The organism is Kribbella sandramycini (genome assembly GCF_013131805.1).
Taxonomy (GTDB): domain Bacteria; phylum Actinomycetota; class Actinomycetes; order Propionibacteriales; family Kribbellaceae; genus Kribbella; species Kribbella sandramycini.
The window spans coordinates 168,808-397,753 of record NZ_JABJRC010000003.1; the positions used below are offsets into that span (position 1 = coordinate 168,808).

At 69.4% G+C, this 228,946-nt stretch carries 215 protein-coding genes, 1 tRNA gene and 1 pseudogene (2 of these 217 running past the window's edge); 96 read left to right on the forward strand and 121 right to left on the reverse strand.

Annotation, left to right across the window (positions count from 1 at the left end):
• Positions 1-325 carry the 3' portion of a TetR family transcriptional regulator C-terminal domain-containing protein gene (locus HPO96_RS14250; RefSeq protein WP_171673921.1) on the forward strand. Its footprint begins 269 nt before the window's first position, so only the last 325 of its 594 coding nucleotides appear in the window; the start codon falls outside the window, past its left edge; it ends in the stop codon at positions 323-325.
• A 192-nt stretch (positions 326-517) separates the two neighbouring features.
• Here the strand turns inward: HPO96_RS14250 and HPO96_RS14255 are convergent, their stop codons facing one another.
• Genes HPO96_RS14255 through HPO96_RS14265 form a run of 3 tightly spaced genes read right to left on the reverse strand, consistent with a single transcriptional unit; the run spans position 518 to position 3,800 of the window.
• Positions 518-730 carry a hypothetical protein gene (locus HPO96_RS14255; RefSeq protein WP_171673922.1) on the reverse strand — a complete coding sequence of 71 codons (213 nt, stop codon included), beginning with the start codon at positions 728-730 and terminating at the stop codon, positions 518-520.
• On the reverse strand, positions 727-2,598 hold the full coding sequence (locus HPO96_RS14260; protein WP_171673923.1) for a glycosyltransferase family 39 protein: 1,872 nt from the start codon (positions 2,596-2,598) through the stop codon (positions 727-729). The genes HPO96_RS14255 and HPO96_RS14260 overlap by 4 nt, the downstream gene beginning before the upstream one ends.
• The gene (locus tag HPO96_RS14265) at positions 2,586-3,800 is read right to left on the reverse strand and encodes a bifunctional glycosyltransferase family 2/GtrA family protein (RefSeq protein WP_171673924.1); all 1,215 of its coding nucleotides are present in this window, start codon (positions 3,798-3,800) and stop codon (positions 2,586-2,588) included. Before HPO96_RS14265 ends, HPO96_RS14260 begins: the two co-directional genes overlap by 13 nt.
• Positions 3,801-3,945: 145 nt before the next feature.
• Between HPO96_RS14265 and HPO96_RS14270 the strand changes: the two genes are divergently transcribed.
• Positions 3,946-5,355: an FAD-dependent oxidoreductase gene (locus HPO96_RS14270; protein ID WP_171673925.1), complete on the forward strand. Its 1,410-nt coding sequence runs from the start codon at positions 3,946-3,948 to the stop codon at positions 5,353-5,355.
• On the opposite strand, the gene HPO96_RS14275 is transcribed toward HPO96_RS14270, so the two are convergent.
• From HPO96_RS14275 to HPO96_RS14305, 7 genes are read right to left on the reverse strand one after another with little or no spacing between them, the layout of a single operon-like run.
• Positions 5,338-5,730, reverse strand: coding sequence for a hypothetical protein (locus tag HPO96_RS14275; protein WP_171673926.1), 393 nt, complete (start codon positions 5,728-5,730; stop codon positions 5,338-5,340). The two genes, HPO96_RS14270 and HPO96_RS14275, sit on opposite strands and share 18 nt — an antisense overlap.
• Positions 5,727-6,083 carry a hypothetical protein gene (locus tag HPO96_RS14280; RefSeq protein ID WP_171673927.1) on the reverse strand — a complete coding sequence of 119 codons (357 nt, stop codon included), beginning with the start codon at positions 6,081-6,083 and terminating at the stop codon, positions 5,727-5,729. The genes HPO96_RS14275 and HPO96_RS14280 overlap by 4 nt, the downstream gene beginning before the upstream one ends.
• 2 nt (positions 6,084-6,085) lie before the next feature.
• Positions 6,086-7,510 (reverse strand): adenylosuccinate lyase, encoded by a 1,425-nt coding sequence (gene purB, locus HPO96_RS14285; RefSeq protein WP_184999593.1) that lies wholly within the window; start codon positions 7,508-7,510, stop codon positions 6,086-6,088.
• A 20-nt stretch (positions 7,511-7,530) separates the two neighbouring features.
• Positions 7,531-8,808: a phosphoribosylamine--glycine ligase gene (purD, locus tag HPO96_RS14290; RefSeq protein ID WP_171673928.1), complete on the reverse strand. Its 1,278-nt coding sequence runs from the start codon at positions 8,806-8,808 to the stop codon at positions 7,531-7,533.
• Between the two features lie 30 nt (positions 8,809-8,838).
• Positions 8,839-9,531 (reverse strand): hypothetical protein, encoded by a 693-nt coding sequence (locus HPO96_RS14295; protein ID WP_171673929.1) that lies wholly within the window; start codon positions 9,529-9,531, stop codon positions 8,839-8,841.
• Between the two features lie 28 nt (positions 9,532-9,559).
• Positions 9,560-10,411: an alpha/beta fold hydrolase gene (locus HPO96_RS14300; protein ID WP_171673930.1), complete on the reverse strand. Its 852-nt coding sequence runs from the start codon at positions 10,409-10,411 to the stop codon at positions 9,560-9,562.
• Between the two features lie 57 nt (positions 10,412-10,468).
• Positions 10,469-10,648, reverse strand: a complete 180-nt coding sequence (locus HPO96_RS14305) for a DUF4177 domain-containing protein (RefSeq protein ID WP_171673931.1) — start codon at positions 10,646-10,648, stop codon at positions 10,469-10,471.
• Between the two features lie 99 nt (positions 10,649-10,747).
• On the opposite strand from HPO96_RS14305, the gene HPO96_RS14310 reads away from it, so the two are divergent.
• Both HPO96_RS14310 and HPO96_RS14315 read left to right on the forward strand, forming a co-directional pair.
• On the forward strand, positions 10,748-11,119 hold the full coding sequence (locus HPO96_RS14310; protein WP_171673932.1) for an FKBP-type peptidyl-prolyl cis-trans isomerase: 372 nt from the start codon (positions 10,748-10,750) through the stop codon (positions 11,117-11,119).
• A gap of 118 nt (positions 11,120-11,237) precedes the next feature.
• The gene (locus HPO96_RS14315; protein WP_171673933.1) at positions 11,238-11,849 is read left to right on the forward strand and encodes a DUF2238 domain-containing protein; all 612 of its coding nucleotides are present in this window, start codon (positions 11,238-11,240) and stop codon (positions 11,847-11,849) included.
• 71 nt (positions 11,850-11,920) lie between these two features.
• On the opposite strand, the gene HPO96_RS14320 is transcribed toward HPO96_RS14315, so the two are convergent.
• The 3 genes from HPO96_RS14320 to HPO96_RS14330 are packed head-to-tail and all read right to left on the reverse strand — an operon-like array spanning position 11,921 to position 14,941.
• Entirely contained in the window at positions 11,921-12,820 is a 900-nt protein-coding gene (locus HPO96_RS14320; protein ID WP_171673934.1) for an ABC transporter ATP-binding protein, read from the reverse strand.
• A 1-nt stretch (position 12,821) separates the two neighbouring features.
• Positions 12,822-13,865 carry an iron chelate uptake ABC transporter family permease subunit gene (locus tag HPO96_RS14325; protein ID WP_171673935.1) on the reverse strand — a complete coding sequence of 348 codons (1,044 nt, stop codon included), beginning with the start codon at positions 13,863-13,865 and terminating at the stop codon, positions 12,822-12,824.
• The gene (locus HPO96_RS14330) at positions 13,862-14,941 is read right to left on the reverse strand and encodes a FecCD family ABC transporter permease (protein ID WP_171673936.1); all 1,080 of its coding nucleotides are present in this window, start codon (positions 14,939-14,941) and stop codon (positions 13,862-13,864) included. The genes HPO96_RS14325 and HPO96_RS14330 overlap by 4 nt, the downstream gene beginning before the upstream one ends.
• Positions 14,942-15,052: 111 nt before the next feature.
• On the opposite strand from HPO96_RS14330, the gene HPO96_RS14335 reads away from it, so the two are divergent.
• The gene (locus HPO96_RS14335) at positions 15,053-15,883 is read left to right on the forward strand and encodes a siderophore-interacting protein (RefSeq protein WP_171673937.1); all 831 of its coding nucleotides are present in this window, start codon (positions 15,053-15,055) and stop codon (positions 15,881-15,883) included.
• Between the two features lie 60 nt (positions 15,884-15,943).
• Here HPO96_RS14335 and HPO96_RS14340 read toward each other — a convergent pair whose 3' ends face one another.
• Complete coding sequence (locus HPO96_RS14340) at positions 15,944-17,140, reverse strand: alginate lyase family protein (RefSeq protein WP_171673938.1); 1,197 nt, start codon at positions 17,138-17,140, stop codon at positions 15,944-15,946.
• Positions 17,141-17,485: 345 nt separating this feature from the next.
• Here HPO96_RS14340 and HPO96_RS14345 point away from each other — a divergent pair, with 345 nt between their 5' ends.
• The gene (locus HPO96_RS14345; protein ID WP_171673939.1) at positions 17,486-18,604 is read left to right on the forward strand and encodes a glycoside hydrolase family 88 protein; all 1,119 of its coding nucleotides are present in this window, start codon (positions 17,486-17,488) and stop codon (positions 18,602-18,604) included.
• A gap of 31 nt (positions 18,605-18,635) precedes the next feature.
• Here HPO96_RS14345 and HPO96_RS14350 read toward each other — a convergent pair whose 3' ends face one another.
• Positions 18,636-19,034, reverse strand: a complete 399-nt coding sequence (locus HPO96_RS14350; protein ID WP_171673940.1) for a TIGR03618 family F420-dependent PPOX class oxidoreductase — start codon at positions 19,032-19,034, stop codon at positions 18,636-18,638.
• A 22-nt stretch (positions 19,035-19,056) separates the two neighbouring features.
• Positions 19,057-19,647, reverse strand: coding sequence for a TetR/AcrR family transcriptional regulator (locus HPO96_RS14355; protein WP_171673941.1), 591 nt, complete (start codon positions 19,645-19,647; stop codon positions 19,057-19,059).
• Between the two features lie 83 nt (positions 19,648-19,730).
• On the opposite strand from HPO96_RS14355, the gene HPO96_RS14360 reads away from it, so the two are divergent.
• Both HPO96_RS14360 and HPO96_RS14365 read left to right on the forward strand, forming a co-directional pair.
• Positions 19,731-20,444: an SDR family oxidoreductase gene (locus tag HPO96_RS14360; protein WP_238355128.1), complete on the forward strand. Its 714-nt coding sequence runs from the start codon at positions 19,731-19,733 to the stop codon at positions 20,442-20,444.
• Between the two features lie 126 nt (positions 20,445-20,570).
• Positions 20,571-22,622 (forward strand): sialate O-acetylesterase, encoded by a 2,052-nt coding sequence (locus HPO96_RS14365; RefSeq protein ID WP_171673942.1) that lies wholly within the window; start codon positions 20,571-20,573, stop codon positions 22,620-22,622.
• Here the strand turns inward: HPO96_RS14365 and HPO96_RS14370 are convergent.
• Together HPO96_RS14370 and HPO96_RS14375 are read right to left on the reverse strand one after the other, a co-directional pair.
• Positions 22,606-23,205, reverse strand: a complete 600-nt coding sequence (locus tag HPO96_RS14370; RefSeq protein ID WP_171673943.1) for a DJ-1/PfpI family protein — start codon at positions 23,203-23,205, stop codon at positions 22,606-22,608. The two genes, HPO96_RS14365 and HPO96_RS14370, sit on opposite strands and share 17 nt — an antisense overlap.
• Positions 23,206-23,262: 57 nt before the next feature.
• Positions 23,263-23,589, reverse strand: coding sequence for a DUF1330 domain-containing protein (locus HPO96_RS14375; RefSeq protein WP_171673944.1), 327 nt, complete (start codon positions 23,587-23,589; stop codon positions 23,263-23,265).
• Positions 23,590-23,704: 115 nt separating this feature from the next.
• Between HPO96_RS14375 and HPO96_RS14380 the strand changes: the two genes are divergently transcribed.
• Positions 23,705-25,675: a protein kinase domain-containing protein gene (locus tag HPO96_RS14380; protein ID WP_171673945.1), complete on the forward strand. Its 1,971-nt coding sequence runs from the start codon at positions 23,705-23,707 to the stop codon at positions 25,673-25,675.
• 19 nt (positions 25,676-25,694) lie between these two features.
• Here HPO96_RS14380 and HPO96_RS14385 read toward each other — a convergent pair whose 3' ends face one another.
• Both HPO96_RS14385 and HPO96_RS14390 read right to left on the reverse strand, forming a co-directional pair.
• Positions 25,695-26,975 carry an adenylosuccinate synthase gene (locus HPO96_RS14385; protein ID WP_171673946.1) on the reverse strand — a complete coding sequence of 427 codons (1,281 nt, stop codon included), beginning with the start codon at positions 26,973-26,975 and terminating at the stop codon, positions 25,695-25,697.
• 274 nt (positions 26,976-27,249) lie between these two features.
• Positions 27,250-27,738: a VOC family protein gene (locus HPO96_RS14390; RefSeq protein WP_171673947.1), complete on the reverse strand. Its 489-nt coding sequence runs from the start codon at positions 27,736-27,738 to the stop codon at positions 27,250-27,252.
• 54 nt (positions 27,739-27,792) lie between these two features.
• Here HPO96_RS14390 and HPO96_RS14395 point away from each other — a divergent pair, with 54 nt between their 5' ends.
• Entirely contained in the window at positions 27,793-28,611 is an 819-nt protein-coding gene (locus HPO96_RS14395; RefSeq protein ID WP_171673948.1) for an AraC family transcriptional regulator, read from the forward strand.
• Positions 28,612-28,618: 7 nt separating this feature from the next.
• Here HPO96_RS14395 and HPO96_RS39890 read toward each other — a convergent pair whose 3' ends face one another.
• The 5 genes from HPO96_RS39890 to HPO96_RS14420 form a co-directional block, all read right to left on the reverse strand.
• On the reverse strand, positions 28,619-29,083 hold the full coding sequence (locus tag HPO96_RS39890; protein WP_171673949.1) for a PIN-like domain-containing protein: 465 nt from the start codon (positions 29,081-29,083) through the stop codon (positions 28,619-28,621).
• Positions 28,993-29,634: a DUF433 domain-containing protein gene (locus HPO96_RS14405; RefSeq protein ID WP_184999594.1), complete on the reverse strand. Its 642-nt coding sequence runs from the start codon at positions 29,632-29,634 to the stop codon at positions 28,993-28,995. The genes HPO96_RS39890 and HPO96_RS14405 overlap by 91 nt, the downstream gene beginning before the upstream one ends.
• Before the next feature lie 81 nt (positions 29,635-29,715).
• Positions 29,716-30,945: an MFS transporter gene (locus HPO96_RS14410; protein WP_171673950.1), complete on the reverse strand. Its 1,230-nt coding sequence runs from the start codon at positions 30,943-30,945 to the stop codon at positions 29,716-29,718.
• Positions 30,946-31,100: 155 nt separating this feature from the next.
• Complete coding sequence (locus tag HPO96_RS14415; RefSeq protein ID WP_171673951.1) at positions 31,101-31,835, reverse strand: 2-phosphosulfolactate phosphatase; 735 nt, start codon at positions 31,833-31,835, stop codon at positions 31,101-31,103.
• A gap of 43 nt (positions 31,836-31,878) precedes the next feature.
• Positions 31,879-32,286, reverse strand: coding sequence for a DUF3151 domain-containing protein (locus tag HPO96_RS14420; RefSeq protein ID WP_171673952.1), 408 nt, complete (start codon positions 32,284-32,286; stop codon positions 31,879-31,881).
• 146 nt (positions 32,287-32,432) lie between these two features.
• Here HPO96_RS14420 and HPO96_RS14425 point away from each other — a divergent pair, with 146 nt between their 5' ends.
• The 4 genes from HPO96_RS14425 (at position 32,433) to HPO96_RS14440 (ending at position 35,765) form a co-directional block, all read left to right on the forward strand.
• The gene (locus HPO96_RS14425; RefSeq protein WP_171673953.1) at positions 32,433-32,882 is read left to right on the forward strand and encodes an HNH endonuclease; all 450 of its coding nucleotides are present in this window, start codon (positions 32,433-32,435) and stop codon (positions 32,880-32,882) included.
• 12 nt (positions 32,883-32,894) lie between these two features.
• Entirely contained in the window at positions 32,895-33,638 is a 744-nt protein-coding gene (locus HPO96_RS14430; protein WP_171673954.1) for a GNAT family N-acetyltransferase, read from the forward strand.
• Positions 33,639-33,700: 62 nt separating this feature from the next.
• Positions 33,701-34,645, forward strand: coding sequence for a type IV toxin-antitoxin system AbiEi family antitoxin domain-containing protein (locus HPO96_RS14435; RefSeq protein ID WP_238355130.1), 945 nt, complete (start codon positions 33,701-33,703; stop codon positions 34,643-34,645).
• Positions 34,646-34,787: 142 nt separating this feature from the next.
• Entirely contained in the window at positions 34,788-35,765 is a 978-nt protein-coding gene (locus tag HPO96_RS14440; RefSeq protein ID WP_171673955.1) for a hypothetical protein, read from the forward strand.
• A 115-nt stretch (positions 35,766-35,880) separates the two neighbouring features.
• Here HPO96_RS14440 and fbaA read toward each other — a convergent pair whose 3' ends face one another.
• Both fbaA and HPO96_RS14450 read right to left on the reverse strand, forming a co-directional pair.
• Entirely contained in the window at positions 35,881-36,906 is a 1,026-nt protein-coding gene (gene fbaA, locus HPO96_RS14445) for a class II fructose-bisphosphate aldolase (RefSeq protein WP_171673956.1), read from the reverse strand.
• A 168-nt stretch (positions 36,907-37,074) separates the two neighbouring features.
• The gene (locus HPO96_RS14450; protein ID WP_132156117.1) at positions 37,075-37,794 is read right to left on the reverse strand and encodes a GntR family transcriptional regulator; all 720 of its coding nucleotides are present in this window, start codon (positions 37,792-37,794) and stop codon (positions 37,075-37,077) included.
• Positions 37,795-37,906: 112 nt separating this feature from the next.
• Here HPO96_RS14450 and HPO96_RS14455 point away from each other — a divergent pair, with 112 nt between their 5' ends.
• The 4 genes from HPO96_RS14455 (at position 37,907) to HPO96_RS14470 (ending at position 41,785) form a co-directional block, all read left to right on the forward strand.
• Positions 37,907-38,953: an SIS domain-containing protein gene (locus HPO96_RS14455; RefSeq protein WP_337796636.1), complete on the forward strand. Its 1,047-nt coding sequence runs from the start codon at positions 37,907-37,909 to the stop codon at positions 38,951-38,953.
• Between the two features lie 272 nt (positions 38,954-39,225).
• The gene (locus tag HPO96_RS14460; RefSeq protein WP_238355131.1) at positions 39,226-40,551 is read left to right on the forward strand and encodes an alpha/beta hydrolase; all 1,326 of its coding nucleotides are present in this window, start codon (positions 39,226-39,228) and stop codon (positions 40,549-40,551) included.
• A gap of 37 nt (positions 40,552-40,588) precedes the next feature.
• Complete coding sequence (locus HPO96_RS14465; RefSeq protein ID WP_171673958.1) at positions 40,589-41,302, forward strand: MerR family transcriptional regulator; 714 nt, start codon at positions 40,589-40,591, stop codon at positions 41,300-41,302.
• Positions 41,303-41,380: 78 nt separating this feature from the next.
• A complete protein-coding gene (locus HPO96_RS14470) occupies positions 41,381-41,785 on the forward strand; it encodes a VOC family protein (RefSeq protein ID WP_238355132.1) in 405 nt (134 codons plus the stop codon).
• A gap of 7 nt (positions 41,786-41,792) precedes the next feature.
• Here the strand turns inward: HPO96_RS14470 and HPO96_RS14475 are convergent, their stop codons facing one another.
• Entirely contained in the window at positions 41,793-42,167 is a 375-nt protein-coding gene (locus HPO96_RS14475; protein ID WP_171673960.1) for a winged helix-turn-helix transcriptional regulator, read from the reverse strand.
• A 97-nt stretch (positions 42,168-42,264) separates the two neighbouring features.
• Here HPO96_RS14475 and HPO96_RS14480 point away from each other — a divergent pair, with 97 nt between their 5' ends.
• Positions 42,265-42,852 carry a nuclear transport factor 2 family protein gene (locus HPO96_RS14480; RefSeq protein WP_171673961.1) on the forward strand — a complete coding sequence of 196 codons (588 nt, stop codon included), beginning with the start codon at positions 42,265-42,267 and terminating at the stop codon, positions 42,850-42,852.
• Here the strand turns inward: HPO96_RS14480 and HPO96_RS14485 are convergent.
• Positions 42,827-43,213: a helix-turn-helix domain-containing protein gene (locus HPO96_RS14485; protein WP_171673962.1), complete on the reverse strand. Its 387-nt coding sequence runs from the start codon at positions 43,211-43,213 to the stop codon at positions 42,827-42,829. The genes HPO96_RS14480 and HPO96_RS14485 overlap by 26 nt on opposite strands.
• A 47-nt stretch (positions 43,214-43,260) precedes the next feature.
• On the opposite strand from HPO96_RS14485, the pseudogene HPO96_RS38240 reads away from it, so the two are divergent.
• Positions 43,261-44,040 (forward strand): annotated as a pseudogene (locus HPO96_RS38240) (alpha/beta fold hydrolase); the annotation flags it as partial.
• Positions 44,041-44,067: 27 nt separating this feature from the next.
• Here HPO96_RS38240 and HPO96_RS14495 read toward each other — a convergent pair.
• Complete coding sequence (locus HPO96_RS14495; protein ID WP_171673963.1) at positions 44,068-44,850, reverse strand: IclR family transcriptional regulator domain-containing protein; 783 nt, start codon at positions 44,848-44,850, stop codon at positions 44,068-44,070.
• A 64-nt stretch (positions 44,851-44,914) separates the two neighbouring features.
• Here HPO96_RS14495 and HPO96_RS14500 point away from each other — a divergent pair, with 64 nt between their 5' ends.
• From HPO96_RS14500 to HPO96_RS14525, 6 genes are read left to right on the forward strand one after another with little or no spacing between them, the layout of a single operon-like run.
• On the forward strand, positions 44,915-45,733 hold the full coding sequence (locus HPO96_RS14500) for a CoA transferase subunit A (protein WP_171673964.1): 819 nt from the start codon (positions 44,915-44,917) through the stop codon (positions 45,731-45,733).
• Positions 45,726-46,481, forward strand: coding sequence for a CoA-transferase subunit beta (locus HPO96_RS14505; RefSeq protein ID WP_171673965.1), 756 nt, complete (start codon positions 45,726-45,728; stop codon positions 46,479-46,481). Before HPO96_RS14500 ends, HPO96_RS14505 begins: the two co-directional genes overlap by 8 nt.
• A gap of 24 nt (positions 46,482-46,505) precedes the next feature.
• On the forward strand, positions 46,506-47,537 hold the full coding sequence (locus HPO96_RS14510; protein WP_171673966.1) for a maleylacetate reductase: 1,032 nt from the start codon (positions 46,506-46,508) through the stop codon (positions 47,535-47,537).
• Entirely contained in the window at positions 47,534-48,733 is a 1,200-nt protein-coding gene (locus HPO96_RS14515) for a thiolase family protein (protein WP_171673967.1), read from the forward strand. The genes HPO96_RS14510 and HPO96_RS14515 overlap by 4 nt, the downstream gene beginning before the upstream one ends.
• Positions 48,734-48,744: 11 nt before the next feature.
• Positions 48,745-49,575 (forward strand): intradiol ring-cleavage dioxygenase, encoded by an 831-nt coding sequence (locus HPO96_RS14520; RefSeq protein WP_171673968.1) that lies wholly within the window; start codon positions 48,745-48,747, stop codon positions 49,573-49,575.
• Positions 49,572-51,302: an FAD-dependent monooxygenase gene (locus HPO96_RS14525; RefSeq protein ID WP_171673969.1), complete on the forward strand. Its 1,731-nt coding sequence runs from the start codon at positions 49,572-49,574 to the stop codon at positions 51,300-51,302. The genes HPO96_RS14520 and HPO96_RS14525 overlap by 4 nt, the downstream gene beginning before the upstream one ends.
• On the opposite strand, the gene HPO96_RS14530 is transcribed toward HPO96_RS14525, so the two are convergent.
• A complete protein-coding gene (locus HPO96_RS14530; protein WP_171673970.1) occupies positions 51,291-51,479 on the reverse strand; it encodes a hypothetical protein in 189 nt (62 codons plus the stop codon). The two genes, HPO96_RS14525 and HPO96_RS14530, sit on opposite strands and share 12 nt — an antisense overlap.
• A 132-nt stretch (positions 51,480-51,611) precedes the next feature.
• Positions 51,612-52,286 carry a TrmH family RNA methyltransferase gene (locus HPO96_RS14535; RefSeq protein ID WP_171673971.1) on the reverse strand — a complete coding sequence of 225 codons (675 nt, stop codon included), beginning with the start codon at positions 52,284-52,286 and terminating at the stop codon, positions 51,612-51,614.
• Positions 52,287-52,310: 24 nt separating this feature from the next.
• On the opposite strand from HPO96_RS14535, the gene HPO96_RS14540 reads away from it, so the two are divergent.
• Positions 52,311-52,967: a DedA family protein gene (locus HPO96_RS14540; protein ID WP_337796637.1), complete on the forward strand. Its 657-nt coding sequence runs from the start codon at positions 52,311-52,313 to the stop codon at positions 52,965-52,967.
• A gap of 3 nt (positions 52,968-52,970) precedes the next feature.
• Here the strand turns inward: HPO96_RS14540 and HPO96_RS14545 are convergent, their stop codons facing one another.
• The 6 genes from HPO96_RS14545 to HPO96_RS14570 all read right to left on the reverse strand — a co-directional run bounded on the left by HPO96_RS14545 (position 52,971) and on the right by HPO96_RS14570 (position 59,581).
• Positions 52,971-53,336 (reverse strand): hypothetical protein, encoded by a 366-nt coding sequence (locus HPO96_RS14545; protein ID WP_337796638.1) that lies wholly within the window; start codon positions 53,334-53,336, stop codon positions 52,971-52,973.
• Between the two features lie 297 nt (positions 53,337-53,633).
• A complete protein-coding gene (locus tag HPO96_RS14550) occupies positions 53,634-56,612 on the reverse strand; it encodes a BTAD domain-containing putative transcriptional regulator (protein ID WP_171673973.1) in 2,979 nt (992 codons plus the stop codon).
• Between the two features lie 266 nt (positions 56,613-56,878).
• Positions 56,879-57,649, reverse strand: a complete 771-nt coding sequence (locus HPO96_RS14555) for a LemA family protein (RefSeq protein ID WP_171673974.1) — start codon at positions 57,647-57,649, stop codon at positions 56,879-56,881.
• A 39-nt stretch (positions 57,650-57,688) separates the two neighbouring features.
• Positions 57,689-58,396, reverse strand: coding sequence for a hypothetical protein (locus HPO96_RS14560; RefSeq protein ID WP_171673975.1), 708 nt, complete (start codon positions 58,394-58,396; stop codon positions 57,689-57,691).
• A complete protein-coding gene (gene pyrE, locus HPO96_RS14565; protein ID WP_171673976.1) occupies positions 58,396-58,938 on the reverse strand; it encodes an orotate phosphoribosyltransferase in 543 nt (180 codons plus the stop codon). Before pyrE ends, HPO96_RS14560 begins: the two co-directional genes overlap by 1 nt.
• Positions 58,939-58,960: 22 nt before the next feature.
• On the reverse strand, positions 58,961-59,581 hold the full coding sequence (locus HPO96_RS14570) for a class E sortase (RefSeq protein WP_238355133.1): 621 nt from the start codon (positions 59,579-59,581) through the stop codon (positions 58,961-58,963).
• A 108-nt stretch (positions 59,582-59,689) separates the two neighbouring features.
• Between HPO96_RS14570 and tdh the strand changes: the two genes are divergently transcribed.
• From tdh to HPO96_RS14600, 6 genes are all read left to right on the forward strand, one after another.
• Complete coding sequence (tdh, locus tag HPO96_RS14575; protein ID WP_171673978.1) at positions 59,690-60,739, forward strand: L-threonine 3-dehydrogenase; 1,050 nt, start codon at positions 59,690-59,692, stop codon at positions 60,737-60,739.
• Positions 60,739-61,911, forward strand: a complete 1,173-nt coding sequence (locus HPO96_RS14580; protein WP_171673979.1) for a glycine C-acetyltransferase — start codon at positions 60,739-60,741, stop codon at positions 61,909-61,911. Before tdh ends, HPO96_RS14580 begins: the two co-directional genes overlap by 1 nt.
• Positions 61,912-61,962: 51 nt before the next feature.
• A complete protein-coding gene (locus tag HPO96_RS14585) occupies positions 61,963-62,238 on the forward strand; it encodes a hypothetical protein (protein WP_171673980.1) in 276 nt (91 codons plus the stop codon).
• Positions 62,238-62,648 carry a type II toxin-antitoxin system VapC family toxin gene (locus HPO96_RS14590; protein ID WP_171673981.1) on the forward strand — a complete coding sequence of 137 codons (411 nt, stop codon included), beginning with the start codon at positions 62,238-62,240 and terminating at the stop codon, positions 62,646-62,648. Before HPO96_RS14585 ends, HPO96_RS14590 begins: the two co-directional genes overlap by 1 nt.
• A 46-nt stretch (positions 62,649-62,694) precedes the next feature.
• Positions 62,695-63,780 (forward strand): winged helix DNA-binding domain-containing protein, encoded by a 1,086-nt coding sequence (locus tag HPO96_RS14595; protein ID WP_171673982.1) that lies wholly within the window; start codon positions 62,695-62,697, stop codon positions 63,778-63,780.
• A 62-nt stretch (positions 63,781-63,842) separates the two neighbouring features.
• A complete protein-coding gene (locus HPO96_RS14600; RefSeq protein WP_171673983.1) occupies positions 63,843-64,667 on the forward strand; it encodes an aldo/keto reductase in 825 nt (274 codons plus the stop codon).
• On the opposite strand, the gene HPO96_RS14605 is transcribed toward HPO96_RS14600, so the two are convergent.
• Entirely contained in the window at positions 64,664-65,566 is a 903-nt protein-coding gene (locus HPO96_RS14605) for a LysR family transcriptional regulator (RefSeq protein WP_171673984.1), read from the reverse strand. The two genes, HPO96_RS14600 and HPO96_RS14605, sit on opposite strands and share 4 nt — an antisense overlap.
• 253 nt (positions 65,567-65,819) lie before the next feature.
• Here HPO96_RS14605 and HPO96_RS14610 point away from each other — a divergent pair, with 253 nt between their 5' ends.
• Entirely contained in the window at positions 65,820-66,719 is a 900-nt protein-coding gene (locus HPO96_RS14610; RefSeq protein ID WP_171673985.1) for a LysR substrate-binding domain-containing protein, read from the forward strand.
• A 25-nt stretch (positions 66,720-66,744) separates the two neighbouring features.
• On the opposite strand, the gene HPO96_RS14615 is transcribed toward HPO96_RS14610, so the two are convergent.
• Together HPO96_RS14615 and HPO96_RS14620 are read right to left on the reverse strand one after the other, a co-directional pair.
• A complete protein-coding gene (locus HPO96_RS14615) occupies positions 66,745-67,551 on the reverse strand; it encodes a hypothetical protein (RefSeq protein ID WP_171673986.1) in 807 nt (268 codons plus the stop codon).
• Between the two features lie 81 nt (positions 67,552-67,632).
• Complete coding sequence (locus tag HPO96_RS14620) at positions 67,633-68,400, reverse strand: SDR family NAD(P)-dependent oxidoreductase (RefSeq protein ID WP_171673987.1); 768 nt, start codon at positions 68,398-68,400, stop codon at positions 67,633-67,635.
• 49 nt (positions 68,401-68,449) lie between these two features.
• Between HPO96_RS14620 and HPO96_RS14625 the strand changes: the two genes are divergently transcribed.
• The 4 genes from HPO96_RS14625 (at position 68,450) to HPO96_RS14640 (ending at position 73,118) form a co-directional block, all read left to right on the forward strand.
• On the forward strand, positions 68,450-69,121 hold the full coding sequence (locus HPO96_RS14625; protein WP_171673988.1) for a pyrimidine 5'-nucleotidase: 672 nt from the start codon (positions 68,450-68,452) through the stop codon (positions 69,119-69,121).
• A gap of 66 nt (positions 69,122-69,187) precedes the next feature.
• Positions 69,188-69,880, forward strand: coding sequence for a FadR/GntR family transcriptional regulator (locus HPO96_RS14630; RefSeq protein WP_171673989.1), 693 nt, complete (start codon positions 69,188-69,190; stop codon positions 69,878-69,880).
• 90 nt (positions 69,881-69,970) lie between these two features.
• The gene (locus HPO96_RS14635; protein ID WP_171673990.1) at positions 69,971-71,929 is read left to right on the forward strand and encodes a glycosyl hydrolase family 28-related protein; all 1,959 of its coding nucleotides are present in this window, start codon (positions 69,971-69,973) and stop codon (positions 71,927-71,929) included.
• Between the two features lie 37 nt (positions 71,930-71,966).
• Complete coding sequence (locus HPO96_RS14640) at positions 71,967-73,118, forward strand: pyridoxal phosphate-dependent aminotransferase (RefSeq protein WP_171673991.1); 1,152 nt, start codon at positions 71,967-71,969, stop codon at positions 73,116-73,118.
• 122 nt (positions 73,119-73,240) lie between these two features.
• Here HPO96_RS14640 and HPO96_RS14645 read toward each other — a convergent pair whose 3' ends face one another.
• The 4 genes from HPO96_RS14645 to clpB all read right to left on the reverse strand — a co-directional run bounded on the left by HPO96_RS14645 (position 73,241) and on the right by clpB (position 77,343).
• Positions 73,241-73,831, reverse strand: a complete 591-nt coding sequence (locus HPO96_RS14645) for a hypothetical protein (RefSeq protein WP_171673992.1) — start codon at positions 73,829-73,831, stop codon at positions 73,241-73,243.
• Positions 73,832-73,909: 78 nt separating this feature from the next.
• Positions 73,910-74,257 (reverse strand): ArsC/Spx/MgsR family protein, encoded by a 348-nt coding sequence (locus HPO96_RS14650; RefSeq protein ID WP_171673993.1) that lies wholly within the window; start codon positions 74,255-74,257, stop codon positions 73,910-73,912.
• On the reverse strand, positions 74,257-74,694 hold the full coding sequence (locus HPO96_RS14655; protein WP_171673994.1) for a hypothetical protein: 438 nt from the start codon (positions 74,692-74,694) through the stop codon (positions 74,257-74,259). The genes HPO96_RS14650 and HPO96_RS14655 overlap by 1 nt, the downstream gene beginning before the upstream one ends.
• Before the next feature lie 69 nt (positions 74,695-74,763).
• Complete coding sequence (gene clpB, locus HPO96_RS14660) at positions 74,764-77,343, reverse strand: ATP-dependent chaperone ClpB (RefSeq protein ID WP_171673995.1); 2,580 nt, start codon at positions 77,341-77,343, stop codon at positions 74,764-74,766.
• 169 nt (positions 77,344-77,512) lie between these two features.
• Here clpB and HPO96_RS14665 point away from each other — a divergent pair, with 169 nt between their 5' ends.
• From HPO96_RS14665 to HPO96_RS14675, 3 genes are all read left to right on the forward strand, one after another.
• Positions 77,513-80,752: a S8 family serine peptidase gene (locus HPO96_RS14665; RefSeq protein ID WP_171673996.1), complete on the forward strand. Its 3,240-nt coding sequence runs from the start codon at positions 77,513-77,515 to the stop codon at positions 80,750-80,752.
• Between the two features lie 110 nt (positions 80,753-80,862).
• Positions 80,863-84,507, forward strand: coding sequence for a S8 family peptidase (locus tag HPO96_RS14670; RefSeq protein ID WP_171673997.1), 3,645 nt, complete (start codon positions 80,863-80,865; stop codon positions 84,505-84,507).
• A gap of 113 nt (positions 84,508-84,620) precedes the next feature.
• Positions 84,621-88,229, forward strand: coding sequence for a S8 family peptidase (locus tag HPO96_RS14675; RefSeq protein ID WP_171673998.1), 3,609 nt, complete (start codon positions 84,621-84,623; stop codon positions 88,227-88,229).
• A gap of 37 nt (positions 88,230-88,266) precedes the next feature.
• On the opposite strand, the gene HPO96_RS14680 is transcribed toward HPO96_RS14675, so the two are convergent.
• The gene (locus HPO96_RS14680; protein WP_171673999.1) at positions 88,267-88,674 is read right to left on the reverse strand and encodes a RidA family protein; all 408 of its coding nucleotides are present in this window, start codon (positions 88,672-88,674) and stop codon (positions 88,267-88,269) included.
• Positions 88,675-88,768: 94 nt separating this feature from the next.
• Here HPO96_RS14680 and HPO96_RS14685 point away from each other — a divergent pair, with 94 nt between their 5' ends.
• Positions 88,769-89,155 carry a winged helix-turn-helix transcriptional regulator gene (locus tag HPO96_RS14685; RefSeq protein ID WP_171674000.1) on the forward strand — a complete coding sequence of 129 codons (387 nt, stop codon included), beginning with the start codon at positions 88,769-88,771 and terminating at the stop codon, positions 89,153-89,155.
• Here HPO96_RS14685 and HPO96_RS14690 read toward each other — a convergent pair.
• Positions 89,152-89,820 (reverse strand): response regulator transcription factor, encoded by a 669-nt coding sequence (locus HPO96_RS14690; protein WP_420371462.1) that lies wholly within the window; start codon positions 89,818-89,820, stop codon positions 89,152-89,154. The two genes, HPO96_RS14685 and HPO96_RS14690, sit on opposite strands and share 4 nt — an antisense overlap.
• Positions 89,817-91,691: an ATP-binding protein gene (locus tag HPO96_RS14695; RefSeq protein WP_171674001.1), complete on the reverse strand. Its 1,875-nt coding sequence runs from the start codon at positions 91,689-91,691 to the stop codon at positions 89,817-89,819. Before HPO96_RS14695 ends, HPO96_RS14690 begins: the two co-directional genes overlap by 4 nt.
• Positions 91,692-91,856: 165 nt before the next feature.
• Between HPO96_RS14695 and HPO96_RS14700 the strand changes: the two genes are divergently transcribed.
• Complete coding sequence (locus tag HPO96_RS14700; RefSeq protein WP_171674002.1) at positions 91,857-93,044, forward strand: glycosyltransferase 87 family protein; 1,188 nt, start codon at positions 91,857-91,859, stop codon at positions 93,042-93,044.
• Here the strand turns inward: HPO96_RS14700 and HPO96_RS14705 are convergent.
• From HPO96_RS14705 to dnaK, 5 genes are all read right to left on the reverse strand, one after another.
• A complete protein-coding gene (locus HPO96_RS14705) occupies positions 93,011-93,547 on the reverse strand; it encodes a GNAT family N-acetyltransferase (RefSeq protein WP_171674003.1) in 537 nt (178 codons plus the stop codon). The two genes, HPO96_RS14700 and HPO96_RS14705, sit on opposite strands and share 34 nt — an antisense overlap.
• Before the next feature lie 206 nt (positions 93,548-93,753).
• Positions 93,754-94,209, reverse strand: coding sequence for a heat shock protein transcriptional repressor HspR (locus HPO96_RS14710; protein ID WP_171674004.1), 456 nt, complete (start codon positions 94,207-94,209; stop codon positions 93,754-93,756).
• Complete coding sequence (dnaJ, locus tag HPO96_RS14715; protein ID WP_171674005.1) at positions 94,209-95,390, reverse strand: molecular chaperone DnaJ; 1,182 nt, start codon at positions 95,388-95,390, stop codon at positions 94,209-94,211. Before dnaJ ends, HPO96_RS14710 begins: the two co-directional genes overlap by 1 nt.
• A gap of 21 nt (positions 95,391-95,411) precedes the next feature.
• Positions 95,412-96,068 carry a nucleotide exchange factor GrpE gene (gene grpE / locus HPO96_RS14720; RefSeq protein WP_171674006.1) on the reverse strand — a complete coding sequence of 219 codons (657 nt, stop codon included), beginning with the start codon at positions 96,066-96,068 and terminating at the stop codon, positions 95,412-95,414.
• Positions 96,065-97,927, reverse strand: a complete 1,863-nt coding sequence (dnaK, locus tag HPO96_RS14725; RefSeq protein ID WP_171674007.1) for a molecular chaperone DnaK — start codon at positions 97,925-97,927, stop codon at positions 96,065-96,067. Before dnaK ends, grpE begins: the two co-directional genes overlap by 4 nt.
• Before the next feature lie 215 nt (positions 97,928-98,142).
• Here dnaK and HPO96_RS14730 point away from each other — a divergent pair, with 215 nt between their 5' ends.
• Together HPO96_RS14730 and HPO96_RS14735 are read left to right on the forward strand one after the other, a co-directional pair.
• Entirely contained in the window at positions 98,143-98,625 is a 483-nt protein-coding gene (locus HPO96_RS14730; protein WP_171674008.1) for a GNAT family N-acetyltransferase, read from the forward strand.
• Between the two features lie 146 nt (positions 98,626-98,771).
• Complete coding sequence (locus tag HPO96_RS14735) at positions 98,772-99,662, forward strand: hypothetical protein (RefSeq protein WP_171674009.1); 891 nt, start codon at positions 98,772-98,774, stop codon at positions 99,660-99,662.
• Positions 99,663-99,685: 23 nt separating this feature from the next.
• Here the strand turns inward: HPO96_RS14735 and hutI are convergent, their stop codons facing one another.
• From hutI to hutH, 9 genes are all read right to left on the reverse strand, one after another.
• The gene (gene hutI, locus HPO96_RS14740; RefSeq protein ID WP_171674010.1) at positions 99,686-100,849 is read right to left on the reverse strand and encodes an imidazolonepropionase; all 1,164 of its coding nucleotides are present in this window, start codon (positions 100,847-100,849) and stop codon (positions 99,686-99,688) included.
• Positions 100,846-102,156 (reverse strand): formimidoylglutamate deiminase, encoded by a 1,311-nt coding sequence (locus HPO96_RS14745; protein WP_171674011.1) that lies wholly within the window; start codon positions 102,154-102,156, stop codon positions 100,846-100,848. The genes hutI and HPO96_RS14745 overlap by 4 nt, the downstream gene beginning before the upstream one ends.
• Positions 102,153-103,565, reverse strand: a complete 1,413-nt coding sequence (locus tag HPO96_RS14750; RefSeq protein WP_238355189.1) for an allantoate amidohydrolase — start codon at positions 103,563-103,565, stop codon at positions 102,153-102,155. The genes HPO96_RS14745 and HPO96_RS14750 overlap by 4 nt, the downstream gene beginning before the upstream one ends.
• A complete protein-coding gene (locus HPO96_RS14760; protein ID WP_171674012.1) occupies positions 103,562-104,491 on the reverse strand; it encodes an ABC transporter substrate-binding protein in 930 nt (309 codons plus the stop codon). Before HPO96_RS14760 ends, HPO96_RS14750 begins: the two co-directional genes overlap by 4 nt.
• Before the next feature lie 21 nt (positions 104,492-104,512).
• Complete coding sequence (locus tag HPO96_RS14765; RefSeq protein ID WP_171674013.1) at positions 104,513-105,223, reverse strand: ABC transporter permease; 711 nt, start codon at positions 105,221-105,223, stop codon at positions 104,513-104,515.
• Complete coding sequence (locus HPO96_RS14770; RefSeq protein WP_171674014.1) at positions 105,220-105,879, reverse strand: ABC transporter permease; 660 nt, start codon at positions 105,877-105,879, stop codon at positions 105,220-105,222. The genes HPO96_RS14765 and HPO96_RS14770 overlap by 4 nt, the downstream gene beginning before the upstream one ends.
• A complete protein-coding gene (locus tag HPO96_RS14775; RefSeq protein WP_171674015.1) occupies positions 105,876-106,877 on the reverse strand; it encodes an ABC transporter ATP-binding protein in 1,002 nt (333 codons plus the stop codon). Before HPO96_RS14775 ends, HPO96_RS14770 begins: the two co-directional genes overlap by 4 nt.
• A gap of 138 nt (positions 106,878-107,015) precedes the next feature.
• On the reverse strand, positions 107,016-108,674 hold the full coding sequence (hutU, locus tag HPO96_RS14780) for a urocanate hydratase (RefSeq protein WP_171674016.1): 1,659 nt from the start codon (positions 108,672-108,674) through the stop codon (positions 107,016-107,018).
• A 13-nt stretch (positions 108,675-108,687) separates the two neighbouring features.
• Entirely contained in the window at positions 108,688-110,238 is a 1,551-nt protein-coding gene (gene hutH, locus HPO96_RS14785) for a histidine ammonia-lyase (RefSeq protein WP_171674017.1), read from the reverse strand.
• Positions 110,239-110,555: 317 nt separating this feature from the next.
• On the opposite strand from hutH, the gene HPO96_RS14790 reads away from it, so the two are divergent.
• From HPO96_RS14790 to HPO96_RS14805, 4 genes are read left to right on the forward strand one after another with little or no spacing between them, the layout of a single operon-like run.
• A complete protein-coding gene (locus HPO96_RS14790; protein ID WP_238355134.1) occupies positions 110,556-111,452 on the forward strand; it encodes a GNAT family N-acetyltransferase in 897 nt (298 codons plus the stop codon).
• Positions 111,449-111,646: a hypothetical protein gene (locus HPO96_RS14795; RefSeq protein WP_171674018.1), complete on the forward strand. Its 198-nt coding sequence runs from the start codon at positions 111,449-111,451 to the stop codon at positions 111,644-111,646. Before HPO96_RS14790 ends, HPO96_RS14795 begins: the two co-directional genes overlap by 4 nt.
• A gap of 23 nt (positions 111,647-111,669) precedes the next feature.
• Positions 111,670-112,428: an IclR family transcriptional regulator domain-containing protein gene (locus HPO96_RS14800; RefSeq protein WP_171674019.1), complete on the forward strand. Its 759-nt coding sequence runs from the start codon at positions 111,670-111,672 to the stop codon at positions 112,426-112,428.
• Between the two features lie 34 nt (positions 112,429-112,462).
• Positions 112,463-113,371: a pyridoxal-phosphate dependent enzyme gene (locus tag HPO96_RS14805; protein WP_171674020.1), complete on the forward strand. Its 909-nt coding sequence runs from the start codon at positions 112,463-112,465 to the stop codon at positions 113,369-113,371.
• On the opposite strand, the gene HPO96_RS14810 is transcribed toward HPO96_RS14805, so the two are convergent.
• Complete coding sequence (locus HPO96_RS14810) at positions 113,331-113,690, reverse strand: hypothetical protein (RefSeq protein ID WP_171674021.1); 360 nt, start codon at positions 113,688-113,690, stop codon at positions 113,331-113,333. The two genes, HPO96_RS14805 and HPO96_RS14810, sit on opposite strands and share 41 nt — an antisense overlap.
• 357 nt (positions 113,691-114,047) lie before the next feature.
• Here HPO96_RS14810 and HPO96_RS14815 point away from each other — a divergent pair, with 357 nt between their 5' ends.
• Together HPO96_RS14815 and HPO96_RS14820 are read left to right on the forward strand one after the other, a co-directional pair.
• Positions 114,048-115,271, forward strand: a complete 1,224-nt coding sequence (locus HPO96_RS14815; protein WP_171674022.1) for an MFS transporter — start codon at positions 114,048-114,050, stop codon at positions 115,269-115,271.
• Between the two features lie 131 nt (positions 115,272-115,402).
• A complete protein-coding gene (locus HPO96_RS14820; protein WP_171674023.1) occupies positions 115,403-116,692 on the forward strand; it encodes a GGDEF domain-containing protein in 1,290 nt (429 codons plus the stop codon).
• Positions 116,693-116,773: 81 nt separating this feature from the next.
• Here the strand turns inward: HPO96_RS14820 and rpsN are convergent, their stop codons facing one another.
• Together rpsN and rpmG are read right to left on the reverse strand one after the other, a co-directional pair.
• Positions 116,774-117,079 carry a 30S ribosomal protein S14 gene (gene rpsN / locus HPO96_RS14825; RefSeq protein WP_171674024.1) on the reverse strand — a complete coding sequence of 102 codons (306 nt, stop codon included), beginning with the start codon at positions 117,077-117,079 and terminating at the stop codon, positions 116,774-116,776.
• On the reverse strand, positions 117,080-117,247 hold the full coding sequence (gene rpmG / locus HPO96_RS14830; RefSeq protein WP_171674025.1) for a 50S ribosomal protein L33: 168 nt from the start codon (positions 117,245-117,247) through the stop codon (positions 117,080-117,082). It lies immediately after the preceding gene.
• Positions 117,248-117,321: 74 nt separating this feature from the next.
• Between rpmG and HPO96_RS14835 the strand changes: the two genes are divergently transcribed.
• The 3 genes from HPO96_RS14835 (at position 117,322) to HPO96_RS14845 (ending at position 120,231) form a co-directional block, all read left to right on the forward strand.
• Complete coding sequence (locus HPO96_RS14835; protein ID WP_171674026.1) at positions 117,322-118,431, forward strand: CobW family GTP-binding protein; 1,110 nt, start codon at positions 117,322-117,324, stop codon at positions 118,429-118,431.
• Positions 118,428-118,673, forward strand: coding sequence for a type B 50S ribosomal protein L31 (locus HPO96_RS14840; RefSeq protein WP_171674027.1), 246 nt, complete (start codon positions 118,428-118,430; stop codon positions 118,671-118,673). The genes HPO96_RS14835 and HPO96_RS14840 overlap by 4 nt, the downstream gene beginning before the upstream one ends.
• 136 nt (positions 118,674-118,809) lie before the next feature.
• A complete protein-coding gene (locus HPO96_RS14845) occupies positions 118,810-120,231 on the forward strand; it encodes an aromatic amino acid lyase (protein WP_171674028.1) in 1,422 nt (473 codons plus the stop codon).
• Between the two features lie 192 nt (positions 120,232-120,423).
• Here HPO96_RS14845 and HPO96_RS39070 read toward each other — a convergent pair whose 3' ends face one another.
• The 8 genes from HPO96_RS39070 to kdpF are packed head-to-tail and all read right to left on the reverse strand — an operon-like array spanning position 120,424 to position 129,638.
• Positions 120,424-121,266 carry a hypothetical protein gene (locus HPO96_RS39070; RefSeq protein ID WP_171674029.1) on the reverse strand — a complete coding sequence of 281 codons (843 nt, stop codon included), beginning with the start codon at positions 121,264-121,266 and terminating at the stop codon, positions 120,424-120,426.
• A gap of 51 nt (positions 121,267-121,317) precedes the next feature.
• The gene (locus HPO96_RS14855) at positions 121,318-122,082 is read right to left on the reverse strand and encodes a methyltransferase domain-containing protein (protein WP_171674030.1); all 765 of its coding nucleotides are present in this window, start codon (positions 122,080-122,082) and stop codon (positions 121,318-121,320) included.
• On the reverse strand, positions 122,079-122,756 hold the full coding sequence (locus HPO96_RS14860; RefSeq protein WP_171674031.1) for a response regulator: 678 nt from the start codon (positions 122,754-122,756) through the stop codon (positions 122,079-122,081). The genes HPO96_RS14855 and HPO96_RS14860 overlap by 4 nt, the downstream gene beginning before the upstream one ends.
• A complete protein-coding gene (locus HPO96_RS14865; RefSeq protein ID WP_171674032.1) occupies positions 122,753-125,311 on the reverse strand; it encodes a sensor histidine kinase in 2,559 nt (852 codons plus the stop codon). Before HPO96_RS14865 ends, HPO96_RS14860 begins: the two co-directional genes overlap by 4 nt.
• Positions 125,312-125,318: 7 nt before the next feature.
• On the reverse strand, positions 125,319-125,870 hold the full coding sequence (gene kdpC / locus HPO96_RS14870) for a potassium-transporting ATPase subunit KdpC (protein WP_337796639.1): 552 nt from the start codon (positions 125,868-125,870) through the stop codon (positions 125,319-125,321).
• 11 nt (positions 125,871-125,881) lie between these two features.
• The gene (kdpB, locus tag HPO96_RS14875; RefSeq protein ID WP_420371463.1) at positions 125,882-127,891 is read right to left on the reverse strand and encodes a potassium-transporting ATPase subunit KdpB; all 2,010 of its coding nucleotides are present in this window, start codon (positions 127,889-127,891) and stop codon (positions 125,882-125,884) included.
• Positions 127,888-129,528: a potassium-transporting ATPase subunit KdpA gene (gene kdpA, locus HPO96_RS14880; RefSeq protein WP_420371464.1), complete on the reverse strand. Its 1,641-nt coding sequence runs from the start codon at positions 129,526-129,528 to the stop codon at positions 127,888-127,890. Before kdpA ends, kdpB begins: the two co-directional genes overlap by 4 nt.
• Before the next feature lie 20 nt (positions 129,529-129,548).
• Positions 129,549-129,638, reverse strand: a complete 90-nt coding sequence (gene kdpF / locus HPO96_RS38250; RefSeq protein WP_130442715.1) for a K(+)-transporting ATPase subunit F — start codon at positions 129,636-129,638, stop codon at positions 129,549-129,551.
• A 239-nt stretch (positions 129,639-129,877) separates the two neighbouring features.
• Between kdpF and HPO96_RS14890 the strand changes: the two genes are divergently transcribed.
• On the forward strand, positions 129,878-130,501 hold the full coding sequence (locus tag HPO96_RS14890; RefSeq protein WP_171674035.1) for a hypothetical protein: 624 nt from the start codon (positions 129,878-129,880) through the stop codon (positions 130,499-130,501).
• A gap of 107 nt (positions 130,502-130,608) precedes the next feature.
• Here HPO96_RS14890 and HPO96_RS14895 read toward each other — a convergent pair whose 3' ends face one another.
• From HPO96_RS14895 to HPO96_RS14905, 3 genes are all read right to left on the reverse strand, one after another.
• The gene (locus tag HPO96_RS14895) at positions 130,609-131,421 is read right to left on the reverse strand and encodes a class I SAM-dependent methyltransferase (protein ID WP_171674036.1); all 813 of its coding nucleotides are present in this window, start codon (positions 131,419-131,421) and stop codon (positions 130,609-130,611) included.
• 126 nt (positions 131,422-131,547) lie between these two features.
• Positions 131,548-132,108, reverse strand: coding sequence for a cysteine dioxygenase family protein (locus HPO96_RS14900; RefSeq protein ID WP_171674037.1), 561 nt, complete (start codon positions 132,106-132,108; stop codon positions 131,548-131,550).
• Positions 132,105-133,022 (reverse strand): amidohydrolase family protein, encoded by a 918-nt coding sequence (locus tag HPO96_RS14905; protein WP_171674038.1) that lies wholly within the window; start codon positions 133,020-133,022, stop codon positions 132,105-132,107. The genes HPO96_RS14900 and HPO96_RS14905 overlap by 4 nt, the downstream gene beginning before the upstream one ends.
• 119 nt (positions 133,023-133,141) lie before the next feature.
• On the opposite strand from HPO96_RS14905, the gene HPO96_RS14910 reads away from it, so the two are divergent.
• The gene (locus tag HPO96_RS14910; protein WP_171674039.1) at positions 133,142-134,149 is read left to right on the forward strand and encodes a LacI family DNA-binding transcriptional regulator; all 1,008 of its coding nucleotides are present in this window, start codon (positions 133,142-133,144) and stop codon (positions 134,147-134,149) included.
• Positions 134,150-134,301: 152 nt separating this feature from the next.
• Complete coding sequence (locus HPO96_RS14915) at positions 134,302-134,742, forward strand: hypothetical protein (RefSeq protein ID WP_171674040.1); 441 nt, start codon at positions 134,302-134,304, stop codon at positions 134,740-134,742.
• Between the two features lie 552 nt (positions 134,743-135,294).
• Here the strand turns inward: HPO96_RS14915 and HPO96_RS14920 are convergent.
• Positions 135,295-138,201, reverse strand: coding sequence for a M36 family metallopeptidase (locus tag HPO96_RS14920; protein ID WP_171674041.1), 2,907 nt, complete (start codon positions 138,199-138,201; stop codon positions 135,295-135,297).
• Between the two features lie 212 nt (positions 138,202-138,413).
• On the opposite strand from HPO96_RS14920, the gene HPO96_RS14925 reads away from it, so the two are divergent.
• The gene (locus tag HPO96_RS14925; protein WP_171674042.1) at positions 138,414-138,893 is read left to right on the forward strand and encodes a hypothetical protein; all 480 of its coding nucleotides are present in this window, start codon (positions 138,414-138,416) and stop codon (positions 138,891-138,893) included.
• A gap of 46 nt (positions 138,894-138,939) precedes the next feature.
• On the opposite strand, the gene HPO96_RS14930 is transcribed toward HPO96_RS14925, so the two are convergent.
• Positions 138,940-139,317 carry a DUF779 domain-containing protein gene (locus HPO96_RS14930; protein WP_171674043.1) on the reverse strand — a complete coding sequence of 126 codons (378 nt, stop codon included), beginning with the start codon at positions 139,315-139,317 and terminating at the stop codon, positions 138,940-138,942.
• Positions 139,318-139,320: 3 nt separating this feature from the next.
• Positions 139,321-140,844: an aldehyde dehydrogenase gene (gene adh / locus HPO96_RS14935; protein ID WP_171674044.1), complete on the reverse strand. Its 1,524-nt coding sequence runs from the start codon at positions 140,842-140,844 to the stop codon at positions 139,321-139,323.
• A gap of 82 nt (positions 140,845-140,926) precedes the next feature.
• Here adh and HPO96_RS14940 point away from each other — a divergent pair, with 82 nt between their 5' ends.
• The 3 genes from HPO96_RS14940 (at position 140,927) to HPO96_RS14950 (ending at position 145,506) form a co-directional block, all read left to right on the forward strand.
• A complete protein-coding gene (locus HPO96_RS14940; RefSeq protein WP_171674045.1) occupies positions 140,927-142,378 on the forward strand; it encodes a helix-turn-helix domain-containing protein in 1,452 nt (483 codons plus the stop codon).
• 81 nt (positions 142,379-142,459) lie between these two features.
• Complete coding sequence (locus HPO96_RS14945; protein ID WP_171674046.1) at positions 142,460-144,610, forward strand: (Fe-S)-binding protein; 2,151 nt, start codon at positions 142,460-142,462, stop codon at positions 144,608-144,610.
• 86 nt (positions 144,611-144,696) lie between these two features.
• Complete coding sequence (locus tag HPO96_RS14950; protein WP_171674047.1) at positions 144,697-145,506, forward strand: SCO4651 family lipoprotein; 810 nt, start codon at positions 144,697-144,699, stop codon at positions 145,504-145,506.
• Between the two features lie 199 nt (positions 145,507-145,705).
• On the opposite strand, the gene HPO96_RS14955 is transcribed toward HPO96_RS14950, so the two are convergent.
• Positions 145,706-146,395, reverse strand: coding sequence for a hypothetical protein (locus HPO96_RS14955; protein ID WP_171674048.1), 690 nt, complete (start codon positions 146,393-146,395; stop codon positions 145,706-145,708).
• Positions 146,396-146,614: 219 nt separating this feature from the next.
• Positions 146,615-147,391: an SDR family NAD(P)-dependent oxidoreductase gene (locus HPO96_RS14960; protein WP_337796640.1), complete on the reverse strand. Its 777-nt coding sequence runs from the start codon at positions 147,389-147,391 to the stop codon at positions 146,615-146,617.
• Between the two features lie 117 nt (positions 147,392-147,508).
• Between HPO96_RS14960 and HPO96_RS14965 the strand changes: the two genes are divergently transcribed.
• The 4 genes from HPO96_RS14965 (at position 147,509) to HPO96_RS14980 (ending at position 151,025) form a co-directional block, all read left to right on the forward strand.
• The gene (locus HPO96_RS14965) at positions 147,509-148,297 is read left to right on the forward strand and encodes a hypothetical protein (RefSeq protein ID WP_171674050.1); all 789 of its coding nucleotides are present in this window, start codon (positions 147,509-147,511) and stop codon (positions 148,295-148,297) included.
• Complete coding sequence (locus HPO96_RS14970; RefSeq protein ID WP_171674051.1) at positions 148,294-149,127, forward strand: DUF4097 family beta strand repeat-containing protein; 834 nt, start codon at positions 148,294-148,296, stop codon at positions 149,125-149,127. Before HPO96_RS14965 ends, HPO96_RS14970 begins: the two co-directional genes overlap by 4 nt.
• Before the next feature lie 39 nt (positions 149,128-149,166).
• Entirely contained in the window at positions 149,167-149,397 is a 231-nt protein-coding gene (locus HPO96_RS14975; RefSeq protein ID WP_171673776.1) for a hypothetical protein, read from the forward strand.
• A 110-nt stretch (positions 149,398-149,507) separates the two neighbouring features.
• A complete protein-coding gene (locus HPO96_RS14980; RefSeq protein ID WP_171674052.1) occupies positions 149,508-151,025 on the forward strand; it encodes a hypothetical protein in 1,518 nt (505 codons plus the stop codon).
• 60 nt (positions 151,026-151,085) lie between these two features.
• On the opposite strand, the gene dcd is transcribed toward HPO96_RS14980, so the two are convergent.
• Complete coding sequence (dcd, locus tag HPO96_RS14985; RefSeq protein WP_171674053.1) at positions 151,086-151,661, reverse strand: dCTP deaminase; 576 nt, start codon at positions 151,659-151,661, stop codon at positions 151,086-151,088.
• Between the two features lie 183 nt (positions 151,662-151,844).
• On the reverse strand, positions 151,845-152,282 hold the full coding sequence (locus HPO96_RS14990) for a MarR family transcriptional regulator (RefSeq protein ID WP_171674054.1): 438 nt from the start codon (positions 152,280-152,282) through the stop codon (positions 151,845-151,847).
• Between the two features lie 388 nt (positions 152,283-152,670).
• Here HPO96_RS14990 and HPO96_RS14995 point away from each other — a divergent pair.
• The 3 genes from HPO96_RS14995 (at position 152,671) to HPO96_RS15005 (ending at position 157,653) form a co-directional block, all read left to right on the forward strand.
• A tRNA-Gly gene (locus tag HPO96_RS14995) sits at positions 152,671-152,744 on the forward strand.
• 252 nt (positions 152,745-152,996) lie between these two features.
• Positions 152,997-155,069: a DUF8094 domain-containing protein gene (locus tag HPO96_RS15000; protein WP_171674055.1), complete on the forward strand. Its 2,073-nt coding sequence runs from the start codon at positions 152,997-152,999 to the stop codon at positions 155,067-155,069.
• A gap of 82 nt (positions 155,070-155,151) precedes the next feature.
• Positions 155,152-157,653 carry a polysaccharide lyase family 8 super-sandwich domain-containing protein gene (locus HPO96_RS15005; protein ID WP_171674056.1) on the forward strand — a complete coding sequence of 834 codons (2,502 nt, stop codon included), beginning with the start codon at positions 155,152-155,154 and terminating at the stop codon, positions 157,651-157,653.
• Here HPO96_RS15005 and HPO96_RS15010 read toward each other — a convergent pair.
• Genes HPO96_RS15010 through HPO96_RS15030 form a run of 5 tightly spaced genes read right to left on the reverse strand, consistent with a single transcriptional unit; the run spans position 157,631 to position 161,680 of the window.
• A complete protein-coding gene (locus HPO96_RS15010) occupies positions 157,631-158,107 on the reverse strand; it encodes a MarR family winged helix-turn-helix transcriptional regulator (protein ID WP_171674057.1) in 477 nt (158 codons plus the stop codon). The two genes, HPO96_RS15005 and HPO96_RS15010, sit on opposite strands and share 23 nt — an antisense overlap.
• A complete protein-coding gene (locus HPO96_RS15015) occupies positions 158,107-158,700 on the reverse strand; it encodes a DJ-1/PfpI family protein (RefSeq protein ID WP_202885968.1) in 594 nt (197 codons plus the stop codon). Before HPO96_RS15015 ends, HPO96_RS15010 begins: the two co-directional genes overlap by 1 nt.
• 32 nt (positions 158,701-158,732) lie before the next feature.
• Complete coding sequence (locus HPO96_RS15020; protein WP_171674059.1) at positions 158,733-159,923, reverse strand: MFS transporter; 1,191 nt, start codon at positions 159,921-159,923, stop codon at positions 158,733-158,735.
• A gap of 60 nt (positions 159,924-159,983) precedes the next feature.
• The gene (locus HPO96_RS15025) at positions 159,984-160,502 is read right to left on the reverse strand and encodes an AAA family ATPase (RefSeq protein ID WP_337796641.1); all 519 of its coding nucleotides are present in this window, start codon (positions 160,500-160,502) and stop codon (positions 159,984-159,986) included.
• A gap of 5 nt (positions 160,503-160,507) precedes the next feature.
• Entirely contained in the window at positions 160,508-161,680 is a 1,173-nt protein-coding gene (locus tag HPO96_RS15030; protein WP_171674060.1) for an anhydro-N-acetylmuramic acid kinase, read from the reverse strand.
• A gap of 98 nt (positions 161,681-161,778) precedes the next feature.
• Here HPO96_RS15030 and HPO96_RS15035 point away from each other — a divergent pair, with 98 nt between their 5' ends.
• The 3 genes from HPO96_RS15035 (at position 161,779) to HPO96_RS15045 (ending at position 164,648) form a co-directional block, all read left to right on the forward strand.
• Positions 161,779-162,279 (forward strand): SigE family RNA polymerase sigma factor, encoded by a 501-nt coding sequence (locus tag HPO96_RS15035; protein WP_171674061.1) that lies wholly within the window; start codon positions 161,779-161,781, stop codon positions 162,277-162,279.
• Positions 162,276-163,631: a hypothetical protein gene (locus tag HPO96_RS15040; protein WP_171674062.1), complete on the forward strand. Its 1,356-nt coding sequence runs from the start codon at positions 162,276-162,278 to the stop codon at positions 163,629-163,631. Before HPO96_RS15035 ends, HPO96_RS15040 begins: the two co-directional genes overlap by 4 nt.
• A 102-nt stretch (positions 163,632-163,733) precedes the next feature.
• Positions 163,734-164,648 carry an endo-beta-N-acetylglucosaminidase H gene (locus HPO96_RS15045; RefSeq protein WP_171674063.1) on the forward strand — a complete coding sequence of 305 codons (915 nt, stop codon included), beginning with the start codon at positions 163,734-163,736 and terminating at the stop codon, positions 164,646-164,648.
• On the opposite strand, the gene HPO96_RS15050 is transcribed toward HPO96_RS15045, so the two are convergent.
• Complete coding sequence (locus tag HPO96_RS15050) at positions 164,645-165,166, reverse strand: histidine phosphatase family protein (protein WP_171674064.1); 522 nt, start codon at positions 165,164-165,166, stop codon at positions 164,645-164,647. The two genes, HPO96_RS15045 and HPO96_RS15050, sit on opposite strands and share 4 nt — an antisense overlap.
• Positions 165,167-165,249: 83 nt before the next feature.
• Here HPO96_RS15050 and HPO96_RS15055 point away from each other — a divergent pair, with 83 nt between their 5' ends.
• The 6 genes from HPO96_RS15055 to HPO96_RS15080 all read left to right on the forward strand — a co-directional run bounded on the left by HPO96_RS15055 (position 165,250) and on the right by HPO96_RS15080 (position 171,563).
• Complete coding sequence (locus HPO96_RS15055; RefSeq protein WP_171674065.1) at positions 165,250-167,109, forward strand: acyl-CoA dehydrogenase C-terminal domain-containing protein; 1,860 nt, start codon at positions 165,250-165,252, stop codon at positions 167,107-167,109.
• 234 nt (positions 167,110-167,343) lie between these two features.
• Positions 167,344-168,519 carry a hypothetical protein gene (locus tag HPO96_RS15060; protein ID WP_171674066.1) on the forward strand — a complete coding sequence of 392 codons (1,176 nt, stop codon included), beginning with the start codon at positions 167,344-167,346 and terminating at the stop codon, positions 168,517-168,519.
• Positions 168,516-169,154 (forward strand): hypothetical protein, encoded by a 639-nt coding sequence (locus HPO96_RS15065; RefSeq protein WP_171674067.1) that lies wholly within the window; start codon positions 168,516-168,518, stop codon positions 169,152-169,154. Before HPO96_RS15060 ends, HPO96_RS15065 begins: the two co-directional genes overlap by 4 nt.
• Complete coding sequence (locus HPO96_RS15070; protein WP_171674068.1) at positions 169,151-170,398, forward strand: hypothetical protein; 1,248 nt, start codon at positions 169,151-169,153, stop codon at positions 170,396-170,398. The genes HPO96_RS15065 and HPO96_RS15070 overlap by 4 nt, the downstream gene beginning before the upstream one ends.
• Before the next feature lie 92 nt (positions 170,399-170,490).
• Entirely contained in the window at positions 170,491-171,258 is a 768-nt protein-coding gene (locus HPO96_RS15075) for a DUF4097 family beta strand repeat-containing protein (RefSeq protein ID WP_171674069.1), read from the forward strand.
• Positions 171,259-171,314: 56 nt separating this feature from the next.
• Complete coding sequence (locus HPO96_RS15080) at positions 171,315-171,563, forward strand: DUF6458 family protein (RefSeq protein WP_171674070.1); 249 nt, start codon at positions 171,315-171,317, stop codon at positions 171,561-171,563.
• Here the strand turns inward: HPO96_RS15080 and HPO96_RS15085 are convergent.
• From HPO96_RS15085 to HPO96_RS15115, 7 genes are all read right to left on the reverse strand, one after another.
• Positions 171,553-173,334, reverse strand: coding sequence for an NHL domain-containing thioredoxin family protein (locus tag HPO96_RS15085; protein ID WP_171674071.1), 1,782 nt, complete (start codon positions 173,332-173,334; stop codon positions 171,553-171,555). The two genes, HPO96_RS15080 and HPO96_RS15085, sit on opposite strands and share 11 nt — an antisense overlap.
• A gap of 56 nt (positions 173,335-173,390) precedes the next feature.
• Complete coding sequence (locus tag HPO96_RS15090) at positions 173,391-175,028, reverse strand: hypothetical protein (protein ID WP_337796642.1); 1,638 nt, start codon at positions 175,026-175,028, stop codon at positions 173,391-173,393.
• 146 nt (positions 175,029-175,174) lie between these two features.
• A complete protein-coding gene (locus HPO96_RS15095; RefSeq protein ID WP_171674072.1) occupies positions 175,175-176,074 on the reverse strand; it encodes an ABC transporter permease subunit in 900 nt (299 codons plus the stop codon).
• The gene (locus tag HPO96_RS15100; protein WP_171674073.1) at positions 176,071-176,970 is read right to left on the reverse strand and encodes an ABC transporter permease subunit; all 900 of its coding nucleotides are present in this window, start codon (positions 176,968-176,970) and stop codon (positions 176,071-176,073) included. Before HPO96_RS15100 ends, HPO96_RS15095 begins: the two co-directional genes overlap by 4 nt.
• A 40-nt stretch (positions 176,971-177,010) precedes the next feature.
• Positions 177,011-178,285, reverse strand: coding sequence for an ABC transporter substrate-binding protein (locus HPO96_RS15105; RefSeq protein ID WP_171674074.1), 1,275 nt, complete (start codon positions 178,283-178,285; stop codon positions 177,011-177,013).
• 205 nt (positions 178,286-178,490) lie between these two features.
• On the reverse strand, positions 178,491-179,522 hold the full coding sequence (locus HPO96_RS15110; RefSeq protein WP_171674075.1) for a zinc-dependent alcohol dehydrogenase family protein: 1,032 nt from the start codon (positions 179,520-179,522) through the stop codon (positions 178,491-178,493).
• A gap of 4 nt (positions 179,523-179,526) precedes the next feature.
• Entirely contained in the window at positions 179,527-179,967 is a 441-nt protein-coding gene (locus tag HPO96_RS15115; protein WP_171674076.1) for a nitroreductase/quinone reductase family protein, read from the reverse strand.
• A 60-nt stretch (positions 179,968-180,027) separates the two neighbouring features.
• Between HPO96_RS15115 and HPO96_RS15120 the strand changes: the two genes are divergently transcribed.
• Complete coding sequence (locus HPO96_RS15120) at positions 180,028-180,492, forward strand: MarR family transcriptional regulator (RefSeq protein ID WP_171674077.1); 465 nt, start codon at positions 180,028-180,030, stop codon at positions 180,490-180,492.
• On the opposite strand, the gene HPO96_RS15125 is transcribed toward HPO96_RS15120, so the two are convergent.
• Together HPO96_RS15125 and paaN are read right to left on the reverse strand one after the other, a co-directional pair.
• Positions 180,477-180,995 (reverse strand): flavin reductase, encoded by a 519-nt coding sequence (locus HPO96_RS15125; protein WP_171674078.1) that lies wholly within the window; start codon positions 180,993-180,995, stop codon positions 180,477-180,479. The genes HPO96_RS15120 and HPO96_RS15125 overlap by 16 nt on opposite strands.
• 236 nt (positions 180,996-181,231) lie before the next feature.
• The gene (gene paaN, locus HPO96_RS15130) at positions 181,232-182,899 is read right to left on the reverse strand and encodes a phenylacetic acid degradation protein PaaN (protein WP_171674079.1); all 1,668 of its coding nucleotides are present in this window, start codon (positions 182,897-182,899) and stop codon (positions 181,232-181,234) included.
• A 72-nt stretch (positions 182,900-182,971) separates the two neighbouring features.
• Here paaN and paaI point away from each other — a divergent pair, with 72 nt between their 5' ends.
• From paaI to HPO96_RS15155, 5 genes are all read left to right on the forward strand, one after another.
• Positions 182,972-183,397 (forward strand): hydroxyphenylacetyl-CoA thioesterase PaaI, encoded by a 426-nt coding sequence (paaI, locus tag HPO96_RS15135; RefSeq protein WP_171674080.1) that lies wholly within the window; start codon positions 182,972-182,974, stop codon positions 183,395-183,397.
• Entirely contained in the window at positions 183,394-184,593 is a 1,200-nt protein-coding gene (pcaF, locus tag HPO96_RS15140; RefSeq protein ID WP_171674081.1) for a 3-oxoadipyl-CoA thiolase, read from the forward strand. Before paaI ends, pcaF begins: the two co-directional genes overlap by 4 nt.
• A 177-nt stretch (positions 184,594-184,770) precedes the next feature.
• On the forward strand, positions 184,771-186,069 hold the full coding sequence (paaK, locus tag HPO96_RS15145) for a phenylacetate--CoA ligase PaaK (RefSeq protein WP_171674082.1): 1,299 nt from the start codon (positions 184,771-184,773) through the stop codon (positions 186,067-186,069).
• A gap of 144 nt (positions 186,070-186,213) precedes the next feature.
• A complete protein-coding gene (locus HPO96_RS15150; RefSeq protein ID WP_171674083.1) occupies positions 186,214-186,741 on the forward strand; it encodes a DinB family protein in 528 nt (175 codons plus the stop codon).
• Positions 186,742-186,791: 50 nt separating this feature from the next.
• Positions 186,792-187,418 (forward strand): TetR/AcrR family transcriptional regulator, encoded by a 627-nt coding sequence (locus HPO96_RS15155; protein WP_171674084.1) that lies wholly within the window; start codon positions 186,792-186,794, stop codon positions 187,416-187,418.
• On the opposite strand, the gene HPO96_RS15160 is transcribed toward HPO96_RS15155, so the two are convergent.
• Positions 187,408-190,635 carry a BTAD domain-containing putative transcriptional regulator gene (locus HPO96_RS15160; protein WP_171674085.1) on the reverse strand — a complete coding sequence of 1,076 codons (3,228 nt, stop codon included), beginning with the start codon at positions 190,633-190,635 and terminating at the stop codon, positions 187,408-187,410. The genes HPO96_RS15155 and HPO96_RS15160 overlap by 11 nt on opposite strands.
• Before the next feature lie 85 nt (positions 190,636-190,720).
• Between HPO96_RS15160 and HPO96_RS15165 the strand changes: the two genes are divergently transcribed.
• A complete protein-coding gene (locus HPO96_RS15165) occupies positions 190,721-192,064 on the forward strand; it encodes a serine hydrolase (RefSeq protein WP_171674086.1) in 1,344 nt (447 codons plus the stop codon).
• A 3-nt stretch (positions 192,065-192,067) separates the two neighbouring features.
• Here HPO96_RS15165 and HPO96_RS15170 read toward each other — a convergent pair whose 3' ends face one another.
• The 4 genes from HPO96_RS15170 to HPO96_RS15185 form a co-directional block, all read right to left on the reverse strand.
• Positions 192,068-192,868 carry an ABC transporter permease gene (locus HPO96_RS15170; protein WP_171674087.1) on the reverse strand — a complete coding sequence of 267 codons (801 nt, stop codon included), beginning with the start codon at positions 192,866-192,868 and terminating at the stop codon, positions 192,068-192,070.
• Positions 192,865-193,854 carry an ATP-binding cassette domain-containing protein gene (locus tag HPO96_RS15175; protein WP_171674088.1) on the reverse strand — a complete coding sequence of 330 codons (990 nt, stop codon included), beginning with the start codon at positions 193,852-193,854 and terminating at the stop codon, positions 192,865-192,867. Before HPO96_RS15175 ends, HPO96_RS15170 begins: the two co-directional genes overlap by 4 nt.
• An 84-nt stretch (positions 193,855-193,938) precedes the next feature.
• Complete coding sequence (locus HPO96_RS15180) at positions 193,939-195,255, reverse strand: MFS transporter (RefSeq protein WP_171674089.1); 1,317 nt, start codon at positions 195,253-195,255, stop codon at positions 193,939-193,941.
• Positions 195,252-195,965 carry a GntR family transcriptional regulator gene (locus tag HPO96_RS15185; RefSeq protein WP_171674090.1) on the reverse strand — a complete coding sequence of 238 codons (714 nt, stop codon included), beginning with the start codon at positions 195,963-195,965 and terminating at the stop codon, positions 195,252-195,254. The genes HPO96_RS15180 and HPO96_RS15185 overlap by 4 nt, the downstream gene beginning before the upstream one ends.
• 255 nt (positions 195,966-196,220) lie before the next feature.
• Between HPO96_RS15185 and HPO96_RS15190 the strand changes: the two genes are divergently transcribed.
• On the forward strand, positions 196,221-197,648 hold the full coding sequence (locus tag HPO96_RS15190) for a S8 family serine peptidase (protein WP_171674091.1): 1,428 nt from the start codon (positions 196,221-196,223) through the stop codon (positions 197,646-197,648).
• 45 nt (positions 197,649-197,693) lie between these two features.
• On the opposite strand, the gene HPO96_RS15195 is transcribed toward HPO96_RS15190, so the two are convergent.
• The 5 genes from HPO96_RS15195 to pdhA all read right to left on the reverse strand — a co-directional run bounded on the left by HPO96_RS15195 (position 197,694) and on the right by pdhA (position 204,638).
• Positions 197,694-198,524 carry an EamA family transporter gene (locus tag HPO96_RS15195; protein ID WP_202885970.1) on the reverse strand — a complete coding sequence of 277 codons (831 nt, stop codon included), beginning with the start codon at positions 198,522-198,524 and terminating at the stop codon, positions 197,694-197,696.
• 59 nt (positions 198,525-198,583) lie between these two features.
• Entirely contained in the window at positions 198,584-200,986 is a 2,403-nt protein-coding gene (locus tag HPO96_RS15200) for an NPCBM/NEW2 domain-containing protein (RefSeq protein ID WP_171674092.1), read from the reverse strand.
• A gap of 137 nt (positions 200,987-201,123) precedes the next feature.
• Complete coding sequence (locus tag HPO96_RS15205) at positions 201,124-202,485, reverse strand: dihydrolipoamide acetyltransferase family protein (protein WP_171674093.1); 1,362 nt, start codon at positions 202,483-202,485, stop codon at positions 201,124-201,126.
• Positions 202,485-203,462 carry an alpha-ketoacid dehydrogenase subunit beta gene (locus tag HPO96_RS15210; RefSeq protein WP_171674094.1) on the reverse strand — a complete coding sequence of 326 codons (978 nt, stop codon included), beginning with the start codon at positions 203,460-203,462 and terminating at the stop codon, positions 202,485-202,487. Before HPO96_RS15210 ends, HPO96_RS15205 begins: the two co-directional genes overlap by 1 nt.
• Before the next feature lie 3 nt (positions 203,463-203,465).
• Complete coding sequence (pdhA, locus tag HPO96_RS15215; RefSeq protein ID WP_171674095.1) at positions 203,466-204,638, reverse strand: pyruvate dehydrogenase (acetyl-transferring) E1 component subunit alpha; 1,173 nt, start codon at positions 204,636-204,638, stop codon at positions 203,466-203,468.
• 392 nt (positions 204,639-205,030) lie between these two features.
• Between pdhA and HPO96_RS15220 the strand changes: the two genes are divergently transcribed.
• Positions 205,031-205,984 carry an EamA family transporter gene (locus HPO96_RS15220; RefSeq protein ID WP_171674096.1) on the forward strand — a complete coding sequence of 318 codons (954 nt, stop codon included), beginning with the start codon at positions 205,031-205,033 and terminating at the stop codon, positions 205,982-205,984.
• 417 nt (positions 205,985-206,401) lie between these two features.
• Positions 206,402-206,974, forward strand: coding sequence for a hypothetical protein (locus tag HPO96_RS15225; RefSeq protein ID WP_171674097.1), 573 nt, complete (start codon positions 206,402-206,404; stop codon positions 206,972-206,974).
• 149 nt (positions 206,975-207,123) lie between these two features.
• Here the strand turns inward: HPO96_RS15225 and HPO96_RS15230 are convergent, their stop codons facing one another.
• Both HPO96_RS15230 and hisC read right to left on the reverse strand, forming a co-directional pair.
• On the reverse strand, positions 207,124-207,849 hold the full coding sequence (locus HPO96_RS15230; protein WP_171674098.1) for an SDR family NAD(P)-dependent oxidoreductase: 726 nt from the start codon (positions 207,847-207,849) through the stop codon (positions 207,124-207,126).
• Complete coding sequence (hisC, locus tag HPO96_RS15235; RefSeq protein WP_171674099.1) at positions 207,846-208,946, reverse strand: histidinol-phosphate transaminase; 1,101 nt, start codon at positions 208,944-208,946, stop codon at positions 207,846-207,848. Before hisC ends, HPO96_RS15230 begins: the two co-directional genes overlap by 4 nt.
• 109 nt (positions 208,947-209,055) lie before the next feature.
• On the opposite strand from hisC, the gene HPO96_RS15240 reads away from it, so the two are divergent.
• Positions 209,056-209,928, forward strand: coding sequence for a dimethylarginine dimethylaminohydrolase family protein (locus HPO96_RS15240; protein ID WP_171674100.1), 873 nt, complete (start codon positions 209,056-209,058; stop codon positions 209,926-209,928).
• A 62-nt stretch (positions 209,929-209,990) separates the two neighbouring features.
• Here HPO96_RS15240 and HPO96_RS15245 read toward each other — a convergent pair whose 3' ends face one another.
• Both HPO96_RS15245 and HPO96_RS15250 read right to left on the reverse strand, forming a co-directional pair.
• Entirely contained in the window at positions 209,991-210,605 is a 615-nt protein-coding gene (locus HPO96_RS15245) for a PEGA domain-containing protein (protein ID WP_171674101.1), read from the reverse strand.
• Positions 210,606-210,618: 13 nt separating this feature from the next.
• Positions 210,619-212,214, reverse strand: coding sequence for a phage tail tip lysozyme (locus HPO96_RS15250; RefSeq protein ID WP_171674102.1), 1,596 nt, complete (start codon positions 212,212-212,214; stop codon positions 210,619-210,621).
• A 139-nt stretch (positions 212,215-212,353) separates the two neighbouring features.
• Here HPO96_RS15250 and HPO96_RS15255 point away from each other — a divergent pair, with 139 nt between their 5' ends.
• Positions 212,354-213,022 (forward strand): GntR family transcriptional regulator, encoded by a 669-nt coding sequence (locus HPO96_RS15255; protein WP_171674103.1) that lies wholly within the window; start codon positions 212,354-212,356, stop codon positions 213,020-213,022.
• Between the two features lies 1 nt (position 213,023).
• On the opposite strand, the gene HPO96_RS15260 is transcribed toward HPO96_RS15255, so the two are convergent.
• The 8 genes from HPO96_RS15260 to HPO96_RS15295 are packed head-to-tail and all read right to left on the reverse strand — an operon-like array spanning position 213,024 to position 221,771.
• Positions 213,024-215,060 carry a glucosidase family protein gene (locus HPO96_RS15260; protein ID WP_171674104.1) on the reverse strand — a complete coding sequence of 679 codons (2,037 nt, stop codon included), beginning with the start codon at positions 215,058-215,060 and terminating at the stop codon, positions 213,024-213,026.
• Positions 215,057-216,271 (reverse strand): enolase C-terminal domain-like protein, encoded by a 1,215-nt coding sequence (locus HPO96_RS15265; protein WP_171674105.1) that lies wholly within the window; start codon positions 216,269-216,271, stop codon positions 215,057-215,059. Before HPO96_RS15265 ends, HPO96_RS15260 begins: the two co-directional genes overlap by 4 nt.
• Entirely contained in the window at positions 216,268-217,023 is a 756-nt protein-coding gene (locus tag HPO96_RS15270) for an SDR family NAD(P)-dependent oxidoreductase (protein WP_171674106.1), read from the reverse strand. The genes HPO96_RS15265 and HPO96_RS15270 overlap by 4 nt, the downstream gene beginning before the upstream one ends.
• Positions 217,024-217,033: 10 nt before the next feature.
• Positions 217,034-217,843 (reverse strand): carbohydrate ABC transporter permease, encoded by an 810-nt coding sequence (locus tag HPO96_RS15275; RefSeq protein ID WP_337796643.1) that lies wholly within the window; start codon positions 217,841-217,843, stop codon positions 217,034-217,036.
• The gene (locus HPO96_RS15280; protein ID WP_171674107.1) at positions 217,830-218,705 is read right to left on the reverse strand and encodes an ABC transporter permease subunit; all 876 of its coding nucleotides are present in this window, start codon (positions 218,703-218,705) and stop codon (positions 217,830-217,832) included. The genes HPO96_RS15275 and HPO96_RS15280 overlap by 14 nt, the downstream gene beginning before the upstream one ends.
• A complete protein-coding gene (locus HPO96_RS15285) occupies positions 218,702-219,967 on the reverse strand; it encodes an ABC transporter substrate-binding protein (protein WP_171674108.1) in 1,266 nt (421 codons plus the stop codon). The genes HPO96_RS15280 and HPO96_RS15285 overlap by 4 nt, the downstream gene beginning before the upstream one ends.
• 20 nt (positions 219,968-219,987) lie before the next feature.
• Positions 219,988-220,683: a FadR/GntR family transcriptional regulator gene (locus tag HPO96_RS15290; protein ID WP_171674109.1), complete on the reverse strand. Its 696-nt coding sequence runs from the start codon at positions 220,681-220,683 to the stop codon at positions 219,988-219,990.
• A complete protein-coding gene (locus HPO96_RS15295) occupies positions 220,680-221,771 on the reverse strand; it encodes a DUF4185 domain-containing protein (protein ID WP_171674110.1) in 1,092 nt (363 codons plus the stop codon). The genes HPO96_RS15290 and HPO96_RS15295 overlap by 4 nt, the downstream gene beginning before the upstream one ends.
• A gap of 249 nt (positions 221,772-222,020) precedes the next feature.
• Between HPO96_RS15295 and HPO96_RS15300 the strand changes: the two genes are divergently transcribed.
• Together HPO96_RS15300 and HPO96_RS15305 are read left to right on the forward strand one after the other, a co-directional pair.
• Positions 222,021-222,407, forward strand: a complete 387-nt coding sequence (locus HPO96_RS15300; RefSeq protein WP_171674111.1) for a phage holin family protein — start codon at positions 222,021-222,023, stop codon at positions 222,405-222,407.
• A 14-nt stretch (positions 222,408-222,421) separates the two neighbouring features.
• The gene (locus HPO96_RS15305; protein ID WP_337796644.1) at positions 222,422-222,829 is read left to right on the forward strand and encodes a low molecular weight protein-tyrosine-phosphatase; all 408 of its coding nucleotides are present in this window, start codon (positions 222,422-222,424) and stop codon (positions 222,827-222,829) included.
• Position 222,830: 1 nt separating this feature from the next.
• Here the strand turns inward: HPO96_RS15305 and HPO96_RS15310 are convergent, their stop codons facing one another.
• A complete protein-coding gene (locus tag HPO96_RS15310; protein WP_171674112.1) occupies positions 222,831-224,042 on the reverse strand; it encodes a pyrophosphate--fructose-6-phosphate 1-phosphotransferase in 1,212 nt (403 codons plus the stop codon).
• A gap of 203 nt (positions 224,043-224,245) precedes the next feature.
• Between HPO96_RS15310 and HPO96_RS15315 the strand changes: the two genes are divergently transcribed.
• From HPO96_RS15315 to HPO96_RS15335, 5 genes are all read left to right on the forward strand, one after another.
• Complete coding sequence (locus HPO96_RS15315) at positions 224,246-224,938, forward strand: response regulator transcription factor (protein WP_171674113.1); 693 nt, start codon at positions 224,246-224,248, stop codon at positions 224,936-224,938.
• Positions 224,935-226,500, forward strand: coding sequence for a sensor histidine kinase (locus HPO96_RS15320; RefSeq protein ID WP_337796645.1), 1,566 nt, complete (start codon positions 224,935-224,937; stop codon positions 226,498-226,500). The genes HPO96_RS15315 and HPO96_RS15320 overlap by 4 nt, the downstream gene beginning before the upstream one ends.
• Before the next feature lie 96 nt (positions 226,501-226,596).
• Positions 226,597-227,994, forward strand: a complete 1,398-nt coding sequence (locus HPO96_RS15325; protein WP_171674114.1) for a S1C family serine protease — start codon at positions 226,597-226,599, stop codon at positions 227,992-227,994.
• A gap of 104 nt (positions 227,995-228,098) precedes the next feature.
• Entirely contained in the window at positions 228,099-228,608 is a 510-nt protein-coding gene (locus HPO96_RS15330) for a DinB family protein (protein WP_171674115.1), read from the forward strand.
• Between the two features lie 4 nt (positions 228,609-228,612).
• Positions 228,613-228,946, forward strand: partial view of a pirin family protein gene (locus tag HPO96_RS15335; protein WP_202885972.1) — the 5' portion only. The gene runs 365 nt beyond the window's last position; the window shows 334 of its 699 coding nt (coding positions 1-334); its start codon is at positions 228,613-228,615; its stop codon lies beyond the right edge, outside the window.

Sequence of the window (228,946 nt, forward strand, 5' to 3'; positions counted from 1 at the left end):
GGTCGGTCTGGCGGCGGAGCGGCCGGCAGATCTGCTGGCGCGGTACGAACTGTCACTGGAGGCCAGTCGGCAACCAGAACTGCGGGCGGCGATCGACACCGGCGGGCGACAGTTGCGGGTGTTACTGGGTCAGCTGCTCGCGAGCCTCGGCGTACCGGACGCCGAAGCAGCCGCATGGCCGTTGGCCGCCATGCTGGACGGCCTGCTGTACGACCGCGTCGCCGGGGCCGGCACCACCTTGTCCGACGAAGCGTTCGAGGCCGGCGTCCGCCGTACGGTCACAGCCGTGTTGGACGGCTTGGTCAAAGACGATCCGTCACGGTGACCCAGGTGAAGTAGGCGACGCCGAGCAGCATTCCGACGTGGCCGAGCAGGCTCAGCCCCGCGCCGCCACCCCAGCCCGCCACCCCAGCCCGCCAGCACTTTGCTGGGTCAGCCCACGCGACGGTGGGTGGTACAACCGCACACGGGTGGCCCACCCACCGGCTTCCTGGCCGGCCCAACAAACGCGGAGGAGCTAGCCCGGTTGCGGCTGGCCTTGCTGGCCCGGCATTTGGCGGAAGCGGCCGTCGGGGCCGCCGAACTGGCCCTGCTCGGTCGAGGTACCGTCCCAGGAGTGGCCGACGGCCATTCCACCGAGGAAAGCGAGGACGGCGATCAGCGAACCGGCGCCGGCGAGCACCGCGCCCTTGGGACGACTGGGAGTGGTTGGCGGCTGAGGGTTGGTCATGAGGAGCTCCTGAGGTCGTAGAGGGTGGTGTTGCCGATGGTGGTCGCTGGAAAGGTGTCGGCTACCCAGTCGGCGATCTCGTTCGATCCGCCACCGCGGCCGCCGAAGCCGCCGCCACCGGCGACGAAGTAGTGAACCTTGCCTTGAGCAACGAGCTCTTTGAACTCGGCGAGCGTGGGCGCCGGATCGGTGCCGTTGAAGCCGCCGATGGCCATGATCGGGACGCCGGAGGCGATCTGAAGTGGGGCGGCGCCGTTCGCGGTGACGGCCGCGGCGGCCCAGGTGTAGCCGGCGGCGCCTTGCTGGAGGGTGGTGACGAGCTCACTTGAGACGTTGCTGGTACCGGCGCCACCCAGGAAACCGCCCCCGCCGCGCCCACCGGTTCCGTTGGTGAAGAAGCCGCCGCGGCCACCCATCCCGCCGGGGCCGGCGGAAGGTAAGGCGCCGGCGTGAGCGGTGGCGATCGTGCTGAGGGAGTACGCGGTGGGGCCGGTCAGGGCGGTCAGCACCAGGAGGGCCGCAGTGGCGACACCGAAGCGATTCCCCAGTTCGGGGAGGAGTAGCAACGCACCGGCGGCCAGCAAGCCGGCGATCAGCACCACCCAACGCAGCCACGGATGCCACGTCGGCGTCTCGTTCAGCAGCGCGAACGACCAGCCCGCCGTCAACAACGCGCCGCCAACTAAGGTTGCGCGGGGCAACAACTCGGCCCGGCGCTTCCACAGCACCGCCATCGCGGCCCCGATCACCGCACCGATGGCCGGTGCCAGCGCGATCATGTAGTAGCTGTGGATGATCCCTTGCATGTAGCTGAAGACCAGCCCGGTGCTGATCAGCCAGCCGCCCCACAACACAGCGAAGGCCCGGGTCCGGTCCGTGCGTGGCGCACGACCGGCGGCTACTACGAGGACGACGGTCGCCAACAAGGCCGCCGGCAACAGCCAAGCGACCTGCGACGCGAACTCACCACCGAACAACCGCTGCACCCCGGTCGCGCCACCCCAGCCAGGGTTACCCGTTCCACCACCGACCGACCCGGCCTCGTTCCCGTTCAACCGGCCCAGCCCGTTGTAGCCCAGCGTCAGCTCGAGAATGCTGTTGTTCGCCGACCCGCCGATGTACGGCCGCGCCGACGCAGGCAACAGCTCGACGATCGCGACCCACCACCCCGCGCTGACGACCAGCGCAACCATCGCGAGCACGCTGTGCACGATCCGTTTCCCGAGCGCGGACCTGCCCGCGACCAGGTACGCCAGCCCGAACGCCGGCAGGATCAGGAACGCCTGCAACATCTTCGCCAGGAACCCGAACCCGACCAGCGCGCCCGCCAGTAGCATCCACCGCGCCGCGTGCCGCTCGGAGTCGATCGCCCGCGTCACCGCCCACGCCCCGGCGCACAACAACATGATCAGCAACGCATCCGGGTTGTTGAACCGGAACATCAGGACGGCGACCGGCGTCAGCGCCAGAATCGCTCCCGCGAGCAACCCGGCGTTGGCCGAGAACCACCGCCGCACCGACGCGTACACGAACCCGACACTCGCGACACCCATCAGCGCCTCGGGCACCAGCATGCTCCAACTGCTGAACCCGAAGATCCGCCCCGACAGCCCCATCACCCACAACGCCCCCGGCGTCTTGTCCACGGTGATGAAACTCGACGCGTCAAAAGCCCCGAAGAACCACGCCTTCCAGCTCTCCGACCCGGCTTGGACGGCGGCCGCGTAGTACTCGTTGGCGTGTCCGTTCTTCGACAATCCCCACAGATAGGCGATCGCGGCGCCGAGCAGCAGTCCGCCGTACAGAATTCTGTCCCGGCTGAGGGTGATCGGGCTCGTGAGAGTCCGTGGTGCGGTCAGCGTCGCCATGTCAGTTGCTCCTGCGGTTCGAGAGTGGGAAGAGTGGGTGCGTCGTCGTCGAAGACCCAGGCCTGGAAGAGCGTGAAGCGGACGATCGTCGCGGCCAGGTTCGCCAGCGTGAGTACGACGACCTCAACGGCCTGATGCGGTACGGCGACCGCCGTGTGCAGCAGCCACAGCGAACAAGCCGTCAGGCTCCAGCCGATCCCGAACGTGACCAGCCCACGCAGCTGATGCCGCCACCGCCCCTCGACGCCGCGGACGCCGAACGTGATGCGCCGGTTCAGCGCAGTGTTGCCCACCGCCGTGATCAGCAACGCCAGCACATTCGCGACCTGGGCCGGCATCCCCTGCCGCAACACGAGATACAGCAGCGCGTACGCCACCGTGCTCAGCACGCCAACCGCGCAGAACCGCAACGCCCGCGCCGCGAACGCCGTCCGCGGATCGAGCACCCGCGGCCGCCCGTACACCTGCCGGATCGGCTCCAGATCGGGCCGGCTGCGAGCCAGCCGCGCGATCCCGCGCAGATCCTCGGCGACCGTCCTGGCGATCGCGACCCGCGAGTCGAGGTCGTCGATCCAGTCGACCGGTACTTCGTGGATCCGCAGCCCGGCCCGCTCCGCGAGCACCAGCAGCTCGGTGTCGAAGAACCAGCTGGTGTCCTCGACGAGCGGCAGCAGCTCGCGGGCGACATCCGCCCGGATCGCTTTGAACCCACACTGCGCATCGGAGAAATGCGTACTCAAAGTTGCTCGTAGCAACAAGTTGTACGACCGGCTGATGAACTCCCGCTTCGGACGCCGGACCACCCGCGACCCGTTCGACAGCCGGGTCCCGATCGCGACGTCGCTGTGCCCGGCGAACAACGGCGCGACCAACGGCAGCAACGCGTTCAGGTTGGTCGACAGATCCACGTCCATGTAGGCAAGCACGTCGGCCGTCGACTCCGACCAGACCTGCTTCAGCGCCCGCCCGCGCCCCACCTCCTCGATCCGCAGCACGCGAACCCCCGGCAGCTCGAGCGCCAGCAGCACGCCGATCTCGTACGTCGCGTCCGTGCTCCCGTTGTCGGCGATGCAGACCTCGGCCCGGTACGGGAAGGCGGTGTCCAGGAACTCCCGTAACCGCCGGATGTTCGGGCCGAGGTCGTGTTCCTCGTTCTTGACGGGTACGACGATCTCGACCCGCGGCTGACCTGAGCTCTGCATGTCTCGATGCTGTCCGGCGAAGCTGAGGCGGCCCCGGCGTCCGGCTGGCAGTTGGCTGGGAGTGTGCGACATGCGGCCGGACGCGCAGGAACCAGGCAGCCGACTTAAAGTCGAAGAACCGTCATTTCTGCCCTGGGGGGACACCATGGTCGAGTCGGCTGCGCAACGCTTCGCCAAGATCACCAGCGCGGAAAGGCCGAAGGACAACCGGATCCTGATGGAGCGCGCGGTCGTGCTCGGGGCGAGTATGGCCGGTCTGATGGCGGCGCGGGTGCTCAGCGATCACGCGGACGAGGTGCTGATCGTCGAGCGGGACACCACCGGCGACTCGACCGAACCGCGGCCCGGCGTCCCGCAAGGCAGTCAGGTGCACGCGTTGCTACCGGCCGGGCAGGCGCAGCTCGACCGTTGGTTCCCCGGGTTCACCAGAGAGGCCCTCGACGCAGGGGCGACCAATCCGCCGCCCGAGGAGAGCCGCAACTACGTGAACGGCGTCCGCCGGCCGCTGCCGCCACCTGGCAGCGTCGGCTCGGCCCTCGTCAGCACCCGGCCGTTCCTGGAGTCGATGGTTCGCCGTCGCACGCTGGAGATCGGCAACATCCGCCTGGTGCACGGCCGGGCCGACGGGATCGACATCACCGGCGACCGCATCACCGCGGCGCGCTACCAGCCGGAGGGCACCAGCGGCCCGGAGTCCGTCGTGACCGTGCCCGCCGATCTCGTCGTGGACGCGACCGGCCGATCGAGCCGGCTCAGCGACTGGCTCGGCGCCGCCGGCTGGCCGCAGCCGCCGATGCAGCGGATGCCGATCAAACTCAACTACGCCAGCGCGCTGTTCCGGCGCGATCCGAAGATCTCCGATATCGGCGTCTCGATCGCGTCGAACCAGCCCGGCAGTGGCCGGCCGCTCCGGCAGGGCGGCATCCTGGCCGTCGAGGGCGAGCGCTGGCTGGTCCTCGTCGCCGGGTACGCCGACGATCGGCCGACCCGCGATATCGAGGACTTCCGGCAGCGCTGCCGCAACGACTACCCACCGGATTTCGCGGAGATCGCCGACCACGGCGAACTGCTCGGCGAGGTGATCACCTATCACCAGGCGGACAGCCGCCGACGCGACTATCACCTGCTCGACCGGATCCCGGCCGGGCTGATCGTGGCCGGGGACGCCGTCGCGTCGTTCAATCCGATCTACGGCCAGGGGATGACGTCGGCGACGCTGCATGCGTCGTGCTTGTCGGCGTACCTGCGCTCGAATCCACCGCTCGAGTACGCCGCCCGCTCGTACTTCAACGACGTCAGCGTGGTCGTCGACGTCGCCTGGCAGCTCTCGACCGCGGCCGATCTCTCGCTCCCGCACGTCGACGGGCCGTACCCGCGCGGCTATCGGCTGACGAAATGGATCTCGGCGATGATCTACGACGCCACGGCCAAGGACCAGACCCTCAACGCGCAGTTCAACCGGGTTGTCACGATGCTCGACCACCCGAGCAAACTCGCCGGGCCGCAGAACCTGTTGCGCGCGCTGCGCTACAAGCTGCTACCGGGTACGACGTAGCCAGAGCAGCCCGAGGATCGGCAGGACCAGCGGCACGAACCCGTACCCCTGCCCGAAATGCGACCACACGGTCGCATCGGGGAAGTCCTCGGGGACGGCGTAGCTGAACGCGCCGATCCCAAGCACACCGACGAGCTCGATCACGATCGCGACCGTCGCGACCCGGCGCGAGATCACGGTCGCCTTCGCCAGCGCGAACGTCGCGGCGCAGTAGATGATCGCGGCAACCGCCGACAACAGGTACGCGATCGGCGCCTCGTCGAACTGCGTCGCGATCTGGACACCGGCCCGCGCGGTCGCCGCCAGCGCGAAGACGCCGTACACGAGGACGAGGATCCGGCCGGGGCCCTGCCGCGTGGCCTCCGGCGTACTCACGCGACCCAGATCTCGTACAACCGCAGCTCCAGCACCGGGACGACGAAGCAGGCGACGGCCAGCGCGCCCGCGCCCCAACGGCTGCTCTCGGCCAGCGCCCACAGCGTGCCGACCGGCAGCACGAGCAACGCGCCGATCAGATAGCCGATGAAGTACGGGCCGGAGACGTCCCGATCGGTGCCGGCCAGCTGGATGATCCCGACGACCAACTGGCCGAGCAGGGCGACCTCGATCACGCCGACGGCGCCGAGCAACGGCCAGTCGATCCGCTTGTCCCGGGCCGCCAGCATGATGGCGTATGCCATCGCGAGCAGGCTGAGCGCGACCAGGACCCAGGTGAGCGGTTCGAACACGTTCAGAGGATGTCACCTGGGGTGTAGGCGGCCGCTTCGGGGTGGCGCTTGGCGAGCTCGTCGATCCGCGCGACGACCGTGTTCACCTGGGCGACGGCGGCGCCGGTGAACGACAGCGGCTCGCCGACGATGCCGACGATCTGCTCCTCGGTGAGGCCGAGGCGACCGTCCGTGCCGAGGCGGTGGAAGAGGTCGTTCGCGGCCAGGCCCTTGCGCAGGTCGAGCGCGGTGGCAACCGCGTGCTCCTTGATCACCTCGTGGGCGGTCTCGCGGCCGACGCCGTTCTTCACGGCGGCCATCAGCACCTTGGTCGTGGTCAGGAACGGCAGGTAGCGCTCCAGCTCCCGCGCGACGACCGCCGGGTACACCCCGAACTCGTCGAGCACGGTCAGGAAGGTCTCGAACAACCCGTCCAGCGCGAAGAACGCATCCGGCAGGGCGACCCGGCGGACGACGGAGCAGAACACGTCGCCCTCGTTCCACTGGTTGCCGGCCAGCTCACCGGCCATCGACGCGTACCCGCGGAGGATCACCGCCAGCCCGTTCACCCGCTCACAGGACCGGGTGTTCATCTTGTGCGGCATCGCGGACGAGCCGACCTGGCCCTCCTTGAACCCCTCGGTGACCAGCTCGTGGCCGGCCATCAACCGGATCGTGGTGGCCAGGCTCGACGGGCCCGCGGCCAGCTGGACCAGCGCGGAGACGACGTCGTAGTCCAGCGAGCGGGGGTAGACCTGGCCGACGCTGGTCAGCGTGTTGCTGAACCCGAGGTGCTGGGCGATCTCGCTCTCCAGCTTGTCCAGCTTGGCGGGGTCGCCGCCGAACAGGTCCAGCATGTCCTGCGAGGTGCCGACCGGGCCCTTGATCCCGCGCAGCGGGTAGCGCTCGATCAGCTCCTCGAGCCGGGCGACGGCGACCAGCAGCTCGTCGGCCGCGGACGCGAACCGCTTACCGAGCGTCGTCGCCTGGGCCGCCACGTTGTGCGAACGGCCGGTCAGCACCAACGCCGCGTGGTCCGCGGCGAGCTGACCGAGCCGGACGGCGGTCGCGACGGCCCGATCGCGGACGAGCTCCAGCCCGGCCCGGATCTGCAGCTGCTCGACGTTCTCCGTCAGGTCGCGGCTCGTCATGCCCTTGTGGATGTGCTCGTGCCCGGCGAGCGCGCTGAACTCCTCGATCCGGGCCTTCACGTCGTGCCGCGTGACCCGCTCGCGGGCGGCGATCGACTCCAGGTCCACCTGGTCGACGACCCGCCGGTAGTCCTCGATCACGCCGTCCGGGACGTCGACGCCCAGCTCCTTCTGCGCGGTCAGCACCGCCAGCCACAGCTGCCGCTCGAGCACGATCTTGTGCTCCGGCGACCACAGCTGCGCCATGCTGACACTGGCGTACCGGGAGGCGAGGACGTTGGGGATGCGCGGCTTCACACCCCCATTCTCCCAGAAGCTCAGACGGTGATTTCGCCCCGGGCGGCCTTCAGCGCGATGTCGGTGCGGTGCTGGGAGCCCTTGATCCGGATCTGGCCGACCGCCGCGTAGGCCCGCTGCCGGGCTTCGTCGAGGTCCTTGCCGGTGGCGCTGACCGCGAGCACCCGGCCCCCGGCGGTGACCAGCTCCTCGTCCGCGAGCGCCGTACCGGCGTGGAAGACGCGGACGTCGCCGCCCTCGGCCTGGTCGAGACCCGCGATGGCGTCACCGCTGCGCGGGCTGGCCGGGTACTTCTTCGCGGCCACGACAACCGCGACCGCCGAGCCGTTCTGCCAGCTCAGCTTGTCGTAGTCGCCGAGCTTGCCGGTGGCGGCGGCGAGCAGCAGGCCGCCGAGCGGCGTCTTCAGCATCGGCAGCAGCGCCTGGGTCTCCGGGTCGCCGAACCGGCAGTTGAACTCGATCACCCGCAGGCCGCGCGAGGTCAGCGCAAGCCCGGCGTACAGCAGGCCGCTGAACGGCGTGCCGCGGCGGCGCATCTCGTCCACGGTCGGCTGCAGCACCTTGTCGGTGATCTCGGCAACCAAACCTTCTGGTGCCCAGGGCAACGGTGTGTAGGCGCCCATCCCACCGGTGTTCGGGCCCTCGTCGTTGTCGCCGAGCCGCTTGAAGTCCTGGGCGGGCTGCATCGGCAGCACCGTCGTCCCGTCGGTGATCGCGAACAGCGAGACCTCGGGCCCGTCGAGGAACTCCTCGATCAGCACCTGCTCGCAGCCGGCCGCGTGCGCCAGCGCCTCGTCCCGGTCCGACGTGACCACGACGCCCTTACCGGCGGCGAGCCCGTCGTCCTTCACGACGTACGGCGGCCCGAACGCGTCGATCGCCTCGGCCGCCTGCTCGGGCGTCGTACACACGTAGGCCCGCCCGGTCGGCACACTCGCGGCCGCCATCACGTCCTTCGCGAACGCCTTCGAGCCCTCGATCTGCGCGGCATCCTTGGACGGCCCGAACACCGCGATCCCGGCCGCGCGCAGCGGATCCGCCAGCCCGGCGACCAACGGCGCCTCCGGCCCGACCACAACCAGGTCGGCCCCGATCTCGGTCGCCAGCGCAACCACCGCATCGTGATCGGCGACATCCACCGGCCGGCAAACGATCGTCTGCCCGTCGTGCGCCGGGTGCAGCGCGGCGATCCCCGGATTCCCCGGCGCCGCCACCACCTCCACGACATCCGCATCCTGCGCCAGCGCCCACACCAACGCGTGCTCGCGCCCACCCGTACCGATCACCAAGACCTTCACGAACGCCCAGCCTAGCGTGCCGCGCTCCGGTCACCCCGGGTAGTGCCAGTAGTAGCGGGCGTTCGCCGTCCAGGTGATCGGGAAAGTGGTGTGGTTGGTGAAGGCCGGGCCCTTGCCGCGGGCGAGCTGCAGGGTGCGGGTGAGCTGGAGCGCGAAGGGGTGCTGGTTGTCGTCCCACCACTGCTCGAACTGGGTGATGCAGGTCTGGCCGGAGTAGTACGGGTTCGAGCACGGCTGCGGGGGCGACCACTTCTGCAGGTGCCGGAAGTTGACCTTGCCGATCGTGCCGCGCGCGTCCAGGCAGTAACCGGTGGCCGGGATCGTCCAGCGGACGTAGTGCTGGCGGCCGCCGTTCGACGGGATCGGGGTGAGCTTTCGGCAGTTGGCGTCGCCGATGTACTCCGACGTCACGCGCTGGACGCCGGTGACCGGGCGACCCGGGCCGTCGCTGTACCCCTCGAGCATGACCCAGTCGCCGTCCCGGACGAACCGCTCGGCCGACTTCGGCGGCCAGGGCTTCGGGTCACCCCAGGAGATGTCCGACGTGGTCGCGTTCTGCGGCGCCCAGGCCCACTGCCCGGCCGCGGCCTGGCCGGCCCAGTACTGGCCGGCCGACCGCTCGAACATCAACGAGTACTGCCCGTAGTTCTCCGGCGCGGCGGTAGCGGTCGGGGCGATCGAGGTCGCCACGAGCAGGACCGCCAGGGCCAGTTTTGTTCGCATGGCGAACCACGCTAGACCGGAACGGGGTCTAACCGCCGAGCACCTCGCGCAGTTTGACGGCGAACTCGGCCGGCTGCCCCGGCATCCCGTACTCGTCACCGAGGAATCCACCGTGACCACTCGGGAACGTCACCGCCGTCAGCCCCAGCCGCTCGGCAACCGCCAGCCCGGCGCGCGCGGCCAACTGATTGGCGGACTCTTCACCTACTCCGATGACCAACCGGTCCTTGATGTCGGCCAGCGCGGCGAAATCCGGTGCGTACGACGTCGTCCCGCGCAGGTTCTGCGTGATCAGCGCGTCGTCCCGCGAGCCGTCGTCCTCGGTCGGCAGCCCGAACATCGCCGGATCCGGCGCCGGCCGCTCGCTGTAGTCGGCCGGGAACTCCCCCTCGTACCCGACGATCGCGATGAACTTCGCCATCCCCGGACCGAGCCCCTCGCGCTGATAGGTCTGATAAATGTCCTCGGTCGCGGCGCTCACCACCTCGCGATCCGGCAGCATCCCGACCAGCGGCGGCTCATGCGCCACCAGCAGGTTCACCAGATCCGGCCGCGCCGCCAGCAACGCCAGCCCATTCACCGCGCCCCCACTACTCGCGAAGATGTCCACCGGCCCGACGTCCAGCGCCTCGATCAACGCCACCAGATCGGCCGAGTGGATCTCCGGATTCAGCTCTCCCTCGTCGGTCCGCACACTCCGCTCCACACCCCGCGGGTCGTACGTCACCACCGTCCGATCCGTGAAGTACGACGCCAGCGTCGGAAACCCACTAGCCCCCATCGGCGTCCCGATCATCAGCAGCACCGGCCGCTCCCGATCGCTCAGCTCCCCGCGCACGTCGTAAACCAACGTCGCCCCGTCAACCACAAGCTCCGGCATACGCCCTCCTCCACAGCAACCTGGTGCCCGCGACCCTAGCCCTTCGCGGGCACCGATTCAGCCGCGTGGACGTTTCAGGAGGACGGCGACCTCGACGGCGGCGCCGGGGGCGAGGGTGCTGACGGCTTCCCAGCCTTGGCGGCCGAGGGTGTTGAGTTCGGCTTCGAGCTCTTCGTACTTGAAGCCCTTGAAGCCGATCTGGAGGCGCAGGGTCTTGTACTCCCACTGGGTGGCCATGGGATCACTGTGCCGTACGGGGCGGGTGCGGGGCGGCCGACCCGCCTGGGGAGTGGGGGGTGCTCGGGGCGGGAGCGGGGGCTGCTTAAGCTTGAGCGTATGACTGACAAGCCTGAGATCGACTTTCCGGACGGGCCGCCGCCGGCGGATCTCGAGATCACCGACATCACCGTGGGCGACGGCGACGAGGCCAAGGCCGGGTCGCGGGTCAACGTGCACTACGTGGGCGTCGCGCACTCGACCGGCGAGGAGTTCGACGCGTCGTACAACCGCGGCGCACCGCTGGGCTTCCAGCTCGGCGTCGGCCAGGTCATCCAGGGCTGGGACACCGGCGTCCAGGGGATGAAGGTGGGTGGCCGCCGCAAGCTGGTCATCCCGCCGCACCTGGGTTACGGCGACCGTGGCGCGGGGAACGCGATCAAGCCCGGCGAGACCCTGATCTTCGTGGTCGACCTGCTCAGCGTCGGCTGACACCGGTTCGGCGTACCGCCGAGAGCCCTCGCGATCCGTCACAATGACGAGGATCGCGGGGGCTCTTCGCGTAGATGTACTCATCCGCCACGCCCAGCGGTCGATTTGACTGAGAGGCATGACGACGATGGCGACAACGACAGCCGCGCGCGCCGACTCCGTTCGGTACGCCGCTCTCGGCGCGAAACTGCTGATGTTCGCATTGCTGCTGACCGCGCTGATCTGGCCCGACCTGAGCGGGATCAAGGGCAAGGCCGCCACCGCCCGGCTGATCGTGTACCCGATCGGCGCGATGGTGCTGCCGCTGTGGTGGTGGGCCTACGGGCGCACCCGCAGCAAGCTGCACCAGACCTTCCCCTGGCCCGCCGACCTGCTGCTGACCCTGCCCTGGCTGATCGACCTGCTCGGCAACCGGTTCAACCTGTTCGACACCGTCTCCTGGTGGGACGACGCGATGCACTTCATCCTCTGGGGCCTGCTGACCGCAGGCGCCCTGCTCGCCTTCGCTCCGCGCAACCTCTCCCGCGGCCTGACCACCTTCGTCGCGCTCGGCTTCGGCGCCACCGCCGCCGTCATCTGGGAGCTCGGCGAGTACGTCGCCTTCGTCCGCAACTCCCCCGAGCTGCAGACCGCCTACACCGACACCCTCGGCGACCTCACCCTAGGCACGCTGGGCGCGCTCGTGGCTGGGCTGGTTGTGTATCGGCGTTCCGCCAGCGCTGCACACTAGGACGGCTGCACCCGCTTCACGCCGGGGCGGCCCGCCGAGAGGGCGGTTGTGCAGCGGTGGCGGTCCGGGCTTCAGCGGTCGGTGGGGCGGCAGACGCCGGTGGCTGCCGCCGAGGCGGCGAGGGCGGCGGCGGCCGTGTTGGCCGCGACCTCCGAGACGCGGTCGGTGCGGGTGGTGTGCCGGCCGATCGGGACGACCATCGGCGTCCCGGCGACCGGGTCCGGGATGATCTTGACCGAGAGGCCGAAGACATCCTGGACGACGGCCTCGGTGATCACGACCCCAGGGTTGCCCTCGGCAACGATCGCGCCGTTCTTCATCGCAATCAGGTGGTCGCCGAATCGGCAGGCCTGGTTGAGATCGTGCAGCACCAGCACGATCGTCCGCCGGTCCCGCTTGTTCAGGTCGACGAGCAGATCGAGGACCTCGAACTGGTGGGTCAGGTCGAGGAACGTGGTCGGCTCGTCGAGCAGCAGGATGTCGGTCTCCTGGGCGAGCGCCATCGCGATCCAGACCCGCTGCCGCTGACCGCCGGACAGCTCGTCGATCGGCCGGTCCGCGATCGAGAGCACGTCGGTCGACGTCATCGCGTCGGCCACCGCCTCGTCGTCCGACTTGGACCACTGCCGGATCCAGCGCGTCCGCGGGTAGCGGCCGCGGCCGACCAGGTCGGCGACCGTGATGCCCTCGGGCGCGGTCGGCGACTGCGGCAGCAGGCCGAGCTTGGTCGCCACCTCGCGGGTCGGGATCGACTGGATGCTCTTACCGTCCAGCAGCACTGTGCCCTTCGACGGCTTGAGCAGCCGCGCGAGCGTCTTCAGCAGCGTGGACTTACCGCACGCGTTGGCGCCGACGATGACGGTGATCTTCCCGGTCGGGATCTGCACCGACAAGTTGTCGATGATCTGCCGCTGGTCGTAGCCGACCGCGAGGCCCTCGGCCGCAAGACTGTGCTCCACAAGGTTCTCCATCTCAGCCGCCACTTCCCACCCGGTTGGCCCGAGCCAGCAGGAACATCAGGTACGGCGCGCCCACGACGCCGGTCACCACACCGACCGGCAGTTGCGTCTCGCCGAAGGCGTGTTGCGCGATCAGGTCCGACAGTGCGATCACCAGCGCGCCGATCAGCGCGGACGCGATCATCGCCGGCCCCGGCGACCGGGTGATCCGGCGCGCGATCGGCGGCGCCACGAACGCGACGAACCCGATCGGACCGGCCGCGGCCGTCGCGACCGCGGCCAGCAGGACGCCGACCACGATCAGCCCGAGCCGCGAGCTCTCCACCTTCAAGCCGAGCCCGTACGCCGTCTCGTCGCCCAACTGCAGGATCCGCAGCCGCTGGACCAGGATCACCACCAGCGGCACCGTCACCACCAGCGTGATCGCCATCGCCCGCACGTTCGACCAGTCCCGGCCGTTCAGCGAGCCGGTCAGCCAGATCAGCGCCTGCTGGGCGATCTCGACCCGCGCCTTGGTCAGCAGGTACGACGTGAGGCTGGTCGCGATCGCGCCGATCCCGATCCCGATCAGGATCAGCCGGTAACTCGACACCCCATGCCGCCAGGCGAGCACGTACATGATGAACGCCGTCAGGATCGCGCCGACGATCGCGAGCCCGGAGACCGCGGCGCCGGTCAGCCCGAGCGTCACGATCGCGAAGACCGCGAACGCGCTGGCGCCGTACGTGACGCCGATGATGTCGGGGCTGGCCAGCGGGTTGCGGGCGATGCTCTGGAAGATCGCGCCGGACATGCCGAGCGCGGCGCCGACCATCAGGCCGGTCAGGGCGCGCGGCAGGCGCAGCCGGTTCACGATGAACTCGGTGGCCTTGTCACCGCCGCCGAACAGCGTCTTCACGACGTCGACGACCGGGATCTTGAAATCACCGAGTGACAGCGAGACGCAGAAGGTCGCGAACACCAGGACGCCGAGGACGACGAGGACCACGACGTTGCGCGCGTGCCGGGCCGCGCGGGCCCGGGTGATCAGCTGGACTGCTTCGGCCGTGGTCGTCACAGGTCTGCCAACTTCCGTCGCCGGACGAGCGCGATGAAGAACGGCGCGCCGATCACCGCGGTCACGATGCCGACCTGCAGCTCGCCGGGCAGCGCGATGACGCGGCCGATCACATCCGAGCCGAGCAGCAGGATCGGGGCCAGCAGCATCGAATACGGCAGGATCCACCGGTAGTCGGGCCCGGTGACCAGGCGCGCGACATGCGGAATCGTCAGCCCGATGAAGCCGATCGGCCCGGCGGCCGCGGTCGCGGCGCCGCAGAGCAGGACGACGACGACCGCAACGAAGAGCCGGGCCAGGCCGACCCGCTGCCCGAGCGACTTCGCGACCTCGTCGCCGAGGGACAGCGCGTTGAGCACCCGGCCGGAGACCAGCGCGAGCGCGATCCCGACCAGCACGAACGGCGCCACCTGCTCGGCGATGTCCGCGCCGCGGCCGGCCAGCGAGCCGACCGACCAGAACCGGTACTGGTCGAAGGTGTTGACGTCGCCGATCAGCAGCGCGGTCGTCAGCGAGCCGAGCATCGCGGTCATCGCCGCGCCCGCGAGCGCGAGTTTGACCGGAGTGGCGCCTTCGCGACCGAGTGAGCCGAGGAAGTACACCGCCACCGAGGCCGCCGCCGCGCCGACGAACGCGAGCCAGACGTACGCCGTCAGGCTGGACAGCCCGAAGAAGTAGATGCCGCCGACAACGAACAGCGCGGCGCCGCCGTTCACGCCAAGGATGCCGGGATCGGCGAGCGGGTTCCGGGTGACGCCCTGCATCAGCGCGCCGGACAGGCCGAGCGCAGCGCCGACGAGCAGGCCGATCACCGTTCTGGGCACGCGGAGTGAGTGCACGATCACGTGATCGGTGTTCGACTCGTCGTAGTGGCGCAGGGCATCGATCACCGTCGACAACGGGATCTGCTTGGAGCCGATCGCGATGCTGAGCAAGGTGATCAGGGCCAGCAGCGCGACGCAGACGACCAGCCCGAGCGCCAGCGTGGCCCCCCGGGTCCGGCGCGGACGCGACGGCGCGTCGGCGGCGGTCGAGTCACGACCGGCCGCATCGACGGCAGCACTGGGCGGTGGCATCAGGGTTTCGGAATCCTCTTAGGTAAGGCTAACCTGCAGGTTGCCTCAGAATAACCCGGCCGTGGATCGGCCCGCACCTGAGTCCGCCATGCGCTGTTGGGGAGAACCGGAATGACCGCAGTTGCCGACCGGCCGATCGTGTTCGATTCGCTGTTCGTGACCGTGTCCGCCGTCGAGGATCTGAGCCCGCACCTGCGGCGCGTGACCTTCGTCGCGCCGCGGCTGACCGAGGCCGTCACCGCCGGTCCCGATCAGCGGATCAAGATCCTGCTGCCGCCGCCGAACGGCGCCCGGACGAAGCTGCCGTCCGGCCCCGAGTGGTACGCCGAATGGTGCGCCCAGCCGGCTACGGACCGTTTCATCATGCGCACGTACACGATTCGCGCGCTGCGCCCCGAGGCCGGCGAGCTCGATATCGAGTTCGTCCTGCACGGCGTCAACGGGCCGGCCTCGGCCTGGGCGACCGCCGTCGAGCTCGGCCAGGAGATCGGCATGTTGCTGCCGTTCGCGGTCGACACCACCAGCCGCAAGGGCTTGCTGAACTCCGGAGTGGACTACGTGCCCCCGGCGTCCAGTCGGCATCGGCTCCTGGTCGCGGACGAGACCGCACTCCCCGCGCTGACCGGCATCCTCGAACAGCTGCCGGCCGACGTCCACGCGACCGTGCTCGCGCAGGTTCCCGACCAGCGCGACATCCGCCCGATGCCGACACCCGGAACGGCGGACGTCGTCTGGGTCACCGCGCCCGCGGACGAATCGATTCCGTTGCTTGAGGCCCTCAAGTCGGCCGGGCTCGCCGAGAGCCTGGACTTCGCTTGGGTGGCCGGCGAATCCGCGATGATCAAGGCGGTGCGCCGGCATCTGGTCAACGTGGTCGGGCTGCCGAAGGCCGCGATCTCCTTCCAGGGCTACTGGAAACGCGGCGAGGCGATCGACGACTGACAGGCGGTCCGGAGAAGCCCGTAGCTTCTCCGGACCGCCTGGTGTCCTGAGTCTGCTACCTCAGGACGGGTTCTCCGCGTGGGTGAGCGTCTCCCACGCGACGAACAAGGCGTTCGTACCGGCCGGACGGCGCGATTCGGTGATCACCTGGGTGTTCGCCATCGCGATCCCGAGCCGGGTGTGCAGCGCGTTGTAGCCGACCTCGGTGGTCGGGCCGAGGCCGCGCTTCAGCGCGCCGCCGCACAGCCAGGACGGCACCGGCTCCAGGTTGCGCTCCCACTTGGACTGGAAACCGAGCGCCTGGCGCAGCCGCTCGCCGTACTGCGGGTACATGTCGATGCCCTGGATCCGGGCGGTCTCCAGCACGTGCGAGATCGACGAGATGCCGTAGCCGGCGTGGGTGAAGTCGCGACAGGTCTCCTGAGTCAGACCGGTGACGAACGTGCCCTGGCCCTGCCAGTAGTTGACGATCTTGTCGCGGGTGTTCAGGTTCTGGCTCGGCACCGTCTTCGGCAGCGCGCCGTCGGATTCCAGGTACACGTACGCCGGGGCCCGGTTCGCGAACAGCGAGATCGCCTTGTCATAGATCGCCCGATCCTCCAGGAAGACGCCGATCCCCTGCAGGGCCTCGATGATGACCAGTTCCCAGTTGCCGTTGGAGTTCGAGCCGTTGATGATCTCCGGCACGTAGACGTTGCGCAGCATCGTCGCGAACCGGCCCGAGTTCGGCCAGTTTCCGTAAGCGTGCTTGATGATCTCGGCCGCCTTCGGCCAGGACGCCGCCGACCAGCCGGTCTGCAGCGGGGCGTTGCTGTTGGTGTGATCGCGGATCGTCGCCGACCACGCGTCCATCAACTGGATCGACTTCTGCGCGTACCGCACGTCGCCGGAGATGTACCAGACCAGCGCGGTCGTGTACGCCGCGATCGCATCCTGCCGCTCGTCGGTGCAGCCGTTGTTGGGGTTCGAGACCGGGCCGCACTCGACCACCGCACGCGGCTTCGGCGTCCGCGACAACGACCCGTAGGCGCTGTTCCGGGCCTGGTTGTAGGCGTTCGTCCACGGCTGCGCGCCGGCCTGCACCTTGGCCTTCACGAAGTCCAGCTGCGCGCGGCTGACGCCGACGCCCGGGTGCGCGAAGACAGCCGGCGCCTCAGCCGGCCCGGCCGCGACCGGCTTCGCAGTTGCTGGGCTGCTCAAAGCGCCGGCCACCAGACCGGCACTGACGACAGCCAGGAGAACAGACTTCACTCTCATGGGCGGGTTCCTTGCTTCCTCGGGGGCGGAAGGCTCTGCGGCTCCCCCCAAGTGCCGCGAGGTGGGTGTAGCTCGAGCGATTGCGGTGTTCAGGTGCGTGCATCGTGGTGCCGGAGAGGAGGTTTCGATGCGGAGCATCGTGGCCTTCTCTCCGGTGCCGCGAGGTGCGTGCCTGGGCGCCGCAAGCGCCGAGGGACACCCGCCCCGGGGCACTTCATCCGCAGAGTCTTTTCGGAAGTTTGACGACGGACCGTAAGCGCGTCAACATCTCAGCAGGCATTACTTCACGCTGGAACGATTGACCGTTTCTTCCCAGTTCAGTGGAACAAAGTGAGGATTTGTCCCATGAAAAGACGTCAGTTCCTGACCGTTGGAACCGCAGTCATGGCCGCCCCGGCGCTACCCTCTGTAATCACCAGCGCGGCCGCCGCGCCGCCCCCGAGCAGCCTGCCGTCGCGGGCTTCGATCGTTGCCGTGGTCCGCCGGGTCGCGGACCACTGGATCGCCACCCACAGCAACTCCGGCGACAACGGCTGGGCCCGCGCGACCTTCTTCAGCGGGTTGATGGCGGCCCACAAGCTGACCGGCGAGGTGCGCTACCTGAACTACGCGCGCGCCTGGGCCGAGCGGCACAACTACGGCATCCCCGGCGGCGTCAGCACCCGGCACGCCGACAACCACAACTGCATCCAGACCTACCTGGATCTCTACGACCTCGAGCCGTCGGCGAACAAGTTGACCGCGGCAACGGAAACGTTGAGCCGGATGGTGAACAGCAGCAAGATCGACGACTGGTGGTGGTGCGACGCACTGCACATGGCGATGCCGCCGTTCGCCCGGATCGGCCGCCTGCGTGGCGATCCGGCGTACTGGACGAAGGTCTACCAGCTCTACAACCACAGCAAGCGGAGCCGGAGACTGTGGATCCCGTCGAGCGGACTGTGGTACCGCGACGAACGCTTCCTGCCGACCGGAATCCTGTCCCCGAACGGGAAACCGGTGATCTGGTCGCGTGGCGACGGCTGGGTCGCGGCCGGTCACGTGAAGACCCTGAAGGCGCTGCCGGCCGATCAGGCCAATGTCGCCGAGTACAAGACCGGCCTGACGCAACTGGTGGGTTCGTTGCGGTCGATCCAGCGCTCGGACGGCTTCTGGAACGTCAACCTGGCCGACCCGCAGCACCTCCCCGGGCCGGAGACCAGCGGGACGGCGTTCTTCGCGTACTCGACGGCGTACGCCGTGCGCGCCGGCCTACTGTCGTCGGTGACCTACCTGCCGATGGCGGCCCGGGCCTGGAACGGAATGGTGCAGACCGCCGTCCACCCGGACGGCTTCCTCGGCTACGTGCAGAAGGTCGGTGACCGGCCGGAGTCGAACCAGCCGGTCAACTACGAGTCGACGGCAGACTTCGGCGTCGGCGCATTCCTGCTCGCAGGCGCCGAGCTCGCATTGCTGACGAACTGATCCCCGCGGGGGCCCAGGCCCGCCTGGGCCCCTACGGGTGGCCGAGCTGTTGGGTGATCCGCTCGACGACGACGGCCGCGGCGTACCGCGGGGTGCCCGGCGGCTCGACGTCCGCCCAGGCGCCGACGTACTTGGTGGCGATCGCCTTCTCGAGCGCGAGCTCGGGGTCGGGCGTCAGTGCGTCGATCCGGCCGCGCAGCTCGACGTAGAACGTCGGCCGGGCCGGGTCGACGACCAGTACCGAAATGGCCGGATTCCGCCGGAGGTTGCGGAGTTTCTGCCGACCCTCGACCAGGCTGATCCGGACCTGTTCGCCGTCCCAGAGGAACCACTGCGGCGTGATCTGCGGCTCGCCGCTCTTACCGATCGTGCCCACGACCGCGATCGCCGTCGACGTCAGCAGGTCGTTGAATTCCGCGGGGATCTCCACAGCGCGAGACCCTACCCGCGGCTCAGCTCAGGTGGGCGGCGAACTCCGGGGCGCGGACGCCGGCGGCGTCCAGTAGCGCGATCGCCGTCCGGACGCCGATCCCGCCGAGCTCCTGGGCGCGGACGACGGCCCGGGCGGCGCCGCCGTCGTAGATCATCGTCAGCTGGATGGCGAGCGTGGCCGCGTCGTCGGCGCCGGCCTTCAGCAGCTCGCGGTGGAAGAAGTCGGTCAGCTGCTGCTTGAAGTGCCGCGCGACCACCGAGCCGGGGTGCTCCGGGTCCTTCAGCTCGACCGCGGTGGCGACGTACGGGCAGCCCAGGAAATTGCCTTCGGCAACGATATCGTCCTGGCGCTCGAAAACGGCCAGGATCCGGTCCCGCGGCGGGCGGTCGTCCTCCGGGCCCGGGCGCAGCATCGCCTCGTAGAGCGGGCCGCGGCTGGCCAGGCTCTCGGCGATCAGCTCGTCCTTGGAGCGGAACAGCTGGTACATCGACTTCTTCGAGACCCCGGCGGCCTTGCAGAGCGCATCCACACCGATGTTCACGCCGTCGCTGTAGAAGAGTTCGCCCGCGGCCTCGAGAAGACGCTCGCGGGGTGTCGCCGAGGTGCTCATACGACGAGGGTACCGGGTGGATTTGAAGTTTGAAACCGATCGGTTTACTGTACTGGAAACAGATCGGTTTCTACGCTTGGGAGATGTTCGGAATGACCTCACTCGAAGGTGCTGTCGTGCTCGTCACAGGCGGCCAGCGCGGGATCGGCAAGGCGCTGGTGGCAGATCTGCTCGGCCGGGGCGCGGCCAAGGTCTACGCAACCGCCCGGACGCCGCAGCCCAGCGACGACCCGCGCGTCGTCCCGCTGCCGCTGGAGGTCACCGATGCGGCCTCGATCGCCGCGCTGGCCGCGGCCGCGCCGGATGTCACGGTGCTGATCAACAACGCCGGCGCGGGCGCGCCGGACACCTACCTGGGCGCGACGGCCGACGAGGTCCGGGCCGTCTTCGAGGCGAACTTCATCGGCCCGCTCGAGGTCACCCGGGCCTTCGTGCCGATCATCGAGCGCAACGGCGGCGGCCACATCCTGAACGCGCACTCGGCGCTGTCCTGGGTCGGCCGGCACGGCGCGTACTCCGCGACCAAGGCGGCGCTCTGGCTGCAGACGAACGCGCTCCGGCTGGAGCTGCTGAACCGTGGCATCGGTGTCACCGGATTGCACATGGGGTACGTCGACACCGACATGACCACCGCCGTCACCGCCCCCAAGGCGCAGCCGGCCGACATCGCCCGGCAGGCCCTCGACGGGATCGAGTCCGGAGCGTACGAAGTGCTCGCGGACGACACCGCGCGCGGCGCCAAGGCCCGGGCGTCGCGCGATCTCACCGAGACTTATCCAGAGCTCCTGCGGAACTGACAACGTATGTCCGCTGGGCGCACGATTGGGACCGCTGACCGCAGGACGGCGGTCGCACTGCGGCGGCCGGGTGTCGATGTGACCTACCAAGGTGCCTGACACCCCGCCGCCCCAGGAGGTCCGTCCATGCCTCGCCGTCTCGCATCCTTCGTCGCGATCGGAGCGACAGTCGTCGCTTCGGTCGCCACAGCGCACGCCGTCCGGCCGCCTGCGCCCGCTCCGCTGCTGGGTGATCCAGGAGCTGGGTGTGCGGCCCAGTCCGCCGGTTTCACGCCGGTGCTGCAGGTCGACCTGCCCGAGCGGGCCGGATGGGTCGACAAGGAGCTGCCGTACACACTTGACCGGCGTACCGAGATCGGTGCGAACTTCGACCGGGTCGGCTACTGCCTGGAGCTGAACGGGCCGGACGGTCTGCAGCGGGTCTGGACGGCGATGGAGCCGTTCTCGACGGACGCGCGGGCGATCGGCGTACCGACCAAGGCTGGGCAGCTGGTCCGTCAGCGGGTCGACGACCTCGATGTGGCGTCGAACGTGCCGAACGTGACCAGTGGGACCGGACAGACCGGCTACCTGGAGATGTGGCCGAACACGTACGCCGAAGCCAGCAGCACCCAGGTGGCGAACAGCTCGCCGATCACCTTCGACACCGATGACAGTCCGACCAACGGCGCATACGGGTCGTTCCAGATCGCACAGGTCGGGCCGGGACGCCCGTCCAACGTCGCTGCGAAGACTGTGTTCGGGATCAACTCGTTCACGCAGGGCACCGACGTACCGCTGTCGATCGGGATCGGTACGAACTCAGCCGGGCAGCCGGACTGGACGTTCGCGAACAACGCGGCCCGGTACAGCCAGCGCAAGCTGACTGCGTTTGTGCGCACGTCGGTGGTCTCGTTGAGTGAATCGCCGCAGGACCGGCAGTTGGTCCCGCGGGACAGCCGGAACGGCGCGAACGTGCCGGTGGCTGGGCGAATCACCAGTGCGCAGGTCAGTGAGGTCCAGCTGCGGGTCAGTAGCAATGGGCACACCGACACGTACACCTCCCGCAACCGGGACTTCCGGTTCACACCGCGGATCAACGCGGCGCTGCAGGAGTACAGCTTCGAACTGCGCGCAGTCGGCACCGGCTTCAACCGTGTGGTGGCTCGGCGTACTGGTGTGGTCTCGGGCGATGTTTTCGTCGTCCAGGGGCAGTCGAATGCGGAGGCGGCACGGTTCAACGGGGCGGCGAACGCGGAGGAGTCGCCGTACCTGCGGAGCTTCGGTACGCCGACGTCCGACGGCAACATCTCTGGTGCGGATCGGGCTTGGCATTACGCGACTGGTGATGTGACGAACCAGTCCGGCTCGGCTGGGCAGTGGGCCATCCGGATGGGACGGCGGATCGTCGACACATACAAGGTGCCGGTGGCGATCGTGCAGGGTGCGCACGGCGGTCAGCCGATCAGCTTCTTCCAGCGGAACGACGCGAGTCCGGATGACCTCGGCACGAACTACGGCCGGCTGCGTCAGCGGCTCAAGGCGGCCGGTGTGATCGGTTCGGTGCGCGGGGTGCTCTGGTACCAGGGTGAGAGCGACAATGACAACGCCGCGGTGCATGTGAACGGCTTCCGCGCTCTGCTAGCGGACTGGCGCTCCGACTTCGGTACTGCGGCCCGCTACTACGTGCACCAGGTGCGGACGTCGCCGTGCGGCAACTCGACCAGCATCAACCTGCGGGAAGCGCAGCGGGCGCTCGGCGACACCGACGGCGTCACCGTACTCTCCACCAACGGCCTGCCTGGTCACGACGGCTGTCACTACGCCTACATCGGCGGCTACCGCGATCTGGGCGACCACAACTTCGCTGTCATCGCCCGCGACCTGTACGGCGGCCCGTCGGCCGGAGTGGCTGCTCCGAACCCGACATCCGTTACTGCGAACGGCTCTCAGCTCGTCGTGAAGCTGCGGACCACGGACGCGCTGGCCGTGCCGGCTGGTGCCGCTGCCACCTTCCGCGTCGAGGGCGCTGCTGTGACCGTCTCGTCGGTCGCCTACCAGTCCGGCACCTTGGTGCTCACCCTGTCCGGGCCGGCCACCGGAGTGACCGCTCTGAGCTACCTGAGCCACAACGGCGCCGGACCGGCGATCACGAACGCCATCGGTACCGGACTGCTCGCCTTCAGACTGCCTGTGTGATCAGGACATCGCGGTCACGGGTGTACTCCATCGTGGCCGCGATCCCGTCTGCTGTCTGTACGCCGTACTGACGTTCGACGACGTACAGCGCCAGATCGATACCGGCGGTGATGCCACCGGAGGTCAGAACGTCGCCGTCGTCGACCACCCGGTTCTGTTTGACGTCGACGCCGTGCGTCGCCAGCTCGTCCCATGCACTGCGGTTCGTCGTGGCCGGTCGGCCCTTGAGCAGACCGGCCTCGGCGAGCAGCATCGAGCCGGTGCAGACCGAGCCGATCCAGCGCAGGCCCGGCGCCACCTCGGCAATGCGCTCGGCCAAGCGCCCGCTGCGCGCCTCGGCCCACGAGCCGTGCTCGGCACGATTCATCCAGCCGCCGCCTGGGACGAACAGCGCATCCGGAGTGCCGAGTCCGCCCGGCGCCCGGAACTGCAGCCCGTTCATCCCGGTGACGTCCTGCGGGCCGTCCGCACCGACCAGCGCCAACTCGAGGTCGGTGCGCTTCGCTGCGTGGCTCCACACCTCGAACGGGCCCATCACGTCCATCTCGTCGACGCCGTCGAAGACCACGATCTCGATTCGCATGGGTTCAGCCAACGCGATCGGCGGCGGCCGGGCCAGTGACCGGATGGCCGACATCCATCAAGATGTGGCCAGTACGTCGGTGGCGCGGTGGGTCCGGTCGACGCCTTCGACGATCATCGCGACGCCGTCGGAGTTCGCGGTGCGCAGCGGCAGGATCTCCTGGTAGGCCGCGGAGTCGTACCAGCCGCGCACGCTGGCCAGGTCGGGGAACTCGATCACGATCAGCGTGCCGTCCCACTCACCCTCCAGCAGTTCGGGCTGGTGGCCGTGGACGACGAAGTGGCCGTCGTACGGCGCCAGCGTCGCGTCGATCCGCTGCAGGTACTCGACGATGTCCGCGCCGACGACGACGTTGCGCAGGTTGGCGATCGCGTAGTGGGTCATTCGGGGTCCTCCTCGGTGGTTGGTTTCACCAGAGTCGGTCGCGGAACGCGTTTCGGCGATTACCTCCGACGTCATGAGGTCCCGATTGGTCTGCTGCCGACGTACAGTCGATGGCATGTCAGTCACAGGGGGACCGTCGTCTTCACCTGTCGAGAAGGTGGAGGAGCGGGTCGGCCCGTACCGGTTGATCCGTCGGCTCGGCCAGGGCGGGATGGGTGTCGTCTACCTGGCCGAAGGGCCGGAGCGGCAAGAGGTCGCGCTCAAGGTGCTGCGGCCGCACGTAGCGCACGACGAGACGGCCCGTGCGCGGTTGCAGCGCGAGGCGAGCACACTGCAGAAGGTGAGCCACCCCGGTGTGGCCGGCATCCTCGACCACGACCTGGAGGGCGACCGTCCGTACCTGGTCACGCGCTTCGTGCCCGGCCGCCCGCTGGACGAGCAGGTCGACGACCGCGGCCCGCTGACCCCGCGGAAGTGGCTGCCGCTGGCGGGGTGCCTCGCCGAGTCGCTGCAGGCGATCCACGCCGTCGGCGTGATCCACCGTGACCTGAAGCCCGGCAACGTGATGATGCTGAACGGCAAGCCGGTGATGATCGACTTCGGCATCGCCCAGGCCGCCGACGACCTACGGCTCACCCAGACCGGTCTGGTGATCGGAACGCCCGGCTACCTCGCTCCCGAGCTCATCGAGGGTGAAGACGTCTCGGAGTCCGCCGACTGGTGGGGCTGGGCGGCCACCGTCACCTTCGCCGCGACCGGACGCCGTCCGTTCGGCAAAGGCCCGTTCGAAGCCGTGCTGCACCGCGTGCACACCGGACAGGTCGATCTCGAGGGCATGGACCCGCGGCTCAAGACCCTGTTGGCCGCCGCCCTTGCGCCGAAGCGGGCGGACCGCCCGACGCAGGACGAGATCATGGCCGGTCTGACCCGCTACGCCGAGGGCCGCGACGCACTGCCGCCGCGGGCGTCGATGACGGCGACCGTCGCGACGCATCCCCCGACGCGGCAGATGACGCGCGTTCTGCCCACCTCGTCGCCCGACGACGCCGTCACCGAGATCACGCCACCGGAGACCGACCCGGAGCCCAGCCCGACCGAGGTGGCCAACCTCGTCCCTCCGGTCATTCCGCCGCTCTCGGCGTTCGCTCCGCTCGCCGACAAGGTCCGTGACGCCGCAGCGGCGCGTAAGGCCGCCAAGACTGCCGCAGCGGGTGCTGCTGCAGGGGCTCCGGCTGCCACGCACCCGGCGACGTACAGCCCGGCGCCACTCGCGGCCGCCCCGCCCGCTATGCCCCTGCCGTACCAACAGCCGTACCAGACTGCGCCACAGCTGTACCAGCCGCCGACATCGCCGTACCAGCCGGTCGTGGGCACGCCGAAGGCCGTAGTCCCCTATGAGCAGCGCGCAGTCGAGCCGAAGCCGGCCGAGCGCGCCCCCGCGACCGGAAAGCGCACCGCGGTCGTCGTCGGCTTCATGATCGCCCTCGCCGGCCTGATCGCGCTCTTCCCACTAGCGGGCTCGCTAGTGGCCGCAGTCTTCCTAGTAGTGGCCCGCACCGTCGACCGCGGCAGCACAGCCCTGATGCGCCGCCGTCAGGTCCGCGGTCGCGCCGGCAAGTCCGACGGCGTCGTAGCCGTCGCCTCCTCCCCGGCCCAACTAGTAGCGGCAGCCCTGATCACCCTGGTCTGCCTCCTACTCCCCCTCCTCATGGGCGCCGTAGTAGGCAGCATCGTGACGGCCATCGCCGCTACCGCCCAAGGCCTCGACTGGCGGCCCCTCTCCGCCGTCGGCTTCGGCGCCGCCGCCCTGACCGCCCTCTTCACCGCCTGGTGGGGCCCCGGCGGCAGCTCCCTCCGCCGCGGCGCCCACATCACCGCCCGCAACCTCTTCCGCCCCCGCTGGCTGGCCTCGGCAACAGCCGTCCTCCTCCTCGCAGGCGGCAGCTGGGCCTTCTACGAAGCCACCCAAGGCGCCGGCGACCCCTGGGCCCGCACCCCCGTCCAAACCCCCAAATTCGAACGCCCCACCTTCGACGACCTCCGCCAAGCCCCCCTGATCCGCGACCTCCCCCTCATCGGCAAGTGACGAGGAGGCCGCGGCGCGGTCAGAGCTGGACCATTTGGCTGCGTTCGGGGCCTACGCCGACGGCGGAGATGCGGGCGCCGCTGAGGGACTCGACGGCGCGGACGTAGGTCTGGGCCTCTTTGGGGAGGTCTTCGAAGGAGCGACAGGTGGTGATGTCGTCGGACCAGCCGTCGAACTCTTCGTAGATCGGCTTCGCGTGGTGGAAGTCGGTCTGGGTCATCGGCATCTCGTCGTGGCGGGTGCCGTTGACGTCGTAGGCGACGCAGACCGGGATCTTGGCGCGGCCGGTGAGAGTGTCGAGTTTGGTGAGGACGAAGTCGGAGACGCCGTTGACGCGGGCGGCGTACCGGGCGATGACGGTGTCGTACCAGCCGCAGCGGCGCGGGCGGCCGGTCGTCGTGCCGAACTCGAAGCCCTGCTGGCGGAGCCACTCGCCGTCGGCGTCCAGCAGCTCGGTCGGGAAGGGGCCTTCGCCGACGCGGGTGGTGTAGGCCTTCACGACGGCCATCACGCGGTCGATCCGGGTCGGCGGGATGCCGGTGCCGGTGCAGGCGCCCGCGGAGATCGCGCTGGACGACGTGACGAACGGGTAGGTGCCGTGGTCGACGTCCAGCAGCGTGGCCTGGCCCGCCTCCATCAGCACGGTCTTGCCGTCGTCGAGCGCCTTGTTCAGCAGGAGGCTGGTGTCGGCGACCATCGGGCGCAGGCGCTCGGCGTACTGCAGCAGCTCGTCGACGACCTCGCGAACCTCGACCGCGCGCCGGTTGTACACCTTCACGAGCAGCTGGTTCTTCTGCTCGAGCGCGCCGGAGACCTTCTGCTCCAGGATCTTCTCGTCGTACAGATCCTGGACGCGGATGCCGATCCGGTTCATCTTGTCGGCGTACGTCGGGCCGATCCCGCGCCCCGTCGTCCCGATCTTGCGGCTGCCGAGGAACCGCTCGGCGACCTTGTCGAGGGTCCGGTTGTACGGCGGGATCAGGTGCGCGCTCGCGCTGACCACCAGCCGGGACGTGTCGACGCCGCGGGCCTGGAGCGCCTCCAGCTCCTCGAACAGCACACTGAGGTCGACGACGACCCCGTTGCCGATCACCGGCGTCACCCCGGGGGTCAGGATCCCGCTCGGCAGCAGGTGCAGCGCGTACTTCTCGGTGCCGATCACGACCGTGTGGCCGGCGTTGTTGCCGCCGTTGAACTTCACCACGTAGTCGATGACCTCGCCCGTGTTGCCGAGCAGATCGGTCGCTTTGCCTTTGCCCTCATCGCCCCACTGGGCGCCGACGAGCACGATTGCGGGCATTTCAGCCCTCCTCTGAAACGGTGAAGCCCGGAGACGTTCACCGATCGTTCAACCGGCAACGCTTCCAGGCTCTTGCGGCCAAAGCCTACCGGACGCCGGTCCACCCGCCCGTTTCGTCGTCCACGGACCTGGAACGACCACTTCAAGTAAGTGTTTCATCACTTTGCGGCTTGCGGATCCGCGTAATCACGTGCACACTCTTAGTCAGCGGCCCGCCGAAACTGCCGCAGGGGACGGTTCCGGCGGGCCGCTTCCTTATGAGGAAGCACAAGTCTTATGCCTTCAGCTCTTCGGGGTTTGAATCAAGCCATTCCTTGACCCGCCGATCGGCCTCCTCCTTCGAGACGTCCTCGACCTTCGTCAGGATCGCCCAGCGGTGCCCGAACGGGTCGATGACCGTGCCGTACCGGTCGCCGGTCATGAACGTCGACACCGGCTCGACCGGCTTCGCTCCGGCCGCGACCGCCTTCGCGAACACCGCGTCGACATCCGGCACGTAGTGGACCAGCGACGAGTGCACCCACTCGCCGGTAGGCGCCCGCAGCCCGAACTGCGGCATCTGGTCGCTCAGCTGCAACATCGAGTTCCCGAAGCGCAGCTCGGCCTGGCCGACACGTCCGTCCGGCAGGTCCTGCCGGCTGACCACCTCCGCGCCGAACACCTCCTGGTAGAACGCGATCGCCGCCGGCCCGTCGGGCACGGCCAGGTACGGCGTGAGCGAGTGATAACCGTCGGGGATGGGGTTTACCGTGTTCTGCGTCATGTGTTCAGTCAATCTCTCGGCCGCACCGCCGGTCTTGTAAGAAAGCGACAGCCGTTGACGCAGCCGTCCGACAGCGAGAAGGGCATCCTGCACCCGCAGGAGCAGGCCCGGCATCGCACGCTGCAGCGGCTCGCCCCCGGCGCCGCGGTGGCCCGGTTCGTCGAGTGGTACTGGATCGTCGAGTGGGAGCTGGACGAGCCGTACACGGCCGAAGTACTGCCGTACCCCAGCGTCAACGTCACCTTCGAACAGCCGGGCGGCGCCTTCGTGAACGGCGTCTGCACCCGCAAGTTCGAGCGGCAGCTCATCGGCCGCGGCCGCGTCTTCGGGGCGAAGTTCTGGGCCGGCGGCTTCGGTGCGATCACCGGGCTGGACGTCGGCGCCCTCAGCGACCAGGTCGTCCCGCTGACCGACGTCTTCCCGGACGGCGACCGCCTCGCCGACCTGGTCTTCGCCGAGGAGTCCGACGTCCGACGTCGCGCCGTCTTCGAGGCGTTCCTCCACGACCACCTCGCAGCGCCGGACCCGTCGTACGAGCTGGTCCGCACCATCGTCACCGCAATGGCCACCGACCGCAGCCTGGCCCGCGTAGACGAGATCACCGCCCGTTTCGACATCCCCATCCGCACCCTGCAACGACTCTTCCGCCGCTACGTCGGCGTCGGCCCCAAGTGGGTCCTCCAGCGCTACCGCCTGCACGACGGCGCCGAACTCCTCGCCCGCGGCGAAGTAGCCGAGCTGGCCGACCTGTCGGCGTCACTCGGCTACTTCGACCAGGCGCACTTCTCCAAGGAGTTCAAGCAGCAGATCGGTCTCACCCCAGCGGAGTACGCCGCGCGAACGGCTACCGAGCGCCAGACCACGTACCGCTGATTGCGGGCTAGGGCCACATCCTTGTGACTCGCCCGTGCTCGAGCACGTGCCAGAAACCGACCGGCGTCCTGGCAGCAGCCCGCAGGATCGCCCCCTCGGCATCGATGAAGCGCTGAGCCATCTGCTCGAGTTGGAGGTTGCCCGACGCGAGACAGAACAACTGGCCCCGCTCCAGCGCCTGGAGTTCCTGGGCGCGGTACCGGATCTTCTTGTCCTTGGTCAGCAGAATCCAGCCCCGCGAGCAGCCTTCGGCGATCCAGACTTCGTCCGGAACATTGGCTGCATCATCAGGATAGAACTCGGCAATCAGGTGAGTTGTCCAGCCATGGGCACGAAGACGACTCGCCGACGACTTCCCGAGGCTCCGATCGAAGAAGAACCTCAGGCTGCCTGGCGGAGGACATTCTCGACTACATCCGCGGGAAGTTCGTACTCCTCTGCGACCACACTGATCGACTCGCCGGTCCTCCACAGTGAGACCATCGCCTCGACCGGAGTCTTGGTCTTGGCCAGTACGGGGCCACCCCAGCCGAAGCGTGGGTCGATCACGACCTCGGCCTCGGCCGGATACTGCGGAAGCTTGAGCCGTGCCGGAGCACCGTCGTTGTCCCAGGTGATGTAGGTCAGATAGTCCGCCAGGACCTCCGGAAACGCACCCTGCCTATCCGGCGCGCGCACCAGAGACTCATCAGCCACGCGAACAAACAACTCAATGCCATCAGTGGCGATCCGCGCACTTGCGAGCGCATAGGTGTCTCCGAACTCGGCTCTGACCAAGTCGGCGGCCCGTCTGATGCTCGGCATCGAGAATCCGAGTTCTTCGCGAAGAGTCCGCAACACGTAGGCCTCGATGATCCCAACGAAGAGAACTCTCGGCCATCCCCGCCGCTCAGGTCGGACCGCGTGCACCAACGGTGTGCCTGAAGCGGCCGACAACCAGGTGTCCAGTGTCGACTCCGGCATCTTGAGATACCTGGCCGCCTCCCGGGCAGTGAGGAGTGGCGTCGTGTAGATGTCCGTCATCGGCCTTCTCCTCTCCAGTTCTTTCCGGCGATCACCCGCTGGATGCCTCGCCACGAAGTGTTCCAGACCTCGCCGACAAAACTACGTCACGGTGCCACGAACCGCCGCCATCTTCCGTTCACCGAACTTCACAGTCAGCCCCATCAGCACACAGGTGACCGCGGCGGTCAGTGCGACCGCGAAGCCGAAGTGGGGTGCGTTGTTGTCAACGATTCGACCTGCTAACGCGGCGCCGAGTGCGATACCGGCTGCGGCGCCGGAGTTGAGCCAGGTGAACGCCTGGGTCAGTACGGCGGGCTGCACCGACGCCTCGGTCAGAACTGAGGAGAGGGTCTGGATGGGCGCAATCGCCAACCCTGGAAGGGCTAACGCGACTCCTACTGCCCACGGCTGGTTGACGAACAGCAGTGGGATCGTGGCGACGGCCAGGAGACTCAACGCCGTGACGAACTGGTTCGGCGCGAGCATCCGCCAGCGTCTTGCTCCGTAGGCCAATCCGGCGAACAGACTGACCAGACTGGTGATGCTGTAGAGCGGTCCGGCGAGGGACGGCGTACCACGGCCGACGGCGTACGCGGTGACGGAAACCTGCATGCTGCCGAAGAAGAGGCCGATGCCGATGTTGGTGCCGACCAGTGCGAGGAATCGCTTGTGCAGCAGGGGACTTGAGCTCACCTGCTGGCCGCGCTGCACGGGCGGCGGCGCCGTACGCCGTTGCGCGGCGAGAGCGAACCCACCGACGAGCACGAGGCCCGTGGCGAACGCCGAACCGGCGACTGGACTACACAGCGAGCTGACTGTGCCGATGAGGAGTGGGCCGACCATGAAGGAGATGCCGACGCTCAGCGACTCCAGCGCGAAGGCTGAGGACAGGAGCGGTGAGCCACGCAGCGCCTGCGACCAGCGGGCCGAGGTCTGCGCGCCGACCTGCGGCAGTGATGCTCCGGCGAGCACTCCGGCCGTGATGAGCGCAGGCAGGGAGGCCTGACTCACGGTGAGCCCGATGAGCAGTGCCACTGTCGCTGCGTGAATCAGCAGCGTGATCGGCAGCATGCGGGTCTGGCCGTATCGGTCGATCAGTCGGGCGACCTGCGGTCCGGCCAACGCTTCAGCGACAGCGAAGCCGCCGGTCACGCTGCCTGCGACGGCGTACGAGCCTGTCGCGCCGTGTACCAGCCAGACGATGCCCAGGCTGGTCATGGCGATACCGATGCGAGCTGGTGCGGCCGCGAGGTAGAACTTCAACGCCCCCGGTGTCCGCAGCACCTCGGCGTACGTGGGCGTGACAATCCGTCCGGTGAGAGCCGGCACGGTGGGACCTTCCGCTGCCCGCCGGGGCGGCGACGCGGCCGTGGGCGTCCTGCTTCACCGGCCTGTCGATCCACCGACAACCGTCCATATCTCGGGCAGGAAGCGGGGACGCACGCCGCCTACCGGCTATATCAACGGGCAGAGATCTCGTTCGTTCAGGTTGACCGGAACATCGTACCGTCCTGGAGCACCGGAACGGCTCGGCTCTGGTCGAGCTCCGCGGCGATCCGCACGTCCTCGTCGTAGCCGATCGCTGCCAACTCGCGCCCGCCGGCGCATTCGTGCAGAAGCGTCGGGAGCTGGCTCGCAACCGCCTCGTACGCCGCCACGGCCGCTCCGGCCTCAGGCGACAGGTCAGTACGCCGCAGTGCACTCAGAAACCCGCCAGCACCCCACAGGTCCTCGACTGCGGGTCTGAGCGACCCGTCGCGCCACCGCTCGCCAGCTGCGATCGCAGTCACCCGGGCCTCCGGTCGCTGTCGCACCCACTCAGCCGCTGCCAGCCGGTTGCGCAGTGATACCGCGATCACGGTCGCACCGGTCGCGCTCAGCTGTTGGGAGATCGTGGAGCCGTTGGGAGAGGGCAGAACGAGCCTCTCCAGGTTCTGCGCGCGCCTGATCGTGACCGGTGACAGGCTGACGCCGTCCGGCCCGGCCTGGGAGCGGCCGACGGCCAGGGCGGCGTCGTGCTGCGCGGCGTACGCGACTGCCGTCTCGTCCCGCCAGCGGTACGGATAGACGTCGATACCGAGATCGGCCGCGACCGTCACCGCAGTGGTGAAGGACAGGACGTCGACCACCGCGACGATGTCACCGGGGACGGCGTCCGCCCCGGCCGGGCCCCAATCGAACCCGACGCCGAAGCCATGTTGCGCGTATGGGCTGGTCACCCGCGCATCCTGCGCGCGGGTGACCAGACCGGGCAAGCGGATTTCAGGCCAGCACGTCGGCGGCCGTAGGCGACGAGTCGCGCAGGAAGGTGGCGCAGCGCTCGGCCTCCTCCTTCTCGTCGATCAGACCGGCGGCCTTGCCGAGGACGGCGAGGCAGCGCAGGAAGCCGCGGTTCGGCTCGTGCTCCCACGGGACCGGCCCGTGGCCCTTCCAGCCGTTGCGGCGGAGCAGGTCGAGACCGCGGTGGTAGCCCGTCCGCGCGTAGGCGTACGCCTCGATCGTCCGGCCCCCTTCCAGGGCCGCCTCGGCCAGCGTCCCCCAGGCCAGCGAGGACGCCGGGAACTTGGCCGCGACATCGGTCGCGGAGACCCCGGCGGCGAGTTCCGCCGCGGCCGGGTCCACGGGGAGTAGTGTCTCGGGTGGACCTGAGAGCAGATTGTTCAATTCCATAAGCACATCTTCGCTGATCGCGCATCCGGCTCGGCACGTGACCGTCTGACGAAATCCGTTGACCGTTCACCGACCGGCCACGGATGCTTGAGACCCTGCGTCAAGACCGCCGTGGTTCCCAGCTACGGCCCAGTTGGAGGCACCGGATGAGCGTCATTGTTCTGAATGCGTCGTACGAACCGCTGCACACCGTCTCGATCCAGCACGCCATCCGGATGCTGGTTCGCGAGGTCGCGGTCGTCGAAGAGGCGCACGGTGGCCGGACCATCGGCCCGTTCCCTGTCCCCCGGGTCCTCCGCCTGGTGCGCTACGTGGTCACCCACTGGCGCTACGCCGCCGGCCGGATGAAGTACTCCAAACACGGCGTTCTGCGGCGCGACAAGTTCCGCTGCGCCTACTGCGGCCTCGACAACGCCGACACCATGGACCACGTCCACCCGCGCTCCAGAGGCGGCCGTACCGAGTGGCTGAACGCCGTCGCCGCCCATGCCTCCTGTAACGAGCGCAAAGGCAACCGCACCCCCAGCGAGGCCGACATGCCGCTCCTATGGCAACCCTGGATACCAACCAGAGCCGAGCTCGTCATAGCCACATGACGAGCTTTTTTCATGCCCGCTGACCGTCCGCCCCTCGAGATCAGCACGCTCGCGGACCGGCCGCACCTGGCCGGGGCCGAGCTCGACGCCGGCGACTGGCCGGAGTTCATGCGCCACAACCGCGTCTCCGAGGCGTACTTCTGGCGCACGCTCGACACCTTCCCGACCACGTGCCTGGTCGCGACCGCTCCCGACGGGACAGTCGTCGCCGACGCCCACGCCGTCCAGCTCGCCGCCCGCCCGGCCCTGCCCACCGGGGGCTGGGAGCAGACCGCCGTCTGGGCTTTTGCCGACGCCGAGCGCGGCGTCCGGGCGGACACCACTTGCGCGCTCGACATCAGCGTCGCGCAGCCCTACCAGCGCCAAGGCGTGGCTGCGGCCATGCTCGCCGCCCTCCGCCAGGCTGCCGCCGACCTCGGGCACCGGACGCTCCTGGCGCCGGTCCGCCCGAGCCGGAAGTCCGCCGAGCCGCACACCTCGATGCGCGCGTACGCCGCCCGCACGCGCGCGGACGGGCTGCCGGCCGATCCCTGGCTTCGGACCCACGTCCGGATGGGCGGCGAGATCGTCGGCATCGCGCCGGCGTCGTGGCTGATCGCCGGCTCACTCGACGAATGGCGGCGCTGGACGTCGTTGCCGTTCGACACCGCGGGCCCGATCGACGTACCGGGCGCCTTGGTGCCGGTGCACTGCGATCCGGCGGCCGGGACGGCGACGTACACCGAACCGAACGTATGGGTGCGGCACCGGCTCTGAAGTTCTCCACAGGCTGGAAATCGATCGGCGAATCGGGGGCCGATCGCGGCAGGTTCTAGGGCATGAATGCTCAACTTGCGGTGATGGCCGCGATTCGCGGCGGTGTGTTCACCCGGGCCGATGCCCGGGCTTGTGGGTACCACGAGGCCGATATCGACTACTTGCTGCGCAGCGGCGGCTGGTGGCGGGTCCGCCACGGGAAGTACGCCGTCCATCGGCTGCTCAGCGTGGTCACCGAGGAGGATGCGTACGTCCGGCGCGTGGCCGCCGTCCTGCGGGCAGGTGGTCCGGCGATCCTCGCCAGCCACCAGTCGGCGGCCGTGCTGCACGGGTTGCCGGCTTGGGGGCTCGATCTGACCACGGTCCATGTGACATCGCCGTGCAACTCCGGCTCGCCACCGGGCGTCCACCGGCACATCCGCGATCCCGTCGGGCCCGGTGTTCTGACCTGGAACAAGCTCCGTATGGTCTCCCCCGCGCGTGCGGTCGCCGAAGTGGCCGCCACCGCCGAGTCCGTCCCGGCCATCGCCCTGATCGACGCCGCCCTGTACTCCGGCCTCGTCACCCCACGCACCGCCACTCGCGCCATCAGCCTGCTTCCTCACGGCGCCGACCGCGCCGCCCACCGACTGACCCTCCATACCGGTGCCGCCTCCGTAGCCGAAACGCGCCTCCGCCTCATCCTCGCCAAAGCCGGCCTCCCCAGCCCGATCCCGCCCCCACCCTCCGACCCCGAACAGCCCACCGGAGGCATCTTGTGGTTCCCCGCAGAGCGTGCCCTCGTCGAGTTCGAGCTACGCCACCCCTACTGGCGCGAGGAATACGAGACCGACGAACCCGTCGAACCGGCCCCCACCCCCTCCGATCCACCCTTTCCGGTCGAGACCTGCTGGCTCTCCTGGGCCGACCTCGACCGCCCACAGCTCGTCGTCGACCGCATCCGCACCACTTTCACCCTGGCCCGCCGCCGCTCCGGCGTCCGCCATTTCCCCCTCGCCCGCGCATGACCTGGGGCCCGAGTCCCCCGTCCGAGCTAGCAGTTTCGCTCGCCGGAGGGATCTGCCACGCCCCTGGATCGACGAGGTTGGTCGCAGATTCCGAAAGCAAAGGAGCCAACCAGTGCTGTCCGCCCGACAAAGAATCATTCGCATGACCGCCGGTGTCGCCGTCCTCGCCGTGCTGTCCGGCACACCATCGTTCGCCGACGTCGAGCCCGCGCGGCAAGCAGCGGCGATGGAGGTGAAAGGCAAGGCCGGTGGCGTTCTCGGGAAGGAGTTCGGTCCGGAGAACGAGGGCGATCCGGTGAGCTTCGAGGTCGATGCCCAGGGCGACAATCCGCTGAATCCGACCGGCGACTTCCACGTCGTCCACCGCAACCCGGACGGCAGCCTCGTCGCCGATTTCAGTGGCAGGATCACCAGCCTGTACGCCATCGACGAGGTCGCCATCGTCACCGGGACGATCGAGCGCGCCGACCACCCCGGCGTACCGCTGGAGCTCGTCGGCAAACAGATCTCGCTCACCGTGTACGACGGTGGCCGGAAGGATCGGATCGGCTGGGTGTGGGGCTTCTTCGGCGCCCCGATCAGCCGCGTCCAAGGCACCGCGCCGCACTTCCCCGTCACCTGGGGCGACTTCCGCGTTCGCGGCGACGCCGGTCAGGAGGCCGCTGCCGCGCCCTCGTCCGAACGGGTCGACCTGAAGTCGGGCGCCACCGGAACGAACGTGCTCGCCGTCCTCGGCGGTACCAGCAAGACCCCGCAGTTCTTCGGTGATCCGCTGCGCTTCACCGTCGCCGCCCGGATCGCACCCGGCGACAACGCCGACCAGGTAAAGGGCAAGTTCCACGTCACGCACCACAAACCCGACGGCAGCGTGGTCGCCGACTTCCAGGGACGCATCACCTGTCTCGCCACTGGCGGCCCAGTCGGCGTCGCCACCGGCGTCGTCACCAAGTCCGTCGATGCCGGCCTCGTCGGCAAACCCGTCTCGTTCTCCTTCAAGGACGGCCGCACCGACCGCCTCGGCTGGCTCTGGGGCTTCTCCGCCACCGACGAACCCATCAACGACTGCCAGTCGATCACCCCGTTCTACGCGCCCGACTGGGGAGGCCTGCTTGTCCGCTGAAACCAGAACGGACCCGCTGCCGAAGCAGCGGGTCCGCCAGCTGGAGCCGACAGGTGACGCGCTGAGCGGCAGCCGGATCGTGCCGCCGTTCGCGTCCTGTCTGGTGGTGCGTTGCTCAGGCGTTCAGCGAGGTGCCGGTGGAGCGGAGGCTCTCGCAGGCTTCCTTGACGCGGTCGGCCATACCGGCCTCGGCGGCCTTGCCCCAGGCGCGCGGGTCGTAGGCCTTCTTGTTGCCGACCTCGCCGTCGACCTTGAGGACGCCGTCGTAGTTGCCGAACATGTGCGCGGCGACCGGGCGGGTGAAGGCGTACTGGGTGTCGGTGTCGACGTTCATCTTGATGACGCCGTGGTCGACCGCGGCCCGGATCTCCTCCAGGGTCGAGCCGGAGCCGCCGTGGAAGACCAGGTCGAACGGGCGCTCCTTGCCGATCTTGGCGCCGACCGCGTCCTGGATGTCCTTGAGGATCTCCGGGCGCAGCTTGACCGAGCCCGGCTTGTAGACGCCGTGCACGTTGCCGAAGGTCAGCGCGGTCAGGTAGCGGCCGTGCTCACCGGCGCCGAGCGCCTCGACCGTGGCCAGGCCGTCCTCGACGGTGGTGTAGAGCTTGTCGTTGATCTCGTTCGCGACGCCGTCCTCTTCGCCGCCGACGACGCCGACCTCGATCTCCAGCACGATCTTGGCCGCCGCGGCCTTGGCCAGCAGCTCCTTGGCGATCTCGAGGTTCTCGTCCAGCGGCACCGCCGAGCCGTCCCACATGTGCGACTGGAACAGCGGGTTCTCACCGCGGGCGACGCGCTCGGCGGAGATCTCCAGCAGCGGGCGGACGAAACCGTCCAGCTTGTCCTTGGGGCAGTGGTCGGTGTGCAGCGCGATGTTCACCGGGTAGTGCTTGGCGACCTCGTGCGCGTACGCGGCCAGGGCGACCGAGCCGGTCACCATGTTCTTCACGGTCGAGCCGGACAGGTACTCCGCGCCGCCGGTGGAGACCTGGACGATGCCGTCCGAGCCCGCCTCGGCGAAACCGCGGATCGCTGCGATCAGCGTCTGCGAGGAGCTGACGTTGATGGCCGGGTAGGCGAAGCGGTTCTGCTTGGCCTTGTCCAGCATCTCGGCGTAGACCTCAGGGGTGGCAATAGGCATGTCTCGCGGTACTCCTCACAACAAAATTCCTGTGGGTTGAGCTCCAGTATCGCCGCCCGGCACCTCGTCGTGGCGAGCGGCCCGCCTGCTGACCGGTCAGGTGACCGGGGAGCGAACAGCAGCAGAACAGACCAGTTGGGGACAGGATCGGTCCAGTGGCGGCCGCCGTCAGGCCGATCCGGAGCGCGGCCCGCGGGGGGTGAGGGCCATGTGCAGCCGGTACCGATCGGCCCGGTAGGCCGACCAGGACAGCTCGACGACCTTGCGGCCGGCGAAGGTGGTGCGCTCGAGGACCAGCAGGGGTGCCCGCCGGGCCACGCCGAGAACCCGGGCCACATGACCGTCGGCGTTGTCCGCCCGGACGGTCTGCTCACCGGAGGTGACGACGACGTCGTACTCGCTCGCGAAGACGTCGTACAGGGTGCCGAGCTCGCGGCCGAGCAGGCCGGGGAAGAGCGCGGACGGGTAGTAGCCGACCTCGTAGGCCATCGGCGAGGCGTCCGCGGTGCGCAGCCGCTCGACGCGGATCACCTTGGTGCCCTTGGCGACCCGCAGGCCCTTCGCGGTCTCGTCGGAGGCCTCGATCTCGGTCGCCGACAGCACGACCGTCCCGGGCTCCAGGCCGCGGGCCCGCATCTCCCGGGAGAACGAGGTGAGGTGCAGCTGGGAGTCGACCTGGGGGCCGGTGACGAAGGTGCCCTTACCGTGCACCCGCTCCAGCGCGCCGGATTCGACCAGGTCGCTGATCGCCTGCCGCACGGTCACCCGGGAGACGTTCAGCTTGTCCACCAGGGCCCGCTCCGAGGGGATCGGATCCCCCGGGTGCAGCTCGACGTCGATCAGTCGTTCCAGCACCGATCGGACCTGGGCCCGCTTCGTCGCCACCATCGCTTCTCGATCCTCCAGACCTGGGCGGGACTCGGGGGTGCCCCGGGACGCCGCTCACTGCTATCGTGCGCAGCATACCTGTTAAGACCAGATAGGACCAGTGATCGCAGTGGTGTCTGTCCCCGTCCCGGAAACCCAGATGGCGCGCGAGATCGCCGAACAGCCGGCTGCCCTGGCCGCGACGTTCGAGCACGTGCTGCCGCTGCGGCACGACATCACGCGGCTGGCCGCGGGTCGCCGCAACGTCATCTTCGTGGCCCGCGGATCGTCCGACAACGCCGGCGTCTACGGCCGCTACCTGACCGAGATCCACGCCGGCCGGCAGGCCTCGCTGGCCGCGCCCTCGGTCGCCACGCTGTACGGCGCGAACCTCGACCTGTCGAACTCGCTGGTCGTGGCGGTCAGCCAGTCCGGCGCGACCCAGGAGATCGTCGACACCGCGGAGTGGGCCAAGCGCAACGGCGCCGCGATCGTCGGCATCACCAACGACGGCGACAGCCCACTGGCCTCGACCGCCGATGTCGCGCTGATCACCCAGGCCGGCAAGGAGCTCGCCGTCCCGGCGACCAAGACGTACACGACGCAGCTCGCCGCGATCACCGTCGCCGTCGACGCGCTCGCCCAGAAGCCAGGCACGCTGGACGCCGATATCGCCCGCGTCCCGGACGCCGCCGCCCAGATGCTCGAAGGGTCGGTCGACGCCGCCGCCGAGCTGCTCGCCGGCGCGCACGACGTCCTGGCCAGCGGCCGCGGCCTCACCTTCGGCACGACGCTCGAGGTCGCCCTCAAACTCGAGGAGACCTGCCTGCAGCCCGTCCGCGGCCTGTCCTACGCCGACCTCAAACACGGCCCGATCGCCGTCGTCGACGCCGACCTGGTCACGATCCTGGTCGCCGCCGGTGAGGGCCCGGCTCTGCCCGGGATGACCGAGCTGGCCGGGGTCGTCCGCGAGAAGGGCAGCAAGATCCTCGGCATCGGCGGCGACCCCGCCTTCGCCGCCCGCAACGACGTCAACCTGCCCGGCCCGGACCTCCCCGAGACACTGGCCCCGCTGGCCCTCGTCATCCCGGCCCAGCGCGCGATCGAGGCGCTGGCCCGCAAACTCGGCCTCGACCCGGACGCCCCGCGCGGCCTGCGCAAGGTCACCCAGACCGACTGACCCCAACTTGACCGTGCCCCAAGGGCACAGTTTCAGCTGTTGTCCGGAGCCATCCGAACAGCAGAGGAGACAGCATGAAACGGGGACGAGCCCACCGACCGCCTGCAGCTCGCCGAGCGGCGGGACGGCGAGCGGCCGGGTTGGGCGTTGCTCTAGCCGTGGTTGGAGCGGTGCTGGTACCGGGGACCAGCACCGCGACTCCTGAGCGAGGTACCACTCCGGAGCGAGTTACCTGGAGTGGTTGTCCGGCGGAGACCACGGCGAAGTTTCCGTTGGTTCCGTTGCAGTGCGCGAGGGTTCCGGTTCCGCTCGACTACGGCAAGCCGGGCGGGGCCACGATCGACATCATGGTGTCGCGGCTGGTGAGCAGCAGCCCGGCCAGGCGTGGGGTGCTGCTGACGAACCCCGGCGGACCGGGTGCCGCGGGGTTGTCGATGCCGGCCGAGCTGGCGACGTTGGGGATGCCGGCGAGTGTGCTGAATCGGTACGACGTGGTGGGGATGGATCCGCGCGGGGTCGGGTTGTCGGCGCCGGTGAGTTGCGGGTTCGCGCAGGGGCAGGCATACGCCGGCAACATCCCGCCGTATCCGGCGGACGCGGCGGCCGTCACGCGATGGGCCGGCGTGGTCAAGGGCGTCGCCGACCAATGCGCGACCAACGATCACGACGACCGGCTCCGCTTCATGTCGACAGCGAACACCGCCCGCGACATGGACACGATCCGCGCGGCGCTCGGCGAAGAGAAGCTCAGCTACTTCGGCGGCTCCTACGGTACGGCGCTCGGCGCGGCCTACGCCTCGCTCTTCCCACAGCGCACCGACCGCGTCGTGCTCGACAGCAACTCCGGCGACACGGTCCTCACGCGGGAGAGCCAGCGGCGCTTCGGGCTCGGCGCCGAGCAGCGCTTCCCGGACTTCGCGAAGTTCGCGGCCAATCGGAGTACGGCGTACGGGCTCGGGCGGACGCCGGCCGAGGTGCGGCGGAACTTCCTCCGGTTCGCCGAACAGCTGGAGACCGAGCCGGTGCTCGGGTACGACGGCGCCACCTTCCGGATCGCAGTCTTCGCCGGCATCTACGCCGACCAGGACTTCCCCAAGACCGCGCAGCTCTGGCAAAGCCTCAAGGACCATCAGCCGAATCTCTTGTCCAGCAAGGCGGAAACCCCCTCGCCGTACGACAACAGCATGTCCGCCTACCTCGCCGTGGTCTGCAACGACTCGGCCTGGCCGCGCGATCTCGCCGCCTACCAGCGCGATGTGAAGGACGCCCGGCAGCGCTACCCGCTCTTCGGCGCGGCCGGCGCCAACATCACCCCCTGCGCATTCTGGCACCATGCGCCCGCCGAGCCACCAGTGAAGATCAGTCAAAAGGGTCCGGCGAACATCCTCATCCTGCAGAACCTTCGCGACCCTGCGACGCCGCACGTCGGCGGAGTCCTGCTGCGTAAGGCCTTTGGCGACCGCGCCCGGCTCGTGAGTGTCGACCAGGGCGGCCACGGCGCATATGTCTACAGCTCCAACGCCTGCGTGCTCAACGTGGCAACAGCGTTCCTCGTCGACGGGAAGCGTCCCCGGCACGACCTGCGCTGCGACGCCTGACGCGATGAGTGCTCCACGCCGTGCAAAGATCGACTCCATGGCGTGGAGCACCCGGCAGGTCGCCGAGCTGGCCGGGACGACTGTCAAGGCCGTCCGGCACTATCACAAGCTCGGTCTGCTGGCCGAGCCCGAGCGAACCGCCAATGGCTACAAGCAGTACGGCGTCGCCGAGCTGACCCGTCTGCTGCGCATCCGCCGACTCACCGAGCTCGGCCTGTCGCTCCCCCAGATCGCCCAGCTCGGCGACACCACCGAGCACCCGGCTCAGATTCTGCGCGAACTGGACGCCGAACTCGCGGCCGGGATCGACCGCCTGCAACGTCTCCGCGCCGAGCTGGCGCCGATCCTCGAACACGGCTGGCCGACCGATCTACCGGCCGAGTGGGCGCCGCTGATCAGCGAGATGTCCGCCAACGATCGCGCCCTTCTCGTCGTCCAGGCGCGCCTCCTCGATGCCGAAGGGCTCAAGACCTGGCAGCGCTTCCTCGCCGAGTACGTCGAGGATCCAGCCGTCGGCGAGTTCGACCGCCTCGCTCCGGACGCCGACGAACCCACCCGCGCCGACCTGGTCGACCGGCTCAGCGAGCACTTCGCCACAATCCGCACCGAGTTCCCCGAGCTCCAGGAGTCCCGGACGACGGCGCCCGGCGGCCCGGGGCACGTCGGCCGCACGATCGACCTGGCCATGAACGACCTCTACAACCCGGCCCAACTCGACGTCCTGCAACGGATCAGAAACCGCCGGAAGTAGCGGCCAGCATCCGTCCTCTTCTGCTGTGAGGCTAAAGATCTCAGAACAGCGAGAGGGTGTGCGGAAATGTTGCGAGGGATGGCGACGGTGAGCTTCTACGCCGACGATGTGCGGGCTGCCCGGGACTGGTACGCGAACTTCCTCGACACGGAGGCGTACTACGCGATGCCGTCCCAGGAGGCGCCGTCCTATGTCGAGTTCCGGATCGGCGACTTCCAGGCCGAGCTGGGCATCATCGACGCGAAGTTCGCGCCGCACCGCGTCGGCGACGGCCCGGCCGGCGCGATCCTCAACTGGCACGTCGACGATCTCGAGAAGACGCTCGACCGCCTGCTCGAACTCGGCGCGACCCTCAACCAGGGCATCGTCGACCACGGCGACTCCGGCTTCCGGACGGCGTCCGTGACCGACCCCTTCGGCAATCTGCTCGGCATCATGACCAACCCGCACTACCTGGACATCGTCGCCGCGGTCCGCGGCTGAAGCGCACTCAGTCGGCGCGGGCCTCGTCGTAGGTCTGCTGGGCGGCGAGGATGCCGGGCATGCTCGTGGTCAGGTAGCCGATCAGGTCGAGCAGCTTCGCCGCGAGGACGGCGCCGGTCGGGGTCAGGCTGTACTCGACCTTCAGCGGGAACGTCGACTGGACGTCGCGATGAACGAGCCCGTCCCGCTCCAGCGCGTGCAAGGACTGGGCGAGCATCTTCTGACTGACGCCGTCCACCTGCCGGCGCAGCTCGTTGAAGCGCAGCGGACCATCGGCCAGCGCTCCGAGCGCGAGCGCGCCCCAACGCCCGGTCACATCCTCGAGCACCGGCCGGGACGGGCAGGAGGACGAGAACACGTCGTACTCGATGTCCTCGCTCACGGTTCCCAGTGTAGTTCGTCACGGGAACCGAGTACTTGAAGGTTGTAGTATCTGATGGTAAGCAGTATCTATCAGAAACTACAGAAGGAGATGGACGATGACGATCGATCGGCGTTCCCTGATCCGGAGCAGCGGCGCGGCCGGGTTCGGCGCGCTTGCGCTGGCGGCGGTGAGCAGCGGCACGGCGCTCGCGTACGGCGACTCCGAGGCGCAGCGCGGCCCGGGTCACGACGGCCTGCCGCCGCGTCTGTCACCCGACGAGCGGCGGCACCTGCGCATCTTCGACGAGCTGGACTTCGAGATCTTCACCGGCCAGAAATGGAACCGGCTGGACGAGAGTCACGCCCGGAACATCCGCGTGCACTGGCCGGACGGGCACTTCACCGACGGGATCGACAAGCACATCGCGGATCTGAAGGCGATGTTCGTCTGGGCGCCGGACACCCGGATCCAGCAGCACCCGCTGCGGCTCGCAACCAACGAGCTGACCGCGGTCACCGGGATCATGGAGGGCACCTTCACCCGGCCGATGCCGGACGGGAAGGGCGGCTTCATCAAACCCACCGGCAAGGCCTACAAGATCACCATGGCCACGGTCGGTATCTGGAACCGCCGCCACACCATGGACGAGGAGCACCTCTTCTGGGACAACCAGTCCTTCAACAGCCAGATCGGTCTCGGCTGACCCCGGCGTACTCGCTGCAGTTGGCGCATCTGGTCAGGAGGTCGTGTTCGCAGCCGATGACGTGGACGAGGAAACGCTCGGCGTTCGCCAGTTGCTCGCGTTGCGCGCGGATCCATTGCAGGCGGCGTTCGATGACGCCGGTCCGGTGCGGCTCGCGGCGGTTCAGGACCTGGCGGATCTCCGGGAGGCTCATGCCGACGGCTTGGCAGGCCTGGAGGACGCGGAGGCGGTAGAGGTGGTCCTCGGTGTACTCGCGGTGGCCGGTCGCGGTGCGTTCTGGGACGACGACGCCGGCGTCGTCCCAATGCCGGAGCACGTGCGTCGCTACGCCGAGCCGGTTGGCCACCTCGCCGATCCTCATCAGGCCATCTTGCCTTCAGGTCGACCTGAAGTTCTAGCGTCGTCGACATGGAGCCTGAGTTCGTCGACATCGGTGGTGCGCGGACTGCGACGTACGTACTGACGCCGGACGGCGAGTCCGCCGGGGACGTCGTGCTCTGCCACGGGACGCCGTGGTCAGCGCAGGTGTGGGCGGAGGTGGCGTGGCGACTGAGCTGCAGCCACCGGGTGTTCCTGTGGGACATGCCCGGCTACGGTCGCTCGCCGAAGAACGCTCCGGTCGACCTGTGCACGCAGATGCGCCGATTCGCCACGCTGGTCTCGCACTGGGGACTGGACCAGCCGCACGTCGTCGCCCACGACATCGGCGCCGCCGTCGCCCTCGGCGCCCATCTGCTGCACGACGTCGACTACGCAGACCTCTTCCTCTGGGACGCCGTCGTCCTGGACCCGTGGGGCTCACCGTTCTTTCGCCTGGTCGCCCAGCACGCCGACGTGTTCTCCCAGCTCCCAGCCGCTCTCCACACCGCCCTGCTGGACGAGTACATCTCCGGCGCCGCGAACGACCGCCTCACCATCACCTGGCTCGACACCCTCACCCGCCCCTGGCGCGGCGCCACCGGCCAGCCCGCCTTCTACCGCCAAATAGCAGCCCTCACCCCCACCCACACCCGCCCCCTGACCGCCCGCCTCTCCCGAACCCGCTGCCCGGTCCGCATCGGCTGGGGCGCCGAAGACCCCTGGCTCCCCCTCAAACAGGCCTACAACCTCCAGTCCCAGTTCCCGGGAACCCCCAAAGTCATCGAACTAAAAGACGTCGGCCACCTAGCCCCCGTAGAAGCCCCACAAGCTGTCGCCCATGCGATTGGCGAGTGGTTAGAGGGGGCCTCGGTGGGTCAGGGCTGTGGTGATCTGGGTGGCGGCTTGGTGGAGGTGGGGGAGGAAGTCGCGGCAGAGGGAGTCGGGGGTGGAGCGGGAGGCGTGGGCGGAGACGTTGAGGGCGGCGATGACGCGGCCGCGGGAGTTGTGGATGGGGACGGCGATGGAGCGGAGGCCTAGTTCGAGCTCTTGGTCGACCAGGGAGTAGCCGTCGGCGCGGGCCGCGGTGATGGCGGCTCGGAGGGCTTCGGGGGCTACGACGGTGCGGTCGGTGAGGGGTTCGGCGCCCAGGTCGGCCAGGTAGGCGTCGAGGTCGGCGGGCGGGAGGCCGGCCAGGAGGACTCGGCCCATGGAGGTCGGGTACGCCGGGAGGCGGGCGCCGACGCCGAGCGCGACGGTCATGATGCGGCTGGTGGGGACGCGGGCGACGTAGACGATGTCCGGCAGGTCGAGGGTGGCGATGGAGCAGGACTCGCGGGTCGCGGCGCTGAGCTCCTCCATGAAGGGGCCGGCCAGCTCGCCGAGGTCGAGGGACGACAAGTAGGCCCAGCCCAACGCGAGGACACGCGGCGTCAGCGAGAACTGCCGGCCGTCGGTACGCACGTAGCCCAACTGCTCGAGCGTCAGCAGGATCCGCCGCGCGGTCGCCGGCGTGATGCCGACCTCGCGCGCCACCTCGCTCAGCGTCAGCGCCGGAGCGGACGCCGAGAAGGCGCGAATGACCGCGAGCCCACGCTCCAGCCCCTGCAGGAAGGTCCCGCTGGACGCCTCACCAGCCATCGACTACCCTACTTTTCGTTGAAAGAAGAACTTTTCGCTCAGCGAAATCATAGTGGAGCCGCGGATGCCAAGTCCAGTCCCTCTCGACGAAGCGATAGCGACCCACGTCCGCGACGGTGACACCGTGGCACTCGAGGGCTTCACCCACCTGATCCCGTTCGCCGCCGCGCACGAGATCGCCCGCCAGGGCCGCCGAAACCTCAAGCTCGTCCGGATGACGCCCGATGTCGTCTACGACCAGCTGATCGGCCTCGGCGTCGCCGACGAGCTGGTCTTCTCGTACGGCGGCAACCCGGGCGTGGGCTCACTGCATCGCCTCCGCGACGCCGTGGAGAAGCACTGGCCGCACAAACTCGTTGTGCACGAGCACAGCCACGCAGGCCTCGCCAACGCGTACGTCGCCGGCGCGGCCCGGCTCCCCTTCGCCGTCCTGCGGGGCTATCGCGGCACCGATCTGGAGCAGCAGAGCGACATCATCAGCCGGATCACCTGCCCGTTCACCGGCGAGGAGCTGGCCGCGGTCAAGGCGGTCAACCCCGATGTCAGCGTCATCCACGCCCAGCTCGCCGACCGCGACGGCAACGTGATGCTGTGGGGTCTGACCGGCGTCCAGCGCGAGGCGGTGCTCGCGGCCGACCGCGCGATCGTCACCGTCGAGGAGATCGTCGACGAGTTCCCCGACCGAACCGGCGCGGTGATCCTGCCCGAGTGGGCGCTGGCCGCGGTCAGCGTGGTCCCGGGCGGCGCCTGGCCGTCGTACGCGCTCGGCTACTCGACGCGCGACAACGACTTCTACCAGCAGTGGGACGCCGTCTCCCGAGACCGCGGCGCCTTCCTGGCCTGGGCCAAGGAGAACGGACTGGAGGCGGCCGCAGATGCCTGAGGCCTGGAAGAGCGCGGACATGATGAACGTCGCCGCCGCCCGCGAGCTGCATGACGGGGACGTGTGCCTGGTCGGGGTCGGCCCGCCCAACCTCGCGGCGAACCTGGCCAGGCACACGCATGCGCCGTCCTGCCGGCTCGTCTACGAATCCGGCGCGATCGACGCGAAACCGCGCCGGCTGCCGCTGTCGATCGGGGACGACGACCTGGCCGCGACCGCGACGTCCGTGGTCTCCGTGCCGGAGATGTTCAACTACTGGGTCGGCGCCGGCCGGATCGACGTCGGCTTCCTCGGCGCCGCGCAGATCGACCGGTTCGGCAACATCAACACGACCGTGATCGGCCCGCACGACAACCCGAAGACGCGGCTGCCCGGCGCCGGCGGCGCGCCGGAGATCGCCGCCAACGCGGGCCGGGTGATCGTGATCGTCAAGCAGTCCCCGCGGACGTTCGTCGAGCGCGTCGACTTCGTCACCTCGGTCGGCTACGGCCCGACCGGCCGCGAGCGGCAGTCGCCCGGCGCCGGTCCGACGCTGGTGATCACCGACCACGGCGTCCTCGAGCCCGATCCGGAGACCAACGAGCTGACGATGACGCGGCTGCACCCCGGCGTCACCGCCGAGCAGGCGCGCGCCGCAACTGGCTGGGAGCTCAAACTCGCGGACGACGTCCAAGAGGTCCCCGCGCCGACCGAGGTCGAGCTCGACATGCTGCGCCGCCTCCGCGCCCGGGAGGTCATCGATGCCTGAACACCGCGAATGGGGTGGCTGGGAATGACGTTCGTCCACACCGCCTTCCCCGCCCGCGTCGTCTTCGGCCCGGGCAGCCTGCGGCAGGTCGCGGCCGAAACCGACCTGCTAGGGGTACGCCGGGCGCTCGTCATCGCGACCGGATCGGCGCGGCAAGCGGCCGACCAAGCCCAGGCAGACTTGAAAGAACTCTTCGCCGGACGCATCGACGGCGTCCGGCAGCACGTCCCCACCGAGGTCGCCGCGGCCGCTCGCGCCAAGGCCCGCGAGACGAACGCCGACGGGATCATCGCGATCGGCGGCGGATCCGCCGTCGGCCTGGCCAAGGCGATCGCACTGGCCGGCGACGTCCGCATCATCGCGGTGCCGACGACGTATGCCGGGTCCGAAATGACACCGGTGTGGGGTGAGACCGCCGACGGCAGCAAAACCACCGGCACCGACCTCCGAGTGTTGCCCCGAACGGTTCTGTACGACCCCGAGCTCACCATCGGCCTGCCGATCGAAACGACCGCGGCGAGCGTGGCCAACGCCCTCGCCCACTGCGTCGAAGCCGTCTGGACCGACAAGGCGAACCCGATCACCGAGACCACCGCGGTGGAGGCCACCCGAGCGTTGAGCGAAGGCCTACGGGCAACTCTGCAGAAGCCGCAGGATATAGATGCCCGCAGCAACCTTCTGTACGGCGCCTGCCTCGCCGGCTCCGCACTCGCCCAGGCCGGCACCGGCGTCCATCACAAGCTCTGCCACCTCCTCGGCGGCAGTTACAACCTCCCGCACGCCGAGACCCACGCGGCCGTCCTCCCGCAAGTAGCTCGCGTGCAGGCGCCGAGCGTGCCGAAAGCCAAAGCCAGGTTGGAAGCAGCGCTCCAGACCGATGACCTCGCAACCGGCCTGTTCGACCTGTTCCGGCAAGCGAACATCCCGACCAGTCTGCGACAGCTCGGCCTGACCGAAGAGCAAGCCGAAGCAGCCGCGGCCAAGTTCCCGCAAGACGTCGACGAGATCCTCACCAGAGCGTGGACCGGGACGCGGCCCGAAGGAGCAGCACGATGAGATCGGCCTACCTGCTGGACGCCGTCCGCACCCCGGTCGGCAAACTCGGCGGCGCACTCGCGGGCGCCCGCCCCGACGACCTCGCCGCCGTCACGCTGCAAGAGCTGGCGCGACGCACCGCGATCGATCCCGGCCAACTGGACGACGTCGTCCTCGGCAATGCGAACGGCGCCGGCGAGGAGAACCGCGACGTCGCCCGGATGGCCGCGCTGCTGGCCGGCTTCCCGACCAGCGTCCCCGGGACGACGGTCAATCGGCTCTGCGGCTCCGGGCTCGAAGCCGCGATCCAGGCCGCCCGGGCGATCGAGACCGGTGACGCGAGCCTGGTGATCGCGGGCGGTGTCGAGTCGATGAGCCGCGCGCCCTGGGTCCTGCCGAAACCCGACCGCGCCTACCCGCACGGCGGCCTGCAGGCCGAGTCGACCTCGCTGGGCTGGCGGTTCATCAACCCGCGGATGCCGAAGGAGTGGACGGTCTCCCTCGGCGAGGCGACCGAACAGCTCGCCGCGAAGTACGGCGTCACCCGCGAAGCCCAGGATCTGTTCGCACTCGCCTCCCACGAGAAGGCGGCCAAGGCCTGGGCGGCCGGCGCCTTCGACGACGAGGTCCTCCGCTGGGATCGCCTGACCGGCATCCTCCCCACGAAGCACACTCCGCTCACCCGCGACGAGTCGATCCGCGACGGCAGCACGCCCGAGCTGATGGCCAAGCTGAAACCCGCCTTCCGCGCCGACGGCACGGTCACCGCGGGCAACGCCTCCACACTGAACGACGGCGCCTCCGCCGTCCTCATCGCCGACGAAAGCACCGCCCAGCGGCTCGGAAACCCACTGGCCAGGATCGTCAGCCGCGCGGTCCACGGCGTCGAGCCGCAGTACTTCGGGATCGGCCCGGTCGAGGCGTCGAACAAGGCGCTCGCCAAGGCCGGTATCGGCTGGAACGACCTCACCCTGGTCGAGCTCAACGAGGCGTACGCCGCCCAGAGCCTGGCCTGTCTCGGGCAATGGCCCGAGCTCGACCCCGCCAAGGTCAACGTGAACGGCGGAGCGATCGCGCTGGGCCACCCGCTCGGCAGCTCCGGCACCCGCATTCTCACCACCCTCGCGCACGAGCTGAAGCGGCGCGGCGGCGGTTACGGACTGGCCACCCTCTGCATCGGCGTCGGGCAGGGGCTGGCCATGGTGATCGAGGCATGAAAGGCAGCGCTATGGACCTGCACGGAGACGAGCTGACAGACGCGGTCGTGACCAGCTTCGACGGAAGCCTGGAGCCGCGGACCAAAGAGGTGATGAGCGCGCTGGTGCGGCATCTGCACGCATTCGCGCGTGAGGTCGACCTCACCGAGGACGAGTACTTCCTCGCCATCGACTTCCTGACCCGGACCGGTCAGATCTCCGACGACAAGCGCCAGGAGTTCGTCCTGCTGGCCGACACCCTCGGCCTGTCGATGCTGACCGTCGGCCTCGGCAGCCCGGACGCCGAAGGCGCCACCGAGTCGACCGTGTTCGGCCCGTTCTTCGTCGAGGGCTCCCCCGAGGTGCCGAACGGCGCCGATCTCGCGAACGGCGCTCCCGGACAGCCGTGCCTGGTGAGCGGCCGCGTCCTGACCACCAAGGGCGAGCCGATCGCCGGTGCGACCGTGGAGACCTGGCAGGCCGACGAGGACGGTTTCTACGACGTCCAGAAGGACGGCCTGACCGGACCGCAGAACCGCGGCCATCTGAAGACCGATGCTGATGGCAACTACTCGTTCTGGGCGGTGAAACCGGTCGCCTACCCGATCCCGGTCGACGGGCCGGTCGGCGAGATGCTGCGCGCCGGCGGCCGCGGCTGGATGCGGCCCGCACACATCCACTTCATGGTCACCGCACCCGGCTACCACCGGCTCATCACCCACGTCTTCGAGGCCGCAGACCCTTACCTGCAAGAGGATGCGGTGTTCGGCGTCAAGGATTCGCTGGTCACCGAGTTCACCGAACATCCCGATGGCCACTACTCCGTCAGCTACGACCTGGTGCTCGCCGAGGAGACGCCATGATCACCACCGATGTCCTGATCGTCGGCAGCGGCCCGGCCGGTGGCGCTGCCGCGCTCTTCCTGTCGACGTACGGCGTCGACACCATCGTCCTCACCCGCTACGGCTGGACGGCGAACACGCCCCGCGCGCACATCACCAACCAGCGCACGGTCGAGCTGATGCGCGACATGGGGATCGAAGACCAGATCACCGACAAGGGCACCGCCCACGAGCTGATGGGCCAGACCGCCTTCTGCACCAGTCTCGCCGGGGAGGAGATCGGCCGGATCCGCACCTGGGGTACTCACCCGCGCCGGCTGGCCGACTACACCGAGGCCAGCCCGACCCTCCCCTGCGACCTGCCCCAAACCCTCTTCGAGCCGATCCTGGTCAGTACGGCGGCCGCCCGCGGCGCCCGGCTGCGCTTCGACACCGAGTACCTCGCCCTGGAGCAGGACGACGACGGCGTCACCGCAACCGTCCGCGATCGGCTGAGTGGCGAGACCTACCAGATCCGGGCCAAGTACCTGATCGGCGCGGACGGCGGCCGCAGCAAAGTGGCCCAGGACATCGGCCTGCCGATGGCCGGCGCGATGGATGTCGAAGGTTCGATGAACATCGTCTTCGAGGCCGACCTGGCCAAGTACGTCGCCCATCGCCCGAGCGTCCTCTACTGGGTGCTCCAGCCCGGCGCGCAGATCGGCGGTATCGGCGCCGGCCTGATCCGGATGGTCCGGCCGTGGAACGAGTGGCTGATCGTCTGGGGTTACGACATCACCCAGCCCGCGCCGGTCGTCGACGAGGCGATGGCGACCGAGATCGTGCGCAGCCTGGTGGGTGACGACACGATCGACGTGAAGCTGAAGGGCACCTCGGTCTGGAGCGTCAACCACATGTACGCCGAGCAGGCGTCGAAGGGCCGCGTGTTCTGTATGGGCGACGCGATCCATCGGCATCCGCCGAGTAACGGCCTCGGCTCGAACACCTCGATCCAGGACGCCTACAACCTGGCCTGGAAACTCTCGCTCGTCCTGAAAGGCCAGGCCTCCCCCGACCTGCTGAAGACGTACGACGAGGAGCGGACGCCGATCGCCAAGCAGATCGTCGACCGGGCGAACAAGAGCCGCACCCAGTTCGGCCAGATCTTCAAAGCACTCGGCATGACGCCGGACGCGCCCGCGGGCCGCACGATCGAGTCCCGCAAGGACGACACTCCTGAAGGCGCGGCGCAGCGCGAGGAACTGCGCAAGGCGATCGAGCTCAAGGACTACGAGTTCAACGCGCACGGCGTCGAGCTCGGTCAGCGCTACCGCTCCGCGGCCGTCATCACCGACGGGACGCCGGAGCCGGCGTACGACCGGGATCCGGAGCTGTACTACCACCCGACCACCTGGCCGGGCGCGCGGATCCCGCACACCTGGCTGACCCGCGGCGACGAAACGGTCAGCACGCTGGACGTCGTCGGCAAGGGCCGGTTCACGCTGCTGACCGGGATCGGCGGCGACGCCTGGGTGAAGGCGGCCCAATCGGTCGCCGAGCGGCTCGGCGTACCGCTCGAAGCCTTCGTGATCGGGCCTGGGCACGAGCTGGAAGATCTGTACGGCGACTGGGCGCGCGTCCGCGAGATCGCGGACGACGGCTGTCTCCTGGTCCGCCCGGACGCGCATATCGGTTACCGCGCGTCCGAGCTACCCGCCGACCCGACCGAGGCCCTGCAGCAGGCCGTCAGCCAGCTGCTAGGCCGCTGACGACTGCTGGGCCTCCCGCAGAATCTGCTCGAGGATCGCCGAGATCTCCGCGGTCTCGGCGTCCAGCAACGTGATCAGCGCGACCCTGGACGTCTCCGAGCGCGCCTGTAGAGCCGCCGCGCTCAAGGCGCGCACGGTCCCCAATTCGTGGATCAGCTCATCCCACAACGAACTCACCGCAACCCCCTGTTCCCGTCACAAACCCAGCAGGCGCGTGTGAGGACGCGCCGGCCCCGCCCGAGGGGTCTGACTTTGTTTCGAGAAGCCTCACTTCTGTCGCACTCTTCAACGGACGAGCACACAGGTGGGTTACGCGTCAGGTAACGACTGCCCGAACGTGTGCCGCCGGATCCACCCGTGCATCGCGATCGCGGCGGCCGCGCTGGCGTTGATCGAGCGCGTCGATCCGAACTGGGCGATCGACAGCACCGCCGTACAGATCGCGTGCGCCTCCTCGGTCAGGCCCGGGCCCTCCTGGCCGAACAGCAGCACGCACCCGGCCGGCAGGTCGAAGGTCTCCAGCGGGACCGAGCCGGGCAGGTTGTCGATCCCGATCACCGGCAGGTCGCGCTCGGCGGCGTACGTCGCCAGGTCGGCGAGCTCGGGGTGGTGGCGGACGTGCTGGTAGCGGTCGGTGACCATCGCGCCGCGACGGTTCCACTTCCGGTTGCCGACGATGTGCACCTCGGCGGCCAGGAACGCGTTCGCCGTCCGGACGACGGAGCCGATGTTCAGGTCGTGCTGCCAGTTCTCGATCGCGATGTGGAACGGGTTCCGCTGCCGGTCGAGGTCCTCGACGATCGCCTCCAGCCGCCAGTAGCGGTACTTGTCGACGACGTTGCGCCGGTCACCGGCGTCCAGTAGCTCGGGGTCCAGGCGGGGGTCGTCCGGCCGGTCGCCCACCCAGGGGCCGACCCCGACCTCGTTCGGTCCGACCACATCGGCGCCGCGGAGGTCCGTCTCATCGCGATTGGGCTGTTGCACAGGTCGGGACGCTACCCTGTGCCGGTGCTTGTTCAACTCGCGATGCTGATGCCCAACTGGATGGACCCCGAGTTCCTGCTGAACTGGCTGGGCGACTGGGCCCTGTGGGGCACGCTGGCGGTGATCTTCATCGAGTGCGGGGTGCTGTTCCCGATCCTGCCCGGCGACTCGCTGTTGTTCGCCGTCGGCCTGTTCATCGCCCGCGGCACGATCGACGTCCCGCTCTGGCTGGCCTGCGTGCTGCTGACCGTCGCGGCCTTCCTGGGCAACGTGTCAGGCTACTACATCGGCCGGGTGCTCGGGACGTCGCTGTTCACCAACCCGAACGCGCGGTTCCTGAAGCCGAAGTACATCGAGCAGACGCACGAGTTCTTCGAGCGGTACGGCCCGCGTGCGCTGGTGCTGGCCCGGTTCGTGCCGATCGTCCGGACGTTCATCACGATCGTCGCCGGCGCCGGCAAGATGGACCCGAAGAAGTTCTTCCTGTGGACCGGGATCGGCGCGATCATCTGGGCCCCCGGGATCACCCTGCTCGGGCACGCGCTGGGCAACGTGGAGTTCGTGCACGCGCACCTGGAGTCGGCGCTGATCCTGCTGGTGCTGGTCTCGCTGATCCCGATGGTCGTCGAGTTCGCGCTGGCCAAGCGCCGCAAGGCCGCCGCGCTGCCGGCCGTCGACTGAGCGTCACTGCCCCAACGGGAACACCGGGTCCGACCAGACCCAGTCCGTACTGAGGTCGGCGAGCATCGCGATCGCCACCGGACCGCCGATCAGCGGGCCGACCACCTGACCGGATCCGAGTGCCGAAACCACCCGGATCCGGTCTGCCGCCTGGTACCAGACCAGCGCCCCCCGTGGCGCCGTCCCTTCGTGCAGAAGGGAGTGATGGTCGAGCCACCGCACCGCGTCGTCCGCGTCCTGCCAGCCGCTGTCCTGGGCATAGCCGAAGGCCATCCGCTGGAACTTCAACGGCCAGTCCTGCCAGGCCGTCGACCCCACCCGTTCCAGCTGCCAGTCCAGCGCCGCCTCGGTCCCTCGTGGATTCCCCACGTGGAATCGACGCTCCACAGCTTCCGCGACCTCCCCCTGGTGCTCCGCACCGGTCGGAGCTTGAGTGATTCCGGTGTTCAGGTGCGTGCATCGCGGTGCTGGAGAAGCGTCCTCGATGCGGGGCATCGTGGGCGTTTCGCCAGTGCCGTGAGGTGCGTGCCTGGGCGCCGGAAGCGCCAAGCTCCGATCGGTGCGGAGCACCTCGGCCATAGGTATCCCCCGATCCCCGTATACCGTCCGGCCCTTCTTGCCGTGGCGATATCAATGGTGCGGTGGTGCGATACAGCGGGCGTACATTCAGCCCGCGGCGGCGCTTTCGAAGCCGGCGAGCTCCAGACGGCAGGCTGCGGCGCGGTCGTCGTTGCCGGCCTGCTGCCAGACCCGGGCGGCGCGTTCAAAGGTGCGGCGGGCCCAGTCGAGGTTGCCCGTGGTCAGGTAGAGCCGACCGAGGTCCTGGGCGGCGCGGCCCTCGACACTGCGGTCACCGAGCCGGTGGCCGATCTCCACGGCGTCGATGAGCATCTTGCGGGCCGCTGCGAGCTCGCCGCGCGTCATCAGCGCGTGGCCGAGCTCAGCACGCGCGTGAGCGGCGCAGTGGTCGTCGCCAAGGTCGGTGAAGATGCCCAGTGACTGACGCAGCTGCCGGACCGCCTGGTCGTGGCGGCCCTGGTGCAACCGCAGGCCGGCGATGCGACGGCGTACCTTGGCAACCCGGTGCGCATCACCGAGGCGGACGCCGAGCAGGTACGCCTGGGCCAGATAGCGCCCAGCCGTGACCGTGTCGTCACGGGACAGCCAGACGGACGCCGCTGCCGTCCGCGCGACCGCTTCGGCGTTCGCGTTGCCGACCTCGACGAACGCCTCGATCGCGTTCTCGAACTGGGTCAACGCGTCGTCGGCACTCCCGCGTTCGCGCAGCCAGGTGCCCAGCCCGACCGCGGTGATCCCCGCGCCGAGCCGATCACCGACCTCGGCGAACACCGGCGCCGCCTGGTCGAAGTGCGTCCGTGCGGTGTCCCAGTCGTCCTGGTAGACGGCCAGCTGGGCGAGGTTGCGATGCATGATCGCCTCACCCCACCGGTCCGCGCATTCGATCGCGCTGCGCAGGCCCTGCCGGTGCGACTCACCCCAGTCGTCGAATCCGGCGCGCATGTCCAGGTACGGCGACCAGGCAGCGGCGATCCGCCACGCGTAGTCGTGCAATCCGTTCTGAGCGGCCGCCCGGATCGCCGGGACGAACGTGCTGCGCTCGCTGTCGAACCAGGCGATCGCATCCGTTTCGGTGAACGGCTGCGGGTCCGGTGACGTCAACGGCCCCGAGTGCTCCGGCACGCCGAAGAACTCGACACTCAACGCCGTATTGGCCCGGCGGACCTTGTTCAGGATGGCGTCCACGACGGTCGCGACGTCCTTCACCGCTTCGGCCCGCTGACTCTCGTCGCCAACGCCGATCGCGTGCAGCCGGAGCAGGTCATGCATCCGGTAGCGGGCCGTTCCGCGATGGTCGATCGAGCTGATCCGGACCAGGTTGACCTCGATCAGCCGATCGAGGCTTCGGCGTACGGACGCCGGTGACGCCATCGCCTCCAGAGCGCGGGCGGAGAAGACGCCAACGGCGAAGTGGCCGATCAGCCGGTACAACCGGGCCTCGTCCGGGTTCAGCGCGTCGTAGCTGAGGTCGGCGCTGGTCCGGACGGCGAGCTCGCCGATACTCAGCTCGTCGAGCCGGGAGCTCTCGTCCCGCAGCCGCCGAGCCAGCTCGCCAGGGCTCAGGTCCGGGCGCTGGGCGAGCCGGCTGCCGACGATCCGGATCGCGAGCGGCAGGTTCCCACACGCAGCCAGGATCTCCTCGGCGGCGGACGTCGTCCGGTCGACTCGGCCGGCCCCGGCCACCGACTCCAGCAGGGCCACAGCCTCACCGTCGTCGAAGGTGTCGAGCGGGAGGCTGTCCGCGCCGGCCAGATCCATCAGCCGGTTACGGCTCGTCACGACGACAGCGGACGCGCCGGTGCCGGGCATCAGCGGAGCGACCTGACCAGCCGTGGCGACGTCGTCCAGGATGATCAGCACCCGGCGACTGGCCAGCTCGGACCGCAGCATCGCCGAACGGCGCTCAGGGTCGGTCGGGATCGCGTAGTCCGGCAGGTTCAGGCTGAGCAGCAGATCGGTCAGCGCGGCGGCCGGATCACGTGGCTGGGTGGCACCGTGCATGTCCAGGTAGATCTGCCCGTCCGGGAAGGACTCCCGGACCAGATGGCCCAGCCGAACGGCCAGAGATGTCTTGCCGGTGCCAGGCGCACCCGAGACGACGGCGATCGGCGGCCGGACGGGGTCGCGGCCGCAGACCAGATCCCGCAGCTGCTCCAAGTGGATCTGCCGGCCGCTGAAGTCCGGCAGGTCGAGCGGCAACTGACTCGGCGGACGCCGGGTCTCGGTCAACTCCGGCGCAGCCATCGGGCCCGGCGCGGCCTCGGCTGTCGGCCGGTCCGCCGACCGGTCAGCAGGGATACCCGGGTTCGGCCAGTTGGCCGAGCGGCCGTTCTCGGCGCGAGTGCCGGCGGCCTCCAGCTCCGGACCGGGCTTGATGTCCAGCTCATCAGCGAGCGTCTGCACCGCCTTCTGGTACGCCGCGCGCGCCTCGCCGACCCGACCGGCCGCGAGTAGTGCGTCGACCAGGCGGCGCCACAGCTGCTCGTCGTACGGGTCGTCGGTGAGGCGAGCGCTGAGGAGGACGGCGGCGCCGCTGGCATCGCCGTACTCGAGCCGCAGATCGAGCAGGGTGTCGACCAGGCCGCGATGCTGGGCCTCGAGCCTGTTGACCGAGCCCTCCCAGGCGGCCGGGATGATCAGGTCCTCCAGCGGTCGGCCACGCCACAGCGCATACGCCCGGGAGAAGGCCTGCATGGCCTGCTTGCCCTCACCCGCGTCGCGCAGGTGGCCACCCTCGGCGAGCAGCGACTCGAACAGGCTGGCATCGAGCTCGTCGACACCGACCTCGATGCTGTAGCCGGCCGCGGAGGTGTCGATCGGGGCCGGTAGACCGGCGTCCTGGAGCACTCCGCGCAATGCCCGGACGTAGGTGCGGATATTCGCGGTCGCGGAGCGTGGCGGAGTGCCTTCCCAGAGTGCATCCGCGATCAGATCGGTGGAGACGAAGCGGTTCGGGTGCAGCAGCAGGGTCGCCAGTAATTGCCGCGGTTTCGCGGCGCGTAACGGCTGACCCTGGACGTGGCTGAGACGCAAGGGCCCGAGGATCCCGTACCTCGGACTGTCCACTCGCCTACCCTCTCCACTCTCGAACCGCCCCATCGTGGCATCCCGCTGTACCGCGCGGGAAGGCCGATGTACGCCGGATGTATCTCACTCGGGCACTGTTGACACCGGTACCGGGGGGAGGCAGGGCCCGGGGTACGGCGACCGACCGCCGCCGCACCCCGGACCCGGCACTGGTAGGAGTTCGGGATCGGGGGTCCTGAACCACGGGAAACCGGTGCCTGAAGGAGTGCCCGCCAGGCACTCCGCGAGACCGGCTCCGGCCGGGCTCAGTGGCCGCCGGTGAAGGGCGGCTGTCCGTCCTGCGGGCTGGGGGAACCCGCAGGCGGGCCGCCCACCGGCGGCTGCGCGCTGTAACCGGGCTGCGGCTGGTAGTTGCCCTGCCCACCGGGCATCTGCGGGTGCACCTGCCCCGAGGAGATCTGCCCCGGCTGCATCTGCGGCGGCGCCTGCTCACCCGCGACCGAGCCGACCGTGCCGAACGAGACCTGCGGGACGGCGCGGACCTGCTCGTCGTTCACCTCGAAGTAGCCGGCCTTGTCGAACTTGAACGCGCCCGCGACGACATTCGACGGAAACGCTTCGATCCGGGTGTTGTAGTCCCCGACGTTCGCGTTGTAGAACCGGCGGCCGGCGGCGATCCGGTCCTCGGTGTCGGTCAGCTCGCGCTGCAGGCCGAGGAAGTTCTGGTTCGACTGCAGCTGCGGGTACTGCTCGACCGAGATCATCATCTGCCGCAGCGCGCCGGACAGCTGGCCCTCGGCCTGCGCCCGCTGCTCGGGCGTCGCGCCCTGGACGTTGACCGCCTGCGTGCGCAGCCGGGCGACCTCCTCGAACACGTGCCGCTCGTGCGCGGCGTACGCGCGAACCGTTTCGACCAGGTTGGGGATCAGGTCGTACCGGCGGTGCAGCTCGACGTCGATCTGCCGCCAGGACTCCTGAATCAGGTTCCGCTGCTTGACGAACCGGTTGTACGACGTGATCAGCGCGATGCCGAGAATCACGACGATCACCACGATCGCGATGATGACGTAGGTCATTGCCTTGCTCCCGAGTGTTGGCGATGCTGAGGCCCGACTCTACGGGTTGCGGAGCTCTACCCCCGCGTAGTCGCGCCAGACGTACGGCGGGATCTGGCCGACGATCAGCTGCAGCTGCTCCAGCCGGCGCAACACCTCGGTCGGGTCGTGCGGGCTGGGATCCCAGCCGATCAGCGAGTTGCCCTCGATCCGCCAGCCGATCTCGCCGCGGGCCAGCAGCAGCTCCATCATCCGCGGCGTCACCACCGCGTGCCCGAACCGGTCGTCGCCGGCCTTCACCCGGAAGGCCCGGTTGAACTGCTCGCTCTCGAACTGCAGGTCCTGGAAGCCGAACGCGTTCGCGACGGCGCCGCCGAAGATGCCCTCGTGGGTGACCTCCAGGTGCGGCAGGACGCCCGGCAACTGCAGGACGACCACGCCGAATTTGTGCGTCGTCGTCCGGCGTCCGCCGCGCCCGTTCGAGCTGTGGGTCTGGTAGCTGTAGTCGAAGGCAACCATCTGCTGCCCGTTGAACAGGCCGGACAGGACGTTCAGCACCCGCCAGTTGTCACCGGTACGGAACGGCGTCCCCTGCCAGTTGCCGGACAGCGCGTGGTTGTGCGGCTGGTAGGCCCAGCCGTAGTGCGCGGCGAACCCGGAGAACAGCTCCCGGCGCTTCTTCGCCTGATGGCGAAGGAACAGGCCGATCACGACACCGGACCCGATGATCATCAGCAGGAACAGCAGAAATGTAGGCCCGAAGCGCATTACAGCCCCAGATCGTCGAGGCCGAACACGGACAGGTACTTCAGCCCCGCGGCCTCGACCTTCTCCTGCGCGCCGGTCGCCCGGTCCACGATGACGGCCACACCGACGACCTCGGCGCCCGCCTCGCGCAGCGCCTCGACGGCGGTCAGCACCGAGCCGCCGGTGGTGGAGGTGTCCTCGACCGCGAGCACCCGGCGGCCCTTCACCTCGGGCCCCTCGATCCGCCGCTGCAGGCCGTGCGTCTTCTCGGCCTTGCGGACGACGAACGCGTCCAGCGCCCGGCCCTGCTGCGCGGCCGCGTGCAGCATCGACATCGCGACCGGGTCGGCGCCGAGCGTGAGCCCGCCGACGGCGTCGTACTCGAGGTCCTTGGTCAGCTCCAGCAGCGCCGGGCCGATCAGCGGCGCCGCGGCCGCGTCGAGCGTGATCCGCCGCAGGTCGACGTAGTAGTCGGCTTCCTTACCCGACGCCAGCGTCACCTTGCCGTGTACGACGGCCTTCGTCTTGACCTGCTCCAGCAGTGCGTCCCGGTCGTAGCTCATGAGGCCACAGCTTAGAGGTCGGTCAGGCCTTCTTGCTGACGCGGACCAACTGACCGAAGGCGACCGACCGGTCCGGGGAGTGGAAGAGGTCCTGGCAAGTGGTCAGCGTGATGATCGACTTCGTTGCCGTCTCGCGCGGTTTGCCGGGGACGGGCTCCAGGACCCAGTTGTCGGCCGGTTTCACGGTCAGATCCTTCGGGGAGCCGTCCAGCTCGTAGGTGTAGATCGCATCCGCGGTCTCGACGATGACCTGGTCGCCCTTGCGTAACTCGAGCAGCTTGCGGAACGGCGAGCCGTGGGTGACCCGGTGCCCGGCGATCGCGAAGTTCCCCGGCCGGCCGGGCAGCTGGGTCTGCGGGTAGTGCCCGATCCCGCGCGACAGCTCACCCTTGCCGACGCCCTCGATGACCGGCTTCTCCCAGTCGTCGCCGAATCTCGGGATCCGGATCAGCACCACCGGATCGCCTTCGGCCGGTTTGGCCGCCTTGGGCTGCCGCCACTGCTCACGCAGCGCGTTCTCCGCCTCGCCCATCTGCTGGTTCGAGGTGATCCCGGTCCCGAAGTACTGCCATCCCACCCAGCCGAGCAGGCCGACACCCGCCAACAGCAGGACAATCCCCAGGCCCCTGATCACTCCCCGCATGCCGACAAGTATGCAGTTCAACTGCAAAGCCTGTGTACGACGTGTCGATGGACGCCGGGTCTTGCCCGGGACGACGATGTGGGCGGTCCTTACGACGGAGGTGTGCGGGTGAAGGCGCTGGTGAAGGCCGAGGCGAAGCCTGGTCTGTGGTTGCAGGACGTCCCGGAGCCGAAGATCGAGGCCGACGAGGTCCTGATCAAGGTGCTGCGGACAGGGCTGTGCGGGACGGATCTGCACATCCAGAGCTGGGACGCGTGGGCGCAGAAGAACGTGCCGGTGCCGATGGTGACCGGGCACGAGTTCGTCGGCGAGGTGGTCGAGATCGGCGTCGGCGTCCGGGACGTCGCGGTCGGTGACCTGGTCAGCGGGGAGGGGCACCTGGTCTGCGGCCGCTGCCGCAACTGCCGGGCCGGCCGCCGCCACCTGTGCATCAAGACTCGCGGCCTCGGCGTCCACCACCCGGGCGCGTTCGCGGAGTACGTCGCGCTGCCCGCCGGGAACGCCTGGGTGCACAAGGACCCGGTCGACCTGGACGTCGCCGCCGTCTTCGACCCGTTCGGGAACGCCGTCCACACGGCGCTGTCGTTCCCGCTGGTCGGCGAGGACGTGCTGATCACCGGCGCCGGGCCGATCGGCGTGATGGCCGCGGCCGTCGCGCTGCACGCCGGCGCCCGGAACGTCGTGATCACCGACCTGTCGGAGTACCGGCTGGACCTGGCCCGCAAGATCGGCGTCACCCGCGCGGTGAACATCGGCGCGGAGACGATCGCCGACGCGCAGCAGAGTCTCGGGATGCGCGAGGGGTTCGACGTCGGGATGGAGATGTCCGGGAAGCCGGCCGCGCTCCGCGACATGCTCGCGAACATGAACCACGGCGGCAAGATCGCGATGCTCGGCCTGCCGGCCGACGAGATCGCGATCGACTGGAGCACCGTCGTGCTCAACATGCTGACGATCAAGGGCATCTACGGCCGGGAGATGTTCGAGACCTGGTACTCGATGTCGGTGATGCTGGAGCGCGGGCTGGATCTGACACCGGTGATCACGCACCGGTTCGGGTACGGCGATTTCGAGCAGGCCTTCGACGTCGCCCGGGCCGGGCAGTGCGGCAAGGTCATCATGGACTGGACGAGCGAGACCCTGGAGGAGAAGCACTGATGTTCGGGCGGATGCGGGACGACCTGACGACGACGATCGGCGAGATCCGGGACGCCGGGCTGTACAAGTCCGAGCGGGTGATCACCTCACCGCAGCAGTCGCTGATCTCAGTTGCCTCCGGCAACGAGGTGCTGAACTTCTGCGCCAACAACTACCTCGGCCTGGCCGACCACCCCGAGGTGATCGCCGCCGCCAAGGACGCGCTCGACCGCTGGGGTTTCGGACTGTCCTCGGTCCGCTTCATCTGCGGCACCCAGCAGATCCACAAGGACCTCGAGGCCGCGCTCAGCAGCTTCCTCGGCACCGAGGACACGATCCTCTACAGCTCCTGTTTCGACGCCAACGGCGGGCTCTTCGAGACGCTGCTCGGCCCGGAGGACGCGATCATCTCCGACGAGCTCAACCACGCCAGCATCATCGACGGCATCCGGCTCTCGAAGGCCAAGCGCTACCGCTACAAGAACCGCGACCTGGCCGACCTCGAGGCCCAGCTGAAGGATGCCGCCGACGCCCGCTACCGGCTGATCGCCACCGACGGCGTCTTCTCGATGGACGGTTACGTCGCCCCGCTGGACGAGATCTGCGACCTGGCCGACCGCTACGACGCCCTCGTCATGGTCGACGACTCGCACGCCGTCGGCTTCGTCGGCCCCGACGGCGCCGGCACCCCCTCGCTGTTCGGCGTCCAGGACCGCGTCGACATCGTCACCGGCACCCTCGGCAAAGCCCTCGGCGGCGCCTCCGGCGGCTACGTCTCGGCCCGCCGCGAGATCGTCGAGCTCCTCCGCCAGCGCTCCCGCCCCTACCTCTTCTCCAACTCGCTGGCCCCGTCCGTCACCGCCGCCTCGCTGAAGGCGCTCGAGCTGATCGCCACCTCCAGCACCCTGCGCGACCAGCTCGCCGCCAACACCGCCCTGTTCCGCACCAAGATGACCGAGGCCGGTTTCGACATCCTCCCCGGCGACCACCCGATCGCCCCGGTGATGATCGGCGACGCCGCCCAGGCCGCCGTCCTCGCCGACAAACTCCTCGACCTCGGCATCTACGTCATCGCCTTCTCCTACCCCGTCGTCCCACACGGCAAGGCCCGCATCCGCGTCCAGCTCTCCGCCGCCCACTCCACCGCCGACGTCGAACGAGCCATCACCGCCTTCACCGAGGCCCGCGCCTGACCCCACCGCACTCGGTACCACAGCCGGTACCGAGTGCGGTACCATCGCATCATGGCGATGAACCTGAGGCTCGACACCGAGGCGACCGTGGCCCTCCAGGCCGAGGCCGAGCGCACCGGCCGGTCCCAGCAGGAGCTGGTCCGCGTCGCCGTCGCCCGCATGCTGAACCTGACCATCCCCGACACACCCCCGTCGGATCGCGAGCAGGCCCGCTGGGAGCAGCTGGTCCGTCCGGCGCGCGTCCCCTACCGCCGGACGACGCCCGGCCTCCGCCTGCCCGAGGGCACGACCAGCCTCGATCTCCTCGACCGGAGCGACCGCTTCTGATGCGGGTCTACGTCGACAGCAGTGCACTGCTCAAGCGCGTGATCGCCGAGCAGGAGTCGACCGCCCTGCTGAACTTTCTCGATCATCACTACCAGCAGGACGACCTCCTGGTGACCTCGGCGCTCGGCTGGGTCGAGGTCTCCCGCGCGGTGCTGCGGGCCACGCCGTCCACGATCGCCGCCGGCGACCTGATCGACGAGGCCATGTCCGGTATCGACGAGCACTCGCTCTCCCCCGACGTCATCAGCGTCGCCCGTCGGCTGCAGCCCCACGAGCTCCGCAGCCTCGATGCCATCCACCTCGCCAGCGCCGTCGTCCTCGACGCCGATGTCGTCGTCACCTACGACGAGCGCCTCGCCGACGCCTGCCGCCGGAACTCGCTGTCGGTCGCGACCCCGGGCCGCGGTTAGGGCGTAGCCCATCCACTTTGTCGGTGGGGTGGGTGAGGATGCGGGTATGGCGGTGATGGATGCGCGGGCGGTGAATCGGGCGACGTCGGCTCGGCAGCTGTTGCTGGAGCGCGCCGGGGTTTCGGCGGTCGAGGCTGTCGCGGCGCTGGCGGGGATGCAGGGGCAGGAGCCCAAACATCCGTACGTCGGGTTGTGGACGCGCGTTGACGGGTTCACCGAAGCGGAGCTGGATGCGGCGGTGGCCGCGCGGAAGGTCGTGCGGGCGACGCTGTTCCGGGGGACGCTGCATCTGGTGACAGCGGCCGACTATCTGCGGTTCCGGCAGACGCTGGCGCCGGTGCTGGAGGCCGGGTTGCGGCTGCTGAAGGAGCGCGCCGAGGGGATGGAGCCGGCGAAGGTGGTGGCGGCCGCCGAGCGGATCCTGCGGAAGGAGCCGTTGACGTTCACCGAAGTCCGGGATGCGTTGCAGGTGGAGTTCCCCGCGGTGAACGAGCGGGCGCTCGGGTTCTGCACGCGGATGCTGGTGCCGTTGGCGATGTTCCCGACCGGGGTGCGCTGGGGGTGGCCGGCGAACGCGCGGTTCACGCCGGCGGAGGAGTGGATCGGCGCGAAGCTGCACCCGAAGGAGGAGGCGGCCGAGCTGGTGGTCCGATACCTCCAGGCGTTCGGCCCGGCAACACCGGCCGACTTCCAGACCTGGTCCGGTCTACCGAAAGCCAAGCCGTTGTTCGACGGCCTCGAGCTCGAGGTGTTCACCGACGAGGCAGGCAAGAGTTTGTACGACGTCCCCGACGGCCCGCGCCCGGGTCCGGACGCGCCGGCGCCGGTTCGATTCCTGCCGGAGTTCGACAATCTGCTGCTGGCACACGCGAAACGCCAGCGAATCATCGCCGATGAGCACCGCCCGGCCGTCTTCACGAAGAACTTACGCGTCAAAGCGACGTTCACCGTTGACGGGTTGGTCGCCGGGTTGTGGGCGGTCGCGACCAAGCGCGGTGTGGCTACTCTCACGCTGACGCCGTTCGGGCGGCTGACGAAGAAGACAACAGGCGAGCTTGAGCGTGAAGGCACCGCCCTGCTGGGGTTTCTGGCGCCGGATGCGCAGACCCACGAGGTGGTTACGGCCAGTTGATGAGGTTGTTGTCACACATCAGATGACTGGGCCAGACCCCGGTTGACCGGTGGAATAGACAGATGAGCACAGTCCCCTCCATCACTCTGGACAACGGCGTCGAGATCCCGCAGCTGGGCCTGGGGGTCTGGCAGGTCGACGACGCGCTCGCGACCGAGGTCGTGTCGACGGCGTTCGAGGCGGGCTACCGCCACGTCGACACCGCGGCGGCGTACGGCAACGAGCCGGGCGTCGGGCGGGCGATCGCCGCGTCCGGTCTGCCCCGCGACGAACTCTTCATCACCACCAAGCTGCAGAACGACGACCAGGGCTACGACAGCACGCTGGCCGCGTTCGACGCCAGCGTGGGCCGGCTCGGTCTCGACTACGTCGACCTGTACCTGATCCACTGGCAGTGCCTGAAGAAGGACAAGTACATCGAGACCTGGAAGGCGTTCGAGCAGCTGTACGCCGACCAGCGCATCCGCGCGATCGGCGTCTCGAACTTCCACGAGCCCGCGCTGCGCCGGATCTTCGACGAGACGGCGATCCGCCCCGCGGTGAACCAGATCGAGTTGCACCCGGCCCTCCCGCAGGACGAGCTGCGCGCGTTCAACGCCGAGAACGACATCGCCACCCAGGCCTGGAGCCCGCTGGCCTCCGGTGAGCTGATCGACAACGAGACGCTTGCCAAACTCGGCGCGAAGTACGGCAAGTCGGCCGCCCAGGTGATGATCCGCTGGCACCTGCAGCTCGGCAACATCGTGCTGCCGAAGTCGGTCACCCCGAGCCGCATCCAGGAGAACATCGCCGTCTTCGACTTCCAGCTCGACAACGACGACATGGCCGCGATCGCCGACCTCGAAACCGGCGTCCGCACCGGCGGCGACCCGGACACCCTCGGTTAAAGCAGGTCGAGAAAGCGAGCCAGGACTGGCGAACGGTTGTCCGGCGACCAGGCGACGGAGAGTTGCCAGGGTGGTAGGTCGTCGGACAACTCGCGGTAGACGACGGCGTCCGGGTTGGACGGCGGCGTCGGGCCGATCAGCAGCGAGACGCCGATCCCGGCCGCGACCAGTGACACGATCGTCTGGACGTCGGCCGCCTGCTGCTCGATCCGCGGTGTGAACCCGACCGCCCGGCAGAACCCCACGATCGTGTCGTGCACGACCGGGCCACTCGGCCGGTTGTAGAACACGAACGGCTCGTCGGCGAGCTCCTCCAGCCGCAGCCGCTTCCGGCGTGCGAACCGATGCCGCGCCGGCAGCGCAACCATCAGCGGATCCGACGACACCACTCGCGAATCCAGCCCCGGCGCCATCCGGACGACAGTTGTCGAGCTGGCCCCGACCGCCGGCGCGCTCGGCCGCAGCAGCCCGACGTCCGCGCGTCCGTCGAGCAACTCTTCCGTCTGGCGCAGCGTGGTCAGCGTCTCCAGATCGAGGACGACCTCCGGGTAGGCCGCCCGAAACGCGCCCAGCAACCGCGGGAGCGCCTCGAACGTCGCTGACTGGACGAACCGCAACCGCAACGTCCCCAGCTCACCTCGCTGCGTCCGCTGCGCAGCCCGGACCGCCTCCTCCGAACGCCGCAACAGCTCCCGCGCCTCGGCCAGGAACGTCTCCCCGGCCGCCGTCAGGACGAAACGCTTCTTCACCCGAGCGAACAGCTCGACCCCGAGATCACGCTCCAGCGCCGCGATCTGCCGGCTCAGCGACGGCTGGGTCAGATGCAGTTGCACCGCCGCCCGGCCGACGTTCAGCTCCTCGGCGACCACCACGAACGACCTCAGCTGGCGCAGCTCCATACAACCGATCATGCACCAGATGCATGAAGTAAGCGAACAACTTTCATTGGACGTATCACCGCCCGGATTTCTACCGTCGAAGACGTGACCTACCTACCGTTTTCCGTCATCAAAGCGATCCACGACGACATCCACTCCGCCCAGCCGGACGCCCCCGTCCGGCCGCACCGACCGACCCGCGACCGCCGGATGATCCGCGTCATCCGCAGGCTCTTCGACCTCCAGGACGAGGCCGTGTGCCAAGCTGAGGACCGTGATCGAGGTACGACGGCTGCGGGTCCTGCGCGCGCTTGCTGATCACGGCACCGTGACCGCGGCCGCCGAGGTCCTGCACCTGACGCCCTCGGCGGTCTCGCAGCAACTCGCAGCCCTGGAGTCCGAGGTCGGCCAGGAGCTACTCGAACGCCGCGGCCGCCGGGTGGCGATCACCTCGGCCGGCCGGCTGCTGCTCACCCACACCGACACCATCCTCAGCGAGGTCGAACGCGCCGAGGACGCGATGCGCCTGTTCGCCGACGGCAGCACCGGCGAGGTCCGCGTCACCGCCTTCGCGACCGCGATCAGCCTGCTGGTCGCCCCGACCCTGACGCGGCTGCGCGACACCACCCCCGGCCTGCGCCTCGTCGTCCGCGACGCCGAAGGCCACCAGGGCATCACCCAACTCCTGGACGGCGACGCCGACCTCGCGATCGCCGTCGAACATCGCGGCTCACCGCGCGCCGACGACCAGCGGCTGACCCGAATCCCCTTGTACGCCGAGCCGTTCGTCGCGGTCCTCCCGTCGACACATCCGGCCGCGGACGTCGCCGTCCTCGACCTGTCCATGCTGGCCGGCGACGACTGGGTGATGACCGCGCCGGGTAACCCGATCCGCGACGTCGTCCTGTCAGCCTGTGAACAGGCCGGCTTCCAGCCGCGCGTCGTCCACGAGTCCGACGACTTCCGCGCGGTCGCCGCGCTGGTCGCCGCCGGGGCCGGCGTCTCCCTCGTGCCCCGGCTCGCCGCGCCCTCCGAGGCCCTCGTCCGCCCGCTGCTCGAGCCGGCGCCGGCTCGCCGCGTATACGCCGCCGTCCGCAGCAGCCGCGCCGACCACCCGCTGATCACCGCCACCCTGAAGGCGCTGACCGAGGTCGCCGAGAACGTTGTGACCTAGGCCGGCGATCGGCTGCCCTGACTGGTCAGGGCAGTTTGGCGGCGGCTGTGCGGGTCAGGGCTTCCCAGTGGGCCGGGGCGATCCCCTTGCCCATCTCGCCGAAGGCCAGCACGGAGACGATGGTCCCCTTGCGGGTGACGGCGTATGGGAAGCCGCCGTCCTCGCTGCCGGGGTCGTTGGGCAGCGGGTAGGTGTACCAGCGCAGGATCGCGGTGGCATCGCCGACGGCGAGGGTTCGGTTCTCGGTCAGCTTGCGGGCGTGCGTCGGACCGGGTTTGAGCGCCTTGCACGACTTGATCGTCGCGATGATGCTCTCGTACGCCGCCTTGGCCGCGGCCGGGCTCTGGTACCGGGTCAGCCACTGGCCGCCGGACGCATCCAGCTCGGTCGTGTAGTAGCGGGTCAGGTTGCCCTGGACGCCGTTGCCGCGGGTGGACATCGTCCCGCAGATCGCGCGGTTGCCGTTACTGGCGGCGATCCAGCCGCGCTTGGGGTCGGCCTTCGCGACCTCCTTGCCGGTCAGCAGCATCGCGTTCGCCAGCCGGACGACCGGCGGTTTGGTCGGCGTCGGCTTGGCGCTCGGCGTCGTCGTCGGCCTGGTGGTCGCCGTCGCCGTCGCTGTCGCTGTCGGCTTCGGCGGGACCGAGGGGGTCGGAGTCGTCGCCGGCGCGCTCGGCGGCGGGGTGGTCGGCGCGGTGACGCTCGGCGTCGGCGGCGGTGTGTTCGCACCGCCGCCGGCCGGCGCCGTTTGGTTGCCACAGGCTACTAATGCCAGGGCGGCGACGGCCGGCCCTGCGAGTGCCGCGACGCGGCGGGATCCCCGAGTGTTCATGTCTCCAACCCTCCCGTTTCGGTACCAGCTTGGACGCGAAATCAGGCACTGCGGTTGGGACACGACTTGATTACAAGAGCATCAGGTACGCCGGCGCCCGTCCAGACCGACGGTGGACAACCGGGCGATCAGCGTCCGCGGCGTGTAGCGGGCGGCGGCCGCGATCAGCTTGTAGCGCAGGCTCGGGATCGAGACCGCCTGACCGCGCATCAGATCCTTCCAGGCGGCGTCGACCAGGTCGGTCGCGTCCAGCCACATGAACGACGGGATGATCGTCTTGTCCATCCCCATCCGCTCGTGGAACTCGGTGTGCACGAACCCCGGGCACAACGCCATCACGGCGACGCCCTTGGCATGCAGCTCGATCGCGAGCCCGGCCGAGAAGTTCGTCACCCAGGACTTGTGCGCGCTGTAACTCCCGCGCTGCAGGAACCCGGCCACCGACGACACGTTGATCACCGCGCCGGACCCGCGCTCGATCATCGGCAGCACGGCCGCGTGCGTCAGCCGCAGGACGACCCGGACCAGCAGGTCGAACTGCCGCTCCTCGGTCTCCACCGGATTCGCCCAGAACGGCTTCTTCTCCCCGAACCCGGCATTGTTGACGAGCACCTCGATCGGCCCGCTCCGGAACCGCTCCTCGACCCGCGCCAGCTCGTCGCGATCAACCAGATCCGCCGCCAGGACCTCGCATTCGACGCCGTACAGCTGCGTGATCTCCGCAGCGACGGTCTTCAACCGCGCCTCGTCGCGCGCGACCAGCACGAGGTCGTACCCCTCACGCGCCAGCTTCTCCGCGAAAGCCCGCCCGATCCCAGCCGTCGGCCCTGTAATCAGCGCAGTCGCCACACCAGTCCTCCCGTCGCTCCAGCCCCCAGTCTGTCACTACTCTGACGAGGTGCTGACCGCCATCGACACCTGGATTCTCGACCTGGACAACACCCTCTACCCGCCGAGCACCGGGCTGGCGGACCAGATGAACCAGCGCATCCGCGCCTACCTGGCGAATCTGTTCGGGACCGACGAGGCCGGGGCGGTCCGGTTACAACGCGAGCTGGTCGCCGAGCACGGGACGACGCTGCGCGGGCTGATGAACACGCGCGGGATCGACCCGCACGACTACCTCGCCTGGGAACACACCATCGACTACTCGGTGCTGACGCCCGACCCGGCGCTGGGCACTGCGCTCGCCGCGCTGCCCGGACGGCGGTTGCTGTTCACGAACGGGACGGCGTACCACGCAGAGCAGGCGCTCGGACGGCTCGGGCTGGCGCCGGCATTCGACGGGGTGTTCGACATCTTGGCCGGGCAGCTGGTGCCGAAGCCGTATGCCGCGAGCTATGAGCGGTTTGTGGAACAGTTCGCGGTGGAGCCGGGGCGGGCGGTGTTCTGCGACGATCTGGCGGTCAACCTGGAGGTGCCGGAGCGGCTCGGGATGGCGACCGTCTGGGTGTCCGGCGAGCCGGTCGCGGACGGTTCGGCGTACGAGGTGCTCGGGGCTCGGCGGTGGCGGACCGCCGGGTTGGCGGGATTCTTGCAGGTTGTGACATCTGATGACTGGGGTGCATGACTCGCTATTCGGGGGAGATTGGGCCAGTCTGGTGGGGAGTGGTCTGAGGACTTAGGAGGTTGGGGTATGGCGGCGACGGATACGGCGCTGGCTGGATTGCGGCAGATGATCGCGTCCGGGGCGTTGGGGCCGGGGGCGAAGTTCCCGCCGGAGCCGGAACTGTGCGAGCGGCTGGGAGTGTCCCGGAGCTCGCTGCGCGAGGCGGTCCGGTCGCTGGCGGCGCTCGGGGTGATCGAGTCGCGGCACGGGTCGGGGACGTATGTGTCGGCGCTCGATCCGGCGGAGATCATCAGCCGGTTCTCGCTGTCGGTGCAGCTGATCCCACTCGAAGGGGTGCTGCAGTTACTCGAAGTACGCCGCGTCCTAGAGGCGCACGCGACCGCCGCGGCCGCCGCCCGCCAGGATCCGGACCTCGCACCTCTGCTGGACAAGATCCTCGAACAACTCGAAGCGACCACCGACGCGGCCGAGATCCAGCGCTTGGACGCCGAGTTCCACGACGCGATCTGCGCCGCCGGCGGCAACCCGACGGTGACCGCGCTGACCGCCGTCATCCGCGGCCGCGGCGGCCACTACCGCATCTTCGAACCCGGCTCCGAGTTCGACGCGATCAAACAGACCAGCGACCGCGGCCACCGCGCGATCCTGGCCGCTATCGCCCATCGCGATCCCGCGGCCGCCGCCACCGCCGCGTCCGCCCACATCGCCCAGACCGAGCTCTGGCTGCGCGCCCTCCGGCCCGAACCGCAGCCCGACTGACTGACAATAAATTTCCACATCCTGTCCAGATCTTGCGGACAGGTGGTCTACTGCATAACCTCCAGGCAGTTCGTCTGGAGGGATCCGCCAATGTCCCGAACGTCCCTGCGCGCCCTGGCCGTCGTCGTCTCGAGCGCCCTGCTCACCGGCCTGCTGATCGCGCCCGCAACCGCCACCCGCCCGGCTCCGCGGATCACCCGCGCCGGGCTCGACCCCGCGCTGGTCGCCGGCCGCGGCGCGACTGTCCCGTTCGTCGAGCAGGAGGCCGAGAACGCCTTCTCGAACGGCGAGCGGATCGGGCCGAGCCGGGAGGCCTACACGCTCCCCGCCGAGGCCTCCGGACGCACCGCCGTCCGCCTGCTCCCCGAGCAGTACGTCGAGTTCACACTGACCGAGCCGGCGAACGCGCTCACCGTCCGCTACAGCATCCCGGACGCCCCGACCGGCGGCGGCATCCGCGCACCACTCGACCTCACCGTGAACGGCAAGCGCAAGCAGACCCTGACGCTGACCTCGGAGTACGCCTGGCTCTACGGCATGTACCCGTTCTCCAACAACCCGGATGTCGACCCGATCCCCGGCTGGTGGAAACCCGAGCCCGACCCGGTCGCCAAACCCTTCCGGCCGAACCACTTCTACGACGAACAGCGCATTCGGCTCGACCGTACGTACCGGGCCGGCGACCGCGTCCGCTTCACCGTCCCCAAGCGGACGAACGCCGCGTGGACCGTGATCGACGTCGCCGACTTCGAGCTGGTCAAGGCGCCGCTGCGGCCGCCCGCGCGATCGCTCGACGTCCGCCTGTTCGGCGCCGACCCGACCGGACGCCGGGACGCCGCGCCCGCGATCGACCGGACGATCGCCGCGGCGAAGAAGCTCGGCTGGTCGGTCTTCATCCCGCCGGGCACCTTCCAGGTGAACCGGCACATCGTCGTCGACAAGGTGACCGTCCGCGGCGCGGGGAGCTGGCACACGATCATCAAGGGCAAGGTGCTCCCGCTCGCCGAGCCTGCGCCGGACAAGTCGATCCACAGCGCGCCCGGGTTCTACGGCAAGTACGCCGATGCCGGCGGCTCCACCCGGGTGCATCTGGCCGACTTCGCGATCGAGAGCGACGTCCGGGAGCGGATCGACACCGACCAGGTGAACGGGATCGGCGGGGCGATCGGCGGCGGCTCGACGATCGAGAACCTCTACCTGCACCGGACCAAGGTCGGCATCTGGCTGGACGGCCCGATGGACGGCCTGCTGATCCGCAACAACATCATCACCGACGCGATCGCCGACGGGATGAACCTGCATCTCGGCGTCTCGAACGTCCGCGCGACCAACAACTTCGTCCGCAACAGCGGTGACGACGGGCTCGCGATGTGGTCGGAGGCCAACCCCGCCGGGCTGGTCAACCGGAACAACGTCTACGACCACAACACCGTCCAGACGCCCGTCCTGGCCAACAACATCGCGATCTACGGCGGCAAGGACATCGCCGTCACCGACAATCTGGTCGCGGACCCGATCCGTGAGGGCAGCACGCTGCACGCGGGCTCCCGGTTCAACTCGACGCCGTTCGAGGGCACGCTGACCTTCGCCCGGAACACCACCGTCCGCGGCGGCCCGCGGGACCTGAACTGGAACATCGGCCTCGGCGCGATCTGGCTGTACGCCTTGCAGTCGACGATGTCGGCCGACATCCGGATCACCGACAGCGCCTTCCTGGACTCGACGTACAACGCGCTGATGTTCGCCGTCGACTGGCCGGTGAAGGACACCTACGCGATCGAGAACGTTGCCGTTAGCAACATCAAGGTCGACGGTACCGGGACCAGCGTGGTGAACGCCCGGGTCGGCGGCTGGGCGACGTTCGAGAACGTCGACGCCCGGAACGTCGGCGCACCGTTCGTCAACAACTGCGGCACCTTCCAGTTCAACGGGCCACCCGAGTTCGACGTCCGCCTGCTCGGCGGGAACGACGGAAACTGGCACGGCGACACCTGGTGCGAGGACCGCCCGACCGTCGTCCCGCCGCCGCCACCTGCGCCCTGGAACTGAGCGCCCGTCCGCGCGTGCCCCCAGGTAAGGTCGGGGCATGCGCGGACACGCTGAGCGGTTGAACGGGCTGGGTACGACGATCTTCGCCGAGATGTCGGCGCTCGCGGTGGCGACCGGGTCGGTCAACCTCGGGCAGGGCTTCCCCGACACCGACGGCCCCGACTCGGTGCTCGAGGACGCGATCGCCGCGATCCGGGCCGGCGCCAACCAGTACCCGCCCGGCCGCGGTATCCCCGCGCTCCGGCAGGCGATCGCCGACCACCAGCAGCGCTTCTACGGCCTCAGCTACGACCCGGACACCGAAGTCCTCGTCACCACCGGCGCCACCGAGGCCATCGCGGCCGCCTTGCTCGCCTTCGTCGAGCCGGGTGCCGAGGTGATCGCCCTGGAGCCGTACTACGACTCCTACGCGGCCGGTATCGCCTTCGCCGGCGGACGCCGCGTCCCGGTCACGCTCCGGGCGCCGTCGTACCGGCTCGACCTCGACGAGCTGCGCGCCGCCGTCACCCCGCGCACCAAGGTCCTGCTGATCAACTCCCCGCACAACCCGACCGGCACCGTCCTCACCGACGAAGAGCTGCGCGGTATCCGCGACGTCGCCGTCGAACACGACCTGACCGTCATCACCGACGAGGTCTACGAACACCTCGTCTACGACGACCACCGCCATCTCCCGCTGGCGACGTACGACGGTATGCCCGAACGCACCCTCTCGATCAGCAGCGCCGGCAAGACCTTCTCCGTCACCGGCTGGAAGATCGGCTGGGTCACCGGCACCCCCGCCAACATCACCGCCGTCACCACCGCCAAACAGTTCCTCACCTATGTCTCCGGCTCCCCCTTCCAGCCCGCCGTGGCCAACGCCCTTGCCCTAGGCAACGACTACTACACCACCGTCCGCGGCACCCTCCAGTCCCGCCGCGACCTCCTCGCCACCGGCCTCGCCGACCTCGGCTTCGACGTCCACACCCCCGCCGGCACCTACTTCATCACCACCGACATCCGCCCCCTCGGCCACACCGACGGCATCGACTTCTGCCGCCTCCTCCCCCAACGCACCGGCGTCGTAGCCATCCCCACCCAAGTCTTCTACGACCACAAACCCCAAGGCGCCCCCCTGGTCCGCTGGGCCTTCTGCAAGAAAGAGTCCCTCCTCCAAGAAGCCCTCCACCGCCTCAAATCCCTCTGACACCCACCCCAACACCTGCTAAACTTGCGACAGCTCGCCACGCGCTGCCTGGTGAGAAGTGAAGCTGGGATTCCCGCCGGAATGACGGGCCCCAGCTTTCGCGTTTTCCGGGGCCTGCCCGCTCAACGAACCGCCACCCGCCGGATGCTCACCACGCCGGCCATCAGCCGCAGCCACCGGTCGTCGCCGAGGAGGTCCGAGGACATCGCGCCGGCGACGGCGTCCGGCAACCAGAGCATCGGTTCGCCGCCCGGTTTGGCGAACCCGACCAGCAGGTCACCCGGTATCAACCGCTTGCGACGCGCGCTGTCCACCAGTTGCAGATCGCGCCGATCCTGTGCCGCGGTCCGAGATTCCAACCGGACTTCGGACACCTCCAGCTGTGCCAGTTCGTGGAGCAACTGCTCCAGGCAGCACCTGCGCGCGCGCTCTTGTCTGGACCGTTCCATCGGCGCACCGACGGTCAGGATCGCGGCGATGTCCATCTGACCGATGGCCGCGGCGATCACGTCCCGGCGCTTGACCGATTCACCTCGCCAGTGCAGCCGGACACCGGGCTTGATCGCGAGCCCCAGCAGCTCGCGCCGTAGATCGCCGCAACTCGCAGTATCGGCGACAACGGCCGCGATCGTGTACGTCCCCGTGCCACCCGGCGGCCCGACGATCACGGATTCGTCGACCCAGGCGGAGAGGGCGAATTGGTGGTTCGGCATCCTCCGAATTCTTCCGGAGCGACGCCGTGCGACACGCGGTTTTCCACAGGGCATCCCGGGGCATCCCGGGGCAGATCGTCAGGGGAGGAAGGTGGCGAGGGTTTCGGGGGTGCGGGTGATGGCGGCGGTGTGTTCGGTGGTGATGATGGGGCGTTGGATGAGGATGGGGTGGGCGATCAGGGCGGCTATCCAGTGGGTGCGGTGGGTGGGGGTGCGGGGGAGGTCGGCGACGGCGGTGGCTTCGGGTTCGTCGGGGCGGAGTAGGTGCCAGGGGTCGAGGTTGAGGCGGGTGAGGAGGGCTTCGAGTTCGGCGGCTGTGGGTGGGTCGTCGAGGTAGCGGCGGACTGTGTAGTCGACGCCGGCGGCGTCCAGGGCGTCGGTGGCGACGCGGCACTTGGAGCAGGCGGGGTTGATCCAGATTTCCATCAGCGGAACCAGCGTTTCGTCGTGGGGTGGAGCATCAAGACGAGGAGGGCGGCGTGGACGGCCAGGCCGAGGAGGCCGGTGGGGAAGGCGAGGAGGCCGGCGACGACGCCGAGGACGGCGATCGCGATGACCAGGTAGCGGGCCCAGGGGCGGCGTTTGCGGAGGTAGAGGGCCGGGAGGGCGTAGAGGACGGCGCCGGCCAGGGCGGCGGTGGCGACGACGCCGCCGGAGCCCTTCGAGCCGAGGACGATCTCGGAGATCTGGTCGCCGGCCGAGGTGAGTGCCATCAACCCCAGCAACAGGTAGAGGACGCCGAAGCCCAGCACGACGACGGTCGCCACCGTCACCTGGCGCGGCACCTCCGAGCCGTACGACGCCGCGCCGAACGCCCCCTGGTACCGCCCAGGCGGACGGACGTCGTCGTGCGGCTCGCTCATGCGGTGATCCTTGCAGACAACCCAAGCCGGGCCGGTCATTGCGACCGGCCCGGCTCGTTCACAGCAACCTCAGGCGGTGACGTCGAGGGCGTCCTTGGCCTCGTTGAGGGAGACCCGGACGGTTTCGCCGTCGCGGATGGTGCCGTCGAGGAGGCCGCGGGCGAGCTCGTCGCCGATGGCGGACTGGACCAGGCGGCGGAGCGGGCGGGCGCCGTAGACGGGGTCGTAGCCGGTCATCGCGAGCCATTCGAGGGCGTCTTCGCCGACGTCCAGGGTGATGCGGCGGTCGGTGAGGCGCCGCTGCAGAGCGGTGATCTGCAGGCCGACGATCTGGGTGAGCTCTTCGCTGCCGAGGGCGTCGAAGAGGACCAGCTCGTCGAGGCGGTTGATGAATTCGGGTTTGAAGGACTGGCGGACGACGGCCATCACCTGGTCGCGTTTGACCTTGTCGTCGAGCGACATGTCGGCCAGGTACGCCGACCCGAGGTTGCTGGTCAGGATCAGGATGACGTTCCGGAAGTCGACCGTCCGGCCCTGGCCGTCGGTCAGCCGGCCGTCGTCGAGGACCTGGAGCAGGATGTCGAAGACCTCCGGGTGCGCCTTCTCGACCTCGTCGAGCAGGATCACCGAGTACGGACGCCGGCGTACGGCCTCGGTGAGCTGACCGCCCTCCTCGTAGCCGACGTACCCGGGCGGGGCGCCGACGAGACGCGAGACGCTGTGCTTCTCGGAGTACTCCGACATGTCGATCCGGACCATCGCCCGCTCGTCGTCGAAGAGGAAGTCGGCCAGCGCCTTGGCCAGCTCGGTCTTGCCGACGCCGGTCGGGCCGAGGAACAGGAACGAGCCGGTCGGCCGGTCCGGGTCCGAGATCCCCGCTCGCGCCCGCCGGACGGCGTCGCTGACGGCCTTCACCGCGGCCTGCTGGCCGATCAGCCGGCGACCCAGCTCACCTTCCATCCGGAGCAGCTTGCCGGTCTCGCCTTCGAGCAGCCGGCCGGTCGGGATACCGGTCCACATCGCGATCACCTCGGCGATCTCGGTCGGGCCGACCTCCTCGTTGACCATCGCGTCCGGGCCGTCGGTGACCTCGGGCTCGGCCGCGGCGGCCTCCAGCTCCTTGGTCAGCTGCGGGATCTCGCCGTACAGGATCTCCGAGGCGCGCTGCAGCTCGCCGTCGCGCTGGGCGCGCTCGGCCTGGCCGCGCAGCTCGTCGATCCGCTCCTTGATCTCACCGACCCGGTTCAGGCCGGACTTCTCCTTCTCCCAGCGCGCTTCGAGCGCGCGCAGCTCCTCCTCGCGGTCGGCGAGGTCGGCGCGCAGCCGCTCCAGCCGCTCCTGGGACGACGCGTCCTCCTCCCGCGACAGCGCGAGCTCCTCCATCTTCAGCCGGTCGACCGTACGCCGCAGCGAGTCGATCTCGACCGGGGAGGAGTCGATCTCCATCCGCAGCCGGGACGCCGCCTCGTCGACCAGGTCGATCGCCTTGTCGGGCAGCTGCCGGCCGGTGATGTACCGGTTCGACAGCGTGGCCGCGGCGACCAGCGCACTGTCGGAGATGGCGACCTTGTGGTGCGCCTCGTAGCGCTCCTTCAGCCCGCGCAGGATGGCGATCGAGTCTTCCACGGAGGGCTCGCCGACGAAGACCTGCTGGAAGCGGCGCTCCAGTGCCGGGTCCTTCTCGATCCGCGTCCGGTACTCGTCGAGCGTGGTGGCGCCGATCATCCGCAGCTCACCGCGCGCCAGCATCGGCTTCAGCATGTTGCCCGCGTCCATCGCGCCCTCACCGGACGCGCCCGCGCCGACGACGGTGTGCAACTCGTCGATGAACGTGATGACCTGACCGTCGGACTCCTTGATCTCGGTCAGCACCGCCTTCAGCCGCTCCTCGAACTCACCGCGGTACTTCGCGCCCGCGACCATCGCCCCGAGGTCGAGGCTGATCAGCCGCCGGCCGCGCAGCGACTCGGGCACGTCACCGGCCACGATCCGCTGGGCCAGCCCCTCGACGACGGCGGTCTTGCCGACGCCGGGCTCGCCGATCAGCACCGGGTTGTTCTTGGTCCGCCGGGACAGGACCTGGACGACGCGCCGGATCTCGGAGTCCCGCCCGATCACCGGGTCGAGTTTGCCGTCGCGGGCGCGCTCGGTCAGGTCGACGCCGTACTTCTCCAGCGTCTTCGTCGTCCCCTCGGCCTCCGGCGAGGTGATCCGCCGGTTGCCGCGCATCGAGTCGAACGCCTGCAGCAGCGCCTCCGGCGACACCGCGAGCGCCGTCTTGGCCGGCCCGTCGACGGTGGCCAGCGCGATCAGCAGGTGCTCGGTGGAGACGAACTCGTCGCCGAGCCCCAGCGCTCGCTGCTCGGCCTGCGCCAGCACCTCGGCCGTCTTCGGCGACAGGCTCGGCGCCTGCACACTGCCCCCACTGGCCTTCGGCAGGCGGCCGACCTGCTCGGCCGTACGACGGCGGACGCCGTCCAGCTCACCGCCGGCGGCCTCGAGCAGGCCGGTGGTGGCCCCCTCGGGCTGCGCGAGCAGCGCGGACAGCAGGTGAATCGGTTCCACGGTCGGGTTGCCCGCCGCGGAGGTCTGACGGATGGCGACCGACAGCGTTTCCCGGGCCAGCGTCGTCAACCGCTGAACATCCATATCTCAGCCTTTCGAGTCCAGACAACAACGTCACTGAGTACAACTTATCCAAACTTGAGTCCATTCCACTCAACTCTGAGAAATCCCAGGGTCAACTCAGGGTCGCCAACCTTTCGGGCCGTCATCCCGTACCTCACGGGGACAGCCGCTCTCCCTAGGAGGATCCCCTGTGCGCCCTGTGGCAGCCCTGATCGCGCTCACGCTCAGCACTCAAGCCGTCACCAGTACGGCGGCGCCCCCACCCGCCGGCGCGGCACCGAACCCCACGACCGCGACCGTCACCCTCGTCACCGGCGATTCCGTCCGCATCACCCGGGCGCCAGGTCAGCCCGACCGGACGACGTTCCTGCCCGCCCCGGGCACCCCCGAGCAGACCGTCCGCACCACCCGCCGCAACGGCCACACGTACGTCGTCCCGGCATCGGCGCAGGCCGGGATCGACGCCGGCCGCCTCGACCCAGCCCTCTTCGACGTCACGACCCTGTTGGCCGAAGGCGTCACCGACAACGTCCCCGTGATCGTCCGGTACGCCGAAGCGGCCCGAACCGCCGCCGGCTCCGCACTGCCCGGCACCACCGGCGGCCGGGTCTTGAACAGCCTCGGCGCCCGCTCGACCCGGGTCCGGCCCGGGTCAGCGTTCTGGAAGTCGGTGAACCACGCCGCCGTCACCAAGATCAGCCTCGACCGCCGCGTGAAGTCCGGTCTCGACCGGAGCGTCCCGCAGATCGGCGGACCGGCCGCCTGGCAGCGCGGCCTCACCGGCAAGGGCGTCAAGATCGCCGTCCTCGACACCGGCATCGACCCGACCCACCCCGACCTGGCCGGCCGGATCGCCGCCGCGCAGGACTTCACCGGCGCCGGCGACCCGATCGACCGGAACGGCCACGGCACCCACGTCGCCGGGATCGCCGCCGGCAACGGCACGGCGTCCGACGGCAAGTACCGAGGCGTCGCACCCGAAGCGACGTTGCTGAACGCCAAGGTGCTCGGCGACGACGGCTCGGGCACGAACTCCAGCGTCATCGCCGGGATGGAGTGGGCCGCCGCCCAGGGCGCGTCCGTCCTGAACCTCAGCCTGGCCGGCGGTGAGAGCGACGGCAGCGACGAGCTCTCCGAGGCCCTCAACCGGATCAGCCGGCAGACCGGCGCCCTGTTCGTGGTCGGCGCGGGTAACTGCTACGGCGGCGCGCCCTGGTCGCCGAACACGGTCACCGCCCCCGGCGCCGCCGACGAAGCTGTTGCTATTGGCAACTTGATGCTCGACGGCAGCGTCGCCGAAGACTCCTGTCGCGGACCCCGAAAACTCAACGGAGCCCTGAAACCCGACCTCGCCGCGCCCGGCACCGACATCGTCTCCGCCCGGGCCGCCGGGACCGACCTCGGCACTCCGGTCGGCGACAGCTACAGCAGCCTGTCCGGTACGTCGATGGCCACGCCGCACGTCGCCGGCACTGCCGCCCTCCTCCTCCAGCAACACCCGACCTGGAAGAACGCAGCCCTCCGCGCCCGACTGATCTCGACCGCGGACCCGCAGCCCGGCAGCCCCGCCGCCGCGCAAGGCGCAGGCCGAGTGGACGCCGACCAAGCCACCGCCGGCGGTCCCAGCGTCAACACCGGCCAGCTCGACCTGGGCCTGCGCACCTGGCCGCACCCGCAGACGGACGTCGTGACCCGCGACCTGACCTACCGCAACCCGACCGGTACGCCGATCACCCTGCAGCTCGCCGTCGACTTCGAGCAGCCCACGGTCGCCCCGCGCCTGAGCGCGACCCAGGTCGTCGTACCGGCCGACGGCGAGGCCAAGGTGACCGTCACGGCCGACCGCTCAGCCGGCGGCATCGGCAACTTCGCCGGCCGCATCACGGCCACCGCACCCGGCGCGGATCCGCTCGTCACCGTCATCGGCTGGTACGCCGAACCGGAGCGCTACGAGCTCTCCTTCACCGCCGTCGCCCGCGACGGATCGCCCGTCCCGAACGCCGAGGTCACCCTGCAGCGACTGGACGGCGACCAGCCCGACCTCGGCCCGGAGGGCGTCGTCCGGATCGTCAACGGCACCGCCAAGCTGCGGCTACCGCCGGGCCGGTACGACGCCGCCGCGTTCATCGGCTCGTCGGACCGGACCGACCTCGTCCTGACCGGCGAGTTCGAACTCCGTAAGGACACCGCGCTGACTCTCGACGCCCGCAAGACCCAAGCCGTCGACCTCACCATCGACGCGAAAGCCCGGCTGCGCGGCTCCCAGCTCACCCACGTCCGCGTCCTGGCCGAGGACCGCCAGGACCTCACGATCAATACCGGCGCCGAGCCGCACACGTTCGGCGCAACCCGCATCACGACCGCGCCGACCATCGGAACGGCCGAGACCAGCTTCTCCCGCCGATTCGAAGCCAAGGACACCGTCTACGACCTACTGGTGCCCTGGACCGGCAAACTGCCGACCGACACCACGCTCAGGTTCAAGCGCGACCAGTTCGCGATCGTCGACGAATCCTTCGGCGCCCACGTCCCCAGCACTCCGGTCGTCGAGCGGCGGCTGGGTCTCACCCCTGCCAGCGCCATGCACTACCCCGGCGCCGCAGCGGAACTCACGACCCCGGCCCGGCGGACGTCGTACGTGCTGGCCAATCAGGCCAAGTGGAGCAGCAGCGTCGTCCTCGACGAGGCGTCGTACCTGGTCCTGTTCGCACCAACCCGCAGCTACCACGCCGGCGTCCGCACAGCCGAGCGCTGGATGACACCGGTCCTGACCAGCGGCCTGCCCGGTGCGGACGGCGAGGAGCCTGCCGCTGTCGTCCACAATCCGGGCTTCCTGGCCGTCTCATTCGCGCCCTTCGCCAACAGCACGAGCTACCTGACCCCCTGGACCGGGAGCGGCACTCACCAACTCGAGGTGACTCGCAACGGCAAACAACTGATCTCTACCGAGGCTCCCACAGGCTACGGCCGGCCAACCGATAACGGCCCGGCCGACTACACGATCAACCTCACCAGCAGCCCGGACCCGAAGTACTTCCGCTACTCGACCAAGGCCGTCTCACGCTGGACCTTCCGCTCCCTCGGCGGCGACGAAGAACGTCTCCCGCTGATCCTCGCGGACGTCGACGTCCCACAGACCGATCTGCTCAGCCAGGTCCGAACCGGCCGCCCGAGCACCGTCGAGGTGAGCCTCCGGCATCAGTTCGGCTCCACGACGACGGCGAAATTCACCAAACCGAACCTGGAGCTCTCCTACGACGGCGAGCACTGGACCACACTCCCCCTGACCGAATCCGGCGGCAAGTACGTCGCCAAGCTCACCCACCCGACCACGGCCGCAGGTAAGTCACCGTCGCTCCGCCTCACCGCGACCGACACCGCCGGCAGCACCTTCGCCCAAGAGATCACCGCCGCCTACGGCCTGAAGTAGGGCGTCCGCCCGCCTTTCGACCGGCTTCGAAAGGCGGGCGGAGCGTCATCCAACCGACCGGACCAGGTAGTTCCCCCGACGAGATCACCCGCCTGGTTCAGGAGGAACCCTTGTATCCGACCCGCTGGACAGCGTCGCTCGTGGCGCTCGGCCTGACGCTCGGCGCGGCCACGCCTGCCGCCGCGTCCCCACCCGGGCCGTCCACCCGGCCCAAGAACACCCCGACCGTCTCGACGGTCGCCTTGATCACCGGCGACTCCGTCCGGATCACCAGCCGGCCCGGCGCCCGGGATCAGATCGCCTTCCAGCCCGGCCCGGGCAGCACCTCCGAGGCAGCCCGGACGACGGTCGTCGACGGGCACACGTACGTCGTCCCGTCCGCCGCCGCGGCCGATGTCGCAGCGGGTCGCCTCGACCGCACACTCTTCGACGTCACCACCCTGGTCGCCGAGGGCGCGACCAAGAGCACTCCGGTCATCGTCCGCTACTCCGGATCAGCTGCCGCCCGGCAGGCCCGGACGGCGATCGCCGGTACGGCGGGCGGCCGGGTGCTCAGCAGCGTCGGCGCCCGCGCCACCCGGGTCGAGCAAGCCCCGGCCTTCTGGAAGTCCGTGGACGACTCGACCGCCATCGCCAAGGTCAGCCTCGACCGCCGCGTCACCGCGAACCTCGACCAGAGCGTCCCGCAGATCGGCGGACCGGCCGCCTGGCAGCGCGGTCTGACCGGCAAGGGCGTCAAGATCGCCGTCCTCGACACCGGCATCGACCCGACGCACCCCGACTTCGCCGGCCGGATCGCGGCGGCCGAGAACTTCAGCGAGGCCGCGGATGCCATCGACCACCATGGTCACGGCACGCACGTCGCGAGTATCGCCGCCGGCGCCGGCGCGAAGCACCGAGGCGTCGCACCTGAGGCCACCCTGCTCAGCGGCAAGGTGCTCAACGACTACGGCCAGGGCTACGACTCCAGCATCATCGCCGGCATGGAGTGGGCGACCGCCCAGGGCGCGGCGGTCGTCAACCTCAGTCTCGGCGGCGGCCCCAGCGACGGGACGGACGAGCTGTCCCAGGCCGTCAACCGGATCAGCAAGCAGACCGGCGCCCTGTTCGTCATTGCCGCCGGCAACTGCCGGTTCCCGAGCCCCGGCACCATCAGCACCCCGGCCGCGGCCGACGAAGCGCTTGCGATCGGCAACCTGCAGCGCGACGGCGCGACCAACGAGAGCTCGTGCAACGGCCCGCGCAAGGGCGACCACGCCCTGAAGCCCGAGCTCTCCGCCCCAGGCACCGGCATCGTCGCGGCCCGCGCGGACGGCACCTCCATGGGCCAACCGGTCGACGACGACTACACGGCGGCGTCCGGGACGTCGATGGCCAGCCCACATGTCGCCGGCACCGCCGCGCTGATCGCGCAGGCGCACCCGCAGTGGAAGGCCGATGCCCTCAAGGTCCGGCTGATCTCCACCGCCGACCCGCAGCCGACCGATTCGATCGCCCGGCAAGGCGCCGGCCGCGTCGACGCCGACCAGGCGACCGCCGGCGGCGTCACGGTCGACGCCGGTCAGCTCGACCTCGGCCGGCTCGCCTGGCCACACCCGGCGTCCGATGTCGTCACCCGCGAGCTGACCTACCGCAACCCGACCGATACGCCGGTCACGCTGAGACTCGCCGTCGACCAGCAGTCCACGAAGCTGAGCACCGGGCAACTCGTCGTCCCCGCACAGGGCGAGGCGAAGGTAACGGTCAGCGCCGACCGAGCCGCCCAGGGCGTCGGTGACTTCGCCGGCCGCATCACCGCGACCGCCGACGGCGCCGACCCACTCGTCACCGTCATCGGCTGGTACGCCGAACCCGAGCTCTACGACCTGACGATCACCGGCATCGCGCGCGACGGCGGACCGGCCAACGCCGACGTCCTCCTGAACCGGCTCGATGGCCCGCAGTTGGACCTCGGCCCCGGCCTGCCCTACATCCCGGTCGTGAACGGCACGGCCAAGGTTCGCGTCCCGCCGGGTAAGTACGACGCCTCGACGGTGCTCTTCGGCGCTGCCGCCGACGGTGTCCCGGGCCGCTTCGATCTCGTGCTCAGCGATGAGTTCGAGGTGCGTAAGGCAACCACGGCGACCCTCGACGGCCGGAAGACGCAAACGGTCGACCTCACCGCCCAAGGCCAGCCGGCGAACGCGACCGCGCGCGAGACCAGCCTGCTCTACGACCGCAAGGCCCCCGAGCTGGCGCGCACGGACGGCCTCAGCGGCATCGGCTCCCGCAGCATCTACGCGGCGACCCGCACCGCGGCGCCGACCCTCGGCACCGCTGAGGTTGCCTTCGGCAAGCGCATGGAACACCCGGCGTACCAGGTGAACATCGCGGGCGGGCCGACCGTCACCGCGCTCGACTTCTTCTTCGGCCCGCGCTTCACCGGCCGCAAGGACCTGCAGGTGTACGACGGCGGCAGCGGAACCCCGGCCGAGCTGACCGGCGCCAAGGGCAAAGCCGCGCTGATCCGCTACGACGGCAGCACGCTGAACGGCGTCCTCGCCAAGAACGCCGAGGACGCCGGAGCAGCCGCCGTCATCCTCTACCGGCCCATGCTCGCCGGGGATGGCGCCGTCCCCGGCTACTGGGCGATCGCCGATCAGGATTCGGCAACCATCCCAGCCCTCAGGGTCTCCCGACTGAGCGCCAAGAAGTTGCTCGAAGCAAACTCGACCATCCGCATCACCGGCCAGGCCGCGACACCGTACGTCTACGACCTCGCGATCCCGTGGGCGCAGCGGATCCCGGCCAACACCGAGCTCACGGTCGGGCGCGGCCAGCTGGCGACCGTCAACGAATCCTTCGGCGCACACGTTCCCGGCATGCTGATCTCGGAGGCCCGCAGTGCTTACACCCCGGCGGGTCTCCAGCTGAACAGCTTCCTGCCGCCACTCATCAGCGCGCCGACCCGGCGGACGTCGTACGTACTGGCCAATCAGACCAAGTGGGGCAGCCAGGTCGTTCTGGACAACGGTCACGCCAACCTCGTGCAGAACACCGAACCGCGCACCTACCACCCCGGCAGCACCACCGCCGAGCGGTGGCTGGCGCCGGTGCAGAACGCCGGCCTACCCGATGGAACCAGCCTGTATCAGCACGTCCGCCAAGACGACGGCGCCCTGTCGCTCTGGCTCAGCGCGATCGGCCAGGGCCCGAGGCAGGGCACCACGGAGCCTGGCGGCACCCACGACCTGACCGTCACCCGCAACGGCGCCGAGCTCGTCGCCACCGACTACCCGGCTGCGTACATCGAAGATGTACCGGCGGAGCCGGCCGACTACACGATCGAACTGCGGAGCACCGCCGAACAGCGGGTGTTCCGGTACTCGACGACCATCGACTCGCAGTGGAGGTTCCGCTCCAAAGGCACTGACACCGAGCGGATGCCGCTGGTCCTCGCGGATCTCGACGTCCCGCAAGCCGACGCTTCCAGCCAGGTCCGGACCGGGCAGCCGATCACCATCGAACTGGCCCTGCGCCACCAGTTCGGCTCCGGCAGCACTGCGAAGTTCACCAAACCCAAGCTGCAACTGTCGTACGACGGCAAGCAGTGGACCGACCTGCCGCTGACCGCGACCGGCCCGGCGAAGTACGCCGCGAAGGTCACCCACCCGGCCTCTGCGACCGGCCAGTCCCCCTCCCTCCGGCTGACCGCGGCCGACACCGAAGGGAACACCCTGACCCAGGAGATCACCGCCGCCTACGGCCTGAAGTAGGCGCAGCCCAGGGGGAGACCTTTCCATCAGCGCCGAAAGGTCTCCCCCGCCGTGAACCGGATTCCCGCCCGCACCATCACGAAAAGAAAGGACCCGGCTCAGGAGGTACCCCCTTGCACCCGATTCGCTGGCTCACGCCCGTCGTGACCCTCAGCCTGTCCCTCGGCATCCCCGCCGTGGCGACCGCGACACCCCCGAAGACGCGTCCGCAGAGCACCGAAGCCGTCGTCACCCTGATCACCGGCGACCGCGTCCGCGTCACGAGCACCCCGGGACAACCGGACCGGACCACCTTCGTCCCCGGTCCCGGCAGCAGGTCGGACGCGGCGCTGACCAGCAGCCTGAACGGACGCACGTACGTCGTACCGATCGCAGCGCAGCCCGACGTCCTCGCCGGTCGCCTCGATCGGTCCCTGTTCGACGTCCGCACATTGATCGCCGAAGGCGCTACCGAGAGCACGCCGGTCATCATCCGGTACGCCGGCGCCGCGAAGACCGCCCTCGGTCGCGCACGGTCCGCCGTCCCAGGCACCCAGGGCGGGCGGGTGCTGAACAGCCTCGGCGCCCGCGCAACCCGGGTCTCGGCAGGCACGTCCTTCTGGAAGTCCGTCGACAAGACCGCCCGGATCAGCCTCGATCGGCGCGTGCAGGCCAGTCTCGACCAGAGTGTCCCGCAGATCGGCGGCCCCGCGGCCTGGCAGCGCGGTCTGACCGGCAAGGGCGTCAAGCTCGCCGTCCTCGACACCGGCATCGACCCGACGCACCCCGACCTGGCCGGCCGGATCGCGGCCGCCGAGAACTTCAGCACGGCCGAGGATGCCAACGACCACCACGGTCACGGCACGCACGTCGCGAGTATCGCCGCCGGCGCCGGCGCGAAGCACAGGGGCGTCGCGCCCGAGGCCACCCTGCTCAGCGGCAAGGTCCTGAACGACAACGGCCAGGGCTATGACTCCGGCATCATCGCCGGCATGGAGTGGGCCGTCGCCCAGGGCGCCAAGGTCGTCAACCTCAGCCTCGGCGGCGATGCCACCGACGGCACCGACGAGCTGTCCCAGGCCGTCAACCGGATCAGCACCGAATCCGGAGCGTTGTTCGTCGTTGCGGCTGGCAACGTCCGCCCGCCGGACACCTCCTGCCGGATCAGCACCCCCGCGGCCGCCGACCAAGCGCTTGCTGTTGGCAACTTGTTGCGCGACGGCAAGACCAGTGAGCGCTCCTGCCGCGGCCCGCGGCTGGGTGACAACGTCGCGAAGCCGGAACTGTCCGCGCCGGGCACGGGTATCGTCGCGGCCCGCGCCGCCGGCACCTCGCTGGGTGAGCCGGTCGACGACCACTACACAGCAGCCTCCGGCACCTCGATGGCCGGCCCACACGCCGCCGGCACCGCCGCGCTGATCGCCCAGGCCCACCCGCAGTGGACTGCCGACGCCCTCAAAGCCCGGCTCATCTCCACCGCCGACCCACAGCCGAACAACCCGTTGACCGGCCAAGGAGCAGGCCGTGTGGACGCCGACCAGGCGACCGCCGCCGACCCGTCGGTCGACATCGCCGAGCTGGACCTCGGCACGATCACCTGGCCGTACCCGCAAACCGACCCAGTCACCCGAGAACTGAAGTACCGCAACCCGACGACGGCACCGGTCACCCTGAGCCTCGCCTCCGACCTCCCTGCCGTCCGGTTCAGCGCCCCCACCATCGTCGTCCCCGCGAACGGCGAGGCCGTCGTCACCGTCACCGCCGACCGTGCCGCCGCCGGCAGCGGACCGATCGCCGGGCGCATCACCGCGACCCCGACCGGCGCCGACCCGCTCGTCACTGTCATCGGCTGGTACGCCGAACCGGAGATGTACGACGTGACCGTCACCGGCATCGGCCGGACCGGCGAACCGGCCGACGGCGAGCTCGGCCTGAACCGGCTGGACGGCGAGCAGCCGAACCTCGAGAACCCACAGCTCGTGGACGGGACGGCGAAGGTCCGCCTCGCCCCCGGTCGGTACGACCTGTCGTCGATATTCCTCACCGACGCGACCGACGCCACGCCGGGCCGCTTCGACCTGGTGCTGAGCGAGGAGTTCGAGGTCCGTCGACCGACGAGCCTGACCCTCGACGCGCGCAAGACCCAGCCGCTGGATCTCGGCGTCCAGGGGCAGAACGTGGCGACCGCCCGGACGACCGAAATGTCCTTCGTCCGCGAGGTCCCCGGCGTCCGGCGGACGAACGGCGCCAGCGCGAGCGGCGCCCGGCGTACGTTCGCCGCGACCAGGACCGCGGCGCCGACGGTCGGCTCGACGGAGATCGCCCTCGGCAAACGGCTGGAGCAGCCGCCGTACCTGGCTCAGATCGTCGGCGGACCGGCGTTCACCGCACTCGACTTCCACACCGGACCGCGATTCACCGGCCAGAAAGACCTGCGGGTGTCCGACGGCGGCGCGGGCTCGCCCGCCGAGCTGACCGGCGTGAAAGGCAAGCTGGCGCTGATCCGGACCGACGGAAGTCGCCCGAGCGGCGAACTGGCGAAGAACGCCCAGGACGCAGGTGCCGCGGCCGTCATGCTCTACCGGCCGGATCGGGCCGGGGACGGCGCAATGTTCAGCTTCTGGGCCCTCGGCGAGAACGGCGAGGCGACCCTGCCGACGATGCGGATCTCCCGGGTCAGCGCGCAGGCCCTGCTCAAGGGTTCAGCGACGGTCCGCGTCACCGGGCAGGCCGTGACGCCGTACGTCTACGACCTGGTCGTCCCGTGGCGCGACCGGATCCCGGCCGAATCCACGGTGACCGTCCGGCCCGAGGAGCTTGCGACGATCGAGGAGACCTTCGGTGCCCACGTGCGCGGGGCGCGCCAGTCGGAGTCGCGGAGCGGAACCACCCCGGCGGGCGCGACGCTGAACACCTTCCTCCCGCCGGACTTCCCGACCCCGAGCAAGCGCACGGCGTACGTGCTGGGCAACGGCGTCCAGTGGTCGAGCGTGGTGTCGTTCGAAGGTGGCACGACGATGCACCTCACGAACACGCCGCGGACGTATCGGCCGGGCGCGAAGAGCGTCGAGCGCTGGATGACCGGGGTGCTGACCAGCGGCCTCCCCGATGGTCCGAGCGGGCCGGCAACCCAGGTCGGCCGGATGGAGGGTGGCCTTGGTCTGTCGTTCAGCGCGCTCGGCCGCGGCAGCCAGTACCTCCCGCACATCTATGCCGGCGGCGAGATCAAGGTCAGCCGGAACGGTCGGGAGATCGCCAACGAACCCGGGATCGGCGTGCTCGTCGACGTACCGGCCGATGCCGCGACGTACGCCGTCGACCTCGTCGCTGCCTCCGATCCCGACGTCTTCCGGTACTCGTCGTCGGTCGAATCGCACTGGAAGTTCCGCTCGAAGGGCGGCGCGGACGAGGTGATGCCGCTGGTGCTCGCCGACCTCGACGTACCGCAGTCCGACGGCCTCAACCGGGTCCCGACCGGTCGGGCGGTGACGATCGACATCGGGCTCCGCCACCAGTTCGGCTCCGGCAGCACCGCAGCCTTCGCCAAGCCCAAGCTGGAGATCTCGTACGACGGCCGCCGCTGGACGGCGCTGCCGGTCACCGGCTCCGGCGCGAAGTACGCCGCCACGGTCACCCACCCGGCCTCGGCCGTCGGTAAGACGCCGAGCCTGCGGGTCACCGCGAACGATGCTGTCGGCAACAGCCTCAAGCAGGTGATCACCGCCGCCTACGGCCTGAAGTAGCCGACCGGGGTGGCGCATCGATTGCGCCACCCCGCTCTCAGACGAGGACCGCCGTCGCCTCGATCTCGATCAGGTGCTCAGGAACATCCAGGGCAGCCACGCCGATCAGCGTCGCCGGCGGAGCCGCGGTGACACCGAGCTTGCTCTTGGCACGATTGATGCCGTCGAGCAGCGCGGGCATCTTGTCCGGCGTCCAGTCGACGGCGTAACAGGTCAACCGGACGACGTCGTCGAACGTGCCGCCGGCGGCGGTCACGGCGGTGTTCACATTCAGGTACGCCTGCTCGACCTGCGCCGCCAGATCGCCCGCGCCGACGGTCTGACCATCGGCGTCCCAGGAGACCTGCCCGGCGACGAAAACCATCCGGCTGCCGGTCGCAACAGCCACCTGATGGTAGACGTCGACAGCCGGCAACGCGGCCGGATCGATCATGGTGTTCGGCATGATTCCCTCTCGTACTCTCTTGTGGTTACTCAGGAACCATAGGAGAGTATGGAGTGGGACGGAAGAACGCACTTTTCGGTGATCGGGGAACCAAATGGGAACCAAGCAGGTCAGCGGCCTGTCGGCGGCCGAGCAGGCCGATCTGAGCCGCGCGGATTCGCTGGCGCGGGAGATCTTCTCGGATGTCGCGAACAAGTGGGCGTTCCTGATCATCGAGACGCTCGGCGACGGGGTGTTGCGGTTCAGCGAGTTGCGGCAGCAGGTCGGCGGGATCAGCCACAAGATGCTCACGCAGAACCTGCGGATGCTGGAGCGCAACGGCTTGGTCGAGCGGACGGTCTACCCGACCGTGCCGCCGAAGGTCGAGTACCGGCTGACCGAGCCCGGTCAGGGGCTGCGGGCGACCGTCGACACCATGTGCGCCTGGACGCACAAGTACATCACCGACATCGAGTCCGCCCGGCAGGCGTTCGACAGCTAACGGCCGGCGGTGACGAGGCCGGCGTCGTAAGCGAGGATGACGGCCTGGACGCGGTCGCGGAGGCCGAGTTTGCTGAGCATCCGGCTGACGTGGGTCTTGACGGTGTGCTCGGTGAGGTGCAGCTCGTCGGCGATCTCGGCGTTCGAGTTGCCCTTGGCAACCAGGACGAGGACCTCGCGCTCGCGGGCGGTCAGGACGTCGAGCCCGGCCGCGACAGTCGGGTCGAGCCGGGTGTCGGCGAACCGGTCGATCAGCCGGCGCGTCACCGGGGGCGCGAGCAGGGCGTCGCCACCGGCGATCACCCGGACGGCGTTGATCAGCTCGTCCCGCGAGGACCGCTTCAGCAGGAACCCGCTGGCCCCGGCGCGGAGCGCGTCGTACACGTACTCGTCGAGGTCGAAGGTGGTCAGGATCAGCACCCGCGGGCCGCCGGCCAGCTGCCGGGTGGCCTCGATGCCGTCCATCACCGGCATCCGGACGTCCATCAGCACGACGGCCAGATCCAGGATCGCGGCCGCCTGCCGGATCGCGTCCGCCCCGTCGACGGCCTGGGCGACCACCTCGATATCGGGCTGCCCGTCGAGGATCATCGCGATCCCGTCCCGGACCAGGTCCTGGTCGTCGACCACCATCACCTTGATCGGGCCGACGCGCGCGTCGTTCACCGGCCGCCTACCGGGATCCAGGCGGCGACCGTCGTCCCGGCCCCCGGCGTACTGCGGATGTCGAGGGTGCCGCCCTCGATCCGGACCCGCTCGCGCATCCCCGGCAGGCCGTGCCGGTTCCCGCGACCGGCCGCCGCGACATCGAACCCGATCCCGTCGTCGGTCACCTCGACCCGCACTCCCGCCTCCTTGATCCGCACGGTCACCCGGACGGCGCTCGCCTTCGCATGTTTGACCACATTCGTCAGCGCCTCCTGCACCAACCGGTACGCCGTCACCTGTTGGCCCTCCGGCGGCGCGGTCAGATCGCCGTCCAGATCGAGCTCGATCGTCAGGCGCTCGTCCGCGACATCCGTGACCAACTGTGACAGATCGGCCAGCCCCGGCTGCGGCGCCAGCTGCGGGTCCGGGATGCCGTCTTCGTCACGAAGCGCCGACAGCAACCGATCCAGCTCACTCAGCGCCCGGCGGCCGGCGTCCCCGATCCGCTGGAACCCGGCCAGGACGTCGTCCTCACCGCGGCGGATCAGATCCGGACCGGTCTCGGCCTGGATCACCATCAGGTTCACCGCGTGCGCGACGACATCGTGCAGATCGCGCGCGATCACGGCCCGCTCGGTCAGCACGACCTGCTCGGCCTCGCGGACCTCGACCTGCTGCTCCAGCTCCGCCTCGCGCTCGGTGGCAGCCCGGTTCCGCCGGTAGAACCGCATCGCGACCCCGGCGGCGACCGGCAACAGGAACAGCAACGAGTAGGTCAGCGGCCAACGGTTCTCGACCAGCTGTTCGTACGTGACGTTGTGGATGCCGTCGACGCCGAAGGAGAACTGGAGATCATCGCCCTGCAACCGCGGGAAGATGTACTGCATCACGACGAACCGCATCCGCCAGGTGATGACCGGCAGAATCACCAACACACCGACCGCGGTCGGCAGCGTCCACCGCAGCGACCGATCGGCCTTGGGCACCGTGATCAGCCAGTAGAGCGCCAGCGCGAAGGCGCCGTAGTACGAGTAGATCGGATCCCCGGCCTGGTAGTTCACAATCAGCGCCCCGGCCGCAAGGACGACCACCGGGATCGCCGGCCAGCGGCGTAGTACGAGCACGAATGCGGCGAGCGCCAGCCCGTACGGCATCCAGCCGGGCGCGCTCCACCAGTTCCCGCGGAAGACGTCCTGCGCGAGCTCGGTCAGGATCAAGGTCGCGAACCCGGCGGCCAGCAGCACGATCCGCAGGACGTCGGCCGGCCCGCGCAGGAACGCGCGCAACTCCAGCCACTGCTCGCCGAGGGACGACGTCTGCGCCCGGCGCCGCCGGATCAGCAGGAACAGCAGCGCGACCGCGACGATCAGCAAGATCTGCCAGCGCGGCCAGTTCCGCCCCAGCACGACCTCGCGGAAGTACTCGCTGATCCCGCGCCCGCCGACCGCCAGCGGCGGACCCTCCGACTGCTGCCAGATCCAGTCCGGGTAGGGGTAGACGAGCTCGATCAGCCGGAGCCGGTTGACCTCCAGCAGCATGAGGAGGGCGGCCGTCGCGCCGGTCACCGACAGCGCGGTCGGCACCCGGCAGCGCCCGGCGAGCGACCACAACGCGAGTACTGCGCCGCCGAGCAGAACCCACTTCGGCTGGTTCGCGATCTCCGCCAGGTACGCGCCGAACAACAGGCCCGGCACCGCGATCGCCGGCGTGATCCGGCGGACGGCGATCAGCAGCGGCAGCACCATCAGCAGCAGCTTCAGCCACAGCGGCAGGAACGGCCAGCCGGCGTTCGTGGAATCGAGAGCACGATGCTGCAGACTCGCCACGCCCGCGACGGCGATGACGGCGTCCACCCAGAGGGCGCGGCGCTCGGTCCACAGTTGCTTCACGCGCCCATTGTTGCGCCGCGAGCACCCGAAAGCCGTCACTCTCAGGAGTGACACCCGGGTCACTCCTTCGGACTCGAAGGGCGCCGAGATGTCGCTCGCCCCGGCGAGCACGGTTGGCTCTCAGCGGCGATGTGCTGACCGGGGGTGCGCCGGGATCGTCGAAACATGACGATCGAGCTTGAGACACCGAGGATTCGGCGCCCGTTGCCGACCGCGATTCTGGTGCTGGCGGCAACCATGCTGCCGGTGCTGGTTCTGCTGGTCTGGCATCCGTGGGCGTCCGACATGGGGGATTTGCGGGTGTACTACGCGGCGGCCAAAGGGCTCGTCGACGGCGAGGACATCTACACCGTGCACCGGAACTATCCGGGGATGGGGCTCGGCTTCACCTACCCGCCGTTCGCCGCGATGGTGTTCGCGCCGTTCGCAATCGGTCAGGAGTTCGCGCGAATCCTGATCACGCTGGCCTCCGCGCTCTCGCTGCTGGTGATCGGCTGGGCCACGGCCAAGAAGCTCGGCTGGCGGCGCGAGTTCGGCATCCTGCTGGCGTTCGCCGCGCTGCTGTTCGAGCCGGTCTGGTCTACGCTGGGCCTCGGTCAGATCAACCTGGTCCTGCTGGCGATCCTGATGGTCGATCTGCTCGGCCTGACCCCGCGCCGATTCCGCGGCGTCCTCGTCGGTGTTGCCGCCGGCATCAAACTGACGCCGGGGATCTTCATCGTCTTCCTGATCGTGACCAAGCGCTACCGGGAGGCGGTCGTCGCGAGTGTGACCACCGCGCTCACGATGGTGTTCGCGTTCCTGCTGATGCCGAGCTCGACGATCGACTTCTGGACGAAGTACGTGTTCGACCCGGGCCGGGTCGGCCCGCCGCACTACATCGGCAACCAGTCGATCCGCGGCGCCGTCGTCCGGCTGACCGAGAACCTGCCCTGGTCCGGGCCGTTCTGGTTGCTGCTGGCAATCACCGTGGGGATCGCCGGCCTGTACGTCGCCCGTCGGCTGCACGCGCGTGGATTCGGCTTCGAGGCGGTCGTGGTGACCGCGTTCACCGGGCTGGCCGCCTCGCCGATCTCGTGGTCGAACCACTGGGTCTGGGCGGTTCCCGCGGCGGCGCTCGCCTGGCACCACCGCGGCAAGCTGCTCTCGGTGCGGACGGCGCTGACCGCGGGCTGGGTCACGATGTTCGTGCTCGGGCTGCCCTGGTGGCTACCGTTCGCCCACGACCAGGAGTTCCACTACAACGCCCTGCAGACCCTGGTCGCGGACTGCTACCTGATCGGCGCGCTGGCGCTGATCGGCTTCGGCTACCGGCTGCCTCAGCTGGTGAACTCCGAGGCGCGGATACGGTAGACCTGCAGATTCAGGTCGTAGTACTTGTCGGTCTCGCCGACCCACTCCATCCCGAGGCGAGCGGCGGTCGCGATGGCGCGCTTGTTGTTCGGGCGCGCCACCGCGAACAGCTCGTCGACGTCATGGGTGTTGAACGCCCAGGACATCAGGGCCCGGCTCGCCTCCACGGCGTACCCGTTCCCCCAGGCGCTCGGCCGCAACTGCCAGCCGATCTCGAGATCCTCCTCGTACGGTGGCAGCAGCCGGATCAGCAGCCCGCCGACGACCTCGCCGTCCGCGGCCCGGACGACGGCGAACCGGCCGGCCGGGACGACGAAGTTCGGCTGGGCCTCGACCCAGGCGGCCAGGATCATCCGCATCGTCGGCACGTCGGTCACCTTGTCGATCGCCGGTGCGAGCCACTGCGCCACGTCGGGCGATCCGTAGATCTCCAGCGCGGCCTCGGCGTCGGTCTCTTCCCAGTCCCGGATCAGTAGCCGGTCGGTCTGCAGGCTCAGCGTCACCTTGCCAGCGTACGTCGGGTTCCGGGTGGTTCGGATGGCCGGAAAATGAAGAAGCCGCAGGGTGGTCCTTGGAGGGACCACCCCGCGGGTGCCGAGTAGACCCGGGGGAGGGTGCTACTTCGGCTGTGGAGACGCCGAGGGGGGATTCGACGGTCTCCACCGGATCCGGAGGCCCCGAGGGGTGGGGTTCGAGAACCTCCGGTGGTTCAGCGTGGGCCCAGCTCCAACGGCTGGGTCCGGATCCATCGGGTGGTCGTCTGCTGGCGGCCCATGGCGATCACGTCACCGGCCGGCCCAGCCGAGAAGACCCGACTTGCGGTACTGCGCCGCGAGACGCCGACACCGCGCTGCACTTCGGCGAGCAGCTGGTTCAGCTTCGAACGCAACTCCTCCACCTCCGACTGTAGCGCGAGGATGTGCCGAATTCCCGCGAGATTGACCCCCTCTTCCTGCGAGAGGTGCTGGACGTAGCGCAGCCGGGCCACGTCGTACGCCGAGTACCGCCGGCCGCGGCCGGACGCCCGGCTCGGCACCACGAGGCCGAGCCGGTCGTACTGCCGCAGCGTCTGCGGGTGCATCCCGGCCAGTTGGGCCGCCACCGAGATCACGTAGATCGGGGTGCGGTCGTCCCAGGTCGGCACCTGGCTGAACGGGATGCTCATCAGGAGCTCCCGAACAACCCGGCGCGTAGATCGGGCTGGTCGGAGGCCGAGCTGAACTCCTGCAGCTTGGCGCGCTGCTCGTCGGTCAGCTCGTGCGGCACCTGGACCTGCAGCGTGAGCAGCAGATCGCCCTTGGTGCCGTCCCGCCGGGCGGAACCCTTACCGCGAACGCGCAGCTTGCTGCCGTTCGCCGTACCGGCGGGGATCCGGACCGTGACCGGAAGCCCGTCCAGTGTCGGGACCTTGATCTCGGCGCCCAGCGCGGCCTCGGTGAAGCTCACCGGGACGTTCAGCGTCAGATGCTCGCCCTGACGGCCGAAGATCCGGTGCGCGTGGACATGAACGGTGACGTAGAGGTCACCCGCGGGGCCACCTCGTTCACCGGCCGCGCCCTTGCCCTTCAGCCGGATCCGCTGGTTGTCCTGGACGCCCGCCGGGATCCGGACCTGCATGGTCTTGCTCGACTGGCCGCGGCCGGAGCCGTGGCAGGTCTCGCACGGCTGGTCGACGACCAGACCGCGACCCTTGCACTCGGTGCACGGCTCGGTCATCGCGAACACACCGCCCTGGACCGAGGTCTGCATCCCGGTGCCTTCGCACTTGAGGCAGACCTTCGGCACCGTGCCGTACTTAGCGCCCGTCCCGCGGCAGGTCTTGCACGGCTCGTCGCTGGTCATCCGCAAGGCGACGGTGACGCCGTTCACGGCCTCGCCGAACTCGATCGTCGCCTCGGTCTCGATGTCCTGCCCGCGCCGCGGCCGCGCCGTCGTCGTACTGCCCGACGAGCGACCGCCACCGCCGAACATGCCGCCCAGGATGTCGCCGAGACCGCCGGCCCCGGCCGCGCCGCCCTGGCCGCCACCGCGGTTGAACAGGTCGCCGACGTCGAAGTTGAACCCGCCGCCGCCCTGACCACCGCCGCCCGGCATCCGGAAGCCACCGCTGCCGAACAGCCGCCGCGCCTCGTCGTACTCCTTGCGCTTCTTGGCGTCCCCGACGACGTCGTACGCCTCGGAGACCTCCTTGAACTTCGCCTCGGCGCCGGCGTCACCCTGGTTGGAGTCCGGGTGATACTTCCGCGCCAGCTTGCGGTAGGACTTCTTGATCTCGTCCTGTTCGGCGGTCTTGGAGACGCCGAGAACCTTGTAGAAGTCCTTCTCGATCCAGTCCTTCGTGCTCATCCGGCGTCTCCCCTCCCGTCGTTACTCCGCGGACTCGTCCGCGTCATTCGTCGCCTTCTCCCCCGGTGCGTCCGGCAGCTGCTCGGTGGGCTCCGAGACGGCCACCCGGGCCGCCCGCAGGATCCGCTCGCCGTGGCGGTAGCCCGGCTGCATCACCATGGTCGCGGTCGGGCCGTCGACCTCGTCGGAGTAGTTGTGCAGCAGGGCCTCGTGAATGCGCGGGTCGAAGGCGTCGCCCTTCTCGCCGAACTTCACCAGGCCGAGCTTCTCGGTGGCCCGCTCCAGCGACTCGGCGACCGCCTTGAAGGCGCCCTCCAGCTCACCGGCCTCGCGGGCCCGGCCGACGTCGTCCAGGATGCCGAGCAGCTCGGTCAGCACGGAGCCGATGACGAGCTCACGGCTCGCCTCCCGGTCCCGGTCGACGCGGCGCTTGTAGTTCACGTATTCGGCCTGCAGTCGCTGCAGGTCCGCCGTGCGCTCCGCGAGGGCCTCGGTGAGCAGGGCCTCCTGGGCGGACGGACCGATCAGGTCGGACGGGTCGGCGTCGCCGCGCGGCGGCTGACCCGCGGGAGCCGCGTTCGGCTCCCGCACGTCACCGGTGTCCGGATCGATCCGGCGCTTGTCCCGGACGACGGGCTCGCCGTCGCCGAACTCGCTGCCCGTGGGTCGATCCGTCACTTGTCCTCCGCCTTCTTGTCCTGCGGCCGGTCCTCGTCCACGATCTCGGCGTCGACGACGTCGTCGTCCTCGGCCTTGGTCTCACCGTCGGCCTGAGCGCCCTCCTCGGCGCCACCGGCCGCCTGGGCGTTCGCGTACATCGCGGCGCCCATCTTCTGGCTGGACTGGGCGAGCTTCTCGGACGCCGCCTTGATCGCGTCGTCGTCGGTGCCCTCGAGCGCCTTCTTCAGCTCCGCGACGCCGTCCTTGACCTCGGTCTTCACGTCGTCCGGGATCTTGTCCTCGTTCTCGGACAGGAACTTCTCGGTCTGGTAGACGAGGCCTTCGGCCTGGTTGCGGGACTCGACGGCCTCGCGGCGCTTGCGGTCCTCCTCGGCGTACTGCTCGGCGTCGCGGACCATCTGGTCGATATCGGTCTTCGGCAGCGCGGAGCCGCCGGTGACCGTCATCCGCTGCTCCTTGCCGGTGGCCAGGTCCTTGGCGTTCACGTGCACGATGCCGTTCGCGTCGATGTCGAAGGTGACCTCGATCTGCGGCACGTTCCGCGGCGCCGGCGGCAGGCCGGTCAGCTCGAAGTTGCCGAGCGACTTGTTGTCGCGGGCCATCTCGCGCTCACCCTGGTAGACCTGGATCATCACCGACGGCTGGTTGTCCTCGGCGGTGGTGAAGATCTCCGAACCCTTGGTCGGGATCGTGGTGTTCCGCTCGATGATCTTGGTGAAGACGCCGCCCTTGGTCTCGATGCCCAGGCTCAGCGGAGTCACGTCGAGCAGCAGGACGTCCTTGACCTCACCCTTCAGCACACCGGCCTGCAGGGAGGCGCCGACCGCGACGACCTCGTCCGGGTTGACGCCCTTGTTCGGGTCCTTGCCGCCGGTCAGCTCCTTGACCAGCTCGGCCACGGCCGGCATCCGGGTGGAGCCGCCGACGAGGATGACGTGGTCGACCTTGGAGACGTCGACGCCGGCGTCCTTGATGACGGCCTTGAACGGCGCGCGGGCGCGCTCGAGCAGGTCGGCGGTGAGCTTCTGGAACTCGGCCCGGGAGAGCTTCTCCTCCAGGTGCAGCGGGCCGGAGTCGGTCAGGCTCAGGTACGGCAGGTGGATGCTGGTCTCGGCGGCGCTGGAGAGCTCGATCTTCGCCTTCTCCGCGGCCTCCTGCAGACGCTGCATGGCCATCTTGTCACCGGACAGGTCGGTGCCGTTCTTGTTCTTGAACTGGGTCACCAGCCACTGGACGATCCGCTGGTCCCAGTCGTCGCCGCCGAGGTGGTTGTCACCGGAGGTGGCCTTCACCTCGAAGACGCCGTCGCCGATCTCCAGCAGGGACACGTCGAAGGTGCCGCCGCCGAGGTCGAAGACCAGGATGGTCTGCTCGGTGCCCTTGTCGAGGCCGTAGGCCAGCGCGGCCGCGGTCGGCTCGTTGACGATCCGGTGCACGTTCAGACCGGCGATCTCACCGGCCTCCTTGGTCGCCTGGCGCTGCGCGTCGGAGAAGTAGGCCGGCACGGTGATGACCGCGTCCGTGACCTGCTCCCCGAGGTACGCCTCGGCGTCCCGCTTCAGCTTCTGCAGCACGAAGGCGCTGATCTGCTGCGGGGTGAACTTCTTGCCGTCGATGTCGACGTTCCAGCTCTCACCCATGTGCCGCTTCACCGAGCGGATCGTCCGGTCGACGTTCGTGGTGGCCTGGCGCTTGGCCACCTCGCCGACCAGGACCTCGCCGTTCTTGGCGAAGGCCACCACCGAGGGCGTCGTGCGCGCTCCCTCGGCGTTGGGGATGACGGTGGGCTCGCCACCTTCCAGTACGGCGATGACGGAGTTCGTCGTACCGAGATCGATACCGACCGCGCGGGCCATGCTTTACCTCCACGAGTTGAGTGATACAGACTCAATGTTGCCGTTCGGTCGCTCCGGTTTCAAATCCGTGACTGAACAAACTTGAGTTCACTGGACTCAACATTGCACACGGCCCAGGTCATTCCCAAGGCCGACCCCGGATTTCGGGGTCGGGACCGGGGTCCGGCCAGGGTGACCCCTCCCGTGGAATGGGCTTTCCGTGGGACTCTGACCAGGTGAGAATCCGCCCCCTGACGCCCGCCGACTACGCCGCGGTCCTCGCCCTGAACGAGACCGCGACCGGCCTGGTCGACCCGCTCGGCCTCGACCGGCTCGACTGGCTCCGGCTGATCGCGGCGCACGCCGTCGTCGTCGAGCAGGACACCCGCCCGATCGGCTTCGTCCTCACCTTCACCCCCGGCTCCGCCTTCGACGGCCTCGAGTTCAACTGGTTCACCACCACCTACGCCGACCGCTTCCTCTACATCGACCGCATCGTCATCGACGCCGCCTTCCGCCGCCAAGGCGTCGCGACCGCCGTCTACCGAGCCATCGAACGCGCCGCCCACCCCTTCGACCGCGCCGTCACCCACCACCGAACCCACACCCCCGACCCCGCCGCCCAAGCCTTCCACCAATCCCGCGCCTACACCCCCCTAACCACCCACCACCGCCCCGACGCCACCGAAGTGACCTTGCTCTCGAAGGATCTGGTGTAGGGACCCGAACCGCCACCGCTGCACATTCACCGCGCCACACCTCGACCCAGCGTGACTATCCCGCGGGCCCGCCGATTGTGCAGCGGTGGGGATCCGTCTGTGGATAAGCGGCGGCGAGCGGGCGGTACTTGCGTCACCATCGGTAGGTGGCCGAGGTCGTCGAGTTCCTGCAGCGCCGTGACGGCGCGGCATCGTACGGCCAGCTGCGTTCGGTGGTCTCGGCCCGCTCGATCCGCGGCGCGCTCGCCGACGGCCGGATCCGCCGAATCGCCAAGGGGGTCTACGCACTGCCGCCGCTCCCGGACCCACTGGCCGCCGCCCGCGCGCAAGGAGGTGTCGTGTCGCACCTGAGTGCGGCGCTTCTGCACGGCTTCGCGATTCTGGATCGGCCGGACCGCCCGCACATCACCATCCCGCGGATCCGGCACCGGCACCTGAGCCCGATCCCCTGCGAGTTGCACTGGGCCGACGACGTGCCGTCCGACGGCTGGTGCACGACGAAGCTCCGGACCGTCCTGGACTGCGCCCGCACGCTGCCATTCGACGCCGGGCTCACCGTCGCCGATTCGGCGCTACGGCTCGGGGCGGTCGACCGGAGCCAGCTGCTCGTGGCCGCCGCCGGGCTCAGCGGCCCAGGCTGCCGGGCAGCGCGCCGGGTCGCCGCCGCGGCGGACGGCCGGGCCGAGTCGCCACTGGAGTCCGTTCTCCGCGCCATCCTGATCGAGGCGGGGATCGACGGCTTCGAGCCGCAGGTCGTCGTCCGCGACGAGTCCTTCTCGGGACGGATCGACCTCGGGCACCCCGGCCTGCGGATCGCCCTCGAGGCGGACGGGTTCGAGTTCCACGGCACCCGGTCGGCTCTCACCCGGGACTGCCGCCGCCACGTCGCCCTGACGATTCGCGGCTGGCGGCTGCTCCGCTTCTCTTGGGAGGACGTGATGTTCGACCGCGGCTGGGTAGTCAGCGCTGTCCGGAGCGCCAGCGCTGCACATCTCGCCGACAACGCACCGACCGCGGCGAACCGCCTGGCCGGGTGACCAATTGTGCAGCGGTGGCGGTACTAGAGCGGACGCCCCGCGATGAAGGTTTGGGTTACGAGGGGGACGCCGGGGCGGTAGGGGAGGTGGAGGTAGGAGGGGGCGTCGAGGACGGCGAAGTTGGCTTGGGCGCCGGGGGTCAGGTGGCCGAGGTCGGGGCGGCGGAGGGCGGCGGCACCGCCGGCGGTGGCGGACCAGAGGGCTTCGGCGGGGGTCATGTGCATCTCGCGGACGGCCAGGGCGATGCAGAACGGCATCGAGGAGGAGTAGCCGGAGCCGGGGTTGCAGTCGGTGGCGAGGGCGATGGTGACGCCGGCGTCGAGGAGTCGCCGGGCGTTGGGGTAGGGCGAACGGGTGGAGAACTCGACGGCGGGGAGGAGGCCGGCGACGACGCCGGACTGGGCGAGCGCGTCGATGTCGGCGTCGGTGAGGTAGGTGCAGTGGTCGGCGGCGGCGGCGCCGACTTCGGCCGCGAGTTGGACGCCGGGGCCCTCGCCGAGCTGGTTGGCGTGAATGCGGGGCTGCAGGCCGCGGGCAAGGCCGGCTTCGAGGATCGTGCGGGCCTGGTCGGCGTCGAAGGCGCCGCGCTCGACGAAGACGTCGATCCACTTCGCATGCGGGGCGACGGCGTCCAGCATCGGGCCGGTGACCAGGTCGACGTACGCCGCGGGGTCGTCGGCGTGGTCGGCGGGGACGACGTGCGCGCCGAGGTACGTCGTCTCGGCGGTGAACTGGCGCGCGATCTCCAGCGAGCGGGCCTCGTCGGCGACGCTCAGGCCGTAGCCGGATTTGATCTCGATCGTCGTGGTGCCCTGGCGGCGCATCTCGGTGACCAGGCGGGCGACGTTCGCGGTGAGCTGTTCGTCGGTGGCCTGGCGGGTGGCGGCGACCGTCGTCCGGATGCCGCCGGCCGAGTACGGCGTACCGGTCATCCGGGCGGCGAACTCGGCGGCGCGGTCACCGGCGAAGACGAGATGCGAGTGCGAGTCGACGAAACCGGGGACGACGGCGCGGCCGCCGACGTCGATCGCGGTGTCGGCGGCGGGGGCTTGGGCCCGCGGCCCGGCCCAGGCGACCTTGCTGCCGTCGACCAGGAGGGCGGCGTCGGCGAGCTCGCCGAGCGGGCCGCCGTGCGCCGGGTCGTTGGTCACCAGCGAGCCGATCCCGGTCACCAGAAGCGAGGTCATGCGGTCACGGCTCCGATCGAAGTGGCCAGCTCGGCGGCGACGTCGAGATCACTATGCTTGCCTTCAGCAACCAGATGGCGGCCGCCGGAGACGACGTCGGTGACATCCGCGGCGGAGGCGGCGAAGACGGCTGTCTCGACGGTTCCGCCGGTGCCGGCGGTGCGGACGCTGTCGAGGCGGACGGCGACCAGGTCGGCGCGGGCGCCCACCTCGATCCGGCCGGCGTCGGGGAAACCGAGCGAGCGATGACCGTCGACCGTCGCGGCGCCCAGCAGCTCGGGCGCCGACCAGTGGCCGCGCTCCTGGGTGGCGAGCCGCTCGTCGAGCTCGACGGCGCGCATCTCCTCGAAGAGGTCGATGACGGCGTGGCTGTCCGAGCCGAGGGTCAGCCGGGAGCCGGCGTCGCGGAGGGCGCCGGACGGGCCGATGCCGTCGGCGAGATCGCGCTCGGTGGTGGGACAGAAGCAGGAGTACGTCGCTGAGCCGCCGAGCAGCCCGATGTCGACGTTCGTCAGGTGGGTCGCGTGCACGGCGCTCGTCCGGCCGCTGAGGAAACCGACCTCGTCGAGCACCTGGGACGGCGTCCGCCCATAGGCCTCCAGACAGGCGGCGTTCTCCGCGACCTGCTCGGAGAGGTGAATGTGCAGCGGGACGTCGGGGAACGCGGAAGCCACCGCGCCCAACTGATCCTGCGGCACGCCGCGCACCGAATGCGCCGCCGCCCCGATCACGACGTCGTCCGACCCCTTCAAGGCCGACACCCGCACCGCCCACGAGGCAGCGTCGCCGTCGCTGAAGCGCTGCTGGGTTTCGTTCAGCGGCTGATCGATGCCGCCGGCGAGGTAGCAGGTGTCGAGGAGGGTGATCCGGATGCCGACGTCCTGGGCGGCGGCGATCAGCGCGGCGCCCATCGCGTTCGCGTCGTCGTAGCGGCGGCCGCCGGGGGCGTGGTGCAGGTAGTGGAACTCGCCGACCGCGGTGATACCGCCGAGCAGCATCTCGCCGTAGACGGCGCGGGCAAGCTGGTAGTACGTGTCCGGGGTGAGGCGGGCGGCGACGGCGTACATCTGCTCACGCCAGGTCCAGAACGTGCCGCGCTCGGTCTGCGTGCGGCCGCGGAGGGCGCGGTGGAACGCGTGGCTGTGGCAGTTCGCCAGGCCGGGCAGGACGAGGCCGGCGAGCCGGACCGCGTCGCCGGCGGCCGCGCCGGTCTGCACCGAGGTGATGCGGCCGTCGGCGACGGTGATCAGGACGCTGTCCGCGACGCCGGTGGGCAGAAGGGCGGTCGAGCACCAGTACGACGTCACTTCGCCAAGTCCTTCAGTACGGCGGCCAGCGCCTCGACGCCGGCCAGACAGTCATCCTCTTCCGCGAACTCGGCCGGGGAATGCGAGATCCCGGTCGGGTTGCGGACGAACAGCATCGCGGTCGGGACCCCCGCTGCCGAGAACACGCCGGCGTCATGCCCGGCACCGGTCGGCAGGACGGGCGCGCCGTCGAGTACGCCGACGATCCGATCCCGCAGCCCGGCCGGGAAGTCCACGATCGGCGACACCGACTCCGGCGTGACGACCACCGTCGTCCCGTCCCGCTCGGCGCGCTCGACGGCCTGCCGGGTAATTGCTGCCAGCAACGACTCCAGCGTCGCGGTGTCGGCCGCGCGCGCATCCAGCCAGGCGGTCACCGTGGACGGTACGGCGTTCGTCCCGTTCGGCTCCACCGACAGCCGCCCGAACGTCGCCCGCGCGCCCGCCAACCGGGCTTGCTTGTTGGCGGCCAGCGCCGTCATCGCATACGTGAGCATCGGGTCGTGCCGGTCCTCCATCAGCGTCGTCCCCGCATGATTCGCCTCACCGGTGAACGTGAACCGATACCGCCCATGCGGCCAGATCGAACTCGCCACCCCCACCGGAGCCGTCAGCCCGCGCCCCTGCTCAACATGCAACTCGACGAACGTCCCCATCTTCGCGAGCAGCGGCGACGGCCCAACCCCAGCCGGATCCGTCCCGTCGTCCTCCAGCGCACGCCGCAAACTGACCCCCTGCCGATCGGTCAGCGCCAGCGCCTTCTCCGCCGGCAACACCCCTGCCGCGACCCGAGACCCCAGACAAGGCATCCCGAACCGCGACCCCTCCTCCTCCACGAACGCCCCCACCCCGATCGGCACCCGCGGCACAAACCCCTCCGCCCGCAACCGATCAACAGCAGCCAGCGCCGAAACAACCCCCAGCGGACCGTCAAAAGCCCCGCCGTCAATCACCGAGTCCAGATGACTACCGGTCACCACCCCCCGGCGTGCAGCCGGCTCCCCGCCGGGTAGGTAGAGAGCAGAGCGGGAGCCGCCGTCAGGCGAGCCGGAGCTGGGCTCGGCGGAGCCGGCCACGTCCGGACGGTGCCCGGCGACGCCGCCGGATGCTCCCGGCGGCCCGGCAGAGCCGGAGCCGTTCCCGGCTGTGCCGGAGGCAACGTTCCCCGCGCGGGGAGCCGGCCGGAGGGCCGGCTTTCCGCGCGGGTCACCGGCGGGATCCCACCAGGCGATCAGGTTGCCCAGGCCGTCGGATTCGAGGGTCAGGTCGCGGGTGGCGCATTCGGCGCGGAACCAGTGGGTGGCTTCGCGTTCGGTGGGGGTCCAGCCGCCTCGGGTGTAACCGCCGGTGTCGGGGTCACGGCCGATGGCGGACTGGACTGCCCACAGGGATTCGAAACTCAAGGTCAGGCCAGCGGGTTCTTCGACAGCCAGTCCTTGGCCACCGCGTCCGCGCTCTCCTTACCGACGTCGATGCGCTTGACCAGGTCGGTGAGCCCCTCGGTGGTGAGCTTGGCCTGGACGGCGTTCAGCGTCGAGGCGACGTCGGGGCTCTTGTGGTCGGTACGGATCAGCGGAACGATGTTGTTCGGCAGGTGGATGTGCTCCGGGTCCTCGAGCACGACCAGGTTGTTGTCCTTGATCACCGACTGCGTGGTGAAGAACTGGGTGACCTGCACGGTGTTGTCGAGCAGCGCCTTCAGGCTCAGCGGGCCGCCCGGGTCGAGCGACTTGAACTCCTTGAACTCGATCCCGTAGACGTCCTTCATCCCGGCGACCCCGGCCTTGCGGGTCTTGAACTCGGGACCGCCGCCGGCGACCAGCTCCTTGCCGACCGGCTTCAGGTCCGCGATCGACTTCAGCGAGTACTTGTCCGCGGTCGCCTTGGTGACGACGATCGCGTCCTCGTCGGCGGCCGGCGACTTGTCCAGCACCTCGAGACCCTTCGGCAACGCCGGCTGGATCGCCTTGTAGACGGCCTCGGCCTCGTTCTCGGTGGCGTCCTTCTTGAAGTAGACGAGCGTCGCGCCGGTGTACTCCGGCAGGAGGTCGATCGACTTGTCCTGGATGGCGGCCATGTAGACCTCACGGGCGCCGATGTTGAGCTTCTTGGTCACCTTGATGCCCTTGGCCTCCAGCGCCTGGGCGTAGATCTCGGCGAGCACCTGGCTCTCGGCGAAGTTCGCCGACCCGACCGTGATCGAGTCGACCTTGTCGGGCGCGGCGCCGCCGGCGTCGCCACCGCTCGACAGCGGGTCACCACCACCCCCGCAGGCCGCGAGGGCGAACACCGCCGACGCGGCAATGGCGCTACGGATGAAGGTTCTTCTGAACACGGGGTCCTCCAGGGTCCGTTCTCAGTGCGCGCCGGCCGGTGCCGGTGCGGTCGAGGTCTTCTGAGTCTTGCGAATGCGCCCGGTCAGCCCCGCCGAGACGGCGTACCGCCCGATGAAGGCGAAGGCCAGGTCGAGCACGATCGCGAGCAGCGCGACCAGCACGGCGCCGGCCAGCATCTGCGGGAAATCACGGACCCCCAGTCCGTCGATCACGTAGCGTCCGAGCCCGCCGAGCGCGACGTACGCCGCCACGGTCGCGGTGGACACGATCTGCAGGGTGGCGCTGCGCAGCCCGGAGATGATCAGCGGCAGCGCGATCGGGATCTCCACCTTGGTGAGGATCTCCCGGCCGGTCATCCCCATCCCGCGGGCGGCGTCGATGGTCGCCCGGTCGACCCCCGCGACCCCCGCGTACGTCGAGGCCAGGATCGGCGGGACGCCGAGCACCACCAGCGCGATGATCACCGGCACCTGCCCGATCCCGATCAGCAGCACGATCAGCGTCAGCAGACCCAGCGTCGGCAGCGCGCGCCAGGCGTTCACGGTGTTGATCGCGACGAACGCGCCGCGCCGGGTGTGACCGATCAGCAGGCCGATCGGGAACGCGATCAGCGCGGCGATCGCGAGGGACAGGAACGTGTAGCCGAGGTGTTCGGCCAACCGGGTCGGGATCCCCTCCGAACCCGACCAGTTCACCGAGTCGCCGAGGAAGTCGAAAAGCCCCTGGATCATGCGATCGCCTCCTTCACCGGCGCGACGGCGCGCGCCCACGGCGTGAGCAGCCGCTGCAGCCCGACCAGCGCGATGTCACAGACCAGCGCGAGCGCCAGCGAGAGGACGACGCCGACGATGATCGGGGTCAGGAAGTCCTGCTGGAAGCCCTGTGTGAACAGCTCGCCCAGCCCGCCGACGCCGATGATCGCGCCGACGCTGACCATAGAGATGTTCGCGACCGTGACCACGCGCAGCCCGGTGAAGATCACCGGGATCGCGATCGGCAGGTCGATGGTGAGCACCCTGCGCAGCGTGCCGTAGCCCACCGACACCGCGGCCTGCAGCACCTCCTCGGGCACCGAGCGCAGCCCGTCGATCACGTTCCGGATCAGCAGCGAGACCGCGTAGATCGTCAGCGCGACGATGATGTTGATCGGCGACAGGATGCCGGTCCCCAGGACGGCCGGCAGCACGATGAACAACGCGATCGAGGGCAGCGAGTAGAGCACACCGCCGAGCGCGACCAGCGGGTTCGCCAGCCAGCTGTACCGGGTGGCGACGTACCCCAACGGCAACGAGATCAGCAACCCGAGCAGCATCGGGATCAGCGCCAGATAGAGATGCTCGCGCAGTTGCTCCCAGATGAGAGCGGAGTTGTCAGCAACCCAACTCATGCGCGGATCGCTTCGGCGAGGGCGGCGTACTCGACGACGCCGACGACCTTGCCCGCCTCGTCGACGCAGACGCCTTTGCCGACCGGCGAGGTGAGGACGGCGTCGAGTGCGGCACGCAGCGAATCGCCGCGCTGGAAGGTCGCGCCGACCGGCTCGAGCTCGCCGGAGCCGTTCGCCCAGCCCTTCGGCGTGCCGTCCTCGGCGCGGGCCAGCTCACCCGGTACGTCGGTCAGCCGCAGCGTGTCGGCCGTGACGAACGTCAGCGCCCGGTAACCGCGGTCCTTACCGATGAAGCTCTCGACGAACTCGTCGACCGGATTCGCGAGCAGCTCGGCCGGCGGGGCGAACTGGGCCAGCTTGCCGCCGACGCGCAGGACGGCGACGTTGTCGCCGAGTTTGATCGCCTCGTCGATGTCGTGGGTGACGAAGACCATCGTCTTGCCGATGTCGCGCTGCAGCCGGAGCAGCTCCTCCTGGAGCTGGTTGCGGACGATCGGGTCGACCGCGCTGAACGGCTCGTCCATCAGCAGGATCTTCGGGTCGGCCGCGAGCGCGCGGGCGACGCCGACTCGTTGCTGCTGGCCACCGCTGAGCTGGGCCGGATACCGGTCGGCGAGTTTGAGATCGAGACCGACGCGCTCGAGCAGCTCCAGCGCCGTGCTACGGGTCTTCGCCTTGTCCCAGCCGAGCAGCTTCGGGACGGTCGCGACGTTGTCGAGCACGGTCTTGTGCGGGAACAGGCCCGCGTGCTGGATGACGTACCCGATCCCGCGCCGCAGCTGGACGGCGTCCTGGGAGTTGATGTCCTCGTCGTCGATCGAGATCGTGCCGCTACTGCGCTCGATGGTCCGGTTGATCATCCGCAGCGAGGTGGTCTTACCGCAGCCGGAAGGGCCGACGAAGACGGTGATCTGGTGGCTCGGGATCCGCAGGGACAGGTTGTCGACGGCGACGGTGCCGTCCGGATACCTCTTGGTGACGTCCTTGAACTCGATCATGGCGCCCTTTCGCGCTTGTCGTCGGTCGCCCGATTGACCCTAGCGGACCGAGCCCCCCAAAACAGGTGATCGGGGGGAATCTCGGTCCGCGGGAAAGTGCACCATAACGGTAGGGATTTGACCGGTCGCAGCCGGTACTCAGGACTCCTGCATCGGAACCCGCACCCCGCGCTCGGCGGCGACCCGCTCGGCAATGTCGTACCCGGCGTCGACATGGCGGATCACGCCCATGGCCGGATCGTTGGTGAGCACCCGCTCCAGTTTCTGCCGGGCGAGATCGGTGCCATCGGCAACCGACACCTGGCCGGCATGGATGGACCGGCCGATGCCGACGCCGCCGCCGTGGTGGATCGACACCCACGACGCGCCCGACGACACGTTCACCATCGCGTTCAGCAACGGCCAGTCCGCGATCGCGTCCGAGCCGTCGAGCATTCCTTCGGTCTCGCGGTACGGCGAGGCCACACTGCCGGTGTCCAGGTGGTCCCGGCCGATCACGATCGGCGCCTCGAGCTCACCCGAGGCGACCATGTCGTTGAACCGGACGCCGGCCTTGTCCCGCTCACCTTGACCGAGCCAGCAGATCCGGGCCGGCAGGCCCTGGAACGCGACCCGCTCACCGGCCATCTTGATCCACCGGGTCAGGTGCTCGTCGTCCGGGAACAGGTCGAGGATCGCCTGGTCGGTCTTGGCGATATCGGCCGGGTTCCCCGACAGCGCGGCCCAGCGGAACGGGCCCTTGCCCTCGCAGAACAGCGGCCGGATGTACGCCGGCACGAACCCGGGGAACTCGAACGCCCGCGCGTACCCGGCCTTACGGGCCTCGTCGCGGATCGAGTTGCCGTAGTCGAACACCTCGGCGCCGGCGTCCTGGAACCCGACCATCGCCTCGACGTGCCGGGCCATCGACTCCTGCGCCCGCTCGGTGAAGCCCTTCGGGTCCTTCTCGCGCGCCGTCACCCAGTCGTCGAACTCGACGCCGACCGGGAGGTACATCAGCGGGTCGTGCGCCGACGTCTGGTCGGTGACGATGTCGATCGGCGCGCCACGCTGCAGCAGGTCCGGAACGATCGTGGCGGCGTTGCCGAGGACGCCGATCGACAGCGGACGGCGGGCCTGCTTCGCCTCCTCCGCGAGCCGCAGCGCCTCGTCCACCGAACCGGCCCGGACGTCGAGGTAGCGATGCTCGATCCGGCGATCGATCCGGGTGGAGTCGACGTCGATGCAGATCGCGACGCCGTCGTTCATCGTGACGGCCAGCGGCTGCGCGCCGCCCATGCCGCCGAGGCCGGCGGTCAGCGTGATCGTGCCGGCCAGCGAGCCGCCGAACTTCTTCGCGGCGACCGCGGCGAACGTCTCGTACGTGCCCTGCAGGATGCCCTGGGTGCCGATGTAGATCCAGGAGCCGGCCGTCATCTGGCCGTACATGGTCAGCCCGAGCGCCTCCAGGCGGCGGAACTCCTCCCAGGTTGCCCAGTCGCCGACCAGGTTCGAGTTCGCGATCAGCACCCGCGGGGCCCACTCGTGCGTCTGCATGACCCCGACCGGGCGGCCGGACTGGACCAGCATGGTCTCGTCGGCCTTCAGGTTCGTCAGCGTCCGGACCATCGCGTCGAACGAGTTCCAGTCCCGCGCGGCCTTACCGGAACCGCCGTACACAACCAACTCGTCGGGGTGCTCCGCGACCTCGGGGTCGAGGTTGTTCTGCAGCATCCGCAGCGCGGCTTCCTGCTGCCAGCCTTGCGCGGTCAGCGTCGTACCGCGAGGGGCGCGCACGGGACGGGGTCCGGAGGACATGGGGTGATCCCTTCTAGAGGAGCGGGCCGGTGACGGCCTCGGCAGTGTGCAGATAGGTGCCGTTGGCAACCAGACGGACCGAGTGCTCGATCTCCGGCGCCAGGTGGCGGTCGGTCCCCGGGCCCTCGACGTACGTCCGGAGGGCATTCCGGACGGCCGCGGTGGCCGGGGACGGGGTCAGCGGGGCGCGCAGGTCGAGCGCCCGCGCGGCGGTCAGGATCTCGATCGCGAGCACGCGCTGCAGCCCGTCGATCGCCTTACGGAGCTTGCGCGCGGCGGACCAGCCCATCGAGACGTGGTCCTCCTGCATCGCACTGCTCGGGATCGAGTCGACGCTGGCCGGGACGGCGAGGCGCTTCAGCTCGGAGACGATCGCGGCCTGCGTGTACTGGGCGATCATGTGGCCGGAGTCGACGCCGGGATCGTCGGCCAGGAAGGCGTTCAGGCCGTGGTTGCGGGCGACGTCCAGGAAGCGGTCGGTCCGGCGTTCGCTGATACTGGCCAGATCCGCGACGGCGATCGCGAGGAAGTCGAGGACGTAGCCGACCGGGGCGCCGTGGAAGTTGCCGTTGGACTCGACGCGGCCGTCCGGGAGGACGACGGGGTTGTCGATCGCCGACGCGAGCTCACGCTCGGCAACAGTCGCCGCATGCGCCGCCGTGTCGCGCACAGCCCCGTGAACCTGCGGCGAGCACCGGAGCGAGTAGGCGTCCTGGACCCGGTTGCAGTCCGGCCCGCGATGGCTGGCGACGACGCCGCTGTCGGTGAGGATCGTGCGCAGGTTGGCGGCCGACAGGCCTTGCCCGACCTGCGGCCGGAGCGCGTGCAGCTCGGCGGCGAAGACGCGATCGGTGGCGAGCTGCCCCTCGACGCTCATCGCCGCGGCGATATCAGCCGTCTTCACCAGCCGATCAAGATCAGCCAGCGCCAGCACCAACATGCCGAGCATGCCGTCGGTGCCGTTGATCAGCGCCAGGCCTTCCTTCTCGGCCAGTACGACGGGCGTCAGTCCATTGGCCTGCAGCGCTTCGCCGGCGTCCCGAAGGTTGCCGTCGGCATCGCGGACCTGACCTTCGCCCATCACCGCGAGGGCAACATGTGACAGCGGTGCGAGGTCGCCGGAGCAGCCGAGGCTGCCGTACTCGTGAACGACGGGCGTGAGCTTGGCGTTGAGCAGACCGGCGTACGCCTGTGCGGTCTCGACCTTGACCCCGGTCCGGCCGGTCGCGAGGGTGGAGAGCCGGAGCAGGGCCAGCGCGCGGACGACCTCGGTCTCGACCTCGGCCCCCGACCCGGCCGCGTGCGACCGGACCAGACTGCGCTGCAGTTGCGCGCGCAGCTCCGGCGCGATGTGCCGGGTCGCCAGCGCGCCGAAGCCGGTCGAGACGCCGTAGTGCGGGGTGTCCGCGTGCGCCAGCGCCTCGATCGCAGCGCGCGACTTCGCGATCTCCTCGAGCGCCTGGTCGCTGATCCGGACCTGCGCCCCGTGCCGCGCCACCGCGACGACCTCGGCCGCGCTCAACGGCCCCACTCCAACAATCACCGTGCTGCTGCTCTGCTCCACCCGATCATTGGACCTCCTGCCGACAGGTCTGGTAAGCCGATGACACGCCGATTCTGTCTCGGATCCGAGACATCCCCACCCCGACCTCCCTCCACCCGCTTGCTGGGCCACCCCACCAACTTGCTGGGTCAGCCCACCAACTTGCTGGGTCAGCCCAGCAGCCGGTGGGTGGGCCCAGGAGCCGGTGGGTGGGCCAGCTGCAGGCGGCTGGCCCACCCACCGCACGCCGGGCCCACCCAGCAAACGCCCACGCGCTCTGCCGGGCCCGCCCAGGAAAATGGGAGGGGCGCGACCTGCGCGCGGACTAGGGTCGGTGCATGGTGTTCGAGATCCGGACGGCGGAGCCCGCGGACGCGGCCGGGATCGCCGGGGTATGGGCGGCCGCGATGCCGTATCTGGTGCAGACCGCGCGCGCGATCGAGGCCGGGCTGCGGACCAACCCGAACCGCGTGGTGCTGATCGCCGAGGCCGGCTCCGAGATCGTCGGCTACGGGAACGTGTATCTGCCGGAGCCGGGCGAGGAGTCACCGCGGATCCGGATCACCGTGCTCGTGTCCCCGGCGTACCGGCGGCAGGGCATCGGCTCGGCGCTCGCCGACCGGATCGAAGCGGCGGCCGCCGCCGCGGGCGCCGCGTCGCTGCTGATCGTGGTGTCGGACGACGAGCCGTCGCGGCAGTTCAGCGCGGCCCGCGGCTACACGCTCGGCCGCGAGTTGAGCCATTCGGCCGCTGAGCTGAGCGGCGTACCGGATGCACCGCCGGTGCCGGCCGGGCTGCGGGTGGCCGATTTCGACGCTGTCGAGCCGCATGCGATCTGGGCGGCGCTGGCCGCGACCGCGGACGACGACCCGAGCGGGCTGTCCGACGCGCCGCCGTACGAGGACTGGCTCGCCAGCGAGTGGGAGCACCCGGAGCTGCGTCGCGACCTGAGCATCGCCGTCCTGGAGGGTGACGCCGTACTCGCCTTCACGACCACCACGGCCGACCCGGAGCGCCGGGTGACTTGGTCGGCGTCCACCGGGAGCATCCCGGCGGCGCGCGGGCGGGGGCTCGCGAAGCTGGTCAAGGCGGTCGCGCTGGGCCGGGCGCGGGACGCCGGACTGCTGACGGCGTTCACCGGGAACGACGCGAACAACAAGCCGATGCTCGCGGTGAACGAGTGGCTCGGGTACCGCATCGCGGGTAAGGCGTGGACGGCGGAGAAGACCCTGTGATCAGGCTGGTCTTGTCGCTGCTCTTCTTCCTCGGGCTCGCGCTCGCCGTCGGCTTTCTGGTCTCGGGGGACGACTACTTCGACTGGCCGGTTGCGGGCGGGCTGTTCGCGATCGCCGTCCTCGGTGAAGGGCTGCGCTGGTGGATCCGCCGACGGCCGGCGAAGAATTCGGCTCGCCAATCGTCCGGAATCTGAGACATGGCGGTTACCCTGCCGTTGTGAGCGGCAACGTTCCCGCCTCGACCCGCACCCTGCGGGTGCTGACTTTCCTGGCGACCCAACCCGGCCCGGTACCGATGGAGCGCATCGCCTCCGCGGTCGGACTGCCACGCTCCTCGACGTACCACTTGCTGCGAGCAATGATCGACGAGGCCTTCGTCGTCCACCTCCCCGAGGAGAAGCGCTACACCCTCGGCGTCGCCGCCTTCGAGATCGGCTCCGCCTACCTCCGCCACGACCCCCTCGAACGCCTGGCCCGCCCCCTCCTCGCCCAACTGGTCGCCGAAATCGGCCAAACCGCCCACCTCGGCGTCCTGCACGGCCGCGAACTCGTCTACCTCCTCAAAGAACAACCCCCACGCCCCGTCACCCTCGTCACCGACGTCGGCGTCCGCCTCCCCGCCACCCTCACCGCCTCCGGCCGCGCCCTCCTCGCCGAACTCCCCCCGGCCCAGGTCCGCGCCCTCTTCCCCACCCCCGACTCCTTCGTCCGCCGCACCGACAAAGGCCCCGAGTCCCTCACCCAACTCCGCCGCCTCCTAGCCGACGAAAAACGCCAGGGCTACGCCCTCGAAGAAGGCCACATCACCCCCGGCCTGACCTCCCTGGCCACCGCCGCCCTCGACCACGCCGGCCACCCCGCCGCCTCCATCTCCATCACCTTCCGCACCACCGCCCTGACCCCCGCCGACTACCCACCCCTGACCCACCGCCTCCGCCAAGCCGCCACTGCCCTCACCAGACGCCTCCACGGCTGAAGCACGACGGAAGGCCGCGTGCGATGCTGACTCGGTGGGCGAGCTGCTACCGATCGAGCTGAACCTGCCGTCTCCGCTCCAAGAGCTTCGAGACGACAGGCTGACTGCGGCAGGGCTCCGAGTACTGCTCAAGCGCGACGACCTCATTCACCCAGAGATCTCCGGCAACAAGTGGCGCAAGTTGAAGTACAACGTGGCCGCGGCCCGCGAGCAGGGTCAGGACACGCTTCTCACCTTCGGCGGCGCCTACTCCAATCACATCCGCGCAACCGCCGCGGTCGGCTATTACGGCGGATTCAAGACGATCGGCATCATCCGCGGCGAAGAGCACCTTCCCCTGAACGACTCCCTCGCGTACGCCGAATCGCGCGGTATGCGGCTCACTTACCTCGACCGGACGACGTACCGCGCCAAGACCTCCGTCGCAGTGATCGACGACCTCCATCGACAGTTCGGGGACTTCTATCTGTTGCCCGAAGGTGGCAGCAACACCAGAGCCGTCGAGGGATCCGCCGAACTGCCCGGTGAGATCACCGAACCCGTCGACGTACTGATTTGTGCAGTAGGCACCGGTGGAACCCTGGCAGGCGTCGCCGCCGGCCTCACACCACAGCAACACGCGATCGGCGTACCGGTCTTGAAAGCCGGCGCGTTCCTGGAGCAGGAGATCACCGGTCTCCAGCAGGCCGCGTACGGCGCCCGCACCGGCAGCTGGCACCTCGAATACGACTACCACTTCGGCGGTTACGCCAAGCGAACGCCAGACCTCGACTCCTTCATCGAGGACTTCCGAACCAGACACGACCTACTGCTGGACTGGGTCTACGAAGCCAAGATGATGTACGCCCTCTTCGATCAGATCGACCGCAAGGCCTTCCCGGCCGGTACGACGATCGTCGCCCTCATTGCCCAATCCACTCCAGTCGCCACTCCCCCGTGTTGACGTTGAACTCCTTGCCGAACCCCAGCCAGCGGCCGACCAACGCCCGCCCATGCGGACTGACAACCAGCTGCGCCGTCCCGTGGTAATCAGCTCCTCGGTAGTAGCCGCCGGACGACGTCCGCTCGCTCCAGGTCCCCGGATCTTGCTCCCCGCGCAGATCCTGCTGCCGGCCTGAGGAGTAGTAGGAGTACGTCGACAACCACTCGCCCGAGAGGTTCCCGGCCGCGGTGAGAACAGCGTCCGTTGCCCGAAAGTCCGGCAGATCGACCACCAGGTCGGCAACTGCGCACTGATACAACTCGGCCAGCCTGGAAAGCACTTCGAGCGACGGCGCATACCCCGTCGCCGACGGCCACTGCTCCCAGTACGAGAAGTTCTTGAACGTCTTCGGATCGTCAGGCCACCGCCGGTTCCACCCGTCCGCGGCATCCCGCTGACTCCAATCGCGAGCAATCCGGAACGTGGGGGCAGGTCAGGGCGGCAGGTGAGCAAGCAGCGTGACCAGTGCGTTGCTCCCCTGCCCTGTCGCGTTGTGGGCGGACGGACGGGTAGTGGTCGGGCCGGGCGGGGCGGTGGCGGCGGGGCCGGGGCGTGGGGACGGACTAGTACCCGTTGGTTGGGTCGGTTGCAGGTTGTTGCAGGTGGGTGGGCGGGGAGTGATGGGTAGGTTGTGGGGGTGGCTGCGGGCGAGGGGGGTGCGGAGCGGGCGGCTTCGTATGGGGAGGTTTTTGGGGTTGGGGAGTTTCGGTGGTTGTGGGGGGCTCAGCTGGGGTCTGTGGTGGGGGACCAGCTGGCTCGGGTTGCGTTGGCGGTTTTGGTCTTTGAGCGGACCGGGTCGGCTCGGTGGGCGGCGGTCAGTTATGCGTTGACGTTCTTGCCGGATGTGGTGGGCGGGCCGTTGTTGTCGGGGTTGGCGGATCGGTATCCGCGGCGGCGGGTGATGATCTGGTGCGACGTAGGGCGGGCGGGGCTGGTTGCGGGGATGGCGGTGCCGGGGGCGCCGTTGTGGGTGCTGGGGGTTTTGCTGGTGCTGGTGCAGTTGCTGGCTTCGCCGTTTCAGGCGGCGCGGGCGGCGTTGTTGCCGGCGATCTTGAGTGGAGACAAGTATGTGTTGGCCAGCTCGGTGTCGAATATCACCGCGCAGGCCGCGCAGCTGGCCGGGTTCGTGACTGGCGGAACGTTGGTGGCGGCGTTCGGGGCCCACAACGCCTTGCTGGCCGACGCGGTGACGTTCGGGTTGTCGGCAGCCTTTCTGTGGTTGGGGGTTCGAGAGCGACCGTTGCCGACAGCAACTGAAGTCAGGCCGGGATGGTGGGCTTCGGTTTCGGCGGGGGCGCGGTTGGTGTGGGGTGATCGGCGGCTGCGGTATTTGGTCGCGATGGCTTGTGTGGCGGGGTTCTACGTGAGCATCGAGGGCTTGGCCGCGCCGTACGCCGCCTCGATCGGCGGCGGGCCGGCGGCCGTCGGGCTGTTACTGGCTGCGAATCCAGCCGGCCAGATGGTCGGGATGATCCTGCTCGCCCGGACGCCGCCCGCCCGGCGGCTCACGTTGATGGGGCCGCTCGCGGTCGGGTCGTGTCTGCCGTTGATCGGATGCGTCACGCAGCCGGGGCTGTGGGTGACGGTCGGGTTGTGGCTGGTGTCCGGGCTGTGCGCGTCGTACCAGCTGGCCGCGAGCGCGGCGTTCGTGCTGGGGGTGCCCGACGATCAGCGCGGCCAGGCGTTCGGCCTCGCCCGGACGGCGCTGATCGTCTCGCAGGGCATTGGTGTGCTGGCCGCTGGTACGGCGGCCGATCGGTGGGCGCCACCGATGGTCGTGGCGGCGGTTGGGGGCATCGGCGTCCTGGTCGCGGCGGGCGCGGCGTACGGGTACGCGAACGCGACGCGGCGACTCGCCTGAGTGGGTCACCAGTCGTTGTTCATGGCGAGGCCTCCTCTCGCTGTCTCGCGCGCGGCGAACCAGCCATGACATTGCGTGAATGTCCCGGCTACTCTGGGAAAGAGACCGACTGTGAGGCGGGGGTCTTTTTCATGAGTATCCGGCATCGACTGGCGCAGCGTCGGCTGCGCAGGCGTGACGATGCCGCCTGGATACCGACCAGATGGGCGTTGTGGGCCCAGCCGGGCCCGGTTCTGGGCTATGTGCTGGCTGTTCTGATCGCGACCGCGCTGCTGATCGCCGGGACGTTCCGCGTGGCCCCGATCACCTCTGGTGACTGGATTCGCCTGATCGTGCTGGCCGCGGGCTCCGCCGTCCACCTCGAGGCCGCCCGCGACATCGAGCGCCTGCGCAAGGTCGGCGCCGAAGGTATCCCCTACACGAACCTGAAGGGGATGTGGACGTTCGCGGGCGTCCTCATCCTGCCGCCGCCGCTCGCGGTGCTCCTGATCGTCACCACCTATGTCCACTCCTGGTTACGCGTACGCCGAGTAGCGCCGTACCGCTCGGTCTTCACCGCCTCGACCCTGATTCTGGCCGGTGGCGCCGGAGCCGTCGTTCTGGCCGCGATCCGGCCGGGCGTCTACCCGGGCTACCCGTCCGGGCCGCTCGGGCTGATCGCCGTCGTCGCGGCCGGTCTGGCGTACTGGTTCGTGAACTACGCCCTCGTCGCCGGGGCCATCATGCTGTCGAACCCGGACTCCCCCGGCCGGAACGCCGTCGGGCGGCTGACCGACCAGCTGATCGTGGCCGGTTCGCTGGGGCTCGGCGTCGCGACCGCGGCGCTGCTGCTGAGCCAGCCCTGGGCGGTCGCCGTCCTGCTGCTGACCATCCTCGGCCTGCACCGGGCGCTCCTGGTCGACCAGTTCCAGGCCGCCGCCCGAACCGACCCGAAGACCGGCCTGGCGAACGCCGCCTTCTGGCACGAGATCGCCCGGCGCGAGTTCGCCGCCGCCGAGCGGACCAACTCACCGCTCGGCGTGCTCTACCTCGACCTCGACCACTTCAAGACGGTCAACGACACCTACGGCCATCTGGCCGGCGACCAGGCGCTCCAGGCCGTCGCCGACGAGCTGCGCCACGAGATCCGCGGTAACGACCGGGTCGGCCGGCTCGGCGGCGAGGAGTTCGCGATCCTGCTCCCGCAGACCTCCGCCGACGACACGGCGCTCGCCGCCGAGCGGATCCGTCGCCGGATCGAGAACCTCTCCGTCACGATCACCACGGCCGACGGCGCCGTCCGCTGCGACACCCTCACCTGCTCCATCGGCACCGCCAACTACCCCGACACCGCCACCACCCTCGACGAACTCCAGATGGCCGCCGACCTCGCCATGTACCACGCGAAAGACACCGGCCGAAACCGCGTCGTCCGGGGGTAGACATACGACGACCCTCCGGGCCACCTGAGCTCGGAGGGTCGTCGTGTGCCGCGGCATCCACGTCGCGGCGGGTTCGGGGTGTTACCAGGAGGATTTGGTGATGCCGGGCAGCTCGCCGCGGTGCGCCATCGTGCGGAAGCGGACGCGGGAGATGCCGGCTTTGCGGAGGTAGCCGCGGGGGCGGCCGTCGGCCGCGTCGCGGTTGCGGACGCGGATCGGGCTGGCGTCGCGCGGGAGCTTCTGCAGCTTGAGCTGGGCGGCCTCGCGGTCGGCGACCGGGGTGGTCGGGGCCGCGATGATGCGCTTCAGTTCGGCCCGGCGCTCGGCGTACAGGGCGACGATGCGTTTGCGCTGTTCGTTCTTGGCGATCTTGCTGGTCTTGGCCATTCAGCGCTCTTCGCGGAAGTCGACGTGCTGCCGCAGCTTCGGGTCGTACTTGCGGATGACCAGCCGGTCGGGATTGTTCCGGCGGTTCTTCCGCGTTACATAGGTGAACCCCGTGCCCGCCGTACTGCGGAGCTTGACGATCGGACGGAGCTCGTTGCTCTTGGCCATACTGTTCCTTTCCTCAAGTACGCGGTTCAGTGTACCTTGTAGTGGTAATCATTTTCAATAAGGCGGGAGTGCGGATGCTGCCGGTGACCTTGCTGACCGGGGTCGACGAGGATTTACGCGGGACGACGGGGGCCGGCCTACTGGCCACCGCCGGGCCGACCGGCGTCCTGGTCGAGTACGACGTCCGCGACCTGCCCAACGGCGAGGTCGTGCGGATCGCGCGGACGGCGACCGGCGTCATCGACCGCGAGGTGATCACGATGGGCCACCCCTGCGTCTCGTGCGCCATGCGCGGCACGCTGGTCCAGCTGCTGCGCAGCATCGCGGCCGTCGACCGGTACGCCGTCGCGATCGTGTCGGTCCCCGGCGCCGGGGACACGCAGTCCCTGGCCGAGGAGATCGCCCGCGACGGCGGCGACGACCTCCGGGTGGACGCCGTCATCACCGCGATCGACACCGCCACCGTCGTCACCGACCTGACCGGCGAAGACCTGATCCAGGATCGCGGGATCGCGACCGCCGCCGAGGACGGCCGCGCGATCGCCGAGGTCGTCGCCCGCCAGATCGAGTACGCCGACGCCGCCGTCCTGAGCTCGGACGACGCGACCACGCGGGCCCTGGTGCAGGCGATCAACCCGCAGGCGCGCGTTCAGACGACCCCGGCCGGCCTGCTCGCCGTCCGCCTGCACGACCCGGATGCGGCCGAGACCCGCACCGAGCCCGGCTCGATCACCGCGCCACTCCACCAGGACGGCCCGGTCCAGACCTTGGTCTGGCAGTCCGCGCGCCCGTTCCACCCCGAGCGCCTGTACGACGTCCTCGAGGAGCTCGTCGCCGGGACGGCGCGTGGTCGCGGCACGGTCTGGATCGCGACCCAGCACCGCAGCCGCCTCAGCTGGGACAGTTTCGGCACCAACATCGCGATCGGCGTCCTCGGCCCCTGGCTGGCCGACCTGCCGGCGGACCGCTGGGCGAGCGTCGGCCAGCAGCACCAGGCCCGCTCGGCCCTCGAATGGCACCCCGAGCACGGCGACCGCGGGTCGTACCTGTCCATCACCGGCGTCGGTCTCGACGTCCGGGAATTAACCGGCCGACTGGACGGTTGTGTCCTGCGTGCGGACGAAGCGGTTCATCCACTGACCGACCCGTTCGCCCCTTATCTGGAAGGAAGTACCGCAGCATGAAGAACGGCATTCACCCCGACTACCGCCGGGTCGTCTTCCGGGACAAGTCCGGCAACTTCAGCTTCCTCACCGGTTCGACGCGCGAGAGCAACGAGACCATCGTCTGGGAGGACGGGAACAGCTATCCCGTCATCGACGTGGAGATCTCGTCGGCCAGCCACCCGTTCTACACGGGTCAGCAGCGCGTGATGGACACGCAGGGCCGCGTGGAGAAGTTCAAGAAGCGCTACGGCCAGTCGTAACCCACGAACTGCGGAAGGGCTCACTCGGGGCGGAGTGGGCCCTTTCGTCTGTCCAGCGACCATCTGTCTCGGATCTCAGACACCGATCCGGGCGCGGCTGCTACCCGCCGACCGATGCCGGTCTCACACTGGGCCAATGGAACCGGTGGAGCTGTCCGGGGGTGGATTGGCGCCGTTGGAGGCCGTCGCGCTGGCGCAGCGGCGGACCGCGGTGCGGTTGGGCGACGAGGCCCGGAAGCGGATGCACGAGTCCGCGACCGCGGTCGGCGAAGTGGCCAAGAGACAGCCCGTGTACGGGCGCACCACCGGCGTCGGCGCGAACCGCGACGTCCTGACCGCCGACCCCGAGCACGGCGCCCGCCTGCTCGGATCGCATTCGACGACCGGTACGACGTCCTACCCGAACGACGTGATCCGGCTCGGGCTCCTGATCCGGGTGAACCAGCTCGCCGCCGGCGGCTCCGGCCTCGAGCCGGAGGTCGCCGACGCGATCATCACCCTGCTCAACGACGGCGATCTGCCCGACCTGCACCGCGGCGGCGCGATCGGCACCGGCGACCTCGGCCCGCTCGCCGAGCTCGGCCTCGCCCTTGGCGACGTCATCGACGGCACCAGCGCCCTCCCCCTGCTCTCCAGCAACGCTCTGACGCTGGCCGAGTGCTGCCTCGCGTACGTCGAAGCGGCGACGCTGATCAACGTCGTCCCGATCGTCGGCGCGCTCTCCCATGTCGCACTCCGGGGCAACGCCGAGGTGTACGACGTCCGCGTCCACGAAGCTCGGCCGCAGCCGGGCCAGGTTCGGGTCGCCCGCCGGATGCGCGGGTTGCTCGACGGGCTGCCACTGCCGCCGGCCCGCGTCCAGGACCCGTTCGGCCTGCGCGCGTTCGCCCAGGTCCTCGGCCCGGCCGTCGACCATGTCGATGCCCTGGGCAACAGTCTGCGGATCGACATCAACGCCTCGGCGGAGAACCCGCTGGTCGCCGGGGACACCGTGCTGCACAACGGCAACTGGCACGCGATGCCGATCGCGCTGGCCCTCGACTCGCTCCGCCTCAGCCTGCACAGTGTCGCGACCCTCTCGACGTCCCGGGTCGCGAACCTGGTCGACCCGGATTTCACCGGCCTCAGCCGCTTCCTGGCCAGCGGCGCCGAGGCGAGCTCGGGCGTGATGATGATCGAGTACGTCGCCCACGACGCGCTCGCCGCCGTCCGCTCCGCCGCCCAGCCCGCGACCCTCGGCACCGCGACGCTCTCCCGCGGCGCCGAACACCACGCGAGCTTCGCCCCGCAGGCCGCCGTCCTCACCGCCCAACTCCTCGACGCGCTCCGCGAAGTCATCGCGAGCGAACTGGTCACCGCCGTCCGCGCGATCCGCCTGGCCGGCCTCACCCCCGAAGCCCTGGCCCCCGCCGCCATCGCCCCCTGGCTCGCCGACGCCCTCGCCGCCCTCCCCGGCGACCTCACCGACCGCTCGCTACGCGAAGACCTGGAGATCGCCCGCGGCCTGCTCACCCAATGGGGCGACCGTCAGGTGGAGCACCCGGCCGAGTCGGCCTAACCGCACCCGCCCGGGTCGGCCTAACCGCACCCGCCCGGCCTCCGCCCAAAGCGCCATTTGCTGGGTCCGCCCAGCAAACGGTGGGAGGGCCAACTGCTGGCAACTGGCCCACCCACCACCAGGTGGGCCGGCCCAGCAAACGGGGGTGGTCGGGCGGAAGCAGCTGGTGAGTGGGGGCGGTCCGCCCCGACATCAGATCCGCCCGTAGGACTTCAGGGTGCGTAGCGCCGCGACGGTGACGATGCCGCGGTACTCCAGCGTCGCGGCCTGGCCCGGGGGCTCCCAGGTGATCGCCCAGCCGCCGTCCTCCTGCTGATCTGCGATCAGCCGGTCGAGATGCGCCTCGAGGTCAGCCGGGGTGAACAACCCGGCCCACACGCTGTCCGGAGTCGGCGCGAGGTGCAGCGGCGTCACCCCGTACGACGGGTCCGCGGCATCAGCCCGGAAGTACGACAACTTCGGCAGCCACTCCCGCACCTGATCAAGGTCAACCGCACCCGCATGCTCCAAGTACTCCAACGACTCATGCAGCGAATGCGCCTCCGTCGGCAGCCCGGCCCGCAACTGCTCGGCACACCAAGCCCCAGCCAACTCGACCCACGGGTGCTCGACGCCCAACTTCCCCAACCGCCCCACCAACCCAGCAGTGGGATTGAGGCTCGGCTCATACGTCCACTCGCTCATATGCGCAGCCCGCGGATACGCCTCGATCACCGGCGAAGCCAACGAAACCGCACCCTCGGCCGTCGCCACCGACGCCAGCCAATCCACAGCCCGCCCGACCATCGCCGCGTCCCGAGCCCCCGCCGCCAGCAAGATGTCGAACGCCGTCTCGACATCCAGCCCCAAACTGTCCGGGCACCGCTTGTCCGGCTCCAGCCCGTGCCCGAACCCGCCGTCCGCGTTCTGATACCCCCGCAGCGCCTCGACCACCCCGGCCGCATCCGCCCCCTCGAAGACCGTCGCGAACAACCGGTTCTCGACCAGCCGCGCCTCACGCCGCACGAACTCCCGACCTGCGCTGAAGATGTCCATACCCATCACCTTCCCGTACCCGACGCCGCCCGGTCTTGAACGAAACGGACGTCAGTACTCCGGGGCCCAGGCGACGGCTTCGATCCAGAAGCGGGCGAGGAAGCTGCCGGGGTCGGTGGACCAGGTGAGCCAGGCTTGTTCCATTTCGTCGACTTCGGCGCCGGTGGCGATCTGCTGGTCGACGATCAGCTCGCGCTGGCCGGACATCAGGCCGGCGGTGAAGGCGCCGACGCCGGCCACCTCGTCGGCGGTGCCGTGGTGGACGACGCGGGCGTAGGACTCGCAGTTCACGAAGCCGGCTTCGGTGAGCAGGGCGCGGAGCTGTTTGCCGACGTACGGGGAGGTGCCGGCGCGGAGCCGGCGCAACACCTCGAAAGATGCCTCAAGCAACGGATTTGCCGGATGCAGGAGCTGGCCGTCCCAGTCGGCGTCGACCAGGCCGACGACGGCGCCCGGGCGGGTGACCCGGCGTACTTCGCGCAGGACGGCGAGTGGCTCCGGGACGTGTTGCAGCAGGGCGCTGCAGAAGACCGCGTCGAACGAGTCGTCCTCGAAGGGCAGCCCTTTCGTCACGTCGCCGGCGACCAGCTCGACGGCGCTGTGGTCTGCCCCATCGGGTAGCGCGGGATTCAGGTCGAAGCCGGTCGTCGGCCCCGGATGCACACGCTCGGCGAGGCCGATCGTGATCGAGCCCGGCCCGCAGCCGAGGTCGAGCAGGCTGATCCCCGGGCGCAGATGCCGGGTGAAGAAGGCGGCCTGCGTCTCAGCGGTACGGCGTGCGTAATTGACCCGTCGTGGATCCCCCGTTGTCGTCACGGTTCGAAACGGTAACCCATCCCAGGCTCGGTCAACAGATGTTTCGGACGGGCCGGATCGGCCTCCAGTTTGCGTCGCAGCTGACCCATGTAGAACCGCAGGTTTCCACTCGCGTTCTCGTACCCCGGACCCCAGACCTCGGTCAACAGCTGGCGTTGTGACATCAATTTCCCCGGATGCCGAACGAGGACTTCGAGCAGGTGCCACTCGGTCGGCGTCAACCGGATGTCCTCGCCGCTCTCCGGCGTCACCCGCTTCGCGGCCAGGTCGACAGTGATACCGCCGACGGTGACCACCGGCTGCTCCTGGGTCTGACCGCTGCGCCGCAGTACGGCGCGCATCCGCGCCAGCAGCTCGTCGATCCCGAACGGCTTGGTCACGTAGTCGTCCGCACCCGCGTCGAGCGCCTCGACCTTGTCGGTCTGGTCGGTCCGCCCGGAGAGCACCAGGATCGGCGCCTCCGTCCAGCCGCGCAGCCCGCGAATCACGTCGACCCCGTCGAAATCCGGCAGGCCGAGATCCAGGATCACCAGCTCCGGCGGGTGCTGCGCGGCGACCTTGAGCGCCGCCGTCCCACTCCCGGCCAGATGGACTTCGTACCCGCGCGCCTTCAGGTTGATCTGCAACGCCCGCACGATCTGCGGCTCGTCGTCGACCACCAACACTCTCGTCATCCCTGCTCCCCGTCGGATCGCTCCCGTGCCCCCGGCACCGGTACGTCGGTCGCGGTCGCAGCCGGCAGCGCGATCACCATCGTCAACCCGCCGCCCGGAGTGTCCTCCGGCTGGACCGTCCCGTGCATGGCCTCGGCCAGCCCTCGGGCCAGGGCCAGCCCCAACCCGACCCCAACCGTGTTGTCGGTGTCCCCGAGCCGCTGGAACGGCGCGAACACCCGGTCCCGCTCCGCGCGGGGAATCCCTGGACCGCGATCGATCACCCGGATCTCCACGGTGTCGCCGAGCACGCTGCCGGTGACCAACGGCCCCTGGCCGGCGGGCGAATAGCGCAGCGCGTTGGCGACCAGGTTCGCGATCACCCGCTCGATCAGCGCCGGGTCGGCCTCGATCAGCGGCAACGTGTGCGGGATGTCCACGACGACCCGCTGCCCGTCGTCCCCGAGCTCACCCAGCACGCCCGGGATCACCTCGTCGAGCGCCATCGGCCGGGTGAAGACCGGGAGGACGCCGGCCTGCAGGCGACTCAGATCGAGCAGGTTGTCCACCAGCCGGGAGAGCCGATCGAGCGATTCGTCGGCGTTCTCGAGCAGCTCGGCACGCTCCTCGGCGCTCCACTCGACGTCGGCGCTGCGCAGGCTCGTCACGGACGCCTTGGCCGAAGCGAGGGGCGACCGCAGGTCGTGACCGACCGCGCGCAGCAACGCCGTCCGCAGCTTGTCCGCCTCGGCCAGCGGCTTGGCCTCGGCTGCGGCCTCGCTCAGCCGGGCCCGATCGACCAGGGCAGCCGCGTGGGCGGCGAAGGCTCCGACCAGACGGCGTTCGTCCGCGGCCAGCTGGCGGCCCTGCAGGACGAGCACCAGGTCATCCCGGCCCGGGATCTCCGCGTCGCCGTCCTCGGGCCGGCGACAGGTCGGCGTCCCGGCGGAGGCGATCGGCCGCCAGACCTCGGTCAGCTCGTCGTCGTCCACCCGCTCCATCAGGCAGGCGCTCGTCATCCCGAACGCCTCCCGGACCCGCTCCAGCAAGGCCGGCAACGCCGTCTCGCCGCGCAACACCGATCCGGCCAAGGTCGCCAAGGTCTCCGACTCCGCGGCCGATCGGGCCGCCTGCCTGGTCCGCCGGGCCGCCCGGTCGACCACCGAGCTGACCAGCGTCGCGACCAGGATGAAGATGAACAGGGCCAGCGCGTTGTTCACCTCGGCGATGGTGAAGGTCCGGGTCGGCGGCGTGAAGAAGAAGTTGATCACCAGCGACCCGCCGATCGCGGTGACGAGCGCCGGCCAGAGCCCGCCGACCAGGGCGACCACGACCACGGCCAGGAGGAAGGCGAGGACGTCGCTGGTCAGGTTCAGCCGGTCGCCGCCGAGATCCAGCGCCAGCGCCAGGATCGGCTGCAGCAGGATGGACAGCAGGAAGCCCTGGATCTTTCGCCGCCGCGACAGGCTCCCCCGCAGCCGCGGCAGCCGGCCGCGGCCCATCTGTGAGTGCGTGACGATGTGGACGTCGATATCGCCCGACCCGCGGATCGTCGATGCCCCGATCCCCGGCCCGGTCAGCGCGGACAACCGCGAGCGCCGGGATCCGCCCAGGACGAGCTGGGTCGCGTTCTCCGCCCGCGCGAAGGTGAGCAGAGCGGCCGGGACGTCGTCCCCGACCACCTGGTGATACGTCCCGCCGAGAGACTCGACCAGATTGCGCTGCTCGGCCAGCCGCTTCGGATCGGCGCCGGTCAGCCCGTCGGAGCGAGCGACGTGGACGGCGAGCAGATCGCCACCGGCCGAGCGCGCGGCGATCCGGGCCGCGCGCCGGATCAGCGTCTCCCCTTCGGGCCCGCCGGTGAGCGCGACGACGACGCGCTCGCGCGCCTCCCACGTCGAGTCGATGTCGTGCTGAGCGCGGTACTGCTGCAGGCCGGCGTCCACCCGGTCGGCCAGCCAAAGCAAAGCGAGCTCCCGCAGGGCGGACAGGTTGCCGACCCGGAAATAGTTGCCCAGGGCAGCATCCACCTTGTCGGCCGCATACACGTTGCCGTGCGCCATCCGGCGCCGCAGCGCCTCCGGGGTCATGTCGACCAGCTCGATCTGATCGGCGGCCCGGACGACGCGGTCCGGCACGGTCTCCTGCTGTGGGACGCCGGTGATCTTCTCGACCACGTCGTTGATCGACTCCAGGTGCTGGATGTTGACCGCCGAGATCACGTCGATCCCAGCGGCCAGCAGCTCCTCGATGTCCTGCCAGCGCTTCGCGTTCCGGCTGCCCGGGACGTTGCTGTGCGCAAGCTCGTCGACCAGCGCCACCTCGGGCCGCCGGGCGAGGACGGCGTCCAGGTCCATCTCGGTGAAGCTGGCGCCGCGGTGGTCGAGGATGTGCCGCGGCACCACTTCCAGCCCGTCGAGCATCGCGGCCGTGTGCGGGCGGCCGTGGGTCTCGACGAACCCCACGACCACATCCGTACCCCGGGCCAGCCGGCGCTGCCCCTCGCCCAGCATCTTGTAGGTCTTCCCCACACCGGGCGCGGCGCCGAGGTAGACCCGCAACTGGCCGCGCTTCATAGTCCGATCATGCCAGCGCCGCGTTCAGCGTGACGACATTGACGTACGGCTCCCCCAGGAATCCCAGCACCCGCCCGTGTGTGTTCGCCTGCACCAGCTTCTGTACGTCTGCCACCGACAACCCGCGTTCCCGTGCAACCCGATCGACCTGCAAGGCGGCGTACGCCGGGCTGATCGCCGGATCGAGCCCACTGCCGCTCGCCGTCACCGCGTCCGGCGGGACCTGCGCCGGGTCCACACCCTCCAGCTTGGCGATCTGCTCACGCCGCTCGTTGACCAGCTTCAGCAGGTCCGCGTTGTTCGGCCCGTACTGCGAGGCAGCGCTCGCCTTCCCGTCGTACTTCGCCGCGGACGGACGGGTGTGGAACCACTGCGGCCCGTCGTACTGCTGACCGATCAGATCGGACGCAACCTCCTTGCCGTCGACCTTGACGATCGACCCGTTCGCGTTCCCCGGGAACAGCACCTGCGCGAGCCCGGTCATCGCCAACGGGTAGGCGATCCCGAGCACCACCGTGAACACCAGCAGCACTCGCACTGCGACCACGAACTGCTTCACTGTCTTGCCTTTCACCGAAGACCGGGGATCAGTGAGATCACCAGGTCGAGAAGTTTGATCCCGACGAACGGCGTGACCAGCCCGCCGACGCCGTACACGAGCAGGTTGCGCCGCAACATCGCCGAAGCGGACGACGGCTTGTACCGCACGCCGCGCAACGCCAACGGGACCAGGGCGACGATCACCAGCGCGTTGAACACGATCGCCGAGATGATCGCGGTCTGCGGCGAGTGCAGCTGCATGATGTTCAGCCGGTCCAGGCCCGGGTAGGCCGCCGCGAACAGCGCCGGCAGGATCGCGAAGTACTTCGCCACGTCGTTCGCGATCGAGAACGTGGTCAGCGAACCGCGGGTGATCAACAGCTGCTTGCCGATCTCAACGATCTCGATCAGCTTGGTCGGGTTCGAGTCCAGGTCGACCATGTTGCCGGCCTCCTTGGCGGCCGACGTCCCGCTGTTCATCGCGACGCCGACATCGGCCTGGGCCAGCGCCGGCGCGTCGTTCGTGCCGTCACCGGTCATCGCGACCAGCCGGCCGCCCTCCTGCTCCTTCTTGATCAGCGCCATCTTGTCCTCGGGCGTCGCCTCGGCCAGGAAGTCGTCGACCCCGGCCTCCTCGGCGATCGCCTTCGCGGTCAGCGCGTTGTCACCGGTGATCATCACGGTCCGGATGCCCATCGCGCGCATCTGGTCGAACCGCTCCCGCATCCCGGCCTTGACGACGTCCTTGAGGTGGATGACGCCGAGCGCGCGGGCCTTGCCGTCGACGGCCTCGGCCACGACGAGCGGCGTGCCGCCCGAGGCCGAGATCCCGTCGACCAGCTCGCCCAGCGCCCGATCGGTCCGACCGCCCTGGCTCTGGATCCAGACATTGACCGCGCCGGCCGCGCCCTTGCGGATCTGCCGGTCGTCCACGTCCACGCCCGACATCCGGGTCTGCGCGGTGAACTCGACGAAGGTTGCGTGCGGCAACTCACCGGTGTGCCGTTCCCGCAGTCCGTAACCGTTCTTCGCCAGGACGACGATCGATCGGCCCTCCGGCGTCTCGTCGGCCAGGCTGGACAGCTGTGCGGCGTCGGCCAGCTCGGTGTCGGTGACGCCGTCCACCGGGAGGAACTCGGCGGCCTGCCGGTTGCCCAGCGTGATGGTGCCGGTCTTGTCGAGCAGCAGGGTGTTCACGTCGCCGGCGGCCTCGACCGCGCGGCCCGACATCGCCAGCACGTTGCGCTGCACCAGCCGGTCCATACCGGCGATACCGATCGCGGAGAGCAGCGCGCCGATCGTCGTCGGGATCAGGCAGACCAGGAGGGCCACCAGGATCACCACGCTGAGGTCGACCCCGGCGTACGTCGCGAACGTCGGCAGCGTGATCGTCGCGATCAGGAAGACGATGGTCAGGCTGGCCAGCAGGATGTTCAGCGCAATCTCGTTCGGCGTCTTCTGCCGGGAGGCGCCCTCGACGAGCGCGATCATCCGGTCGATGAAGCTCTCACCGGGCCGGGTGGTGATCTTGACGACGATCCGGTCCGACAACACCTTGGTGCCGCCGGTGACCGCGCTGCGGTCGCCGCCGGACTCCCGGATCACCGGCGCCGACTCGCCGGTGATCGCCGACTCGTCGACACTCGCGACGCCCTCGACGACGTCGCCGTCCCCGGGAATGATCTGGCCGGCCTCGACGACGACCAGGTCGCCGAGCTGCAGCTGCGTCGCCGGGACGGCCTCCTCGGCGCCGTCCGCGGTCAGGCGGCGGGCCGTCGTTTCGGTCTTCGCCCGGCGCAGGGTCTCGGCCTGGGCCTTGCCGCGCCCTTCGGCGACGGCCTCGGCCAGGTTCGCGAAGATCACGGTCAGCCAGAGCCAGACCACGATCCACCAGACGAACACGCCGGGATCGGTGATCGCGATCACCGTCGACGCGACCGCGCCGACCTCGACCACGAACATCACCGGGTTCTTCACCATCACCCGCGGATCGAGCTTACGCAGCGCGTCCGGTAATGAGGTGGCCAACTGCGTAATCACAATCCCTCCGCGAGGGGTCCGAGAGTGAGGGCGGGGAAGTAGGTCAGGCCGGTGACGATCAGCACGACGCCGATGAGCATCACGACGAAGAGGGCCTTGTGGGTGGGCAGCGTGCCCTGCGTCACCGGGACCGGCTGCTGCTTGGCGAGCGAGCCGGCCAGGGCGAGCACGAGGATGATCGGCACGAACCGGCCGAGTAGCATCGCCAGGCCCAGAGCCGTGTTGTAGAAGGGAATGTTGGCGCTGATCCCGCCGAATGCGGAGCCGTTGTTGTTACCGGCCGAGGTGAACGCGTAGAGCACCTCGGAGAACCCGTGCGGGCTGTCGGTGTTGAAGATCGACGCCCGGGCGGTCGCCAGGCCCATCGCGATCGAGGCGCCGACCAGGACGACGGTCGGCGTGGTCAGGATGTAGAGCGACACGAGTTTCATCTCGCGCGCGGTGATCTTCTTCTTCAGGTACTCCGGCGTCCGGCCGACCATCAGGCCGGCGACGAACACGGTCAGCACGGCGAGGACGAGCATCCCGTACAGACCCGAGCCCGTGCCGCCGGGGGTCACCTCACCGAGCATCATGTGGAAGAGCGCCGTACCGCCGCCGAGTGGGGTGAACGAGTCGTGGGCGGAGTTCACCGCGCCGGTCGACGTACCGGTCGTGGAGCTGGCGAACAGCGCCGAGGCCCACTCGCCGAAGCGGGTCTCCTTACCCTCCATGGCGGCCCCGGCGGCTTGGGTCGCCGTCCCGGCGCCTTGGGTCTCGAAGGCGGTCGCGGCGAAGGTGAAGGCGGCCCACAGGGTCGTCATCACGCCGAGGATCGCGTAGCCCTGCCGCTTGTCGCCGACCATCAGGCCGAAGGTGCGGGTCAGGCTGACCGGGATCAGGAGCAGCAGGAAGATCTCGAAGAGGTTGGCGAGCGCGTTCGGGTTCTCGAACGGGTGGGCGGAGTTCGCGTTGTAGAAACCGCCGCCGTTGGTGCCGAGCTCCTTGATCACCTCCTGGCTGGCCACCGGGCCGCCGGGGATGGTCTGGGACTGGCCGACCACCGAGGTGACCTCGTGACCGCCGGAGAAGTTCTGGACGACGCCCATCGCGACCAGCGCGAGCGTTCCGATGACGGCGATCGGGAGCAGCACCCGCAGTACGGTCCGGGTCAGGTCGACCCAGAAGTTGCCGAGGCGGTCGGTCTTGGCCCGGGCGAAACCGCGGATCAGCGCGATCGCGACCGTCATCCCGACGGCGGCGGAGAGGAAGTTCTGGACGGCGAGGCCGGCGAACTGGACCAGGTGCCCCATGGTCGCCTCGGGCGAGTAGGACTGCCAGTTGGTGTTCGCGACGAACGACGCGGCCGTGTTGAAGGCGAGGCCGGACTCGACATTCGGCAGACCGAGCGAGAGCGGCAGCCAGTGCTGGAGGCGCTGCAGCAGGTAGAGCACCAGCAGGCTGATCGCGGAGAACGCGAGCAGCGAGCGGGCGTAGACGGCCCACGTCTGGTCGGCCTTGGAGTCGACGCCGAACAGCCGGTAGAAACCGCTCTCGACCTTGAGGTCCCGGTGACTCGTGTAGACCCGGGCCATGTACCCGCCGAGTGGCCGGTAGACCACCGCCAGGCACCCGATCAGGAAGCCGACCTGCAACAGGCCGGCGGCGGTGTCGGACATCAGAACCTCTCGGGGAAGATCAGGGCAGCGACCAGGTAGAGGACCAGAGCCGCGGCCACCACCAGGCCGGCGATGTTCTCGGCGCTCACAACTTCTCCACTCCACGCAGCGCGCACCAGACGGCCGCGAACACGACGACGCCGACGGCCAGGAAGATCACGTCAGCCACGACTGCACCTCACGGGTTTGTTGCTCATGCCTTCACTGCACACCGCTCACTGCGCCGTCAGGAGGCTTCTCACAGCTCTCTCACACCCGCTTGCGGACCTCTCACACGCCTCTCTCATACTTACGGCTGGCAATTGCCCCACCGACTGAGGAACAGCCTGTGACCGATTTGGACATCACCGCCCCCACCGAGCAGTTCTTCTCCGCCGAGAGCCGCGAGGCCCTCGCCGAGGCCAGCCGCAAGCTGGCCGAGCGCCTGCAGGCCCACACCGACGCCCTGCTCGCCATGAACGCCGACGACCAGACCGCGCTCGACGAGCAGAACGCCGCCCTCGAGGAGCTCGTCGCCGACTGGAACGACGCCGTCTACGAGCACACCGGCAGCACCCCGCTCCTGCTGGACGACGACGCCGCGGAGCCCACCGAGGACGACGACCTCGAGCAGGACCACATCCTGTCCGTCGTCTCCCGCTTCGACCTGCGCATCACCGACCTCGACGCCCTCCTCGAAGCCGGTCGCGCCGCCCAGGAGCGGCACCCCGCCGAACTCGACGACACCACCGAGGCCGACCCCGTCGACACCGCCGAACAGGCCATCTTCGAGATCAGCCGCGAAGTAGGCGAAGCCTGGTTCGAGCTCCCCGGCACCGAACTCCTCGCCGGCGCCCGCGCCTACGTCCTCCCCGAACCCCCCTTCGAGCCCCTCGACCCCGACGCCGAAGACGTAGTCACCGAACTCATCGCCCCCAACGGCACCCCCACCCACGCCGAAACCTGGGCCTGACCAACGACCCGAAGGACAGGAGGTAGCGCTCCGGACCGGCGCCCGCCACACCGCACAACCTGAGCGGCGGGCGCCCCGGAGCCGACCACCTCCTGTCCTTCGCGCATTCAGTCCCGCTGGCCGATGCCGAACAGCAGCGCGCTGGTTTGGACGAGTTCGGGGTAGTTGTCGGCCAGGCGCGAGCACTCGAGGGCCGTGGTCAAGGGGTCGGGGTTTCGGAGGGTGTCGGGGAGGGGAAGGCCGTTGTAGTGGGCGTCGATGACCACCGGGAGCCAGCCGCCGGGGCCGGTGAGACCGTGGATGGTGACGCCGCGCAGGCCCAGGTGGCAGAGCTCGGCCCGCAACTGGGCGACGGTGTGATAGTTGGCGTGCGCCAGGCGCTCGTTGTCGGGGCTGTGGCCGTCCCGGAGGATCTCGGTGACGACGGACCGGCGCTTGATCAACTCGTTGGCCAGCGTGGAGCCGATCAGGTTCGCGGAGCGGTTGATGGCGATGGTCGCGACGAAACCGCCGTACTTGGTGACGCGTAGGGCTTCGCGCAAGGCCTGGCGGCGGTCGCGGGCGTCGGGCAGGTGGTACATCGGGCCGGCCAGCAGGACGGCGTCGAACTCCTCGTCCTCCCAGGGCAGCTCGCGGGCATCTCCCAGGGTCGCGTCGATCCCGGCGCGCGCCGCGTGGGCGACATGCCTCGGGACCGGATCCAGCAGCTCGACGTCGTACCCCAGCGACCGCAGCCACCGCGAATGCACCCCCGGCCCGCCGCCGATGTCGGCGACGGTGGCCGGGGGCGGCGGCAGATAGCGGCCGAGGAGGTCCTGAACCCGGGCGAGCTCCAGCCGGCCCTTGATCGTCGAGCCGAGCCGGCCCGCTTCGTCGTACCGCTCGGAGTAGTGCGCCTCGAGCTCTTCATGAATCGTCATGACAACCGAGTCTCAGCACAAAATCGCGCCCCGGGGAGGCCAGATCGTGGGGCAGATCGATCTGCCCCACGATGCCCCGATCTGCCCTTGGGGCATGCCCCGGGCTGCCCCGGTTTTCCTGAGGTGTCAGTCGATGGGGCGGAGTTCGTCGGCGTAGGAGACGGAGACTCGGCGGAGGACGTAGTCCTTGACGGAGTACTGGCCCATGCGCCAGAGCGGGGGGCTGTAGGCGTGGACGCTGACGGAGCCGGGGTCGCGGCCGACCATGCGGTGGATGTGGTCGGGGCCGAAGCCGTAGACGGCGCCGGCGGGGACTTCGGTTTCGATGGAGTCGGCGCCGATGGCGAGGTTGTGTTCGACGAGGCTGCCCTTCGCGACGGCCACGGCGCCGGACGAGGTGTCGTGGTCGTGCCAGCCGGTGTCGTTGACCGGGGTCCAGCAGATCAGCCAGACGTCGACGTTGGCGTCGCGGTGCAGGGAGGCGTAGACGCGCTCCTCGTCGCTGTAGGCGACCTTGTCCTCCCAGAGGTGCGGCTGGGCGGCGATGGACGACGCCAGCTCGGTCAGCTCTTGGGTGCTGAGGTCGCGGCCCGGGAGGTTGTCCAGCGACAGACAGTTGTTGAGGTCCACCAAACGGCTGGGCTGGCGTGCCGGGACGACGGGTGCGTCGATGGGCTGAGCAGTCACTGCACTCTCCTCTCAGGAGACGGACGGCCGGCGCTGGGGTCGCCCCCGAAGAAGAGCCGGTGCGGATTGTCGTGGCGGATCACCGCGGTCGCGGCGTCGCCTTGGCGGAGGTCGGTGACTCCGGCGTACGGCCGGTCGGTGCCGTGCACGACCTGGTCGATACCGAGAACTCGCGCGACCGCGTCGATCCCCTGCGGGCCGTAGCTCGAGGTGTCGACGTACAGGTTGGTGTCGATGGTGCCGAGCCGGCCGCCGCGGGCGGTCAGCCGCTCGTGGTGGACGGGCGCGAGGCCGGCCGCGGCGACGAAGCAGATGCGCAACCGGGGGAACTCCCGCCGGCCGCCGTACGCATGCCAGGCCCACCAGGCCGCCTGCAGCTGATTGCTGTAGTCGACGACCGGAGCCCACCAGCCCGGTACGCCGGACGCCGGCTCGGCGACCCCGGGGTGCACCAGGACGGGCCGGTCCCACCCTTCGGCGATCGCGAGCAGCTCGGCGTACGCCGCCCACCCGGACGGCGTGGTCAACACGTGCGCCGGGAGCTGGACGCCCAGAAACCCCTTACCCAGAAGCTCTTTCAGGCCATGCAGATCCGGCTCGGGCAGACTCACCGAGGCCCAGGCGCGGAACGGCGCGGGCAGCGCGGCCGCGCCCTCGTGCCAGGCGTCGAGCAGCGCGGCGTCACCGAGCGATTCGATCCCGAGCGGGCTGGACAGCGAGACGGCGGCAAGCGTCGTCCCGAGCTCGCTCTCGATCGCGAGCCGCTGGTCGACGTCATGCGCGGCCGGCTCGACCTCGTACGGCGCCTCGGTCGCGGTGTGCAGCGTCCAGCCGTCGAGGTACGGCGGCACCCGGCGAGCGCGGAGCCGGTCGAGGAAGGGCGCCGGCCAGAGGTGCTGGTGGACGTCGATCACAGCTCCTCCTCCCGGGCCGGAATTTGATCAGATTGAAGCGCTTCACTTATCAGGAAGTGAAGCGCTTCAAAGCCAGTCTTGTCAAGTTTCTGTCCGTGCCTCGGGCTAGGGTTCTGAACATGTCCGGTACCGGCCGACGGCCAACCCTGAAGGACATCGCCGCGGACACCGGCCTCTCCATGGCCGCCGTGTCCTACGCACTGCGCGGTCTGCACGGCACTCCCGAGACCAGACAGCGGGTCCAGGAGGCGGCCGAGCGGCTCGGCTACCAGGCCGACCCGGTGGCCCGCGCGCTCGCCTCCGGCCGGAGCGGATCGATCGGCGTCCTCTGCGCCTCGCTGGAGGATCTGTGGCAGCAGCGCCTGGCCGCCGCGCTCGGCCGCGAGCTCCTCGCCCCCGACCGGAACGCCTGGATCATCGACTCGGCCGGTGACGCCGCCCGCCAGCTCGAGCTCGCCCAACATCTCGTCGACCACCGCGCCGACGCGATTGTGGTGATCCCGATCGATCCGGCGGCGCCGGGCTGGGCGCAGATCGCCGACCAGGCGCCGGTGATCGCGATCGGCGACGCCCTGCCCGGCGCGAAGGCGAAATCCGAGGTGGTCTTCGACAACGAGGCCGGCGTCAGCACGGCGTTGCGCCGGCTCGCGGATGCCGGTCATCGCACGGTCGCCGTGCTCAGCCCGACGCTGCGCTCCGAGATCGACCGCCCGGCCGAGGAGATCGCCCAGCGGGTCGCGATCAACCACAAACTCAAGATCCGGATCGCCCAGTGCCCGCACGATCTGGCCGGCGCCACCGAGGTCGCCCGCAGCCTGCTCACCAGCAGCCCGCGACCGACCGGCATCCTCGCCCTGGCCGACTCGATGGCCTTCGGCGTGTACGCCGCCAGTCGCGAGCTCGGCCTGCGCATCCCCGAAGATCTCTCCCTGCTCGGCTACGACGACCAGCCGATGTCCCAGCTGCTCACGCCGCCGCTGTCCACCTTCCACTGGCCCCTCGACGACCTGGTCAGCCACGTCGTCGACCGCGTCACCTCGGCCGTCGACACCAACCGCCGCGTCCGCCGGACGACCGTCGTCCCCACGCTGATCGAGCGCGGCTCGGTCGCCGCTTCGCCCACCTGAACGAAGCGGCGACCGGCCACTCTCTGCATCCACTCCCCGAAACTAAACCAACTCACTAGACTTAAAAGTCGCGTCCCACTATCTGGATAGTCGGCAACGAACCCGCGCGCGACGGCGTCTCACCAGACCTCACGAGCAAGGGGGCTGGTGCGATGAAGGTTCTGCTCGCCGTCGCGGGAGCGGTCGCGATCTGGGGCGTCGCCACCGTGCTGGTCGTCGACAAACTGCACGGCCCAGCCGGCGCCGAGACCCCGCAGGCAGCCGCCGACCACGCCCTCCGGGCGATCTCGGACCAGGACAAAGGCAACCTGCTGGACGTCGCCGACCCCGAGCTCCACGGCCGGGAGGCCGCCGCCGAGCGACTCATCGACAACTGCCGCGGTGCGGACTTCGAGGGCGCGCGAGCCGGCGTCCCCAAGCTCAACCCGAGCGCCGATCACCACGCGACGACCGTCATCGTCGTCCCCCGTGGACAGGGCGAGTGCCGCACCTTCCCGCTGTCCCTGCAACAGCGCCAGCGCGGCTGGTTCGTTTCACTGTCAACCCCCGACCCGAACCGCGCCCCGATCCCCACCTCAGCCACCGACCGCTGACCCCCGCTCCCCCGCTCCCCCGCTCCCCCCGCTCCCCCGCTCTCCCCGCCCGCCGCTCCCTCTCCCCCCGCTTCCTCTCCTCCCCATTTGCCTAGCCGGCTCACGCCCCGGTGGGTCGGCCAGCCGCCTCCCACTCGCCCACCCACCGGCTCGCGGGCGGGCTAGGCCGGTTGGTGGGCGGGCTAGGGAAATGAGAACGGCCGGCCGGGGGTGGGCCGTTCTCATTTGCCTAGCCGGCTCACGCCCCGGTGGGTCGGCCAGCCGCCTCCCACTCGCCCACCCACCGGCTCGCGGGCGGGCTAGGCCGGTTGGTGGGCGGGCTAGGCAAACCGCAAGAGCCGGTTGGTGGGCGGGCTAGGGAAACCGCAGGAGCCGGTTGGTGGGCGGGCTAGGGAAACCGCAAGAGCCGGTTGGTGGGCGGGCTAGGGAAACCGCAGGAGCCGGTTGGTGGGCGGGCTAGGGAAACCGCAAGAGCCGGTTGGTGGGCGGGCTAGGGAAATGAGAACGGCCGGCCGGGGGTGGGCCGGCCGGCCGTTGGGTGGTGCTGAGGTGCTACTTCTTGCCGAAGACCTGAATCTCGGTGAAGTCGGTGAACTGGCAGCCACCGAACGGACCCGGGCAGGCGGTCGGGAAGTCCGGCACCTGCGGGCTCAGCAGCCAGACGCGGACGTACTGGACGTTCGCGGCGTTACCGGTCGGGGTGAGCACGTTGTACTTACCGCGGTTGGCGGCGGTGAAGGTGCCCTCCTGAGCGGTGGCCCAGGTGGCGCCGTCGGCCGACGTCTCGATCCGGTACTGACCGGTCGACGAGCTGCCCGGGTCGCCGCAGACGTTCGACGGGTCGACCTTGAACGAGTCGATGGTGACCTTGGCCGGCAGCTTGATGTCGATGTGCTTCGGGATCATCGTGCCGGTCGGCGTTCCGGCGTCGTCACCGGTGGTGCTACCCCAGCCGGTGCCCTGCGCGCTGTCGATCGCAGCGCCCGGGCCGCAGCCGAAGTCGGTGAAGTCCGGGCCGTTGAAGTCGGCCACGACCCCGCCACCGGAGGCGGCGGCCCAGTTCCGGCGGACGGCGTAGCTCGCCGAGGAGCCGGCCTTGACGGTCACCGGGTTGACGGCGAGCTCGTAGCCGGGGGAAGCCACCACGAACTTCGGGTAGGTGCCGGGGGCAACATTGGTGATCGTGTACTTGCCGGCCGCGTCGGTGGTGGCCGAGTAGTCGCCGGCGTAACCGGAGGAGTGACCGCCGATGTAGACGAGCGCGCCGGGCAGTGGGGCGCCGGTGTCCTTGTCGGTGATCGTGCCGGTCAGCGAGGTGGTCTTCCCTGTCGGCGGCTTGTGGAAGTCCTCCGCCGGGAAGGCGTCACCCGCGTCGATGACACCGGCGTACCAGCCCATGCCGCGGTTGGCGAAGACCTGCCAGATGATGCCGGCGTTCTTGCCGCCCTTGGCGACCAGGTCGGCCTGGACGATCGCGTTCCGCATGTCGAGCATCGTCGGGTCGGCCGGCGACAGCTCCATCGCGCGGGTGATCAGGCTCAGCGCGTACTCGCGGCCGAAGCGCTCCCGCAGGTCCCACAGCGTCTGGGCCCAGACCTCACCGGAGGCGTGCACCTGGGGCGCGCCGCCGATGGTCGGGAAGTCGCCGTAGGTGTAGCCGCCCTGCGAACCGTCGATCCCGACGCAGGTCTTGCTGACGGCCTTGACGCGGCAGTCGATCGCCTGGGTGCGGAAGAGCAGGCCGTGCGAGACGTACTTGCCTTCCTGGATCTCGCCCGCGGCGGTGGTGTCCTTCTCCAGACCGTGCGCGACCAGGTAGTCCATCGCGTAGAAGTCGCTCCACGCCTCGCCCATCGCGCCGGCCTGGATGCTGTTCAGCGTCGAGTTGCCGGTCGCGTCGACGACCAGGCGGTTCGACAGGCCGTGGGTGTACTCGTGGTAGAGGATGCTCGCGTCGTTCGACGAGCTGCTCGGCACGTAGTCGCTGGCGTCGTCACCCGGCGCGCGGAACAGGTACATCTGCATGGTCGGCGGGGTGCCGTCCGGCGGGGTGTTCATGTTCGCGTTGTCGACGTGGTTGGCGTCCGGGCCGCCGTCGGCGCCGGTCGCCGCGCCGTCCAGCGCGTTCAGCAGGACGGGGTCGCCGCCCGCGGCGTCGAACGAGCCGGCTGCCGGGGTGAAGCTGATCGGCTTCTTGGCCAGCCAGTCGTGGAAGTTGCTGGCCAGGTAGAACCCGTTGGTGACGTCCTGGTTCATGTTCGTCTTCCAGGAGTCCGGCTTGGCCGGGTCCCAGGTGCAGATGAACGCGGCCGAGCAGAACGGCGAGGCGCTCTGGAACGGAACGATCTTGTGCTCGGCGCCGGTCGCGGTGCCCGGCACCTTGACGGTCTCGCCGGCGTTCGGCTGGTTGTCGTCGTTGACATCGGCCCAGGCCGACACCGACGTACCTTCGAGCAGCGACTTGGCGTTCTTCGGCAGCCACTTGTTGTAGATCAGGTTCTCGACCCGCTGCGTTCCGCCCTTGGCGGCGCCGGGGTAGTTGTCCTGGACCAGCGCGTCGCCGTTACCGGCGCTCGACAGGTCGCGGCGGTACAGCAGTTTGCCGGACTCCGCGTCGACGACGTGGGTGTAGATCTTCGTCCCGCCACCGTTGACGTACGTCGACCAGCCCTTGCGCAGCCCGTCCGCGGTGTGGAACCAGACCAGCTTCGCGGTGTCGCCGCCGGCCCACTTCACCGAGTTGCCGGTGGTCTTGGCGGCGCCGTCGTGCGCCTTGCCGTCGATGTCCTTGAGCGCGGTCTCACGGGCCTTGCCGGCGCCGAGCGCGGGCGCCGCCGTCCGGGCCTGGGCCTGGGCGGTCAGGCCGGCCACCGGCGAGCCCATGATCGAGATCAGCTGGCCGTTCTTGGTGACGTTACCCTTCAGGCCGTTGCCGAAGACCTCGATACCGTCGACCACCTGCGACCAGAACACGTGGTGCGTGCCGAGGTCGTCCACGTAGTCCTTCCGCAGCTTCAGCGTCGCCAGGTCGGCGGCGGTGAGCTTGAAGACCTCCGGGTGCGCCTTGATGTAGTTCAGCACCACATCCTCGGCCTTCTTGGCGCTCTTCTGCGTCAGGAAGCCGTCCAGCTTGGTCACCTGGGCCGGGGTGCCGGTGTTCGGGTCGAGTTCGACGACGCCCTGGGTGCCGAGCGAGTTGCGGAACTTCTCCGACGCGTCCGACTCCTTGCCGGCCACCTTCGCGGCGCGGTTGTACGTCGTCTTCGCGTTCGGCGTCCGGGCGTCGAAGTTGCCCTTCCGCTCCTTGTCGTCGTGGCTCTTCGCCTTCGGCGCCTGAGCTTCGTCCGGTCCGGCGGTCGGCGCGGCCGTCGCGCCACCGGCGAGCGAAACGCCCAGCAGGCTGACAGCGGAGACGGCGGTGACTGCGAGGAGCCCCCGTCGTCTGCGTGATGTGGTCACAGCAACGCTCCATCAAAGTTTGTCTGCGCGGGTCGCCCTCCACGCCCCGTCCGGGCCCGACCATAAGCCTGCCCACACACTCCGGGGAAGGGAACTCACCGGTTTGTCGCGGAGTCGAGGGTTGTCCTTCGTGCCCGGAACAGTACTAGGAGCAACCACCTTTCGTTGCACAAAGCCACGGTCTCGTCGCACTGAGTCGTAAGGTCGGGCACATGGAGTTGGTCGAACAGGCGGCGGCGCTGCACGCCGAGGCGCAGGAGTTGTACACCCAGCTCGACCTGGGGACGGCGTTCCCCTGGCAACCGACCCTGATCGGCAGCGCACGGTCGGGTTTGATGGTGACGCGGGATCTGGACGTCATGTTCGACGCGCCCGACGCGACCGCGCCGCTGGTCCTCGAAGGGCTGACGAAACTCGCGCGGCGGGTCGAGCTGATCAGCATCGACTTCGCCGATGAGCGGGGTGATCGGCGGCCGACGTCCGCGATCACGGACGAGCGGTACTACGCCGTCCTGCACACCGCGAACTGGAAGATCGACCTGACGTTCTGGCTGCACGTCGTGGCACGGCCGCATGCCGCGCACGCCGATCGGGTTGCCGCGGCGACCGTGGAGCAGCGGGAGTTGATCCTGCGGCTGAAGTCGTCGTCGCTGGAGAGCACGGCGATCTACGACGCGGTGCTGGGGTCGTGAAGAGTGCCGGCCGCCCGGCAACGCCACCGGGCGGTCGGCACTCGCTTCAGAGGAGGCCGAGGGATTCGGACTCCTGGTCGGTGAAGAGGCGCGAGCGGATCAGGAAGCGCACTCCTTCGGGGGCTTCGACGGAGAAGCCGCTGCCCCGGCCTTTCACGACGTCGACGGTGAGCTGGGTGTGCTTCCAGTACTCGTACTGGTTCGCGGACATCCAGAAGCCGATCGGCCGGTCCAGTCCGTCGACCTGCAGATCGCCCAGGTGGACGTCGGCCGGGCCGGTCCGGAACTCGCCGTCGGGGTAACACATCGGTGAGCTGCCGTCGCAGCAGCCGCCCGACTGATGGAACATCAGCGGGCCGTGGATCTCGGTGAGCCGGCGGAGGAGCTCCGCCGCCGACTCACTCAGCACCACCTTGTCGACCATGATCTAGAAGAAGCCCAGCTTCGAAGGGCTGTAGCTGACCAGCAGGTTCTTGGTCTGCTGGTAGTGGTCGAGCATCATCTTGTGGTTCTCGCGGCCGATCCCCGAGCTCTTGTAGCCGCCGAACGCCGCGTGCGCCGGGTAGGCGTGGTAGCAGTTCGTCCAGACGCGCCCGGCCTGGATCTCCCGCCCGGCCCGGTACGCCGTGTTGATATCGCGCGACCAGACGCCGGCCCCGAGCCCGTACAACGTGTCGTTCGCGATCTTCATCGCGTCCGCGTAGTCGTCGAACCGGGTCACCGAGACGACCGGGCCGAAGATCTCCTCCTGGAAGATCCGCATCTTGTTGTCGCCCTCGAAGATCGTCGGCTGGATGTAGTAGCCGCCGGCCAGGTCGCCGGACTGCTCCAGCCGGTCGCCGCCGGTGATCACCTTGGCGCCCTCGGCCTTGCCGATGTCGATGTAGGACAGGATCTTCTCGAACTGGTCGTTACTCGCCTGGGCCCCGATCATCGTGTCGGTGTCCAGCGGGTTACCGGTCTTGATCGCCTCGGTCCGCGCCTTGGCGTCACCGAGGAACCGGTCGTAGATCCCGGACTGGATCAGCGCCCGGGACGGGCAGGTGCAGACCTCGCCCTGGTTCAGCGCGAACATCGCGAACCCCTCGAGCGCCTTGTCGTAGAACTCGTCGGTGGCGGCCGCGACGTCGTCGAAGAAGATGTTCGGGCTCTTCCCGCCGAGCTCCAGCGTCACCGGGATGATGTTGTCCGAGGCGTACTGCATGATCAGGCGACCGGTCGTGGTCTCACCAGTGAACGCGACCTTGGCCACTCTGTTGCTAGAGGCAAGCGGTTTGCCGGCCTCGACGCCGAACCCGTTGACGACGTTCAGCACACCGGGCGGGATCAGGTCCGCGATCAGCTCCAGCAGCACGTGGATCGACGCCGGGGTCTGCTCGGCCGGTTTCAGTACGACGGCGTTCCCGGCGGCCAGCGCGGGGGCCAGCTTCCAGGTCGCCATCAGGATCGGGAAGTTCCACGGGATGATCTGCGCGACCACGCCGAGCGGCTCGTGGAAGTGATACGCGATGGTGTCGTCGTCGATCACCGACACCGAGCCCTCCTGGGCCCGCAGCGCGCCGGCGAAGTACCGGAAGTGGTCGATCGCGAGCGGGAGGTCGGCGGCCAGCGTCTCCCGGACGGCCTTGCCGTTGTCCCAGCTCTCGGCGACCGCGAGCAGTTCGAGGTTGGCCTCGATCCGGTCCGCGATCTTGTTCAGGATGTTCGCCCGCTCGGCCGGTGAGGTGCGGCCCCAGGCGGGTGCGGCACCGTGGGCGGCGTCGAGGGCGCGCTCGACGTCGTCCGCCGTCCCGCGGGCGATCTCGGTGAAGTTCTGGCCGGTGACGGGGGACGGGTTCTCGAAGTACCCGCCTTTGGCCGGCGGCACCCATTCGCCGCCGATGTAGTGCTCGTAGCGCGATTTGTAGGTGACCGGGCTTCCATCCTGCCCAGGAGCTGCGAAGATCGTCATAGGTCCTCCTCGGGATACCTGACGGTGGACCGGAATCTACGGAGTGCGACGTTGCACGGACGTTGCAGCGCGAGGTGAGGCGATGGACGCGGCGGAGCAGGCGCGCCGGCTCAGTGAGCTGTACGACGAGGTGCTCGGTGGCGCCCGCATGCCGGGAGTGCCGCGACCACTCGTCGCCGCATCGTGGCAGCGGTCGCTCGCGGCCGCCGTCGACCCGGAGCTCGATGCGCCGCCGGTCGTCGTCGGGGACGATGTCCTCGAAGCTGCCCGGGGTGAGCATCCGCTGCACGCCGTCCTGCCGGTGCTGCGGCAGACGCTGACCACGATCGCCGACGAGGCGACGCACATCATGATCGTCACCGACGCCCAGGGCATGATCCTCTGGCGCGAGGGTTCGGCCGCCGTCCGCCGGCAGGCCGATCGGATCGCGTTGTCGGAGGGGGCCGTCTGGTCGGAGGACCAGATCGGCACCAACGGGATGGGGACGGCGCTCGCGGTCGGGCAGCCGGTCCAGATCCATTCCGCCGAGCACCTCGTCCGCCGGATCCACGAATGGACGTGTGCGGCCGCGCCCGTCCACGATCCCGACACCGGCAAGCTGCTCGGCGCGGTCGACGTCTCCGGCCCGCTGCGGACCGTCCACCCCGCGATGGTCGCGCTCGTCACGGCCGCGGCCCAGCTCGCCGAAGGCCAGCTCCGGGTCCGGATGGCGGCCGCCGACGAGAAGCTGCGCGCCCGGAACATGCGCCACCTGATGGCACTCGGCGACTCCCCCGGCGCCCTGTTGACGCCGTCCGGCCGGGTGCTCGCCGTCCAGCCGCTCGAATGGCTGCCGGATCGGCTGATCGTGCCGCCGCACACCGACCGGATCAACCTGGGCGACGGCCGCGAAGGTTTGGTCGAGCCGCTCGACGAGGGCTACCTACTCCGCATCCCCGGTACGCCGATCCGGCGGACGCGGCCGTCGTTGCGGCTCAAGCTGCTCGGCGCCGGTCAGCCGCTCGCCGTCGTCGGTGGCCGCGAGATCGCGCTGACCTTGCGTCGGGCCGAAGTTCTCACGCTGTTGCTGCTGCACCCGGCCGGTCTGACCGCCGAGCAGCTGATGCTGCAGCTGTACGGCGACGAGGGCAACCCGACCACCGTCCGCGCCGAGATGCATCGACTGCGGAACCTGCTGGGCGGCGGCGTCCTCGACACCAAGCCGTACCGGATCATCGCCGATGTCAGCGGCGACGTCACCGACGTCCAGACCGCCGTCCGCCGCGGTGATCTCCGCGCCGCCCTCGACCTGTACGCCGGGCCGCTGCTCGCCCGCTCGGATGCGCCCGCGCTCCGGGCCGAGCGGGACGAGCTCGACGCCACCCTGCGCCGCGCCGTACTCGGAAGTGCCGACGCCGACCTGCTCTGGCGGTTCGCGCAGACCCCGACCGGAGCCGAGGATCTCGAGATTTTCGAGACCCTTGCGGCCGGGCTCCCGGCGACGGATCCACGGCGGGCGGTAGTCTCGGCCCGATTGGAGCGGTTGGCGGAGTGAGCGACGTGAGACGGAACACGCGGGCGTGATCATGACCGCATCGACATGACTCACCAGTAACCAACCAATAACATCGCTGGTATGCAGATCCTCGCCATCATCGTCTCGCTCGCGATCGCCGCGGTCGGCATCGCGTTGTTCGGCAAGACGATCGGGCACCTGGTGTCCGTCATCAAGCTGGGTCAGCCGACGGCCGGGCGCACCGATCAGCCAGGTCAGCGAAGCCTTACCTTAGCCAAGGAGACCCTCGGCCACACGCGGATGTTGCAGTGGAGCCATATCGGCATCCTGCACTGGTTCGTCGCGTTCGGTTTCCTCGGGCTGGTGCTGAGCCTCGTCACCGCCTTCGGGCAGCTGTTCGACGCGCACTTCGCGCTGCCGATCATCGGGCACTGGTTCGTCTTCGAGTGGGTCAGCGAGTTCCTGACCTGGACCGGCCTGGTCTCGATCATCGGGCTGATGGCGATCCGGCTGCGGCATCTGCCGAGTGGCTCCGAGGGCCGCTACAGCCGGTTCTTCGGCTCCCGCGGCTGGCAGGCGTACTACGTCGAGTACACGATCCTCGGCGTCCTGATCTGCATCCTGTTGCTGCGCGGGCTGGAGTACGCGCTCGGCGCGGGCAGCAAGTTCCACTTCCCGAGCACGTGGTTCGTCGGCGACGCCCTGTTCGGCGGCCTGTCCGAGCACGCGCTGGAGAACACCGTCTACCTGGTCGCGATGATCAAGATCGTCATCTCGTTCGCGTGGATGATCACGATCTCGCTGAACGCGACCATGGGCGTGGCCTGGCACCGGTTCACCGCCTGGCCGAACATCTGGTTCAAGCGCGAGGCGACCGGCGGGACGGCGCTCGGCGCGCTGCAGCCGATCATGGTCAAGGGCGAGCCGATCGACTTCGAGAACATCGACGAGCTCGACGAGGACGCCGCGCTCGGTGTCGGCAAGATCGAGGACTTCACCTGGAAGGGCCTGCTCGACTTCACGACCTGCACCGAGTGCGGTCGCTGCCAGTCGCAGTGCCCGGCCTGGAACACCGAGAAGCCGCTGTCGCCGAAGCTCGTGATGGTGAACCTGCGCGAGCACGCGTACGCGAAAGCGCCGTACCTGCTGGCCTCCTCCGACGACGAGCGCAAGTCGCTGGCGCAGCTGGTGCTGGACGAGCAGGAGAAGCCGCTGGTCGGCGCGGCCGATGTCGCCGTCATCGACGAGGAGGCCTTGTGGGCCTGTACGTCGTGCGGCGCGTGCGTGCAGCAGTGCCCGGTCGATATCGAGCACGTGGACGCGATCATGGACATGCGCCGCTACCAGGTGCTGATCGAGTCGTCGTTCCCGTCCGAGCTCAACGGGCTGTTCAAAGGCCTGGAGAACAAGGGCAACCCGTGGAACATGAGCCCTTCCGGCCGGATGGACTGGGCCAAGGACCTGCCCTTCGAGGTCAAGCAGGTCGGCTCCGACGTCGAGACCCTCGAAGAGGTCGAGTACCTGTTCTGGGTCGGTTGCGCCGGCGCCTACGAGGACCGCGCGAAGAAGACCACGCAGGCCGTCGCCGAGCTGTTGAACATCGCCGGCGTCAGCTTCGCCGTCCTGGGCGACGGCGAGACCTGCACGGGCGACCCGGCCCGCCGCTCCGGTAACGAGTTCGTCTTCCAGCAGCTCGCCATGCAGAACGCCGAGGTCTTCAAGGAGACCGGCGCCAAGAAGGTCGTCTCGACCTGCGCGCACTGTTTCAACACCTTGAAGAACGAGTACTCCCAGCTCGGCGTCGAGCTCGACGTCATCCACCACACCCAGCTGCTGAACCGCCTGGTCCGCGACGGCAAACTCACCCCGGTCGCCCCGGCCGAGAGCTCCCTCAACGGCCAGAAGATCACCTACCACGACCCTTGCTACCTGGGCCGCCACAACCAGGTCTATGACGCCCCGCGCGAACTCCTCGAGATCATCCCGGGCGCGGAGTACGCCGAAATGCCGCGGAACAAGACGAAGTCCTTCTGCTGCGGCGCCGGCGGCGCCCGGATGTGGATGGAAGAGAAGATCGGCAGCCGGATCAACGTCAACCGCACGACCGAAGCCGTCGAGACCGGCGCCGACAAGATCGCCACCGGCTGCCCCTTCTGCCGCGTCATGCTGTCCGACGGCCTCACCGCCAAGCAGGCCGACGGCTCCGCCCGCGAAGAAGTAGAAGTCCAGGACGTCGCCCAACTCCTCCTCGCCGCCGTCAAGCGGGGGTAGTTGCAACAAGGTGCAACAAACCTTCCGCCTCAGGTGGTACGGACCATAAGATCCACCGTCTTGTACCACCCGGGGAGGAAAGCACCATGAAGTTCCGCGCCGCCGTCGCCACGGCCGCAGCACTGCCGCTCGCTCTCGGCCTCGCCGCCTGTGGCGGCTCCGACAAGCCGGCCGCCACTGGCCCGGCCGCGAGTGTGCCGGTCACCTCGCAGCCCGTTGCCGAGCCGCAGAAGGTCGTTACGCCGACTGCGCCTGTTCGGTTGAACCGCGTGACGTTCGTACCCGCGATGAACTCGGCGCTGACCAAACAGAAGTCGTGGCGCACGGTCGGGAAGATGACGGTCGGCGGGACGACGGCGATGACGATCACCGGCATCCAGACGGCCAACCCGCCCGCGATGTCGATGCAGCTGTCCGGCCCGGCGTTCGGTGAGCAGGCCGCGAAGGTGATCGTGGCCGGCGGCGCGTTCTACGCCTCGATCCCCGGCGCGACCCCGGCCGGTAAGTGGGTCAAGACCAAGGCCGGCAGCGCCGCCGAGCTGGACGAGCTGCTGCAGGGCGGCGACCCGACCAAGATCTTCAAGTCCTTCGACAAGAGCATGGTCAACGTCAAGTTCGTCCGCGCCGAAAAGGTCGCCGGCCAGCAGCTCGACCGCTACACCGTCACGGTCGACACCCTGAAAGCACTCAAACTCCAGGGCAAGAAGCTCCCCGCCGGCGTCAAGGCGAGCGACCTCCCCAAGACCCTCGCCTACACGATGTGGATGGACGCCGACGATCTCGTCCGCCGCCTCACCTTCGACCTCGGCGGCGTCGCCATGGAGATGACCATGTCCGACTACAACAAGCCGGTCACCATCACCGCACCCCCGGCCAACAAGATCGTCAAGCGGTAGCCACGAACCGCCGCCGCACCGCCGCGCCCGCCTTCGACCACAGCGTCGTCAGCCTGCGGTACGCCGGCCCCGAGACGGTCGTCGGCGAGGAAACCCAGCGCTACACCTACACCGTCAACACCCTGAAGTCGTTCAAGGCCCAGGGCAGCCCGGCCTGAGCTACGTACCAACCCTCTCCGACTACAACAACCAGTCACCATCACCACCCCGCCGATGCGCTGATCGGCGGCGCAGGGCGGCCGTAGCTCTGCAGAACCTGGGCCGGGATGGCGTCCGCGACACCACGCAGGGCATTGGCCATGCCGGTTGCGCCGGCCGGTGTCCAGCGATACTCGTTCCAGCCGATGAGCGCGTTGCCGCTGATACGCCATTGGAGCGCCGGGTTGCGCAGGATCCAGTCGACCAGCCCCGGTGCCAGCAGCGCCGAAGCGTAGTTGCGGTCGCTGGACTGGACGTCGAATCGCTCGTCGAAGGCTGGATTCCCGGAGCGCCACTCATTCGGGCGGTGGTTGACCAAGTACTGCTTCGAGACGACGATCGGCGGCAGCTCGACCGGCAGCGGCAGCAGGACGACGTGCGCTGTGTGCGGCTGCTTCTTGAACCGCGCGCCGCGGCCCAAAGTCATTCCGTACCTGACATGCATGCAGTCCACGACGAAAATTTCCCGGCCGTGCACCGTGCCGACCGTGACAGCTTCGGGTATCGCGAACGGAAAGACGGTTCGGACACTCTCGCGCACCCAGGCGTTCATCGCCACCTTCGACCAGCCGGTCTCCGCAATCGCCCGCTCACGCCGAGCGCGACCCCGCCGCGTCGAGACGCGGAACACCAGGACGTTGAGCAGCAGGACCACCGGAAGCAGGATCGCGAACACAACGCCCAGGCTCATCGCCTCATCGTAAATCTCGCCAAGCTCAGTGCTGTCAGTTGAAGTCGAGGCTCGGCATCGCGGGCGGCAGGACTGCGGTCACCGGCGCAGCGCGACCGTAGCCCGCCGCTTCGCTCCTCCTGCCGGAGGGCCGGCCTGACGAGCACGAAGAGCAGGAGCCCAAAGGGAACGGCGATGGCGCGCGTGGTCAGCGGCTGGTCGGTCATGCGATGCCTTCGCTCAGTGGAGGTAGCTGGCTCCGTTGTAGTCGAGGACGGCGCCGGTGGCCCAGGTGGCGGGGGTGGAGGCTAGCCAGTGGATGGCGGCGGCTACTTCTTCGGGGGTGGCGGTGCGATTGAAGGGGCTCTGGGCGCGGATGGCGTCGCCTGCGGGGCCTTCGAGCATGGCGGCGGTGAGGTCGGTGGCGATGAAGCCGGGGGCGATTGACGTCACGGTGATGTCATGGGGCGCCAGGGAGACGGCAAGGGACTGGCCGAGTGAGTGGACGCCGGCCTTGGCGGCGCCGTAGCCGGGCATGTCGGGCTCACCGCGGTAGGCGCCGCGGGAGCCGACGTTCACGATCGCGCCGCGCCGGACGCCGTCCGCGGGCGCGACGTCGAGCATGTGCCGGGCGACGCACCAGGTGACGTGGGCGGTGCCTTCGAGGTTCACGGCGAGCGTCCGCCGCCAGACCGAGACCCACTCCTCGTACGACGTCTCGGCGAGCGGGTGACCGATCCGGCGCGAGCCGGCCACCGGCTCGGCGACGAACAGCGCGGCATTGTTGACCAGGACGTCGATCCGCCCGAGCAGGCGAGCCGATTCGTCAACCAGGACAGGGATTGCGGCCGGATCACCGAGATCCGCCGTCAACACCGCATGCCCGTCACCCGGCAGCCCGGCGCGGACCCGCTCGGCTTCTTCGACAGCGCCGCGGCAGTGCAGGACGACCCGATCGCCGCCCTGGGCGAAGGCGGCCGCGACCGCCGCTCCGACCCCGCGCGACGCCCCGGTCACGAGAACACCTCTGGACACATTTCCTCCCGGTCTCCGAGTCTCCCATCCTGGCCTTCGACGGGGTCATGACGGCATCGGGGTTGACAGTGACGTCACAATGACGTCATAGTTGGCGTCATGGAACTCGACTTGTACCTCGAGTCGGTCCGGCGGAGCGTCGAGAACGCCACCGCCCTGGCCGACGACCAAACTCGCTCCGTGGCCCAGCGCCTCGGAGCCACGCTGGATGACGCGGGCCGCCTGGCCCTCATCTCAGCCCTGTCCGATGCCGCCGGGGAGATCAGCCGCGAGCTGTCGCCCGGGTCGGTGGAGCTCCGGATGGCCGGCGGCCGCCCGGAGTTCGTGGTCACGCCGGCGCCGAGCCAGCTGACCGGCCCCGACGAGGTGGACGAAGAAGACGACAACGACGACTCCGAGGCCCCCGACCTGGCCCTGGACGCCGACGAGCCGACCGCGCGGATCACGCTGCGGCTGCCGATGTCGGTGAAGAACAAGGTCGACGAGGCCGCGAATGCCGAGGGCATCTCCTCGAACGCGTGGCTGATGCGCACGGTGATGACCGAGCTCAGCGAGAGCAGCCGCGGCCGCCGTGGCCCGGGCCGCCCGCCGCGGCCGCCGCGTCCCCCGCGCGGCGGTGGCATGTTCGGCCCCGACGGCCCGCTCGGCCCGAACGGCCCCCTGGGTCCGGACGGCGTCTTCGGACCGGACGGCGTGTTCGGCCCCGACGGCCCCTTCGGCGAAGAGGGCGTGTTCGGCCCGGAGCGCGGCCGGCGCGATCGCGACCGGGAGGGCCGCCGCGGCGACCGGGACCGGCGGCGTGAGGGCCGCGGCGATCGGGGTGGCGACCGGGAGCACCGACGCGGCCACCACGGTCCGGGCCAGAGCTTCACGGGGTGGGCCGAATGAGCGGCTTCACGGGCACCCTGACCGGCGAGATCGGCAAGGCCCGGATCGACATCGGTTCCGGCGAGATCGAACTGGTCCCCACCGACGGCGCCGAGGCCGAGGTGACCCTCGAGGTCGAGGGCGCCGACGAGGACGACGTCCGCTTCGAGATCGCGGACGGCGAGCTGATCGTCGAACAGCGTAAGGACCGGCGGTACGCCACCCGCCGCGGGCCGGAGATCCACGTTCGGATCGCCACCCCGGCGGTCGTCGAGCTGCGGGTCCAGACCGGCTCCGGCGATCTGTCCGCCCGGGTCCCGGTCGGCGCCACCCGGGTGGTCACCGGCTCCGGCGATGTCCGCCTGCAGGACGTCGAGGGCGACCTCGCGGTCCGCACCGGCAGTGGCGACGTCCGCGTCGGCAACGTCAGCGGTACGGCGAAGGGCACCACCGGCTCGGGGTCGATCGACATCGCCGCGGTCGGCGCGGCCATCGGGCTGAGCACCGGCTCCGGTGACGTCCGGGTCGGCGACGCGGCCGGGCAGGCGAGTATCAAGGTCGGCTCGGGTGACATCACCATCGAGCGGATCCGCGATCACTCGATCGCCACCTCCGGCTCGGGTGACGTCGTCGTCGAGGTGGCCGATGGGCCGAGCATCCAGGCCGAGACGGCACGTGGCGACGTCCGGGTCGGCGTGCCGGACGGCGTACCGACGTACCTGGACCTGAAGACGGTCACCGGGCGGATCCGGTGCGAGCTGCAGCCGGGCCAGAAGCCCGCGAGCGACGAGCGGTCGCTGATGCTGCGGGCCCGCACGGTCTCCGGCGACATCACCGTCGTCAAGGTCTGACCACCTTTTCCGCACGGGGAACACCGAGGGGAGCACGTCATGATCAGCGAACAGCAGGAAGTCGCGCGCTACCGCGTCGCGGACCAGATCCGGGCCGCCGAGGCCCGGGCGGCACACCAGGAACGCCCCGCCGACGGCGGCGCCCGGCACGGTCTGGCCATCGCCCTGCGGCGGCTGGCCGACCGGCTGGAGCCGCTCGCCGAACCCGCCGGCCGGGCCCGGCACGCTCGTCCGCAGCAGCCCGGCCGGGGGCTGTCCGTCGTCCGCTGAGGTGCTGTGTTGCAGCTTCGTGCAATGCCTGTGGATAACTACCGAGGGCGACCGGCCGCACTGCTAGGTTTTCAAGCGATCACTTCGGTCGACCTCGGGAGAGCACCACCATGCAGCGTCCGACAGCCAAGGCCGTCGCCACCGCCGCCACCCTGATCGTCCTGCTCGCCGGCTGCGGCGGCGCGGATGACAAGGGTTCCGGCGGCGACGGCAAGAGCGGTGAAACACCGCCGACCCCGCAGGCCCCGCCGGTCGCCGCCTTTGACCCGCCCAAGGACTTCACCACCGCCTCCGCGTTCGGCGCGCCCGATGTCGTCGGCGTCGAGGACATGTACTCGTACGGCGCGGGCATGGTCGGCCAGACGGCGCTGCTCTCGGGTGACGGCGGCCTCAAGGGCTACCACATCGCCGCGCAGCGCGAGCCGTGGACGACGCCGTCGTCGGAGTCGCCGGACACGATCAAGACCACCAGCCACAGCAAGCCGATGCCGCTCACCCTCGATGGCAAAGACGTCGTCGGCATTGTGTACAGCCAGTCCAACAGCGGCGGCGGCACGCAGAAGGCCCATGGTCAGGTGCTGTTCCAGTGGCTCGACGCCGCCGACGGCAAGAAGATCGCCGAAGCGACGTTCGATGCCAGCAGCATCCTCGGCCCCGGCGGTCAGACCGGCAACATCTACGCCGAGGCGTACGACGCCGCGACCGGCCAGATCGCGATCGCCGTCGATCCGGACGGCGGCAGCAAACCGCTCGACGACCTGACCGTGTTCGCCGACCCGAAGACGCAGAAGGCCACCGGTATCCCGGGTGTCGCGGCCGCCGGCGTTCTGAACGGCGTCGTCGTCGCGGGGAAGGCCAGCCGGGGCACGAACGCGACCGACAGCGCGATCGTCGTCGCCGACGGCGCCACCGGCAAGATCAGCAAGACGATCCCGACCAAGCAGAACGACCTGAACACCGCCGGCCACGGCGCCAAGCGCGCCTACCTCAGCGGGTCGACCTACCAGTCGGATCCGAAGACCGCCGCGACCACCTACAACAACGTGCTGTACTCCGTGGACATCGCGACCGGCGCCGTCGTCGAGATCAAACCCGCGCTGGCGAACACCAAGGCGTACTTCTACAAATGCCTCGGCGATCAGGCCGCCGCGGTCGTCTGCTCGACCGGCGCCAACGGCGGCACCGACGAGATCGTCGGGATCGACGACACCACCGGTAAGAAGGCCTGGGGCTACACATCCGAGTCGGCGAGCCGCGTCGTCCCGATCGTGAGCGCCGCCTTCCACGGCGTCATCTACGGCCAGGCGCAGAACCAGCCGATCGCGCTGACCGCGACCGACGGCCAGGACATCCCGCTGGCCAAGGTGCCCGGCGCGAGCTCCACGCCGACGCAGTCGGCCAGTGGCCACTGGTCCCCGACGCCGGATGCCTCGACGACCGCGCCGAGTATCGATCCGGCCACCGACCCGGCGGTCGCCTGGGGTTCGGATCTGTCGCTCTACAACAACCAGCTCGGCGTCCGGACTCCGGATGCCGTCACCCAGTACGGCGGCGCCTACCTGCAGGGGGCCGGGGGCAACGACTTCAAGAACGAGAAGATCCTCGTCACGCTGAAGCCGACCGCCTGAGTTTCTTTGACAACTGACAAGGCCCCGGGAGTCGCCTCCCGGGGCCTTCGTCGTTGCTGGTCAGATGTCGGTGCGGTGGAAGTTCTGATGCGAGCGGGACGGCGTCGGCCCGCGCTGGCCCTGGTAGCGGGAGCCGTACTTCGCGGAGCCGTACGGGTGCTCGGCCGGTGACGACAGCCGGAAGAAGCACAGCTGGCCGATCTTCATCCCCGGCCAGAGCTTGATCGGCAGGGTGGCGACGTTCGAGAGCTCCAGCGTCACATGCCCGGAGAAGCCGGGGTCGATGAAGCCGGCGGTGGAGTGCGTCAGCAGGCCGAGCCGGCCCAGCGAGGACTTGCCCTCGAGCCGGGCGGCCACGTCGTCGGGCAGCGTCACCAGCTCGTACGTCGAGCCGAGCACGAACTCGCCCGGGTGCAGGATGAAGGGGTCCTCCCCCTCGGGCTCGACCATCCGGGTCAGGTCGGGCTGTTCCTCGGCCGGGTCGATATGCGGGTACTTGTGGTTCTCGAACACCCGGAAGAAGCGGTCGAGGCGGACGTCGACACTCGACGGCTGCACCATCGCGGCGTCGAACGGATCCAGCTGGACGCGCTTCGCGTCGAGCTCGGCCAGGATGTCACGGTCGGAGAGCAGCACGAGGGCACGGTAGCAAGCGCGCCCTGCTCCCGCCCAGCGGACCGAACCCGCGGCGGGCCGGTCGGCGACCGGACAGGTGGCTGGTGGTGGATCGTCCGGGGCCCTCAGCTCCCCGGCGTGACACACCACCAGACCTGTTCCTCAGCGGCCCGGAACCCCGGGCCTGAGGCAACGAACTCCTGCTCAGGCCAGCTTGTTGAACTTCGACACCTGGGTGGCGAAGGTCTTCACCTGAGCCGGCGACCAGTCCTTGAGCAGGTCCTCGATCACCTTGTGCCGCTTCTTCCGGGCCGAGGCCAGCTTGCGCTTACCGGCCGCGGTCAGCGTCAGCAGGGTCGCCCGCGCGTCGGTCTTGTCGGCCGCCCGCTTCAGCAGTCCCTCCTCCTCGAGACGCGCGCAGGCCCGGCTGACCGGACCCTTGTCGACCTCGAGCGCCGCGACCAGGTCGGCCATCCGCACCGGCGCCAGCTCTTCGACGTGGTTGAGCAACGCGTACTGCGCCGGCTCCAGATCCGGATGTGCCTCGTCGGACAGCGTCCGCTGCAGACCACGCAGCCGGCGCGCCAACGTGACGAGCTCCTTCTCCAGGTTTTCCAGCGCGTCACTTGCGTCTGTTGCCACCGTTCACCCCTTCATCCAGTTGCCCCGCAACCATCTTGTCCGGTCCCGGCAAGGACCGCATCCTCACGTTGCGTCAAATGTTGCCCCCGGCAACGCGTTCTAATCTGCCAGAAGATGCCGGGCCTGCCCAGTCCCTGGCGGACCCTTTGTGGAAAACTGCCCCGGAACCCCCGGCGCAAACCGCTCGCGGCCGCCTTTTCGATGCATTCGGCATCTTCCTGCCGACCAGCTCCTGACCGCGCAACAACTTGGGCCACGTCACCCTCCGGCCGCCGACGGACCTCCGATCGGGCCGGATCGGCCGACTTGCCCCCGCCGCGCCGGACCCGGCGCGCCCGCGCCCCCACCCATCGGCTATGCTCTTCCCTGCTCGCCCAAGTGGCGGCGCGCGGGTGTAGTTCAATGGCAGAACATCAGCTTCCCAAGCTGACAGTGCGAGTTCGATTCTCGTCACCCGCTCCAGGTTTGTCCGCACAAGTTGGGCCCGGTCCGAAGTTTTTCGGTCCGGGCCTTTTTGCTGGTCAGCGGCTGGTTCAAACGATTGACAGATTAATGGAGACACTCTCAGTTAGTGATCCAGTCGTAACAGATTCGTAGGGGATCAGTTAGTCAGGTCAGCGGGTGGAGTACGGGGCCCCGACCGGCCCCGCGGCCGAGCTCGTTGTCCGGTCCACCCGTCCGTGACCGGGCTCGTCGTACAACGGGAGCCTCTTCATGCGTTTCGCCCGCACCGTCTTGGGCCTGCTGCTGACCCTGATCGGCCTGTTGGCCACCGTGGCCGGAGCCGCGGCCGCGTTCTGGCTGATCGGCCCGGACAACACGATCTCCACCGGCGACCGGGGCCTGAGCAGCTCCGGACTGGCCGTCGTCACCGCCCCCGAGCTGATCGACCGGCACGGCCCGGTGCTGCATGTCGACGCCGCCGGCGCCAAGCCGCTGTTCGTCGGGATCGCGCAGGATCTCGACGTCACCGACTACCTGGCCGGCTCGGCCACCACCCGCGTGATCCGGTACGACGCGCCGTCCACGATCAGCACCCAGACGATGCGCGGCCTGCAGAACAAGCTGACCCCGCCCGGCGAGCTCGACTGGTGGGTCGCGAAATCGGGTGGCGCCGGCGCGCGCTCGATCGCCTGGCCGATGCAGGACGGCCGGTACTCCGTCGTCGTGATGAACGCCGACGGCACCCCCGCCGTCGACGCCGACGTCCGCTTCGGGATCGAGATCCACCGCTCCTTCGGCATCAGCCTGCTCATCTTCGGCGCCGGCCTCGCCGCCCTCACCCTCGGCATCACCCTCGCCTTCCGCCGCACCCCCCAAGCCGCCCAAGAACCCACCGCCACCCCAGTCCCCACCCGAGCAGTCCTCACCTCCCCCTTCGCCCCCACCCCGCAGCCGGAAACCCCCTCGGCCTCCAGCTCGGCGCGAACCGTGTCCGAAGCCAAGACTCCGATGCGGGCGGCGCCCGAGGATGTACCTGCTTACCGCGCGCCAGTTGACGAGCCGCCGGCCGTCGATCTGACGGCAGAGGTGACGCCGAGTCCGGCGGCGCCTGCTGATCGTGTTCCGGCTGATGCGGCTGCGGTGCGGCCGCTTGCTTCGCCGATTCCGGCGGCGCCGATGTTCATGTCCGCCGCCGCGGTGGCCCGGGCCAAGTCGCGCGCCGCGCTGACCGCACCCGCTGCCGACGTACCCGAGGCTCGCCCGGGCGCCGACGTACCGGGCGCCGACGTACCGGCCGGCGGGGAGGCGCCGGTGCCGTTGCGGGAGTCGCCGGAGTTCGTGAAGAGCGATGAGGCGGTGAAGCGGACGGCGGCGCTGCTGGCGAGTGGGGCTTTGTTGCTGACGACAACGAGTTGCGGGTTGATGCCGCCGAAGAACAGCCTGAGCACGGTGGACCATCGGCCGGCGATCACGCTCGCCGACGCGCAGGCCGTGGTCGCGAAGTACAACGAGCTCAACAACAAGGCGAACCAGAGCCGCGACGACAAGCTGGCCGCGACGATCGAGTCCGAGCCGACGCTCGCGCAGACCCGCGCCGGTTACCAGATCGGCCGCAAGCTGGACGCCGCCCGCAAGGTGACCGAGAAACCGTTCGCGTTCACCGATCCGCAGGTCGGGGCGCCGGAGTTCACGGCGTACCCGATGCGGTTCGTGGTCACCTCGGGCGTCTCGGGCGCTCCGGACACCCGCCAGCTCGGCGTCTGGGAGCGCGACAGCGCGGGCGCGCCCTGGCTGCTCACCCATTCGGTCTACCCGGGGAGCACGATCGATCTGCCGTCGATGACTGGGCTGCGCGCGCCGACCAAGGCTGATCTGGCCAGTCTGGCGACGCAGCCGTCCGCGGTCGGCGCGACGCTGGCGGCGTACCTGACCGGCGGCGCCAAGTCCGCGCAGTCGAAGCTGTTCATCCCCTCCCCGGGGACGACGAAGCTCCTCGAGCTCCGGGCGAAGGCGAAGGTCTCCGACGTCGCCGAGCCGTACATCGCCGGCGCGACGGACACCTTCAAGTCGACCGGCCGGCAGACGGCGTTCATCACCGCCGACGGCGAGGCGCTGGTCTTTCTGAGTCTGACCGAGCAGTACCTGCAGCGCGTCGAGCCCGGCTCGAACGCCTACTGGACCAGCGGCGAGGCGACGGCGTTCAGCAGCATGGTCAAGTACACCCAGACCCTGCACCAGGACTACCTGCACCAGGTCGCGCTGATCATCCCGGCCAAGTCGACCGGCGGCCCGATCCGGATCCTCTCGATGGACGGCCAACTGGTCGGCGCCGGGGGCACATAAGTCACTGTAAGCGCTTGCCGGAGGTTAGTTACGGCTGATTGACTCCCAGGGTGAGGTTTTTCCCCTTCGCCCGGGAGTACCAGTGCAGATCAGCCGCCGCCACCTGCTGTCATTCGTCCCCGCCACCGCGCTGTTGAGCGCGGTGCACCCCGTACGCCCCGCCCGTGCCGCCACCGACGCCCCGGGTGGGGCCGGGCTGTTGCTGAGCAACGCGATCGCGATCTACGCCGGTACGGCGGCCTCGAACACCAGACCCGAGGTCGCCGCCAAACTCACCGCGCTGGACGCCACCGCCCGCACCTGGCTGGCCGCGATGGACCGCGCCGGCTCCGGCGAGCTGTTCGCCGGCCTCCCCCTCGGCACCAGCGACCCCAACCTGAGCGCGTCGTACCAGCACCTGTACGAGCTCGCGCTCGCCTACCGCCGCCCCGGCCCGGCGTCCGACCTCCAGGGCAACGAGCAACTGCGCGCCCGGATCGCCGACAAGCTGACCTGGCTGCATGCGACCTACTACGGCGACCAGTCCCGCGGCTACTACGGCAACTGGTTCACCTGGGAGATCGGCATCTCCACCTACGTCTCCAAGACACTCGCGCTGATCGACGCCCCGGCCGAGCTCATCACGCTGTATGTCGGCTCGATGGACGCCTACCTGCGCAACGGGACGAACGGCGACGTCAACCTCGACTCCCGCTTCCACACCGGCGCGAACCTGGTCGACATCACCGCGAACCGCGTCCTCCAGGGCGCGCTGCTCGGCGACGACGCCCGGATCCAGAAGGCCCTGCAGGACCAGTTCACCGTCTTCGCCACCATCGACCCGTACAACCTGCAGCACGGCGTCACCGACGGGTACTACGCCGACGGCTCGTTCCTCCAGCACGCCTCGGTCGCGTACACCGGCTCGTACGGCAAGGCCCTGCTCAGCCGGGTCGTCCAGACCATCAAGATCCTCGACGGGACGCCGTACGCGCGCACCGACGAGCTGGTCGGCGTCGTCAACGGCTGGGTCGAGCACGGGTTCGCCCCGCTGATCTTCGAGGGCTGGATGATGGAGATCGTCAAGGGCCGCGCGGTCTCCCGGCCCGGCACCGGGTACGACGACGTCGCGGTGATCGTCGAGGCCGTCGTCGATCTGGCCGACTACGCCACGACTGCCGACGCGGCCCGGCTGAAGGCGTTCGCGAAGTACACCGCGCGCCCGACGATCAACCCGAACTCGTTCGTCTCCCCGGTCAGCATCGCCCGGTTCGCCGACCTCAAGGCCGATCCGGCGATCGTGCCGGCCGATCTGAACCCGGCCGCGAGCAGTACGGCGTACAACGCGATGGACCGGACCGTGCACCGGCGGCCCGGCTACGCGTTCGCGCTGGCGCGGAACTCGGAGCGGATCAGCAAGTACGAGTACATGAGCGGCGAGAACCTGCTGCCCTGGTTCCAGGGCGACGGCGCGCACTACCTCTACCTGAGCGGCCAGGACCAGACCAGGTCGTACGGCGTCGACTACTTCACCACCGTCTCGCCGTACGCACTCGCGGGCGTCACCGCGCCGGTCGAGACCCGTCGCTCGATTCCCGAGCTGTACGGGACGGCGTACTACGACCGCCCGCCGGAGTTCACGCCGTCGTCCGAGGCGCAGAACAGCTACGTCTACTTCCCGACCGGCACCAACGCGTACTCCGGCGGCGCGACCCTCGGCACGTACGGCGTCGCCGGGTGGGTCCAGTCCGACGACTTCGCCTACGCCCATCGCGCCGGGTTGCCGAGCGATTTCGTCAGCTACCGCAACGCCGAGGCGACCAAGTCCTGGTTCCTGTTCGACGACGAGATCGTCGTCCTCGCGGCCGGGGTCGGGGACGCCGATCGCGCGGTCACCACCACCCTCGACACCCGGATCGCGGCGCCGGCAGCAGCCCTCACCATCACCGGCGGACGCCGAAACGGCGACAGCTGGTCGGGAGTCGGCGCGGTCGACCCGCGCTGGCTGCGCTACGCCGGTGACGGTGTTGCCGTCGGCTACTACTTCCTGCGGCCGGGTGAAGTGCACGTGAGCTTGCAGTCGGTGACGCGCAGCCGCCGGGTGATCCGGACGTCGAACCCGGACACCCAGGTCACCAAGCAGGTCTTCGGGTTGACCGCGACCCAACCGGCCGGCGCGACCCGAACGCTCGCCTACGCATTGGTGCCCAACGCAACGGAATCCGCACTCCAGGCCTACCGGCACGGACGGCTCGGCGTCCTCGCGAACACCACCCGGATGCAGGCCGTCCAGCATCTCGGGCTCCGGTTGACCGCGGCGAACACCTTCACCCGCGGGCAGCATCAGCTGCCCGGAATGAGCATCGACGGGCCGGCGTCCGTACTCGTCCGCCGCGGCGCCGGTGGTCAGGTCGAGGTCGCGGTCTCCGACCCGACCACCGCGCGCGACACGATCACAGTGACGCTGTGGGCGCAGTACTTACGCGCGGCCGCGCCGACGCCCGGCGTACAGGTCGTGCGGACGCTGACCGGGACGCGACTGACATTCACGACCCGGCACACGTACGGCGCGAGCCTGCCGATCAAGCTCCTTCGAGCCTGGTGATCAGGGCCTGCATGGTGGCGAGCGTCGTCCGCAAGTCAGCAACGTCGACCGCAGTGCTCAGCTCGGCCGCCCACGGATGCTGGGCGACCGAGACCTGCCGGATCGCCCAGTAGCCGGCCTCGGTGCACGCGAGCAGTTTGGCGCGGCGGTGTGCCGGGTTCGCCCGGTACTCCGCCAGGCCGCGCTCGACGAGCAGATCGGCGATCCGCTGCACGCCCTGCCGGCTGACGCCCATGATCCGCCCGACGTCGGCGACCGAGCGCGGCTCATCGAGGACGCCGCCGAGGACCTGCCACCAAGCGGCGGTCAGCTCCCCGTGCGCGGCCAGCTCCTGCGCGGCCTCGAGCAGCCGCGCATTCAGCCGGAAGGTGGCGAGGATGACGTCCGTCAGCGCCGCGCCACCTTCCGTCTCCGCAGCCAGCTCGGGCCACTCCGCCCGCGGTGGAACAGTCATCAGCCGACGAGCCCGGCGTACGCCGCTGGGTCGCCCCGATGGAAGACGCCCTCGTAGGCCTCCAGCTTGGCCTCATCCGCCAGCCCGAGCCGCGAGAGCACCGCCCGCGCGAACTGCACCGGCGAATCCGGCCCAGCCGTGATCAGATCCCCATCCACGACCGCCCGCGCGTCCACGTAGTTGTCACCGCCCGCGTACCCGGTGCCCAGCAGGTACTCCTTCACCGCGCTCGTGTGCTTCCGCTCATCGAGCAGCCCACCCCGCGCCAACCCAGCCGTAGCCCCACAAATAGCCGCCACCGGCACCCCAGCCGCCAAGAACCGCCGGGCCAACTCCACGAACCCGTCCCCGCCGCCCTCATCCCACTGCGCCGACCCCGCCAGCACCAACAGATCCCCACCACTCACCTCAGCCAGCGCCACCTCCGGCACCACCCGCAACCCACCCATCGTCACCACCGGCTCAACCGTCTCCCCCACCGTCACCACCCGCCACTCCTCCCCCGTGAACCGCCCCGTCCGCAACTCAACCAGCAGATGCCCGATCTCCCAGTCCGCCCACGTCTCGTAAACACCCACATAAACCGTCTTCATAGACAACATACTGTCATCAAGACAACATGTTGTCAATAGTTTCGGCGGGGGAGGCTGAGGTGGGTGGCTAGGAGGGCGGCGGTGGCTACGGCCAGCCAGAGGGCCCAGGGGGTTGTGGTGTAGAGGGCGCCGCCCAGGAGGGGGCCGGCGCCGGCGCCGATGGTGTAGGCGACGCCGTACGCGCCTTGGTAGCGGCCGGCTAGGCCGGGTGGGGTGAGGCCGCCTAGGTAGGCCATGGCTACGGAGCTGTAGAGCATCTCGCCGGTGGTCCAGATGAAGACGGTGACGGCTAGTACGGCCATGCCGTTGGTGAGGCCGGTGAGGGCGAGGCCCAGGCCGGTGAGGAGGTTGCCGATGGCCAGGACGTACTCCGGTCGGAAGCGCGAGACGAAGGCTGTCGTCGGGAGCTCGAGAGCCAGGACGAGTAGGCCGTTGAGGCCGATCAGTAGGCCGAAGTCGCGGGCGTTCAGGCCTACATCGCTCACGTGCAGCGGGAGGCCGACGTTGCTCTGGATGTAGACGAACTCGGCGACCAGTGTCATCAGCAGGAATCGGACCAGCACTCGGTCCCTGAGGGCCTGCCGGTAGCTGCCGGCCTCCTCGGTCGTCGCGTCCGCCCGCACTCGCGGCGGCTCTCGCAGCAGGACCGCGATCACCACGCCGAAGAGCAGGCAGGCGGCCGCGTTGCCGAGGAACAGTTCGACGTACGACGTCGCCGCGAGTACGCCGCCGATCACCCCGCCCAGAGCGGCGCCGACGTTCTGCGCGAACCGGAACACGCCGAAGGCGGCCATCCGCGTCCGCTTGGTGGCCACGGCGTCCACCAGGACGGCGGCCGCGGCCGGCCGGTACACCTGCGAGGTGATCCCGATCAGCCCGACGACTGCGACCAGAACGGCGTACGGGCCGACGTACGGGACAGTGGCCGTCAGGGCGGATGTGGTGACGGCGGAGAGCACGATCGTCCAGCGGCGGCCGACCGCGTCGGCGAGGTAGCCGCCGATCGCGTTGCCGAGCACTTTCCCGACGCCGGATACCCCGAGCACGAGCCCGGCGGCGCCGGCCGAGTACCCGCGCTGGGTCAGGTAGAGCACGATGAACACGGGCAGGAAGTTGCCGACCTGGTTGACCAGCATCCCGAGGCTGATGATCCACACCCGCCCGGGCAGCCGGCGCAGCGCATCGCGGAACCGCGGTTCGTCGAGCTCTGTCGTCGTGGGCATGCCCTGAATCTGCGGGCCTGAGGTGGGCCCGCGCATCAGGACTCTTCCCTAGTCGGGGCCTTAGCCGCGGAAGCGGGTCCAGAGGTTGAGGGTTTTGCCGAAGCGCTCGCCGCGGATCCAGTCCAGGATCGAGCGCGCACAGCGCTCCGGCGCCACATCGCCGCGAACCGAGCGCGGTACGAACTTGCGCATCTGCTCCGCGTCGGCGACGGCGTCCTCGATTCGGTCGTGCGGCCAGCCGCGGCCCGCCAGCCGTTTCCGCCGGACGACGTCCGGACAGTCGAGGTGCAGCCAACGGCCCTCTGGCAGCTCGCTGGGCAGCCCCGGCGTCAGCAACAGGACGGGGATGCCGGACCGGCGGATCAGCTCGGTGATCCGCAACCAGAGCGCGTTGTACGCCGGCCAGATCGGCGCCGCGGTCGCACTGGCGATGCTGATCCCGAGCAGCCGGCCCTGATCGTCGAGCAGCTCGTCCATGTCCATCACCACCAAGTTGCCCGGATTCAGCCGGACCAGCTCCGGAACCACCGTCGACTTCCCGGCTCCGGGCGCACCTGTCACCACGAACAACCTCGTCACGAGGACTAGTGTGGCGCGCTGTTGACCAGAAGGCTCGCGGGAGGGCGGACATCGGGCGAGACGTGCGGCACACCGGCAAGGCCCGGAGTGATAGATCCGAGCACGCTCGAGTGCCGCGCACCGGTGCAGCTCGGGACCGTCCCGCTCAGCCCGTGCACGGTGAGGAAGCCGAGGACGGCGAACGCATACGCCTCCTTGGCCGCGGACGGCACCCCCAGCTCGTCGGTACTGCGGACCGGCACCGGCCCGAGCTCAGCGGCGAGCATCCGCAGCAGCGCCGGGTTCCGCGTGCCGCCACCGGAGGCGATCACCTCAGTCCCGCCGTACTGCCGGACGGCGTCCGCGACCGTGCGGGCCGTCAGCGCGGTGACCGTCGCGACCAGATCGTCCGCGGGAATCTCCGGCAGGCCCTCCAGCATCCGAGCGAGGTAGGCGAGGTTGAACAGCTCCTTACCGGTGCTCTTCGGCGCGGGCAGCGCGTAGTACGGCTCAGCGAGCAGCCGCGCGAACAGCTCCTCGTGCACCCTGCCGCGCGCAGCCATCACGCCGTCCGCGTCGAACGAGAGCCGCCCACCGGTCAGCTCCGCGACGACGGCGTCGATCAACGCGTTCGCCGGGCCGGTGTCGAAAGCCAGCGGCTCACCCGCCACTACGGTGATGTTGGCGATCCCGCCCAGGTTGAGCGCGATCGGTACGCCGGGCCGCCCGCGTAACCAGAGCACGTCGAACGCGCTCACCAGCGGCGCTCCCTGCCCACCGGCCGCGACATCCCTCGTCCGCAGGTCGGACACGACCGGTACGCCGGTCGCCTCGGCGATCCAGGCGGGCTGCCCGAGCTGGAGCGTTCCGTGCACTGCCCCGCCGTCCACCCAGTGGAACACCGTCTGCCCGTGCGACACGATCAGATCGGCGTACCCGCCGGTCAGCTGCTCGACCGCCTGCCGTGCGACCCCGGCGAAGGCCTGCCCGATCCCGGTGTCCAGCCGGCAGACCTGCTCGAACGTCGTACTTGCCGGTGGCAACGAAGCGGCCAGCGCCCGGCGCAACTCGGCCGGGTACGGCTGGCTCAGCAACCCGAGCGGCGTCAGCACCAACTGCTCCCCGTCCAGGCGGAGATCGGCCGCCGCCGCGTCGATCGCGTCGTACGACGTCCCGGACATCAACCCGATCACTCGCATAGCGGCCCAGCATCTCCCGAGGTCTGTCGCGACTCAACCTTCCGGACCTGCCCGGTGTCATTCTCGGTACCAGAACAGCTCACCAGGAGGGTAGACGGGTGACTCGCGGAAGCGAATTCGACGACTTCGTCCGCGGCAGCGCGACCCGGCTGCTGCGGACCGCGGTCCTGCTGACGGGAGACCGGGCCGCGGCCGAGGATCTCGTCCAGGAGATGTACGAACGGGTCTACGTGCACTGGCGCCGGATCAGCACCGGCGCACCCGAGGCCTACGCCCGCAAGACGCTGGCCAACCTGGCCGCGAACCGCTGGCGGACCAAGGGCCGCAAACCCGAGGTCGCGCTGGCCGACCACCACGACCGAGGCGCCCCGGACGGCTCCGACGCGTACGCCGTCCGCGACCAACTGCTTGCCGCCCTGCAGGAGCTCCCACCGCGGCAACGCGCGGTGATCGTCCTGCGCTTCTACGAAGACCTGACCGAGGCCCAGACGGCCGAAGCGCTGAACTGCTCGATCGGCACCGTGAAGAGCCAGACCTCCCGCGGCCTCGACCGCCTGCGCCTGATCACCGAACCCGCACTCCTGGAGGGACTGCGATGACCGAGACCGAACTCCACCAACGGCTGCGCCTCTCGGTCGACGACGTGCACGCCGATGACGACCTGATCCTCCGCGCCCGCCAGGGCGGCACCCGCCGGCTGCGCCGCCGGCGCCTGACCACCGCCGGTATCAGCGCGCTCGCCGTGCTGGCCGTCGGCGCCGTCGCCGTCGCCGGGCCGGCCGTCTACAACAACCTCGCCGACGCTCCGGTCGCCGGGGAGACCGCCACGAGCGACCCGTACGGCTTCCTGCTGAAGGGTGCGACCCGCGGTGACCTGGCGAACGACGAGATGATCACCAAGGCTCTGGAGGCCTGGCAGAAGACCCGCGACGGTTCGCAGCGCAACGGCGCGGGGCTGTTCAAGGACCTGCAGGGCGAGCCCAAGGTCTACTGGGTGGGCACCACGGCGAGCGGGCCGGCCGCGATCGTCGCCCAGCGGGCCAACCTGCGCAACGGCAACGGCCTCAAACTCGAGCGCGAGGGCGCGCACACCGTGGTCGGTTTCATCGGCGCCGACGTGCGGGACGAGTTCCACGTTCTGACCGCGCGGTACGCGGCCGCCGGGATGCCGCTGACCACCGGGTTCATGGCCGGGATGGACGGCCCCCAGAGCCTCGTCGTCCTGGACGTCGGCAAGAAGACCGGCTTGTCGCCGCGTCGTGTGTACTCTGCCGACGGCGCCAGCAGCCGGCGCGAGTTCACCCCGCTGACCTTCAAGGACGGCGTCAGCGTGACCGCGCTGCCCAAGGGCGCCTTCGAGGAGGACCTGTCGATCTCGACGCTGCCTGCCGTCGGCCCGGCCGACCAGCGGATCGCATTCACGGGCTATGTCACCCCCGAGGACAACAAGGGCCCGTTCGAGCCCGACCGGCGGATGTGGGTCACCTCGAAACCGGAGTCCTGGGCGATGTCGCCGCGCGCCGAGACACTGCAGGCCGGCGCGTGGGCGAAGTTCGAGGACGGGCTCGCCAAGGCGAAGTTCTGGCCGTACTTCGCCGAGCAGAAGGGCACCTGGGTCGGCTACGGCATGACTCCCGACCGGACCGAGATCTACCTCGGCCAGCGCCAGTTGGACGACGAGCCGACCCGCGCGTACGCCGTCGTCGTACCGAAGAACGGTCGGCCGAAGGTCGTCTCGGCGGAGTTCGGCGAGGACGTCACGCCGGTCCGGATCAAGCTGCCGGACAACCTCGGCTGGGTGCTCGCGCAGAAGGACGGCGTCCTGTCCTACCGGGTCGGGGGCGGGGCCTGGAGCGCAGGCACCCAGAACGCGCTGTTCGTGCCGGCCGGCGCGAACGTCGAGGCCCGGACGAAACTCGAGGACTCGTTCCTGCCGGTGACGCTCCCGTGACCCCTTGACACTGGGTTCGGGCTCGATCGATGATCGGTCCGCTATACCGGTTTAGTACAGCCGGTCTGGCGGACCGCCCACCCTTGACAAGGAGTCGATCGAATGAGTTCTGAGCTCATGCGGAGAAGGACCCTGCTGTCAGCTTTCGCCGCCGGTACCGCGGTGGCCGCGACCGGTGCCTCGGCACTGCCCGCGCACGCCGCCCGCCGGGCCGCGAAGAAGCCGACGCTGGTCGCCTATATCGAGGTGAACGACCACAGCATGCTGAGCGCCGGCAAGTACAAGCTGGCCAGTACCGGCGCCCCGGCGATCGACGTCGCGATCATCTTCGCGGCGAACATCAACTTCAACACCACCACCCGGAAGGCCTACCTGCACTTCAACGCGCAGGTGACCAACGTCCTGAACAACCGGCAGACCCAGATCAAGCCGCTGCAGGACAAGGGCATCAAGGTCGTGCTGTCGATCCTCGGCAACCACGAGGGCGCCGGTTTCGCGAACTTCCCGGACAAGGCCTCCGCCGACGCGTTCGCCCAGGAGCTCGCGAACGCCGTGACGACGTATGGCCTGGACGGTATCGACTTCGACGACGAGTACGTCGAGTACGGCAAGAACGGCACCGGCCAGCCGAACGCCTACTCCTTCGTCTACCTGGTCCAAGCCCTCCGCCAGAAGCTCGGCCCGGACAAGCTGATCACCCTCTACGACATCGGCCCCGCCTCCGACCGGCTCTCCTACAACGGCCAGAGCATCGCGAACACCTTCAACTACTCCTGGAACCCCTGGTACGGCACCTGGACCGTCCCCAGCGGCCCCACCTCCAAGGCCCTCCGCTCCCCCGCGGCCGTCTCCTACACCGCCACCAGCCAGTCCACCGCCGCCAGCCTCGCCCAACGCACCATGGACGAGGGCTACGGCGTCTTCCTCACCTACAACCTCACCGAGTCCAACACCTCCACCTACCTCTCCGCCATCACCCAGAAGCTCTACGGCACCAACACCCTCTACACCCCCTAGAGCTCGTACTCCCACCCCGGCCGCCACCCGAACGGCGCCGCAATCACCTCGGCCAACGGCGCTCCACCACCCACCAGATGCTGGAGCGCCCACCGCTGAGCACTGTGCGCCACCACCAGCACCACCCGCCCGTCGTACCCTCGCCTGACATCGTCGAGAAACGACCGCATCAACTCGACGATCCCGCCGTAACTCTGCCCACCGGGGTACCCCGTACGGACGCGCTCGGCCCTGACCCCGAGCGCGTCCACCGGAGCGCCGTTCAGCTCCCCGTAGTCGCACTCGCGCAGCCGCCAGTCCTGCAGATGAGGTACGCCGAGCCTCGCCAGCTCCACCGTCTGCACGGCTCGCCGCAGGTCCGAGCTGAACACCACGTCGACGCCCCGACGCCGCTCGCCCAGCTCGACCGCCTCCCGCCGCCCGCGCTCGGACAGCTCCCCCGGCAGCCACCCCGTCGCGTGGCCGCTCTCGTTGTCGAGCGTCGTGGCGTGCGTCTCGTAGATCAACCGTGTCCCCATTCGTGACAGTCAATCCGCTTTGCCTTCGTTACTGGTCGGTATATACTTAAGTTACTGGCGAGTAAAGTTCGAAGGGGAACCCTGTGAGCCACTACAAGTCGAATCTGCGGGACATCGAGTTCAATTTGCTCGAGGTTCTTGGTCGGGGCGAGGTGCTCGGGCAGGGGCCGTATGCCGAGATGGACGTCGAGACGGCGCGTGAGGTCTTGGGGGAGATCGATCGGCTGGCGAAGAACGAGGTGGCGGCTTCGTTCGAGGAGGCTGACCGGAACCCGCCGGTGTTCGACCCGGAGACGCACGAGGTGCGGATGCCGGAGGCGTTCAAGAAGAGCTACCACGCCTACATGGACGCCGAGTGGTACAAGCTCGAGCTGCCGCCGGAGCTGGGTGGTCAGCCGACGCCGCCGTCGCTGCGCTGGGCCGCCGCGGAGATGATCCTGGGCGCGAACCCCGCCGTCCACATCTATGCCGCCGGGCCGAACTTCGCGCACGTACTGTGGCGCAACGGCATCGACCGGGACAAGAAGATCGCCCAGCACATGATCGAGCGCGGCTGGGGCGCGACCATGGTGCTGACCGAGCCGGACGCCGGCTCCGACGTCGGCGCGGGTCGCACGAAGGCCACTCTGCAGGAGGACGGCAGCTGGCACATCGAGGGCGTCAAGCGGTTCATCACCTCGGGTGAGCACGACATGACCGAGAACATCGTGCACCTGGTGCTGGCCCGCCCGCAGGGCGTCGAGGGCGTCGGCGGTCCGGGGACGAAGGGCCTCAGCCTGTTCATCGTCCCGAAGTTCGACTTCGACCTGGAGACCGGCGAGCTGACCGGCGAGCGGAACGGCGCCTTCGTCACCGGTGTCGAGAAGAAGATGGGGATCAAGGTCTCCACGACCTGCGAGCTCACCTTCGGCGACGGCGTCCCGGCCAAGGGCTGGCTGCTCGGCGAGGTGCACGACGGGATCGCCCAGATGTTCCAGGTGATCGAGTACGCGCGAATGATGGTCGGCACCAAGGCCATCGCGACGCTGTCGTCGGGCTACCTGAACGCGCTCGACTACGCCAAGGAGCGCGTCCAGGGCGCCGACCTGACCAACCCGGCCAAGGACGCGCCGCGGGTCACGATCACCCACCACCCCGACGTCCGCCGTTCGCTGCTCACGCAGAAGGCGTACGCCGAGGCGCTGCGCTCGCTGGTGCTCTTCACCGCCACCTACCAGGACCGCGCCGAGCAGGCCCGGTACGCCGGTGAACACGACGCGGTCGCCGAAGGCGTGAACGACCTGCTGCTGCCGCTGGTCAAGGGCTACGGCTCGGAGAAGTCCTGGACGCTGCTCGGCACCGAGTCGCTGCAGACCTTCGGCGGCTCCGGCTTCCTGCAGGACTACCCGATCGAGCAGTACGTCCGCGACGCCAAGATCGACACCCTCTACGAGGGCACCACCGCGATCCAGGGTCAGGACCTGTTCTTCCGCAAGATCATCAAGGACCAGGGCAAGGCCCTCGGCCACCTGGCCGAGCAGATCCAGGCCTTCGTCGCCTCCGAGGCCGGCAACGGCCGCCTGAAGGAGGAGCGCGGCCTGCTCGCGAAGGGGCTCGAGGACACCCAGAAGCTGCTGGGCATCATGGGCCAGGCCCTGATGGCCGGCAACCCGCAGGCCGAGAACGGCGACCCGCGCAACGTCTACAAGGTCGCGCTGAACACCTCGCGGCTGCTGTTCGTGCTCGGCGACGTCGTCTGCTCGTGGCTGATGCTGCGCCAGGCCGAGGTCGCGCTGGAGAAGCTGGGCGGCGAGCTCTCGCCGGCCGACCAGGACTTCTACACCGGCAAGATCGCCGCGGCCCAGTGGTTCGTCCGGTCCACGATGCCGTCGGTCCGCGCCGAGCGGATCAAGGCCGAGCTGACCGATCTCGACATCATGGACCTGCCCGAGTCCGCGTTCTGAGGAATCCCTTACCTGTCAGGGTTTCGGGGCATCCCGGGGCAGATCGATCTGCCCCACGATCTGGCCTTCCCAAAGACCGGTTCGGTGTAGCAGCGTTTCGTCCCGTGTGCACACGGCGCGCCCCTGGCTTGGCTTCCCCTGTCCTCGCCAGGGTCGCGCCACATCCGGAACCGGATCCCCCCGGGCCGCGTCCGTGTGAACATGTCCGGACCGACGCCACGTAAGGTGTCGGCGATGCCCGCCCGCCTCGCCGCCGCCCTGTTCGCCGTACTGGCGTTCCTCCCGGTCGTTCCCGCGCACGCGGCGGCGCCCGAGGTCCCCGACCGGATCGCGGCGGCCTGGCGAACCGACCGCCTGTACGTCGACGATCGACTGACCGTCCCCGATTCCGAGCTGGACCGGATCCGCGCGGCCGCCAAGACGGCCGGCTTCCCCGTCTACATCGCGCTCGTGCCGCAGACGCCGTACCTGCGCAAGATCCAGTACGACCTGCCCACGCTGCTCCAGGCCCGAACGGGCCAGCCGGGGCTGTACGTCGTGCAGGTCGTCAGCGGCGACTACTGGAACGGGATCGAGGAGCTCTACCGGCCGGGCGGGCTCAAGGGCAAGTCGCTGATCAGCGTGATCTCGGCCGACAAGCAACGCCTCGACCTGGTGAACGACCGGCCCGCGCCGCAGGTCGTCCGGACCATCCAGCAGGCGCAGACGGCGTACGACGGCCGCCCACTGCCCCCGATCGCCGCCGAGGACCGCGAGCCGGAGCGGCCGAACCGCGGCAGCTCGGTGACCGATCAGGAAGACCGGGCAGCGTTCATCGGGCTCGGCGCCGGCGGGTTCATCGGGTTCGTGCTGACGCTCTTCCTCGCCTTCCGCCGCAAGCGCCGGCCACGACGCGTCGGCGCCGAGCCGAACAGCTACGTCACCGAGATCCGGCGGCAGGCCGATCTGGGGATCAGGAAGGCCGCGCACGCCATCTCCCGACTGGAGGCCAAGCCCCGGCTCACGCTGGAGCAGCTCGACCAGCGCGATGACGCGAACCGCCGGCTCGCCGCCGCCCGCGCCCTGCGCGCGGACGACCCGGACGGGTTGCTAGCGGTCGCCGGCGCCCTGCTACTCAGTCGGCAGGCGCAGCGGGCCGCCAACGGCGCGAAGGTGCCGCCGCCGTGCTTCTTCGACCCAACGCACAACTTCGGCACCACGCACGTCGACTGGGACGGCGTGGAGGTGCCCGCGTGCAAGCTCTGCGCGACCCGGATGGCGAAGGGTCAGGCCCCACGCGGCCTGCATGTGAAATCCGTGCCGTACTGGACGCTCGACCCGGCGGACAGCCCGCTGGTCGCGACCGGTTTCGGCGCGCTCACCGACGACCTGCCGGAGCGCATCACCGGACGATTGGACGATGCCCGGTGAAGCGCCTCTTGATGTTGCTACTGGCAACCATTGCCGTGACGGCGCTGCCGGCCGCCGCCGCACCAGCGGATCCGCGAGTCACCGCAGCTGTGCAGGCCTGGAAGACCGAGCCGCTGTACGTCGATCCGGAGTTCGCTGCGGTGGCCGACGTCCAGCCGATGCTGGAGGTCATTCGGGGTGCGAAGGTGCCGGTGTACGTCGCGGTCGCGCCGACCGGTGAGTGGTTCGCCGAGAAGGGCGATGCGGCACTGTTGGCCGGGTGGCTCGCCCACGCGAACGCCAAACCGGGCCTGTACGTCGTGATGGACCGCAACATAACGAGCGGCGTCGAGCACGAGCTGGCGGCGTACGCCCCCGGGCGAGCTTGGGCCCGCGATTCGGACCAGGCGCTGAGCGCACAGCTGAGCGAGTATCTGGCCGACGTGCGCGTCGGCGACCGGTACGACGCCGAGCCGGCGCGGACGACGCCGTACAAGCGGGAGCCGCGGCCGGAGCCCGAGCCGGAGCGGTTCACCATCGGCAAGGCGATCGGGAACGGCGTCGGCGGCGGCGTCTTGGGGTTGCTGGGCGGCGCGCTGCTGGCTGGCGTGGTGGTGGCGGTGGCCGCTCTCACCGGACGGGGAGGCAAGTCATGAGGGTGCTGTCGATGCTGGGCGCGGTGACGATGCTGCTGGCGACGTCCGTCGTCCCGGCGTGGGCGCAGACGCCGGCCGAGCGGGCGCAGGAGATCGCGACCGCGCTGCAGAAGGACCGGCTGTACGTCGATCCGGCGTACGGCCCGGCGTTGCCGGAGAGCCAGCGCGCCGACGTCCGCGCGAAGGCGGAGGCGCTCGGCTTCCCGGTCTACTCGGTCGTGCTGCCGCTGACGGCGGGGGACGCGTTCCAGGGCAAGGAGAGCACCGCGCTCACCCTGATCATCGACGCGCTGCGCAAACCGGGTCTGTACGTCGTCGTGAACGGCGGCTCCCGCTTCCCGTGGTACGAGGCTCATGAGCTGCCGGACGTCAGCGAGGACAAGCTCCGTGCGGCCCGGCAGCGGGCGCTCGACGACACGGACTACGACGCCGGGCCGACTCAGGTGCTCGCCCGGATGTACCAGGTGCTCGCCGACCCGTCGCTGCCCGTCCCGACCAAGTCGACCCGCCCGAGCCGCAGCGCGCCCGACCGGTCGGGCGACGACGGCTCGTCGGCCGGCAAGGTCGTCGGGTACGTCGTCCTCGGTCTCGCCGTTCTGGTGGGCCTTGGCCTGTTGATCGGGCGGATCCGGTCGGGGCATGGCCCGAAATCGGGGCATGCCCCGCATTCACGGGGAGGGAAGCCCTTCGCCATCCCGCCGCATGTCGCCGCCACCGTCGCGGCCGAGCAGCGCCGGCAGCTGACCCGTGAGGTCAACCGCGAGCTCACGGCCCTCGGCTCCGAGCTCGCGGCCCTGCCCGACGCCCGCGGTCTGGCCCTCCGGCACCAACAGTCCGCCCTCGACGCGCACCACGCGGCCGCCAAGGTCCTGGACGCCTCGGAGGATCTGCTCGACGTGGTCGGTGCGAAGGTCCTCCTCGACCAGGCCCACCGCTCCTACGACGCGGCCGTCGCCGTCGCCGCCGATCGCCCGATCCCCGACGTACCTGGCCTCTGCGCCTTCAACCCCCTCCACGGCCGAGCCGCCACCACCCCCACCCAGGTCAAGTCCGGCGACACCACGGTCGCCCTGCCGCTCTGCACCCAATGCCGCCAAGCCCTCAAACGCGGCAAAGCCCCCGCCTCCCTCCCCGGCGCAGACGGCCCCTACTGGCACGGCACCGACCTCTGGGCCCGCACCTTCTACGGCGCCATCGGCGACGACCTCCCCGCCGCCGTCGCCCGCGGCGACCACCGCGACTAGGGCTCTGTCAGGGGTGTTCCCGGGGGTTCGCCGGATCCTCGGAAGCACACGGCCGCCGTACGGTCGTTGCAGACCAACGGTGGAGGCGGACGATGGAGAGCAAGAAGCTCGGGGTGGCGGTGCTGGTGATCGCGGCCGGATTCGGGTTGTGGCAGTTCGGTGATCGGGGCAAGGACGCCGAGCACCGGGTGGACGCGAAGATCGATACGGTGCAACTGGCGGCGGATCGGGCTGACATCAGCATCCGGGTGTCGGACGACGAGCAGACCGTCGTCCGGGAGAAACGGCGCTTCTGGTTCTTCGATCGCGACGACGCGTACTCCGTCGACGGCGGCACGCTGAAGCTGGACGGCGACTGCGGCTGGAACTGCGATGCCGATTTCGAGGTGACCGTGCCCAAGGGCACCAAGGTGATCGGTAAGAGCGGTAGCGGCGACCTGAAGCTCGTCGGCGTGGCCGGGGTGGACGCCGACGCGCGCTCCGGCGACATCGAGGTGTCGAACGTGAGCGGGGACGTCGACCTCGACCTGACCTCCGGCGACGTCTCGGTCCACAACCTGACCGGCCGGCTGAACGTGAAGGCGAACTCGGGTGACATCGAGGCCGCCGGGCTGCGCGGCGGGGCCGTCGCGGTCGAGACCACCTCGGGTGACATGGAGCTGCAGCTGAGCGAGGCGAACGACATCCGCGCCAAAGGCACCAGCGGCGACATCGAGATCAGCGCCCCTGGCGACGGCTACCGCGTCGACACCAGGACCCGTAGCGGCGACATCGAGAACGGCTTCGGCAACGACAGCTCCGGCGCCCGCTCGCTGAGCGTCGAAACGGTCAGCGGCGATATCGAACTGCAGCGCAACTGACCGTTTGGCAACGGGTACTTGGGGCCAGTCAGAGCGATCGGCTGGGAGGCCCTGAGATGAGTATCGGTGTTGGGATCTTCTTGATGGTGGTCGGCGCGATCTTCGCGTTCGCCGTCCGGGACAGCTGGGACGCGGTCAACCTGACCGTGGTCGGCTACATCCTGATGTTGGCAGGTCTGGCCGGGATCGTCCTCTCCTTCTACATCACCAACCGGCGGCGCCGCGTCGAGACCGACGCGATCGACCCGGCGATCGAGGAGGAGTACCGGGTGGTCGAGGAACACCACCGGGATGTCAGGGAGTAGCCGCTCCGGACAGCACCAATTCGAGCCGGGCCGGCCCGTCCGCGGTGACGCGGACGGGCACGCCCCAGTCCTGCCGGTGCATGTGGCAGGCAGGGAACTCCACGGCGTCCGAGTCGTCACAGGACGCTGCCTGAACCGCGACGTGCAGGACGCCGTCGCCCACGCGCTCGTCGATCACCAACCGGCGGACCAGCTCGGTCGAGTCGCCCGAGCCCTCCTTCAGCAGCCCCTCCGGCGTCGACGACACCAGCAGCCGCGTCGACGGACCGTAGCGGTCGTCGAGTTTCTGCCCGGGCGGCGAGGCGAAAACGACCTCGAGCGTGACCTCGCCGCCGGCGATCTCCATCGGCGGACGCTGTGTCCGGGTGCTGAACTCGGACGCCGTCGCCGACGCGCCGAGCGGGATCCGGGTGATCCGGTGCGCGGCCGACTCGACCACGAGCAGCTCGTTGCCGACGACAACGGCCCCGCTGGGCTCGGCCAGGTCGGTGGCCATCGTGTCGACGGTCTCGGTGCGTGGGTCGTACCGGCGGACGGCGCCGTTGTAGGTGTCCGCGATCGCAATCGAGCCGTCCGGGAGCACGGTGACGCCGAGCGGATGCTGCAGCAACGCCTCACTCGCCTTGCCGTCCCGCAGGCCGAAGTCGAACAGGCCGGTCCCGACGGCGGTGTGGACGTCGGTGTCGACCCAGCGCAGCGCCGAGATCTCGGAGTCCGCCAGCCACAGGCGATCGCCGTCCGCCGCGAGCCCACTCGTCTGCGCGAACCACGCCTCCCGCGGGTCGCCGTCCTTCAGGCCCTCATTCGTCGTCCCGGCGGCAACCTCGGTGACCTTGCTGATCGGATCGAACGTCCACAACTGATGGACGCCGGCCATCGCGATCCACACCTTGCCCTGCCACCAGGCGACATCCCAGGGCGAGCTGAGGACGTCGGTGCTGTCGCCGTCCATCCACTGCTTGCCCGTGCCGACCAGCGTCGTCACGACGCCCGACTCCAGCGACACCCCACGCAACGCGTGGTTGACCGTATCGGCGACGACCACGTCGTACCCGACCTGCGCCGCGATCTCACTCGGCAGCACCGTCAGCCCGTTCGGCTCCGAGAAGCTCGGCGTCGCTCCGTCCGCGAACCCGCGCTGCCCGCTCCCGATCCGCCGGACCAGCGTCTCCGCATCCGGCCCCAACTCGGCCAGACTGTGATTCCCGGCGTCCGCGACCAGCAGATTTCCGTTGCCCAGCACAACCAGCTTGGCCGGGAACCGCAACTCCGACCACTCCGGCTCCGGAGCGACGTACGGCGACCGCCCGCGGGTCAACGTCCCCTTGGTCTCGTGCTCGGCGATCAGCTCACCCAGCAACGCATCCAGCGCATGCGCGTGCCCCTCACCCGAGTACTGCGCGACGATGTACCCGTTGGGATCCACCAGTACCAACGTCGGCCACGCCCGCGCCGTGTAGTTCTGCCACGTCACCAGCTCCGGATCGTCCAACACCGGATGCCCCACCTCATACCGCTCGACGGCAGCCCGAACCGCCGCCTCCTCCCCCTCGTGCGCAAACTTCGGCGAATGCACCCCCACAATCACCAACGCATCGCCGTACTTGTCTTCCAGCGGGCGCAACTCGTCCAGCACATGCAGGCAGTTGATACAGCAGAACGTCCAGAAATCGAGCAGCAGAAACCGCCCCCGGAAGTCGGCCAGCGCCAACTCCCGCCCTCCGGTGTTCAACCACCCACGACCCTTGAGCTCCGGCGCACGCAAATACATACCGCCATTCTGCGCCCACCCGCCAAGCCGTCGACCGACGGACCGGGATGTGGGAACTAGCGGGGGAGGATGAGGGTGTCGGTGAGGAGTTTGGCGGTTTTGCGGAGGGTGGCGGGGGAGGATGCCAGGTCGGTGGCGAGGGCGTAGGGGGTGAGGGGTTCGCCGGGGCCGACCAGGCGGTGGCGGTGGGCGAGCAGCCAGACGATGGCTCGGGGCCAGGTGGAGAGGCGGGCTTTGGCCAGGAGGTCGGGGGCGTCGCGGACGAGTCGTTCGGCGATGTCGAAGGCGTCCGGGGCGTAGGCGGTGCCGAGGGTTTCGCCGGCCATCAGCCAGGCGTGCGGGGCCAGGACGGAGAGGGTGGCGGCCTGGGACTTGTCGAGGCCCTGGAGATCGGGGCGGGGCGGGGAGCCGAGACCGGAGAGCGCGCGGTAGGCGTCTTCGAGGTCGCTGGTGGTGTCGTCGAGGAAGACTCGCTCACCGGGTTTGCCGTCGCCGGCCGGGTCGATGATCGCGGCGGCGTCCAGGGCCGGGGCCCAGATGTCGACCGCGTCGACGGCCTCGTCGATGACGTCGAGGGCGAGCTGGGTGCGATCGCCGGCGTACGCCAGCCAGGCCTTGACGACGGACGGGACGGCGTCGAAGTAGGTGCTGTCGGCAAGGATCTTGCGCGGTAGCCAGTGTGCCAGGAAGAGCTCGGCGAGGACGGCGCTGACCCGCAGCGGGCCGCCGACGGTGTGGTCGACCGCGTGGTCGACCCAAAGCCGGACGATATCGGCGGCATCCGCGGACAGGCCGGCGGCGAACGTGGACTCGAGGAACTCGTCGACCAGCTGGTCGCGTTGCCGGGGTGAGAGCAACGGCCGGATCGGCGGGCGCACCGGGCGCTCGGGCAACTGGGTGAGCCGATTCACCAGCAGGGCCGAGAAGAACTCGAAGTCCTCGCTGACGGGCGGTTCGTCGTAGTCGTTGGTCTCGCCGAGCGCCTGCAGGATGATGCCGGCCGCCGTCGCCGGGCGGACGGTGCGGATCGTCACCCGGCCGCCGCGCTGGTACGCGTCGAGTACGCGGTCGACCGGCGGGCCGACGAACACGTCCTTCACGATCGCGCCGATGTTGTTGTCGATGAACACGACCACGGTGTGCGGATGCTGTTCGTCGTCGTAATCCAGGACGACGCTCAACCCGTCACCGGTGATGTCCTCGGAGACGATCGCGCTGGTCAACCGGAAACCGGCGATCCTGGTCACCCAGTCGGGAACCTCGCCTTCCGTGCGCAGGCGGGACAGGTGGGCGCGCTGCAACGGCAGCCGGCCGGCCGGGCCGACCGTCCGCGCGAGCGACGTCAGCAGCAGGAAGGACTCCTGGTCCCGGCGTTCGCCGAGCACGCGCGCGGCGTCCGCCCAGAAGAAGCGCTCGACCTCACCGATCTCGTCGGGGCGACCGGCCGGCCAGAGCTGGTCGGCGAGCATCGCGGCGGAACGGGCGACCGACGCCTCCGCAATCACCGGGTGCAGGCTGCGCGGCGCGGCGGCCAGGTCGAGGGTCAGCGTCTCCAGCAAGGTTTCGAGCACGGCGACACTCGGCGTGGTGTCGACATCGACACCCGCGGCCGGGCCGTGGGCTTGGTCCGGGCTCGAATCGACGAGCCGCAGGTGGCTGCGTCGTCCGTCTCGTCCTCGGGGTGACTTGGTCACGTCCGTGAGATTACCGTCCAGTCCCAGGGCGCCGCAGGCCCCTGCGCGCGTCCTGTGGACAACTTTATGGACACGCCGTGATCACATGGCGACGGCCCGTACAAATTCACGCTCGGAATGTGTACGGGCCGTCACCACGAAACAATTCAGCCCTTGAGGGCTCCGGCCATCAGACCGCCGATGAACCAGCGCCCGAGCACGATGTAGACCAGCAGCGTCGGGAACGACGTGATCAGCGCCCCGGCCATGCTGGCCGCGTAGTCGACCTTCTGCCCGCCCGACAGCGCCGCCAGCCCGAGCGTCACCGGGCCGTTGTTCTGCTGGGTGAGGAACAACGCGAACAGGAAGTCGTTCCAGACCGAGGTGAACTGCCAGATCAGCGTCACCACGAAACCGGAGATCGAGATCGGCAGGATGATCCGGGCGTAGGTCTGGACCAGCCCGGCGCCATCCACCCGCGCCGACTCGATGATCTCGGTCGGGACGACGGTCGCGTAGTAGTTGCGGAAGATCAGCGTGCAGATCGGGATGCCGTAGATGACGTGTGCGATCAGCAGCGTCGGCACGCCCCGGGTGACGTCCAGCTCGGTGAACGTCGTCCGCAACGGCAACATCACCGCCTGGTAGGGGATGAACATCCCGAACAGGATGAAAGCGAAGACCAGGTTCGCCCCGGGGAACCGCCAGCGGGCCAGCACGAACCCGTTGGCCGAGCCGATCAGCGACGAGATGATCGCGGCCGGGATCGCCAGCGACAGCGACCGGATCATGTACGGCTGGAGGACCTCCCAGGCCTTCCGCCATGGCTCCAGCGTCCAGGTCTCCGGTAACGACCACTGCGCGGCGGCGGTGGTGTCGGCCGAGGTCTTGAAGCTGGTGATGACGACGACGTACACCGGCGTCAGCACGAACAGCAGGAACAACAACAGGAAGACGTAGCGAACGGTCCGGCTCGTCCGCGTCGATCCGTCGCCGATCAGGCCGCGGCTCTTCGGCGTACGGCGGATCGCGGCCGCGGCCGACCCGGTCGCATCAGCGGCGCTCACTCTTCGGCCTCCTGCCGGACGGTGTACGCGACATACGGAATGACCAGGACGGCGACGACGGCCAGCATGACGATCGCGATGGCGGCCGCCTTGGCCTGGTCACTGCGTAACAACGTGTTCCACATGTAGACCGCGGGCACCTCGGTGCGGAACTGGTTCGGCCCGGTGATCGCGTAGATCAGGTCGAACAGTTTCAGCGACATGTGCCCGAGGATGATCAGCGCCGAGAGCGCGATCGGCGAGAGCTGCGGGAACAGCACGTGCCGGTAGAGCTTGAACTCCGAGGCGCCGTCCACCCGGGCGGCCTCGCGCAGCTCACCGGGGATCCCCCGGAAACCGGCCAGGAACAGCGCCATGATGTACCCCGACAGCTGCCAGACCGCCGGGAGCGCGATCGACGCCATCGTCGTCCAGCGGTTGCCCGCCGTCCACCACGGGTTCTCCAGGAACCCGAGATGCAGCGTCTCGAACAGCCGGTTCAGGCCGCGCGCGTCCTCACCCTGCGACGGGTTCAGCAACCAGGCCCAGACGACGCCGGAGGCGATCATCGAGATCGCCATCGGGAACAGGAAGACCGACCGGAAGATGCTCTCGCCCGGCACGCCCTTCTCCAGCAGCAGCGCCCAGAGGACGCCGAAGATCAGCGTGCCCACGATGAACGCCACCGTGAGCACGCCGAGGTTCTTCAGCGAGTTGAGGAACCGCTCCTCACCGAACAGATTCACGTAGTTCTCGAAGCCGACGTAATCGGCCGGGCCCTTGCGGGCCGTGTGCCGGTCGGTCAGCGAGGTGTTGAAGGACCACGCGATCAGCCCGTAGACGAAGTACCCGAGCAGGAGCACGGTCGGCAGCAGCACCAGGGCTCCGGGGCCCCAGGTCCGGATTCTCCCGTGCACGCTCAGGCCTCCGTCTCGGCAGCGGTCCGCAACCCGCGCATCAGCTCGTCTTCAGCGCGGCGCCGAGGGCGGTCTGCAGTTTCGCGACGTCCTGGGCGCCGCTGAACTGGCTCAGCGCGGACAGGATGTCGTTGTTCTGGCCCGCCGAGCAGCTCGAGCCGTGGGCGCAGGAGCCCGCGATCTTGTTGCTCTTCCAGTCGGCCATCGCGACCTGCTGGTACTTCGGGTAGTCGGCCGGGTTCGCGTCCGAACGCGCCGGGATCGAGCCCTTCTTGGTGTTGAACGCCTTTTGGCCCTCGGCCGAGCCGACGGTCTTCAGCCAGCACTTCGTGCCCTCGGGGTTCTGCCCGTTGGTCGGCAGCGTGAACGAGTCGGCGAGGAACTGGAAGGTGCCCGCGGTGCCCGGCGACGGCCAGTAGGTGTACGCCGAGTCCGGCACCTTGTCGGCCAACTGCTGCGCGGCGACCCAGTCGCCCATCAGCGTGTAGCCGGCCTGGCCCTTGTTCACGTAGCCCAGCGCGTCCGGCCAGTCGATCGTCTCGCGGTCGGCGTTGGTGAAGCTGAGCAGCGTCTTGTACTTGTTCAGCGCGGCCGTCACGTTCGCGCCGGCCCAGTCGGTCTTACCGTCCCACAACCCGTTGAAGGTGTCGGTGCCCAGCTCGCCGAGCAGCACGGCCTCGACCAGCATCTCCTGGGCGAAGCCCTTGGAGATGGCCAGCGGCGCCTTGACGCCGGCGGCCTGCAGCTTCTGCAGGTCGGCGATCCACGCGTCGACGTTGGCCGGCGCCTTGGTCGCGTCGATCTTCGCCTTCTGCAGCACGGCCGGGCTGGCCCAGACGACGTTCGCCCGGTGCACGTTGGCCGGGATCGAGTAGATCTTGCCGTCCACCGTCAGCTGGTCGATCAGGTTCTGCGGGAAGGCCTTGTCCAGCCCGAAGTCCTTGTACAGACCGCTCACGTCGTCGACCTGACCGGCGTTGATGTAGTCCTTCAGCTCCGCGCCCGCGTGCGCCTGGAAGGTGGACGGCGGCTTACCGGCCTGCAGGTCGTTGGCCAGCACCTGCTTGGCGTTCGACCCCGCGCCGCCGGCGACCGCCGAGTTGACGAAGTTGTAGTCCTTGCAGTCGGTCTTGAACACCGAGACGAGGCCGTCCAGACCGGCCTTCTCGCCGCCGTCGGCCCACCAGGTGAAGACGGTGACGTCCTTGGTGGCAGTGTCTCCGCTGCCGCCGTCGTCGCTGTTCCCGCAGGCGCTCACCGCGAGTAGACCCGCCGCGCCGAGCACCGCGAAGGTCTTGGTCAGACCAGCACGCATTTTGCACTCTCCGATCAGCCGTGTGGCGCCGCCGTGACAACGATGCCCCCTTGACACCGCCCCACTCTGGGCACCGGGCGGGGAAGTGTCAACGCTGTGCGCAAGCGCGTTGCGCAACCGTCACCGCACCGCGCGGGAGCTGTGAGAGCGAGATCATCTGAGCGGTTACGATCGGTTTTGTTTGTTACTGATTGCTGACTGAGAGTTACGGACGGAGCAGAACCTTGATCGCCCGGCGCTCGTGCATGGCCCGGTATCCGTCCGCGACCTCGGCCAGCGGCAGCTCCAGATCGAACACCTTGCCCGGGTTGATCTCGCCCGCGAGCACGGCCGTCATCAGCTCCGGCAGGTACGCCCGAACCGGCGCCATCCCACCGGCCAGGCCGACATTGCGCTGGAACATCTTCCGGATCGGCACCTCGACTCCGTGCGGTACGCCGACGAACCCGACCGTGGCCCCGGCCCGGGCGACGTCGAACGCCGTCTCCATCGACTGGCCCGTCCCGACGCACTCGAGCACCGCGTCCGCGCCGACCCCGCCGGTCAGCTCGAGGACGGCGTCCCGCGCGGCCTCGCCACGCTCGGAAATGATGTCGGTGGCGCCGAACTCGACCGCCAGCTGCTGCCGCGGCTCGTGTCGCGACATCGCCACCACGCGCTCGGCCCCCATCCGCGCCGCCGCCAGGACGCCGGACAGCCCCACGGCCCCATCACCGACCACGACCACCGTGTCACCGGCGTTCACCCGCGCGGCCCGCGCCGCGTGCCACCCCGTGCCCATCACGTCGGACAGCGTCAACAGCGAGGGGATCAACGCCTCGTCGGGCTGCTCCGGCGTCGCGACCAGCGTGCCGTCGGCGTACGGAAGTTTGACGTACTCCCCCTGGCCGCCATCGGCCCGCGAGCTCCCGTAACCGACCAGGTTCTGACAGGCAGTCTGGTAACCAGCCCGGCAGTGCGGGCAGGTGCCGTCGCTGACCACGAACGGCGCGATCACGAAGTCGCCGGGTTTCACCGTCCGGACGTCGGCGCCGACCTCCTCGACGATCCCGACGAACTCGTGCCCGATCCGGCTGCCCGGTTTGATCTTGCTCTCACCCCGATAGGGCCACAGATCCGACCCACAAATACACGAGGCGACAACCCGGACCAGCGCATCCGTCACCCCATCCAACTTCGGGTCCGGCACCTCGCTGAGCTGAACTTCGTACGGCGCATGAATCGTGGTGGCTCGCATGACTTCACAGTACGAGAAACACCACGCACCCCGGAGCAGCTGCGGCGAACTCGTCCGGATCCGCGCTCGTCACCGCGCCGACCCGCACGAAGAAGGGCACGCCGTTCGGCACCTCGACCGGAAACGCGCGCAAGACCGCCTCCCGGAGCGCCGGATCGGTCACCGGCTCCAGTCGGACCCGCCGGCTCCGGCGACCGGCCGCCAGCATGCCCCACCCGGCTGCCTGGGCGTTGCGAACCCAGTCCGACGCCGGCATCGGGCTGACGAGGTACCGGCGTCCGTCCACGACGAGCGGTGAGACCGGCGTGGCCCGGAGCCGGCCGCTGACTCGCCCCGGCACGCTCAACACCTGAATCGTGCCGAGCTGGAACCCCAGCCGGGCCAGCAGCTTGACCAGCCGGTTCGCCGGCTTCAGCCAGCCAGGCAACGTCGCGGTGGTCGGCATGGCGATACCTCCAGATTATTTCGACGATCGAAAGGATTTCCGGATGATAGATTGTTTCGAGTGTCGAAACAAACCCTGATCGCCGAGATCACCTCCGCGGTGGTGCGGTTCCAGAACGCGACCGAGCGGGTGGACGCGGCGGCTGCGGCCGCGCTCGGGATCAACCGCACCGACCTGGCCTGCATCGGCCTGCTGGCCATCAGCGGCGGGATGACCGCGGGCCGGCTCGCGACCGAGGCGGGCTTGAGCCCGGCGGCCACGACGACCGTGATCGAGCGGCTGGAGGCTGCGGGGTACGCCGTCCGCAGCAAGGACGGCGCTGACCGGCGCCGAGTCGTCGTCACCACGACCCCGCTGGCCGAGGAGCGGATCGAGCAGGTGTACGGGCCGGTTCTGCCCGCGGGGACGGCGTTGCTGTCGCGCTACACCCGCGCGGAGCTGGAGACGATCCAGCGCTTCCTGACGCAGGGCGAGGAACTACAGGACCGTCAGGCGGAGCGGATCCGGAGTCAGAGGACGGTGTAGCGGCCGCGGCGATGCACAATCGGCGGGACGTCGTCCGGCGCGAGTTCTACGTGGGCGATTTCGAGGTGGACCTGGAGCGCCCAGCCGACCTCGGGCGGGTGGGGGTCGACGAGGGTGCAGCCGGCCCAGGTGGTGACGCCGAGGGGGGCTGGGCCCCAGTCGGTGTCGGTCCAGTCGATCATCCGGAAGGGGCCGCCGGGGGCGGGGGCGACGTAGCCGAAGGCGTCGGCGAGTTGTTGGTGCGGTTGGCCGAGTAGGGCGACGACGGCGGTTCTTGCCTGTTGCAACATTTCCCAGAGGTCGGAGTCCGGGTCGATGAGGCCGACCACGAAACCGGGCTCACCGTCGGCGACGAGCATCGACGACACGGTCAGCCCGGCGCGTTTGCCGCCGTACGCCGTCGTCCACAGGCCCACCGGCGACGGCAGCCGCCCGCGCAGCCGGCGGACCGGGCTGCGCTCGGACTCGGGCGGCAGGAACGGGTGGTCGCCGTGGATCGTCACGCCACGACAGTAGCCCGCGGGCGTGGCTGATGATTCCGCGCCGTAGCGAGGAGGTGCTCGGTGCGGTAGCTCGGCGTGCGGGGGCGGAGGGGTCGATGCGGCGCATCGTCACCTTCGGACCCGTGCGGCGAGGTGCCGTGCCGAGTGCCCCGCAGTAGGCGGGGAATCATCAGCCACGCCCTAGACGTGGCTGATGATTCCGCGCCGTAGCGAGGAGGTGCTCGGCACGGCACGCCCTAGACGTGGCGGCGGGACTGGATGACCCGGAAGCGGCTCGCGACGTACGCGCCGTCGGTGTAGGTGGCGTTGGCGGCCGGGTTCGCGCCGGTGCCGTGGAAGTCGCTGAACGCGGCCGACTGGTTCACGAAGACCGGGCCGGTCAGGTTCTCGGACAGGGCGACGCCGGCGTCGAGCGCGGCCTCGCGGGCCTGGTCGAGCACCTTCGCGTCGGTCGAGTAGATCCCGGCGGTCATCGCGCCGCCCGCGGTAACAGTGCGGCCGAAGATCTCGATCGCCTCGGCGGTGTCCGCGGTCTTCACCAGGAACGACACCGGGCCGAAGCACTCGCTGCCGTAGACGTCGGTCTCCTGGGCGTCGATCGCGACCAGCAACGGCGTCCGGACGACGGCGTTCGGGAAGGCCGGGTGGGTGATCGCGCGGGACTCGAGCACGACCTCGCCGTACTGCGCGGCCAGCTCCAGCCGGTTCACCACGGCCTGGTTCACGATGCCGCCGAGGATCTCGACCGCGCGGGCGTCGTCCCCGAGCAGTTTGCCGAGCGCGCCGGCGATTCCGGCGCCGACCTCCTCGAAGGTCTTGTGGCCCTCGTCGGTCTCGATCCCGCCGGCCGGGACGAAGATGTTCTGGGTGGTGGTGCACATCTGGCCGGAGTAGAGGGCCAGGGTGAAGGCGAGGTTCCCGCAGAGCGCCTTGAACGCGTCGGTGGAGTCGATGATGACCGCGTTCACGCCGGCCTTCTCGGTGAAGACGGTCGCCTGGGTCGCGTTCTGCTCCAGCCAGTCGCCGAACTCGGTGCCGCCGGTGAAGTCGATCAGCTTCACCTCGGGGCGGGTCGCGAGCGGCTTGGCCAGGCCGTCACCGGCGCGCTCGACGGCCAGGGTGACCAGGTTCGGGTCGAAACCGGCCTCGGTGAGCACCTCGCGGCAGACGTCGACAGTGATCGCGAGCGGCAGCACGGCCAGCGGGTGCGGCTTCACGACGACCGCGTTACCGGTCACCAGCGAGGCGAACAGGCCGGGCCAGGAGTTCCAGGTCGGGAAGGTGTTGCAGCCGATCACCAGCGCGACGCCGCGGCCGGTGACGGTGAAGGTCTTCTGCATCCGGATCGGCTCGCCCTTGGCGGGCTTCTCCCAGAGCGCCTCGGCCGGGTAGCGGCTCATCTCCTCGTGCGCGTAGGCGACCGCCTCGAGCGCCCGGTCCAGCGCGTGCGCGCCGCCGGCCTGGAAGGCCATCACGAACGCCTGGCCGCTGGTGTGCTGGACGGCGTTCGCGAGCTCGAAGACCCGCTTGTGCAGCCGGTCCAGGATCTCCAGGACGACGCCCGTCCGGCCGTCGATCCCGGCGTCCCGCCAACCGGTCAGGCCCGCGCGCGCCGCGGTCAGCAGCTCGTCGAGGCCGTCCTCGACCGTGCGCGGGTAGGCGACGTTCAGCTCGATCCCGAACGGCGACTCCTCGGTGACGACCGTGCCGCGGGCGCCCGGCGTCCCGGCGGCGTACTCCTGGCCGAGGTGCGCCTCGAAGGCCGCCTGGCCGTCGGCGGCCGCGTTCTCGCCGTAGACGCGCGGGCTGGGGGACTCCGGGAACGCGGAGTGGTAGCCGCGGGTGCGAATCGCGGTCAGAGCGGCGTCGAGACGGTCACGATGAGCGGCCAGCAGATCGGTCATGGCTGCGATGTTACAGTCGATGGCGTAATCGGGGCTAGGGTGTCACAAGCACTCTTCCTGAAGGGGCAGCACATGGGCGACGATCTGGCCACCCGGGTGGCCGCGGCGATGTGGGCGGAGGATCCCGCCAGCGCCGGTCTCGGGATGCGGCTGGTCGCGGTCGGCGACGGGACGGCGCAGCTCGAGATGCCGATCCGCGCGGACATGGTGAACGGGCACGGGATCGCGCACGGCGGGTTCGTCTTCACGCTGGCCGACTCGGCGTTCGCCTTCGCCTGCAACTCCCGCAACCAGGTCACCGTCGCGCAGGCCTGCGACATCGTCTTCGTGGCGCCCGCCCGGCGCGGTGACGTGCTCGTCGCCACGGCCGCCGAGCGGACGACGTTCGGCCGGAACGCGATCTACGACGTCACCGTCACCCGCGGCGCCGACGTGATCGCCGAGTTCCGCGGCCGCAGCCGCCAGTTGTCCGGCACCATCGTTGAGGAGAAGGTATGAACGAGGCGTTCCTGGTCGACGGCGTCCGGACCCCGATCGGCCGGTACGGCGGCGCGCTCGCCGCGGTCCGGCCTGACGACCTGGCCGCGCACGCGATCTCGGCGCTGCTCGCGCGGCACACGTTCGACCCGCGGCTGATCGACGACGTCGTCCTCGGCTGCGCGAACCAGGCGGGTGAGGACAACCGGGACGTCGCCCGGATGGCGGTGCTGCTGGCCGGGCTGCCGGTCGAGGTCCCGGGGACGACGATCAACCGGCTCTGCGGCTCAGGTCTGGACGCGCTCGCCTACGCGGCCCGGTCGATCCTTGCCGGGGACAACGACATCCTGATCACCGGTGGCGTCGAATCGATGTCGCGGGCCCCTTTCGTGATGCCTAAGGCAACTACTGCGTTCTCCCGGCAGGCCGAGGTGTTCGACACCACGATCGGCTGGCGGTTCGTGAACCCGGTGCTGCAGGCGCAGTACGGGATCGACTCGATGCCGGAGACCGCGGAGAACGTTGCCGCCGACTACGAGATCTCGCGCGAGGACCAGGATCTGTTCGCGTTGCGCAGTCAGCAGCGGGCCGCCAAGGCGCAGGCGAACGGGCGGTTCGCCGAGGAAATCGTGCCGATCTCGATCCCGGGTAAGCGCGGGGCGGTCACGGTCGTCGACGTCGACGAGCACCCACGGGAGACCTCGCTGGAGGCGCTCGCCGGGCTGAAGACGCCGTTCCGGACGCCGGGCACCGTCACCGCCGGCAACGCGTCCGGCGTGAACGACGGCGCCGCCGCGCTGCTGGTGATGAGCGGCGCGATGGTCGAGCGGCTCGGCCTCACCCCGCTCGCCCGGATCGTCGGGACGGCGACGGCCGGCGTCCCGCCGCGGGTGATGGGCATCGGCCCGGCCCCCGCGACCCGGAAACTGCTCGACCGCACCGGCGTCGACCTCCGCGAGATCGGCGTGATCGAGCTGAACGAGGCGTTCGCCGCGCAGTCCCTGGCCGTCCTCCGCGAGCTCGGTCTCCCGGACGACGCCGAACACGTCAACCCGAACGGCGGTGCCATCGCCCTGGGTCACCCCCTGGGGATGTCCGGCGCCCGCCTCGCTCTCACCGCCGCCCTCGAGCTTCGCCACCGCGACGCCGGGCACGCGCTGGCCACCATGTGCATCGGAGTCGGACAGGGCATCGCGACCCTGCTCGCCCGTCCTTAGAGGGGGTCTGGGGGGTTCCGCGTCGTAGCGAGGAGGTGCTCGGTGCGGTAGCTTGCCGTGCTGGGGCGGAGGGGTCGATGCGGAGCATCGTCGCCTTTGCACCAGTGCGGCGAGGTGCCGTGCCGAGTGCCCCGCAGTAGACGCGGGGCCCCCAGACCCCCTCTGTGGAGGTTCCTCGTGGTGTTTGGTGATGCTTGTCCGGAGGAGTTGCGGGACGCCGGGGAGCGGCTGTCCGTCGACGAGTTGCGGGCGCGGCAGTTGGCGTTGCTGCAGTCGACCGTGCGCGCGGCGTACGAGAACGTGCCGCACTACCGCGCGGCGCTGGACGGGGTCGGCTTCGCGCCGGGCGACCTGCGTGAGCTGTCGGATCTGAGCCGGTTGCCGTTCACCACGAAACAGGATCTGCGGGACAACTATCCGTTCGGCATGTTCGCCGTGCCGCGGACGTCGGTCGCCCGCGTGCACGCGTCGTCGGGGACAACCGGGCAGCCGACTGTCGTCGGGTACACCCAGCAGGACCTGGACACCTGGGCCGACCTGATGGCGCGCTCGATCCGCGCGGCCGGTGGGCGGGCCGGGGACGTCTGTCACGTCTCCTACGGGTACGGGTTGTTCACCGGCGGGCTCGGGGCACATTACGGCGCCGAGCGGCTCGGGTGCACCGTCGTACCGGTGTCGGGCGGGATGACCGAGCGGCAGGTCGACCTGATCCGGGACTTCGGGGCGCGGATCATCATGGTGACGCCGTCGTACTTCCTCTCGATCGTCGACGAGCTGGAGGCCCGCGGGCTCGATCCGCGCGACACCGCGCTCCGGATCGGCATCTTCGGCGCCGAGCCGTGGACCGAGCAGATGCGCGCCGAGGTCGAGCAGCGGACCGGCATCCACGCCGTCGACATCTACGGCCTGTCCGAGGTGATGGGCCCCGGCGTCGCCCAGGAGTGCGTCGAGACCAAGGACGGCCTGCACATCTGGGAGGACCACTTCTACCCGGAGATCATCGACCCGGTCACCGGCGAGGTCCTCCCCGACGGCGCCGAAGGCGAGCTCGTCTTCACCACCCTCACCAAACAGGCCTTCCCCGTCCTCCGCTACCGCACCCGGGACCTCACCCGCCTGCTCCCCGGCACCGCCCGCCCCGGCCTGCGCCGCATGCAGAAGATCACCGGCCGCACCGACGACATGATGATCATCCGCGGCGTCAACGTCTTCCCCACCCAGATCGAAGAGCAGATCCTCCTGGTCGAAGGCCTCACCCCGCACTACCAATGCGTCCTCACCCGCCCGCACAACCTCGACGAACTCACCGTCCGAGTAGAAGCCGCCCCGTCCCACCACCCCGACGCCGCCCGCGAACTCGCCCACCGCATCAAATCCCGTATCGGCATCACCGCCACCGTAGAACTCCTCCCACCCCACGCCCTCGAACGCTCCCTCGGCAAAGCCAAACGCCTCAAAGACAACCGCCCGAAGTAGATAAGTGTTTGCGGGGGAGGTTGGGGGTGTGGAACGGTGGGGGTGAGCGGAAGGAGGTGAGCACGGTGTTGGGTGGAAATGTCGTGCTGCCTGTCCGCCGTGTCCGCGGTTGAGGCGGGTGGCTCCTAGTAGTGGAGCTGAGAGATGAGTGAAGTTTCACGTCCGCCGCTGACCGCGCCGGAGCGCGAGCAGCTGGTCGGGTGGCTGGATCACCAGCGGTCGTTCGTGCGGATGAAGTGTGCGGGATTGTCCGAGGCGGACGCGCACCGAAAGGTAGTGCCGACGTCGCCGTTGATGACGCCGGCCGGGATCGTGGCCCACCTGCGGTGGAACGAGTACAGCTGGTTCCAGCTGAATGTGCTCGGGGTGCCCGACACCGGGCAGACGCCGTGGACCGAAGGCGGGCATCCGGACGCCGAGATGCTCGTGGACGACGTCCCGATCGGGCAGTTGCTCGACGAGTACGACGCCGAGTGCGCGCGCTCGAACGCGGCGATCGCCGACCTGTCGCTGGACACCCTCGAGCGCGGCACCTACGCGATTCGCGGCGAGGCCGCGTCGCTGCGGTACGTGCTCTGTCACCTGATCGAGGAGACCGCGCGGCACGTCGGTCACCTCGACATCATCCGCGAACTCATCGACGGCCGGACGGGGTACACGCGGCTGGAGTGATCGTGGATAAGATGTCCGGGATCTGACACGGGGTAGCGACAAGAGGTGTGATGAGGGAACCCTCCGTACGCCGTTATTCCGGGCGGTCGGTCGAGGAGTGGAAGGCTGCGCGCCGCGAGCGGCTGCTGGCTGCCGCGCTGGAGCTGTTCGGGACCGAAGGGTACCCGGCGACATCGGTGGAACGCCTGTGCACACAGGCGAAAGTGTCGACTCGGCACTTCTACCACGAGTTCCAGAACAAGGAAGCCGTGCTGCTCGCGGTGCACGCCGAGGTGATCGAGTTGACCGTGCGAAACACGGGTGACGCGATCCGGGACAGTGTCGGCGAGCCCGTCCGCGAACGGGTGACGGCGGCTGTCGACAGCTACCTGCGCTCGATCATGGCCGACCTGCGCCGGGCCCGGATCTCGTTCGTCGAAGTGGTCGGCACGAGCCCGGCCGTCGAGGAGCAGCGGATCGCTTTCCGCGATCTGCTGATCGGGTTCGTCCGCGACCTCGGCGACACCGCGGCCGCGCGGGGCGAGATCGCCGCGCGCGACTTCCGGTTCGTCGGCCTGAGCTTCTTCGGCGCGGTCAACGCGGTCGTCCACGACTGGATGCTGACCGAGCCGCGCCCACCGGAGCAAAAAGTGCAGAAATCCCTGCGGGAGCTGGCGGTTCAGCTCATCACGAGCTGAACCGCTTGCCCAGTTCGGCGAGGGCGTCGTCGCGGCCGAGAGTCGCGCCGGCGCCGTACGCCGTCTCGAACGCCTCCGCGCCCAGCGCCGCCCGCAGCTGCTCGGTGACGGCGCGGACGTCGGCGTCCGGAACGGTCCGCATACCGCGTAACGCGGCCGCCAGACCGAGGGTCCGCGCGGCCCGCTCCGGGTCGCCCGCGACCAGCTCGACCTCGGCGATCGTCTCGACCACCAGCGAGGTGACCGGCATGTCCGAGCTCGTCAGCACGACCTCCACCGCACGCCGGCTCGCGATCAGCGCGGCCGCCAGATCCCCTTGCCGGACGGCGATCCGCGCGACCTGAGCATGCATCATCGCCGCCGCCTGCGGCGCGATCCCCGGGCCGTTCGGGCCGAGCAACGCCTCGGACCGCGCGACCAGCTCCTTCGCCTCGTCGAGCAGGCCGGCGCGCACCTCGATCCGGGACAGCCCGAACAGCGCCATCGCCTCACCTTCGCGGGAGCCGTTCTCCTGGGCCATCCGCAACGCGAGCTGCTGGTCGGCACGAGCGCCGTCCAGATCGCCCAGCTCCGTCCGGCTGATCGCCGCGGCGCCGAGCACCCGCCCGACCCCTTCGCTGCTGCCGAGCTCCTCGGACAGGCCCATCGACTCCTGCAGCGAGGCCAGCGCGGCGACGTGATCACCGGCGACCGCCTGATAGCTGGCCAGCCCCTGCAGCGCGAGCGACAACCCCCACCGATCGCCGAGGCCGCGGAACCCGGCGATGGCGACCTCCAGGTCGGCTGCCATCTGCTCCGCGTTGCCCTCGTTGTCGTGGTACATCCCGAGCAGCAGCGCGGCCAGGTGCCGCGTCCACGGATCCGGCAGCTCGCGCGCGAGCTCCAGCTCTCTGAACGACGTCGCCGTGTCCCGCCGTAGCGCCGCCCACATCGCGTTCGTGAACCGGCCGACGGCGGTGTTCAGCACCTGGTCGTGTTGCCGCGCCAGCCGGCGGACCTCCGCCAGACAGCGCATCGCCTTCGGTACCGTCGCCGCCTGGTCGTCCTCGAGCGACATGGTGCCGAAGGCAAGCATCATCAGAGTGATCGCGCGCTCGACCGGCACACTTGGCCCGGGGACGGCGAGCGCCGCGCGCATCCAGCCGACCGCCTCCGTCGGCCGACCGCTCATGTTCCAGAACTCGGCGAGCACCGACACCATCTGCACCGCGACGCGCGCCGAGCCGGTGTCGACCGCACTGCGCAGCGCGTCGGTGAGGTTGTCGTGATCGGCCTTGAGCCGTGCGATCCATTCGACCTGCGCGCCCGTCCGCAACCGCGGCGACGCCTGGCGCAACAACCGGCTGAAGTAGTCGGTGTGCTGCTGCCGGAACCGCTCGCGCTCCCCCGCGGCCTCAAGTTGCTCGACGCCGTACGCACGGACCGTCTCCAGCATCCGGTAGCGGACCGAGCGCTCCCCGGCGACCGCCTCGACAAGCGATTTGTCGACAAGAGACGCAAGTACGCCGAGGACGGCGTCCGCCGGCAGCTCGTCGTCACTGCAGACCTGCTCGGCCGCCTCCAGCGTCGCGCCGCCGGAGAACAGCGCGAGCCGCCGCGCGACCGCCTGCTCATCGGCGTCGAGCAGATCCCAGCTCCACTCGACGACGGCGCGCAGCGTCTGATGCCGTGGCAACGCCGTCCGCGATCCGCTGGTCAGCAGGCGAAAGCGGTCCGTCAGGCGGTCCACGATCTGCAGCGGCGTGAGCGCACGCAGCCGGGCCGCGGCCAGCTCGATCGCCAACGGCATGCCGTCGAGCCGCCGGCAGATCTCGGCGACAGCCGAGCGGTTCGCGGCGGTCAGCGCGAAGTCCGGGCGGACGGCGCGCGCCCGGTCGACGAACAGCTGCAGCGCCGGGTACTCGTCGCTCGCCGCATCCTCCGGCGGCAGGCCCAGCGACCCGACCGGGTGCAGGTACTCGCCCGGGATGCTCAACGGCTCCCGACTCGTCGTCAAGATCCGCAACCGCGGGCAGGCCGCGAGCAGCGAATCGACCAGCCCGGCAACCTCCTGAACCAGATGCTCACAGTTGTCGAGCACCAGCAGGATCCGCCGATCCGCAATCACCTCGACCAGCCGAGCAGTCGCGGCCCGGCTCGCCCGCACCTGCTTCGGCAGCACGACGGACGGCGGCGTCGCGTCGACGAACTCGGATGCCCCGAGCGCCGACAGTACGGCAGGAGCGACGTCGGCCGCGTCACCGAGCGGCGCGAGCTCGACCAGCCAGATGCCGTCGCCGCTTTGCTCGACGAGCGTCCGGCCAGTCTCCGTCGCGAGGCGCGTCTTGCCGGCGCCACCCGGCCCGACCATCGTGACGAGCCGCGTCCCGTTGCTGAGCAGCCGGCTCAACTCGGCCACGTCGTCCCGGCGGCCGACGAAGCTGGTCAGCGGCGCGCGCAGGTTGCTGCGCGGCTCGGGCCGCTGCGCGGCGGGCGCGGCCGGGGCCGGGTCGACCGCCGCGCCGCGCAGCACGGCGAGGTGCACCTCGCGCAGGCGCGCCCCCGGATCCGCGCCGAGCTCGTCGGCGAGCGTCGTCCGCACCCGCTCGTACGCCGCCAGCGCCTCGGCCTGGCGACCATCGGCGTACAGGGCCCGGATCAGCAGCTCGTGCAGCCGCTCGCGCAGCGGGTGCGCGAGCGCCAACTGGTCGAGATCGGTGCTGAGCTCACGCGACCGGCCGCAGCTGATCGCGGCCTCGGCGAGATCCTCGACGGCACCGAGCCGAAGCTCGGCGAGCCGGTCCGCCTCGACGGCCGCGAAGGGCAGGTCACGCAGGTCGACGAGCGCCTCGCCGCGCCAGAGCCGATCGGCCTGGGTGAGCAGCGTGTGCGCCTGCTCCGGATCACTCGCCAGCACCGCGCGGCCGCGGCGGACCAGATCCTCGAACTGCAGGACGTCGACGCAGTCCGGCGCGATCGTCAGCGTGTAACCAGCCGGACCGGACTGCACCGAGACACTCGACTCCGTCGCCGGCAGACTCGACCGCAGCCGCGAGACCAGCGACTGCAACGCGTTCGCGCTCGGCGCCTCGCTCCCCCACAACCCGTCGACCAGGGCCTCGACGCTCACCGGCCGCCCGGCGCTGAGCGCCAGCCGGGTCAGCAACCCGCGCAGGCGCGCGCCGCGGATGTCGAGCGGAGACCCGTCGGCCGCCCACATCGCGAGAGGTCCGAGCACCGCTATGCGCACACCCCAGCCTCGCATACGCCGGTGCCTGAAGGCCTCTGCCTTTTGTCATCCGCTTCACCTATTGTCGGACGACGTGACCGATATCGATGCGCAGACGCAGACCGCCCTGACCCGACTCGTCGCCGAACGGCAGGCCAAGGGCCGGGTGCCCGGCGTGGTGGGCGCCGTGGCCCGGGCCGGGAAACTGGCCTGGTCGTCGGGCGCGGGCGTGGCCGATCTGGAGACCCCGGGAGCGCCGCCGACCGCCGATTCGCAGTTCCTGATCGCCTCGCAGAGCAAGACGCTGACGGCCGTCGCGATCATGGCGCTGCGCGACGAGGGCAAGCTCAGCCTGGACGACACCGTCGAGAAGTTCGTCCCGGAGAGCAAGCACGCCGGGGTGACCGTGCGCCAGATGCTCAGCCACGCGAGCGGGATGCAGCGCGAGCCGGTCGGCGACGTGTGGGATCTGATGAAGTTCCCGGACCGCGCCGAGCTGGTCGCCGGCTGGAACGAGGCCGAGCGGGTCGGCAAACCGCATCACCGCTTCCACTACTCGAACCTGGTCTTCTCGTTGCTCGGCGAGATCGTCGCCCGGCTCGACGACAAGTCCTGGTACGACGCGATCAAGGCCCGCATCCTCGACCCGCTGGAGATGCGCCGGACCACGGTCGGCATGGACGGCGGTCCGGCCGCGACCGGGTACTACGTGCCGCCGTTCTCCGACGTCCCGGTCCGCGAGCCGCTGCTCGACATCAAGGCGATGGACGCCTGCGGCGGCCTGGCCAGCACCGCCGAGGACCTGGCCAAGTGGGCCATGTTCGTGGCGAACCCGATCGACGAGATCCTCGCGAAGGACACCCTGGAGGAGATGTGCCAGGTGCAGATCATGGCCGACACCGCGCGCTGGCAGCTCGCGTTCGGCCTCGGTTTCATGCTGTTCCGCCGCGGTGACCGGGTCTTCGTCGGCCACGACGGCGGGATGCCCGGCCACATCACCTCGACGTTCGTGCACCGCGAGTCCGGGACGGCGGGGATCGCGCTGCAGAGCTCCACGTCGGCCCCCGCGCCGGCGCTGCTCGCGACCGACCTGTTGATCGCCGCCCTGGAGAACGACCCGCTGCCGATCGAGCCGTGGACGCCCGGCACGTCGGTGCCCGCGGAGCTCACCGGCGTCCTCGGGACCTGGTTCTCCGAAGGGTCGCCGTTCGTCTTCTCGGTCCAGGGCGGGAAGCTGCAGGCCAAGTCACCGGCGGCCGCCGAGCACCAGGCGCCCGCCGTCTTCGAGCAGATCTCGACCGATACCTATCGCGGCGTCTCCGGCCGCGAGGTCGGCGAGCTGCTGACGATCACCCGCGACGCCGCCGGCGTCCCGGTGAAGTTGCACTGGGCAACATACCTGTGCACCCGGGAGCCGTTGGCGTTCGCGGAGATCTGATTCTCAGGTGCGGCGGCGGTAGGCGCGGATGGCGAGCGGCGCGAAGATCGCGACCAGACCGACCATCCAGGCCAGCGTGATCAGCAGCGGCTTCTGCAGCGCCCCGCCGCCCATCAAGGCTCGTTCGGTGTCGACCAGGTAGGTGATCGGGCTGATCTTGACGAACGCCTGCAGGAAACCGGGCAGGGTGTCGGCCGGGACGAAGATGTTGCTGCCGAAGGTCAGCGGGAACATCACCAGGAACGCAATGCCCTGGACGCCCTGCGCGGTCTTCAGCTTCAACCCGAGCCAGACCCAGATCCAGCACATCGACAGCGCGAACAGCAGCACGATCAGCATCCCCAGCAAACCGTTGCCGATACCGTTCTGGAACCGGAAACCGAGCACGAACCCGCTCGCCATCAGCACGATGATCGACAGCGAGTACCGGACGGCATCGCCGAGCACGGCCCCGATCAGCGGCGAGATCCGGGCGATCGGCAGACTGCGGAACCGGTCGAAGACGCCCTTGGCGAAATCGTCGTTCAGCCCGACGCCGGTGCCCATCGTCGCGAACACGACGGTCTGCACGAGCAGTCCGGGCAGCAGCACCGGCAGATAGCCGCGCCAACCGGCGCCCTGCGAGATCGCGCCGCCGAAGACGAACAGGAACAGCGCCAGAAAGATGATCGGCTGGAACGTGACGTCGGCCAGCGCTTCCGGGTTCTGCCGGATCCGGACGATGTTGCGCCAGGCAAGTGTCAGGCTCTGCTGAACCCACGCGAACGGCCGCGTCTTCGGCCTTTCGATGACGGCCGTGCTCATCGGCCGGCTCCTTCCAGTACGGCGTCCGCGGGACGCTCTTCGGCGGCGTGCCCGGTCAGCGCGAGGAAGACCTCGTCCAGGCTGGGCAGCCGCAGGGACAGTTCGGTGACGGCGATTCCGGCCTCGTCGAGGCGGCGGACGACGACGGGCATCGACGTACCGTCGCTGACCGGGACGCTGACGAGGGTGTTGACCACGTCGACACTCGGCCGGGCGCCGACCGCCTCGGTCACGATCGCGGCGACCCGCTCCAGATGCGCGGGCTCGGCCGGGCGGACGTCGAGCGATTGCTTACCGGCCTGGGCCTTCAGCTCGGCGGGGCGGCCGGACGCGACCACGCGGCCCTTGTCGAACACCATCAGCGAGTCGGCCAGCGCGTCGGCCTCTTCCAGGTACTGCGTGGTCAGCAGGACGGTCGTCCCGTCCAGGACGAGGTCGCGGACGGTCTCCCAGACGCCGTTGCGGGCGTGCGGGTCGAGACCGGTGGTCGGTTCGTCCAGATAGAGGATGCTCGGGTGACCGACCAGGCTGGCCGCCAGGTCGAGCCGTCGGCGCATACCGCCGGAGTACGTCTTGGCGATCCGGTCCCCGGCGTCCACCAGCTCGAACCGCTCCAGCAACTCGTCGGCGCGCTCCTTGGCCTGCGATCGGGAGTACCCGAGCAGGCGGCCGATCATCGCCAGATTCCGGCGTCCGGACATGTCCTCGTCGACCGAGGCGTACTGCCCGGTCAGCCCGATGATCTCGCGGACCTTGCCGGCCTCCCGGACGACGTCGTACCCGCCGACCGTCGCGTGCCCGGCGTCCGGCTGCAGCAGCGTGCCGAGGATCCGGACCGCCGTCGTCTTCCCGGCGCCGTTCGGGCCGAGGACGCCGAGCACCGTCCCGGTGGGGACCGTCAGGTCGACCCCGGCCAGCGCGGTCGTGGCGCCGTACTTCTTGACCAAGCCGACCGCCTCGATGGCGACCTGATGCGATGTGGTCATCAATTCCTCCCAGTTGGGTTACTGAGAGGAGACTCCATCGAGACGCTGGCACCGGCCTGGCACGGCGCTGGCAGGCCTCTGGCCTCAGCCCTTGAGCGGGACGACCTTGTTGGCCAGCAGGGCCTGGTAGGCCTCCGGGTTGTAGCGGGCCAGGTGGCCACGCGCCCGGCGGCGGTACTTGAGGATCTGGCGGATGCCGATCGCCCACAGCACGTACTGGAAGGCCAGCGCGTACTTGAAGTCACCGATCGTCTGCGGAGCGCCACCGGACGAGACGTCCAGCAGGATGCCGACCATACCGATGCAGATCAGGGTGGCGATGAAGCCGCCGGTGTTGACCATGCCGTTGGCCGCGCCGAACCGGGTGGCCGGGTTGAACGTCCGCGCGTAGTCCAGCCCGAGCATCGAGCCCGGCCCACCGGCAGCCTGGACGACGATCAGCAGGAGGAGCACCGGCAGCGGCGCCTGGCCCGGCCAGAGCAGGACGACGGTCCACATCAGCACGGAACCGGCGATGACAGCCAGCACGATCCACGACCGGTAGAACGGGAACTTCGCCGCGTACCGGCCGACCAGCGGGCCGTAGCAGAGGCCCGCGAGCACCGGCACGACCAGCATCGCCGCAGCGGTCGCCGGCGGCAGCCCCTGGCCCTGCACCAGGAACGGGAAGCCCCAGAGCAGCCCGAACGTGCTGCCGGAGAAGCTGGTGGTGAAGTGTGTCCACAGCCCGAGCCGCGTACCCGGCTCCCGCCATGCACGCCGCAGGTTCCGCCGAACCTCGCTCAGCGGCTGCTTGGCCCGCTTGAGTGGCTCGTCGTACGGCGTGTCCTTGATCAGGAACAGCACGGTCAGCAACGCGATGAGGCTGAGCACACTGGCGCCGATGAACGTCGGCGTCCAGCCGAAGGCATGGAAGGCCGCAGCCATCGGCACGGTCGACATGATCGCGCCGAGACCACCGAGCATTCCGGTCGCCTGTGACATCACCGGCTGCCGCAGCGCCGGGAACCAGGACATGACGACTCGCAGCACGCTGATGAAGACCAGTGCGTCACCCACACCCAGTACGGCGCGCGCAGCGAGCGCAGCCGGGTACGAGTCGACCAGACTGAACGCGGACTGCGCGACGAACAGCAGACCGGACGCCGCGATCAGCAGCCGCTTCGAGCCGTACCGATCGAGCAGCACGCCGACGGGCACCTGCATGGCGGCGTACACGGTCAGCTGGACGACGGTGAAGCTGGCGAGGGCCGATGCGGAGATGTGGAAGCGCTCGGCGGCCTGCAGCCCCGCAACGCTCATCGAGCCGCGGTGCAACACGGTCACCAGGTAGGTGAAGACAGCAGCGGTCCACACCGCCCAGGCACGCCGTCCGCCCAGGGGGAAGAGGAGTTCGGTCACCGAGTGCCCCGCAGGTCCGCCGCGGCGGAATCGATGTGGGCGACGACCAGCTCACGGAAGCGCTTGACGCTGTTCCCGCCGAGGGCGTCGATCATCTCCTGGTGCGCGGTGATCGACTTGTCCATCCGCGCCGGCTGGACCTCGATACCGGGCACGCCCATCCGGACCTGCCGGTCACGGAGGCTGTTGTAGAGCTTGGCGAGGATCTGGTTGCCGGCGGCGCCCACGATCGCCTCGTGGAAGGCGCGGTCCGCCTCCAGGAACAGCTTGGCGTCACCGGCCTTGCGGTGCGCGCGCATCTCGTCGACGCGCTGCCCGAGCTCCTCGATCAGCCGCTTGCGGCGCGGCCAGACCTTGGCGGCCGCGTGCACCTCGATCAGCTCGCGCGCCTCCAGCACGTCGTCAATCTCTTGTGGCAGCACCGGCAGCACCAGCGCGCCCTTCTTCGGGTACAGCTTGACCAGGCCGGACTCCTCCAGCCGGAGCAGCGCCTCCCGCACCGGCGTCCGGGACACCCCGACCGCGGCGGCCAGCTCGCCCTCGGTGAGCAGCTCACCGCCCGGGTAGGTCCGGTCCAGAATCGCGGCCTTCACGTACGCGTACACCCGCTCGGCGGCCGGGATCTTCTCGACCCCTGGCGCCGCCTCGACCACCACGCGGGCGATCTCCGCGGTCTCTTCCCCCAGTTCGAAGCTCACTACCTCACCCATACGACTAGTATCTCTGTTGTATCTATCTTACACCCACAGGAAATCCACCGGCTGTCCCCAGGTTCTCCACGAGTTATCCACAGGTCTGTGCACATGATGTGGGTAACTGAGCGTGAATCGATCAACCCTGAGTAGTGACAACCGCAGGGTTTCCCCTGTCTTGTGGACAACTTCTGCGCCGTCCGGCCGTCCGCCTCTAGAGTCTCGGCAAAGAGCCGGGCCCGTCCCGTCCGGCCCCGCCCTTCTGGAGGCAGTGTGTCCCGTCCGTCCCGTCCCCGCCGGCTGACCGCCGGTCTGGCCAGCGCCGCGCTCGCGCTGACCGCGATCAGCGCCGCCGGCGCCGCGTACGCCGTACCGGCCGCGAGCCAGGCCGAGCCCGGTCCGCTGATGAACTACGTGGTCAACACCAAGGCATCGCCCGGTCACGTGCGCAAGGTCGAGAAGGCCGTCGAGGCCGCCGGCGGTACCGTCCTGGTCGGCTACGCGCAGATCGGCGTTGTGGTCGCCCAGTCGACCAACCCCGATTTCAAGGCCGCCGTCCGCTCCGGGAAGTACGGCCGTGAGGTCCAGTCGGTCGGCGCCACCCGTACGGCGCCGGTCTCCGAGGGTCCTGCGACCGCGCCGGCGTCCAAGAGCATGGCCGCCGACAGCGCGGACGCCCCGGCTCCGGACCCGCTGGAGGGTCAGCAGTGGGATCTGGGCCAGATCAAGGCCGACCAGGCGCACAAGATCTCCGAGGGCTCCCGCCGGGTGCTGGTCGGGATCAACGACAGCGGTGTGGACGACGCGCACCCTGACCTCGCGCCGAACTTCGACGCCAAGAACTCGGTCAGCTGTATCAAGAACGGCGTCGCCGACCGCACGGTCGGCGCCTGGCGCGCGACCGGCGCCCACGGCACGCACGTGGCCGGCACCGTGGCCGCCGCGCGGAACGGCGTCGGTATCGTCGGCGTCGCGCCGAACGTCCGGATCGCCTCGGTCAAGGTGGTAAACTCCGACGGCTTCATCTACCCGGAGTACGCGATCTGCGGGTTCATCTGGTCGGCCGAGCGGCACATGGACGTCACGAACCACAGCTACTTCATCGACCCGTTCGAGTACTGGTGCAAGGACGGCGGTGACCAGGGCGCCGTCCAGGAGGCCGTCAGCCGTGCGGTCGCCTACTCCACCAAGCGAGGCGTGCTCGCGGTCGCGGCCGCCGGCAACTCGAACTACGACCTGGCCAACAAGACCGTCGACAACGGCAGCCCGAACGACTCCACCCCGGTGTCGCGGCAGATCAACAACAACTGCCTGAACATGCCGACCGAGCTCCCGCACGTGGTCACCGTCGCCAGCACCACACAGGCCGGCGTCAAGAGCGGCTTCTCGAACTTCGGCCTGAACAAGATCGACGTCGCCGCCCCGGGCAGCAACATCCTGTCCACCATCCCGAACAACGGCTACGCGTCCTTCAACGGGACGTCGATGGCGTCGCCGCACGTCGCCGGTGTCGCCGCGCTGATGAAGTCGGCGCACCCGAGCTGGGGCCCGCCGCAACTGGAGGCCGCGCTGCGCAAGCAGGCCACCGACACCGCCTGCCCGACCACGCCGGATGCGCGCTGCACCGGCACCACGAAGAACAACGCGTTCTTCGGCGAAGGCATCGCCGACGCGCTGGACGCCGTCAAGCGCGGTTGGTGATCCCCTGACCGAGTGGGGGTCTCCCGCCCGAGGCCCCCACTCCACTTACCCGGCGCTGATCAGCACGATCCCGGCGACCACCACGGCCGCCGCGATCGCGCGTCGCGGGCCGAACCGCTCACCGAAGAAGACGGCGCCGATGACCGCGCCGAAGATGATGCTGGTCTCCCGCAGCGCCGCCACGGCCGCGAGTGTGCCGCGCGTCTGCGCCCACAGCACCAGCCCGTAGGCGACCATCGACACCACGCCGCCGCCCAGCCCGGTCAGCACAGCCTTCTTCGGCAGCCGCAGTACGGCGGGCCCGCGCCAAGCAACGACAGCCAGTGGCAGCACGAAGCCCTGCAGCATGAACACCCAGCCCATGTAGGTCAGCACCGGCATCCGGTGCACCGCGAGTCCGTCGACGACCGTGTACGCCGCGATCATCAGACCGGTACCAGTCGCCGCGGCCAGCGCCGGAACCTGCCGCCGCCCCGGCCTGCCGATGAAGACCAGCGCGATCAGACCGGCCGAGATCAGCAGAATCCCCGCCAGCTCGGCGATCGCCAAGCGCTGCCCCAACAGCAGGATCGACACCAGCGCGACCACCCACGGCGACGTCCCGCGGGCCAGCGGATACATCTGGCTGAACTGCCCCAACTCGTACGACCACAGCAGCCCACCGAGGTACGCCAGGTGCAGGATCGCGGACGCGATGATGAAACCCCACGTCCCAGCCGGCGGCAGCCCCTGCACCAGGACCATCGCCAACCCGATCACGAACGCCGACACCTCGAGCAACGCCAGCCCGGCCGCCCGATCCACCGCCCCATGCGCCATCGCATTCCACGTCGCATGCAGCACCGCCGCCGCCAGAACCACCACCAGAACCAGCACCACCCCACCCTCTCACGAGGAGGTGCTTTGGTCCGGACCTTCTAGGTGCAGCGGGTGTCTCAGGTGCAGGTGATGGTCGGTTCCAGCCAGTCGGCGTGGTCGAAGTCGGGAGAGCCTTGGGTGTCGAGGCGGAGTTCGAGGGTGGTGACGTTGGTGAGGTTGGCGGTGAGGGGGACGGCGGGGCCGGCGCCGGTCGCGTCGGCTTGGGCGAGGCGGGTGGCGTCACCCCAGACCTCGAAGCGGGCCTGGCCGCGGTCGCCGACCTCGTCGTCGATGCCGACCTTGGCGGTGAGGGTTGTGCAGCGCTTGCCGAGGTGGAAGGTGATCGAACTGTTGGCGTGCGCGCCCAGGCCCTTCGGGTAGACCGTCCCCGCGACCGTGAGCGGCTTGCCGTCACCCGCGGCCTGCTCACCGACGCTGCGGTCACGCTCGACCGGGCCCCAGCCGTTGGTGGCCGAGATCCACGGGCGGTCGGAGAGCTGAGTCGTGCCGGCCGGCGGCGGTGTGCCGTGGCAGGTGAGCTCGGGCGTCAGCCAGTCGGCGTGGTCGTAGTTCATCGTCTCGAGCGGGTCGACGTGCAGTTCGAGGACCTGTACGCCGGTCAGGTCAGCGCTGAGCTCGACGGCGCCACCGGCGCCGGATGCAGTCGCCTCGGCGCGCCGCGTCCCGTCGCCCCAGATCTCGAACCGCACCTGACCTTGGTTACCGACCTCGTCGTCGATACCGGCCTTCGTAGTCAGCCGACTGCACTGGGCGTCCAGGAAGTAGCCGATCTGGCCGGGCGCATGCGTACCAAGGCCCTTCGGGTAGACCGTGCCGGCGACAGTCAGCGACTTGCCGTCACCAGCGGCCTGCTCACCGACGCTACGGTCACGCTCGACCGGACCCCAGCCGTTCTCTGCGAACGCCCAGGTCTGATCCGACAATGCCGTCCGCCCGACCGGTGGCACGGTGGCCACCGTGAAGCGACCGACTCCGCTGCCGGACTGGCTGGCGCCGTTCCACTTCCAGCTGCCGTTGGCTGCCAGCTGTACTGGGCCAAGCGGCGGGTTCGTCGCGGTGAGGCGGTACTTCAGCGCACCAGTCTGACCAGCCCCGATCGTTCCGAGCTGCGGCGAACCATCCGGCGTTGCCGTCCAGCCAGTCGGTGCAGTCAGCGTCACCTCGGCGGCAGTCAGCGTTGCCGGGCCGTCGTTGTGGATCTGCGCCTGGACGTCGACCCGCCCAGCGGTCGTCACATACGGCTTCTCCGGCGTCGCCTCGACGAGCACCATCGGCGCCAGCTCCGCACTCGCGCCCGGCGTCACCCGGAACATCACCGCATCATGCGACGGCACCTGCGCCCGGACCGCACCCGTCGACGCCTTGGTCGTGTTGCTCCACAGATCCTTCACCGCGTACGCCGAAGCGGCAGGCAGCCCGAGCGCGGCCGCCGTCGTACCGATCGTGGCCGGGCTGGATCCGCGGTTGAACAGGACCACCGCGGCCGAGCCGTCGGACAGCTTCTTCGACCACACCTCCAGGTCGCCGTCGTCACGCAGCTTCGCGCCTTGACGACCCGCCCAGTCCTGATTGACCGCCAGTACGTCGGGATCGGTGAGCAGATCGCGCGTCGAGGCCGGCATCGAGCGCAGGTCGTTCCCGGCGATCAGCGGCGCGTTGAGGATTGCCCAGAGGCTCATGTGCGCACGGCTCTCGCCGTACGTCAGACCGCTGTTGCCGACTTCAAGCATGTCGGGGTCGTTCCAGGCGTTCGGACCGGAGTACTGCTCCAGACCGACCTGTTGGTCGAGCAGCCCGACCACGCTGGACCAGTTGTTCTCGATGTCGCCGGTGGTGCGCCACATGTGCCCGCCGGTCTCGGCAGCCCAGAGCCACGGCTGGTTCTGGCCCCACTCACAGATGCTGTAGAGGATGTCGCGGCCACTGGCCTGCAGCGCGTCGGCCATCCGCTTGTAGCGGGTCTGAGCCGGGATGCCGTCCTGCTGGCCGCAGTTGTCGTACTTGAGCAGGTCGACGCCCCAGCTCGCCCAGGTCTGTGCATCGGTCGTCTCGTGGTAGAGGCTGGCGGGCAGGCCCTGACAGGTGTGCGACCCGGCCGACGAGTAGATGCCGAGTTTGAGCCCGCGCGCGTGGACGTAGTCAGCGATCGCCTTGATCCCACCGGGGAACCGGACCGGGTCGGGCTGCAGCCGGCCGGCGCCGTCCCGCTGTCGAGCCATCCAGCAGTCGTCGATGTTGACGTACTTGTAGCCGGCGGCGGCCATCCCCGACGACACCATCGCGTCCGCGGTCTGCTTGATCAGGTTCTCGTTGATATCGCAGTGGAAGGTGTTCCAGCTGTTCCACCCCATCGGGGGCGTCGGCGCCAGATTCGGTTTGGCGGCGGGCCGCGCGGACGCGGTCGGCACCAGGATCGCGGACAGGACCAGCGCAAGCAGCACAGCGAGCAGACGTCGCATGAGAACTCCCTGGAGGGCGGTTCCGGGTCGGCTCATCGGACGCTATCCGCCGGGCCGGACGGCGGCAATCCCCATGCTCTGGACCAGTACGCGAAGAACCCGGGCGGTGGTCCACCCGGGTTCTTCGGCGTACTCGGTCAGAACATCAGCGCGCGGGCCGGGTCCTCCAGGATGCTCGCGACATCGGCGAGGAAGATCGAACCCTTCTCGCCGTCGATCAGGCGGTGGTCGAAGGAGAGCGCCAGCGTGGTGATCCAGCGCGGGACGATCTCGTCGTTCACCACCCAGGGCTGCTTGCGGACGGCGCCGAACGCGAGGATCGCCGCCTCACCGGGGTTGATGATCGGGGTGCCGGCGTCGACACCGAAGACGCCGACGTTGGTGATCGTGAACGAGCCGCCGGCCTGGTCGGCCGGCGCGGTCTTGCCCTCGCGGGCGGTGGCGACCAGACCGTTCAGCGCGCCGCACAGCTCGGGGAGCGTGAGCTGGTCGGCGTTCTTGATATTCGGCACGATCAGGCCCCGTGGGGTGGCCGCGGCGATGCCGAGGTTGACCGCGCCCTTGTAGACGATCTCCTGGGCCTGCTCGTCCCAGGCCGCGTTGATCACCGGCGTCCGCCGGGCCGCCAGCGTGACCGCCTTCGCGACGATCAGCAACGGCGACACCTTCAGCTCCCGGAACGCCTTGTCCGCCTTGAGCCGCTCCACCAGCTCCATCGTCGCGCTCACGTCGACCGTGATCCACTCGGTCACATGCGGTGCCGTGAAAGCACTGGCCACCATCGCCTGCGCCATCACCTTCTGCACCCCCTTCACCGGCACCCGGGTGTCCCCCCGCCCGGCAACCACCGTCGGCGCAGCAACCGCCGCCGCCGGCGTACTCACGTGGTTCTCCACATCAGCCCGGGTCACAATCCCACCCGGCCCACTAGCAACAACCGCCCCCAGATCAACCCCAAGATCCTTCGCCAGCTTCCGAACCGGCGGCTTCGCCAGAACCCGAACATTGCTAACAGCAACCGGAGAGGAAGCGGAGGCGGCAGCGCCGCCCGCCACCGCAGGAAGCCCAGCGGGCGCTGCAGAAGTAGCAGGAGCCGAGGCGGGGGCCGGCCGGGGGCCGGCGGGAGCCTCGGCGGGCGTGCCGGATTTGCGGGGGCGGCGTTTGGCTTCGGTGGTTCGGGGGCCGTAGCCGACGAGGACCGCGGTGCGGCCTTCGTCGGCGGCGGGCTTGGGGGCCGGGGCGGCGGGCTCGTCGGGGGCGTCGGTCAGGACGGCGATGATGGGGGTGCCGACGTCGACGGTTTCGCCTTCGGGGACGAGTAGCTCGTGGACGGTGCCGGCGAAGGGGACGGGGAGCTCGACCAGGGACTTGGCGGTCTCGATCTCGACGACGGTGTCGTTCAGTTTGACCGTGTCGCCGGGTTTGACCTTCCAGCTGACGATCTCGGCCTCGACGAGACCTTCACCGACGTCGGGCAGGCGGAACTGCTGGATGCCCATCAGTACCCCATCACGCGGTCGACGCCGTCGAGGACCCGGTCCAGATCGGGCAGGTACTCCTCTTCCATCCGGGACGGTGGATAGGGGGTGTCGAACCCGGTGACGCGCAGCACCGGCGCCTCCAGGTGGTAGAAGCACTCCTCCGAGACGCGCGCCGCGATCTCCGAGCCCGGCCCGAACGACAGCGTCGCCTCGTGGACGACGACCGCCCGTCCGGTCTTCTTCACCGACGCGAAGATCGTCGGCAGGTCGAACGGCGAGATCGTCCGCAGGTCGACGACCTCCAGGTTGCGGCCGTCCTCGACCGCGGCCTCGGCGGCCTGTACGCAGGTCTTCACCATCGGCCCGTAACAGAGCAGCGTCGCGTCGGCACCTTCACGGACCACCTTCGCCTGGTGCAGCGGCAGCGCCGGCGGGACGGACTCGTCCAGCTCGGCCTTCTCGTGGTATCGCCGCTTCGGCTCGAAGAAGACGACCGGGTCGTCCGAGGCGATCGCCTGCTGGATCATCCAGTACGCGTCGACCGGGTCGCCGCAGGTCACCACCTTGAGCCCGTTGACATGCGCGAACAGCGCCTCCGGCGACTCCGAGTGGTGCTCGACCGCGCCGATACCGCCGCCGTACGGGATCCGGATCACGACCGGCATCTTGATCTTGCCCATCGACCGGTAGTGCATCTTCGCGACCTGGTTGATGATCTGGTCGTACGCCGGGAACACGAACCCGTCGAACTGGATCTCGCAGACCGGCCGATAGCCGCGCAGCGCGAGACCGACCGCCGTCCCGATGATGCCGGACTCGGCCAGCGGGGTGTCGATCACCCGGTCCTCGCCGAAGTCCTTCTGCAGCCCTTCGGTGACCCGGAAGACGCCGCCGAGTTTGCCGATGTCCTCACCCATGACGACGACCTTGGGGTCGGCCTCCATGGCCGCCCGCAGACCGGCGTTGATGCCCTTGCCGAGAGTGATCTTGGTCATCGCTCAGCCCTCCCCGTCGAACGAGGCCGCGTAGGCGGCGTACTGGGCACGCTGTTCGGCCAGCTGCGGCGTCTCCTCGACGTACACGTGCTGGAAGAAGTCGGTCAGCTGCGGGTCCGGCAGCGCGAGGCAGCCGGCCCGGAGCTCGGCGGCGATCTTGTCGCCCTCGGCGTCGATCTCGTCGAAGAAGTCGTGGTCGACCCCGGCGTGCCGGCTCAGGTAGGCGTGCACGCGCTCGATCGGGTCCTTGAGCTTCCAGTGCTCGAGGTCCTCGTTCAGGCGGTACTTCGTCGGGTCGTCGGAGGTGGTGTGCGCGCCCATCCGGTAGGTGTAGGCCTCGATCAGCGTCGGGCCGCTGCCCTCCCGGGCGCGCTTCAGCGCCTGCTGGGAGACGGCGTACGTCGCGAGGACGTCGTTCCCGTCGACGCGGACGCCGGGGAAACCGAACCCGGCCGCGCGCTGGTACAGCGGGATCCGGGTCTGCCGGTCGATCGGCTCCGAGATCGCCCACTGGTTGTTCTGGCAGAAGAAAACCACCGGCGCGTTGAAGACCGAGGCGTAGATGAAGGCCTCGTTCACGTCGCCCTGGCTGCTGGCGCCGTCGCCGAAGTAGGCGATCGTGGCCTCGCCTGCATCACCATCGACGCCGCCGCCCAGCACACCGTCGCGCTGCTGGCCCATCGCGTACCCGGTCGCGTGCAGCGTCTGGGCGCCGATCACGATCGTGTACAGGTGGAAGTTGTTGTCCTTCGGGTCCCAGGCGCCCTGGTCGACGCCGCGGAACAGACCGAGCAGGTTCAGCGGGTTGACGCCCTGACACCAGGCGACGCCGTGCTCGCGGTAGGTCGGGAAGACCATGTCCTTGGCGTTCAGCGCGCGGCCGGAGCCGATCTGCGCGGCCTCCTGGCCGAGGAGCGAGGCCCACAGGCCGAGCTCGCCCTGGCGCTGCAGGGCGGTCGCCTCGGCGTCGATCCGGCGGACCAGGACCATGTCCCGGTAGAAGCCCTTGATCGCTTCGTCGTCGAGGTCGAAGGAATAGTCCGGATGCTCGACACGCTCACCTTCGGGTGTCAGCAGCTGGACGAACTCGACCTCCTCCGGAGGCTGAGCCGGACTGACCGGCACCTCGACGGGCGCGAAAACTTCCGGGGGAGTCCCCGGCACCGACTCACTCACATGCACTCCTCGGGTTCGAGCGCGGGATCGCCGCGACCGCAACGTTGCACGGGGCCCGGCCCATCCGCCGGGTGAGGCTTCGCAGGCAGGACCGCGTGGATCCAGGGTTGATGCACCACTTTCCGCACACCGTACCGAGCAGGTGCCTGATCCGCTAACAGTCTGGACGCTCGTGCGTACGCCGGTACCGAAATTGGTCTCGACACGAGACACCAGTCCATCCACTGGTCAGGTTTCCCGCGCGCAGCCGCGGGATCCCGCACTCCAGCACCCGATGTGACATGTGTCTCTATGTTGTTCACGCCTGGCAGGAAAACCCTTGCGCTCCCCCGCGCACCCTCATAACGTAAGCACCATCGTGCAATAACACTCCTGACAGCACCGGAGGCCGGATGACCGCCACTGCCGCTCCCACGACCAGCACCGGCCGCACCGCCTCGGCCGCGATGATCTGGACCGCGCTGGCGATCGTGTACGTCGTCTGGGGGTCGACCTACCTGGCGATCCGGATCGTGGTCGAGGCCGAGATCCCGCCGCTGCTCGGGATGGCGGCCCGCTTCCTGGTCGCCGGCAGCCTGCTGGCGCTGATCCTCGGCCTGACGTCGGGCTGGAGCCGGCTCCGGATCACCCGCCGCGAGGCGGTCGGCGCGGCCGTCGTCGGACTGCTCTTACTTGCCTTCGGCAACGGCGCGGTCGCGATCGCGGAGCAGACGGTGCCCTCCGGGCTGGCCGCGCTGCTCGTCGCCGCGACGCCGCTGTGGCTGATGGCATTACGCGTCGGCGGCGGCGAGCGGCCCCGATTGCTGAGCTGGCTCGGCGTCCTGATCGGCTTCGCCGGCGTCGCCGTCCTCGCACTGTCCGGCGGCGGCGACACGACCGCGAAACCGCTGTCGATCGCACTGATTGTCTTCGGCACGATCTCCTGGGCGACCGGCTCGCGATTCTCGCCGCGGCTCGGCCTGCCGAAGGACCCGCTGGTGACGGCGCTCTACGAGATGCTCTTCGGCGGGACGGCGATGCTGCTGCTCGGCGTCGTCCGCGGCGAGCCCGGCGACCTGCACCTGGACCGGATCCACACCAGCGGCTGGCTCGCACTGCTCTATCTGGTGTTCTTCGGGTCGCTGCTGGCGTACTCGGCGTACTCCTACCTGCTGGCGAACGCGCCGATCTCGCTGATCGGGACCTATGCCTATGTGAACCCGGCGGTCGCGGTGCTGCTCGGCTGGCTGATTCTGAGCGAGCCGGTGACCTGGCAGATCCTCGCCGGCGGCGCGGTCATCATCTGCGGGGTCGCGCTGCTCGTGACGGCCGAACGCCGGCCCCGAACAATTGCGGCGGAGAAGTAGGGGAAGGAAGGACCCGGGCCCGAAGGACCCGGGTCTCCCACCGCTGCCGATGCGCGCGGCAGCGGGCCATGGTGCCGGTCGCGCGCCCTGCCCCGAAAAAACACGGCGCGAAACTCCGGCAATGGTTCCGACGATTCCGAATCTTCGTGGTATTGCCTATTCGATGGCCACCGAGCCCGCCGAAACAATCTTCCGAATCATCGGTTTTTCCGTCACCCGCGCTCACTCAACGAGGCTCCTGACCAGGCGTTACGGCCGCTTCCACTACAACTTTCCCGCAACTTCTCCTGCGCAGTCAGCGATCTCATTACAGCTGCGCTATGACTTAGGTAGTTGACGAAAAAGTTTGTAACCGGGCATGACAGGTGTCGTTACCACTAAGACGAATCCGTCAAACCCGAAAGGAAACCTGGCAAAATGCAGGTAACTCGTAAGATCGCCGCTGCCGCGGCCGTGGCGACCGTCGCCACCCTCGGCCTGGCCACCGTCGTCAGCGCCAACGTCCTCGACGGCGCCACCAAGGGCGCGGACCTGGCCGACGCGGCGTCGGTTGCGTCCGCCAAGGGCTACGCCGGCAAGCTGTACTGGATCAAGAAGAGCGGCTCGCTCGTCGCGATCGAGGGCAACGCCATCGGCCCGGTTCAGGCCTGCGACAACTTCGTTCCGGTCAACGGCGTCGGCGGCCAGGTTGTGGCCCACGACATCGTCGGTCTGATCGGCGTTGACCAGAAGGGCAACCAGGCCACCGCGGTCAAGACCTGCGAGACCGACTCGAAGAACAACGGCAAGTGGTACCGCGCGAGCAACGGGATCATCTCCGTCAGCGACAACGCGGTCGGCCCGGTTCAGGCCTGCCACAACACCGTTCCGGTCAACGGCGTCGGCGGCCAGGTTGTGGCCGACGGCCTCAACGGCCTGCTGGGCCTCGGCCAGCACGCGAACTCGGTCGACTCGCTGAGCACCTGCGAGCTCGAGTCCGAGAACAACTGACCCCTCCCTGGTCAGTGATGCAGGACCCGAAAGAGTCAACTCGGTGGGTTGACTGATTCGGTAGCAACACCGGCGGCGCCGGGAGAAAGCCTCACTCCTCCCGGCGCCGCACTCACGTCCCGGCCCTCGTCCCAGCGAGGGCCGGATTTTTATGTCGGCAGCGTGCGGAGATCGACGCAGGCGCCGTTCGGCAGCTCCCGGCCCAGAAGTGACCAGATGCCGGCGGCGGCGTCCGCGGGCGCGGTCAGCTCACCAGCTCCGAACAGGTCGTGAAAGCGCTGCACCGCCGGGAAGTCGCGCTCGTCGGTACTCCGGATCTCGGCTTGCATCGCGGTGTCGACCACCCCGGGCGCCACCGCGACCACCTGACACCCATTGATTGCCGCCTGCTCGGCGCCGGCCGTCCGGACCCAGCTCTCGACCGCCGCCTTACCCGCGCCGTACGCCGACCATCCGGCGTACGCCTTCGTCGCGGCCCCCGACGACAGCATGATCAGGTGTCGTGCGACGTCCACAGCAGCCGTTGCGCGCAGGAAGGCGCGGCCAAGGATCTGCGGCGCCGCCGAGTTCAGCAGGACGGCGCGCTCGTAGGCCGCGCTGTCAGCCGCGTGCGCAGGAGCGATCGGGTTGACCGTGCCGGCGTTGTGGATGAAGACCACTCGCTCGCCGGTGAATCCGGTGAGCTCGCGGACGAAGTGCTCCTCGACCCGAGCCCAGTCGGCCGGATCGGACAGGTCGGCCCGGAAGTGCTCGGACGCCGGTCCGCCGCCGCGCCGGGACAGGTCGATCACTCGGGCCGCCGGAAACGGGACCGCGGCGGCCAGCGCCGCCCCGATCCCGGCCGAGGCCCCGGAGATCCAGACGAGTGAGCTCACCGGCGCCAGGCGCAGGCGACCTGGAGGAAGAGGTCGTTCGCGGCCCGCTCGCCGATGCTGACCCGGACGCCCTCACCCGGGAACGGGCGAATCGAGACGCCTTCGGCCTGGACGGCCGCGGTGAAGTCGAGGGTCTCCTCACCCAGATCGAGCCAGACGAAGTTGGTCTGGGTGTCCGGCACCCGCCAACCGGCCGCGCGCAGCTCGGTGACGACCCTGGTCCGCTCGGTCACCAGCTCCTCGACGCGCGCGAGCAGCTCGTCCTCGGCCTGCAGCGATGCCAGCGCGGCGGCCTGGGCGATGAAGCTGACGCCGAACGGCAGCGCGCACTTGCGGATCGCGGCGACCACCGGCGGGTGACCGATCGCGTACCCGATCCGGAAACCGGCCAGCCCGTAGGCCTTCGAGAACGTCCGCAGCACGACGACGTTCGGGCGATCCCGGTAGACCTCGACGCCGTCGACGACCTCAGGATCGCGGACGAACTCCCGGTACGCCTCGTCGAGCACGATGAGCACGTCGGACGGCACGGCGTCGACGAATGCGAGCAGCTCGTCGCGGTGCACGACCGGGCCGGTCGGGTTGTTCGGCGTACAGACCAGGACGACCTTCGTCCGGTCGGTGATCGCCGCCTCCATCGCCTTGAAGTCGTGCCGCGCGTCCTCGGTCAGCGGGACCTGGACCGAGGTCGCACCGGTCAGCTGGACCGCGATCGGGTACGCCTCGAAGGAGCGCCAGGCGTAGACGACCTCGTCGCCGTGGGTGACCGCGGCCTGCAGCAGGTGGTAAAGCAACGCGACCGACCCGGTGGCGACCGCGAAGTCGTCGACCGGTACCCCGAACCGCTCCGACAGCGTCTCGAGCAGCTCCACGGCGCCCATGTCCGGGTAGCGGTTCATATGCTGCGCGGCGTCGGTCGCGGCCGCCAGCACCCCCGGCAACGGCGGGTACGGGTTCTCGTTACTGGACAACTTGTACGACGGCCGGCCGTCGGAGGTCACGGGCGGACGACCGGGCTTGTAAGCCGCGACCTCGTCCAGGCACCCGCGAAAACGGACGCCGCTGTCCGGAATCCGTACACCATTGTCAGGAGTCATGGCCGCAGGTTAGTCCTGACAGCCGGGTTGCGGAACCCGTTGTTGCGGAACCGACCCGGAAGCCTCAAACTGACTGATTGTCGGACAATCAGGCAGTGGAGGGGTGTTCATGAGTCAGCCGTTGGAGTGGGGTCGCCGGTATCTGATGGTCCGTCCGGACCACTTCCGGATCGACTACGTGATCAACCCGTACATGTCCACCCAGGATCAGCCCGATCCCGAGCTCGCTCTGAAGCAGTGGGACGCGCTCCGGCAGGCGATCGTGGACGCCGGCGGCGCGGTCGAGGTGCTGGCCCAGCGGGAGGACTCGCCGGACATGGTCTACGCGATGAACCTCGGGTTCGCGACCGCGGACGGCCGGGCGATGCTCTCGCACATGCGGTTCGAGCCGCGGCGCAAGGAGTCGCTGACCGCCGCCGACTGGTTCACCGGCCAGGGTTTCGACCTGGGCCGGACCGGCGGGGACGGCGTCGGCCCGCATTTCGAATCCGGTGACGCGTTCGTCTTCGGCGACGCGCTGGTCGTCGGCTACGGGCCGCGCTCCGAGGCCGAGGCGCTCAAGCACCTGGCCACCGAATGGGACATCCGGGTCCGCGGCCTGCGGATCGCCCACGAGGGGATGTACCACCTCGACCTGCCGTTCTGCCCGGTCGACAGCACGCACGCGATGATCTACCCGCCGGCCTTCGACGCCGCGAGCCAGGCCGAGCTGGCCGGGATCGTGCCGGACCCGATCGTGCTCACCGACGAGGAGGCGTTCGCGTTCAGCGGTAACTCGCTGGTGGTGAACGAGACGATCATCATGCCGGCCTGCTCACCGCGGCTGCACGACATCATGACCGGGCTCGGCCTGCGGGTCGTGCTCGTCGACCTGAGCGAGTTCCACAAGGGCGGCGGTTCGGCCCGCTGCCTGACCAACCCGCTGGACTTCCCGCTGGCCGGGATCAGCACGCCCGGCGGCGAGCTGCACCTGCCCGCCTGAGCCACCACCCCTGCGGCCGTCCACACCCCGTCCGGTGTGGGCGGCCGATCTCTGTACGCGGCCTACTTCACCGTGCTGTAGACGATGTCGAGGGTGTTCGGGTCCCAGCCGTTCTGCTGCATCCACTCCAGCGCCTTCTCCTTGGCATCCGGCGCGTAGGTGAGGATCGTGACCGAGATGGCCTCGGGGTTGTTCGGGTCGGTCTTCGAGCTCGTGTAGTCGGCCTTGAAACCGACGCCGATGAACGGCAGCGACTGGATGATCGGGTACTTGGCGACCAGCCGCTGCTGCGTCTGGTCGTACTGCCGGCCGGCCTCGCGCTCGAGCTCCAGCTCCTGCTCGGGGTTGTTCTTCGTCCACTCGCGACCTTCGGCGCTGTTCGCGTAGAGGTACATCTTGATCGCCAGCTCGTCGCCGTCGGCGCTGAACGTGGTCGAGTAGGTCTGGAACCCGCGGCGCTCACCGGTCAGCGTGTGAGTGCCCTTCTTGACCTTGAGCTCACCGGACGCCGCGACCTGCTGACCGTCCAGCGTCAGGGTCAGGTCGTTCGGGATCGACGTGACGGTCAGCTTCGCCTCGGAGCCGCCGCGCAGGATCAGGAAACCGCCGATCACCACGATCGCGACCGCGAGTGCGATCGCGCCGAGCAACAGCGGCTGCCGGCCTTCGTCCTCCATGTAGCTGACCTCCTCAGGCTTCCGGAACCGGCGTGGTGCCCGCGGCCGGCTTCAGCCGGAACACGGTGAACTGACCGCCGACGCCGTACAGGTGGCCGGCCTCGGGAACGTGGCCGCCGAGCGAGCCGGACGCGGCGGTGTAGCCCCGGCCCTCCTTACCCCACGGGCCGACGTACAGGTAGGTGTGGCCCGGACCGTTCAGGATGTCACCGGGTTTCATCCCGCCGGGTGGGGTGCCGTGCCAGGAGTTGTACTTCCCGGAGGTCTTCATGTAGTTGAACTGGACGCCGGTCGAGACCTTCGGGAACTTCGTGTCGGCGCCGCTCATGTGCATCACGGTAGCGACGAACCGGCCGCAGTCGGTGTAGGCCAGGTAGCCCCTCGGGTCGTTGTACTTCTTCATCGCGGCGACGAACTCCGGCTTCGCGGTGGCCTCACCGCCGTTCACGCTGCCGGAGGTGTCGTGCCCCTCCTCCGGCCAGGCCAGGCTCTTGGCGACCTCGGCGATGTTGCCGCTACCGGCGCCGCAACCGGTGGACGGGCCCGTCCCCGGGTTGCCCGTGCCGCCGCCGTACGTCTCCAGGACCTGGCGAGCGCCCTGCTTGCGGACTGTGTACGCGTTCGGGTCGTCCTTGGCGCCGAAGCGCTCGTAGTAGTAGCCGAAGGCGTAGGTCGCGTCGTCGACGGTCGTGGTCGCGCGGAGCTTGTCACCGGCGAACTTCTCCGGAGACTTCGTCTCGCCGATCAGCTGGCGGCGCAGGAAGTCGAGCTGGTAGGCCAGCGTCTCGATCGTCTCGTAGGAGACACCCGCCTGCCGGGACTGGGTGATCAGTTTGCCGGCCGGCGTCCACTGGACGATGCCGTAGCCCAGCGAGCTGCCTTCGGCGTCCTGGGCTCTGGTCTTCTGACTGGCCGGAGTGTTCTGCAGGATCATCGGGTGCACGCCGGCCGACTCGACGATCATGTTGCCGACGACACCGGCCGCCTGCTCCTTGCTGTAGCCGTTGGCGACCAGGTAGTTGAAGGCCTGCTGCTGCTCGTTGCTACCGACCAGCGGGCCGCCGGCGCAACAGCCGGCGCCGGAACCGCCCGTACCTGCCTCGCCGAAGGAGTCCTCCTTGGGGTCGACGCTCTCCGGGCCGTTGCCCTGGTCGACCCAGAGCTCGAAGTGCAGGTGCTCACCGCTGGCGCCCTCCTCCTCGTCGCCGGAGCCGGAGGTGCCGATCTTCTGACCGCGGGTGACCTGCGCGCCGACCTGGGCGGTCAGCTCCTTGAAGAACTTGTACCGCGTCTCGACGCCGCTGCCGTGTTTGATCCGGATCTCGTTGTTGGCGTTGTAGATCACCTCACCGGACTCGGCCGCGTAGACCGGGGAGCCTTCGTCGACGTCGAAGTCGACGCCCTTGTGCTCGGCGGACCACTCCTCGTCGAACTCCCGCTCGTCGGTCGGCCAGGCGAACGCCGAGCTCTGCCCGCTGGAGGTGCCGCAGTCGTCGGCCGAGGCCTCGATCCCCATCAGGCTGCCCGCGATCAACGCGAACAGCACGATGAACGGCAGCAGCAGACCACCAAAGCTGAGCCCCAGGAACTGCGGGACCTTGCTGGTCATCGGGCACTCCTCGGGGTGGGCGGCTGCTGAGCAAAATCCTGCCTCAGATCGAGGTCATTGTGTCGTGAGTTATCCACAGGCGACCAGTCCGAGCCGTGCCGCACGCGACAACACGGGCGGATTGGAAGAGAATCTATGTATGTACGAACGGCTGCGGGTGGACCGCTCGACCACGGTGGATCGGGTGGTCGACGCACTGCGGTCGGCCCTGTTCGCCGGCGATCTCGAACCCGGCACGCCGCTGCGTGAGCAGCCGCTGGCCGAGGCGCTGGGCGTCGCCCGCAGCACCGTGCGCGAGGCGATGACGATGCTCGTCACCGAGGGGCTCGCGATCCGCGAGCCGAACAAGGGCGTCAGCGTCGCGATCCTGGCTCCGGCCGCGGTGGCCGATATCTGCCGGGCCCGGTTCGTGCTGGAGTCGGCCGGTATCCGGGCGTGGTTCGAGGCCGACGAGGCGGCCCGCGAGCAGGTCCGCGCGGCGATGCGGACGTTCGCCGCCACCGCCAAGGACGGCGCCGACCCGGAGGCGATGACCGAGACGCACCTGGCCATCCACCGCAGCCTGGTCGCGCTGACCGGTAGCGACCGCCTGATCGCCACCCAGGACTCGATCACCGCCGAGGCCCGCCTCGCGCTGGCTCGCGTCGACGCCCTCCGCCAGGACGCCACCCAGCAGGTCGCCTCGCACCGCAAGCTGATCCGCTTCCTCGAACGCGGCGAGCTGGACGAGTGCGTCGACGAGCTCCGCCGCCACCTGGCCGGTGCCGAGGAGTCCCTCCTCGAAGCCATCGCCACCCCACCCAGCTGAGTCACTCGCCTTCGACGTCCGGCTCCCCGATTCGGATCCCGTCGGCCGTGACGTCGTACGTCGTACCGCCGATGCGCAGGCCGCGGAGTCGGGCTGTGGGGTCCAGGGCGGCTAGCTGCGGGCCGGCGGTGACTGCGCCGTCGAGGGCGACCTCCACGCCGAAGATGCCTTCGAGGACGAGCGCGACCCACGCGCCGGACGACGAGCAGGCCCAGTCGATCAGGTAGGGGTCCTGTGGCGGGGCTTTGCGGGCGCCGCCGGCCAGCAGTGGTGCGCCTTCCTCGACGAAGTGCGCTTGTCCACAGGGGCCCTGGTTGGCTGAACGGGCCAGGCCGGGGAGCCAGTCGATCAGGATGTCGGGGCGGCCGAGCGCGATCAGTGCGCGGCCCGCGTCGGCCGGCCAGGCTGGATAGGCGCCGTTCCACTGGTGGTCCGGCCGCAGGCTGAAGGACGCGTCGGCGTCGTACGGCGAGAGCGCACGCATCCAGGTGGGCGTTTGGAGCTCGCTCTGGAAGAAGGCGACCATTTCGGCGCGCTGGTCGGGTGAGAGGTCCGCAGCGATCGTCGTACCGATGATGTTGAAGTCGTAGCAGTGCCGGACCGGGATCAGCTCGCCGTCCGGCTGGCGTGCGTTCCAGTGGCCGGCGCCGTCGATGTAGAGCTCTTTGACATGGCCGGCCAGTTCGTCGCCCTCTCGGCGCAGGTCGTCGTTCCCAGTGATTTCGGCGGCCACCCGAAGGCACCAGACGTTGGCGGCGTTGAAGCTGGCCACCTCGTGCACGTAGCTGCTGACGCACTCCAGGAGGTTGTCGATACCGCCGTAGTCCGCCAGTGCGTGTTTGCCGCGCAGCCCGCGCCAGGCCGTCGCCCAGTCGGTCAAATGCTCGGCTACGGGTTTCTCACCCACCGCGGTCTTCAGAAAGCCGGAGTCCCCGGTGAATCGCACGTAGTCCCGGACCAGGCGGGTCATCGCGAAGTCGTTCACGGAGTACCACTGTCCGACCGGACCGCCGGTCAGCCACTCGGTCCCGAAGTGTTCGTGGATGTCGAGGTCGATCCAGTGTTCGATGTGCTTCCGCATCGGCTCCGGGTCGAGCAGTGCGTGGGTCAGCGAGGAGAGGCTGTAGTCCCAGATGAAGGTCGTCGTCGCCCAGTGCCGCGGCATCAGGGTGTCGTAGGCCCGCCCGAGCACGCTGGCCGGGTTGTCCCGGCGGAACCAGATGACGCCGAGAACGCCCCACCAGTACAGCTTGCGCAGCGCCTCGTTGCTGGTCTCCAGAACGGGCAGCGAGCCGCTGAAGCCGTCGCCGTCCGGGTCGAACGCGTCCGCGAGCGCCATGTCCCAGACACCTTCGGCCACAGCGAGTACCGAGGCCACATCGGAGGCGCAGACCGTGAAGTGGTCCTCGGCCTCGGTCAGGTCGCGCGCCAGCACATGCACGTAGCTGAGCTGACCGTGCCCCTGATCGTCAAGCACCACAGTGGTTCTCAGCATCGCCCGGTCGAGTTCACTCGGGACGTCGAGCCCCTGCAGGCTCACTGCGGACCCGGACTCCCCCACTCCGAGCACTCGGCCGTCCACCTCATGCAGCGTGTTCGGCTCCGACGGCGGCAGGTACTGCGACCAGCCGCCGTCCGCACCGGTCGCCGTACTGGCCAGGGCGAAGCCCAGCTCGACAGTGCGCCCCGGTACGCCAGTGAGCTCCAGCTGGACGACGACTGCGGGGCGGCCGGGAGCACAGGCGGTGACCGTGCGCAGAGTGAGGTCGTCGACCGTGGTCGACCGGACGACGTGGTCCGGTCGCCACAGCACCTCGACGACGCCGCCGTACGAGCGGACCAGCCGGCCATCGACGTACAGCTGGCCGGTGATGCAGTCGCCGTGCGAGAACGGCGGGAAGTTCACACTGCGGATGGCGACGATGTCGTGGTCGACCTGAGCAGTGCCGAGGAAGTTCGTCAGGCCGGGCGGGTTGAACATGTCGTCGTACGTGTGGGTCAGGACGTCGCTTGCGAGGTCGGCGCAGCGCGGAATCATGAAGGGTCGGCCCAATCGGTGTTCGGGAGCAGGGGGTACCAGTCCGGTCGGGCCGGATCGCGGTCGTAGGGGTAGTTGCCGAGTTCGCGATAGAGCGCGGCGTACTCGGCGAGCTTGTCCCGGTCGAGTTCGACGCCGAGCCCTGATCCGTCCGGGACCGCGATCGCGCCGTCGGCGTACGGGAGCTTGCCGCCGGTGATGATGTCGTCGCGCAGGTGGTGGTAGTGCGCGTCGGCGGCGAAGGCCAGGTTGGGGACGACGGCGCCCAGGTGCAGCATGGTGGCCAGCTGGATGCCGAGCTCACCGGAGGAGTGCACCGCGACGCCGAGCTGGAAGGTCTCGCAGACGCCGGCCGCCTTCACACAGGCCCGGATGCCACCCCAGAACGTGGTGTCGAGCAGGATCACGTCGACCGCCGGGTCGCGGATGTTCGCGGCGAGCTGCTCGAAGTTGACCACGACGGTGTTGGTGGCCAGCGGGATGCGGGTGTTGGCGCGGACGCGGCGCATCCCGTTCAGGCCCCAGGTCGGGTCCTCGAGGTAGTCGTTGTCGAGATCCTCGATCCCGCGGGCGAAGCGGATCGCCTCCTCGACGCTGAAGGCGCCGTTCGGGTCGAAACGGACGCGGTGGTTGGGGAACGCGGCTGCGAGGGCGCGGAAGCACTCTCGCTCGTAGTCCGGGGCGAAGACGCCGCCCTTGAGTTTGTGTACGGTGAAACCGTGCTGGTCGACCAGACTGCGCGCGTGCGCGACCAGTTGGTCCGCAGTGCGGATTTCGCCGGTGCCGTCGTCCGCGGGGTGTCGGAAGAACAGGTAGCTGGCGAACGGCACGCGGTCGCGGACCTTGCCGCCGAGCAGTTCGTGCACCGGGACGCCGAGGGCCCGGCCTTGCAGATCGAGGCAGGCGAACTCGATCGCGGCCAGCAGTTGGGTGCGGTTGTTGTAGAGGCTTGCAGTGGGGTTGGCAAGCATCCAGCGCAGCGCTTCGGTTCGTGCGGGGTCGTGGCCGATCAGATAGGGCTTGAGACCGGCCACGGCGTCCTCTGCGCTTTGGCCGCCACCGCCCAGCTCGCCCAGACCGATCAGGCCGTTGTCGGCCTCGACCTCGACCACTGTCCGGACGAAACGCCCCCAGTGGGCGCCGTTGCTGTGCCGCAGCGGCGCCTCCAGCGGGACCGTCACCGTGGTGGCGCGGATATCGACGATCTTCACAGGCGCACCGCCAGCTGGGCGGTCAAGCCGCCGTCGACCTTCACATCGGCGCCGGTCACGAACGCGGCCGCGGGTGTGGTCAGGAAGTGGATGACGTCGGCCACCTCGCTCGCTTTGGCCACTCGGCCCAGCGGATGCGACCGACCCCAGTCCGCGAGCACCTCATCCGTCGTCCGTCCGCCACCGAACTGCTCGGCCGACGTCCGCAGCATCGGTGTGTCCACCGAGCCCGGGCACACTGCGTTCACCCGGATCCCGTCCGCCGCGTGGTCCACCGCCATTGCCCGCACCAGACTCAGCAACGCGCCCTTCCCCATCGAGTACGCCGCCACGCCCGTCTGGGCTCCGTACGCCTGCACCGACGAAACCACCACCACGCTCCCGCCGCGTAGCAGCCGCGGCACGAACGCCTGGCAGGCGAAGAACACGCCCCCGACGTTCACCCTCATCACCTCGTCGTAGACGTCAGCGGGAGTGTCGATGACCGTCCCGTATCGCTGCACCCCAGCAGCACAAACCAATGCATCCACGGCTTCGATCTGGGTTGCTGCCGTGGCTAGGGCTTGGCGGTCGCTCACGTCTACTACGAGGGTGGTGATCTGAGCCGTCTCCGCCAGCTCGGTGCGGAGGGTTGCCAGGCTGGGCTCGTCGCGGTCCAGGGCGATGACGCGGTCGCCGGCGGTGGTGAAGCGGTGTACGGCGGCTCGGCCGATGCCGGCGGCGGCTCCGGTGACTACCACGGTGCGGGGCATGGGCGTCCTTTCAGAACTGGCCGAGGGAGAGGCCTCGGGTGAAGAAGCGTTGGGCCGCCAGGAAGAGCACGACGGTGGGGAGCGAGACGAGCAGGCCGCCGGCCAGGACAGTGGGCAGCGCGGCGCCGCCGTACGTCGACTGGAGGCCGGTGAGGGCCGGCATGATCGGACGGACCGACTCGGACTGGCTGAGCGTCAGACCGAGGAGGAGGTCGTTCCAGACGAAGGTGGCTTGCAGGATGAAGATCGCGGCGAGGGCGGAGCCGGCCATCGGCAGGTAGATGCTGCGGAAGATCCGGAGCAGACTGCCGCCGTCGACCACGGCCGCCTCGAAGACGCTGCGGGCGATCCCGGTGAAGAAGTTGCGCATCACGAACGCCGCGAACGGGACGCTGATCGCGGTGTAGACGATCACCAGCCCGGTCCGGGTGTCGTAGAGGCCGGTGTCGGCGTACCCGGTGAACAGCGGCATCAGCACCATCTGCAGCGGGAAGATCGTGCCGCCGAAGACGAACACGAACCAGGCGAACCCGTACCGCAGCCGCAGCACGACAATCGCGTACCCGATGGCTGCACCGACCAGTACGGCGAGCAGCGGCGACACCACGCTGTAGAGCGTCGTCGCGACCAGGGTGTCCCCCAGCGCCGCCTTCGACCACGCATCACCGAAGTTGCCGAACAGTGCGAACCCAGCCGGCCTCCAGACCGCCTTGGCGTCGTACGCGTCCACAGCCTTGGACGCGTTCACCAGCAGCAGGTAGACCGGCGCCAGCCACAGCAGGCCCAGTACGACGAGGAACGCGGTCTTAACCCTGTTCACGCGACTCCCCCAACTGGTAGCGCAGATACAGAACAGACGCGGCGAACGTGACCAGGCTGAGGAACAACGCGATCGCAGCCCCCTGGCCGTAGTCGTTCAGCACGAACGTCTCCTTGTACATCGACAACGCCAGCGTCTCGGACGACGTCCCCGGACCGCCCTGCGTCATCACCCAGACCACGTCGAACGTCTTCAAGCTGCCGACGATCGACAGTCCGACCACAACCGTGGTGATCGGTCGCAACTGCGGCCAGAGCTGATGCCGGAACAGGCTGAACCCCTCGGCGCCGTCCAGTCGCGCAGCCTCCAACGGCTCACCTGGAATGGACTGCAGGCCGACGACGAACAGCAGCGCATTCACCCCGGCTGCCTGCCAGGTTACGGCGACAATCATCATCAGCGTGTTCCCCGGACCGGACTGCAGCCAGCCGGTGTGCGCACCCGGCAGCCCGAGGAAGCCGAGCGCCTGCCCCAGCGCGCCGTCCGGCTGCAGTACAAACCCCCAGATCACCCCAACCGCCACACCAGAGATCGCATATGGCAAGAGGAACGGCAGGCGCAGCCAAGTGCCCCACCGATGGCCGTAGGTCAGTACGGCGATCAGCAGGCCGAGCACGACCGGCAGCGTGACCATGCCGACCACCCAGAGCAGGGTGTTGGTCAACGCTCCCAGCAGATCCGGGTCGCTGAACATCGCCCGGTAGTTGGCCGGCCCGGCCCACTCCGGTGCGGCGAGTCCGTCGTAGGAGGTGAAGCTGACGTACGTCGTCCACAGGAACGGGAGGTACAGGAGGAGAGCGACGATGCCTACGGCCGGCAGGCCGAAGAGCGGCGCCGCCCGCGCACCGGTGCGGGCGCTCACTTCTGTTTGGCCCAGTAGGCGTCCGCCTCGGCCTGGATCTTCTGCAGGCCCGGCATCGGGTCACCGGGTTTGGTGACGAACGCGCCGAAGACTTCCAGGGCCTTGTTCGCAACCGGCACCGGCGTCGCCTCGAACCAGCGATTGATCAGCCGGAAGCCCTCGACGTCCTTGTTCAGCTGGGCCAGACCCTCGTCCTTGACCTCCGCCTTCGGATTGAAGGACAGGTCGCCCCGCGAGTTGGCCCAGGCGGTCTGCGCTTGTGGGGTGAGCCACCAGTCCGTCCACTTCTTGACCGTCGACGCGTGCTCACTCGCCGCGGCCGAGCACAGCGGCCCGGTTTCGAAGATCATCGACGTCTTCGGCAGCGCCGGGTTCACGTTCGGGATGATGAAGAAGTCGTAGTCGGTACCGGGTTTCATCTTCAGCGTGTTCAGCGATCCGCTGAACCAGGTCCCGAAGTTCACCATCGCGACATCGCCGCTCTTCAGCTGCGCCTGCGGCTCGGTCTTCGCGCCCGGGTCGCTGAAAAGGCCGGCGTCGATCAGGTTCTTCCAGTCGTTCATCACCTCGACCACACCGGGGTCGGTGTACTTCGCCTTCCCGGCCGCGAGCGCGTCGTACAGATCAGGGTCCTTACCGGCGAGCAGCGTCTCGAACCAGACGAAGCTGAACAGGATGCTGGTCTGGTAGAACGGCTTCACCCCGGCCGCCTTGACCTTGTCGGCGACGGCGAGCAGCTCGGTCCATGTCTTCGGGTTCTGGGTGATCCCGGCCTTCCTGAAGACGGCCTTGTTGTAGTACATCACCCAGTAGCCCGCGTTCAGCGGAACGCAGTACTGCTTGCCGTCAAAGGTGAAGTAGGGCTTGAGCTGCTCCGGAACGTTGCCATCGGCAACTGCTTTGGCCCATTGGTCGGTGGTCTCGGCGACCAGCTTGTTGTCGACGAGATCCTCGAGCTCCTTGCCGGTGTGCCAGCTGAACAGATCCGCCTTCTCCTTGGTCCGGAACGAGGAGCGGATGAAAGCCGTGTAGGTGTTGGAGTCGGAGTAGCCGACCGGCTCCATCCCGACGCCGACGTCCTGCTTGCTCGCGGCGCCGACCTGGGCGAATGCGTCCTTCCAGCCACCCTTGTCGTTGTAGAACTTCAGCGAGTCGACAGGTGTGTCCGCGCTCGGCTTCGCGGCGCCGCCGCAGGCGCTGAGGGCGAGCGTTCCGGTCACTGCCAGCGCGGTGAGCGCTTTCCAACGGCTGATGCTTCGCATGGCGGTGCGTCCTCCAGAGGTCAGGGGTTCACACGGGCGTTGATGACGGCGAGGACGCCGTCCAGGTGCGCACGGGTCAGCTGCTCGGCCAGCACGTGGTCGCCGGCGCGAACCGCGGCCAGAATGGCCCGATGCTCGGCGAGGTCGGTCTCGCGATCGCCGTGGATGTGCAGAATCTCCAGCTGCTCACGGACGTTCACCACGGTCACCGACTCGACCACCTCGGCGAGGGTCGCGTTTCCGGCGGCCTGTGCCAGTGCGCGGTGGAAGTCCATGTTGATCTCGGCCAGCCGGTCGTGGTCGCCGGAAGTGATCAGCTCGGCCGCCTGCACCAGGTCGTGCTCCATCTGCGCGAGCGCGCTCTCCACCCGGGCCTTGGCCGCCAGCGCGGCCACTGGCGGCTCAATGAGCGCACGGGCTTGCAGCAGCTCGACGAGCCGGCCTGCGGTCGGTTTGAGCGGCAGTGGGTTGGCCAGGACCATCCGGCCCACGTTCGGCCCGACGTACACGCCGGAGCCGTGGCGGAGCTCGAGAGCCCCGATCGCCTCCAGCCTGCGCAACGCCTCCCGCACTGTCGGTACGGCGACCTGGAACCGCTCGGCCAACGACCGCACCGACTCGAACTGGTCGCCCACCGCGAGTTTGCGGTCCGCGATCAGATCGAGCATCGACGTCGCCAGGTCGTCCAGCAGGCTTCGGCGGACGACGGCGGTCATCGGGCGGCTCGCAGCGCGACGTTGACGAACCGCGGCCGGTAGATGCTGACGTCGTCGTACAGCTCGTCGCTGACCAGACTGTTGACGTTGTAGCTCACCAACAGCTTGCTACCACTGCGCAGTTGCGGATGCTCGTGGGAGTTGTAGGTGATGTGGTTGCCGCCGGTCTCGGGGGTTTGGTAGAGCTCGACCGGCTTCACGAACGGGCCGGTCGGCGAGCAGCCGAAGTAGCCGACAACTCGCTTGCTGAACAGCTCTTTGGTGTCGTGCGTGACGAGCAGGTATCCGTCGCTCCAGCGCGTGACACTGTGCTCGTTCGCAACCCCTTCGAGCACTCTGGTCGACGCGGTCTCATCTGCCGACCACGCACTGCCGGTCCAGTACTGCCACGGCTGCGCAGTCAGATCGTCCCCGCGCACTCGGGCGACGTGCTGGTACTTCGAAGCGCCCAGATCCTCGACGCCATACACATAGGTGTAGCCGCCGTCGCGCAGCAGCCAGCCCGACCATTGCACGTTGGCCCGAGAGGGCAGCGGCTTCAGCGATCGCAGCTGGTACGTCCGACTGTCGAACCGAGCCAGGTAGTTGGCGGCCCAGCGCCAGTCCCACTGACCGCTACCGGTCTTTTCGAAGCGCAGCGCGACGACGTCCAAGTTGCGGCCGGCATTGCTGGTCTGTGCGGCGCCGAACCAGTACCAGCCGTCGGCCGGCGGCGAAACAAGCGCAGTCGGGTTGGACGGCGTACCGCCGGTGACCGTGGTCAGCTTCGTGCCCTGCTGGACGACGAACGAGTTGTTCAGGAACGGCGTCGTCCGCGGGCGGCTCCCATCCGGATTGACCGGACCGAGGAAGGTGTCGGAGAAGACCCAAGCCGTCCGCCCACCGGAAAGCTGAACCGAGTAGGTGCTGTCAGCCCCCGTCCACCCCCGCCCGCTGTCGCTGTACGCATTCAGCAACCCCTCAGGCGCAGCATGCGGCTCCGTCTGCGCCGTCCAATCCGTCCGCACAGCGCCGCAGTCAGCCGCCTGGGCGGCCGTCGGCACGCCCAACCCAGCCGCCACCAACGACAACACCAGCAGGCTCCGCATGAATTGATCTGATCACTTGGTCATTTACGTGTCAAGAGCTGACACCTGGCCAGACGCACTCGCGCCAGGCCGAGGTGAGCGACGGATCGAGGCCCATGGGACGCGCTGCCCGGGGGATGATTGTCGAGGGCCGGTCATCGGGCATCGTCCGGGCGGGCTGGGGCCGGGGCCCGGGCTGGTCAAGAGTTCAGGGGCGGGTCAGGGCGTGTACGGGGCGTGCGATTCGGGGTGGAGTGGAAGGATCGAGGTATGAAGAATCTGATCATCAGGCTGCTCGCCAATGCGGTCGCGCTCGCGGTCGCGGCGTGGCTCGTCGGCGGGATCACGATCGAGGGCGCCACCCGGAGCCGGCAGATCCTCACGCTGCTGATCGTCGCGGCCATCTTCGGCGTGGTGAACGCGGTGGTGAAGCCGCTGGTCAAGCTGGTGTCGCTCCCGCTGCTGATCCTGACGCTGGGGTTGCTCACCTTCGTGATCAACGCCGCGATGCTGCTGCTGACGTCGTGGATCACCGGCAAACTCGACGTCCAGTTCCACGTCGACGGCTTCTGGTCGGCGCTGTTCGGCGCACTGATCATCAGCATCGTCGGCATGATCATCAACGCGGTGCTGCCGGACAAGGCCGAGCTCCGCTGAGGTACGTCGAGGTCGTGTGCACCGGCAACATCTGCCGGTCACCGATCGGCGAGGTGGTGCTCCGCGCGAAGCTGGCCGCGGCCGGTATCGACGACGTCACGGTCACCAGCTCGGGAACGGGCGGCTGGCACGCGGGCGATCCGATGGATCCCCGCGCCGCGGCCGCCCTGGGCCGCCACGGGTACGACGGGAGCGCGCACCGGGCCCGCCAGTTCCGGCCGGCCTGGTTCGGCGAGCGGGATCTGATCCTCGCGATGGACGCCGGCCACTACGCCGAGCTGAAGACCGGCCCGGGCACGGTCGAGATGTTCGCCGATGCCGACGTCCCGGACCCGTACTACGGGGACGACGAAGGCTTCGACGAGGTGCTGCTGCAGATCGAGCAGGCGGCCGACGTACTCGTCGACCGCCTCCGCGCTTGACCTACGGCTGGCCGATCTCGGCCTTCAGGGCGACGAACCACTCCACACCCGGGTCGAACTCCTTGCCGCCGGCGATCCGGGGGAACTCGATCGCGCGCAGCTCGTCACCGCGCTCCTCGTCGTGGCCGACGACGCCGCTCTCACCGCGCAGCGCCGCGCCGACGGCGAAGTCGGCGCACTCCTTGATCAGGGCCAGGTCGGCGTCGTTCGCCGCGGCCGAGCGGCTGAAGTAACCGCTCTTCTGGACCATCGTCTTCTCGGCGCCGATCCGCTCCGCGAACTGCTTGGCGAACCAGGCGCCCGGGTTGATCGTGTCCAGTTTGACGTGCCCGAACGGGTCCCTCCCGATTTCCTCGCCGCGGGCCTCCATCTCGGCCACGATCGACGGGACGCCGGCGCCCTCGGACAGGAAGATCGTCACGCAGTCGTTCTCGTCCATCACCTTACGCAGTCGCTCGGCCTCGGCGTCCAGATCGATGGTTGCCTCCGGCACGTAGACCGCGTGCACGTCCCAGCCGCCCTGGTCCAGGCCGATGCCCGGGTTCCACTCCTGCTGGTCGACCCACTGGTGGTAGGCCTGCGCAGTGGCGGCGGTCAGCCAGCCGCAGTTGCGGCCCATCACCTCGTGGACGATCAGCATCCGCGGGTTCGAGCTGTGCTCGGCGACGACGTTCCGCGCGAACAGCGCGCCCTGCTCGGCGGCGGTGTACGCGCCCAGGCTCTGCCGGATCGGGATCACGTCGTTGTCGATCGTCTTCGGCAGGCCGACCACGGTCAGGTCGTAGTCGTGCTCCTGCAGGTACGCCGCCAGGTCGGCCGCGGTGGTGTTGGTGTCGTCACCGCCGATGGTGTGCAGCACGTCGACGCCGTCCGCGACCAGGCGCTCGGCCGCCACCTGCAGCGCGTTCTGCCCGTCCTGGATCAGGCCGCGCTTGACCAGGTCGGCCGTGTTGGTCAGCTTGACCCGGCTGTTCCCGATCGGGCTGCCGCCGAACTTGTGCAGCAGCGCCGCCTTCGCCCGGACCTCGGGCGTGACGACGACGTGCCGCCCGCTGAGCAGGCCGTGGTAGCCGTTCAGGTATCCGATGATCTCCACGTCGGGCGCCACTTCGGTGTAGCGCTCGATCAGCCCGCCGACGGCGGACGACAGGCACGGCGCGAGGCCGCCGGCCGTGAGCAGGGCAACTCTGCGGACAGACTTGTCGGCAGCCATGGGTCAGGGTCCTTCCGAAGGTCGCTGAAGTCGGTACCAGCGTAGTGAGGTAGACCACTCTCCACGGTGGTCGGTGCCCGTCCCTCGGACACCGGGTTCCTTCGCAACCGGTCAGCGGGTTCTCAGGCGTTTCTCAAGCGGACGGCCTACGCTCAGTATCCGCGGTGGTCTGCGGTGGACCGCCCAGTGGAGCGGGGAGCGAGATGCGCGTACTGGTGGTGGACGACGATCGCGCCGTCCGGGACTCGCTGCGCCGTTCGCTGGAGTTCAACGACTTCGAGGTGGTGACGGCGTCCGACGGCGCCGAGGCGCTCGCCGTGATCGGCAACGTCGACCCCGACGTCGTCGTGATGGACGTGATGATGCCGCGCCTCGACGGCCTGGAGACCACCAAGGCCCTGCGCGCCGCGGGGAACAACGTTCCGATCCTGGTGCTCACCGCGCGGGACGCGGTCGCCGACCGGGTCGACGGGCTGGATGCCGGCGGTGACGACTACCTGACCAAGCCGTTCGCGCTGGAGGAGCTGCTCGCACGCCTGCGCGCCCTGCTCCGGCGCAGCACCACCCCCGGCGAGGGCGGCCCGCGCGGCGAGGTCCTGCAGTACGCCGATCTCGTCGTCGATGTCGACGCCCACGAGGTGCACCGCGGCGACGTGCCGATCCAGCTCACCCGTACCGAGTTCTCGCTGCTCGAGCTGCTGATCCGCAACCCGCGCCGCGTCCTCGAGCGCGCCGTCATCCTGGACGCCGTCTGGGGTTACGACTTCCCGACCACCGCGAACTCGCTCGAGGTCTACATCGGCTACCTGCGCCGCAAGACCGAGGTCAACGACCTGCCGCGGCTCATCCACACCGTCCGCGGGATCGGCTACGTGCTGCGGGACACCCCGCCGTGAGCAATCCCGAGGACTTCCCGTCGTACGCCCGCCGTGCCCCGCAACCCCAGCCACGGCCGGACGCCGTTGCCGTCAGCAACAAGCCCGCGGCGCCGCCCGCGCAGCCGAGCTGGTGGCAGGAGAAACTGCATCACCTGAGCTTGCACGCCCGGGTGACGCTGCTCGCCGCCGTCGCGGTCGGCCTCGCCGTGGCCTTCGTCAGCATCGCGGCGTACGTGACCGTGCGCCAGCAGATGTACCAGAACCTCGACGACAGCCTCCGGGACCGCGCGACGCAGGCCGCCCAGCAGCGGCAGCTGACCGACCAGGCGGTGCTACAGGCCGTCTCGGCGGAGGCGCTGGGTCTGAGCGACATCCTGCTCGGGGTCTACACGGCCGACGGCCAGCAGCTCGGCGCCAAGAAGAGCACGCTGCCGCCGATGGAAGGCCCGGAGCTGGCGGTCGCCGAACAGCAGGACATCGTCAGCACCCGGACGGTCGGCGCCTCGATGGAAGGCGATCACTACCGGGTCGTCGCGGTGCCCGCGCAGTACTGCCCGCAGGTCAGCCGGGAGTGTTACCCGGACGAGTACATCCCGTCCGCGCTGGTGGTGGCGCAGTCGCTGAAGCCGATCGACCGCACGCTGCACAACATGGGCATCGTGCTGTGGGCGGTCGGCCTGCTCGGCGTGATCGGCGCGGCCATCGCGGGGAACGCGATCGCCGTCTCCGGGCTGCGGCCGCTGCAGCGGCTGTCCGGCGCGGCCGAACACGTCGCCCGCACGTCGGAGCTGAAGCCGATCCCGGTCAGCGGGTCGGACGAGATCTCCCGGCTGGCGATGTCGTTCAACGCGATGCTGGCCGCGCTGGCCCGCTCGCAGGACCGGCAGCGCCGCCTGATCGGGGACGCCGGCCACGAGCTCCGGACGCCGCTGACGAGTATCCGGACGAACCTCGACCTGCTCGCCCAGGCGGACAAACGCGGCGGCCTCCGGCCCGAGGACCGGCAGCAGCTACTGGACGACGTCCGCGCCCAGATGGACGAGCTGACCACGCTGATCGGCGACCTGACCGAGCTGGCCCGGGACACCCCGCAGGTCCGCAACGCGGAGCTCCTCGAACTGTCGAACGTCGTCGAGGACGCGCTGATCAAGGTCCGCCGGCGCGCGCCCAACCTGGAGTGGGACGTGAAACTCGCGCCGTTCCCGGTCTGGGGCGACGAGCGGCTGCTCGGTCGCGCGGTGACGAATCTGCTCGACAACGCCGCGAAGTACAGCGTCCCCGAGGACGCCGCGACGCGGAGCGACGGCGCTCCGGCCGGCCGGGTCCGGGTGCACCTGCAGGACGGCGTCCTTCAGGTGACCGACTCGGGCCCCGGGATCGCGGAGGCGGATCTGCCGCATGTCTTCGAGCGGTTCTACCGCTCCAGCGAGGCGCGCAGCCGGCCGGGCTCCGGGCTCGGGCTGGCGATCGTGAAACACGCGGCCGAGCAGCACGGCGGGATGATCTACGCCCGGAACGCGCCGGGCGCCGGGGCGCAGTTCACGCTCTGGCTCCCGCACGCGGCGACGCAGACCAGATAGCTGTGAAGATTCCTTCAGGGGATCTTCATGGAGTTCTTCGGGAGCTCTGCAGCGATCTTCAGGGCGTTCTCAGGTCCGGCAGCCAAAGTACTTCTCATGACCGACAACCAGCCGCCTCAGCCGCAGACCGGTGGTCCCGCGAACAGCGGGCCGTCCTTCGGCGCGAACCCGCCGGAGCGTACGCAGCAGCTGCCGATGTACGGGCAGCATCAGCAGCAGCAGTTCGCTCCGCAGGGCGGGTCACCGCAGCTGGGTCAGCCGGGTCCGCACCCCTCAGGTGGGAGTGCGTACCCGCAGTTCGGGCAGCCGGGTGCGCATCAGGGGGCGTCACCCGGGCCCAACTGGCCGTTCGGTCCGCAACCGCAGGCGGCGCCTTCCGCGCCGTCGAAGCCGAAGCGGGCAGGCCTGGCGATCGTGGCCGCTACCGCACTGCTGGTCGGGGCGGCCGGCGGCGTGGGTGCGGCCGCGGTCTACTCGGCCACGAACGACACCAGCGCGAACCCGTCGGTCACCGCGCCGCTGAGCGGTAACCAGGCCGCACCGGCCTCCGCGCCGGACGGCTCGGTCCAGCAGGCGGCGGCGAAGGTGCTGTCCAGCGTCGTCAAGATCGCCGTCAGCACCCAGCAGGGCGCGGGCACCGGCTCGGGCATCGTGATCAGCAAGGACGGCCTGATCGTCACCAACAACCACGTCGTGGGCAACGGCGGCGCCGGCGCCCGGATCACCGTGATCCTGAACGACGGCCGCACGGTCCGCGCGACGATCAAGGGCACCGACCCGCTGACCGACCTGGCCGTGATCAAGGCCGACGCCACCGATCTGACCCCGGCCACGCTCGGCGCGAGCGGCAAACTCGCCGTCGGGCAGGGCGTGGTCGCGATCGGCTCGCCGTTCGGCCTGCAGTCGACCGTGACGAGCGGCATCGTCTCGGCGCTGGACCGCCCGGTCACCTCGGGCGGCCAGGAGCAGGACCGGAGTACGACAGTCTTTCCGGCAATCCAGACGGACGCCGCCATCAACCCGGGGAACTCGGGCGGCGCTCTGATCGACCTCGCCGGCCAGGTGGTCGGAATCAACAGCGCGATCAAAACCGCCGGCGGATCGGGACAATCCGAGGGCGGCAACATCGGCCTGGGCTTCGCAATCCCGATCGACCAGGCCAAACCGATCATCGACGAGCTGGTGGCCAAGGGCAAGGCCACACATGCGCGGCTCGGGGTGACGGTAGGTGACGCGCAGTCTTCCGACGGGCTCACGAGTGGAGCACGCCTCGGCGAGGCCACGCCGGGCGGTGCAGCGGACAAAGCTGGTCTACAAGCGGACGATGTGGTGACCGCTGTGGACGGCAAGGTGATCGCGTCAGGGGACGCGTTGGTCGCCGCAGTCCGCTCGCACCGCCCGGGCGACGAGGTCAAGGTGACCTACATCCGGGCCGGCAAATCCCAGACCGTGACCGCCACCCTCGGCTCCGACAACGGCAACCCCACCGGCTGACCACTGACCGATCCGCCCAGATCAGGGCTCCGGCCGCCCACCGAGCGGCCGGAGCCCCCTTTTATGCCGGTGCGACGGCGAACGGCACCGGCTAGGTTCGCCGGATGGATTTCTACGCGGAACGACCGCCGCACGCGGCGGACGAACGGACGCAGCTGGTCGGGTGGCTGGATCTGCAGCGGAAGCTGGTGCGGCACAAGCTCGACGGCCTGAAGCCGGATGACGAGCACCGGGGCGTGTTCCCGGATTCGCCGCTGATGACGCCGGCCGGGCTGGTGGCGCACCTGAAATGGACCGAGCACTGCTGGTTCAACGTGATCTTCTCGGGTGAGCCGAAGGACTCGAATCCGCAGTTCCGCCAGGATCTGCCGGACGACGCCGAGTGGATGGTCGAGGGCGTGCCGCTGGCGCAACTGCTGGCCGAGTACGACGCGCAGTGGGCGCGGTCGAACGAGATCACCGCGGCGCACGGGCTCGACGAGCTGGGGCAGCAGGAGGACTTCAAGCCGTCGCTGCGGTGGGTGCTGATCCACATGGTCGAGGAGACGGCGCGGCACGTCGGGCAGCTGGACACGATGCGCGAGCTGCTCGACGGGCAGCGAGGGTATTACTAGAGGTATGGAGATCCGGCGGGCGGGCGAGCGGTTCGTGACATCCGAGGAGTGGCTGGAGTCGCGGCATTCGTTCTCGTTCGGGCCGCATTACGACCCGGCGAACCTCGGGTTCGGGGTGCTGGTCGCGCACAACGACGAGACAGTTGCTCCGGGCACCGGGTTCGGAACGCATCCGCATCAGGATCTGGAGATCGTCACCTGGGTGCTGCGCGGGGCGCTCGCGCATCGCGACTCGGAGGGCAACAGCGGGCTGGTGCATCCTGGGCTCGCGCAGCGGATGAGCGCCGGATCGGGGATCCGGCATTCGGAGTGGAACGACGCGGACGAGCCGGTGCACT

Bases quoted from the DNA above. Each gene is read 5' to 3' on its own strand.
- HPO96_RS14465 (WP_171673958.1), top strand. From the start codon at position 40,589: ATGGCGTGGAGCACCCGGCAGGTCGCCGAGCTGGCCGGGACGACTGTC.
- HPO96_RS14585 (WP_171673980.1), top strand. From the start codon at position 61,963: ATGGCGATGAACCTGAGGCTCGACACCGAGGCGACCGTGGCCCTCCAG.
- HPO96_RS14500 (WP_171673964.1), top strand. From the start codon at position 44,915: ATGCCAAGTCCAGTCCCTCTCGACGAAGCGATAGCGACCCACGTCCGC.
- HPO96_RS14480 (WP_171673961.1), top strand. From the start codon at position 42,265: ATGACGATCGATCGGCGTTCCCTGATCCGGAGCAGCGGCGCGGCCGGG.
- HPO96_RS15260 (WP_171674104.1), bottom strand. From the start codon at position 215,060: ATGATTCCGCGCTGCGCCGACCTCGCAAGCGACGTCCTGACCCACACG.
- HPO96_RS14595 (WP_171673982.1), top strand. From the start codon at position 62,695: ATGGCGGTGATGGATGCGCGGGCGGTGAATCGGGCGACGTCGGCTCGG.
- HPO96_RS14555 (WP_171673974.1), bottom strand. From the start codon at position 57,649: ATGACCTACGTCATCATCGCGATCGTGGTGATCGTCGTGATTCTCGGC.
- HPO96_RS14300 (WP_171673930.1), bottom strand. From the start codon at position 10,411: ATGCCGGAGCTTGTGGTTGACGGGGCGACGTTGGTTTACGACGTGCGC.
- HPO96_RS14895 (WP_171674036.1), bottom strand. From the start codon at position 131,421: ATGACGATTCATGAAGAGCTCGAGGCGCACTACTCCGAGCGGTACGAC.
- HPO96_RS14635 (WP_171673990.1), top strand. From the start codon at position 69,971: ATGTCCCGAACGTCCCTGCGCGCCCTGGCCGTCGTCGTCTCGAGCGCC.
- HPO96_RS14590 (WP_171673981.1), top strand. From the start codon at position 62,238: ATGCGGGTCTACGTCGACAGCAGTGCACTGCTCAAGCGCGTGATCGCC.
- HPO96_RS15000 (WP_171674055.1), top strand. From the start codon at position 152,997: ATGCGTTTCGCCCGCACCGTCTTGGGCCTGCTGCTGACCCTGATCGGC.
- HPO96_RS15085 (WP_171674071.1), bottom strand. From the start codon at position 173,334: ATGTATTTGCGTGCGCCGGAGCTCAAGGGTCGTGGGTGGTTGAACACC.
- HPO96_RS14685 (WP_171674000.1), top strand. From the start codon at position 88,769: ATGGGAACCAAGCAGGTCAGCGGCCTGTCGGCGGCCGAGCAGGCCGAT.
- HPO96_RS14865 (WP_171674032.1), bottom strand. From the start codon at position 125,311: ATGAAGCGCGGCCAGTTGCGGGTCTACCTCGGCGCCGCGCCCGGTGTG.
- HPO96_RS15295 (WP_171674110.1), bottom strand. From the start codon at position 221,771: ATGCGGAGCCTGCTGGTGTTGTCGTTGGTGGCGGCTGGGTTGGGCGTG.
- HPO96_RS14925 (WP_171674042.1), top strand. From the start codon at position 138,414: ATGGAGTTGGTCGAACAGGCGGCGGCGCTGCACGCCGAGGCGCAGGAG.
- HPO96_RS15045 (WP_171674063.1), top strand. From the start codon at position 163,734: ATGAGTTCTGAGCTCATGCGGAGAAGGACCCTGCTGTCAGCTTTCGCC.
- HPO96_RS15245 (WP_171674101.1), bottom strand. From the start codon at position 210,605: ATGGAGGACGAAGGCCGGCAGCCGCTGTTGCTCGGCGCGATCGCACTC.
- HPO96_RS15310 (WP_171674112.1), bottom strand. From the start codon at position 224,042: ATGGCTGCCGACAAGTCTGTCCGCAGAGTTGCCCTGCTCACGGCCGGC.
- HPO96_RS14650 (WP_171673993.1), bottom strand. From the start codon at position 74,257: ATGGAAATCTGGATCAACCCCGCCTGCTCCAAGTGCCGCGTCGCCACC.
- paaN (WP_171674079.1), bottom strand. From the start codon at position 182,899: ATGACCGATCTGCTGGCCGCTCATCGTGACCGTCTCGACGCCGCTCTG.
- HPO96_RS14255 (WP_171673922.1), bottom strand. From the start codon at position 730: ATGACCAACCCTCAGCCGCCAACCACTCCCAGTCGTCCCAAGGGCGCG.
- HPO96_RS14365 (WP_171673942.1), top strand. From the start codon at position 20,571: ATGCCTCGCCGTCTCGCATCCTTCGTCGCGATCGGAGCGACAGTCGTC.
- HPO96_RS14615 (WP_171673986.1), bottom strand. From the start codon at position 67,551: ATGAACACTCGGGGATCCCGCCGCGTCGCGGCACTCGCAGGGCCGGCC.
- HPO96_RS14260 (WP_171673923.1), bottom strand. From the start codon at position 2,598: ATGGCGACGCTGACCGCACCACGGACTCTCACGAGCCCGATCACCCTC.
- pyrE (WP_171673976.1), bottom strand. From the start codon at position 58,938: ATGAGCTACGACCGGGACGCACTGCTGGAGCAGGTCAAGACGAAGGCC.
- HPO96_RS14265 (WP_171673924.1), bottom strand. From the start codon at position 3,800: ATGCAGAGCTCAGGTCAGCCGCGGGTCGAGATCGTCGTACCCGTCAAG.
- HPO96_RS14385 (WP_171673946.1), bottom strand. From the start codon at position 26,975: ATGCCCGCAATCGTGCTCGTCGGCGCCCAGTGGGGCGATGAGGGCAAA.
- HPO96_RS15170 (WP_171674087.1), bottom strand. From the start codon at position 192,868: ATGAGCACGGCCGTCATCGAAAGGCCGAAGACGCGGCCGTTCGCGTGG.
- HPO96_RS14430 (WP_171673954.1), top strand. From the start codon at position 32,895: ATGCCCGCTGACCGTCCGCCCCTCGAGATCAGCACGCTCGCGGACCGG.
- HPO96_RS14420 (WP_171673952.1), bottom strand. From the start codon at position 32,286: ATGGAATTGAACAATCTGCTCTCAGGTCCACCCGAGACACTACTCCCC.
- HPO96_RS15205 (WP_171674093.1), bottom strand. From the start codon at position 202,485: ATGGGCATCCAGCAGTTCCGCCTGCCCGACGTCGGTGAAGGTCTCGTC.
- HPO96_RS15050 (WP_171674064.1), bottom strand. From the start codon at position 165,166: ATGGGGACACGGTTGATCTACGAGACGCACGCCACGACGCTCGACAAC.
- HPO96_RS14510 (WP_171673966.1), top strand. From the start codon at position 46,506: ATGACGTTCGTCCACACCGCCTTCCCCGCCCGCGTCGTCTTCGGCCCG.
- HPO96_RS14845 (WP_171674028.1), top strand. From the start codon at position 118,810: ATGGAACCGGTGGAGCTGTCCGGGGGTGGATTGGCGCCGTTGGAGGCC.
- HPO96_RS14700 (WP_171674002.1), top strand. From the start codon at position 91,857: ATGACGATCGAGCTTGAGACACCGAGGATTCGGCGCCCGTTGCCGACC.
- HPO96_RS14520 (WP_171673968.1), top strand. From the start codon at position 48,745: ATGGACCTGCACGGAGACGAGCTGACAGACGCGGTCGTGACCAGCTTC.
- fbaA (WP_171673956.1), bottom strand. From the start codon at position 36,906: ATGCCTATTGCCACCCCTGAGGTCTACGCCGAGATGCTGGACAAGGCC.
- HPO96_RS14645 (WP_171673992.1), bottom strand. From the start codon at position 73,831: ATGCCGAACCACCAATTCGCCCTCTCCGCCTGGGTCGACGAATCCGTG.
- HPO96_RS14820 (WP_171674023.1), top strand. From the start codon at position 115,403: ATGAGTATCCGGCATCGACTGGCGCAGCGTCGGCTGCGCAGGCGTGAC.
- HPO96_RS14965 (WP_171674050.1), top strand. From the start codon at position 147,509: ATGGAACTCGACTTGTACCTCGAGTCGGTCCGGCGGAGCGTCGAGAAC.
- HPO96_RS15330 (WP_171674115.1), top strand. From the start codon at position 228,099: ATGGATTTCTACGCGGAACGACCGCCGCACGCGGCGGACGAACGGACG.
- HPO96_RS14525 (WP_171673969.1), top strand. From the start codon at position 49,572: ATGATCACCACCGATGTCCTGATCGTCGGCAGCGGCCCGGCCGGTGGC.
- HPO96_RS14940 (WP_171674045.1), top strand. From the start codon at position 140,927: ATGGACGCGGCGGAGCAGGCGCGCCGGCTCAGTGAGCTGTACGACGAG.
- HPO96_RS14570 (WP_238355133.1), bottom strand. From the start codon at position 59,581: ATGCGGGGAGTGATCAGGGGCCTGGGGATTGTCCTGCTGTTGGCGGGT.
- HPO96_RS14600 (WP_171673983.1), top strand. From the start codon at position 63,843: ATGAGCACAGTCCCCTCCATCACTCTGGACAACGGCGTCGAGATCCCG.
- pcaF (WP_171674081.1), top strand. From the start codon at position 183,394: ATGAACGAGGCGTTCCTGGTCGACGGCGTCCGGACCCCGATCGGCCGG.
- HPO96_RS14910 (WP_171674039.1), top strand. From the start codon at position 133,142: ATGTCCGGTACCGGCCGACGGCCAACCCTGAAGGACATCGCCGCGGAC.
- dnaK (WP_171674007.1), bottom strand. From the start codon at position 97,927: ATGGCCCGCGCGGTCGGTATCGATCTCGGTACGACGAACTCCGTCATC.
- HPO96_RS14765 (WP_171674013.1), bottom strand. From the start codon at position 105,223: ATGATCCAGGGGCTTTTCGACTTCCTCGGCGACTCGGTGAACTGGTCG.
- HPO96_RS15315 (WP_171674113.1), top strand. From the start codon at position 224,246: ATGCGCGTACTGGTGGTGGACGACGATCGCGCCGTCCGGGACTCGCTG.
- HPO96_RS15155 (WP_171674084.1), top strand. From the start codon at position 186,792: ATGAGGGAACCCTCCGTACGCCGTTATTCCGGGCGGTCGGTCGAGGAG.
- HPO96_RS14305 (WP_171673931.1), bottom strand. From the start codon at position 10,648: ATGGCCACCCAGTGGGAGTACAAGACCCTGCGCCTCCAGATCGGCTTC.
- HPO96_RS14710 (WP_171674004.1), bottom strand. From the start codon at position 94,209: ATGAGCATCCCGTTCAGCCAGGTGCCGACCTGGGACGACCGCACCCCG.
- hisC (WP_171674099.1), bottom strand. From the start codon at position 208,946: ATGACTCCTGACAATGGTGTACGGATTCCGGACAGCGGCGTCCGTTTT.
- HPO96_RS14345 (WP_171673939.1), top strand. From the start codon at position 17,486: ATGAAAAGACGTCAGTTCCTGACCGTTGGAACCGCAGTCATGGCCGCC.
- HPO96_RS14340 (WP_171673938.1), bottom strand. From the start codon at position 17,140: ATGAGAGTGAAGTCTGTTCTCCTGGCTGTCGTCAGTGCCGGTCTGGTG.
- HPO96_RS15255 (WP_171674103.1), top strand. From the start codon at position 212,354: ATGTACGAACGGCTGCGGGTGGACCGCTCGACCACGGTGGATCGGGTG.
- HPO96_RS15105 (WP_171674074.1), bottom strand. From the start codon at position 178,285: ATGCGTGCTGGTCTGACCAAGACCTTCGCGGTGCTCGGCGCGGCGGGT.
- HPO96_RS14655 (WP_171673994.1), bottom strand. From the start codon at position 74,694: ATGAGCGAGCCGCACGACGACGTCCGTCCGCCTGGGCGGTACCAGGGG.
- HPO96_RS14425 (WP_171673953.1), top strand. From the start codon at position 32,433: ATGAGCGTCATTGTTCTGAATGCGTCGTACGAACCGCTGCACACCGTC.
- clpB (WP_171673995.1), bottom strand. From the start codon at position 77,343: ATGGATGTTCAGCGGTTGACGACGCTGGCCCGGGAAACGCTGTCGGTC.
- HPO96_RS14295 (WP_171673929.1), bottom strand. From the start codon at position 9,531: ATGCGAACAAAACTGGCCCTGGCGGTCCTGCTCGTGGCGACCTCGATC.
- HPO96_RS14315 (WP_171673933.1), top strand. From the start codon at position 11,238: ATGACGACGATGGCGACAACGACAGCCGCGCGCGCCGACTCCGTTCGG.
- HPO96_RS39070 (WP_171674029.1), bottom strand. From the start codon at position 121,266: ATGGACATCTTCAGCGCAGGTCGGGAGTTCGTGCGGCGTGAGGCGCGG.
- HPO96_RS14375 (WP_171673944.1), bottom strand. From the start codon at position 23,589: ATGACCCACTACGCGATCGCCAACCTGCGCAACGTCGTCGTCGGCGCG.
- HPO96_RS14450 (WP_132156117.1), bottom strand. From the start codon at position 37,794: ATGGTGGCGACGAAGCGGGCCCAGGTCCGATCGGTGCTGGAACGACTG.
- HPO96_RS15250 (WP_171674102.1), bottom strand. From the start codon at position 212,214: ATGACCAGCAAGGTCCCGCAGTTCCTGGGGCTCAGCTTTGGTGGTCTG.
- HPO96_RS14470 (WP_238355132.1), top strand. From the start codon at position 41,381: ATGGCGACGGTGAGCTTCTACGCCGACGATGTGCGGGCTGCCCGGGAC.
- HPO96_RS14370 (WP_171673943.1), bottom strand. From the start codon at position 23,205: ATGCGAATCGAGATCGTGGTCTTCGACGGCGTCGACGAGATGGACGTG.
- HPO96_RS14580 (WP_171673979.1), top strand. From the start codon at position 60,739: ATGTTCGGGCGGATGCGGGACGACCTGACGACGACGATCGGCGAGATC.
- HPO96_RS14980 (WP_171674052.1), top strand. From the start codon at position 149,508: ATGCAGCGTCCGACAGCCAAGGCCGTCGCCACCGCCGCCACCCTGATC.
- HPO96_RS15020 (WP_171674059.1), bottom strand. From the start codon at position 159,923: ATGCCCACGACGACAGAGCTCGACGAACCGCGGTTCCGCGATGCGCTG.
- HPO96_RS14835 (WP_171674026.1), top strand. From the start codon at position 117,322: ATGCTGCCGGTGACCTTGCTGACCGGGGTCGACGAGGATTTACGCGGG.
- HPO96_RS15200 (WP_171674092.1), bottom strand. From the start codon at position 200,986: ATGCGACGTCTGCTCGCTGTGCTGCTTGCGCTGGTCCTGTCCGCGATC.
- HPO96_RS14320 (WP_171673934.1), bottom strand. From the start codon at position 12,820: ATGGAGAACCTTGTGGAGCACAGTCTTGCGGCCGAGGGCCTCGCGGTC.
- HPO96_RS14955 (WP_171674048.1), bottom strand. From the start codon at position 146,395: ATGAGCCTGGGCGTTGTGTTCGCGATCCTGCTTCCGGTGGTCCTGCTG.
- rpsN (WP_171674024.1), bottom strand. From the start codon at position 117,079: ATGGCCAAGACCAGCAAGATCGCCAAGAACGAACAGCGCAAACGCATC.
- HPO96_RS14775 (WP_171674015.1), bottom strand. From the start codon at position 106,877: ATGATCGAGTTCAAGGACGTCACCAAGAGGTATCCGGACGGCACCGTC.
- HPO96_RS14970 (WP_171674051.1), top strand. From the start codon at position 148,294: ATGAGCGGCTTCACGGGCACCCTGACCGGCGAGATCGGCAAGGCCCGG.
- HPO96_RS15300 (WP_171674111.1), top strand. From the start codon at position 222,021: ATGAAGAATCTGATCATCAGGCTGCTCGCCAATGCGGTCGCGCTCGCG.
- HPO96_RS14930 (WP_171674043.1), bottom strand. From the start codon at position 139,317: ATGGTCGACAAGGTGGTGCTGAGTGAGTCGGCGGCGGAGCTCCTCCGC.
- HPO96_RS15080 (WP_171674070.1), top strand. From the start codon at position 171,315: ATGAGTATCGGTGTTGGGATCTTCTTGATGGTGGTCGGCGCGATCTTC.
- HPO96_RS14770 (WP_171674014.1), bottom strand. From the start codon at position 105,879: ATGAGTTGGGTTGCTGACAACTCCGCTCTCATCTGGGAGCAACTGCGC.
- HPO96_RS15060 (WP_171674066.1), top strand. From the start codon at position 167,344: ATGCCCGCCCGCCTCGCCGCCGCCCTGTTCGCCGTACTGGCGTTCCTC.
- HPO96_RS15030 (WP_171674060.1), bottom strand. From the start codon at position 161,680: ATGCGAGTGATCGGGTTGATGTCCGGGACGTCGTACGACGCGATCGAC.
- HPO96_RS15185 (WP_171674090.1), bottom strand. From the start codon at position 195,965: ATGGGTGAGGTAGTGAGCTTCGAACTGGGGGAAGAGACCGCGGAGATC.
- HPO96_RS14840 (WP_171674027.1), top strand. From the start codon at position 118,428: ATGAAGAACGGCATTCACCCCGACTACCGCCGGGTCGTCTTCCGGGAC.
- HPO96_RS14945 (WP_171674046.1), top strand. From the start codon at position 142,460: ATGCAGATCCTCGCCATCATCGTCTCGCTCGCGATCGCCGCGGTCGGC.
- HPO96_RS15290 (WP_171674109.1), bottom strand. From the start codon at position 220,683: ATGACCGCCGTCGTCCGCCGAAGCCTGCTGGACGACCTGGCGACGTCG.
- HPO96_RS15285 (WP_171674108.1), bottom strand. From the start codon at position 219,967: ATGCGAAGCATCAGCCGTTGGAAAGCGCTCACCGCGCTGGCAGTGACC.
- HPO96_RS14790 (WP_238355134.1), top strand. From the start codon at position 110,556: ATGGTGTTCGAGATCCGGACGGCGGAGCCCGCGGACGCGGCCGGGATC.
- HPO96_RS14360 (WP_238355128.1), top strand. From the start codon at position 19,731: ATGTTCGGAATGACCTCACTCGAAGGTGCTGTCGTGCTCGTCACAGGC.
- HPO96_RS14640 (WP_171673991.1), top strand. From the start codon at position 71,967: ATGCGCGGACACGCTGAGCGGTTGAACGGGCTGGGTACGACGATCTTC.
- HPO96_RS15325 (WP_171674114.1), top strand. From the start codon at position 226,597: ATGACCGACAACCAGCCGCCTCAGCCGCAGACCGGTGGTCCCGCGAAC.
- HPO96_RS14355 (WP_171673941.1), bottom strand. From the start codon at position 19,647: ATGAGCACCTCGGCGACACCCCGCGAGCGTCTTCTCGAGGCCGCGGGC.
- HPO96_RS15010 (WP_171674057.1), bottom strand. From the start codon at position 158,107: ATGACTGTTCCACCGCGGGCGGAGTGGCCCGAGCTGGCTGCGGAGACG.
- HPO96_RS15115 (WP_171674076.1), bottom strand. From the start codon at position 179,967: ATGCCGACCACCGCGACGTTGCCTGGCTGGCTGAAGCCGGCGAACCGG.
- HPO96_RS15210 (WP_171674094.1), bottom strand. From the start codon at position 203,462: ATGACCAAGATCACTCTCGGCAAGGGCATCAACGCCGGTCTGCGGGCG.
- HPO96_RS15240 (WP_171674100.1), top strand. From the start codon at position 209,056: ATGAGTCAGCCGTTGGAGTGGGGTCGCCGGTATCTGATGGTCCGTCCG.
- HPO96_RS15040 (WP_171674062.1), top strand. From the start codon at position 162,276: ATGACCGAGACCGAACTCCACCAACGGCTGCGCCTCTCGGTCGACGAC.
- HPO96_RS15110 (WP_171674075.1), bottom strand. From the start codon at position 179,522: ATGCGAGCCACCACGATTCATGCGCCGTACGAAGTTCAGCTCAGCGAG.
- HPO96_RS14435 (WP_238355130.1), top strand. From the start codon at position 33,701: ATGAATGCTCAACTTGCGGTGATGGCCGCGATTCGCGGCGGTGTGTTC.
- rpmG (WP_171674025.1), bottom strand. From the start codon at position 117,247: ATGGCCAAGAGCAACGAGCTCCGTCCGATCGTCAAGCTCCGCAGTACG.
- HPO96_RS14390 (WP_171673947.1), bottom strand. From the start codon at position 27,738: ATGACGCAGAACACGGTAAACCCCATCCCCGACGGTTATCACTCGCTC.
- HPO96_RS15075 (WP_171674069.1), top strand. From the start codon at position 170,491: ATGGAGAGCAAGAAGCTCGGGGTGGCGGTGCTGGTGATCGCGGCCGGA.
- HPO96_RS14440 (WP_171673955.1), top strand. From the start codon at position 34,788: ATGACCGCCGGTGTCGCCGTCCTCGCCGTGCTGTCCGGCACACCATCG.
- HPO96_RS14680 (WP_171673999.1), bottom strand. From the start codon at position 88,674: ATGCCGAACACCATGATCGATCCGGCCGCGTTGCCGGCTGTCGACGTC.
- HPO96_RS15070 (WP_171674068.1), top strand. From the start codon at position 169,151: ATGAGGGTGCTGTCGATGCTGGGCGCGGTGACGATGCTGCTGGCGACG.
- HPO96_RS14380 (WP_171673945.1), top strand. From the start codon at position 23,705: ATGTCAGTCACAGGGGGACCGTCGTCTTCACCTGTCGAGAAGGTGGAG.
- HPO96_RS15270 (WP_171674106.1), bottom strand. From the start codon at position 217,023: ATGCCCCGCACCGTGGTAGTCACCGGAGCCGCCGCCGGCATCGGCCGA.
- HPO96_RS14560 (WP_171673975.1), bottom strand. From the start codon at position 58,396: ATGCGCTTCGGGCCTACATTTCTGCTGTTCCTGCTGATGATCATCGGG.
- HPO96_RS14330 (WP_171673936.1), bottom strand. From the start codon at position 14,941: ATGCCACCGCCCAGTGCTGCCGTCGATGCGGCCGGTCGTGACTCGACC.
- HPO96_RS14860 (WP_171674031.1), bottom strand. From the start codon at position 122,756: ATGACGAGAGTGTTGGTGGTCGACGACGAGCCGCAGATCGTGCGGGCG.
- HPO96_RS15225 (WP_171674097.1), top strand. From the start codon at position 206,402: ATGCAGGTAACTCGTAAGATCGCCGCTGCCGCGGCCGTGGCGACCGTC.
- HPO96_RS14950 (WP_171674047.1), top strand. From the start codon at position 144,697: ATGAAGTTCCGCGCCGCCGTCGCCACGGCCGCAGCACTGCCGCTCGCT.
- HPO96_RS14310 (WP_171673932.1), top strand. From the start codon at position 10,748: ATGACTGACAAGCCTGAGATCGACTTTCCGGACGGGCCGCCGCCGGCG.
- HPO96_RS14485 (WP_171673962.1), bottom strand. From the start codon at position 43,213: ATGAGGATCGGCGAGGTGGCCAACCGGCTCGGCGTAGCGACGCACGTG.
- HPO96_RS14495 (WP_171673963.1), bottom strand. From the start codon at position 44,850: ATGGCTGGTGAGGCGTCCAGCGGGACCTTCCTGCAGGGGCTGGAGCGT.
- HPO96_RS15015 (WP_202885968.1), bottom strand. From the start codon at position 158,700: ATGAAGACGGTTTATGTGGGTGTTTACGAGACGTGGGCGGACTGGGAG.
- HPO96_RS14630 (WP_171673989.1), top strand. From the start codon at position 69,188: ATGGCGGCGACGGATACGGCGCTGGCTGGATTGCGGCAGATGATCGCG.
- HPO96_RS14515 (WP_171673967.1), top strand. From the start codon at position 47,534: ATGAGATCGGCCTACCTGCTGGACGCCGTCCGCACCCCGGTCGGCAAA.
- HPO96_RS15220 (WP_171674096.1), top strand. From the start codon at position 205,031: ATGACCGCCACTGCCGCTCCCACGACCAGCACCGGCCGCACCGCCTCG.
- dnaJ (WP_171674005.1), bottom strand. From the start codon at position 95,390: ATGAGCACGAAGGACTGGATCGAGAAGGACTTCTACAAGGTTCTCGGC.
- hutI (WP_171674010.1), bottom strand. From the start codon at position 100,849: ATGACCTCGCTTCTGGTGACCGGGATCGGCTCGCTGGTGACCAACGAC.
- HPO96_RS14405 (WP_184999594.1), bottom strand. From the start codon at position 29,634: ATGACGGACATCTACACGACGCCACTCCTCACTGCCCGGGAGGCGGCC.
- HPO96_RS14270 (WP_171673925.1), top strand. From the start codon at position 3,946: ATGGTCGAGTCGGCTGCGCAACGCTTCGCCAAGATCACCAGCGCGGAA.
- HPO96_RS15150 (WP_171674083.1), top strand. From the start codon at position 186,214: ATGAGTGAAGTTTCACGTCCGCCGCTGACCGCGCCGGAGCGCGAGCAG.
- HPO96_RS14605 (WP_171673984.1), bottom strand. From the start codon at position 65,566: ATGGAGCTGCGCCAGCTGAGGTCGTTCGTGGTGGTCGCCGAGGAGCTG.
- HPO96_RS15175 (WP_171674088.1), bottom strand. From the start codon at position 193,854: ATGACCACATCGCATCAGGTCGCCATCGAGGCGGTCGGCTTGGTCAAG.
- adh (WP_171674044.1), bottom strand. From the start codon at position 140,844: ATGACGATCTTCGCAGCTCCTGGGCAGGATGGAAGCCCGGTCACCTAC.
- HPO96_RS14975 (WP_171673776.1), top strand. From the start codon at position 149,167: ATGATCAGCGAACAGCAGGAAGTCGCGCGCTACCGCGTCGCGGACCAG.
- hutU (WP_171674016.1), bottom strand. From the start codon at position 108,674: ATGTCCTCCGGACCCCGTCCCGTGCGCGCCCCTCGCGGTACGACGCTG.
- HPO96_RS14915 (WP_171674040.1), top strand. From the start codon at position 134,302: ATGAAGGTTCTGCTCGCCGTCGCGGGAGCGGTCGCGATCTGGGGCGTC.
- HPO96_RS14335 (WP_171673937.1), top strand. From the start codon at position 15,053: ATGACCGCAGTTGCCGACCGGCCGATCGTGTTCGATTCGCTGTTCGTG.
- HPO96_RS14505 (WP_171673965.1), top strand. From the start codon at position 45,726: ATGCCTGAGGCCTGGAAGAGCGCGGACATGATGAACGTCGCCGCCGCC.
- paaI (WP_171674080.1), top strand. From the start codon at position 182,972: ATGGGCGACGATCTGGCCACCCGGGTGGCCGCGGCGATGTGGGCGGAG.